206 protein-coding genes, 4 tRNA genes and 7 pseudogenes (2 of these 217 only partly in view) are annotated in these 229,392 nt (G+C 64.3%); 128 read left to right on the top strand and 89 right to left on the bottom strand.

Going from position 1 to position 229,392, the window contains the following annotated elements; all coding sequences use genetic code 11:
- Nucleotides 1-651 (top strand): annotated as a pseudogene (locus tag HU230_RS15560) (tripartite tricarboxylate transporter permease); its annotated part reaches 184 nt to the left of the window's first position; the annotation flags it as partial.
- 10 nt (nt 652-661) lie between these two features.
- Here HU230_RS15560 and copD read toward each other — a convergent pair.
- Genes copD through HU230_RS15540 form a run of 4 tightly spaced genes read right to left on the bottom strand, consistent with a single transcriptional unit; the run spans nt 662 to nt 3,438 of the window.
- Complete coding sequence (copD, locus tag HU230_RS15555; RefSeq protein WP_224944168.1) at nt 662-1,615, bottom strand: copper homeostasis membrane protein CopD; 954 nt, start codon at nt 1,613-1,615, stop codon at nt 662-664.
- A 33-nt stretch (nt 1,616-1,648) separates the two neighbouring features.
- Nucleotides 1,649-1,999: a copper resistance CopC family protein gene (locus HU230_RS15550; RefSeq protein ID WP_176530925.1), complete on the bottom strand. Its 351-nt coding sequence runs from the start codon at nt 1,997-1,999 to the stop codon at nt 1,649-1,651.
- Nucleotides 2,000-2,001: 2 nt separating this feature from the next.
- Nucleotides 2,002-3,006 carry a hypothetical protein gene (locus HU230_RS15545; RefSeq protein WP_176530926.1) on the bottom strand — a complete coding sequence of 335 codons (1,005 nt, stop codon included), beginning with the start codon at nt 3,004-3,006 and terminating at the stop codon, nt 2,002-2,004.
- Between the two features lie 57 nt (nt 3,007-3,063).
- Nucleotides 3,064-3,438: a DUF2946 family protein gene (locus HU230_RS15540; RefSeq protein WP_176530927.1), complete on the bottom strand. Its 375-nt coding sequence runs from the start codon at nt 3,436-3,438 to the stop codon at nt 3,064-3,066.
- 455 nt (nt 3,439-3,893) lie between these two features.
- On the opposite strand from HU230_RS15540, the gene HU230_RS15535 reads away from it, so the two are divergent.
- Nucleotides 3,894-4,175 carry a hypothetical protein gene (locus tag HU230_RS15535; RefSeq protein ID WP_176530928.1) on the top strand — a complete coding sequence of 94 codons (282 nt, stop codon included), beginning with the start codon at nt 3,894-3,896 and terminating at the stop codon, nt 4,173-4,175.
- A 255-nt stretch (nt 4,176-4,430) separates the two neighbouring features.
- Here the strand turns inward: HU230_RS15535 and HU230_RS15530 are convergent, their stop codons facing one another.
- Nucleotides 4,431-6,710: a TonB-dependent siderophore receptor gene (locus HU230_RS15530; RefSeq protein WP_176530929.1), complete on the bottom strand. Its 2,280-nt coding sequence runs from the start codon at nt 6,708-6,710 to the stop codon at nt 4,431-4,433.
- A gap of 608 nt (nt 6,711-7,318) precedes the next feature.
- Between HU230_RS15530 and glyA the strand changes: the two genes are divergently transcribed.
- The 9 genes from glyA to HU230_RS15485 all read left to right on the top strand — a co-directional run bounded on the left by glyA (nt 7,319) and on the right by HU230_RS15485 (nt 15,893).
- Nucleotides 7,319-8,632, top strand: coding sequence for a serine hydroxymethyltransferase (glyA, locus tag HU230_RS15525; protein ID WP_176530930.1), 1,314 nt, complete (start codon nt 7,319-7,321; stop codon nt 8,630-8,632).
- A gap of 26 nt (nt 8,633-8,658) precedes the next feature.
- Nucleotides 8,659-9,141, top strand: a complete 483-nt coding sequence (nrdR, locus tag HU230_RS15520; protein ID WP_176530931.1) for a transcriptional regulator NrdR — start codon at nt 8,659-8,661, stop codon at nt 9,139-9,141.
- Nucleotides 9,138-10,298 (top strand): bifunctional diaminohydroxyphosphoribosylaminopyrimidine deaminase/5-amino-6-(5-phosphoribosylamino)uracil reductase RibD, encoded by a 1,161-nt coding sequence (ribD, locus tag HU230_RS15515; protein ID WP_176530932.1) that lies wholly within the window; start codon nt 9,138-9,140, stop codon nt 10,296-10,298. Before nrdR ends, ribD begins: the two co-directional genes overlap by 4 nt.
- Nucleotides 10,298-10,906 (top strand): riboflavin synthase, encoded by a 609-nt coding sequence (locus HU230_RS15510; protein WP_176530933.1) that lies wholly within the window; start codon nt 10,298-10,300, stop codon nt 10,904-10,906. Before ribD ends, HU230_RS15510 begins: the two co-directional genes overlap by 1 nt.
- Nucleotides 10,907-11,113: 207 nt before the next feature.
- Nucleotides 11,114-11,605, top strand: coding sequence for a 6,7-dimethyl-8-ribityllumazine synthase (ribH, locus tag HU230_RS15505; protein ID WP_092114727.1), 492 nt, complete (start codon nt 11,114-11,116; stop codon nt 11,603-11,605).
- A gap of 2 nt (nt 11,606-11,607) precedes the next feature.
- Entirely contained in the window at nt 11,608-12,102 is a 495-nt protein-coding gene (gene nusB / locus HU230_RS15500; protein WP_092114726.1) for a transcription antitermination factor NusB, read from the top strand.
- Between the two features lie 138 nt (nt 12,103-12,240).
- Complete coding sequence (gene thiL / locus HU230_RS15495; protein ID WP_176530934.1) at nt 12,241-13,242, top strand: thiamine-phosphate kinase; 1,002 nt, start codon at nt 12,241-12,243, stop codon at nt 13,240-13,242.
- A 223-nt stretch (nt 13,243-13,465) separates the two neighbouring features.
- Nucleotides 13,466-15,586, top strand: a complete 2,121-nt coding sequence (locus HU230_RS15490; protein WP_176530935.1) for a sodium-translocating pyrophosphatase — start codon at nt 13,466-13,468, stop codon at nt 15,584-15,586.
- Between the two features lie 151 nt (nt 15,587-15,737).
- Nucleotides 15,738-15,893 (top strand): hypothetical protein, encoded by a 156-nt coding sequence (locus HU230_RS15485; RefSeq protein ID WP_176530936.1) that lies wholly within the window; start codon nt 15,738-15,740, stop codon nt 15,891-15,893.
- A 42-nt stretch (nt 15,894-15,935) separates the two neighbouring features.
- Here the strand turns inward: HU230_RS15485 and HU230_RS15480 are convergent, their stop codons facing one another.
- On the bottom strand, nt 15,936-16,943 hold the full coding sequence (locus HU230_RS15480) for a Bug family tripartite tricarboxylate transporter substrate binding protein (protein WP_176530937.1): 1,008 nt from the start codon (nt 16,941-16,943) through the stop codon (nt 15,936-15,938).
- 152 nt (nt 16,944-17,095) lie between these two features.
- Nucleotides 17,096-17,521: an outer membrane protein assembly factor BamE gene (locus HU230_RS15475; protein WP_224924451.1), complete on the bottom strand. Its 426-nt coding sequence runs from the start codon at nt 17,519-17,521 to the stop codon at nt 17,096-17,098.
- Between the two features lie 190 nt (nt 17,522-17,711).
- Here HU230_RS15475 and HU230_RS15470 point away from each other — a divergent pair.
- The 7 genes and pseudogenes from HU230_RS15470 (at nt 17,712) to HU230_RS15440 (ending at nt 22,564) form a co-directional block, all read left to right on the top strand.
- A pseudogene (locus HU230_RS15470) lies at nt 17,712-18,261 on the top strand (ubiquinol-cytochrome C chaperone family protein).
- Nucleotides 18,258-18,845 (top strand): YceD family protein, encoded by a 588-nt coding sequence (locus HU230_RS15465; RefSeq protein ID WP_176530939.1) that lies wholly within the window; start codon nt 18,258-18,260, stop codon nt 18,843-18,845. Before HU230_RS15470 ends, HU230_RS15465 begins: the two are co-directional and overlap by 4 nt.
- 325 nt (nt 18,846-19,170) lie before the next feature.
- Complete coding sequence (gene plsX / locus HU230_RS15460) at nt 19,171-20,232, top strand: phosphate acyltransferase PlsX (protein ID WP_092114721.1); 1,062 nt, start codon at nt 19,171-19,173, stop codon at nt 20,230-20,232.
- Nucleotides 20,229-21,206: a beta-ketoacyl-ACP synthase III gene (locus HU230_RS15455; protein WP_176530940.1), complete on the top strand. Its 978-nt coding sequence runs from the start codon at nt 20,229-20,231 to the stop codon at nt 21,204-21,206. The genes plsX and HU230_RS15455 overlap by 4 nt, the downstream gene beginning before the upstream one ends.
- A gap of 130 nt (nt 21,207-21,336) precedes the next feature.
- Nucleotides 21,337-21,672 carry an integration host factor subunit alpha gene (locus tag HU230_RS15450; protein WP_176530941.1) on the top strand — a complete coding sequence of 112 codons (336 nt, stop codon included), beginning with the start codon at nt 21,337-21,339 and terminating at the stop codon, nt 21,670-21,672.
- A 122-nt stretch (nt 21,673-21,794) separates the two neighbouring features.
- Nucleotides 21,795-22,388, top strand: coding sequence for a MerR family transcriptional regulator (locus tag HU230_RS15445; protein WP_176530942.1), 594 nt, complete (start codon nt 21,795-21,797; stop codon nt 22,386-22,388).
- A 98-nt stretch (nt 22,389-22,486) separates the two neighbouring features.
- A tRNA-Pro gene (locus tag HU230_RS15440) sits at nt 22,487-22,564 on the top strand.
- 63 nt (nt 22,565-22,627) lie between these two features.
- On the opposite strand, the gene HU230_RS15435 is transcribed toward HU230_RS15440, so the two are convergent.
- Complete coding sequence (locus HU230_RS15435) at nt 22,628-23,140, bottom strand: MarR family winged helix-turn-helix transcriptional regulator (RefSeq protein WP_176530943.1); 513 nt, start codon at nt 23,138-23,140, stop codon at nt 22,628-22,630.
- 455 nt (nt 23,141-23,595) lie between these two features.
- Here HU230_RS15435 and HU230_RS15430 point away from each other — a divergent pair, with 455 nt between their 5' ends.
- Nucleotides 23,596-25,131 carry a porin gene (locus tag HU230_RS15430; RefSeq protein ID WP_176530944.1) on the top strand — a complete coding sequence of 512 codons (1,536 nt, stop codon included), beginning with the start codon at nt 23,596-23,598 and terminating at the stop codon, nt 25,129-25,131.
- A 429-nt stretch (nt 25,132-25,560) separates the two neighbouring features.
- A complete protein-coding gene (locus tag HU230_RS15425; RefSeq protein WP_224944167.1) occupies nt 25,561-25,740 on the top strand; it encodes a hypothetical protein in 180 nt (59 codons plus the stop codon).
- A 147-nt stretch (nt 25,741-25,887) separates the two neighbouring features.
- Here HU230_RS15425 and HU230_RS43630 read toward each other — a convergent pair whose 3' ends face one another.
- Nucleotides 25,888-26,019 (bottom strand): hypothetical protein, encoded by a 132-nt coding sequence (locus HU230_RS43630; RefSeq protein ID WP_275949088.1) that lies wholly within the window; start codon nt 26,017-26,019, stop codon nt 25,888-25,890.
- 236 nt (nt 26,020-26,255) lie between these two features.
- Here HU230_RS43630 and HU230_RS15420 point away from each other — a divergent pair, with 236 nt between their 5' ends.
- Complete coding sequence (locus HU230_RS15420; protein WP_176530945.1) at nt 26,256-27,218, top strand: SDR family oxidoreductase; 963 nt, start codon at nt 26,256-26,258, stop codon at nt 27,216-27,218.
- Between the two features lie 140 nt (nt 27,219-27,358).
- Here HU230_RS15420 and HU230_RS15415 read toward each other — a convergent pair whose 3' ends face one another.
- From HU230_RS15415 to HU230_RS15400, 4 genes are all read right to left on the bottom strand, one after another.
- Nucleotides 27,359-27,826, bottom strand: coding sequence for a GcrA family cell cycle regulator (locus tag HU230_RS15415; RefSeq protein WP_176530946.1), 468 nt, complete (start codon nt 27,824-27,826; stop codon nt 27,359-27,361).
- Between the two features lie 48 nt (nt 27,827-27,874).
- A complete protein-coding gene (locus tag HU230_RS15410) occupies nt 27,875-28,075 on the bottom strand; it encodes a hypothetical protein (RefSeq protein WP_016844973.1) in 201 nt (66 codons plus the stop codon).
- A 173-nt stretch (nt 28,076-28,248) separates the two neighbouring features.
- Nucleotides 28,249-30,075 carry an AMP-binding protein gene (locus HU230_RS15405; RefSeq protein WP_176530947.1) on the bottom strand — a complete coding sequence of 609 codons (1,827 nt, stop codon included), beginning with the start codon at nt 30,073-30,075 and terminating at the stop codon, nt 28,249-28,251.
- 88 nt (nt 30,076-30,163) lie between these two features.
- Nucleotides 30,164-31,105 carry an acetamidase/formamidase family protein gene (locus tag HU230_RS15400; protein ID WP_176530948.1) on the bottom strand — a complete coding sequence of 314 codons (942 nt, stop codon included), beginning with the start codon at nt 31,103-31,105 and terminating at the stop codon, nt 30,164-30,166.
- Between the two features lie 66 nt (nt 31,106-31,171).
- On the opposite strand from HU230_RS15400, the gene HU230_RS15395 reads away from it, so the two are divergent.
- The 3 genes from HU230_RS15395 to HU230_RS15385 all read left to right on the top strand — a co-directional run bounded on the left by HU230_RS15395 (nt 31,172) and on the right by HU230_RS15385 (nt 34,100).
- Nucleotides 31,172-31,966 (top strand): YdcF family protein, encoded by a 795-nt coding sequence (locus tag HU230_RS15395; RefSeq protein WP_176530949.1) that lies wholly within the window; start codon nt 31,172-31,174, stop codon nt 31,964-31,966.
- A 92-nt stretch (nt 31,967-32,058) separates the two neighbouring features.
- The gene (locus HU230_RS15390; protein ID WP_176530950.1) at nt 32,059-32,844 is read left to right on the top strand and encodes a DUF169 domain-containing protein; all 786 of its coding nucleotides are present in this window, start codon (nt 32,059-32,061) and stop codon (nt 32,842-32,844) included.
- A gap of 80 nt (nt 32,845-32,924) precedes the next feature.
- A complete protein-coding gene (locus HU230_RS15385; RefSeq protein ID WP_176530951.1) occupies nt 32,925-34,100 on the top strand; it encodes a saccharopine dehydrogenase family protein in 1,176 nt (391 codons plus the stop codon).
- A gap of 131 nt (nt 34,101-34,231) precedes the next feature.
- On the opposite strand, the gene HU230_RS15380 is transcribed toward HU230_RS15385, so the two are convergent.
- A complete protein-coding gene (locus tag HU230_RS15380) occupies nt 34,232-35,428 on the bottom strand; it encodes an FAD-dependent monooxygenase (RefSeq protein ID WP_176530952.1) in 1,197 nt (398 codons plus the stop codon).
- A 123-nt stretch (nt 35,429-35,551) separates the two neighbouring features.
- Between HU230_RS15380 and HU230_RS15375 the strand changes: the two genes are divergently transcribed.
- Entirely contained in the window at nt 35,552-36,046 is a 495-nt protein-coding gene (locus tag HU230_RS15375) for a MarR family transcriptional regulator (protein WP_176535008.1), read from the top strand.
- On the opposite strand, the gene HU230_RS15370 is transcribed toward HU230_RS15375, so the two are convergent.
- From HU230_RS15370 to HU230_RS15355, 4 genes are all read right to left on the bottom strand, one after another.
- Nucleotides 36,018-37,286: an O-antigen ligase family protein gene (locus HU230_RS15370; RefSeq protein WP_176530953.1), complete on the bottom strand. Its 1,269-nt coding sequence runs from the start codon at nt 37,284-37,286 to the stop codon at nt 36,018-36,020. The genes HU230_RS15375 and HU230_RS15370 overlap by 29 nt on opposite strands.
- A gap of 76 nt (nt 37,287-37,362) precedes the next feature.
- Complete coding sequence (locus HU230_RS15365) at nt 37,363-38,904, bottom strand: undecaprenyl-phosphate glucose phosphotransferase (protein WP_176530954.1); 1,542 nt, start codon at nt 38,902-38,904, stop codon at nt 37,363-37,365.
- 115 nt (nt 38,905-39,019) lie between these two features.
- Nucleotides 39,020-40,159 (bottom strand): glycosyltransferase family 4 protein, encoded by a 1,140-nt coding sequence (locus HU230_RS15360; RefSeq protein ID WP_176530955.1) that lies wholly within the window; start codon nt 40,157-40,159, stop codon nt 39,020-39,022.
- Nucleotides 40,160-40,162: 3 nt separating this feature from the next.
- The gene (locus HU230_RS15355; RefSeq protein WP_176530956.1) at nt 40,163-40,801 is read right to left on the bottom strand and encodes a polysaccharide biosynthesis/export family protein; all 639 of its coding nucleotides are present in this window, start codon (nt 40,799-40,801) and stop codon (nt 40,163-40,165) included.
- A gap of 175 nt (nt 40,802-40,976) precedes the next feature.
- Here HU230_RS15355 and HU230_RS15350 point away from each other — a divergent pair, with 175 nt between their 5' ends.
- On the top strand, nt 40,977-43,313 hold the full coding sequence (locus HU230_RS15350) for a GumC family protein (RefSeq protein ID WP_176530957.1): 2,337 nt from the start codon (nt 40,977-40,979) through the stop codon (nt 43,311-43,313).
- An 88-nt stretch (nt 43,314-43,401) separates the two neighbouring features.
- Here the strand turns inward: HU230_RS15350 and HU230_RS15345 are convergent, their stop codons facing one another.
- Nucleotides 43,402-44,739 (bottom strand): MFS transporter, encoded by a 1,338-nt coding sequence (locus tag HU230_RS15345; protein WP_176530958.1) that lies wholly within the window; start codon nt 44,737-44,739, stop codon nt 43,402-43,404.
- 324 nt (nt 44,740-45,063) lie between these two features.
- Between HU230_RS15345 and HU230_RS15340 the strand changes: the two genes are divergently transcribed.
- Entirely contained in the window at nt 45,064-46,002 is a 939-nt protein-coding gene (locus HU230_RS15340; RefSeq protein WP_176530959.1) for a LysR family transcriptional regulator, read from the top strand.
- A gap of 3 nt (nt 46,003-46,005) precedes the next feature.
- Here HU230_RS15340 and HU230_RS15335 read toward each other — a convergent pair whose 3' ends face one another.
- Nucleotides 46,006-47,199, bottom strand: a complete 1,194-nt coding sequence (locus HU230_RS15335) for a GNAT family N-acetyltransferase (protein WP_176530960.1) — start codon at nt 47,197-47,199, stop codon at nt 46,006-46,008.
- Nucleotides 47,200-47,367: 168 nt separating this feature from the next.
- Between HU230_RS15335 and HU230_RS15330 the strand changes: the two genes are divergently transcribed.
- Nucleotides 47,368-48,396 carry a polysaccharide deacetylase family protein gene (locus tag HU230_RS15330; RefSeq protein ID WP_176535009.1) on the top strand — a complete coding sequence of 343 codons (1,029 nt, stop codon included), beginning with the start codon at nt 47,368-47,370 and terminating at the stop codon, nt 48,394-48,396.
- On the opposite strand, the gene HU230_RS15325 is transcribed toward HU230_RS15330, so the two are convergent.
- Nucleotides 48,393-48,602, bottom strand: coding sequence for a DUF2842 domain-containing protein (locus tag HU230_RS15325; RefSeq protein WP_050400909.1), 210 nt, complete (start codon nt 48,600-48,602; stop codon nt 48,393-48,395). The two genes, HU230_RS15330 and HU230_RS15325, sit on opposite strands and share 4 nt — an antisense overlap.
- A gap of 193 nt (nt 48,603-48,795) precedes the next feature.
- Between HU230_RS15325 and HU230_RS15320 the strand changes: the two genes are divergently transcribed.
- On the top strand, nt 48,796-49,881 hold the full coding sequence (locus HU230_RS15320) for a COX15/CtaA family protein (RefSeq protein ID WP_176530961.1): 1,086 nt from the start codon (nt 48,796-48,798) through the stop codon (nt 49,879-49,881).
- 4 nt (nt 49,882-49,885) lie between these two features.
- Here the strand turns inward: HU230_RS15320 and nadC are convergent, their stop codons facing one another.
- The 8 genes from nadC to HU230_RS15280 all read right to left on the bottom strand — a co-directional run bounded on the left by nadC (nt 49,886) and on the right by HU230_RS15280 (nt 57,808).
- Nucleotides 49,886-50,737, bottom strand: coding sequence for a carboxylating nicotinate-nucleotide diphosphorylase (gene nadC, locus HU230_RS15315; RefSeq protein ID WP_176530962.1), 852 nt, complete (start codon nt 50,735-50,737; stop codon nt 49,886-49,888).
- Entirely contained in the window at nt 50,734-52,284 is a 1,551-nt protein-coding gene (locus HU230_RS15310; RefSeq protein ID WP_176530963.1) for an L-aspartate oxidase, read from the bottom strand. Before HU230_RS15310 ends, nadC begins: the two co-directional genes overlap by 4 nt.
- The gene (gene nadA / locus HU230_RS15305; protein WP_176530964.1) at nt 52,281-53,267 is read right to left on the bottom strand and encodes a quinolinate synthase NadA; all 987 of its coding nucleotides are present in this window, start codon (nt 53,265-53,267) and stop codon (nt 52,281-52,283) included. The genes HU230_RS15310 and nadA overlap by 4 nt, the downstream gene beginning before the upstream one ends.
- A 54-nt stretch (nt 53,268-53,321) precedes the next feature.
- Nucleotides 53,322-54,281 carry an NUDIX hydrolase gene (locus HU230_RS15300; RefSeq protein WP_176530965.1) on the bottom strand — a complete coding sequence of 320 codons (960 nt, stop codon included), beginning with the start codon at nt 54,279-54,281 and terminating at the stop codon, nt 53,322-53,324.
- 14 nt (nt 54,282-54,295) lie between these two features.
- Nucleotides 54,296-54,700 carry a hypothetical protein gene (locus HU230_RS15295; RefSeq protein WP_176530966.1) on the bottom strand — a complete coding sequence of 135 codons (405 nt, stop codon included), beginning with the start codon at nt 54,698-54,700 and terminating at the stop codon, nt 54,296-54,298.
- Between the two features lie 155 nt (nt 54,701-54,855).
- Nucleotides 54,856-56,136, bottom strand: a complete 1,281-nt coding sequence (locus tag HU230_RS15290) for an O-acetylhomoserine aminocarboxypropyltransferase (RefSeq protein ID WP_176530967.1) — start codon at nt 56,134-56,136, stop codon at nt 54,856-54,858.
- Nucleotides 56,137-56,285: 149 nt separating this feature from the next.
- The gene (locus HU230_RS15285) at nt 56,286-56,870 is read right to left on the bottom strand and encodes a CoA-binding protein (protein WP_176530968.1); all 585 of its coding nucleotides are present in this window, start codon (nt 56,868-56,870) and stop codon (nt 56,286-56,288) included.
- A 110-nt stretch (nt 56,871-56,980) separates the two neighbouring features.
- The gene (locus tag HU230_RS15280) at nt 56,981-57,808 is read right to left on the bottom strand and encodes an enoyl-CoA hydratase (protein WP_176530969.1); all 828 of its coding nucleotides are present in this window, start codon (nt 57,806-57,808) and stop codon (nt 56,981-56,983) included.
- A 71-nt stretch (nt 57,809-57,879) separates the two neighbouring features.
- Between HU230_RS15280 and HU230_RS15275 the strand changes: the two genes are divergently transcribed.
- From HU230_RS15275 to HU230_RS15255, 5 genes are all read left to right on the top strand, one after another.
- Nucleotides 57,880-58,308: a PaaI family thioesterase gene (locus tag HU230_RS15275; RefSeq protein WP_097673498.1), complete on the top strand. Its 429-nt coding sequence runs from the start codon at nt 57,880-57,882 to the stop codon at nt 58,306-58,308.
- 152 nt (nt 58,309-58,460) lie between these two features.
- Nucleotides 58,461-58,925, top strand: a complete 465-nt coding sequence (gene rplM, locus HU230_RS15270; RefSeq protein WP_050405657.1) for a 50S ribosomal protein L13 — start codon at nt 58,461-58,463, stop codon at nt 58,923-58,925.
- The gene (rpsI, locus tag HU230_RS15265; RefSeq protein WP_092114692.1) at nt 58,925-59,401 is read left to right on the top strand and encodes a 30S ribosomal protein S9; all 477 of its coding nucleotides are present in this window, start codon (nt 58,925-58,927) and stop codon (nt 59,399-59,401) included. Before rplM ends, rpsI begins: the two co-directional genes overlap by 1 nt.
- 246 nt (nt 59,402-59,647) lie before the next feature.
- Complete coding sequence (locus HU230_RS15260; protein ID WP_176530970.1) at nt 59,648-60,865, top strand: GGDEF domain-containing protein; 1,218 nt, start codon at nt 59,648-59,650, stop codon at nt 60,863-60,865.
- Between the two features lie 44 nt (nt 60,866-60,909).
- On the top strand, nt 60,910-61,146 hold the full coding sequence (locus HU230_RS15255) for a hypothetical protein (RefSeq protein WP_176530971.1): 237 nt from the start codon (nt 60,910-60,912) through the stop codon (nt 61,144-61,146).
- On the opposite strand, the gene HU230_RS15250 is transcribed toward HU230_RS15255, so the two are convergent.
- A complete protein-coding gene (locus tag HU230_RS15250) occupies nt 61,139-62,266 on the bottom strand; it encodes an AI-2E family transporter (protein ID WP_210284483.1) in 1,128 nt (375 codons plus the stop codon). The genes HU230_RS15255 and HU230_RS15250 overlap by 8 nt on opposite strands.
- A 317-nt stretch (nt 62,267-62,583) precedes the next feature.
- Here HU230_RS15250 and HU230_RS15245 point away from each other — a divergent pair, with 317 nt between their 5' ends.
- The 3 genes from HU230_RS15245 (at nt 62,584) to HU230_RS15235 (ending at nt 67,420) form a co-directional block, all read left to right on the top strand.
- The gene (locus HU230_RS15245; RefSeq protein WP_176530973.1) at nt 62,584-63,354 is read left to right on the top strand and encodes a gamma-glutamyl-gamma-aminobutyrate hydrolase family protein; all 771 of its coding nucleotides are present in this window, start codon (nt 62,584-62,586) and stop codon (nt 63,352-63,354) included.
- 386 nt (nt 63,355-63,740) lie between these two features.
- Nucleotides 63,741-66,014 carry a hybrid sensor histidine kinase/response regulator gene (locus tag HU230_RS15240; RefSeq protein WP_176530974.1) on the top strand — a complete coding sequence of 758 codons (2,274 nt, stop codon included), beginning with the start codon at nt 63,741-63,743 and terminating at the stop codon, nt 66,012-66,014.
- A gap of 338 nt (nt 66,015-66,352) precedes the next feature.
- Nucleotides 66,353-67,420 carry an ABC transporter substrate-binding protein gene (locus HU230_RS15235; protein ID WP_176530975.1) on the top strand — a complete coding sequence of 356 codons (1,068 nt, stop codon included), beginning with the start codon at nt 66,353-66,355 and terminating at the stop codon, nt 67,418-67,420.
- 37 nt (nt 67,421-67,457) lie between these two features.
- On the opposite strand, the gene HU230_RS15230 is transcribed toward HU230_RS15235, so the two are convergent.
- On the bottom strand, nt 67,458-68,687 hold the full coding sequence (locus HU230_RS15230; protein WP_176530976.1) for an ABC transporter substrate-binding protein: 1,230 nt from the start codon (nt 68,685-68,687) through the stop codon (nt 67,458-67,460).
- Between the two features lie 186 nt (nt 68,688-68,873).
- A complete protein-coding gene (locus HU230_RS15225) occupies nt 68,874-69,851 on the bottom strand; it encodes a GlxA family transcriptional regulator (RefSeq protein ID WP_176530977.1) in 978 nt (325 codons plus the stop codon).
- A gap of 152 nt (nt 69,852-70,003) precedes the next feature.
- Here HU230_RS15225 and HU230_RS15220 point away from each other — a divergent pair, with 152 nt between their 5' ends.
- The gene (locus HU230_RS15220) at nt 70,004-70,267 is read left to right on the top strand and encodes a tautomerase family protein (protein WP_176530978.1); all 264 of its coding nucleotides are present in this window, start codon (nt 70,004-70,006) and stop codon (nt 70,265-70,267) included.
- Nucleotides 70,268-70,341: 74 nt separating this feature from the next.
- Here the strand turns inward: HU230_RS15220 and HU230_RS15215 are convergent, their stop codons facing one another.
- The 9 genes and pseudogenes from HU230_RS15215 to HU230_RS15180 form a co-directional block, all read right to left on the bottom strand.
- On the bottom strand, nt 70,342-71,937 hold the full coding sequence (locus tag HU230_RS15215; RefSeq protein ID WP_176530979.1) for a GMC family oxidoreductase: 1,596 nt from the start codon (nt 71,935-71,937) through the stop codon (nt 70,342-70,344).
- A 15-nt stretch (nt 71,938-71,952) separates the two neighbouring features.
- Nucleotides 71,953-72,990: a branched-chain amino acid ABC transporter permease gene (locus HU230_RS15210; RefSeq protein ID WP_176530980.1), complete on the bottom strand. Its 1,038-nt coding sequence runs from the start codon at nt 72,988-72,990 to the stop codon at nt 71,953-71,955.
- Between the two features lie 7 nt (nt 72,991-72,997).
- Nucleotides 72,998-73,882, bottom strand: coding sequence for a branched-chain amino acid ABC transporter permease (locus HU230_RS15205; RefSeq protein WP_176530981.1), 885 nt, complete (start codon nt 73,880-73,882; stop codon nt 72,998-73,000).
- 4 nt (nt 73,883-73,886) lie between these two features.
- Nucleotides 73,887-74,615, bottom strand: a complete 729-nt coding sequence (locus HU230_RS15200) for an ABC transporter ATP-binding protein (protein ID WP_176530982.1) — start codon at nt 74,613-74,615, stop codon at nt 73,887-73,889.
- A pseudogene (locus HU230_RS15195) lies at nt 74,608-75,348 on the bottom strand (ABC transporter ATP-binding protein); the annotation flags it as partial. The pseudogene HU230_RS15195 and the gene HU230_RS15200, both read right to left, overlap by 8 nt.
- Before the next feature lie 87 nt (nt 75,349-75,435).
- The gene (locus tag HU230_RS15190) at nt 75,436-76,731 is read right to left on the bottom strand and encodes an ABC transporter substrate-binding protein (protein ID WP_176530983.1); all 1,296 of its coding nucleotides are present in this window, start codon (nt 76,729-76,731) and stop codon (nt 75,436-75,438) included.
- Between the two features lie 128 nt (nt 76,732-76,859).
- Nucleotides 76,860-77,441 carry an arginase family protein gene (locus HU230_RS43625; protein ID WP_275949087.1) on the bottom strand — a complete coding sequence of 194 codons (582 nt, stop codon included), beginning with the start codon at nt 77,439-77,441 and terminating at the stop codon, nt 76,860-76,862.
- A gap of 98 nt (nt 77,442-77,539) precedes the next feature.
- Nucleotides 77,540-77,935: pseudogene (locus HU230_RS43620) on the bottom strand (arginase family protein); the annotation flags it as partial.
- Between the two features lie 74 nt (nt 77,936-78,009).
- Nucleotides 78,010-79,377 carry an aminotransferase class III-fold pyridoxal phosphate-dependent enzyme gene (locus tag HU230_RS15180; RefSeq protein WP_176530985.1) on the bottom strand — a complete coding sequence of 456 codons (1,368 nt, stop codon included), beginning with the start codon at nt 79,375-79,377 and terminating at the stop codon, nt 78,010-78,012.
- A 155-nt stretch (nt 79,378-79,532) separates the two neighbouring features.
- Here HU230_RS15180 and HU230_RS15175 point away from each other — a divergent pair, with 155 nt between their 5' ends.
- A complete protein-coding gene (locus tag HU230_RS15175) occupies nt 79,533-80,174 on the top strand; it encodes a TetR/AcrR family transcriptional regulator (RefSeq protein ID WP_176530986.1) in 642 nt (213 codons plus the stop codon).
- A gap of 389 nt (nt 80,175-80,563) precedes the next feature.
- On the opposite strand, the gene glnA is transcribed toward HU230_RS15175, so the two are convergent.
- Together glnA and HU230_RS15165 are read right to left on the bottom strand one after the other, a co-directional pair.
- Entirely contained in the window at nt 80,564-81,973 is a 1,410-nt protein-coding gene (gene glnA, locus HU230_RS15170; RefSeq protein ID WP_018271875.1) for a type I glutamate--ammonia ligase, read from the bottom strand.
- 151 nt (nt 81,974-82,124) lie between these two features.
- On the bottom strand, nt 82,125-82,463 hold the full coding sequence (locus tag HU230_RS15165) for a P-II family nitrogen regulator (protein WP_011441447.1): 339 nt from the start codon (nt 82,461-82,463) through the stop codon (nt 82,125-82,127).
- A gap of 354 nt (nt 82,464-82,817) precedes the next feature.
- On the opposite strand from HU230_RS15165, the gene HU230_RS15160 reads away from it, so the two are divergent.
- From HU230_RS15160 to HU230_RS15150, 3 genes and pseudogenes are all read left to right on the top strand, one after another.
- Nucleotides 82,818-84,317 (top strand): NAD(P)H-hydrate dehydratase, encoded by a 1,500-nt coding sequence (locus HU230_RS15160; RefSeq protein ID WP_176530987.1) that lies wholly within the window; start codon nt 82,818-82,820, stop codon nt 84,315-84,317.
- Nucleotides 84,295-84,755, top strand: a pseudogene (locus HU230_RS15155) (GNAT family N-acetyltransferase). Before HU230_RS15160 ends, HU230_RS15155 begins: the two are co-directional and overlap by 23 nt.
- Before the next feature lie 165 nt (nt 84,756-84,920).
- Nucleotides 84,921-86,516 (top strand): B12-binding domain-containing radical SAM protein, encoded by a 1,596-nt coding sequence (locus HU230_RS15150; protein ID WP_176530988.1) that lies wholly within the window; start codon nt 84,921-84,923, stop codon nt 86,514-86,516.
- 105 nt (nt 86,517-86,621) lie between these two features.
- Here the strand turns inward: HU230_RS15150 and HU230_RS15145 are convergent, their stop codons facing one another.
- Entirely contained in the window at nt 86,622-87,449 is an 828-nt protein-coding gene (locus tag HU230_RS15145; protein ID WP_176530989.1) for an oxidoreductase, read from the bottom strand.
- A gap of 101 nt (nt 87,450-87,550) precedes the next feature.
- Between HU230_RS15145 and HU230_RS15140 the strand changes: the two genes are divergently transcribed.
- Nucleotides 87,551-88,516, top strand: coding sequence for a LysR family transcriptional regulator (locus HU230_RS15140; protein ID WP_176530990.1), 966 nt, complete (start codon nt 87,551-87,553; stop codon nt 88,514-88,516).
- Between the two features lie 210 nt (nt 88,517-88,726).
- Entirely contained in the window at nt 88,727-89,503 is a 777-nt protein-coding gene (locus HU230_RS15135) for a tetratricopeptide repeat protein (RefSeq protein ID WP_176535011.1), read from the top strand.
- A 33-nt stretch (nt 89,504-89,536) separates the two neighbouring features.
- Here HU230_RS15135 and HU230_RS15130 read toward each other — a convergent pair whose 3' ends face one another.
- From HU230_RS15130 to HU230_RS15115, 4 genes are all read right to left on the bottom strand, one after another.
- Nucleotides 89,537-90,247, bottom strand: a complete 711-nt coding sequence (locus HU230_RS15130) for a hypothetical protein (RefSeq protein WP_176530991.1) — start codon at nt 90,245-90,247, stop codon at nt 89,537-89,539.
- Between the two features lie 103 nt (nt 90,248-90,350).
- Nucleotides 90,351-91,211 (bottom strand): hypothetical protein, encoded by an 861-nt coding sequence (locus HU230_RS15125; RefSeq protein ID WP_176535012.1) that lies wholly within the window; start codon nt 91,209-91,211, stop codon nt 90,351-90,353.
- Between the two features lie 97 nt (nt 91,212-91,308).
- Nucleotides 91,309-92,394, bottom strand: a complete 1,086-nt coding sequence (locus tag HU230_RS15120; RefSeq protein WP_176530992.1) for an enolase C-terminal domain-like protein — start codon at nt 92,392-92,394, stop codon at nt 91,309-91,311.
- A gap of 31 nt (nt 92,395-92,425) precedes the next feature.
- Nucleotides 92,426-93,739 (bottom strand): multicopper oxidase family protein, encoded by a 1,314-nt coding sequence (locus HU230_RS15115; RefSeq protein ID WP_234633873.1) that lies wholly within the window; start codon nt 93,737-93,739, stop codon nt 92,426-92,428.
- 153 nt (nt 93,740-93,892) lie between these two features.
- Here HU230_RS15115 and HU230_RS15110 point away from each other — a divergent pair.
- The 5 genes from HU230_RS15110 to lon all read left to right on the top strand — a co-directional run bounded on the left by HU230_RS15110 (nt 93,893) and on the right by lon (nt 100,820).
- Nucleotides 93,893-93,977, top strand: a tRNA-Leu gene (locus tag HU230_RS15110).
- Nucleotides 93,978-94,141: 164 nt separating this feature from the next.
- Complete coding sequence (tig, locus tag HU230_RS15105; RefSeq protein ID WP_176530993.1) at nt 94,142-95,500, top strand: trigger factor; 1,359 nt, start codon at nt 94,142-94,144, stop codon at nt 95,498-95,500.
- Nucleotides 95,501-95,706: 206 nt separating this feature from the next.
- A complete protein-coding gene (locus HU230_RS15100) occupies nt 95,707-96,342 on the top strand; it encodes an ATP-dependent Clp protease proteolytic subunit (RefSeq protein WP_092114669.1) in 636 nt (211 codons plus the stop codon).
- 454 nt (nt 96,343-96,796) lie between these two features.
- Nucleotides 96,797-98,071, top strand: a complete 1,275-nt coding sequence (gene clpX, locus HU230_RS15095; RefSeq protein WP_024583449.1) for an ATP-dependent Clp protease ATP-binding subunit ClpX — start codon at nt 96,797-96,799, stop codon at nt 98,069-98,071.
- Nucleotides 98,072-98,390: 319 nt separating this feature from the next.
- On the top strand, nt 98,391-100,820 hold the full coding sequence (gene lon, locus HU230_RS15090; protein WP_176530994.1) for an endopeptidase La: 2,430 nt from the start codon (nt 98,391-98,393) through the stop codon (nt 100,818-100,820).
- 81 nt (nt 100,821-100,901) lie between these two features.
- On the opposite strand, the gene HU230_RS15085 is transcribed toward lon, so the two are convergent.
- Together HU230_RS15085 and HU230_RS15080 are read right to left on the bottom strand one after the other, a co-directional pair.
- Entirely contained in the window at nt 100,902-102,113 is a 1,212-nt protein-coding gene (locus HU230_RS15085) for an MFS transporter (RefSeq protein ID WP_176530995.1), read from the bottom strand.
- A 1-nt stretch (nt 102,114) separates the two neighbouring features.
- Entirely contained in the window at nt 102,115-102,783 is a 669-nt protein-coding gene (locus HU230_RS15080; protein ID WP_176530996.1) for a GntR family transcriptional regulator, read from the bottom strand.
- Nucleotides 102,784-102,973: 190 nt separating this feature from the next.
- Between HU230_RS15080 and HU230_RS15075 the strand changes: the two genes are divergently transcribed.
- The 5 genes from HU230_RS15075 (at nt 102,974) to HU230_RS15055 (ending at nt 105,373) form a co-directional block, all read left to right on the top strand.
- Nucleotides 102,974-103,378: a GFA family protein gene (locus HU230_RS15075; protein ID WP_176530997.1), complete on the top strand. Its 405-nt coding sequence runs from the start codon at nt 102,974-102,976 to the stop codon at nt 103,376-103,378.
- A 106-nt stretch (nt 103,379-103,484) separates the two neighbouring features.
- Nucleotides 103,485-103,561, top strand: a tRNA-Val gene (locus HU230_RS15070).
- 244 nt (nt 103,562-103,805) lie between these two features.
- The gene (locus HU230_RS15065; protein WP_176530998.1) at nt 103,806-104,102 is read left to right on the top strand and encodes a hypothetical protein; all 297 of its coding nucleotides are present in this window, start codon (nt 103,806-103,808) and stop codon (nt 104,100-104,102) included.
- A gap of 22 nt (nt 104,103-104,124) precedes the next feature.
- Complete coding sequence (locus HU230_RS15060) at nt 104,125-104,430, top strand: YciI family protein (protein WP_176530999.1); 306 nt, start codon at nt 104,125-104,127, stop codon at nt 104,428-104,430.
- A gap of 91 nt (nt 104,431-104,521) precedes the next feature.
- Complete coding sequence (locus HU230_RS15055) at nt 104,522-105,373, top strand: class I SAM-dependent methyltransferase (RefSeq protein ID WP_176531000.1); 852 nt, start codon at nt 104,522-104,524, stop codon at nt 105,371-105,373.
- Here HU230_RS15055 and pepT read toward each other — a convergent pair whose 3' ends face one another.
- Both pepT and HU230_RS15045 read right to left on the bottom strand, forming a co-directional pair.
- Nucleotides 105,374-106,630 (bottom strand): peptidase T, encoded by a 1,257-nt coding sequence (gene pepT, locus HU230_RS15050; protein WP_176531001.1) that lies wholly within the window; start codon nt 106,628-106,630, stop codon nt 105,374-105,376.
- Nucleotides 106,631-106,792: 162 nt separating this feature from the next.
- Nucleotides 106,793-107,092, bottom strand: a complete 300-nt coding sequence (locus tag HU230_RS15045) for an HU family DNA-binding protein (protein ID WP_016847738.1) — start codon at nt 107,090-107,092, stop codon at nt 106,793-106,795.
- A gap of 332 nt (nt 107,093-107,424) precedes the next feature.
- On the opposite strand from HU230_RS15045, the gene HU230_RS15040 reads away from it, so the two are divergent.
- Together HU230_RS15040 and HU230_RS15035 are read left to right on the top strand one after the other, a co-directional pair.
- A tRNA-Asp gene (locus HU230_RS15040) sits at nt 107,425-107,501 on the top strand.
- 606 nt (nt 107,502-108,107) lie between these two features.
- On the top strand, nt 108,108-108,986 hold the full coding sequence (locus HU230_RS15035; RefSeq protein WP_176531002.1) for a class I SAM-dependent methyltransferase: 879 nt from the start codon (nt 108,108-108,110) through the stop codon (nt 108,984-108,986).
- A gap of 86 nt (nt 108,987-109,072) precedes the next feature.
- On the opposite strand, the gene HU230_RS15030 is transcribed toward HU230_RS15035, so the two are convergent.
- From HU230_RS15030 to HU230_RS15010, 5 genes are all read right to left on the bottom strand, one after another.
- Complete coding sequence (locus HU230_RS15030; protein WP_176531003.1) at nt 109,073-110,374, bottom strand: hypothetical protein; 1,302 nt, start codon at nt 110,372-110,374, stop codon at nt 109,073-109,075.
- Nucleotides 110,375-110,540: 166 nt separating this feature from the next.
- Nucleotides 110,541-110,732, bottom strand: a complete 192-nt coding sequence (locus HU230_RS15025) for a hypothetical protein (RefSeq protein ID WP_176531004.1) — start codon at nt 110,730-110,732, stop codon at nt 110,541-110,543.
- A 14-nt stretch (nt 110,733-110,746) separates the two neighbouring features.
- Nucleotides 110,747-110,947: a hypothetical protein gene (locus tag HU230_RS15020; protein ID WP_050405629.1), complete on the bottom strand. Its 201-nt coding sequence runs from the start codon at nt 110,945-110,947 to the stop codon at nt 110,747-110,749.
- Between the two features lie 99 nt (nt 110,948-111,046).
- Nucleotides 111,047-111,187, bottom strand: a complete 141-nt coding sequence (locus HU230_RS15015) for a hypothetical protein (RefSeq protein WP_176528439.1) — start codon at nt 111,185-111,187, stop codon at nt 111,047-111,049.
- Nucleotides 111,188-111,348: 161 nt separating this feature from the next.
- Nucleotides 111,349-111,552, bottom strand: coding sequence for a hypothetical protein (locus tag HU230_RS15010; protein WP_092114654.1), 204 nt, complete (start codon nt 111,550-111,552; stop codon nt 111,349-111,351).
- A 256-nt stretch (nt 111,553-111,808) separates the two neighbouring features.
- Between HU230_RS15010 and HU230_RS15005 the strand changes: the two genes are divergently transcribed.
- The gene (locus HU230_RS15005) at nt 111,809-112,765 is read left to right on the top strand and encodes a TRAP transporter substrate-binding protein (protein ID WP_176535014.1); all 957 of its coding nucleotides are present in this window, start codon (nt 111,809-111,811) and stop codon (nt 112,763-112,765) included.
- 136 nt (nt 112,766-112,901) lie between these two features.
- Here HU230_RS15005 and HU230_RS15000 read toward each other — a convergent pair whose 3' ends face one another.
- On the bottom strand, nt 112,902-114,731 hold the full coding sequence (locus HU230_RS15000) for an FAD-binding oxidoreductase (protein ID WP_176531005.1): 1,830 nt from the start codon (nt 114,729-114,731) through the stop codon (nt 112,902-112,904).
- 188 nt (nt 114,732-114,919) lie between these two features.
- Here HU230_RS15000 and HU230_RS14995 point away from each other — a divergent pair, with 188 nt between their 5' ends.
- From HU230_RS14995 to HU230_RS14980, 3 genes are all read left to right on the top strand, one after another.
- Nucleotides 114,920-115,900: a LytTR family DNA-binding domain-containing protein gene (locus HU230_RS14995; protein WP_176531006.1), complete on the top strand. Its 981-nt coding sequence runs from the start codon at nt 114,920-114,922 to the stop codon at nt 115,898-115,900.
- Between the two features lie 191 nt (nt 115,901-116,091).
- A complete protein-coding gene (locus HU230_RS14985) occupies nt 116,092-120,507 on the top strand; it encodes an autotransporter domain-containing protein (protein ID WP_275949085.1) in 4,416 nt (1,471 codons plus the stop codon).
- Between the two features lie 139 nt (nt 120,508-120,646).
- Nucleotides 120,647-121,465 (top strand): alpha/beta fold hydrolase, encoded by an 819-nt coding sequence (locus tag HU230_RS14980; RefSeq protein ID WP_176531007.1) that lies wholly within the window; start codon nt 120,647-120,649, stop codon nt 121,463-121,465.
- Here HU230_RS14980 and HU230_RS14975 read toward each other — a convergent pair.
- Together HU230_RS14975 and HU230_RS14970 are read right to left on the bottom strand one after the other, a co-directional pair.
- Complete coding sequence (locus HU230_RS14975) at nt 121,462-122,754, bottom strand: spinster family MFS transporter (protein ID WP_176531008.1); 1,293 nt, start codon at nt 122,752-122,754, stop codon at nt 121,462-121,464. The genes HU230_RS14980 and HU230_RS14975 overlap by 4 nt on opposite strands.
- A 53-nt stretch (nt 122,755-122,807) precedes the next feature.
- Nucleotides 122,808-123,998, bottom strand: coding sequence for an aromatic ring-hydroxylating dioxygenase subunit alpha (locus HU230_RS14970; protein ID WP_176531009.1), 1,191 nt, complete (start codon nt 123,996-123,998; stop codon nt 122,808-122,810).
- A gap of 132 nt (nt 123,999-124,130) precedes the next feature.
- Between HU230_RS14970 and HU230_RS14965 the strand changes: the two genes are divergently transcribed.
- The 20 genes from HU230_RS14965 to HU230_RS14870 all read left to right on the top strand — a co-directional run bounded on the left by HU230_RS14965 (nt 124,131) and on the right by HU230_RS14870 (nt 142,879).
- Complete coding sequence (locus tag HU230_RS14965) at nt 124,131-124,646, top strand: MarR family winged helix-turn-helix transcriptional regulator (protein ID WP_173642780.1); 516 nt, start codon at nt 124,131-124,133, stop codon at nt 124,644-124,646.
- Between the two features lie 214 nt (nt 124,647-124,860).
- Nucleotides 124,861-125,226 (top strand): NADH-quinone oxidoreductase subunit A, encoded by a 366-nt coding sequence (locus tag HU230_RS14960; protein ID WP_018271860.1) that lies wholly within the window; start codon nt 124,861-124,863, stop codon nt 125,224-125,226.
- Nucleotides 125,217-125,807, top strand: a complete 591-nt coding sequence (locus HU230_RS14955; protein WP_420840869.1) for a NuoB/complex I 20 kDa subunit family protein — start codon at nt 125,217-125,219, stop codon at nt 125,805-125,807. The genes HU230_RS14960 and HU230_RS14955 overlap by 10 nt, the downstream gene beginning before the upstream one ends.
- A gap of 10 nt (nt 125,808-125,817) precedes the next feature.
- Complete coding sequence (locus HU230_RS14950) at nt 125,818-126,435, top strand: NADH-quinone oxidoreductase subunit C (protein ID WP_092114646.1); 618 nt, start codon at nt 125,818-125,820, stop codon at nt 126,433-126,435.
- A 2-nt stretch (nt 126,436-126,437) separates the two neighbouring features.
- Complete coding sequence (locus HU230_RS14945; protein WP_176531010.1) at nt 126,438-127,628, top strand: NADH-quinone oxidoreductase subunit D; 1,191 nt, start codon at nt 126,438-126,440, stop codon at nt 127,626-127,628.
- A gap of 41 nt (nt 127,629-127,669) precedes the next feature.
- Nucleotides 127,670-128,281 (top strand): NADH-quinone oxidoreductase subunit NuoE, encoded by a 612-nt coding sequence (gene nuoE, locus HU230_RS14940; RefSeq protein WP_176531011.1) that lies wholly within the window; start codon nt 127,670-127,672, stop codon nt 128,279-128,281.
- Nucleotides 128,281-128,505, top strand: coding sequence for a hypothetical protein (locus tag HU230_RS14935; protein WP_176531012.1), 225 nt, complete (start codon nt 128,281-128,283; stop codon nt 128,503-128,505). Before nuoE ends, HU230_RS14935 begins: the two co-directional genes overlap by 1 nt.
- Nucleotides 128,506-128,524: 19 nt before the next feature.
- A complete protein-coding gene (nuoF, locus tag HU230_RS14930) occupies nt 128,525-129,850 on the top strand; it encodes an NADH-quinone oxidoreductase subunit NuoF (RefSeq protein WP_176531013.1) in 1,326 nt (441 codons plus the stop codon).
- Nucleotides 129,851-129,859: 9 nt separating this feature from the next.
- Entirely contained in the window at nt 129,860-131,935 is a 2,076-nt protein-coding gene (gene nuoG, locus HU230_RS14925) for an NADH-quinone oxidoreductase subunit NuoG (RefSeq protein WP_176531014.1), read from the top strand.
- Between the two features lie 10 nt (nt 131,936-131,945).
- Nucleotides 131,946-133,016: an NADH-quinone oxidoreductase subunit NuoH gene (nuoH, locus tag HU230_RS14920; RefSeq protein WP_176531015.1), complete on the top strand. Its 1,071-nt coding sequence runs from the start codon at nt 131,946-131,948 to the stop codon at nt 133,014-133,016.
- 7 nt (nt 133,017-133,023) lie between these two features.
- Nucleotides 133,024-133,518: an NADH-quinone oxidoreductase subunit NuoI gene (nuoI, locus tag HU230_RS14915; protein WP_097673576.1), complete on the top strand. Its 495-nt coding sequence runs from the start codon at nt 133,024-133,026 to the stop codon at nt 133,516-133,518.
- Nucleotides 133,519-133,527: 9 nt separating this feature from the next.
- Nucleotides 133,528-134,166 carry an NADH-quinone oxidoreductase subunit J gene (locus HU230_RS14910; RefSeq protein ID WP_176531016.1) on the top strand — a complete coding sequence of 213 codons (639 nt, stop codon included), beginning with the start codon at nt 133,528-133,530 and terminating at the stop codon, nt 134,164-134,166.
- Nucleotides 134,163-134,471, top strand: coding sequence for an NADH-quinone oxidoreductase subunit NuoK (gene nuoK / locus HU230_RS14905; protein WP_027537255.1), 309 nt, complete (start codon nt 134,163-134,165; stop codon nt 134,469-134,471). Before HU230_RS14910 ends, nuoK begins: the two co-directional genes overlap by 4 nt.
- Nucleotides 134,472-134,478: 7 nt before the next feature.
- Entirely contained in the window at nt 134,479-136,566 is a 2,088-nt protein-coding gene (gene nuoL, locus HU230_RS14900) for an NADH-quinone oxidoreductase subunit L (RefSeq protein WP_176531017.1), read from the top strand.
- Nucleotides 136,567-138,081: an NADH-quinone oxidoreductase subunit M gene (locus HU230_RS14895; RefSeq protein WP_176531018.1), complete on the top strand. Its 1,515-nt coding sequence runs from the start codon at nt 136,567-136,569 to the stop codon at nt 138,079-138,081.
- Nucleotides 138,082-138,092: 11 nt separating this feature from the next.
- Nucleotides 138,093-139,529 (top strand): NADH-quinone oxidoreductase subunit NuoN, encoded by a 1,437-nt coding sequence (gene nuoN, locus HU230_RS14890; RefSeq protein ID WP_092114636.1) that lies wholly within the window; start codon nt 138,093-138,095, stop codon nt 139,527-139,529.
- A gap of 144 nt (nt 139,530-139,673) precedes the next feature.
- Complete coding sequence (locus tag HU230_RS14885) at nt 139,674-140,480, top strand: biotin--[acetyl-CoA-carboxylase] ligase (RefSeq protein WP_176531019.1); 807 nt, start codon at nt 139,674-139,676, stop codon at nt 140,478-140,480.
- Nucleotides 140,480-142,150, top strand: coding sequence for a ribonuclease J (locus tag HU230_RS14880; RefSeq protein WP_176531020.1), 1,671 nt, complete (start codon nt 140,480-140,482; stop codon nt 142,148-142,150). Before HU230_RS14885 ends, HU230_RS14880 begins: the two co-directional genes overlap by 1 nt.
- Before the next feature lie 42 nt (nt 142,151-142,192).
- Nucleotides 142,193-142,597, top strand: coding sequence for a methylmalonyl-CoA epimerase (gene mce / locus HU230_RS14875; protein ID WP_092114633.1), 405 nt, complete (start codon nt 142,193-142,195; stop codon nt 142,595-142,597).
- A gap of 6 nt (nt 142,598-142,603) precedes the next feature.
- The gene (locus tag HU230_RS14870; protein ID WP_176531021.1) at nt 142,604-142,879 is read left to right on the top strand and encodes a DUF1467 family protein; all 276 of its coding nucleotides are present in this window, start codon (nt 142,604-142,606) and stop codon (nt 142,877-142,879) included.
- Nucleotides 142,880-142,904: 25 nt separating this feature from the next.
- On the opposite strand, the gene HU230_RS14865 is transcribed toward HU230_RS14870, so the two are convergent.
- Nucleotides 142,905-144,194, bottom strand: coding sequence for a hypothetical protein (locus HU230_RS14865; RefSeq protein WP_176531022.1), 1,290 nt, complete (start codon nt 144,192-144,194; stop codon nt 142,905-142,907).
- A gap of 223 nt (nt 144,195-144,417) precedes the next feature.
- On the opposite strand from HU230_RS14865, the gene mtnK reads away from it, so the two are divergent.
- Nucleotides 144,418-145,722: an S-methyl-5-thioribose kinase gene (gene mtnK, locus HU230_RS14860; protein WP_176531023.1), complete on the top strand. Its 1,305-nt coding sequence runs from the start codon at nt 144,418-144,420 to the stop codon at nt 145,720-145,722.
- Between the two features lie 158 nt (nt 145,723-145,880).
- Here the strand turns inward: mtnK and HU230_RS14855 are convergent, their stop codons facing one another.
- A complete protein-coding gene (locus tag HU230_RS14855) occupies nt 145,881-146,219 on the bottom strand; it encodes a hypothetical protein (protein ID WP_176531024.1) in 339 nt (112 codons plus the stop codon).
- A 382-nt stretch (nt 146,220-146,601) separates the two neighbouring features.
- On the opposite strand from HU230_RS14855, the gene HU230_RS14850 reads away from it, so the two are divergent.
- The 3 genes from HU230_RS14850 (at nt 146,602) to HU230_RS14840 (ending at nt 150,849) form a co-directional block, all read left to right on the top strand.
- Nucleotides 146,602-147,834, top strand: a complete 1,233-nt coding sequence (locus tag HU230_RS14850; protein WP_224943288.1) for a peptidase M15 — start codon at nt 146,602-146,604, stop codon at nt 147,832-147,834.
- 39 nt (nt 147,835-147,873) lie between these two features.
- Nucleotides 147,874-149,067 carry an aspartate kinase gene (locus HU230_RS14845; protein WP_176531025.1) on the top strand — a complete coding sequence of 398 codons (1,194 nt, stop codon included), beginning with the start codon at nt 147,874-147,876 and terminating at the stop codon, nt 149,065-149,067.
- 753 nt (nt 149,068-149,820) lie between these two features.
- A complete protein-coding gene (locus HU230_RS14840; RefSeq protein WP_176528479.1) occupies nt 149,821-150,849 on the top strand; it encodes an IS110 family RNA-guided transposase in 1,029 nt (342 codons plus the stop codon).
- Between the two features lie 317 nt (nt 150,850-151,166).
- On the opposite strand, the gene HU230_RS14835 is transcribed toward HU230_RS14840, so the two are convergent.
- The 4 genes and pseudogenes from HU230_RS14835 to HU230_RS14820 form a co-directional block, all read right to left on the bottom strand.
- Nucleotides 151,167-152,201 (bottom strand): ABC transporter permease, encoded by a 1,035-nt coding sequence (locus tag HU230_RS14835; protein ID WP_176531026.1) that lies wholly within the window; start codon nt 152,199-152,201, stop codon nt 151,167-151,169.
- A gap of 102 nt (nt 152,202-152,303) precedes the next feature.
- Nucleotides 152,304-153,805: pseudogene (locus HU230_RS14830) on the bottom strand (sugar ABC transporter ATP-binding protein).
- A 9-nt stretch (nt 153,806-153,814) separates the two neighbouring features.
- Entirely contained in the window at nt 153,815-154,849 is a 1,035-nt protein-coding gene (locus HU230_RS14825; RefSeq protein ID WP_176531028.1) for a sugar ABC transporter substrate-binding protein, read from the bottom strand.
- 88 nt (nt 154,850-154,937) lie between these two features.
- Complete coding sequence (locus HU230_RS14820) at nt 154,938-155,363, bottom strand: globin (RefSeq protein ID WP_176531029.1); 426 nt, start codon at nt 155,361-155,363, stop codon at nt 154,938-154,940.
- A 209-nt stretch (nt 155,364-155,572) separates the two neighbouring features.
- Between HU230_RS14820 and HU230_RS14815 the strand changes: the two genes are divergently transcribed.
- From HU230_RS14815 to HU230_RS14770, 10 genes are all read left to right on the top strand, one after another.
- A complete protein-coding gene (locus HU230_RS14815; RefSeq protein ID WP_224943285.1) occupies nt 155,573-156,193 on the top strand; it encodes a DUF2946 domain-containing protein in 621 nt (206 codons plus the stop codon).
- Nucleotides 156,194-156,277: 84 nt separating this feature from the next.
- Nucleotides 156,278-158,656, top strand: a complete 2,379-nt coding sequence (locus tag HU230_RS14810; RefSeq protein ID WP_176531030.1) for a TonB-dependent receptor family protein — start codon at nt 156,278-156,280, stop codon at nt 158,654-158,656.
- An 11-nt stretch (nt 158,657-158,667) separates the two neighbouring features.
- Nucleotides 158,668-159,894 (top strand): sialidase family protein, encoded by a 1,227-nt coding sequence (locus HU230_RS14805; protein ID WP_176531031.1) that lies wholly within the window; start codon nt 158,668-158,670, stop codon nt 159,892-159,894.
- Entirely contained in the window at nt 159,891-160,388 is a 498-nt protein-coding gene (locus tag HU230_RS14800; protein ID WP_176535018.1) for a TlpA family protein disulfide reductase, read from the top strand. Before HU230_RS14805 ends, HU230_RS14800 begins: the two co-directional genes overlap by 4 nt.
- A gap of 35 nt (nt 160,389-160,423) precedes the next feature.
- On the top strand, nt 160,424-160,951 hold the full coding sequence (locus tag HU230_RS14795) for a copper chaperone PCu(A)C (RefSeq protein ID WP_176531032.1): 528 nt from the start codon (nt 160,424-160,426) through the stop codon (nt 160,949-160,951).
- A 7-nt stretch (nt 160,952-160,958) separates the two neighbouring features.
- On the top strand, nt 160,959-161,486 hold the full coding sequence (locus tag HU230_RS14790) for a YcnI family copper-binding membrane protein (RefSeq protein ID WP_176531033.1): 528 nt from the start codon (nt 160,959-160,961) through the stop codon (nt 161,484-161,486).
- Between the two features lie 3 nt (nt 161,487-161,489).
- Nucleotides 161,490-163,067 carry a copper resistance CopC/CopD family protein gene (locus HU230_RS14785; RefSeq protein WP_224943282.1) on the top strand — a complete coding sequence of 526 codons (1,578 nt, stop codon included), beginning with the start codon at nt 161,490-161,492 and terminating at the stop codon, nt 163,065-163,067.
- A gap of 164 nt (nt 163,068-163,231) precedes the next feature.
- On the top strand, nt 163,232-164,551 hold the full coding sequence (proS, locus tag HU230_RS14780; protein ID WP_176531034.1) for a proline--tRNA ligase: 1,320 nt from the start codon (nt 163,232-163,234) through the stop codon (nt 164,549-164,551).
- A 72-nt stretch (nt 164,552-164,623) separates the two neighbouring features.
- Complete coding sequence (locus tag HU230_RS14775) at nt 164,624-165,904, top strand: lipoprotein-releasing ABC transporter permease subunit (RefSeq protein WP_092114619.1); 1,281 nt, start codon at nt 164,624-164,626, stop codon at nt 165,902-165,904.
- A 9-nt stretch (nt 165,905-165,913) separates the two neighbouring features.
- On the top strand, nt 165,914-166,612 hold the full coding sequence (locus HU230_RS14770) for an ABC transporter ATP-binding protein (RefSeq protein WP_173642802.1): 699 nt from the start codon (nt 165,914-165,916) through the stop codon (nt 166,610-166,612).
- Nucleotides 166,613-166,717: 105 nt separating this feature from the next.
- Here the strand turns inward: HU230_RS14770 and HU230_RS14765 are convergent, their stop codons facing one another.
- Nucleotides 166,718-166,999, bottom strand: coding sequence for a DUF3551 domain-containing protein (locus HU230_RS14765; protein WP_176531035.1), 282 nt, complete (start codon nt 166,997-166,999; stop codon nt 166,718-166,720).
- Between the two features lie 115 nt (nt 167,000-167,114).
- Complete coding sequence (locus tag HU230_RS14760) at nt 167,115-167,411, bottom strand: DUF3551 domain-containing protein (protein ID WP_224924440.1); 297 nt, start codon at nt 167,409-167,411, stop codon at nt 167,115-167,117.
- A 294-nt stretch (nt 167,412-167,705) separates the two neighbouring features.
- Between HU230_RS14760 and HU230_RS14755 the strand changes: the two genes are divergently transcribed.
- Nucleotides 167,706-168,431, top strand: coding sequence for an outer membrane protein (locus HU230_RS14755; RefSeq protein WP_176531037.1), 726 nt, complete (start codon nt 167,706-167,708; stop codon nt 168,429-168,431).
- Between the two features lie 559 nt (nt 168,432-168,990).
- Here the strand turns inward: HU230_RS14755 and HU230_RS14750 are convergent.
- Both HU230_RS14750 and HU230_RS14745 read right to left on the bottom strand, forming a co-directional pair.
- Nucleotides 168,991-169,449 carry a DUF3467 domain-containing protein gene (locus HU230_RS14750; protein WP_176531038.1) on the bottom strand — a complete coding sequence of 153 codons (459 nt, stop codon included), beginning with the start codon at nt 169,447-169,449 and terminating at the stop codon, nt 168,991-168,993.
- A complete protein-coding gene (locus tag HU230_RS14745; RefSeq protein WP_176531039.1) occupies nt 169,338-169,880 on the bottom strand; it encodes a helix-turn-helix domain-containing protein in 543 nt (180 codons plus the stop codon). Before HU230_RS14745 ends, HU230_RS14750 begins: the two co-directional genes overlap by 112 nt.
- A gap of 517 nt (nt 169,881-170,397) precedes the next feature.
- On the opposite strand from HU230_RS14745, the gene HU230_RS14740 reads away from it, so the two are divergent.
- The 15 genes from HU230_RS14740 to fabZ all read left to right on the top strand — a co-directional run bounded on the left by HU230_RS14740 (nt 170,398) and on the right by fabZ (nt 188,691).
- Nucleotides 170,398-171,420, top strand: coding sequence for a helix-turn-helix domain-containing protein (locus tag HU230_RS14740; protein WP_176531040.1), 1,023 nt, complete (start codon nt 170,398-170,400; stop codon nt 171,418-171,420).
- A gap of 94 nt (nt 171,421-171,514) precedes the next feature.
- Nucleotides 171,515-171,772, top strand: a complete 258-nt coding sequence (locus tag HU230_RS14735) for a hypothetical protein (protein WP_176531041.1) — start codon at nt 171,515-171,517, stop codon at nt 171,770-171,772.
- Between the two features lie 679 nt (nt 171,773-172,451).
- Nucleotides 172,452-175,982 (top strand): DNA polymerase III subunit alpha, encoded by a 3,531-nt coding sequence (gene dnaE / locus HU230_RS14730; protein ID WP_176531042.1) that lies wholly within the window; start codon nt 172,452-172,454, stop codon nt 175,980-175,982.
- Between the two features lie 131 nt (nt 175,983-176,113).
- Nucleotides 176,114-176,620, top strand: a complete 507-nt coding sequence (locus HU230_RS14725; RefSeq protein ID WP_224943279.1) for a DUF2846 domain-containing protein — start codon at nt 176,114-176,116, stop codon at nt 176,618-176,620.
- Nucleotides 176,621-176,881: 261 nt separating this feature from the next.
- Nucleotides 176,882-177,874, top strand: coding sequence for a 30S ribosomal protein S2 (locus HU230_RS14720; RefSeq protein ID WP_176531043.1), 993 nt, complete (start codon nt 176,882-176,884; stop codon nt 177,872-177,874).
- 127 nt (nt 177,875-178,001) lie between these two features.
- Nucleotides 178,002-178,925 (top strand): translation elongation factor Ts, encoded by a 924-nt coding sequence (tsf, locus tag HU230_RS14715; RefSeq protein WP_176531044.1) that lies wholly within the window; start codon nt 178,002-178,004, stop codon nt 178,923-178,925.
- Between the two features lie 69 nt (nt 178,926-178,994).
- Nucleotides 178,995-179,711 (top strand): UMP kinase, encoded by a 717-nt coding sequence (gene pyrH / locus HU230_RS14710; protein ID WP_092114611.1) that lies wholly within the window; start codon nt 178,995-178,997, stop codon nt 179,709-179,711.
- A 73-nt stretch (nt 179,712-179,784) separates the two neighbouring features.
- Nucleotides 179,785-180,348: a ribosome recycling factor gene (gene frr / locus HU230_RS14705; protein WP_176531045.1), complete on the top strand. Its 564-nt coding sequence runs from the start codon at nt 179,785-179,787 to the stop codon at nt 180,346-180,348.
- Between the two features lie 21 nt (nt 180,349-180,369).
- Entirely contained in the window at nt 180,370-181,128 is a 759-nt protein-coding gene (locus HU230_RS14700; RefSeq protein ID WP_176531046.1) for an isoprenyl transferase, read from the top strand.
- Nucleotides 181,125-181,991: a phosphatidate cytidylyltransferase gene (locus HU230_RS14695; protein ID WP_176531047.1), complete on the top strand. Its 867-nt coding sequence runs from the start codon at nt 181,125-181,127 to the stop codon at nt 181,989-181,991. Before HU230_RS14700 ends, HU230_RS14695 begins: the two co-directional genes overlap by 4 nt.
- A gap of 4 nt (nt 181,992-181,995) precedes the next feature.
- A complete protein-coding gene (gene dxr, locus HU230_RS14690) occupies nt 181,996-183,222 on the top strand; it encodes a 1-deoxy-D-xylulose-5-phosphate reductoisomerase (protein ID WP_176531048.1) in 1,227 nt (408 codons plus the stop codon).
- 44 nt (nt 183,223-183,266) lie between these two features.
- The gene (rseP, locus tag HU230_RS14685) at nt 183,267-184,418 is read left to right on the top strand and encodes an RIP metalloprotease RseP (RefSeq protein WP_176531049.1); all 1,152 of its coding nucleotides are present in this window, start codon (nt 183,267-183,269) and stop codon (nt 184,416-184,418) included.
- 177 nt (nt 184,419-184,595) lie between these two features.
- Entirely contained in the window at nt 184,596-187,139 is a 2,544-nt protein-coding gene (gene bamA, locus HU230_RS14680) for an outer membrane protein assembly factor BamA (RefSeq protein ID WP_176531050.1), read from the top strand.
- 32 nt (nt 187,140-187,171) lie between these two features.
- A complete protein-coding gene (gene lpxD, locus HU230_RS14675; protein ID WP_176531051.1) occupies nt 187,172-188,233 on the top strand; it encodes a UDP-3-O-(3-hydroxymyristoyl)glucosamine N-acyltransferase in 1,062 nt (353 codons plus the stop codon).
- Nucleotides 188,233-188,691, top strand: a complete 459-nt coding sequence (gene fabZ / locus HU230_RS14670) for a 3-hydroxyacyl-ACP dehydratase FabZ (protein ID WP_016841580.1) — start codon at nt 188,233-188,235, stop codon at nt 188,689-188,691. The genes lpxD and fabZ overlap by 1 nt, the downstream gene beginning before the upstream one ends.
- Nucleotides 188,692-188,763: 72 nt before the next feature.
- Here the strand turns inward: fabZ and HU230_RS14665 are convergent, their stop codons facing one another.
- Complete coding sequence (locus HU230_RS14665; RefSeq protein ID WP_176531052.1) at nt 188,764-189,087, bottom strand: KTSC domain-containing protein; 324 nt, start codon at nt 189,085-189,087, stop codon at nt 188,764-188,766.
- Nucleotides 189,088-189,246: 159 nt separating this feature from the next.
- On the opposite strand from HU230_RS14665, the gene lpxA reads away from it, so the two are divergent.
- From lpxA to HU230_RS14640, 5 genes are all read left to right on the top strand, one after another.
- Nucleotides 189,247-190,041: an acyl-ACP--UDP-N-acetylglucosamine O-acyltransferase gene (gene lpxA, locus HU230_RS14660; RefSeq protein WP_176531053.1), complete on the top strand. Its 795-nt coding sequence runs from the start codon at nt 189,247-189,249 to the stop codon at nt 190,039-190,041.
- Nucleotides 190,042-190,060: 19 nt separating this feature from the next.
- The gene (locus tag HU230_RS14655; protein WP_176531054.1) at nt 190,061-190,918 is read left to right on the top strand and encodes an LpxI family protein; all 858 of its coding nucleotides are present in this window, start codon (nt 190,061-190,063) and stop codon (nt 190,916-190,918) included.
- Nucleotides 190,918-192,096, top strand: a complete 1,179-nt coding sequence (gene lpxB, locus HU230_RS14650; RefSeq protein ID WP_176531055.1) for a lipid-A-disaccharide synthase — start codon at nt 190,918-190,920, stop codon at nt 192,094-192,096. Before HU230_RS14655 ends, lpxB begins: the two co-directional genes overlap by 1 nt.
- 110 nt (nt 192,097-192,206) lie before the next feature.
- The gene (locus tag HU230_RS14645; protein WP_176531056.1) at nt 192,207-192,866 is read left to right on the top strand and encodes an SRPBCC family protein; all 660 of its coding nucleotides are present in this window, start codon (nt 192,207-192,209) and stop codon (nt 192,864-192,866) included.
- A 6-nt stretch (nt 192,867-192,872) separates the two neighbouring features.
- Nucleotides 192,873-193,208 (top strand): ArsR/SmtB family transcription factor, encoded by a 336-nt coding sequence (locus HU230_RS14640; RefSeq protein WP_176531057.1) that lies wholly within the window; start codon nt 192,873-192,875, stop codon nt 193,206-193,208.
- 32 nt (nt 193,209-193,240) lie between these two features.
- Here the strand turns inward: HU230_RS14640 and gltA are convergent, their stop codons facing one another.
- A complete protein-coding gene (gene gltA, locus HU230_RS14635; protein ID WP_176531058.1) occupies nt 193,241-194,542 on the bottom strand; it encodes a citrate synthase in 1,302 nt (433 codons plus the stop codon).
- 160 nt (nt 194,543-194,702) lie between these two features.
- Nucleotides 194,703-196,123: pseudogene (gltX, locus tag HU230_RS14630) on the bottom strand (glutamate--tRNA ligase).
- Between the two features lie 179 nt (nt 196,124-196,302).
- Between gltX and HU230_RS14625 the strand changes: the two are divergent.
- From HU230_RS14625 to HU230_RS14615, 3 genes are all read left to right on the top strand, one after another.
- Nucleotides 196,303-197,982: a glutamine--tRNA ligase/YqeY domain fusion protein gene (locus HU230_RS14625; RefSeq protein WP_176531060.1), complete on the top strand. Its 1,680-nt coding sequence runs from the start codon at nt 196,303-196,305 to the stop codon at nt 197,980-197,982.
- Nucleotides 197,983-198,017: 35 nt separating this feature from the next.
- Nucleotides 198,018-198,404, top strand: a complete 387-nt coding sequence (locus HU230_RS14620) for a YybH family protein (RefSeq protein ID WP_176531061.1) — start codon at nt 198,018-198,020, stop codon at nt 198,402-198,404.
- Between the two features lie 310 nt (nt 198,405-198,714).
- Nucleotides 198,715-199,077: an SPW repeat domain-containing protein gene (locus tag HU230_RS14615; protein ID WP_176531062.1), complete on the top strand. Its 363-nt coding sequence runs from the start codon at nt 198,715-198,717 to the stop codon at nt 199,075-199,077.
- A 233-nt stretch (nt 199,078-199,310) separates the two neighbouring features.
- Here HU230_RS14615 and HU230_RS14610 read toward each other — a convergent pair whose 3' ends face one another.
- Nucleotides 199,311-200,639 carry an MFS transporter gene (locus tag HU230_RS14610; protein WP_176531063.1) on the bottom strand — a complete coding sequence of 443 codons (1,329 nt, stop codon included), beginning with the start codon at nt 200,637-200,639 and terminating at the stop codon, nt 199,311-199,313.
- Between the two features lie 430 nt (nt 200,640-201,069).
- Here HU230_RS14610 and HU230_RS14605 point away from each other — a divergent pair, with 430 nt between their 5' ends.
- The gene (locus HU230_RS14605; protein ID WP_176531064.1) at nt 201,070-203,355 is read left to right on the top strand and encodes a ComEC/Rec2 family competence protein; all 2,286 of its coding nucleotides are present in this window, start codon (nt 201,070-201,072) and stop codon (nt 203,353-203,355) included.
- On the opposite strand, the gene HU230_RS14600 is transcribed toward HU230_RS14605, so the two are convergent.
- From HU230_RS14600 to HU230_RS14565, 8 genes are all read right to left on the bottom strand, one after another.
- Nucleotides 203,352-203,579, bottom strand: a complete 228-nt coding sequence (locus HU230_RS14600) for a hypothetical protein (RefSeq protein ID WP_176535021.1) — start codon at nt 203,577-203,579, stop codon at nt 203,352-203,354. The genes HU230_RS14605 and HU230_RS14600 overlap by 4 nt on opposite strands.
- Before the next feature lie 145 nt (nt 203,580-203,724).
- Complete coding sequence (locus tag HU230_RS14595; RefSeq protein WP_176531065.1) at nt 203,725-204,153, bottom strand: hypothetical protein; 429 nt, start codon at nt 204,151-204,153, stop codon at nt 203,725-203,727.
- A gap of 256 nt (nt 204,154-204,409) precedes the next feature.
- Entirely contained in the window at nt 204,410-205,114 is a 705-nt protein-coding gene (gene lexA / locus HU230_RS14590) for a transcriptional repressor LexA (protein WP_076857656.1), read from the bottom strand.
- A 243-nt stretch (nt 205,115-205,357) separates the two neighbouring features.
- Nucleotides 205,358-206,569: a molybdopterin molybdotransferase MoeA gene (locus HU230_RS14585; protein WP_176531066.1), complete on the bottom strand. Its 1,212-nt coding sequence runs from the start codon at nt 206,567-206,569 to the stop codon at nt 205,358-205,360.
- 13 nt (nt 206,570-206,582) lie between these two features.
- Entirely contained in the window at nt 206,583-207,221 is a 639-nt protein-coding gene (locus HU230_RS14580) for an HAD family hydrolase (RefSeq protein ID WP_176535022.1), read from the bottom strand.
- A gap of 1,038 nt (nt 207,222-208,259) precedes the next feature.
- Entirely contained in the window at nt 208,260-209,462 is a 1,203-nt protein-coding gene (thrS, locus tag HU230_RS14575) for a threonine--tRNA ligase (protein WP_176531067.1), read from the bottom strand.
- A gap of 264 nt (nt 209,463-209,726) precedes the next feature.
- Entirely contained in the window at nt 209,727-210,389 is a 663-nt protein-coding gene (locus HU230_RS14570) for a response regulator (RefSeq protein WP_176531068.1), read from the bottom strand.
- Complete coding sequence (locus HU230_RS14565) at nt 210,386-211,807, bottom strand: sensor histidine kinase (protein WP_176531069.1); 1,422 nt, start codon at nt 211,805-211,807, stop codon at nt 210,386-210,388. Before HU230_RS14565 ends, HU230_RS14570 begins: the two co-directional genes overlap by 4 nt.
- A gap of 227 nt (nt 211,808-212,034) precedes the next feature.
- Between HU230_RS14565 and HU230_RS14560 the strand changes: the two genes are divergently transcribed.
- The 6 genes from HU230_RS14560 (at nt 212,035) to HU230_RS14535 (ending at nt 218,637) form a co-directional block, all read left to right on the top strand.
- The gene (locus HU230_RS14560) at nt 212,035-212,970 is read left to right on the top strand and encodes a DUF3280 domain-containing protein (RefSeq protein ID WP_176531070.1); all 936 of its coding nucleotides are present in this window, start codon (nt 212,035-212,037) and stop codon (nt 212,968-212,970) included.
- 149 nt (nt 212,971-213,119) lie between these two features.
- A complete protein-coding gene (locus HU230_RS14555) occupies nt 213,120-214,031 on the top strand; it encodes an amino acid ABC transporter substrate-binding protein (RefSeq protein ID WP_176531071.1) in 912 nt (303 codons plus the stop codon).
- A 292-nt stretch (nt 214,032-214,323) separates the two neighbouring features.
- On the top strand, nt 214,324-215,340 hold the full coding sequence (locus HU230_RS14550) for an ABC transporter substrate-binding protein (protein WP_224943276.1): 1,017 nt from the start codon (nt 214,324-214,326) through the stop codon (nt 215,338-215,340).
- Between the two features lie 287 nt (nt 215,341-215,627).
- On the top strand, nt 215,628-215,777 hold the full coding sequence (locus HU230_RS14545; protein WP_176531072.1) for a hypothetical protein: 150 nt from the start codon (nt 215,628-215,630) through the stop codon (nt 215,775-215,777).
- A 136-nt stretch (nt 215,778-215,913) separates the two neighbouring features.
- Nucleotides 215,914-217,101 (top strand): NADH:flavin oxidoreductase/NADH oxidase, encoded by a 1,188-nt coding sequence (locus HU230_RS14540; RefSeq protein WP_176531073.1) that lies wholly within the window; start codon nt 215,914-215,916, stop codon nt 217,099-217,101.
- 186 nt (nt 217,102-217,287) lie between these two features.
- Nucleotides 217,288-218,637: a S41 family peptidase gene (locus HU230_RS14535; RefSeq protein ID WP_176531074.1), complete on the top strand. Its 1,350-nt coding sequence runs from the start codon at nt 217,288-217,290 to the stop codon at nt 218,635-218,637.
- A 74-nt stretch (nt 218,638-218,711) separates the two neighbouring features.
- Here HU230_RS14535 and HU230_RS14530 read toward each other — a convergent pair whose 3' ends face one another.
- The 5 genes from HU230_RS14530 to HU230_RS14510 all read right to left on the bottom strand — a co-directional run bounded on the left by HU230_RS14530 (nt 218,712) and on the right by HU230_RS14510 (nt 225,942).
- Nucleotides 218,712-221,444, bottom strand: a complete 2,733-nt coding sequence (locus tag HU230_RS14530) for a bifunctional diguanylate cyclase/phosphodiesterase (protein ID WP_176531075.1) — start codon at nt 221,442-221,444, stop codon at nt 218,712-218,714.
- A gap of 159 nt (nt 221,445-221,603) precedes the next feature.
- Nucleotides 221,604-222,119, bottom strand: coding sequence for a cyclic pyranopterin monophosphate synthase MoaC (moaC, locus tag HU230_RS14525; protein ID WP_176531076.1), 516 nt, complete (start codon nt 222,117-222,119; stop codon nt 221,604-221,606).
- A 4-nt stretch (nt 222,120-222,123) separates the two neighbouring features.
- Nucleotides 222,124-222,945 (bottom strand): indole-3-glycerol phosphate synthase TrpC, encoded by an 822-nt coding sequence (gene trpC, locus HU230_RS14520; RefSeq protein ID WP_176531077.1) that lies wholly within the window; start codon nt 222,943-222,945, stop codon nt 222,124-222,126.
- An 11-nt stretch (nt 222,946-222,956) separates the two neighbouring features.
- Nucleotides 222,957-223,970, bottom strand: coding sequence for an anthranilate phosphoribosyltransferase (trpD, locus tag HU230_RS14515; protein WP_176531078.1), 1,014 nt, complete (start codon nt 223,968-223,970; stop codon nt 222,957-222,959).
- Between the two features lie 70 nt (nt 223,971-224,040).
- Entirely contained in the window at nt 224,041-225,942 is a 1,902-nt protein-coding gene (locus tag HU230_RS14510; RefSeq protein ID WP_176531079.1) for a peptidylprolyl isomerase, read from the bottom strand.
- Nucleotides 225,943-226,182: 240 nt separating this feature from the next.
- Between HU230_RS14510 and tpiA the strand changes: the two genes are divergently transcribed.
- Nucleotides 226,183-226,935, top strand: a complete 753-nt coding sequence (gene tpiA / locus HU230_RS14505; protein ID WP_176531080.1) for a triose-phosphate isomerase — start codon at nt 226,183-226,185, stop codon at nt 226,933-226,935.
- 119 nt (nt 226,936-227,054) lie between these two features.
- On the opposite strand, the gene HU230_RS14500 is transcribed toward tpiA, so the two are convergent.
- Nucleotides 227,055-227,588 (bottom strand): GNAT family N-acetyltransferase, encoded by a 534-nt coding sequence (locus HU230_RS14500; protein ID WP_176531081.1) that lies wholly within the window; start codon nt 227,586-227,588, stop codon nt 227,055-227,057.
- A 3-nt stretch (nt 227,589-227,591) separates the two neighbouring features.
- On the bottom strand, nt 227,592-228,158 hold the full coding sequence (locus tag HU230_RS14495; RefSeq protein WP_176531082.1) for a helix-turn-helix domain-containing protein: 567 nt from the start codon (nt 228,156-228,158) through the stop codon (nt 227,592-227,594).
- Nucleotides 228,159-228,361: 203 nt separating this feature from the next.
- On the opposite strand from HU230_RS14495, the gene secG reads away from it, so the two are divergent.
- Both secG and HU230_RS14485 read left to right on the top strand, forming a co-directional pair.
- A complete protein-coding gene (gene secG / locus HU230_RS14490; protein ID WP_092114570.1) occupies nt 228,362-228,751 on the top strand; it encodes a preprotein translocase subunit SecG in 390 nt (129 codons plus the stop codon).
- Nucleotides 228,752-228,918: 167 nt separating this feature from the next.
- On the top strand, nt 228,919-229,392 hold the start of the coding sequence (locus tag HU230_RS14485) for a CTP synthase (RefSeq protein ID WP_076857637.1). The gene runs 1,158 nt beyond the window's last position; 474 of the gene's 1,632 nt are visible here — the first part of the coding sequence; the start codon lies at nt 228,919-228,921; its stop codon lies off the right edge, out of view.

Here is a 229,392-nt window from a genome sequence, read left to right as displayed (position 1 = left end):
GGCGGCTGACCAAACATCCGGAGGAATTCGGCAAGGGCGCGATCGAGGGCGTCGCGGGACCCGAAGCCGCCAACAACGCGTCCGCCGCGGGCACGCTGGTGCCGCTGTTGACGCTTGGGCTGCCGACCTCGGCCACCGCGGCAATGATGCTTGCGGCCTTCCAGCAATACGGGCTCAATCCGGGGCCGCTATTGTTCGCGGAGCGGCCCGATTTGGTGTGGGGCCTGATCGCGAGCCTGTTCATCGCCAACGGCATGCCTGCTGGTGCTCAATCTGCCGCTGGTCGGGCTGTGGGTGCGGCTGCTCGCGATCCCGCAGCCATGGCTCTATGCCGGGATCCTGGTGTTCGCGACCATGGGCACGATCGCGGCGAAGCCGTCGGTCGTCGAGCTGTCGATGCTGGCGGCGTTCGGCGTGATGGGCTTTTTGCTGCGGCGCTTCGATTTCCCGATCGCGCCCGTCGTCATCGGATTGATCCTCGGGCCGATCGCGGAAAGCCAGTTGCGCCGCGCGCTGGCGATCAGCCTCGGCGATCCCATGGTGCTGCTGCAAAGCCCGATGTCGGCTGTGCTGCTCGGCATCGCGCTGATCGCGCTGCTTGCACCGTTCGTGCTTAGGGGACTGGGGCGATTCAAGGCGAATGAGGACTAGGCAAGTTGCTTCAATGCTGCCTAGTCAGCAAGAGGTCGGAAACATCCTGCAGGTGAATGCCGGGATGCAGGGTTCCGAGCAGCCCGACAATGACGATGATTCCCAGTCCGAGTGTTGTCTCGATCGCACTGTTACGGATCAGTTGACGAAGGGCGACAGACGATTGCTCGCTTTCGATGGCGGCGAACTGCGGCGTCAAGCGAAAGCGGTTGACCGCCGCGAACACGAGCATCGCGGCGAAGATCGCTATCTTGAGCATCAGCAGCCGCCCATATTCGGTGGCGACGAGCCCATGTAGCGAGCCGACCAGAATGGCGGCGTTGACAACGCCGCTGAGCAGGATGGTGGCCACGCTGACGATGCCGAGTATCGAAAACCGTTCGGTGGCATCGCGGACCAGCGACATGCTCTCATGGACCTTGGGAGTGGCCAAGAAGGTGATCAGTGACACCAGACCACCGATCCAGGCTGCAGCAGCAACACTGTGCAACGCATCCGCTGCGAGATGCAGATAGCCGGTCGGACCAATGGTTGAGGCGGCGTGGCCGGTCCAGGCAAGACTGCCGGCAAGTCCGATCGCTGCAGCCAGCCCCAGCCATTGTGCGACCACCGCGCGGTCTGAGATGAGGCAGGCCGCCAGGCAGATCGCAAGACCTGCGCGGATGATTGTCATCTCACCGAACTGGGTTTCGTTGATGACGGTTGATAGGATGTCGGCGGTCAAAGCGTCGATGAGCGGTATTCCGCTCATCGACGCCGCCTGCAGCAGAAGCCAAATCGCGCCCGAGATCACCGCGAGGGCAAGACAGGCCCAGATATGTCGTCGCGTCCGGCTACGAAACGCAAGCGTCGCCGCGGTGTGGTTGTGCAAGACCGGCATGGCGATCAGGCGGCCGAAAACAACGCTTCCGACCGCTAACGCCGTTGCCGCGAAGTGCACGGCGCGCGTCGCGATCAACGGCACTCCTGCTGCGGACCAATCCATTGCGACCAAACTCTACTGGCCAACCTGGAAGGTGTAGTTCCCCTCGGTCGTGTGGGTGTCTACGGAAAGCACGTGCCAATTGACGTGATAGGTCCCAGCACCGTCGCCCTTTAGCGAGACCGACATCTGGTTGCCGTTCACGCGCGCCTTTCCAGCATTGACCCGCTGCCCGGAAGGACCGGTGACTGTCACTGAACTGAATGCGGCTTCCAGCTTCTGGCTAAAGGTGAGCGTCACCTCGCGCGGCGGGCTCGCCACCTTGTTGCCGACGCGCGGCTCGGCATGATCGAGAAAGGCGTGGGCGTCTGCCTTGCCGGCCGCAAGCGACAGCAAGAGCGCGATGATCAGGGATGAGCGTCGCATGATCAATTCCTCGCAAACGGGCGGGCGGGCTGGACCGGACCGCCAAAGATCGGCCTGCCGATGCCCCGGGGATCGATATCGTCGAGATAAAGATGGAGCTGACCAATCACTCCAACACGAGTGCCGCTCTGCCGATTGATCGGGATTAGCGCCTCGACGCCGAGCTGATAGGTGTTTCCGACCCAGAGAACGCCGGGGTTGATGGTTCCGGTCGTCATCGTGCCCGACGTCAACGTGTTTCCGACCGGGGTCTGCAGCGTCGCCTCAACAAGCGGGATCATGCGATTGATAAAATCCGGCGGACCGAGATCGACAACCGCGGATTTCAGATAGGGCATGCTGTACTGGATCGTGGCGCCCCAGTTCAGCACCCTTGGATGAAACTCAGTATCGGAGGTCAAATCACCAGTATCGGGATCGACCCCGAAGGTCGTGGTGGATGACCTACCGGGAATGGCGTAGCCAACCTGTCCGGTGACCGCGACGGGGCGCAGCCATGACAACGTGTCGGGCAGGTCGCCGAAGCCTTTGCCGAAATAGAGGGTCGGCGTGTAGGTGTTGAACGGATCGGCGCCGACGCTGCCGGCGCCGGTGCCGCCCCATTCGACGCTCAGCCCTACCGACATAACGAATTCATGCTCGGCGTCCTTGAAGACACGATACTTGAAGGTGGTGTCGACGTTCTGGAAGCCATGGGCGCCGGTTCCGGTCGGTCCACCAAGTGGATGGAGAAAGCTGTACGTTGATCCAATGGAGATCGCGAAAGCCTCGGTGATCCGCTTGGAAAACTCGCCGGAGAAGTCGCGCTGCCGGAACGACGGATCATCGCCGGTGTGGAAGCTGGATACGGTGGGCAGTGAGAGTTCGTCGTTCACGCCGGGATCGTCGATGCCGAGCGTGGCCGGAAAGAAGCGGTTGCCGACGATTTCGTGGGCGTTGCTGCAAGAAAGTGGAACAAGCGCGACGGCGACGCCAGATATGGCTGCGCGCGCATGACGGATGAACATGGGAATCTCCGCGGGCGTTGATGTGTAAAGGTCTCAGCGGCCGGTGGCCGCGCGGCTTTACGACAGAAACGGCGGAGCGCGCGCCTGGGCCTCGGAAGCGGCTCTTGGACCGGAGAGGCGCGGCGCGAAATCCTGCCAGGTGACCTGGCTCGTCACGCGATCGACCGCGATCGCGGCTGATGTCTGCGGCGAAGTGATCGGTGCGCCGGTCTGCAGCACGCTGCAGGCGGCGCAGCAGCCTTCGTGCGCGCGGTGACCGATCTGATCGTCCTGGTCGGTCGCTTGTACCGCGCCGCCGTGGCACATGACCGCGCCTGCAAGCGGATCTGCGGCCGCAAGAGTCGCCGCCCAGCAAGCGCCGATCGGTGCAAAGATCTGCACCAGCAGGGCAACCAGAACTAGAGGTAGAAATCTCTTCAGCTGTCGGCGCATCGGTCCACCTGCGACAATCTATCGCAAGGGAGGGCTGCCGTCGAGCCAAGTGACAATGGAGGGAGGAGGGTTGACGATTTAATGGAGTGTGTTGTGCGTCGGCAACGGCGTGCATACGCGCTGCGGTACGGCCTGAGGCGGGATCAGTCTGATGAGCCGATTTGTTTTCAGGAGGGCTGGCCGCATTCATTGCGGCCTGTGCGCTTGTCCTCAATGTCGTGCTGTCGGGCGTCCCGGTCGCCAGCGTATCGCCTGTGGCTGCGGGAGTCAGCGTGAGAATCCGACCTGCGGCGATAGCGCCTTGGTTCTGCGGCGCGATGCCCGCCTCGTCGAGCCCTGTAGCAACACCGCCAACATTTGTGTGATGGGGAAATATCCGGGCTCCGATCTCGGTCTTCCTTTCAGCAACGTACACATGCCTCGCCCGCGCGAGGCGCTATCAAGGCGGCTGAACGATGAAGATGATCTACCTTCTGGCGGCGCTCATGCTGGCGCCATCTCTTGCGACTCAGGCCTTTGCTCATGCGCGAACCGGCAAAGGCAGCGATCGAACGCATGTCGGCACAGGACCGACAATCGGCAACGGACTGCAAGGATACGGGATCGTCGGTCGTCAGATCGCGGCTCCGCCGTGGAGTTCGGCCTGCATGAACGACACAGGCTCACGACAATGCGACGAGCCCATGTGGGTCTATGGCAGCCCCGACTATGTCGCGCAGTTCAGGAGTGCATTCTGACGTCGCCCCGCGGCGGCCGGTGCGACGGGCTCGGATGCCCTTGGGTTGCCACGGGAAATCTTCGCCAGCTAAAAGGCCCGCTCCGGGGCTCGCAATTCGGAGCGGGCCAGTCTGGGCGCGGCAAGTGATGCCGCTGTTCGAACCTAGCGCGACATGCTGACACCACCCTGACGGCGTCAAAAAAATGGAGAGGCGGCTGAACGCCGCCTCTCTGTCTCGACGATGGATTTGTGAACGGAATGTTTCGCGGCAGGCTCACCATTTGTAGGCGAGGCTTGCCGTGATGCGCCGGCGATCGCCGTAATAACAGGAATTGATGGTGGCGCAACTCGCGACGTAGATCTTGTCGGTGACGTTCACCACATTGAGCGCCGCGCGCCAGTTGTTGTCCCATTCGTAATGCAAAGCGAGGTCGCCGAGCACGACCCCCGGGACGCGCGCGGTGTTGGCGGTGTCGGCAAAGGACGCGCCGACATAGCGCACGCCGCCGCCGAAGCCGAAGCCGCTCAGCGGGCCGTCGCGGAAGGTGTAGTCGGTCCAGACCGAAGCGAACTGCCGCGGGGTGTTGGTCGGCACGGTGCCGATCAGCGCGGGATTGAGGTCCTTGCTGACGAACAGCTCGTAGTTGGTGTAGCTCGCCACCAGCTTGAAATCCCGCGTGATGTTCGCCACCGCCTCGAGCTCGACGCCGCGCGAGGTGACCTCGCCATTCTGGGTCTGGAAGAGCGTATTGTTCGGATCTGTTGTCAGCGCGTTCTTGCGCTTGAGGTCGAACAGCGCGACGCCGAACCGCGCGTTGAGGCCGACCGGCTCGTACTTGACGCCGACCTCGGTCTGCTCGGAGGTCTCTGGCAGCAGCAACTGGCCGGCGGCGTTGGTGCCGATGACCGGATTGTAGCCGGTCATGTAGGAGACGTAGGGCGCGACGCCGCTGTCGAAATTGTAGATCGCGCCGACCCGGCCGGAGAACTTGCTGTCGTCGCGGCTCTGATCGGCGCCGATCCGGTTGTTGTTGGTGAGATCGACCCAGTCCTGGCGTCCCGACAGCACGACCGTGAGGCGGTCGAGCTTGACCTGGTCCTGCAGATAGAGTCCGGCCATGCCCTGGGTGAGATAGGCGTTCTGATACAGCGGGCCGCCATACGGCAGGTTGTTGCCGTAGACTGGATTGAACACGTTGAGATTCGTGCCCATGCCAAAACCCTGCCGGTCGTCGATGCCGTAATATTTCAGATCGACGCCGACCAGCGCGGTGTGCTGCAGCGCGCCGGTTGAGAAGCGATATTCGAGCTGATTGTCGAGGTTGAGCTGCGTGGCGATGCCGCGGGTGTAGAAATTGCCGCGGGTGATGTCGGCGGCCGCCGGCGTCGTCGCGTAGCCGAGCCCGTAGAGCCCGGCGTAATAGACGTCGACATGCGCCATGCGCGCGTTCTGGCGCAAGTCGACGTTATCAGTCACGCTCTTCTGGAACTGATAGCCGACCATCTCCTGGTCGCGGCGGAACTGGTCGACGCTGGGATCGCCGGCGAACAGGCTGGTCGGAATCCGGCCGAACGGCGCGTTGGTGACGGTGCCGACATAGGGCAGGAAGTTGAGCGCGCGGGTGTTGCTGTGCGAGGCCATGCCGAACACGGTGAGGCTGGTGTCGGCATCGGGCCGCCAGGTCACTGACGGGGCGAAGAAGAAATTGTTGTCGTAGACATAGTCGGTCTGGGTGCCGCCGCCCTGGGCCTGGCCGACCAGGCGGTACTGCACCTGGCCGCCGCCGGGCTGCGCCGCCGCGCCGCCGATGTCGAACTGGGTATAGGCGTTGCCGAAATTATTGACGCCGGTTTCGATGTAGCGAATGGGCTCCGCCTGCGGCAGCTTGCTCACCGCGTTTACGAGGCCGCCCGGCGCCGAGCCGCCATACAGGATGCCGGACGGACCGCGCAGCACCTCGACGCGCTCGAGATTGAAGGGCTGCAGCTTCCAGCTCGCATAGGAGGTGTAGAACAGCTGCAGGCCGTCGAGGAACAGCGACTCGTTCTGCGCGGGGAAGCCGCGGATCATGAACCAGTCGTTGCGGAAATCCGCGCCATAGGTGCCGCCGATGACGCCCGGCGTGTAGCGCAGCACTTCGTCGAACTTGCTGACGATCTTCTGGTCGCGGATCTGCTCGGCGCTGATGACCGTCACCGATTGCGGCGTCCGGACGATCGGCGTGCTGGTCTTGGTGCCGCTGGCGCTCTGCCGCGCCAGGTAGCCGGTGACCGGGCCGTTTGCGCGCCCATGTCCGCCGCCGGCGCCTGCAGCCTGCTGTGCTGCCTGTGGCTGCGCTCCTGCCGGCGCGACCGTTGCGCGGCGCGAGGCGCTGCGTGCGCGCGTGGTCCGCTGCGACGGCTGCTGCGATCGCGCCGCTTGCCGGTGCGACGGCGCATCGACCGTCACTGACGGCAATTGCGTCTGCGCGAAGACCTCGTCCGCACCAGCAACCGAAAGCACCACCAGAGCCGGAACAGCAAACCGCTGCGGCCGAATCCATCCGTCCGTCATTCAACGCCCCCAAAGAGAATTGTCTTCGGCGTCGTTATCACGGTGATTTTCGCGAACAGCCCGCGCGCCGTTAGAAGCTATCGAAGCTGTGCGCAAAGCCGGTGTGTGTGACTGAGAGACAACGGAATACGACGCACAATTGCACGCATCGCGTGAGAGGCTTGAATCGATCCAGTGTTGAACGATTCAAAAATCGAACGATTCAAAATCATCTCGTGACCCGAGCGTCATGATCGCGCGCGTGATGATCGAGAGAGACGGACGTCGGGTGATTGGGGGGGCGCTCTGGCGAAGCTCGAGAGGGCGCGGCTCGCCTTGAGGCGTCAGCCCCGGCTGGCCGCGCGATCGGGAAGGGGCGTCCCGTCCGCCCCCCGCGGGCGCCGGCAGCTATGGCCTGCGGGAGGCCCGGAACCGGTGCGGCGAGGGGCCGGCTCCTCCGGCTGGCAATCCCCGGCATCCCCACCATATCTGGCATAATTGACCGCCGCGGACCGCAACCGCTTGGCCATTTTGGGGTGATGTGATAACCCTCTGAAACCAGCTTCGACCGCCACTCGTGACCGTCCGCATCCCGTGTAAAGGCTTGCGGCGGTGGAGATATTTCGCCGATGACCTCATCCTCCAAGACCGCTGCAACGTCCGCTTCCGCGCCCGATTCCTTCTTCACGGCAACCCTTGCCGAGGCCGATCCCGAGATCGCTGCCGCGATCAAGGGCGAGCTCGGCCGGCAGCGCCATGAGATCGAGCTGATCGCCTCCGAGAACATCGTCAGCCGCGCGGTGCTGGAGGCGCAGGGCTCGGTGATGACCAACAAATACGCGGAAGGTTACCCGGGCGCGCGCTACTACGGCGGTTGCGAATGGGTCGACGTCGCCGAGAACCTGGCGATCGAGCGCGCCAAGAAGCTGTTCGGCGCCGGCTTCGCCAACGTCCAGCCGAACTCCGGCAGCCAGATGAACCAGGCGGTGTTTCTGGCGCTGCTGCAGCCCGGCGACACCTTCATGGGTCTCGACCTCGCCGCCGGCGGCCATCTCACCCACGGCTCGCCGGTCAACATGTCCGGCAAGTGGTTCAAGGCCGCGCATTACACCGTGCGCCGCGAGGACCAGATCATCGACATGGACGAAGTCCAGAAGCAGGCCGAGCAGGTCAAGCCGAAGCTGATCATCGCCGGCGGCTCGGCCTATTCGCGCGCCTGGGACTTCAAGCGCTTCCGCGAGATCGCAGACTCGGTTGGCGCGTATCTCCTGGTCGACATGGCGCATTTCGCGGGCCTCGTCGCCGGCGGTGTGCATGCCTCGCCGGTGCCGCATGCGCACGTCACGACCACGACGACGCACAAGTCGCTGCGCGGTCCGCGCGGCGGCCTGATCCTCACCAATGACGAGACGCTCGCCAAGAAGCTGAACTCGGCGATCTTCCCCGGCCTGCAGGGCGGCCCGCTGATGCACGTCATCGCGGCGAAGGCGGTCGCGTTCGCCGAAGCGCTGCGGCCGGACTTCAAGGTCTACGCCAAGAACGTGGTCGAGAACGCCAAGGCGCTGGCGGAGACGCTGCGCGGCCACGGCCTCGACATCGTGTCCGGCGGCACCGACAACCATCTGATGCTGGTCGACCTCAGGCCGAAGGGCCTGAAGGGCAACATCTCCGAGAAGGCGCTGGTGCGCGCTGCGATCACCTGCAACAAGAACGGCATCCCGTTCGATCCCGAGAAGCCGTTCGTCACCTCGGGCCTGCGTCTCGGTACGCCGGCTGCGACCACCCGCGGCTTCGGCGTCGCCGAGTTCAAGCAGGTCGGCGGCATGATCGCGGAAGTGCTGAACGCGCTGGCGCAGTCGCCGGACGGCAAGGCGCCGCTGGTCGAGGCCGCGATCAAGGAACGCGTCAAGGCGCTGACCGATCGCTTCCCGATCTACCAGTAGCCGTTCGCTCGTAAAGGTCTCGTCGGATGCGCTGCCCGAGCTGCAATTCTCTCGATACGCAGGTCAAGGACTCGCGTCCGACCGAGGACTCCGCGGTTATCCGCAGGCGGCGCGTCTGCATGGCCTGCAACTTCCGCTTCACGACCTTCGAGCGGGTGCAGCTGCGCGAGCTGACCGTGATCAAGCGCAATGGCCGCCGCGTGCCGTTCGACCGCGACAAGCTGGTGCGCTCGCTGCAGATCTCGCTGCGCAAACGCCCGGTGGAATCAGAGCGGGTGGAGAAGATGGTGTCCACCATCGTGCGCGAGCTCGAAAGCGGCGGAGAGGCGGAGGTCTCCTCGGAGGCGATCGGCGAGATCGTGATGGAGCATCTGCGCCAGCTCGACGACGTCGCCTATGTGCGCTTCGCCTCGGTCTATCGTAATTTCCGCGAGGCCAAGGACTTTGAAGCCGTGCTCGACGAGCTGACCGGCGAAGACGACCCGCGGATCGCGACGTTGCGAAAATGATCTTCCGCATTCTGGAAGAGCAGCTCGGGCAGAAAGCCAAAGAGGCAAAGGAAACGGCAAAGGCCGCCGATCTGCGCTTCATGCAGCTTGCGCTCGCGCTCGGCCGACGCGGGCTCGGGCGCACTTGGCCCAATCCGGCGGTCGGCGCCGTCATTGTCAAGGATGGCGTGATTGTCGGCCGCGGCTGGACCCAGCCCGGCGGCCGCCCGCATGCCGAGGTCGAGGCATTGAGGCGCGCGGGTGACGCGGCGCGCGGCGCCACGCTCTATGTCACGCTCGAACCCTGCTCGCATTTCGGCCGCTCGCCGCCCTGTGCGGATGCCGTCGTCGCGGCCGGGCTCGCCCGCGTGGTCTCGGCGATCGAGGACCCCAATCCGGACGTCGGTGGCAAGGGCCACGCCAAGCTGCGCGCTGCGGGAATCGCGGTTGATGTCGGACTGTGCGCGGCCGAGGCCGCGCACGACCATGCCGGGCATTTTCGCCGTATCACGGACAAGCGCCCGCACGTGATCCTCAAGCTCGCGGTGTCCGCCGACGACAAGATTGCAGCGGGTGGCCACAAGCCGGTAGCGATTACCGGCGAGGCTGCGCAGAGGCGCGTGCATCTGTTGCGCGCGCAGAGCGATGCGATCCTGGTCGGGATCGGCACGGTGAAGGCCGACGATCCGCTCCTGACCTGCCGGTTGCCCGGCATGGCGGCGCGCTCGCCGGTGCGGGTGGTGCTCGATCGCGCACTGCGGATCTCCGGCGACAGCCGCCTGGTGCATTCGGCGCGCGAGACGCCGCTCTGGGTGATGACATCGGATCTGGCCGAGGCGCCGGCCGCGATGAAGCTCGGTGCTGCCGGGGCAGAGGTGATCCGCGTTGCGTCCAGCGCGCAGCCGGGGCTCGATCTGCCGGCGGTGTTGCATGCGCTGGCGGAGAAGGGCGTCACACGGCTGATGGTTGAGGGCGGCGCACGCGTGGCAAATTCTTTCGTGGCGGCCGGCCTTGTCGATGAAATCTGGCTGTTGCGCGGACCTGAACCGATCGGTGCCGATGGCGTTCCCGCGCTGGACGCATTGCCGCTGGCCGCAATCACGCAGTCGCCCGCCTTCCGCCTTCGTGCTAGCGAAACCCTCGATAACGACAGTCTCATGATCTACGAGCGTGCGTAATGTTTACCGGAATTGTCACCGATATCGGTGAGATCATCAGCCTGAAGCCAGTGGCGCAGGGGCAACTGCACCGTATGCGGATTGCCTGCGACTACGACCAGACCACGATCGCCGACGGCGCCTCGATCGCCTGCAACGGCGTCTGTCTCACCGTGGTCGCCTCCGGCACGGCTGACGGCAAGACCTGGTTCGATGTCGATGCCGCGGCCGAGACGCTCGGCATGACCACCGCCAAGCACTGGGCGCAGGGTGGCCGGCTCAACCTCGAGCGCGCGCTCAAGATCGGCGACGAGCTCGGCGGTCACATCGTGGCCGGGCATGCCGACGGGATCGCCACCATCGTCAAGCGCGATGATCTGCCCGACATGGCGCGTTTCGAGCTGCGAACCAGCCGCGAACTCGCGCGTTTCATTGCGGCGAAGGGATCCATCACGCTGGACGGTGTGTCGCTGACCGTGAATACGGTCGACGACGTCACTTTTTCGGTGCTGATCATCCCGCACACGCTGTCCGTCACGACCCTGAGCGGCTGGAAGGCCGGCAGCGAGGTCAATATCGAGGTCGATCTGATGGCCCGCTATGCCGCGCGGCTGTCGGAGATGAAATAGCCTCGGCATTGCGGCCGAGACAGACATCCTTATCTGCCTGTTCGCCTCGGGCGGCTTCCAGCCGGATGGCCTATGCATTGCGGGCTAAGCCGACCTGAAAAATCAGGCTGATCGCGGTGACATCCGGGCCAGTATTGCCCTTGGCTTTACCGCCTGCTGCGCCTAAAACGCAGCACAACTCCTCCCCAAGTTCCGATTGGTATTGCAATGGCTGACGCGCGGCGCGCACCCCTCAAGGACCAGACCGACATCACCGGCGCACGCGTGCTGATCGTCGAAGCCCGGTTTTATGACGACATCCAGGATGCGCTGCTGGAAGGCGCGCTCGCCGAGCTGAAGACGGCCGGTGCCAGCCACGACGTGATTACGGTGCCGGGCGCCCTGGAGATTCCGGCCGCGATCGCGATCGCGATCGACGCCGCGGCGGCAAACGGCAAGCCCTATGACGCGGCGATCGCGCTCGGCTGCGTGGTGCGCGGCGACACCATCCATTTCGAGATCGTCTCACAGGAGTCCTCGCGCGGATTGATGGATCTGGCCGTGAGCCGGAAATTCCCGCTCGGCAACGGCATCCTCACCGTCAACACCGAGGCGCAGGCCTGGGCGCGGGCGCGCGCCAGCGAGCTGAACAAGGGCGGCGACGCCGCACGCGCGGCGATCGCGATGCTGCGGATCAAACGCCGCCTGGCAAAGGCCTGACCATGGCTGACAATAAGAAGCCTGCGAAAGCCCCTGACAGGAAAGCCAACCGGCGCGGCGCGGCACGGCTCGCCGCCGTGCAGGCGCTGTACCAGATGGACATTGGCGGCGCTGGCATCAACGACATCTTCGCCGAGTTCGAGAGCCACTGGCTCGGCAACGAGGTCGAGGGCGAGAAATACTTGCCGGCGGAAGCCGCGTTCTTCCGCGACGTCGTCTCCGGCGTGGTGCGCGACCAGGCCAAGCTCGATCCCCTGATCGACGAGGCGCTGTCGAAGGGTTGGCCGCTGAAGCGGATCGACGCAATCCTGCGCGCGGTGCTGCGGGCAGGGTCCTACGAACTCGAGCATCGCCGGGACGTGCCGGGCCGCGTCGTGGTTTCCGAATATGTCGACGTCGCGCACGCCTTTGTCGAGAAGGACGAGACCGGCATGGTCAACGCGGTGCTCGACCAGATCGCGCGCCAGTTCCGCGGCGACGAGTTTGTGCGGGGTTGAACCACGTATTCCGCCGTCATCGCCCGCGCATGCGGGTGATCCAGTACGCCGCGGCGGTGATTGGCAACAACAGCTTGCGCGGTGTACTGGATCGCCCGGTCAAGCCGGGCGATGACAGCGGAGGGGAAGGCGCGCGATATGGCAGAGCGTCAGGACGGTCCATCCGGCGAAGACGCCCTGATCGCGCGCTATTTCAGGCCGCTTGCGACCGACCCGGGCGCGTTCGGGCTCGACGATGACGCCGCCGCGCTGAGGGCGGCCGGCGAGGACATCGTGGTCACCACGGATGCCATCGTCGAGGGCGTGCATTTCCTTGCCGATGATCCGCCCGACACGCTGGCGCGCAAGGCGCTGCGGGTGAACCTCTCCGATATCGCGGCCAAGGGAGCTGTGCCGGCCGGCTTCGTGCTGACGCTGGCGCTGCGCCACGCCGAGGAGGCCTGGCTAAAGCCGTTCGCCCAGGCGCTCGGCGAGGATGCCGGCGATTACGGCTGCCCGCTGCTCGGCGGCGACACGGTCTCGACGCCGGGGCCGCTGATGATCTCGATTACCGCGTTCGGGCGGCTGCCTCAGGGCAAGATGGTGCACCGCGCAGGCGCAAAGGCTGGCGACCGCATGTTCGTGACGGGCACGATCGGGGATGCCGCGCTCGGCCTCGATGTGCTCCGGGGCGGCCCGGTCGCGGCGGCGCTGGCGGGCGATGCCGCCGGCCGGGATTTTCTTGCCGCGCGCTACCGAGTTCCGCAGCCGCGCAACGCCCTTGCCAAGGCCGTCCGCAACTACGCTAGCGCGGCGATGGACGTGTCCGACGGTCTCGCCGGCGATCTGGCCAAGCTTTGCGCGGCCAGCGGCGTGACAGCCGTGATCAATGTGCCGAGCATCCCATTGTCGCCTGCGACCGCGCGGCTGCTCGCGCGCAAGGCGATCGGTATCGAGACCTTGGTGGCTGGCGGCGATGACTACGAGCTCTTGTGCGCGGTCCCGGGCGATCGAGCGGACGCCTTTGTGCGCGAGGCACGGCAGGCCAAGGTCGCGGTCACCGCCATCGGCGGTCTCATTGCGGGCTTGTCACCGCCAAGCTTTCTCGACGGACAGGGCAGGGAACTGGCGCTGAAGCGGCTGTCCTACAGCCATTTCTAGAACGTCCGGCCGAAACGCGCCGACTTTCCTTCTAAATTGCTGCCGATATCGGCGTTTTCGGCCGTAGGTGGCGTTGCACAGCGGTAACGATTTTGGCAAGGTCGCGCCCGATTTGAGGCAATCCGTTTTTGGGGAGGATTGTCCTCGCAAAATAAGCGCCTGCCGCCCCCTAGCGGCACAAAGAAGGCGCGGGGGTTACATCAAGGATCTGAGGCAACATTCAATGACAGCTTTATGGTTGATTGTGCTCTGCGGGGCGCTTTCCATCGTCTACGCGATCTGGGCGACGCAGTCGGTCTTGAACGCGGATGCGGGCAATGCCCGCATGCAGGAAATCGCGGGCGCGGTGCGCGAGGGCGCACAAGCCTATCTGCGGCGGCAATACACCACGATCGGCATGGTCGGTATTGTGATCTTCGTGGTGCTGGCCTACTTCCTTGGCCTTCTGGTGGCGATCGGCTTTGCGATCGGCGCCATCCTGTCGGGGGCAGCCGGCTTCATCGGCATGAACGTCTCGGTGCGCGCCAACGTCCGCACCGCGCAGGCGGCGACCACCTCGCTGGCCGGCGGCCTCGAACTCGCCTTCAAGGCGGGTGCGATCACGGGCATGCTGGTTGCCGGTCTCGCGCTGCTCGGCGTCACCATCTACTTCATGGTGCTGGTCAAGTTCATGGGGCTGGAAGCCGGCAGCCGCACCGTGGTCGACGCCATGGTGGCGCTCGGCTTCGGCGCCTCGCTGATCTCGATCTTTGCCCGTCTCGGCGGCGGCATCTTCACCAAGGGTGCAGACGTCGGCGGCGACCTCGTCGGCAAGGTCGAGGCTGGCATCCCGGAGGACGATCCGCGCAACCCAGCCACCATCGCCGACAACGTCGGCGACAATGTCGGCGACTGCGCCGGCATGGCGGCGGATCTGTTCGAGACCTATGCGGTGACCGCGGTCGCCACCATGGTGCTCGCGGCGATCTTCTTCGCCAAGACGCCGATCCTGGTGAGCATGATGACGCTTCCGCTCGCAATCGGCGGCATCTGCATCATCACCTCGATCATCGGCACCTTCTTCGTCAAGCTCGGCGCCAGCCAGTCGATCATGGGTGCCCTGTACAAGGGCCTGATCGCCACCGGCATCCTGTCGCTGGTCGGCGTCGCGGCCGTGATCAACTGGCTGATCGGCTTCGGCAAGCTCGATGGCGTCGACTACACCGGCATGGCGCTGTTCGAATGCGGCGTGGTGGGCCTCGTCGTCACCGGCCTGATCATCTGGATCACCGAGTACTACACCGGCACCGACTATCGTCCGGTGAAGTCGATTGCGGCGGCGTCCGTCACCGGTCACGGCACCAACGTGATCCAGGGCCTGGCGATCTCGATGGAGGCGACCGCGCTGCCCGCGCTCGTCATCATCGCCGGCATCCTGGTCACCTACAGCCTGGCCGGCCTGTTCGGCATCGCGATCGCGACCGCCACCATGCTGGCGCTGGCCGGCATGATCGTCGCGCTCGACGCCTTCGGCCCGGTCACCGACAACGCCGGCGGCATCGCCGAGATGGCGGGTCTGCCTAAGGAGGTGCGCAAGTCGACCGACGCGCTCGACGCAGTCGGCAACACCACCAAGGCGGTGACCAAGGGCTACGCGATTGGCTCCGCCGGTCTCGGTGCGCTGGTGCTGTTTGCGGCCTATAATGAGGACCTCAAATTCTTCATCGCGGACTCCGCCAACCACCTCTACTTCAAGGGGGTCAATCCCGACTTCTCGCTCAACAACCCCTACGTCGTGGTCGGCCTGCTGTTCGGCGGCCTGCTGCCGTATCTGTTCGGCGCGATGGGTATGACGGCGGTCGGACGCGCCGCCAGCGCGATCGTTGAAGAGGTGCGCCGTCAGTTCCGCGAGAAGCCCGGCATCATGCAGGGCACCGACAAGCCGGACTACGGCAAGGCGGTCGACCTGCTGACCAAGGCAGCGATCAAGGAGATGATCATCCCGTCGCTGCTGCCGGTGCTGTCGCCGATCTTCGTCTACTTCGTGATCTATGCGATCGCGGGCGGCGGCGCGGCCGGCAAGTCGGCGGCGTTCTCCGCGGTCGGCGCCATGCTGCTCGGCGTCATCGTCACCGGCCTGTTCGTCGCGATCTCGATGACCTCGGGCGGCGGCGCCTGGGACAATGCCAAGAAGTACATCGAGGACGGCCACTACGGCGGCAAGGGCTCCGACGCCCACAAGTCCGCGGTGACCGGCGACACCGTCGGCGATCCCTACAAGGATACGGCGGGCCCGGCGGTCAACCCGATGATCAAGATCACCAACATCGTGGCGCTGCTGCTGCTGGCGATCTTGGCGCACTAAGCGGTACGACAAGACTGAATGCAAAACCCCGCGGTGCAAGCCGCGGGGTTTTTGTTTTGCAGGGACTTGGTTCGGTGTACTGCGGAATTGTTCGGCTTTCCGCCAACGAGATCCGCCGACAACCAGACGCGAACAACACGGAGATCAATCGATGTCGCTCTCATCCGCACGGAACTATGCGCTCCGCGCCTCCAAGTCGCAGGATCAGAAGGAGGCCGTCGAGCTGCTGTCGCAGGCGATCCTGGAACTGGCGATGTCGATGGAAGCAACCGACGCGAAGATCAAGAAGATCAACAAGTCCTCGTAGCGTTGGCCGCACCGTGCTCCGGAAAGACCGCGACAACGGCCGCTACTTGACCTCCATCTGGAGTCCTTCCTTCTCGATGATGGCGGCGAATTTCTTCGTCTCGGCTTCGACGAAGTCGGAGAATTGCTGCGGTGTGCCGTAGTCGGCGCGGGCGCCCATGCCACTGATGTTCTTCCTGACGTCATCGCGCTCCAGCATCGCCTTGATTTGGCGGTTCAGCTCGTCGACCACGGGCGCCGGTGCCATCTTCGGCAGGAACACGCCGAACCATGAGGCGACGTCGAACCTGGCGAGCTCCGGCGCGCCCTCGCGCATCACCGGCAGATTGGGCGCGGACTCGCTGCGCTCGGCCGTGGTGACGCAGAGCCCGTTCAGCTTGCCGTCCTGCACCTGTGGCAGCGACGGATAGAGATTGTCGAACAGGATCTGGATGTCGCCGGCGAGCCCGGCCTGCAGCGCGGGGCCGGCGCCGCGGAACGGCACATGCGTCATCTTCAGCCCGGTGAGTTGCAGGAACCAGGCGCCGGTGAGGTGAGGGCTCTGCCCGGTGCCGGACGAGCCGTAGGTGAGCTTGTCGGGGTTCTTCTTCAGATAGGCGATCAATTCGGGGATCGATTTGATGCCGGTCGACGGATGCGCCGAGACGATGTTCGGGATCCGGATCATGTTGGAGACCGCCTGCAGCTGGTCGGCCTTGTACGTCAGGTTCCTGAAGATGCTGAAGGCGATCGCGTTGGGGCCGGGATTGCCGATCAGGATGGTGTGGCCGTCGCCCTTGCTGCGCGCGACCTCCGCGGTGCCGATGGTGCCGCCGGCGCCGGAGCGATTCTCCACCACGACCGACTGGCCCCAGAGCGGCTGCAAATGTGCCGCCAGCAGCCGCCCCATCACGTCGGTCGAGCCACCGGCCGCCGCCGGCACGATGATCCGGACCGTCTCGGACGGTCGCCAGTCGCCGGCACCGAGACTGGCACGCGGCAGGATCGCCGCCGCCGACAATGCGGCCGTGCTCGACAATAGCGTACGACGGGAAAATCTCTTGGCACTCACGCGCCTACCCCCTGCTCAGGCTTCTTGTTTGCGAGCAAGCGTAGGGGACCGCTTGCCCGTGGGGCAAGCGACAAACTGGCGCAGTCCTTCAGGCCTTATTTTTTGAGCATGATCTTTTCGGAAAACCGCTTCGCACTTTTCCGGATCATGCTCTAGTTGAAGCTCAGCAGCTTGAAGAGCGGTGTCAGGTAGGACATTTCCTGGCCCGACGTCGGCGTGGTCCGGCTGACAAAGTCGAAGATCTTGCCGTCCTTCAGGCCGTAATTGGCGAGCCGGCGCACCTGGCGGTTCTTGTCGAAATAGACCGCGATGACGCGCTGGTCGACCACGCGCTGGTTCATGAAGGCAACCGGCCGCGAGGTCCGCTGCGAGATGTAATAGAACACCTCGCCGTCCAGCGTTGCGACCGTCGAGGGGGTGCCGAGCACGATCAGCACCTGATCCTGGCTCGCTCCGATCGGAATCTGCTCGAGCGCTCCGTCGGGCAGGATGTAGCCCTTCTGGAATTGCTCGCCGGCGCAGCCGCCGAGCGCGGCGGCGCAGAACAGACCAACGACCGCGATGGCGCGGAAACGCATGAAGAACCCGCGCGCGGAAGCCGTGCGAGACTGTCTTGGAAGAGTGTGGTTCATCGGCGGAACTGTTCCGTCCCCTTGCATCGGCCGGAGCATTGACGTACCGGGCAGCTCAATGGATTGCAATCATGCCGAGCTCCAATGGGCGAACCCTCAACAGGCGTCCTTTGGGGGCCGGCAGCCGGAACCCGCTATGCTTTGGCCGTTCAATCACTTCAGAAGACCCGGGTGCCCGCGCGCAGCACCATTGAGACCATCTATGGCATGATCGTGACGCAGGCGCGAGAACCGTTGTTTTACCGTGACTTGGGCGTTCCGGACACGGTTAATGGCCGTTTTGACCTGCTTCTGATGCATCTGTGGCTGGTACTGCGGCGATTGAAATCCGCGGAAGGCGGCGCCGGGCTGTCGCAGGCCCTGTTCGATCATTTCTGCATCGACATGGATGACAATCTCAGGGAAATGGGCGTCGGCGACCTCACGGTGCCGAAGCGGATGCAGGCGTTCGGCGAGGCCTTCTACGGCCGCACCGCGGCCTATGATCTGGCGCTGACCGACAGCGACGAGGCCCTGGCCCAGTCGCTCTGCAAGAACATCCTCAATGGTCACAACATCGACAAGGCCCGCGAACTGGCCGTCTATGCCAGAGGGGCGATGGCGGTGTTGGCGCGCGCGGACCTCGCGACGCTGACCCAGGGGCATGGCGCTTCCCGGCGCCGCAAGCTGCGAGGACCACGGCATGAGCGGCGGCAGCACAGGACGGCCCGAAGCCGTGCGGGACCCTTGGCGCGTGCTGGTCAATGTTGCTCAGATTCCTGATACCGGCCTGCATCGCGAGATCATGGCCGACGAGGCGACGCGCAAGGCGATCGCCGAGGTCGGCGAGTTGCGCGAGGTGGTCTCCGCGCGGGCGGCGTTCGATCTGCAGCCCAAGCGCGACGGCAGCTGCCACGTCACCGGCCGGGTTTGGGCCAGGGTCGGGCAGACCTGCGTGGTGACGCTGGATCCGATCGAGAACGAGATCGACGAGCCGATCGACGTGTTGTTCGCGCCGCCCGAGCAGATCCCGGAGATGGCCGACCTCGTCGACGACGCCGAGCAGGGTGATGAGGAGACGCCGGATCCGCCGGAGCCGATCGTCGGTGGCTTCATCGACATCGGCCGGCTCGCCACCGATGCGCTGTTTCTCGGCATCGACCCCTATCCGCGCAAGGCGGATGCCGTCTTTGAACAACAGGTTGAAGCGCCTGATCCGGAAAATCATCCCTTCGCCGCGCTCAAGGCGCTGAAGGAAAAGGCTGACGGCAAGAAGCCCAAGGGAAGTTGAGGGGAGTTGAGGGAAGCTGACGGAATTTGAGGGCAGTTTGCTCCAACATTTGAGGGGATGGCTTGCCTGCAGGCCTGCGCGAGGGGGATTTCCGATTACTTCAAGTAAGTGTCATAATAGTTTGAAATATCATGTATTTCTGGTATGTCTTGATGTGTTGCGTGACGGTTCGGCGCCTCGCTTGTTTGTGGTCAAGAGGTTGTGTCGGACCGCGGACACGCTATTGTCGCGGCCCGGCGTTTCGCCGCGCGCCGTTGACGGCGGTGACTTCAAGCTCGCGGTCTTCATCTGAAGGGCTGTGGGAGAGCAGGCTTCCGGGACGTGCATGCCTCATAAGGTTCGAATCGCGCTTGACGCCATGGGGGGCGATGTCGGCGCATCGGTGGTCATTCCCGGCGCCGCGATCTCGTTGAGCCGTCATCCCGACAGCGAATTCCTGCTGGTCGGAGACCGGGCCCAGATCGAGCCGGAGCTTGCGAAACATCCGGCGCTGAAGGCGGTATCGAAGGTGATCCATACCGACGTCGCGGTGAAGAATGACGAGAAGCCGAGCCAGGCGCTGCGGCGGACCCGCAGGGCGTCGTCGATGTGGCTGGCGATCGATGCGGTGAAGCACGGCGAGGCCGACGTTGCGGTCTCCGCCGGCAACTCGGGCGCGCTGATGGCGATGGGCAGCATCAATCTGCGGACGTTGCCGGGCGTCGACCGCCCGGCGCTCGCTGCGGCGTGGCCGACGCTGCGAGGCGATTCAGTGGTGCTCGATCTCGGAGCCTCGATCGGCGGCGACGCCCGCCATCTGGCGACGCTCGCGGTGATGGGCAGCGCCATGGCGAGCGTGCTGTTCAACCTCGAACGGCCGACCGTCGGCCTGCTCAATATCGGGTCCGAGGAGATCAAGGGTCACGGGGAAATCCGCGAGGCCGCCGAGATGCTGCGCGCGATGAACGCACCCCAGTTCAACTATATCGGCTTTGTCGAGGGCGATGCGATCGGCAAGGGGCTCGCCGACGTGATCGTCTCGGAAGGCTTCAGCGGCAATATCGCGCTCAAGGCCGCCGAGGGCACCGCGCGCCAGATGTTCACGCTATTGCGCGAGGCGATGTCGTCGAGCTGGCTGGCGCGGATCGGCTATCTGTTTGCCCGCGGCGCGTTCCAGAAGCTGCGCGACAAGCTCGATCCCAACAAGTCGAATGGCGGCCTGCTGCTCGGCCTGAACGGCGTGGTGGTCAAGAGCCATGGTGGCATCAACGCGGAAGGCTTTGCCTATGCGGTGGATGTTGGCTATGAGATGGCGCACTACGATCTCCTCACCAAGATCAATCAGATGCTCAACCGCGATGGCGGCGCCCTGGTAAAGGCGCAGACCGCGCAGGAGGCTGTCTCGTGACTGCGATACGTTCGGTAGTGCTCGGCTGCGGCTCATATCTGCCGGAGCGGGTTTTGACTAATGCCGAACTGGCGAGCCGAATCGACACGTCCGATGACTGGATCGTGCAGCGCACCGGCATCAGCGAGCGGCACATCGCCGCCGATGACGAGTTCACCTCGCATCTCGCCATCAATGCCGCGCGCGCCGCGCTCGCCGATGCCAAGATCGACCCCCAGTCGATCGACCTGATCGTGCTGGCGACCTCGACCCCCGACAACACGTTTCCGGCGACCGCGGTCGCAGTCCAGCACGGGCTCGGCATCAACCACGGCGTCGCGTTTGATCTGCAGGCGGTGTGCTCCGGCTTCGTCTTTGCGCTGACCACCGCGGACAATTTCCTGCGCGCCGGGGCCCACAAGCGGGCCTTGGTGATCGGCGCCGAAACCTTCTCGCGCATCCTCGACTGGAACGACCGCGGTACTTGCGTGCTGTTCGGCGATGGCGCCGGCGCGGTGGTGCTGGAAGCGCAGCATCATTCCGGCACGACCGACGATCCAGGCGTGCTGACGACGCATCTGCGCTCGGACGGACGCCACAAGTCGAAGCTGTTCGTCGATGGCGGTCCCGGCTCGACCAAGACGGTCGGCCATCTCCGGATGGAGGGCCGCGAGGTATTCAAGCACGCCGTCGGCATGATCACCGATGTGATCGTCGATGCGTTCAACGCCACTGGCTTCACCGCCGACGACATCACCTGGTTCATTCCGCATCAGGCCAACAAGCGAATCATCGATGCCTCGGCCCACAAGCTGCATATTGCGCCGCAGAAGGTGGTCTTGACAGTCGACAAGCACGGCAACACCTCGGCGGCCTCGATCCCGCTCGCGCTATCGGTTGCCGTGAGGGACGGACGCGTCAAGAAGGGCGATCTGGTGCTGTTCGAGGCGATGGGCGGCGGTTTCACCTGGGGTTCGGCGCTCGTGCGCTGGTAGCGCATCGCCAAAGAGTATCGGCAGGTTGCCGGCATCTTTCCAGCGCCCGGATGCTGGTCGCTGTTGACCATTGCGCGCTAAGCTTTTAATTTCAGTCAAGAAATTGTTCGCCGAGAGTGCGGGGCAGGCGATGACCACGGGAACCGGAAAAACAGTGACGCGCGTCGATTTGTGTGAGGCGGTCTACCAAAAGGTAGGTCTGTCGCGCACGGAATCGTCGGCGTTTGTCGAGTTGGTGCTGAAGGAGATCACCGATTGCCTGGAAAAGGGCGAGACGGTGAAGCTGTCCTCATTCGGCTCCTTCATGGTGCGCAAGAAGGGCCAGCGTATCGGGCGCAATCCAAAGACCGGCACCGAGGTGCCGATCTCGCCGCGGCGGGTGATGGTGTTCAAGCCGTCGGCGATCCTGAAGCAGCGGATCAATGGCCATGCCGTCACCAATGGCGACGGCAACAAGGCCGACTAGCGCGTTTTCAAGCGAAGTGGATACCCGGTTCGCGTGAAGAAGATGCGCCAAAACCAGAATCCGGAGCCCGTTTCGATCGGAACGGAAAGGGCTCCAGGCATTGAAGCCAGAGGAGCGGGCATTTGGACAAGGCGCCGGATGCGTTCCGTACCATCAGCGAAGTCGCAGATGAGCTCGATATTCCCCAACATGTGCTGAGATTCTGGGAAACGCGCTTCGCGCAGATCAAGCCGATGAAGCGCAGTGGCGGACGCCGCTATTATCGCCCCGACGACGTCGACCTGCTCAAAGGTATCCGCCGGCTGCTCTACGGCGAGGGCTACACCATCCGCGGCGTGCAGCGGATCCTGAAAGAGCACGGCATCAAGTCGGTGCAGGGCATCGCCGACCAGACCGCCGCCGTCTCGTTCGGCGCGGTCGAGGAGGCGGTTGGCAACAGCATGGCCGAGCCCGACGATCTCGAGAGCAATGACGGCCTCGATTTCGACGGCGAGGAGGGCGACGGCGACGAGGGGGGAATCGACTACCGATTCGTCGATCCCGACGTGGATCCGATCCTGTCGACCTACAAGGCGCACGCCCACCCGGGCAAGGCGTCGGCTGCGCCGCTGGTGCGCCCGACCGTTCCACCAGTCGATCGGGAGCGGCTCGAACGCGTGCTGCAGGAGCTGGTCGCCTGCCGGCAGCTGATCGATGCGGCGATGAAGGACGGCTGAGCCAGGGAAGCCGCCATGGGAACCGGGCCCGGATTGCAGCGCTTAAAGGGCCTGCTCCGCCTTGCGCGAACGCAGGATCGCAGCTAATGGAACGGCATCGGAGCGTGGCGCAGCCCGGTTAGCGCACTAGTCTGGGAGACTAGGGGTCGGAGGTTCAAATCCTCTCGCTCCGACCATTTTTCAAAGCATGCGGTGTTTAAGTGCATTCGGGCGTTGTTTACGCCCCGATGCGACCATCGTCAGGTCTCGTAATCCATCGCGGCGATCAGGCAGGCCTTTTCCAGGCGGTTGTTGAGCATCGCAAGCTTGGCCGTGAACTCGGCGAGTTCAGACTCGCTGAATTCCTCGAACACGGTCTTCTTGAATGCCTTGTGCTGGCCGGAGAGACCCGCCAGATGCTTTCGGGTCTTGTCGGTCAGCGACAGGCGGACCACGCGCGCATCGGCCGGGGAGGGCGCGCGCCGCAGCAGCTCCTTCTGCTCGAGCAGCTTGGACTGCGTGGTCACGAACGACGGATCGACATGCAGCAGCTTCGACACCACGTTGATCGGCACGCCGTCATCCTTGTCGAGGTCCGAGATCGCGATCAGGATCATCCATTGCGGACCGCTGACGCCAAGCGCCTTGCCCCAGAGCTGGCGAACCCGTTCGAGATGCGAGTTGATGGACGAGATCTCGAGCGTAAAGCGTTTGATGATGTCGAGATTCTCGATGGCGCGCAGGCGCGCCTGGTCTTTCCTGATCACTGACACAGCTTCCCCTTCCCTAGGTGCCGACTCAGCTTTGTGCTGATTTATTTCTTAATTCCCGCGTCGGCGGGACATTTTTTCTAGTAAGTCGCTCAGGAAGGCAAGTGAACGTAAAGCAATTATGATGCGTATGTGACGGTTCGGCTATTTGGGGTGCGACAAATTTGCCCAAGCACGTAAGGGGCTCTTAAGTCGAGCGTTGCCGACGAGACACAGTGTGGCCGCATTCGCATTCCTGACTTTATAAACTATTTTGATTGGGCAACTCGCCCATGCATATTGAACCCGGCGGTAGGGGAATCTCGATCGTCCCGTTGCGGTGATCGTTCAAGTCCGTCGCACACCACAGATTGATCTGAGGGTGCGAGGTTTGGGGAAAACGGTCTTGGACAATGCGGGAGGATCACGGGGCGCTCGCGACCCGGACTCTACGCATATGAGCAACTTGGAGGTTTAATATGAAATTGGCGAAGAGCCTTATTCTGGGCTCGGCCGCCGCGCTGGTCGCGGTCGGCGGGGCACAGGCAGCCGATCTTCCCGTTAAGGCCAAAGCGGTCGAATACGTGAAGGTTTGCTCGCTCTATGGTCCGGGCTTCTACTACATTCCCGGCACCGACACCTGCATCAAGCTGGGCGGCTTCGTTCGTGCCGACGTCGTTGTGAACGGCAACAGCGTCTACGGCCCGAACGTCAACGGCGCGAGCGGTGCCAACAACCGTTTCACCAACGGCTACACCTGGCGTTCGCGTGAAGACTTCAACATCGATACGCGCACCGCGACCGAGTACGGCGTGGTCCGCACCTATTTCGATGCGGTGTTCACCTGGACCTCGGACACCTACACCGGTCAGGGCAACGGCTCGTCGGTCTATTCGGCGATCGGCACTGCTGCGGCGCCGAACAACGCTGGCTCTGGCGGCGTTGCTGCCGGTACGGTCGGCGTCTACTACGCCTTCATCCAGTTTGCCGGCTTCACCATGGGTAAGGCGGTCTCGCAGTTCGCTGCTCCCTGGAACGGTTATCCGGGCAACAACTACGACGGTCTCGTCGGTGGCGTGAGCACCACCAACGGCATCAACCAGTTCACCTACACCGCGCAGTTCGGCAACGGCGTGTCGCTGGCCCTGTCGGCACAGGACCAGGTTGCGTACATGCAGGCTGGCGTGAACAACCTCTCGGTCGGTGGCGCTTACGGTTCGAGCGACTATGCCGGCACGATCGCGCCGGACTTCGTCGCCGCACTCAAGGTCGACCAGGCTTGGGGTATCTTCCAGGCGTCGGTCGCCGCGCATGACAACCATGCTGCCTACTACGGCGGTACGGAGCTGACCGGTCATCCCGACGACAAGTGGGGTTGGGCTGGTGCACTGGCGCTGTCGATCAAGAACATCCCGACCGGACCTGGCGATACCATTAACGTCCAGGGCGTCTACACCGACGGTGCGACCCGTTACAACATCCAGGAACTGGCCAGCCAGTTCAGCTCGGTCGCCATCTACGGCGGTTCGAACCTGCCCGGCGTCTATCAAAGCGTTGGCTTCGGCACGGCACCCGACACGGTGTTCGGTCTGAACGGTCAGCAGCAGTCGATCAAGACCTGGGGCTTCCGTGGTGCGTACACCCACAACTGGGATCCCTACTGGAACACCAGCTTGTACGGTGCCTTCGCTGCGGTCATGTACAACGACACGGCCAAGTCGCTCATCTGCGGCGTTGGCGGCGTCGGTGGCACGTTCCGCACCGCCTTCGGTGGCGGCGCTGGCGTGACCAGCTGCAACCCCGACTACAATATCTCGCAGATCGGCGTGATCACCCGTTGGACCCCGGTCAAGAACCTGACCTTCTCGGCCGACGTGACCTACGTCCATCTCGATCAGAAGTATGCCGGCACGATCACCACTTCGTCGGCTGGTATCGGCAAGCCGACCGCGACCTACGAGCTGAAGGATCAGGACACTGTCCAGATGCTCTTCCGTGCTCAGCGCAACTGGTAATACCGATTGATCTGATCACCGTCCTACAGAACCCCGGCAGGCAACTGCCGGGGTTTTTCTTCGACTGGAATAGGTAGCGGAAGATTGGCTGCGTCATTTCGGTCCAGGCGAACAACGAAGACGTGCCATGCGATTCATTCGCGGCAAATTTATTTACTTACCTGATCTACTAAACTATATACGTGGCGGCCAACACATTGAATGATGGCTCTTAGCTCATGCTAAGCCTCCCAAACCTCCGGCAATGCCCTGCCGGAGGTTTTTGATTCGAGGCGCGGACGATCGTGACGCGCGCGGCCGTCGCAAACAGCTGCTCGCAGCAGGGCCCGCACCGTCTCATCGATTCGATGTCGTCAAGATTTGACGGAATCGATCCGCAGTGCATTCTCGTCATTCATGGGACGCTTCAAGAACAGCCGCCTGGCTCGGATGAGCAGCGGCCATTACTGCTTGATCCGGGATCTCGGGCTGGTGAAGGGCGGCAAGGGGTTGCGGCACCATGAGGTGGTCATCGACTTCTCGTGGCGCGGCCTGCTCAAGCTTGTCTTGAGCGTTGCCAGCGGCGCTCTGCGGCGGCGCGCGCCCGTGCGGATCGAGACGGCCGAATAGCGCGGAGCGGTCCCGCGCTCCGACCTGGCGTTCACGGGGAGGACTCGGACAAGCGTTCGGGATCGAGCGACATCATCTCGGCATCTGAGAGCGCGCATGCAATGACGATGTATTACGCCACGCCGCTTCTGCGCTCGTCTGATCTGATCAGCGTGAGCCGTCGGCGCAGACGCCGTCGCGCGGCTTCGGCGGTGTGACCTCGGCGGCAGCGGCTGCAGTGGCAATGCCGGCCGCGATCACCATCAGCGTCGTTGCGACCAATCCATTCAGGATCTGCACGATCGTTGTCTCCGCTTGTCGATATCGGATTGTTCGCTGCGCGGAATGATCGTTACAGCGCCGGCTGCCTTGATCTGCTGCTGGCGGCACACTTGCGCGTGAAGGGCGGGCGCCGTTGCTGCGCGATAATTCAGTGATGTAGAGTGCCGCAGCCGAGCGGCTGGGATTGCGATCCGCGCTCCAGCCGAAACCAAGAACAAGCAGGCAAGAAGAATCAAGGAAGGAACGGATCTCACATGAAGGATTTCGCCGGAAAGATTGCCGTCATCACCGGTGGCGGCACGGGCATGGGGCGCGAGCTGGCGCGGCAGCTCGTTGCTGAAGGATGCAATGTCGCGATGTGCGACGTCTCGGCCGAGGCGATGGCCGAGACCAAGCGGCTCTGCGAGGTCGAGAAGCTGCCGCAGGGCCTGCGCATCACCACCCACGTTGCCGACGTCTCGATCGAGGATCACTACAAGCGTTTTCGCGATGAGCTGATCGAGCAGCAGGCGACCGACAAGATCCATTTGCTGTTCAACAACGCCGGCATCGGCGGTGGCGGCAGCCTGTTCACCAACACGCGCGAGCAGTGGGAGCGCACCTTCAACATCTGCTGGGGCGGCGTCTATCTCGGCGTCCGCACCTTCCTGCCGCTGCTTGTGAAGGCCGACGAGGCGCACATCGTCAACACCTCGAGCGTCAACGGCTTCTGGGCGTCGGTCGGCATGGGCGTGTCGCACACCGCCTACAGCGCGGCGAAGTTCGCGGTGAAGGGATTCACCGAGGCGATGATCAACGATCTCCGCCTCAACGCGCCGCATGTCAAATGCTCGGTCGTGATGCCAGGTCACATCGGCACCTCGATCGTGTCGAACTCGCGCAAGGTGCAGAACGGCGCCGACCAGCTCAATCCCGACGAGCTCAGGCAGGCCCGCCAGCGTCTGCAAGGGCAGGGCATCGACGTCGCCAAGATGTCGGATGCCGACATCCAGCAGCTCGCGCTCGACCGCGCTCGCATCTTCCATGACGAGGCACCGACCTCGGCGGCTGCCGCCGCCAAGATCATCCTCGACGGCGTGAAGGCCGATCGCTGGCGTATCCTGGTCGGCGACGACGCGCATCTGCTCGACGAGCGTGTGCGCAAGACCCCGGAGCAGGCCTACACGCCGGAGTTCTACCAGGGCATCGTGGCGGCGACCGGCTGGAAGGTCGGGTGACTTCGCGTGCAACTGACCTCGTCATTGCGAGCGAAGCGAAGCAATCCATGCTCGGATAACGGAACGATGGATTGCTTCGTCGCTGTCGCTCCTCGCAATGACGGAACTGCACGGATCTACGCTCTGCGACGCAGTCGAAACTACCCGCGCATCGCGCGCTGTCGCGATCCCGCCTGATAGGCGAGGCGGTAATGCCCGGAGCAATAGGGCATGCCGCCGAGCGGCGTGTTGCCGCAAAAGCAGAAATCATCGGCGCCCGGCGTGCTGATCGGCCAGCGGCAACGTTGCTCGCTCAGCTCGAACAGCGAGCAGTTGTTGGCGCTGACGATCGGCGCATCGTCGGGCTCTTGTTCGTAGACCGCCTGCAGCAACCGGAGCTGCTGCTTCGCGGTCGCCCGTTGCGCGGCATGGGCGTTGGATTTCTTCCGCCTTGCCCGGCGTTCGTCCGGCGTCGTGCGCGTGAGGTTCAGCCGCGACAGCTTGCCGATCACCGCATTGCGGCTGACGCCGATATTCACGGCGATGTCGCGGCAGGAGAGGCCGGCTTCAAAGTAGATCTTGAGTTGGTCGACGCGCTCGGGCGTCCAGGTCGGCTCGATGGTAATCATTTTGACGGTTCCACGTTCTGTTGAACCGCCGCGCCGACGCACACGTCGTCAGGGCGTGCGTCCATTGTCGCGGATTGCAAGCAACCCGTCCTTGATGGCGAGCCGAATGCCTTCCTCGATCAATGTCCGTGCGACGCCCGGGACGCTCGTGCCGTGGGTGCCCTGTCTCACCAGCTTCTCGAGGTAACCAATGGTCGAGAGTGCCAACGTGACCGGGACGCGGTCGGTTTCGGCCTTTTCTGTAGCCATGAGAAAACGCTTAACCCTGAACGCCTGTACTAAAAAGTAGCTATTTAGAGTCTATTTAGGAATATGACGGTCCGTCAAGCCATGAGCGGCGAAACTGGACGCGCACGCTCGCGCGCGCCGGAAGCTGGTTCCGGCGCGCCACCGATGACAAATTTACTAGACAGATGAGTGTGTTAGGATCGCAATTCGACCTTGACTGGGAACTTCTTGAGGAGCCGCTCAGCGGTTTCGGCCTTGTCCGCAGGCGCGCTCACGCTCAGGTACAGCCCGCGGGATGGGTCGGTGATGGCCTCGACACTGACCTCGCCCGACAAGCCTTCTCGAGCCAGCAGCTCGCGCGCGGCTTCGCCGGCGGCGATCTCGCGCAGCTTTGGCTTGAAGATCTTGCCGACCGGCGTGACCGGCATCTCGGGGATCACCGAGACCACGCGCGGCCGCGCCGGCGGCTCCAGGATGTTGTCCTGCACGAAAGCGGCGAGCGCGTTCGGATCGATATGGGCGCCGGGCTGCGCCGAGACGAACAGCATCGGCACTTCGCCGGCATAGGTGTCGGGACGCCCGACGGCCGCGGCCAGCGCCACGCCCGGAAACGCCAGCGCGGCATCCTCGATCGCCCGCGGGTCGATGTTGTGGCCGCCACGGATGATGACATCCTTGGCGCGGCCCAGGATGTAGACGAAGCCATCGGCGTCGATCCGGCAGATGTCGCCGGTGCGCAGCCAGCCGTCGCGGAACGCCTCTTCGGTTTGCTTCTTGTCGACGTAACCGGCGAACACCTGCGGGCCCCTGGTCAGCAGTTCACCGACCGGCGAGGGCCACGGCCCGGTGTGCAGCTTGCCGCCGTCCAGGATCGCGAGCTCGACCAGCGGATTGCGGGTGCCGACGCTCTCGGCGCGCGGCTTCACGCCGTGCACGTCGTGCGTGATGGCGCCGGCGAGTTCGGTCATGCCGTAGAGCTGCTGGATGCAGGCACCGCCCCAGGTCGCGAGATAACGCCGTTCGATTTCCGGCGGGCAGATCGAGGCCCCGGTGGCGGTGACGCGCAGGGTCGAGATGTCGCTGTCCGCGACCGGGATGTCGGCCAGCGCCCCGAGCGTGGTCGGCACGTTGCCGGAGATGTTGACGCGGTATTTCTCGACGATCTTCCAGAAATGCGTGATCAGCGCCGGATCGCGGGCGCCGGCCGGGCCGGGGATGAAAATCGTCGTGCCGGCGGACAGGCAATTGGCCGTCGTGCAGAACAAGCCACCGACATGGAACAGCGGCAGCGTGATCATCGCGCGCTCGCCGCGATGGAAATCGAGCGCCATGCGCGAGGATACGGTGGAGGCGACCATCGCGCGGTTGGTGAGCCGCGCCACCTTGGGATGACCTGTTGTGCCGCCGGTCGGCAGCATCACGGCGACACGGTCGGCCTCGCTCATATCCTTGGACTTGCCGTAGTCGTCGCGCCATGCTGGATCGGGCCGCAGCACCTCACCGTCGAACGCGATGCTGCCGTCGAGCGGCACGATCACGATGTGCTGCAGTGACGGCACCTCGCGCTGCAACCCTTCGACCCGCTCATAGAGCCCGCCCGGCATGCCTGGCGGCGGCGCCAGCAGCAATTTTGCCTTGATGGCGTTGAGCTGCGCGACAATCGCCTCGCGTGTGAACAGCAGGTTGAGCGGCTCGGCGACACCGCAGGCGGCTGCGCCGAAGATCGCGACCACGGTCGCGGGGCAGGCCGGGAGCAGGACGGCGACCGCGTCGTCCTTGCCGATGCCCTTGCTGCGGAAATAGTTCTCGGCCGCCTTGATGCAGCCCATCAGATGATCGTTCGAGATCACGACCGGGTTGGGATCGAGCGGCGAACGCAGATAGATCGCGGCTTCCGCCTCAGGCGCGCCCTGCGGACCACGGGCAATGAGATCGAGGATGCGCGGGCAGGCGGCGAGCGTCTCCTGCATCTCCTTGTCGCGCGTAGCCTCGTCGGCCGGCGAAAGCCTGTCCTTGAGCATATCCGTCCCCGTCCATTTTTGTTCGTTGAGACGGGGATTGTATCGAGCCGCGCTTGCGGAACACAAGTGCGGCTTATCGACCGGCCGTTTAGCCGTGAACGACCGATTTGGCGATCATGCAGTGAATGCCCTTGGAGCCGTTGACCGTCTGCGTGACGCGCAGGTCGGCGGCCAGGCTGCACAGCGTGTAGGCGTCCTCGCGCGACAGATTGCGCTTCTCGCCGAGCAGCACGATCATGTCGCGCAGCGCCCGCACCACGCACTGGTCGAGATCGGGATCCATCGCCATGGTCATGTAGTGGTCGGTGGTCTCGGCGCGCGGATAGGCGAGCTTGAGATCCTTGCGCAGGGTGAGGCGGAAGCGGCCGGTGAGCGCGGTCTCGATCGCGGTGACGCAGACCTCGCCGTCGCCCTGCACGCCATGGCCGTCGCCGCAGGAGAACAGCGCGCCCGGCACGAACACCGGCAGATACAGCTTGGCGCCGGCCCCGAGCTCCTTGTTGTCGAGATTGCCGCCCATCGCGCGCGGGATCAGCGAGGAGATGCGGCCCCAGGCCGGCGGCGGCGACACGCCCATCACGCCGAAGAACGGCTTCAGCGGCAGGTCGAGCCCCCACGGCATGCGGCCGACCATGCGCGCGCGATCGAGTGGGATGTTGAGGATGCGGGTCTCGTGGAAGTCGTCGGGCAGGGTGCCGGACAGCGGCTTGATCAGATTATAGCCCCAGTCCTGCCGTAGCTGGACGTCGAGAATATCGACCTCGAGCACGTCGCCGGGTGCGGCGCCGCTCACCGCGATCGGGCCGGTCAGGACGTGCCCGGGCACCATCCGCTCGCACTTCGCATGAATGTCGTCGAGCTCCGGCGGCACATAAAACTTGCCGCGGTCCGGCACCACGTCGGGGCCGCCGCTGACGGTCTCGATCGTGACCTCGTCGCCGCTCGCGATGGTCAGGACCGGTTTCAGCTTTGCTTCGAAGAAGCCCCAATGGCAGGTTTCAGGACTGGATTTCAGATGATGATGGGGCATGTGACGGCTTTTGATTGCGCTTCGGGCGGCGTATGACGCTGTAGCAGAACTTCGCAGAGGCTTCGCTTGTTTTTTGTGCTCTCCAAGACGCTCGGCATCATACTGCTGCCGATCAATTTCCTGATCGGTATCGGCGTGATTGGCGCCGTTCTGCTGCTGACGCGGTTTGCTCGGCTCGGCCGCAGGTTGATGGTGGCGTCAGCGCTGCTGCTCGCGATCTGCGGCTTCTCGCCGCTCGGCAATGTCCTGATCTCCGCCCTGGAGCAGCGCTTCCCGCCATGGGACGCCTCGCGCGGCGCGCCCGACGGCATCATCGTGCTCGGCGGCTCGATCGATGCCGATCTGTCGGTTGCGCATGGCACGCCGGTGGTGCGCACTGCGGCGGATCGCGTCATCGCGGCGGCGGCGCTCGCGCGCAGATATCCGAACGCGCGCCTCGTGTTCACTGGCGGCAGCGCGAACCTGATCTCGAACGACGCGCGCGAAGCCGACTATGCCGCCGAGATGTTCGAGAGCCTCGGCATTGCCAAATCGCGATTGACCATCGAGCGCCGCTCGCGCAACACGGTCGAGAATGCCGAGTTCTCCAAGGCGCTGGTGGATCCCAAGCCGGGTGAGCGCTGGCTGCTCGTGACGTCGGCCTATCACATGCCGCGGTCGGTCGGGCTGTTCCGCAAGGCGGGATTCAATGTCGAGGCCTATCCGGTCGACTGGCGCGTCGGCAATGTCATGAGTTTCGCGACGCTTGCGATCGACGGCCTGTCGCGCACCGATCTCGGCACACGGGAGTGGATCGGGCTGGTTGCCTATCATCTTGCGGGCAAGACCGACGATTTGCTGCCGGGACCGACCGCACGTTGAGGTCAACCACGAGCTTGTCGCTTCCCTCGGCCAATCCGGCTAACATCAAATCAACAGGTGGCGCCAAGCCACCGATCACGGGAGTTTTCGCCATGCAACAGCAGTCACCGCCGGAACAGTTCGACCTCTCCGCAATCGTGGCCGATCTGAACAACCTGCTGCGGCTGAAGACCACGGTCATCGGCATCAAGATGTTCGCGCGCGTCGAGGAGATGGAGGCGATCCCGAAGATCCGCCGCCCATCGGCGGTCCACACCACGGACCAGATCGTCAGCATGGCCTCGCGGCTCGGCTGGACCGTCGGCATTACCGGCGATGATCTGGTCGGCGCGCAATGCCGCGCGGTGATCGGGCTCGCGCCGCAGGACGAGAAGTGGCTTGCCGGCGAGAATTATGTCGGCGTCTGGCACGGCACGGCAGAAGATGCACGCAAGCGCCAGGAGGCGCTCGACGTGGTGCCTTACGGTCAGTATCAGGCGATGGCGGTGAGCCCGCTGACCAGCGGACGCCTCAATCCGCCCGACATCTGCCTCGTCTATGCGACGCCGGGACAGATGATCATCCTGATCAACGGGCTGCAGTACACCGGCTACAAGAAGTTCGAGTGGGGCGTGGTCGGCGAAACCGCGTGCGCGGATTCGTGGGGGCGGGCGCTGAAGACCGGCGAGCCGAGCTTGTCACTGCCGTGCTTTGCCGAGCGCCGCTATGGCGGCGTGCCCGACGAAGAGATGCTGATGGCGCTGCCGCCGGCCTATCTGGTGAAGGCGATCGCGGGGATGAAGCAGCTCGCCAAGAACGGCCTGCGCTACCCGATCGCACCCTATGGCATCCAGGCCGACGTCCGCGCCGGCATGGGCGTGTCCTATGCCAAGAAATAGCTGCAAGAAATAGCTGATTGCGTCGCCGCGCCCGCGATGACAAAAGGGGCGCCCATTTTGCTGCGCAGGGAGCCCGATCCATGTCCTCGTCGAAACTCGACATCGTCGTCTATGGCGCGACCGGCTTCACCGGCCAGCTCGTCGCCGAATATCTCGCCGCGCATTATTGCGACGGCAGCCTGAAGTGGGCGATGGCCGGGCGCAGCAAGGACAAGCTCGCCTCGGTTCGTGATGCGATCGGCGCGCCCGCCGACACGCCGCTGATCGTTGCCGATGCCGGCGATGCCGCATCGCTGAAGGCGATGCTGGCGCAGACCAAGTCTGTCATCTCGACGGTCGGTCCGTATCAGCTCTATGGCAATGAGCTGATCGCGGCCTGCGTGGAAAGCGGCACCGACTATTTCGATCTCTGCGGCGAGCCGGTCTGGATGCGGCAGATGATCGACAAGCACGAGGCCGCCGCAAAGGCCAGCGGTGCACGGATCGTGTTCTCCTGCGGCTTCGACTCGGTGCCGTTCGAACTCGGCGCCTTCTTCGTCCAGGAGGAAGCCAAGCGGGTGTTCGGTGCGCCGGCGCAGCGCGTCAAGGGCCGGGTGCGCGACATGCGCGGCACGCTGTCCGGGGGCACGGCCGCGAGCGCCAAGGCCACCTTCGATGCGGTCGCCAAGGATCTGAGCCTGGTCGCGATCCTCAACAACCCGTTTGCATTGACGCCGGGCTTCGAGGGGCCGAAGCAGCCGCGCGGCAGCAAGCCGGCCTATGAGGACGACCTGCACTCATGGACCGCGCCGTTCATGATGGCGCTGATCAACACGCGCAACGTCCATCGCTCCAACATGCTGATGGGCTTTCCCTACGGCAAGGAGTTCGTCTACGACGAGATGGTTTTGACCGGTCCCGGCGAGAAGGGCGAGGCCAATGCCAAGCGGGTGATGGCGCTGAATTCGGAGAAGACCGGGCCCGGCGCGCCGAAGCCGGGCGAGGGACCGTCGAAGGAAGAGCGCGAGAACGGCCGCTACGATCTGCTTTATCTCGCGGTCGTGCCCGACGGCCGCATGGTCCGCGCCGGCATAAAGGGCGATCGCGATCCCGGCTACGGCTCGACCTCGAAGATGATCTCGGAATGCGCGATCTGCCTGTTGCGCGATACGCCCGACGTCGCCGCCGGCTTCTGGACGCCGGGAGCGGCGATGCAGGGCAAGCTCATCAAGCGCCTGGTCGATCACGCCGGGCTGACCTTCGAGGTCGAGAGGTAACTTCGCGTCACCTTATTCCCTGTCATCGCCCGGCTCGACCGGGCGATCCAGTATTCCAGAGACTATTGTGCTTGAGCGGATACGCCGCGGCGTACTGGATGCCCCGCTTTCGCGGGGCATGACAGCCGAGGCTACGCCGCGCGCGGATTGTAGGCGTACATAAAGTCCATGCCCTTGGACGACACCGGCAGCAGCAGCTTCAGCAGGTGATCGCGAAGCCAGGCGCCGGTCGGGCCGAACTCGCGCTTGCTGTTGCCGTTGCGCCGGGCGATCGCCACGATTTTCTCGGCGCGCGGGCGCCGCTCGTGCTCGAACGCCTGGAACGTCAGCCCGAGCTCCTGGCCGTCGCGCATCAGCATGCCGAGCCGCATCGCATCTTCCAGCGCGAGCGATGCGCCTTGGCCGGCATGCGGGCTGGTCGCGTGCGCGGCGTCGCCGATCAGGAGCGTGCGCTTGCGCGACCAGGTCGGCAGCGTCGCGACGTCGAGCGTGTCGGTCACCACGATATTCTCGGCGGCCTCGATGATCTCGGGGATCGGGGCGTGCCAGCCGGCGTGGAAATCGCGCAGATGCTGCCTGATCGCGTCCTGGCTCTGCAGGCGGTAGGCGGCCGCGCTCATGCCGTGCGAGGGCTGCGTGCTCCACCACATTCCACCCGTGTCCGGATCGGGGCTGCACAGGCCATAGCCGAAGAAGCCGCTTTGTCCGAACGTCGTCTCCACCTTCTGGCCGATCGGCAGGCGCTCGAACATGGCCCGCGGCACGAAGCCGCCGAAGCCGATCAGCCCGGTGTCGAACGGCGTCGGGCCGTCGGGGATCACGTGCCGCCGCACCGCCGAATGCACGCCGTCGGCGCCGATCACGAAATCGCCCTCGGCAGTGGTGCCGTCGTTGAAATAGGCGATGACCGGCTGGTCGCCACGATCCTCGATCTTCACCAGCTTCTTCTCGAAGAACACCGAGACGTTGGAGGCCCAGGCCTTGTCGATCAGCGTCTCGTTCAGGGTCGCGCGGCACACGTTCACCGCGGGCTGGCCGAAGCGCTGCTGCATGTTCTGGTTGAGCGAGCCGAGCTTCTTGCCGGCCTGCGAATAGAAATCGAAGGACTCCGCGACCGAGCCGCTGCGGATCAGTTCGTCGGCGAGGCCGAGCTCCGCCAGCACATGCATGCCGTTCGGCGCGATCTGCAGCCCGCCGCCGATCCCGGTGGAGTAGGGCCATGCTTCATAGAGTTCGGCCTCGATGCCGGCGCGGGTCAGGAACATCGCGGTCACTGGACCTGCGATGCCGGCGCCGATGATCAGAGCTTTACGGGGACGTGAGGTCATGCCTTGCTCCATGCATCCGTGCGGGGTACGAAAGGTCAGTTGCTGATTATCTTCGAAAATAAGATATTAGGCGAGTAAGATATGGGAGCAGCCTTGTCAAGTGTGAAGTCGCGCGCAGCGCTGATGCAGGAACTCGAGGAGGCGATGCGCCGGTCATCCGCGCAGGGCGTGATGTACGGTCAAGCCGTTGCAAACATGGCCGGAATTTCCAATTCCGACATGGAATGCATGGACATCCTCCACCTTGAAGGACGCGTGACCGCGGGGCGTCTCGCGGAAGTCACCGGGCTGACCACCGGCGCGATCACCGGCGTGGTCGATCGGCTGGAGAAGGCGGGCTACGTGCGCCGCGAGCGGGACGAGAGCGACCGCCGCAAGGTCTTCATTTCGGTCGTTGAGGAGAAGGCGGCGGAGATCGGCAAGTTCTACGTGCCGATGCAGGAGGCGATGCTCAAGCTCTGGAGCCGCTACACCGACGACGAACTGCGCCTGCTGCTGCGCTTCGCCAATGACGGCTACAAGGGCGTGCTGGAAGCGACCGGCGCATTGAAGGCGGTGATCGACATGCCGCCGGAGCAGCGCGCCGAGCTCAAGCTGCCGCCGAAGTCTCGTCGCTGACCTCGGCCGGTGTCGCGCGGGTGCGCTCGGTCGCCGCGTACATGCCCCACATCGTCCCCAGCATCAGCCAGAAGTGCCGCCAATGGTCGGTATCGATGATGAAGCTCTCGCCGACGATGCCAAGGAACGCCGAGAAGATCGCCAGATAGTCGCGCTGCCACGGCACCCGCTTGTAGACGTAGCGGAAGCCGATGATCGCGCTGACGAACACCAGCGCCGGATAACAGATCCCCGAGATCCAGCCGCCCGACATGAAGGCGTTGAGGAAGGAGTTGTGGGTGTCCTCGGGGAAGTAGGTGTGGAATTGCAGCGGCCCGATGCCGAACGGCAATTCGAGTGCCATCTGGGCGCCGAGGATGTGGCGGCCGAACCGGCCGAAGCGGCCTTCGTCATAGCTTTGGTCGAAGCTCGCGCGCTGCTTGAACATGTCGGCGACCGAGCCGATCGACAGCAGCACCGCGATCAGCGCAACGGCCAGGATCGCGGCGATCAGGGTCATCACGATGATGCGCGAGCGCTGCGCCTGCGAGCGGCTGGTGAACACCATCAGCGCCAGCATGAAGGCCGCGGTGACGATCAGGCCGCCCCACGCGGCCCGGGAGAACGACAGCAGGATCGCAAGCGAGATGATGCCGAAGGCGATCGCGTTGCGGAACGCCTTGCCGAAGCGGTCGGTGACCACGCTTTGCAGCGTGAACAGCGCCGGCAGGATCAGGAACGCGCCGAGCACGTTCGGGTCCTTGAAGGTGCCGCGGGCGCGGTCATACAGCGTCAGCAGATCGTAGCCGCCGGGCACCAGATGAAAGTAGCCAGCGATGCCCGCAAGCGAGGCGATCATCGCGCCGACGATCAGCCCGCGGCGCAGCATGTCGAGCCGCGCTTCGGTATCTTCCGAGATCACCATTGCAAAGAAGATGACGGTGATGGCCATATACCAGGAGGTGAGGACCCAGTTCACCACCTCCGGCTTGTCGAGGAACGGCACCGCGCCGATGCTGTAGCCGACATTGAGCACGATCAGCGCGAACAGCAGCGGCATGAACACGAGCTGCATGCGCAGGCCCGTACCAAAGAACAGCACGCAGGCGGTCAGCGTGACGAGTTCATACGGGCTCGGTTCGATGAACACGATGGCGATCGAGGCCCCGGCGAGCCACACCAGCGCCCGCTGCAGCGCCAGCACGCCTGGCGGCGCTGATGTCGGCGATTGGGACGTCCCGGCTGTCGCCGCATAGGCCATCGGATACTCACGCAACGCAACAGACACATAAGCTGACGCTCGTCATTGCGAGGAGCGTGAGCGAGGGCAATCGATCTCAGTACGCGTTCTCGCTCTTGGTCAGCAGCGAGAACGGGGTCTTGAGCAGGATGTAGAGGTCGAACAGCACCGACCAGTTCTCGATGTAATAGAGGTCGTATTCGACGCGCTTCTGGATCTTCTCGTCGGTGTCGACCTCGCCGCGCCAGCCGTTGATCTGCGCCCAGCCGGTGATGCCGGGCTTGACGCGGTGGCGGGCGAAGTAGCCGTCGACGGCCTCGTCGAACAGGCGGTTCTCCAGCTTGCTCTGCACGGCGTGCGGACGCGGGCCGACCAGCGAGAGATTGCCCTTCAGCACGACATTGAACAGCTGCGGCAATTCGTCGAGCGAGCTCTTGCGGATGAAGCGGCCGACGCGGGTAACGCGCGGATCGTTCTTGGTCACCACCTTGGAGGCGGTCGGATCGGCCTGGTGATGGTAGAGCGAGCGAAACTTGTAGACGTCGATCCGCTCATTGTTGAAGCCGAAGCGCTTCTGGCGGAACAGCACCGGGCCGGGGCTGTCGAGCTTCACCGCAAGCGCCACCAGTCCGAGCACCGGCAGTGCCGCAAGCAGGGCCAGGCCGCCGACCACGCGGTCGAACAGCCATTTCAGCACCAGATCCCAGTCGGTGATCGGCGCCTCGAATACGTCGAGCGTCGGCACCTTACCGACATAGGAATAGGAGCGGGGGCGGAAGCGTAGCTTGTTGGTATGGGCCGACAGGCGGATGTCGACCGGTAGCACCCAGAGCTTCTTCAGCATCTCCAGGATGCGGGTCTCCGCCGAGATCGGCAGCGCAAACAGCACGAGGTCGACGCGGGTGCGGCGGGCGAATTCGACGATGTCGTCGACCTTGCCGAGCTTCGGTGAGCCGGCACAGGTGTCCATCGCGCGGGCGTCATTGCGGTCGTCGAACACGCCGAGCACGTGGATGTCGGAATCATCGTCGGCATTGAGCGCCTCGATCAGCTTCTCGCCGTTCTGGTCGGCACCGACGATGATGGTGCGGCGGTCGAGCCGGCCGTCATGCGCCCAGGCGCGCACCATCGAGCGCAGCGCCAGCCGTTCGGCGATCAGCACCGCGAGGCCGACGCAGAAGAACGACGACAGCCAGACCCGCGACACCTCGCCGCCGAGCTTGGCCAGAAAGGAGACGCCGATGAACAGCAGGAACACGACGGCCCATGACGAGATCATCCGCGTCATCTGGCGGAGCTGGCCGCGGAAGATCTGCACCTGATAGATGTCGGCGGCCTGGAAGCAGACCACCGCCGCAGCCGACATGCCGAGGATCGAACCGATGTATCCCCAGTGGATGCCGCCGGCGAACGGCCTGACATAGGCGAGATAGAGCCCGACGCCGACCAGGCTGAGCAGCACGAAATCGGTAAGGCGAACCACGCCGGCGATTACGACCGGTGAGTAGGCGCCGCGAACTTTTTGATTGGTAACGGCGAGCGCGGCCGGCGACAGACGGCGGCGTCGTTCGACCTGCGGCTGAGCGGCCGTCGCAGACGCAGCGGCATCTAGCATCGAGCGTGCGTTAAACGGTTCCACGAGTCCACGTCCATTCCTGCGCGAGCAGATGGGCATCCGCGCGCAACAGCGAAATTCCCCCGGACGTGACTTAAGGGGACAAATCGGAAGAAACGGTTACGTGTGCAAGAAATGGTTAATGTTTGGCAAATGCGTCGCGATAGCCGGCCAGCACGCCCTCGACCATCGCACTCTGCGAGAAATGTTCGGAAATCCGTTCGCGCAGTTGCTCGGCGCGCGCCGCGGTCGCGGCGGGATTGTCGAGTGCGGCCTTGATGGCGTCGGCCATCGCGCCGGCGTTGCTGGGCGCGAACAGCGCGTCGGTATGGGTATCGAAGATCTCCGGGATGCCGCCGACATTGGCGGCGATCATCGGAATTCCCGCCGCGCCGGCCTCGATCACCACATAAGGCATCGAATCGCCCCGTGAAGGAACCACCAGAACGCTGCCCTTCGAGAAGCCGAAGCGCGCCTTGACGTGGCCGATGAAGCGGACGGCGTCGCCGAGCGACAGCCGCTTCACCTGCTCCTTGAGCCGTTCGAACTCCTCGCCGTCGCCGCCGAGCGTCAGCGTCACCGGCTTGCCGTCGGCGCGCAGCTTGGCGACCGCGTCGATCAGGAGGTCGGCACCCTTGATGCGCCGGAATTCGCCGACATAGGCCACGTCGGAGGCGTCGTCGGCCTTGGCGACCGGTTCGAATTCCTCCGACGTGACGCCGTTGAAGACGCAGCGGACGAGGCCTGAGGGCTTGCCTACGGTGCGCTGATAGGTGTCGCGGGCAAACGCGCTCTCGAACAGGAACAGGTCGGTACTGTTCATCAGCGTGCGCTCGAGCTGGCTGTAGAAGCGGCCCTTCCAGGTGTCGAGCGGATAGTGCAGCGAGCCGCCGTGCGGCGTGTAGACCCGGATCACCTTGTTCGAGCGCCGCCGCAGCCGGACATAGGCGCCGGCCTTGGCGCCATGACCATGTACGACATCGGGCTTCAGTTTCCGGATCAGGCCGGCGATATGCGCCCAGACCATGAAGTCAGCGAAGCGCGGCTCGCGGCGTATCGCCACCCGGTGGACACCGAGCTTGAGGCGCGGTTCGATCTCGGCGAGGACCGCGTCAGCCCGCGTGCCGCCGGTCAGGCTGTCGGCGACGATGCCGACATGGTGACCGCGTTCGATCTGGCCGTTGGCGACATCGAGGATGTGACGGATGATGCCGCCGACCGGGGCACGGACGACATGCAGGATGCGGAGCGGCCGTTCCTGATTTTGATCCTGTGCCATCGATCAGAACCAGCGTTCGCCGACGAAGACGGTGTCGCCGGGCCCGATCGGCGTGCCCAAGGGAACGACAAAGCGGCCGGCGCCCGATGCATCGGTATGGGTGAGGGTGACCTGGTCGCGCTGGGCGCGCGGCGAGAAGCCGCCGGCGATCGCCACCGCGCTCTCGACCGTCATGTTGGGTACATACGGATATTGGCCGGGGGCTGCGACCTCACCGAGGATGAAGAACGGGCGGTAGGCCTCGATCTCGACCGCCACCGAAGGCTCGCGGATGTAGCCGTTGCGCAGCCGTCCCGTGATCTCGGCGGCGAGTCCGGCAGGAGTGCGGCCGCGCGCCGGCACCGAGCCGATCAGCGGCATGGTGATCGCGCCGGCGGCATCGATAGCATAGGAATTGGTCAGGCCTTCCTGGCCATAGACCACGACGCGAAGCTTGTCGCCGGGGCCAAGATTATAGGCCTCACGCGTCGGCGCGGGATCGGCATAGGCCACGGCCATCGGCGCGGGCACAGCGAAGCCTTGCTGCCCATACGCCATCGAATCGAGGGCCGGGTCGCCGGCAACCGGCGACGTCCGGCCCATGCAGCCCGACAGCGCGAGCGCAGCAATCAGACAAACGAGGGGAGCGCGCAGATCGCGCATGTGAGGAATCCCGCAACAATATCGGCATCGATTAACGGCACTCATGGTTAACAAACGATGACGGAGTGGTGGTGGCCGCCGCATCCGTCAACCGCGTCGATTAACCCAGCAGCAACCTTAATGGACTGTAATCGCGGCCATTGAGATGGAATCGCGGCGTCCGCGGGAGTTCGTTATGCGTTTTGCATTCTGGCATGGAGGCAAGGAAAAGGCCGCGGTGCAACGGGCGTTACCGAAGTCTGCGCCCGTTACTGCCGAAGCCGTTGCGAGGCCAGCTTCGCCGATATCAGCCCCTGACAAGACGGCGCGTCCAGCGGAGGCGACTGATCTCGATCTGTATGTGCTCGGGCGCGCGCTGGCGCGCAAGCGAAGCTGGATCATCGTGCCGACCGTGTTCGCGTTTGCGCTGTCGCTTGCCGCCGTCAACGTCGTGACGCCGCGCTACAAGTCGGAAGCGCGAATCCTGATCGACAATCGCGAGAACGCCTTCCTGCGCCCGAACGGCGAGCGCGACCTCGAGCGCACCTCGCTCGACGCCGAGGCCGTGACCAGCCAGGTGCAACTGCTGCTGTCGCGCGATCTCGCCCGCGACATCATCAAGAAGAACAAGCTCGCCGAGCGCCCCGAGTTCGATCCGGTGCTGCGGGGCTTTTCCCCCCTGAAGTCGCTGCTGGCGCTGTTCGGCATCGGCCGTGACCCGTTCAGCCTGACGCCGGAAGAGCGGGTGCTCGATTCCTTTTACGAGCGCTTCCAGGCCTATGCGGTCGACAAGTCGCGCGTCATGGTGATCGAATTCCAGTCGGAGGATCCCGAGCTTGCGGCGCGTGTCGCCAACTCGATTGCCGACGGTTATCTGGTGCTGCAGCAGGCGGCGCGGCAGGACCAGGCCAAGTCCGCCAGCACCTGGCTGCTGGGCGAGATCGACAAGCTGCGCAGCAAGGTCGCGGAAGCGGATTCGCGGGTCGAGGAATTCCGCTCCAAGTCGAGCCTGTTCGTCGGCACCAACAACATCCCGCTGTCGAACCAGCAGATGGGCGAGCTGAACACGCAGCTCAACAATGCCCGCGCGCTGAAGGCGGATGCCGAGACCAAGGCGCGCCTGATCCGCGAGATGCTTCAGGGCGGCAAGCCGATCGAGGCCACGGAAGTGCTCAATTCCGAGCTGATCCGCCGGCTCGCCGAACAGCGCGGCACGCTGCGCGCACAGCTCGCCGAGCAGTCGTCGACGCTGCTCGACAACCATCCGCGCATCAAAGAACTGAAGGCGCAGATCGCCGACCTCGACCGCCAATTGCGCGAGGAAGCAGGCAAGATTTCGCGCTCGCTGGACAACGACGCCCGCGTCGCCGATGGCCGGGTCCAGGCGCTGCAAGTGGGCCTGGATCAATCGAAGAAGCAGGCGTCGTCGAGCAACAGCCAGGACGTGCAGCTGCGCGGATTCGAGCGTGAAGCCAAGGCGCAGCGCGATCTGCTGGAAGCTTATCTCGCAAAATATCGCGAGGCGACCGCACGCGAGAACATCGAGGCCGCGCCGACCGACGGCCGCATCATCTCGCGCGCCACGGTCTCGAACACGCCGGCCTATCCGAAGAAGCTGCCGATCGTGCTGATCGCGACACTGGCGACGCTGCTGCTGTCGGCCGGCATCATCATCACCGGCGAGCTGCTGCGCATCTCCGCGCCCGGCGCGGTGGGTCGTGCCTTCGCGCCGGCCGCCGCAGTGATCCGGCGCCGAGAACCGGTCATGGAAACCGCAACTGTCGACGAGCCGGCACTGACGCCGCCGCCTGAATCTGAGCTCGCGTCGCCGCTCGCGCCCAGCCTGTCGCCCGAGCCTGATCTGAGGCCCGACCCCGCAGTTGCATATGAGCCGGTCGTCAGCGAGCCGCAGCCTGCGCCCGCCCGGACGGCCAACGAGATCGATGAGCTGGCCGAGCGTCTGGTCGCGGCCGGTCCAGCCGCCCACAAGGTCACGGTGCTCGGCCCGGCTGCCGCCGAGAGCGTCACGCTGACTGTGCTGACGCTGGCCCGTCTGATGGCGCGTCAGGCCAAGGTCGTGGTGGTCGATCTTGTCGCGTCCTCGCCGGCGCTGACGGCGGCCACGGTCGATCCCGGCGCGCCCGGCCTTGCTGAATTGATGCAGGGCGAGGCGACGTTCGCACAGATCATCACCAAGGATCGGCAGTCGCGGGTTCAGATCGTCAGCGCCGGGCGTCCGGGCTTCGATCGCTCGCATCTGCAATCGCCGCGGCTGGCGCTTGCGATCGACGCGCTGCTCCGGGTCTACGACCACGTGCTGCTCGACGCCGGCACGGCCGTCGACCTGCCGGCCGAGCTGCTGACCGCAAAGGCGCAAGCTGTCGTCGTGCCCGACGCCGGCATGGCGCAGGATGCCCGCCGCTCGATGGTCGATCAGCTCAGGGCCGTCGGTTTCTCCGAGGTGACGATGCTGAGCCAGCCCTGCGCGCCGTCGGAAACGGTCGTGGCGGGTCCGCGCGTGGTGGCGGCCTGACCGGACCCCCAAGGCGCGATGAGCTCAGATTGAGACGTCATTCGCGCTTCGCTTTGGGAGGCCGCTTCACATGCTTCGTGATGGCGCCTCAGTGCGCCATCATCGGCTCGCGCATCGATCGCTCGAGGACCGGATCGATCCGCAGCCTGATCGTGACCAGCGCGCCGATCAATCCGACGACCGCGAGCAGCAGCAGGCCTGCTGTGAATCCACCGGTCAGATCCTTCAGATAGCCCATGGCGAACGGGCCCGCGAAGCCCGACAGATTGCCGAGCGAGTTGATCGCGGCAATGCCGGCCGCGGCCGAGGCGCCGTTCAGAATGCTGGCCGGCATCGGCCAGAACATCGGCGGCACAGCCGAAACGCCGATCTGCGCGAGGCAGAGCAGGCCGATGATCAGCACGGGACTAGAGACCAGTCCGGCCAGGCCGATGCCGACGGCGGCGAGCACGAGTGCGCCGGCGACATGGTAGCGCCGCTCACCGGTCTTGTCGGAATGGCGGCCGAGCAGCACCATGCCGACCGCACCGAACACGAAAGGCAGCGCTGCGATCAGGCCGGTCTGGGTGTCGGTGACGCCAAACGCCTTGATGATGGTGGGCAGGAAGAACGCGACGCCGTAGCTCGCTGCATTGAGGCAGAAGTAGACGAAGGCGCAGGCCAGCACGCGCGAATCGGTGAGCGATTGCAGCACCGAGATGTGCTCCACCGCTTCCTTCTTCTGCCGCTCGATCTCAAGGGTGTTCTGAACCCATTTGACCTCGTCGGGCTGCAGCCAGGTCGCCTGACGCGGGAAGTCGGGCAGGAGGGCGAGCACGGCGAAGCCGACCAGGACCGACGGCAGCGCTTCGCAGATGAACAGCCACTGCCACCCGGTCAGGCCGCCTCCGGACAGGTTGAGCAGCAGGCCCGAGATCGGCGCCCCGATGATGCTCGAGATCGGGATCGCGAGCATGAACAGGCTGATGACGCGGGCCCGATAGATCGTCGGGAACCAGAGCGTCAGATAGAAGATGATGCCGGGGAAGAAGCCGGCCTCGCAGGCGCCGAGCAGCAGGCGAAGGAAGTAGAAGATCCACTCGCTCGAGAGACCGCTCGCCGTGGACATCTGCGGGATGAACGCGAATGCCGCCGAGACGATACCCCAGCTGATCATGATGCGGGCGATCCAGCGCCGCGCGCCAAACCGTTCCAGAAGGATGTTGGAGGGCACTTCGAAGAAGAAGTAGCCGACGAAGAACAGGCCCGCGCCGAGCCCGTAGGCGGCTTCGCTGAGGCCAAGCGCCGTGTTCATGTGCAGCTTGGCGAAGCCGACATTGACGCGATCGAGATAGGCCACGAAGTAACACAGGATGAGGAACGGAATCAGCCGCCGCATCATCTTTCCGATTGCGCGCTTCTCGACATCGTCGCTCATCGTTCCCATCCCTTCCGGTTTTTCGATTCGGCGCACGGTAATCGCGCTGCCCGGGGTGGCACTTGGTGCACCCGCAGCGGTCCGTCGCCTTGCCCTTGCAAGTATTGCATTCATTGTTGTGTAATCGACAGCCGCGTGACTAATGGCATTTGGGAATGGAGCCACGGCGAAACTGTCATGATGCACCGCGGTATAAACGCGGGAACCCCAGAGCGTTTTCCAGCGAAGTGGATACCGGTTCGCGGCAGGAAAACGTGTCAAGACAGAATCTGGAGCCCCGTTCCGATTTAATCGGAACGAAGAGGCCCTTGCCGGGCAGGATGGTAGCAGGCCGTGATCAATAACCTGAAATTGCGCCAGCTGCGCCTGCTGGTCGCTCTCGACAATGAGCGCAAGCTGCAGCTGGCGGCCGAGCGGTTGAACATCACCCAGTCTGCGGCATCGAAGATGCTCGCCGAAATCGAGGCGCTGGCGCGGGTTCCCCTGTTTGAGCGGACGGCGCGCGGCGTCGAGCCCACCGCCTATGGCTCGATCCTGATTCGCGGCGGCAAGAGCGTGCTGGCCGATCTCGACCAGGTCACCGACGAGTTCGCGGGCTACAAGTCCGGCGAGCTCGGCACCGTCTCCGTCGGAACAGTCGCCAAGCCCAGCATCGACCTGGTCGTCGACGTGATCCAGTATCTCGGCGAGAAGCTGAACCGGGTGAACATCTCGCTCGATGTCAGCACCAGCCCGCCATTGATCACGCGTCTGCTCGCGCTCGAGTTCGACTTCGTCGTCGCCAGGATTCCGGCCGGCATCGACCCCCGGCAATTCGACTATTATGAGATCGGCGCAGAAGAGGCGGTGCTGCTGGTTCGTGCCGAGCATCCATTGGTCGGCCGCGAGACCGTCGAGCTGGAGAACATGGCCGACCAGCAGTGGATTTGCCAGCCGCGGGAATCCTTCATGCGCCAGGCGCTGGAGAGGCTGTTCATGAGCCGCGGCGTGACGCCGCCGCGCCGGGTCATCAACACCGAGTCGTTCTTTGCCTCGGTTGGAATCGCCGCCGGTATCGACGCGATCGTGCCGGTTCCCATGCTGGTGTTCGATCTGGTCGACCCGCAGCGGTTCAAGATGCTGCGTCTTCGCGACCGGCTCCTGCTGGAGAATTATGGCCTGATCAAGCTGCGCAAGCGTGCGCTGTCACCTGCCGCGGCGCTGCTATTCGACGCGATGAGGCGGCTCGGCGTACCGAGTGGCGGCGCAGAGCAGGGTGAAGCGGCGAGCTGAGGCTTAGCGGAACATGCTGCGCAGGTTCTGCGCGATTTCGAACAGCGCCGGATTTTGCTTCACGGCGCGCTTGGCGCGGCTGATGGCCGACAGCGCGCTTGCCGCCGGCTTGCCGCGCAGGCTGAGCGGAATGAAGCTGTCGACGATCGCTTCGTCGTTCTTGCAGAACAGCCGCTTGTACTCGTCCGAGCCGATTCCGAGGTCGAAGGCGCGGTAGTTCAGGCCGGCGTGGCGATCGATGATGTCGCGCATCAGGATCAGGCCGGGGCTGAACTTGGAATTCGCCGACATCGTGTAAGTGTTGAACATCATCGAGAACCGATGACCGTCGGAGACGCCGGCGAAGATCGCGATCACTTCCTCGTCGCACTCCAGGGCGTGGATGTCGATCGCGTAGCCCTTGCCGTCGGCGCGCGGCGCAAGGCAGGCGCTGCGAATGAACTGCTCGACGCCGGGCTCGGCGAACACGTCGGGCAGTTTCTGCTCGGCCATGCGCTGCGGCTTGACGCGGAAGAACCAGTCGAGCAGGCGGCAGACGTCGGCGCTGTCGCTTGCGACATGGTAGCGGTAGCCGGGCAGCGCCTGCAGCTTGCGCTCCTTGCCCTTGAGGCGCCGGCGGAAAGAGTTGCTGATCAGTGCCGCGGGTGCCGCGCCGGGCTCGATGATCAGCAGCGGGCAGTCGTTCACCGCAGCCTGGTGCGGCAGCAACGCCAGCGGATTGGGCTGGTCCTGCCAGCGCAGCGGCTGCTGACACAGCACGAGCGCGTCGACGCGAGACCGCTCGGCGATCGATCCGGTCAGTGCCGTGATGTCGGCCTCGGTTGCGTTGGCGGCGAAGTCCTTGTCGTACAGCGCCATGTTGAAGGTTGCATGCTTGCCGCCCATGAAGCCCGCGCAGCTCGCGCCCAGGCGCTGCTCGACGGCGAGCGGCAACAGCAGCAGCGGCCGGCGTTCGCTGTCATGAGCGACGACGATGAAGGGCCGCAGGCCCTCGCGCTCGCCGACCTGGCGCTGCCAGTTGGCGAGGAAATCGAAGCGCTGATAGGGGGTGTAGCTGTGTTGCGGTGTCTCGAGACTGCGCCAGGTCGCCTCGGCCGCAGTGAGGTCATGAAAGATGTCGACGCCGGCGACGCGGATTGCGTTCGGCCATGGTCGCGTCCCCGCCGTCTGGCCTTCAACTGCCGCCGCCATGATCATCTCGGAGCCCAAATTTTTTAAGGTATTAATTTACAGGTCTCGGCTGCGGCCGACCTTCGCAGGGAAATGTCAACAAAGAGTAATAACAATGCCGCGGCGGGGTGTGGGAACCGCCGGCCAGAGGCGGGGATCTTGACGCCGGACAACGGGATTTTGCGGCGGGCCCGGATGGAGCTCGCCTATTTCAGCGGCGCCTTCAGGCTGCGGGAACACGAGGCCGGGGGCGCCGGGGTGATCCTGCGCTTCGCGCGCGTCCGTCCTGCGCGCCGGGGCCGGTTTCAGCCGCTGAAATCCCAGGAGATCACGCCTGCCTTCCTCGATCGCGCCCTCCGCGCGCTGAAGCGCTGGAAGTACGACATCGTCGGGATCGACGAGGCCTGCCGCCGCGCGGTGACCCTGCCGGAGCGGCGCCGCTTTGTTTGCCTGAGCTTCGACGGTGCGACCAGGGACTTCGTCACGCATGGCTATCCCGTGCTCGCCAGGCACCGCGTCCCCTTCACCCTCTATCTGCCGACGGCTTTCCCGGACGGCGTGGGCACGGCGTGGTGGCTGGTGCTTGAGGACATCATCGCGCGCGAGAGCCGCATCAGCCTGATGATCGATGGCAGGGAGCGGCATTTCGTGGTCTCGAGCCTGTCGGACAAATACGAGCTGTTCGATTTCCTGTCCGGCTGGCTGCGCAAGCTGTCGCCGTCCGATCTGTCCTATGCAGTGAACGATCTCGGCCGGCGCTATTCGGCCGATGCGGCGCAATTGTCACGCGGCGCGTCGCTCGACTGGACGGATCTGGCGAAGCTTGCGGCTGATCCGAACGTGACGTTCGGCAGCGCTACGGTGAACTATTCCGTCCTGTCGAGCCTCAGGGATGCCGACGCGCAACGCGAGATGGCGATGGGAAAGGCGGTCGCCGAGAGCGCGCTGCGGCGGCCGATCAAGCATTTCGCATTCCCGTTCGGGGACCGCGACGCGTTCCGCCGTCCGCATGTCGTGATGGCCGAGGAGGCCGGCTTCGCCAGCGCGGTGTCGACCATATCAGGTGTGGTCGAGGCGCAGGGGCGCACCAACCTCCACGCACTGCCGCGCATCGCATGGGACGGCCGCGTGCGCTCGCTGCGGATGATGCGCGTGCTGCTCTCGGGCGTGATGTTCGCACCGGTGCGGCCAACGCGGCGTGCGCGCGACGAGGGCGCGATCTAGGCGCGGTCGGGCCGCGACATCCAGGAGACGATCGGCATCGCCGGCAGCACCCAGCCGAGGCCCGCGACGACGTAGAAGATCGCCTGCAGCAGCCCCGAATTGGCGAGCCACGGGGTCTGGGCCACCGTCATACCAAGCAGCGACCACACCACGACCAGGATGAGCAGGGCGATGGTTCCGAGCAATTTGCGGGTGCGTATGGCCATGGCGGATATGTATGACTCGTGATCCAGAGCGTTTTCGAGCGAAGCGGACACCGGTTCGCGCAAAGAAAACGCGTCAAAACAAAAGATTGCTGAGGCCTCGTTCCGACCGATCGGAACGAGGCCTCAGGCGGCGCTTGCGCCGCTTGCGGGCCGGACTATAAGGGGCCCGAAAATCCAATCAAGTCAGGGCGAAATGGCCGGTATTTCCGCACAACCATCGCAGCTCCGCGCCGTCAGGGTCTGGCTGATCGCGGTCGCCGCCCTGATCGCGCTGATGGTCTTGGTCGGCGGCGCCACGCGGCTCACCGAATCCGGCCTGTCGATCGTCGAATGGAAGCCGGTGACAGGCGCGCTGCCGCCCCTGACCGAGGCGCAGTGGACGAAGGCCTTCGAGGGCTACAAGACCATCCCGCAATATCGCGAGCTCAACGCCGGGATGACGCTCGATCAGTTCAAGACGATCTTCTGGTGGGAGTGGAGCCACCGGCTGCTCGGCCGGGTGATCGGCGCTGCCTATCTGCTGCCGTTCCTGTATTTCCTGTGGCGCGGCGCGGTGAGCGGCGAGCTCGGCCGGCGGCTGTGGGTGATCTTCGGTCTCGGTGCGCTGCAGGGCGGCGTCGGCTGGTGGATGGTGGCGTCCGGCCTCTCGGAGCGCGTCGAGGTGTCGCAATATCGGCTGGCGACGCATCTGGTGCTGGCGCTCCTGATCTTCGCGGCGATCGTCTGGACGCTGCGGCGCTTGACGGATCGTCCATCCGTGATTGCGCCACTCAGGCTGAAGATCACGAGCGCGGTGCTGCTCGTGCTGACCTTCGTTCAGCTCTATTTCGGCGCGCTGGTCGCGGGCCTGCGCGCAGGCCGGGTCTACAACACCTGGCCCGAGATCGACGGTGGCTTGATTCCGTCGGCTGACCGGCTGTGGTTCGAGACGCCGTGGTGGCGCAATCTGTTCGACAACACGCTGACGGTACAGTTCGAGCATCGCATGACCGCTTACCTGCTGTTCGCGCTGGCGATCGCGCATGCGATCGATGCGGTGCGTGCACGCGCCGGAAGTGCGGTCATCGCGGGGGCCTGGTGGCTGGTTGCGGCGATCACGCTGCAAGCGACGCTCGGCATCCTGACGCTGCTGCATCAGGTGCCAATCGATCTGGCGCTAGCGCACCAGGCGGTCGCGATCGTCGTGCTGACATTGGCGGTGTTGCAGGCCGAGCGCCTCGCTGCGCGCCGGACCGAACGGGACCAGCCGACCCTCGTTCCGGTCGGCCAGTCGCTTTAGTCCGTCAGGACAGATAGTCGAGCCCGATATCGAGCGCGGCCGAGCTGTGGGTCACCCAGCCGACCGAGATCAAATCAACGCCGGTGGCGGCGATCGCCGCGGCGGTCGCAGCCGTGATGCGGCCGGAGGCTTCGGTGAGCGCCTTGCCGCGCGCCATCGCCACCGCCTGGCTGAGCTGCTCGGTCGTCATGTTGTCGAGCAGGACCGCGTCGACGCCGAGTGCCAGCACCTCTTCAAGCTGCGCCAGCGTGTCGACCTCGACCTCGATCTTCACGAGATGACCGGTATTGGCCTTGGCACGTTCGATCGCGGGGCGGATGCCGCCGGCGAGCGCGATGTGGTTGTCCTTGATCAGCACGGCGTCGTCGAGACCGAAGCGGTGATTGCCGCCGCCGCCGGCGCGAACCGCGTATTTCTCCAGCGCACGAAGCCCCGGCGTGGTCTTGCGGGTGCAGACGATCTGCGCGCGCGTACCTGCGACAGCCTTGACCAGGGTGGCGGTCGCGGTCGCGACGCCGCTCAAATGGCAGAGAAAGTTCAGCGCGGTGCGCTCCGCGGTGAGCAGGCTGCGCGCCGGACCGTCGATGATCGCGATGACCTGGTCGGGTTCGACCGCGCTGCCGTCAGGCCGCTCGGCGCGCAGCTCGATCGCCGGCGACACCGTCTGGAAGGCTGACCGTGCGATGTCGAGCCCGGCGATCACGCCGGGCTGCCGCGCCCGCATCACCAGCCGGGCCTGCTGGCTGGCCGGCACGATGGCGTCTGCCGTGATATCGCCGGCGCGGCCGAGATCCTCGCGCAAGGCGGTTTGCACGATCGGTTCATACAGCAGCGGCAACAGGGGATTGAGGATCATGAGCGGGCACTCCTGGCTGGTAGCTTGGATTCAACGATGTCGTGCGCGGCGGCGAGCGCCTCGGCACGGGTCAGGGAAGACGGCGCCGCCGACAAAGCGGTGTGCGGGAAATCGGTGCGGAAATGACCGCCGCGGCTTTCCTCGCGCCTGATGGCGGCAACCGCGATCATCAGTCCGACCAATGCTGCGTCGGATGCCCCACCGGGACTACGCGCGAGCGGATAGAGGCCGCGGATCGCGCGTGCAATGCCGTCGTGGTCGCGCAGCACGCCGAGCCCCTGGGTGAGGATCGGACGCACGGCGGAAGGATCGGCGGCGGGCGACAGCGTGTCGTCGCTCAGCATCGCGCGCGGACCTGCGCTGACGCCTTCGATGCTTTCGGCGACCCAGCGCGCACAGACGATCGCTTCCATCAGCGAGTTGCTGGCGAGCCGGTTGGCGCCGTGCAGCCCGGTGCGCGCGGCCTCGCCGCAGGCCCACAGGCCCTGCACCGTGCTGCGGCCATGGCCGTCAACCGCGATGCCGCCCATGTGGTAGTGGACCGCCGGCCGGATCGGGATCGGATCATTGGCGGGATCGATGCCCGCCATCTTGCAGAACGCGCTGATCACGGGATAGCGCTGCGCGAAATCCGCGCCCGGATGCTTGCGCGCATCGAGGAAGGTGCGATGTCCCGCGGCGCGATGCCGCCAGACGGCGCGCGCGACGATGTCGCGTGGCGCGAGCTCGGCGCCGGGCTGATCGGCCATGAAGCGCCGGCCGGTCTCGTCGATCAGGGTCGCGCCGTCGCCGCGGATCGCCTCGGTCAACAGTGGCATCGGCCGTGACGGCCCATCGAAGGCGGTCGGATGAAACTGCACGAATTCGAGGTCCGACAGTTTTGCGCCGGCATGGGCCGCGAGCGCGAGCCCTTGGCCGAAGCATCCGCCTGGATTGGTGCTGTCTGAAAACAGCCCGCCGATGCCGCCGGTCGCGATCACGACGCGGTTGGTCGCGATCGTCGACGCGCCGCGGTCGCTGGCTGCGAGCACGCCCCTGACCGCATTGTCCGCGACCAGCAGCCGCCGCGCCTCGACGCCTTCCAGCAAGGTGATCGACGGCGTCTGGCGGACCACGGCGATCAGCGCCCGCATGATCTCGCGGCCGGTGCCGTCGCCGGTGGCGTGCACGATGCGGTTGCGGCCGTGCGCGGCCTCGAGCCCGAGACGCCAGCTGCCGTCGGCGCGCCGGTCGAAGGCGACGCCGAGCTCGGCCAGATGCTCCACGGCGGCAGGCGCGGCATGAACGATCCGGGATGCTGCGGCCGCATCACAGAGGCCGGCGCCGGCCGCAAGCGTATCGGCGAGATGGAGGGCAGGAGTGTCATCCGCGCCGACCGGCGCGGCGAGGCCACCCTGCGCCCACATGCTGGATGCTTCGGCGCCGAGCGGCGATTTCGACAGCAGCACGACCGGCTCGGGCGCGAGCTGAAGCGCGGTCATCAGTCCCGCGGCGCCGCCGCCGATGATCACCGGGCGGCCGTTGAGATCGGAGAGATCGGTCCTCATATTGCCAGCATCCTTTCGACGCTCTTGCGCGCGCGATCGGCGATCGCGGGGTCGATCGTGACCTCGTGCTGATTGGTCTCCAGCGCGTGGCGGATGTTCTTCAGCGTGATCCGCTTCATGTGCGGACAGAGATTGCAGGGGCGGACGAAGTCGACATCGGGATTGCTGGCCGCGATGTTGTCGCTCATCGAGCATTCCGTCAGCAGCACGACGCGCGGCGGACGTTTGGTCTCGACAAAAGACTGCATCGCAGCCGTCGACCCCGAAAAGTCCGCTTCGGCGACGACCTCGGGCGGGCATTCCGGATGCGCCAGGATGGTGACGTCGGGATAATTTTCACGCAGCTCACGCACGTCATCGGCGGTGAACAGTTCGTGCACCTCGCAATGGCCCTTCCAGGCGATGATCTTCTTGCTGGTCTGCTTGGCGATGTTCTGCGCCAGATATTCATCCGGCAGCATGATGACGCGTTCGGCGCCGAGCGATTCCACCACCTTGAGCGCATTGCCTGACGTGCAGCAGATGTCGGACTCCGCCTTCACCGCGGTCGAGGTATTGACATAGGCGATAACAGGCGCGTCCGGGTAGCGCGCGCGCATCAGCCGCACGTCCTGTGCCGTGATGGAATCCGCCAGCGAGCAACCGGCCTTGAGGTCGGGGATCAACACGGTCTTGGCCGGGTTCAACAGCTTCGCCGTCTCGGCCATGAAGTGCACGCCGGCGAGCACGATGATGTCGGCGTCGACCTTGGTCGCTTCACGCGCGAGCAAGAGACTGTCGCCGACGATGTCGGCGACGCCGTGGAAGATCTCCGGCGTCTGGTAGTTGTGTGCCAGCACCACCGCGTTGCGGCGGCGTTTCAGTTCGAGGATCGCATCGACGTCCTCGGCGAAAGTGGCCCATTCGAACGGTGGGATGACGCGCTTGACGCGCTCATAGAGCGGCGCGGTGCGGGTGAGCAGGTCGGTATCGAGTGCAACCATTTATACTCTCCTTGAGCATAAGATGGCTTATACTTATCCTGAGCATAAGGCGTGTCAAGTGCGCGAAAGCGGAAGCTTGGTGCCGACGACGGCCCGTTCGGCCAATACGGCATGGCGGAAGCGGAACAGCTTGGCCGGCCGTCCGACGGTGTCGGCGGCCATTGCGCCAGTCTCTTCAACGAGTTCCTGCTGCTCGATGAGCCGGCGGAAGTTCTGCTTGTGGACCAGCCGGCCTGCGAGCGCTTCAACACTGCGTTGCAGTTGCAGCAGGGTGAACTCGGCCGGCATCAACTCGAATACCACCGGGCGGTATTTGATCTTGGCGCGCAGCCGCGCGATCCCGGTTGCGAGGATGCGGCGATGATCCGCCGTCATCGGCTTGCCCGGCACGATTGGCGCCTCGCGGTCATGCGCGCGTCCGGCTTCCGGGATCAGCAACGCCTCGTACAGCAATTCGTAGCGCTGCAACACAAGTTCTTCGTTCCAGTCGCGGTCATCGAGACCGAAGGTGATCGCGCAGCGCTGCCAGCGCTCGCGCTGCAGCGTGGGTGACGAGGCCGACTTCGCCCACGTCTTCAGCTTCGGCGCGATCATCTTCGCAAGGCAGACCGGCGTGCCGGCGCGATGATCCTCCCAGGGGAAATAGTCGTACCAGCCGGACCAATGTGCCTCGAAACCTTCGCCGACCTGGTCCTCGCGGGTCAGGCCGAGATAGCTGATCGAGACGCTATGCGGCGTCCTGGCGTCGCCGGACCGGCCGCGGTCGGCAAAGGTGTAGAGCTGCTCGACATAGCCGAGCGGATGGCCGGTCTGCGCCTCGACCCACGCCCGCAACGCGGTCTGCAGCGAACGGTGGGTGAACTCGAACGGGCCGCTCGGCAGCGCGGAGCCGCCGGCGATGGTCATGATCTTCGGCGTGCCGTCGGTCACGGCGACCAGCACCGCGACGAGGTCGGCGGTCACCGCGTTGCCCGAAGCCGGTGCGCTGGTTTTCTTCTGCGGCGATCTGGCCACGCGCGCGTCCCGGGCTAGCAGTAGCCGTAGACGCCGCAGGCGTAGGGCAGGCGATCCCAGTAGTCGACATAGGCGCCGCCGTAATACGGGCCGAGATAGTTGTAGGAATGCCAGTTGCCGTAATAGCCGGGCAGCGACGATGACCCCGGCAGCAGCGGTTCGCCCGGCACGAACGGGATATACGGCTCTGCGTTGAGCGGGATCACTTCGGGCTCGACGACCACGAGCTGGCGTCCGCGCCGCACATAGGTCGGCTGCGTGATGGTGGTGCGGTAGGCGTAGTGCCGGCGCGGCAGGCCGGCCGGCAGCTGGCGCGCGGCCTTGACGGTGGCGCGTTTGGTGACGACAGGGCCGTCGGCGGCGTCAGCAGACGAAATCGCAAACAGCGCGATCGCGAGCGGCAATATCCAGCGCAGCATCAATGGTCTCCCGAATCATCCGGAGCCTATCACTGCCACTTTATGCCGGATTGAGCGTTAACGAGAGACCGTCGGTATTAAGCGTTAACGAGACGGTCGTTTGGGCAAGGTTGCCGGAGCGATGCGGGCGCACCGCTCCGGAACCAATGTCGGGATCAGGCGCGCAGGGCCTGGTCGAGGTCCGCGATCAGGTCTTCCTTGTCCTCGATGCCGATCGACAGCCGCACCACCTCGGGCGCCGCGCCCGACTTCACCTTGGCGGCGTCGTCGAGCTGGCTATGGGTGGTGGAGGCCGGGTGGATCACCAGCGAGCGGGTGTCGCCGACATTGGCGAGATGCGAGAACAGCTTCAGGTTCGACACCAGGTTGACGCCCGCGTCGTAGCCGCCCTTGAGGCTGAAGGTGAACACCGCGCCGGCGCCCTTCGGCGCGTATTTGCGCTGCAGGGCGTTGTACCTGTCGCCGGGCAGGCCGGCATAGTTCACGGCCGACACGGCCGGGTGGGTGGAGAGGAATTCCGCCACCGCCTTGGCATTGTCGCAGTGCTTCTGCATGCGCAACGGCAGCGTCTCGATTCCGGTGAGGATCATGAAGGCGTTGAACGGCGACAGCGCGGGACCGAGGTCGCGCAGGCCGAGCACGCGGCAGGCGATCGCGAAGGCGAAATTGCCAAAGGTCTCCTGGATCCGGATGCCGTGATATTCCGGGCGCGGCTCGCTCAGAATCGGATATTTGTTGTCCTTCGACCAGTCGAAGGTGCCGGCGTCGACGATGATGCCGCCGAGCGAGTTGCCGTGGCCGCCGAGGAACTTGGTCAGGGAGTGCACGACGATGTCGGCACCGTGGTCGATTGGCTTGATCAGATAGGGCGAGGCCAGCGTATTGTCGACGATCAGCGGCACGCCGGCCTTGCGCGCGACGGCTGCGATTGCCTCGATGTCGGTGATGCTGCCGGCCGGATTGGCGATCGATTCGATGAAGATCGCCTTGGTGTGCGGCGTCACCGCCTGTTCGAAGCTAGCGATATCGTCGGGATCGGCCCATGCCACGTTCCAGCCGAACGCCTTGAAGGCGTGGGTGAACTGGTTGATCGAGCCGCCGTAGAGCTTGCGTGCCGCAATCACCTCGTCGCCGGGCCTCATCAGCTGCTGCAGCACGACGAGCTGCGCGGCGTGGCCGGAGGCAACCGCAAGTGCCGCCGTGCCGCCTTCGAGCGCTGCGACGCGTTCCTCGAGCACGGCGTTGGTCGGGTTGCCGATGCGGGTATAGATGTTGCCGAATGCCTGCAGGCCGAACAGCGAAGCCGCATGGTCGGCGTCGTTGAAGACGAATGACGTGGTCTGGTAGATCGGCGTCGCCCGCGCGCCGGTGGTGGGATCAGGCTGTGCGCCGGCGTGCACGGCGAGGGTGGAAAATCCCGGAAGGCGATCGGTCATTCTTTGTGTCCTGTTGTGGCCTGGTCGAAACGCGCGGCATGCTGATGGCGACGACGCTCGCCGTCAAGCCGCGTCGGCGCGCGCGCCGCGGTTTGAAACGGGTGTGCTGCGCTTGACCGGATAATCGCGACGATTATTCCGCTGAAACGTCAGCTCGTCTCGGTTTTGTTTTTTGCGGCGCGGTCGGATGCCGCAGTCTGGCCGCCCCCGACGCTCATGCGGTTGAGCGACAGCCGCATGCCCTGCGTCGGGATCGGCGCGCGCTTGGAACTCAGCGTGCGCGAATTGACGCCCATCCAGGAGATCTCCGACGACAGCCGGCCATACTCGATCTTCGGGCAGCGGTTCATCACCACCTTGAGACCCGCGGCTTCCGCCTTCTCGGCGGCGGCATCGTCGCGTGCGCCGAGCTGCATCCAGATCACCTTCGGCAGCGGCGACAACTTCAGCGCCTCCTCGACGACCGGCATGATGTGGCTCGAATTGCGGAAGATGTCGATCATGTTGATCGGGCGATCGATGTCCGCGAGCGATGCGACGAACGGTTTGCCCATCAGCGCCTTGCCGACATGGCCGGGGTTGACCGGGATCATGTCGTAGCCGCGCTGCGCCAGATATTTGAACGCGAAATAGCTCGGCCGCACATTGACCGGCGAGGCGCCGACCATCGCGATCGATTTCACGTTGTTCAGGATGCTGCGGATGTAGTTGTCGTCGTAGGCGTCGTGGTTCATTTCTGATCAATTGTCCGGTGACGTCATTGCGAGGAGCGTAGCGACGAAGCAATCCGTTCTATCGTCGCATGGAAAGGTGAATTGCTTCGCTCCGCTCGCAATGACGAAGGTTATTTGTCCTGCCACTTCGGGTCGCGCTTCTCGATGAAGGCGCCGATGCCTTCCTCGGCGTCGCGCGCCATCATGTTCTCGGTCATCACCTCGGCCGCGAAGCGATAGGCGTCCGCGAGGCTCATCTCGGCCTGGCGATAGAATGCCTCCTTGCCGAGCTTGACGGTGTAGGCCGATTTCAGCGCGACCTTCTCGGCCAACGCGATCGCGGCGTCGCGTTCGGTGCCGGCCGATACCACGCGGTTGACGAGGCCGATGCTCTGCGCCGTTGCCGCCGAGACCGGTTCACCGGTCAGCAGCATCTCCATCGCCTGCTTGCGCGGCACGTTGCGCGACAGCGCCACCATCGGCGTCGAGCAGAACAGCCCGATGTCGACGCCCGGCGTCGCAAACGCCGCCGCCTCGGAGGCGACCGCGAGGTCGCAGCTCGCGACGAGCTGGCAGCCCGCCGCGGTGGCGATGCCCTGAACGGAGGCGACCACCGGCTTTGGCAGGTGCACGATCGCCTGCATCATCGCGCTGCAGGCGTTCATGATCTCCGCGAAATAGGCGCGGCCGCGGTCGGCATCGGTGCGGCGCGCGGTGAGCTCCTTGAGGTCATGGCCGGCGCAGAAGGCCGGGCCGTTGGCGGCGAGCACGACGGCACGGATGCTCTTGTCAGCGCCGATATCGTTCAGCGCCGCGTGCAACTCGCCGATCAGGCCCTCGGAGAGGCTGTTGCGGGCCGCGGGGCGATTGAGCGTCAGTAGCGCGATACTGCCGACGGTCTCGCGCAGCAGGATCGGCTGGTGTTGCGGCGCTTCGGCGCGGGCGGCTTGGGCGGACATGGCGAAAATTCCACTTTGGTCTGTATGACAACTTAATGTAACAGGCAGGCTGAAGCGAGGGCAGGGGCGGCATGGCGATTGCGAAAATGAGCGTGGCTGATCTGGAGGAGTTTCTGCGCAAGGAATTTCCGCAGGCGTTCACCCACGACGACATCAGGATCGAAAGCGCCGACGGCGAGACGGCCCTGCTGCGCCAGCGTTTCAGCGAGCGCATGCTGCGGCCGGGCGGCACGGTGTCCGGACCGACCCTGATGGGGCTGGCGGATTTCGCGATGTATGTGGTGCTATTGTCGGCCATCGGGCCGATCGGCCTTGCCGTCACCACCAACCTCAACATCAACTTCCTGCGCAAGGGGCAGCCGGGGCAGGACGTGCTCGCGGTCGCCAAGCTGCTCAAGCTCGGCAAGCGGCTTGCGGTCGGTGAAGTGAACCTGCTGTCCGGCACCTCGCCCGATCCGATCGCCCATGTCACGGCGACCTATTCCATTCCAAATCAATAGGCTTTTTCGCGGTATTATTACACCATATTTACAAGCTATTGTTTTCGCTGAAATAAATCGCGCGCACCGACGTTGACGCGCGGCCGCACCTTCTCTAGAAAGCCGCCAGTTCGGCGCATACGGCGCCGATTTCCTTTTCACGGATTTCACACATGAGCACGTTCTCGGCCAAGCCCGCCGAAGTGACGAAGAAGTGGGTCGTGATCGACGCCAAAGGTCTGGTCGTCGGTCGTCTCGCCACGCTCGTCGCGATGCGCCTGCGCGGCAAACACCTGCCTACCTACACCCCGCATGTCGATTGCGGCGACAATGTCATCATCGTCAACGCCGCGCATGTGGTGCTGACCGGTCGCAAGCGCGACCAGAAGGTCTACTACAAGCACACCGGCTTCATCGGTGGCATCAAGGAGCGCACTGCGAAGCAGATCCTCGAGGGTCGCTTCCCCGAGCGCGTCGTCGAGAAGGCGATCGAGCGCATGATCCCGCGCGGTCCGCTCGGCCGCATGCAGATGGGCAATCTGCGCGTCTATCCGGGTGCCGAGCATCCGCATGAGGCTCAGAGCCCCGAAAAGGTCGATATCGCTTCCCTGAATCGCAAGAACACGAGGGCCGCATAATGTCCGATACTTTGCAGTCCCTCGACCAGCTCTCGCAGGTCAAGCCGGCGGCTCCCGACGCGCCGAAGTACGTCAAGAAGGTCGACAAGTTCAATCGCGCCTATGCCACTGGCAAGCGCAAGGACGCGGTCGCCCGCGTCTGGATCAAGCCGGGCGCCGGCAAGATCTCGGTCAACACCCGCGACATCGAAATCTACTTCGCCCGCCCGGTGCTGCGCATGATGATCCAGCAGCCGCTGGTCGCTGCCGCCCGTAACGGCCAGTACGACGTGATCTGCACCGTCGCCGGTGGCGGTCTCTCCGGCCAGGCCGGTGCGGTCCGCCACGGCATCTCGAAGGCGCTGACCAACTTCGAGCCCGAGCTGCGCGGCGTCCTCAAGAAGGGCGGCTTCCTGACCCGTGACTCCCGTACGGTCGAGCGCAAGAAGTACGGCAAGGCCAAGGCCCGCAAGTCCTTCCAGTTCTCGAAGCGCTAATTCGGGTTGTCAAATTCGCGGCAATTGCCGCGTGCATCGAGTTGCAGAGGGCGCCGCGAGGCGCCCTTTTTGCTGCGCCAAGCCTGGCGTGCTTCGACGCGAATTAGCGAAGTTTTTCATGAAAACTTGCGTGTGCGTGCAAACGAAATTGGAACTCGGGCCTTCTAGCTTGCGGGCTCGCACTGGCGCTGCATCACCGTATTATTTGCGCCTGCGAACGTTGCATCACCGGGCTGGGGTGACACTATGTCGTTCGATCCATCGACGCTTTATCTGTTCGCCACCATGGTTGCGGGCATGCTCGGCGCCATGCTCTGGTTGTTTGGCAGGCAGGAGAACATCGCCGCGCTGAAATGGTGGGGCACCGCCTATCTGCTCGGCGCGGCCTCCGTCGCGCTCTGGACGGTCGGCAGCTCGACGCTCGATCCGCTCGTCTTGCTGGGTCTCAATGCGATCGGCTTCGCCGCCTGCGGCATGGTCTGGAATGCCGCGCGCATCTTCCACGGCCGCAAGGCCAACCTGCCGGGTCTCGTGCTCGGCCCGATCGTGTGGATCGGCGCCGTGACATCAGTCGCGGATCCGGCGATGCGCCTGACGATCGGCGCCGGGATCGTCGCGATCTACGCCGCGCTGACCGCCTCCGAACTCTGGAGCGAGCGCCGCCGCGCGATGCAGAGGCGCTGGATTGCGATCGCGATCCCGGTCGCTCATGGCTGCGTCCTGATGCTGCCGATCCTGGTCGGCGACGTGCTGCGACTGAACGGCCAGAACTTCGTCAGCAGCTTCTGGGTCACGCTGTTCTCGATCGAACTCGTGCTGTACGCGATCGGCACGGTGTTCGTGATCTTCATGATGGTGTCGGACCGCGCGGTCGCCGTGCACAAGACGGCCGCGTCGATCGATCCGTTGAGCGGCATGCTCAACCGCCGCGGCTTCACCGAGGCCTGCACGCGGGTGATCGAGCGGGAAGCCGTTGCCGGCCGGCCGGTCACCGTGATGATCTTCGACATCGATCATTTCAAGTCGATCAACGACCGGTTCGGCCATCCCGCCGGTGACGAGATCCTGAAACTGTTCTCCGCCGTGGTGGTCAACAGCCTCAGGATCAGCGATCTGTCGGGCCGGATCGGCGGCGAGGAATTCGCGGCGCTGCTGCCTTGCTCGCTGGAGGAGGGCGTCTTGGTCGCCGAGCGCGTGCGTGAGGCGTTCGAGAACAGCAACATCACCTGCGAGGACGGCGCGGTCGACACCACGGTCAGCATCGGCGTGGCCGGTGGACCCGCCGGGACCGAGCTCGAGGTGCTGCTGGCCTCGGCCGACACCGCGCTCTACCAGGCCAAGCGCAGTGGCCGCAACCGCGTCGAGGCAGCGGAGGAATTGCCGCTGTCGCTGGAGAACTGGCGGCGCAAGACCGCGGGCCTGCCGGCATCGGCGCGGCAAAAGCCGGAGCCTGCCCGTGCGTGAGCGCAGTAACGACTGGTTAACCATTCGATCCCGTGCTTTCGGGCATGGAGTCGATCAGCACCCGCAATCCGCAATCAGCGCTGATGTCGCTCGAAGCCGACGCGGCTTCGGCGCGCGGCGGCTTCGCCTGCCTGTTCTCGGACTCCGATGAATACGAGACCGCGCTGATCGCCGAACGCCGCGCGCAGGGACGATACCAACCGCAGAGGCGCCGCTGGCCGATCGTGATGCTGGTCGGCGTGATGCTGATGGTCGTCGGTACCATCCTGCTCTTCAACTGAGCTGCGGCACGTTCGACGGAGGGGGCGTCTGCGCCGGCGCCTGATCCTCCGCCTTGAAGTGGTCGATCATCACCTTGGCGATCGCCATCAGCGGCAGCGCCAGCGCGAGCCCCCAGATGCCGAACACGACGCCGAGCAGGATCTGGAACGCGAACAGCGTTGCCGGCGGGATGTCGAGCGCCTGGCGCTGGATGATCGGCGTCAGCACGTAGCTTTCCAGCGCGTGGACGCCGAGGAACAGGATGAAGGCCGACAGCGCCGCGATCCACCCCGTGGCGAGGCTCGCCAGCACCACGATCAGTCCGCCAAGGATCGCGCCGACCGTCGGGATGAAGGCGAGCAGGCCGGCCTGGATGCCGAGGATGAACGAGCTCGGAATCCCGATGATGGCAAGCCCGATCCAGGTGACGAGGAACACCGCGGTCATGGTGATGATCTGCGCGATCAGCCAGCGCTCAAGCGTCTCGCCGATGCGGTCGACGATGACGGTCGCCTGGGCGCGGTATTTGGCCGGCGCGATGAACAGCAATCCGGCGCGGTAGATGCTCGGCTGGGCCGCGAAGGCGAGCCCGAGGAACAGCACGATGAAGAAATTGCCGACGACGCTGACGGTGCCGAGCAGCACCTTCAGCGTCTGACTGATGATCGCGCCGCCGCTGGAAGCCAGCGCGCCGGCGCCGGGGATGCCATGCGATTGGGGCGCTGCCGGCGTCGTTGTTGTCGTCGTCACGGCGGTGCCTTCCGGCTTTGTCTCGCCAGCGGCGTTGGTGAAATCGAGATAGCTGGTGTCGACACCATGCTGCTCGAGGAACTCCTTGACGCTGCCGAGCTGCGATTTGATCGTGTTGCTCAACACCGTGGCCTGCTGCGCGATGGTGGTGCCGCCGAGGAACACGATGCCGGACAACAGTCCCGCCATCGCCAGGCAGACGATCGCAAGCCGCAACGCGTGAGGCAGCGCGGTCAGCCGGCCGAGCAGGGTGGTCATGGCATTGAGGGCGACCCCGAGCAGCATGCCCGCGAACAGCAGGAACAGGGTCGCGGCGAACTGCCAGGCGAAGGTCAACAGGGCAGCGAACAGCACGATGCCGATGCCGCCGACGGCGATCGCCCACGCCATGTCGTTGCGGGCCTGCAGGCGATTGTCAGCCAAGTCTGTCACGGGTGATTCCCCCTTCGCGACGGTGTCTGGCAGTCTTTGGCGAAAATCCCGCCGGGATCAAGCTGGGCGGGCCGTGCCGGTTTGCCGCTGACGCGGCACGGCACCGGGCATGACCGCCGGGCAGCCGGCCGATTGGGGCCCCGAGGGCTGCGAATCTGTGCAGGACTGCAAGGTCCCCTGTGCAGATATAGGCAGTTGATCCGGGAGGAACTCGAAGGCATGATCGTCTCCGCAAAGTCGCAAGCTTAGAATAATCATTGCGCGAGACTTCAATAATGAGACGGCCCGTGGTCGGCGTGATCGGAAACGCCCATCGCATTGAAAATCGTTTCACAGTCCAGATGGTCGGAGAGCGCAACCTTCGCGCGGTTGCCGAGGTGTCGGGTGCCGTGCCCTTGATGTTCGCGGGCAGCCCCGAAATCACCGAGGTCGGCGCCTTGCTCGACGTGGTCGACGGCGTGGTGCTGACCGGGGCCCGTGCCAACGTTCATCCGACCCGCTTCAACACCGAACCGTGCGCGGCCCACGAGCCCTACGACATCCACCGCGACGACGTCGCGCTGGCGCTGTCGGTGGCCTGCGTCGCGCGCGGCGTGCCGATCTTTGGTATCTGCCGCGGCCTTCAGGAGATGAACGTCGCGTTCGGCGGCTCGCTGCATCCAGAGATCCGCGAGATCCCCGGCCGCATGAACCACCGGATGCCGCGGCTGGAGAACGGCGAGATCCATCCCGATCCCACCGTGGTGTTCGCCGACCGTCACGACGTCGCGCTGACGCCGGGCGGCGCCTTCGCAAAGATCCTCGGCTGCGAGACCATTCGGGTCAATTCGCTGCACGGCCAGGGCATCCTCGAGCCCGGCAGGCGCGTCGTGATCGAGGGCATCGCTGAGGACGGCACCATCGAGGCGATCCGCATCGCCGATGCGCCGGGCTTTGCGCTCGGCGTGCAATGGCACGCCGAATACGATCCGCAGCGCAATCCGATCAACCGCGCCCTGTTCGAGGCGTTCGGCGACGCACTGCGCGAGCGCCGGCGGGCGGCGTAGGCACCTCCGCACCGCTGTCGTCCCTGCGAAAGCAGGGACCCATACTCCGCGGCGGTTGCTGTGGAAAGGACTCGTCGTTCCAACGCTGCTCAACGATGACCATCGGTGGTTATTGATTGGCCGGATCGGCGCGTTGATGCCACAAAATTCAATCTGAGACGCGACCCCGCCGGCCTCCGCGCCTAACCGACCCTTCTCCGTACTTGTACGGATACGAAAGTGGCGGATTGCGGAGCCGGACTCGGCTAAGCAAGAAGGCGCAAGCCACCCGATATTGCCCCGGCGCCGACAATCCTTTCCGATATTGTTTTGCTTTTCCATTTTCCGGTGCAACTGCTCACGGTGAGTTGGTCGGGATGAATTTGTCGGGCCGACTGGCGGCCGGGATGATGCTTCCCGTCGTCACACTCCTGCTCGCGCTGGGCTTCATCCATGGCGTCGCCTGGCCGGGCATTCTGCTCGCCGGTGGTGTGGTTTCGGTGGTGTTGATGACGGCTGAGATGATTGCGAGGTCGCAGTCCAGAACGCCCGCCCAGTTGGTGCGGGCGGCGGAGGCGCTGTCGCGCGGCGAGCCGGTCTCGATACGCCCGAGCGGCGACGACGAGGCCGCTCAGCTCGCTGCGACGCTTGCCGAACTGTCCGCGCAATTGGGCAGCAGGCAGCACTTGCTGGAGAAGACCGTCGAGAGCATCCGCGATCCGGTGGTGGTCGCCGACGAGCATGCGATGATCGTGATCGTCAACGCCGCGGCGCGGCGGCTGTACCGTGTCGAACCCGGTTTTGACACCCTGACCGGCGTTCGCACGTTTCAGAACTATTATGCTGACGGCACGACTGTGATGCCGATCGCGGAGACGCCGATGGCGCGTGCGCTGCGCGGCGATGACGTCGACGATTGCGAACTGATCGTCAAACCCCTGCGGGCGGAACCGGCTGTCTGCCTTGTCGCCAACGCCAGGCCGCTGCGCGACGATGCCGGCAATTTGCGCGGCGCGGTCATCGTGCTGCGCGATGTCACCGCGGAGCGTCAGGCGCATCAGGCGCTGGTGGAGAGCGAGCAGATGGCGCAGGCCATCGTCAGGACCGCGCTCGACGCCTTCGTTCAGACCGACCAGGACGGCATCGTGCTCGATTGGAGCCCGCAGTCCGAGGCGCTGACCGGCTGGACGCGCTCCGAGGCGGTCGGCCAGCGCGTGGTCGAACTGGTTTTTCCGGAAGAGTTGCGGGTTGCACACCGGCAGCGCATCACCCGCTTCCTGCAGGAGACCGCGGCCGGCGGCATGGGCATGCGTTATGAAACCGCATCCGTGCACCGCGACGGCCACCGGTTCTATGTCGAGGTTTCGCTCAATGCGCTGCGCCGCGGCGATGGCTGGATCATCAATTCCTTTGTCAGGGACGTCACCCAGCGCCGGCGCGCCGAAGAGCAGTTGATCCAGGCGCAGAAGACGGAATCGCTCGGGCGGTTGACGGGCGGCATCGCGCACGACTTCAACAATATGCTGACGGTGATCACCGGCACGATCGAGATCCTCGCCGACGGCGTCAGGGATAACCCGCAGCTTGCCGCAATCGCCAAGCTGATCAGCGATGCCGCCGATCGCGGCGCGCAACTCACCTCGAGCCTGCTGGCATTCGCGCGCAAGCAGCCGTTGCAGCCTGCCGAGACCGACGTCAACGACCTGATCGACGAAGTGGTCCGGCTGCTGTCGCAGACGCTGGGGTCGCAGACCGAGATCAGGACGGAGCTCGGCCGCAACGCCTGGCTCGCCTTTGTCGACCGCAGCCAGCTCGGCGCCGCGCTGGTCAATCTCGCCATCAATGCGCGCGATGCGATGCCCGAGGGCGGCACGCTGACCTTTGCGACCCGCAACATGCAGCTCGGGATTCCCGATGCCGTCGCGCACGGCGTCGAGCGTGCCGGCGACCATCTCGTGATCGAGGTGAGCGATACCGGTACCGGAATTTCGCCGTCGCATCTGGAGAAGATCTTCGATCCGTTCTTCTCCACCAAGGAGGTCGGGCAGGGCACCGGGCTCGGGCTCAGCATGGTGTTCGGATTCGTCAAGCAGAGCGGCGGCGGGATCGAGGTCAAGAGCGAGCAGGGGCGCGGCACCATCTTCAGGATCTATCTGCCCAAGGCGGACGGCACGGTGCAGGGCGCGATCGAGGAGGACGATCTGCCGGTCAGGGGCGGCAACGAGACCATCCTGTGCGTCGAGGACGACCCGACGATCCGCGACTACGTCACGGGCCAGCTCGAAAGCCTCGGCTACAAGGTGCTGGTCGCGGCAAACGCAGATGCCGCGCTCGAGATCGTCAGCCGCGGCACCGCGTTCGATCTCCTGTTCACCGACATCGTAATGCCGGGCAGCATGAACGGCCGGCAATTGGCGGAGACGCTGATGGCCGGGCGACCGGCGCTGCGGGTGCTGTTCACCTCGGGCTACAGCGATGGCGCGCTGCCGGCGCAACAGGGACGTGGCGGCCATGGCATTCCGCTGCTGACCAAGCCCTATCGGCGCGGCGAGCTGGCGCGGATGCTGCGGCGCTGCCTCGATCTTCAGGTCGACTTTCAGGGCGATCCGGTTCCGCAGCCTTACTCCGTGCAGCCCGATCTGGAACGCTTCCTGCGCGAGAACCCGCCTCAGAAGAACTAGTCCACAGCGTGGACCCATCGCTTTCGCAAGCCCCGACACGATAAGGCCGCAAGGTTGCGATCTTCGACGGCCATAATGACGCGGCTCAGCACCTCGCTGAATACCGGGAAGGCGGGCGATGGCGCGCTCACGCCCGTTCCGTTGAAGGACCGCAAGCCACCTCCCGAACTTGATCCAGGGTTTGCGCGCGGACGGCTTCGATGAGGTCACGTTGCGCAAGATCGCGTTCGACAATTGGCTGGCGGTGAAAATCGCTGCACTCTTTCCGTCGATCGTGATCTATTGCGGTTGCACAACAACGGCGCGGCCGGTTAGCGGCCCGATTCAGGGAGCGTGGAATGCAGGACCGCGAATGGTCGAGACGCGACTGGCTCAAGGTGACGGCGGCGACGGCCGTGGGCATGGTGTTCGCCGAACCGTTGCGGGCGGCGCCACCGCCGGCTGAGGCCGTGACGCCGGAGCTGATCGCAGCCGCCAAGAAGGAAGGCAAGATCTCGTTCTACAGTGCACTCGAACTGAACACGGCGGAGCGTCTCGCGCGCGACTTCGAGCAGAAGTATCCGGGGATCAGTGTCCGTGTCGAGCGCTCCGGCGCCGAACGCATCTTCCAGCGCATCGCCCAGGAGCAGGGCAGCGGCATCCATGCCGTCGACGTCGCCAACTCGACCGATCCCGCGCATTACCTCGACTGGAAGAAGAACGACTGGCTCGCGGCCTATCTGCCGGAAGACGTCGCCAGGCATTTTCCGGCCGATCAGATCGATCCCGACGGCACTTCGGCGACATCCTGTGCCTGGTTCGAGGTGATCGGCTACAACACCGAGCAGGTGAAGCGCGAGGAGGCGCCGAAGAGCTACGCCGATCTGCTCGATCCGAAATGGCGCGGCAAGATCGTCAAGGGCCACCCGGGCTACTCCGGCGCGATCTTGACCGCGACCTTCGTGCTGGCGCGCGATCTCGGCTGGCCGTATCTGGAAAAGCTGGCGCAGCAGCGCGTGATGCAGGTGCAATCGGCAGCCGATCCGCCGAAGAAGATCCTGCTCGGCGAGCGCGCGGTCATGGCCGACGGCAACGACTACAATCTCGTGCTGGCCAGGGATCAGGGCAAGCCGGTCGAGGTGGTCTATCCGACTGAGGGCGCGCCGCTGATCATCGTGCCGAGCGGCGTGTTCAAGAGCGCGCCGAACCCGAGCGCGGCACGGCTGTTCCAGAGCTACTTCTTCAGCGCCGAAACCCAGCAGATGCTGGCCGACGAGTTCGCGCACCGTTCGTTCCACGCCAGGGTGAAGGAAAAGGCCGGCCATGTGCCGCTCGACAAATTGAAGATGCTGAAGGCCGATCCGGCCCAGGTGCAGGCGCAGAGCGAGGAGATCAAGGCGCGCTACGCGAAGCTGTTTCGGGTGTGAGCGCGGCCCGTTGGCTCGACCTACCCTACAGATCGCGCTAACCGCCGACTTCTGCGCTGAGCATTGGCCCGAACAGCTCCCATCGCTCGCCCGTGAGCCGTCTGAGCCGCATCTGCTTGATCGGCGCGAAATCGATCGGACTGGTGTTCATCGTAATTCCGGGCAGCAGGTTGTTGGTCCGGAAGGCCTTCAGGTTGGCGGCCTGTTTCATCACGTTGGCGCGCGTGAGGTCGTCGCCGCACTGCTTCAGCACCTGAACCAGCGTCTGGGCGGCGTTGTAGCCAGTTACCACCAGGCTATCGGCTCGATTGCCCTCGGGGAAATATTTGGAGAGATATTGGTCGAATGCCTTCATGCCGGGGTCGTCCTTCCATTGCGGATCGAGCGGATCCATCAGGTAGGCCACCGAAATGATACCTTGTGCGTTCTCGAGGCCCGCAGGCTGGATCACGGCGCCGAGCGAGGAGCCGACCGAGTTGAGGATGTGTAACGGCCTCCAGCCGATCTCGGCGGCTTTCTTGATGGCCTGTGCTGCGAATTTCGGTGTGGCAATGTTGACGAATACATCGGCATTCATCGACTTCATCTTGACGATATGCGTGTCGATCGTCGGCTCGGCCACCTCATAGGCATCCTCGATCACGATCATCGACGCCGCCTTGTCGCCGAGGCCGTCTTTCAGGCCCTTCAGGTAGTCCTTTCCGTAATCGTCGTTCTGGTAGAGGACGGCGATCCTGCCGCCCGGCTTTTCCTTCAGGATGTGCTTGGCGTAGATTCGTCCCTCGCTCTGATAACTGGGTTGCCAGCCCATGGTCCACGGAAAGTTCTGTGGATCGTTCCACTTGGTCGCACCGGTCTGGATGAACAGCTGCGGCACCTTCTTCGCATTCATGTACTTCTGGATCGCGCCATTGGAGGCCGTGCCGAGAGCGGCGAAGATCAGCAAGACCTCGTCGCCTTCGACCAGCTTGCGCGCCTGCTCGACCGTCTTCGGCGGACTGTAGCTGTCGTCATAGGAGATGAAGGTGATCTTTCGTCCATTGATGCCACCCTCGGCGTTGATCTTGCGGAAATAGGCCGCCTGAGCCCGGCCGCTGGTGCCATAGGCGGATGCCGGCCCGCTGTATGGCATGATGTTGCCGATCTTGATTTCGGTGTCGCTGGCGCCGGTATCGTATTTCTTCTGGGCCAATGCGCTGCCTGCACCGACGGCGATGATAATGATGGCGGTCGAAAGCGCCGCCGTTCGTCGTGCGACGAAAGACATCTCGTTTCTCCCCATGCGAAAATGAATGTGCTTGTCTTATCGGAGACCGCTTTTTGAGTCCTTGCCGGAAGTGAACACCCGACTCCACACGTTGTCGATTCCGAACATCGCGCTTTGCGTGTCGGCTCGCGTCACGTCATTGGGTTCGTCAGTATTGCTGACCGTAGTCTTGCGGGCAGCTTGCAACTACGCCGCGCGCATCGTGCGCTGTGCGCGGTAGGCCTGAGGCGACAGCAGCGTCAGCTTGCGGAAGGCCTTGCGAAAGCTGCTCTCGTCCTCATAGCCGGTGGCGCGGGCGATGGCCTTGATCGGTTGCGCCGTCGTCTCCAGCAGCGTGCGGGCGTGCTCGACGCGGCGGCGCATGATGAAGGCTTGTGGCGGCTCGTGGGTCAGTTCGCGGAAGCGGCGGTTCAGCGTGCGCTCGCTCAGGCCCAGCGCCTGCGCGAGGCCGCGCACCGTGATCGGCGCCTTGCCGGTGCGGCGCACCAGCATATCCGCCTTCATCAGCAGCGGGTCCTGGGCGAGCATGTAGCCGAGCGGCATGAAGATCGCCTGCGTGCGTTGCGCGGTGTCGATCACCGCATAGTCGGCGCAGACCTTTGCGACCTCCGGGCCTTCGACGAGCTCGATCAGCCGCAGCAACAAATCGACCCACGACATTGGGCCGGCGGCACAGACCAGGCGGTCGGCTTGGGTGAGCACGGCATCGCTGGCGAGGTCGACTCTGGGATGGCGGCGGCGGAGTTCGCTCTGCAGCCACCAGGTGATGGTGGCGCGGCGGCCATCGAGCAGGCCGGCATTGGCGAGCAGCAGCACGCCGCTGCAGAAGGCGCCGATCAATCGTCCACCAGCATGTTGCTGGCGCAGCCAGGCGCCGGCACGGTCATATTGCGGTTGCAGGCGTTCGGCGGTCAGATGGTCGACCAGGCTGCCCGGCACGATGATCGCGTCGAATGCCGTCCGCTTGGTGACCGCGCCGTCCACGGCAAGCAACTTGCCGCCGCCGGCGCGCACCGCCTTGCCGTCGAGCGAGAGCGTCTGCCAGCTGAAGCGCGCCTTGCCGCCGCGCAACTGCATCACATGGTTGCCGAGCGTGAGGATGTCGGCGATGCCGGCGACCGCCGATTGCATGCAGCCTTCCAGCGCGAGGATCGCAAGCTTCATGGGACCTCCGGAATTTGCCGTCATCCTACCCGATCGACGCAGGCAGGCGGTGGCAGATATTGCCCGATCTCTGTCCGATCGGCCACTGCCTGATCGCACCGTACCGGTCCATCTTCGTTGCGTTGTCACAATCTCAGCAATGGAGAGAGACCATGCCTTACGTCACCATTTCCACCGTCCGCGGCATCTTCGATGTCGCGCAGAAGCAGGCGCTGCTGCAGCGCGTCACCGATCTCATGGTCGAGGTCGAGGGGCAGGGTAACCCCGATTTCCGCCGCAACGTCTGGGTCAAGATCGAGGAAGGCGAGCCGGCGAGCTGGTCGCTCGGCGGCATGATCCCGACACCCGACATGATCGCGGGCAATTTCGGGGCGCTCGACGCCGCCGGACAGCGGGTCGCCAGGGTGAAGGCGTAACCGCCGGGCCAAAACGAAAGGCGCTTCCCCAGGAAGCGCCTTTCGCACGCGTCATCGGGAGTTCGATGCGAAAGCTACGCAGGAATCCCGGTCGGGGCGATGGCGGCAGCGGCACGCTCGGCGATCAGAAGGGTTGGCGTCTGGATGTTGCCCGAGATCATGATCGGGATCACGGAGGCGTCCGCCACGCGAAGGCCCTCGAGACCACGGACCTTGAAGCTCGCGGGATCGACCACGGCCATCCTGTCGTTGCCCATCCGGCAGGTCGAGGCGGCGTGATACAACGTCGTGCAATGACCTCGCACGTAGTCGGCGATCTCAGCGTCGCTGCTTGCTTCGGCGCTCGGCGTGACTTCTCCTTCGATCAGCTCGCGCAGCGGCGACTGGGCCGCGATATGACGGTTGATCCGTACACCCTGCACCAGAGTTTTGATGTCCTGCGCCGTGGGATCGGATGAGAAATAGCGCGGATCGATCGCCGGGTATTCGAGCGGATCGGCCGAGCGCAAGGTCAGTTCGCCGCGGCTGTTCGGCCGCTGCAACGTCGAATGCAGCGTGATGCCCGGCTTCGAGGACAGGAAGCGCACATAGTCGCGGTGCGGACTGATGGCGCCATAGAGCTGCAGATCGGGCTCGACGTCCGGGCGGCTGCGAACATGAGCGCCGGCTGCGACCCAGGGGGAGGAGCGCGGACCACTGCGGCTCTCCTGCCATTGTTTCAGGCTGGCCGCGAGGCTCTCGTCGGTCCAGGCGCCGACGCCGATATTTTCTCTGGTGTAGAAGGTGATCGGAATGTTGATGTGGTCCTGGAGATCCTTTCCCACGCCGGGCAGGTCATGCAGCGGCGTCACGCCGACGGCCTTGAGCTCGTCGGCGGGACCGATGCCCGACAGCAGCAATTGCTGTGCGGAGCCGATCGCCCCGGACGACATCACGATGTCGCCGGCGGCGCTTGCCGTATTGAGCCGGCCGTTTTCGAGATACTCGACGCCGGTCGCGCGGCCCTTCTCGACGATCACGCGGATCACGCGAACGCCAGTCTTGACCGTGAGGTTGGCGCGCGCCAGCGCAGGACGCAGATAGGCCTTGCCGGTTCCGAACCGCTCGCCCTGCTTGATCACGAACTGGAAGAATCCGGCGCCCTCCTGACTTTCGCCGTTGAAGTCGAGATTGTGCGCGAGGCCGGCGGCCTTCGCGGCTTCCAGCCAGCGCAGTTCGTTGGGATCGACAAAGGGAACGTGGGCGACATGGAGCGGGCCGCCTGTGCCGTGCAGCGGACTTTCGGTAAAATCGGCATTGTTCTCGAACGCGATGAAATCCGGCAGCACGTCGCGCCAGCCCCAGCCGGCGCAGCCGGCCTTTTCCCAGCCGTCATAGTCGGAGGGCAGGCCGCGAATGTAGATCATCGCGTTCATCGCGCCGGAGCCGCCGACCATCTTGCCGCGCGGCCAGAACACGCGGCGGCCGCGGCAGCCGGCCTGCGGTTCGGTGTAGTAGCCCCAGTCGACCGCGGTGTTGAACATCGTCGGCCAGTCCGAGGGAATGTCGGATGCCAGTGGCGCGGCGCGGCCGGCCTCCAGCACCAGCACCTTGCGGGCGGGATCGGCCGAGAGCCGGTTGGCCAGCACGCAACCGGCCGAGCCCGCGCCCACGATGATCGTATCGTACATCTGTCACTCCACTGGTCACGCCGGCGTGTCGCCGGATACTTCTGCCGTCATCGCGGGACTGCGTGTGCGCAGCCGGCGCAATCTGGCCCAAATGCTCTCAAACAGGCCGATCAGGCCGTTCGGCATCAGCACCATCACGGCCGCGATGATGATGCCGAGCCCGAGCGAGCGAAATTCGCCGATCTCGCGCATCGCCTCATCGGCGGCGACCAGCACGATGGCGCCGACCAGCGGCCCCCAGAGCCGGCCAATGCCGCCCACCACCACCATCGCGATGATGAAGAACAGCTGCGAGAACGACAGCACGCCCGGTCCGATCGCATTAAAATGCGCGGCATAGAGCCCGCCGGCGAGCCCGGTGAAGAATGCCGAGAGGCCGAATACGAGCAGCTGCATCTGGAAGCGGCTGATGCCGCGGGCCATGGCGCAGCCGGGATTATCGCGCAGCGCGCGGAAGGCGAGCCCGATCGGGCCGCGGATGATGGCCCAGGTGAACAGCATCGTCACCGCGAACAGGGCCACCACCAGCGCGTAGTCCGCCACCAGATATTTGGCCTTGAACATCGCGCGCGTGCCGAGATCGCCGAAGCGGGCAAAGCCGACGGCGCCACCGGTCAGTTGCCGGCACTGCGTGCCAACCATGACGAAGCAGTCGGTGTCGGTGACGATCAACAGATACATCACCTGCGCGACCGCGAGCGTCAGCAGCGCGGTATAGGCGCCGCTGAGGCGCAGGCACGCCGCACCTATCACCAGGCTGAACAGCACGGTCGCAATGGCCGCGAGCGGCATGGCGGCCCAGACGTTGAGGCCGAAATAGAAGCACAGCATCGCGGTGGCGTAGCCGCCGAACCCGAACAGCGCCATCTGCGCCAGCGAGAACACGCCGGAAAAGCCGAACAGCAGGTTCCACTGCGAGGCGACGATGGCATAGAACAGGCCAAGCGTGACCTGACCGATCACGTAGCGGCTGTCGACATAGAAAGGCAGCGCGATCGCCGCGGCGAGCACGAACAGACCGATCAGGAGGTTGGCGAGATCCTGGCGTTTCACGTCGACCTCACAGGCGTCGCACTTCGACCCGGCCGAACAATCCGCCGGGCCGGCGAATGAGCACCAGGATCACGATGGCCAAGAGAGCCGGGAAGCCCCAGCGCGCTCCGGCCAGGAACTGGACCAGCGCCTCGACAATCGCCAGACCGAACGAGATGATGATCGCGCCGGGCAGGTTGCCGAGCCCGGCCACCACGCACATGATGAAGGCCTTCAGCATCGGATCGGCGCCGAGCGCCGGCGAAAGCTGGGTGATCGACGACACCAGCACGCCGCAAACGCCGGCGAGCATGCCGGAGAGGATCAGGACCTGCAGATAGACCCGCGCCACCGGCACGCCCATCAGCTTCGCGGCGTCGGGGTTCTGGGCTGTCGCGCGAACGGCGCGGCCGGCCTTGGTCCGGGTGAGAAACAAGGCGGTGGCCCCCATCAGCGCGACGGCGCTGACGATGATGACGAGGTTCTGCCAGGGCAGCACGAAGCCGCCGAGATTGATCGAGCCGCCCACCGCGAGCGGTTGCCCCAGCGGCTGGCCGCCATAGAGCCGCAGCACGACATTCTCGAGGGTGAGCGCGACGCCGAAGGTCGCGATCATGATGGTGGTCTCGAAGGTCTCGGGGCTGCGGCGTGACAGCGGATAGGCGACCAGCATGAAGATCAGCGCACCGATCGCGCCGCCGACCGCGGCTGCGGCAAGCACCGCTGCGGGGACCGGCAAGCCGAGTTGGCCGGCAGCCGTGAACGCCGCGTAGCCGCCGAGCGTCAACAGCGTGCCATGCGCCATGTTCAGCATGCCGAGCGAGCCCCAGACCAGCGAGAGGCCAAGGGTCGCCAGCGCATACAAGGCGCCGGTGGTAATCCCGGAGACGATGACCGGTCCTATGATCTCCACGTCATCAGCCTCCGAGATAGGTTGCGAGCAGCTCGTCGCGCTGCAGCAGGACGGACGGTTCGCCCGACCAGACGAAGGCGCCGTTGTCGAGCAGGTGAATGCGGTCGGCGATATCGGCGACGCGGGCCGGGTTCTCCTCGACCAGCAGGATGGTGCGGCCGCTCGCCTTCAGCCGCGCGATCACCTCGTAGATCTGCTCGATGACGATCGGTGCGAGGCCGAGCGACGGCTCGTCGATCAGCATCACCGTGCCCTTCATCATCAGGCCGCGGCCGATGCCGACCATCCGTCGCTCGCCGCCGGAGAGGCTTGCGGCGATCTGGGCCTGCCGCTCCGCAAGTTTTGGCAGCAGCGTGAACACTTCGTCGAGACGCCGGGTCACCGCCGCCTGGTCGGCATCGAGATAGGCGCCCATCAACAGATTCTCGAGCACGCTCATGCCTGCGAACAACAGATCGCCCTGCGGCACGTGGATCACGCCGCCCGCGGCGACGCGATGCGCGGGCAGGCCCGAGATGGTGCGGCCGTTCAAGGACACCGATCCCTTGCGGACCGGAAGCAGGCCGGAGATCGCGCGCAGCAGCGTCGTCTTGCCGTGTCCGTTTGGTCCGACCACCGTGACGAGCTCGCCTGAATTCAGCGACAGCGACACGCCGGTCAGCACATTGCGGCCGTCATAGCCGGTCACGAGACCGTTCACGACAAGGCAGGGCGGGTTTGACGGTTCAGCCATGCGCGTTCAGCTCCGGCTGCTTGACGAAAAAGGCCTTGAGCCGGCTGGTTGCGGCCTTGCCCAGATAGGTCTCGACCACGGTCTGATCGTCGGCGACCGCCGAGGGGGCGCCTTCGAAGATCGCTTTGCCATGGTGCATGATCACCACGCGCGTCGACAGCGAGAGCAGGAAGCGCATCACATGCTCGATCAGCAGGATCGCGATTCCGGATGTCGACAGCCGCTTCACGACGTCGGCGATGCGATCGACCTCCGACGGGCTGAGGCCGCCGACCGGCTCGTCGAGCAGCAGCAATCGCGGCGAGGTCGCGACGGCGCCTGCGATCATCAAAAGCTTGCGGTCCAGCACCGGCAGGTCGCGCGCGATGCGCTGCCGGCCGGGGAGGCCGACCAGATCGAGCGCAGTGGCGGCACGCTGCCGGGCGGCGCGGCTGATCGAAAAGCCCGGGAAGCGGCGATCAGTGTCGCCGAAATGCGCAGCAATCTCGATATTCTCCTCGACCGAGAGGCTGTCGAATGCCGCGTTGAGCTGAAAGGTGCGGGCGATGCCGGCGCGGCACACCTCGTGCGCCGCAAGTCGGGTGATATCGCGCCCCGCAAACAGAATCCGGCCATCGGTGATCGGGGTAACGGCGGTGACCACATCGAAGAACGTCGTCTTGCCGGCACCGTTCGGTCCGCCGAGACCGACCACCTCGCCCGGCCGAACGGTCAACGACAGGCCGTCCACCGCCCGGAGCGACCCGAACGTCTTGGTCACGCCCTGGCAGATCAGCAGCGGGCCGTTCGTCTGGTCGGAAGAGATCACCGCGCGCGCCTCTTATGCCTTGATCCAGGGCGGCAGCTTCATCGTATCGGTTGCATACAGCGCGGGCGCGATCAGCTTGGGATCGGTTCGGTAGTCCTGGTGCTGTAGGAACTGATGCGCCATGCCGAGCGAGGGATCCTTGACCTGGGTCGGATAGCAGAAGGCGGACTGTCCCTTGGGATCGGCGTGGTAGATGCCGTTGACGCCGCGGTAGATCAGCCGCTTCATCGCTTCCGAGATCTTGCGGGTTTGCTCCTTGTTGCCGGGCTCGCTGGCGCCGCCGGCGATCGCCGCCGACAGCGCGTAGTGCCAGAGCCCGTCATAGGTCTGCGATCCCGTGATGAAGGCGGCGTTGGCGCCGAACTTCTCACGATAGGCCTTGCGATAGGCCGCGGAGAACTCGTCGGGCAGGCAGCCGATCACGGTGGAATAGATCACGCCGTTGATGGCTTCCTTGCCGATCTCGCGGAACGCCGGAAGCGAGGGCCCGTATTGCATGTAGACCAGGCTGTGGGTCGGCTCCGGCAGGAACTGGGTCATGAACTGCGCCAGATCCTGCGGCAGGAAGTGCGTCACCGCGATCGCGGCCGGAGGATCCTGGCGCAGCTTGGCGAGCGTCGGCCCCCATTGGTTGGTCGGGAAGGGCACGGTCTCGTAGAGACCGAGCTCGAAGCCGAATTCCTTGACGCGGTCGCGGATCGCGTTGGCGATCACGATCGAATATTCGTTCGCCGAGGGGATGATCGCGATCTTCCGGTTCGGCGGCGACCATTGCTTATTGTCGATCAGCGATTTCAGGAAAAGCAGGAAGCCGGGGCCGTAGTAGAACTCCGGCGGATCGCCCTGGAAGCAGGAGTAATAGCGCTGCGGGTCGCTAAGGAACTTGGTGTTGTGCGAGATCAGCGTATTGTAGTGCACGAAGATGACGTCGTTGTCGGCCGCGACGTCCATCTCGACCATGTTCGTGCCGACATTGTATCCGTTGATGATCGCGCTCGCCGAATGACGGTCGATCAGGCGCTGCATCGCCTGAGTGACGACATCGGCGCCCATCTCCTTGGTGTCTTCGATCGCGATCTGGATCGGGCGTCCCAAAATGCCGCCGGCGCCGTTGATCTCTTCAGCGGCAAGCGTGAGGCCGTTCTTGAACTCGATGCCGTCGGCGGCGGCAAAGCCGGACATCGGCAATGCCGAGCCGATCTTGATCGGGCTTCCCGCGGCACGGACCTCACTGTTCAGGCTCGCCAGCAGTGCAATCGAGCTCGCGCCGGCGGCAACGCCGCCGAGAAGTGAACGTCGGTCAAGCATGATCGTCAGTACCCCTCGTTTACGGCGCGGACAATCCGACGCCTCGCTCTAAAGCAGGAGATGCACGGCGGCGGCTGTTGCACGAACCGTGCCATGGCATCCGGCAATTGCTTTCATCAATCCCATTGTCAGTGTCGAGCCGGCAGCCGGTTCACGAGCGCAGCAGCCGCATCGATCACCGCGGCCTGATGCGGCTGCAGATCGTTGCCGCCCCACGCAGCCATCAACGGTTGCCAGGGATCGGCGATCTGGGTCTTGATGCCGGTGAGCTCCTCGAGAACCGCGAGCCCGCAATAGGGCGCGTACATCTCCGAATAGCCGCCCTCATGCGTCATCAGGATGCGGCCGTTGCACAACCTCCTGGCAGCAGTGCTCAGCATGTGCGTCATCTCGCGATACGCCGCCGACGACAGCATCATGCGGCCGAGCGGATCGACGCCGGACGCATCGAAGCCGGACGCCACCACGATCATGTCAGGTGTGAAACGATGCAGTGCCGGCAGCACGACGCGTTCGAACGCCGAGCGATAGGCGCCGATGCCCGAGCCCGGCGGCAGCGGTACGTTGATGTTGTAGCCGTCGCCTGCGCCGGCGCCGTTCTCGGCAAGTGAACCGGAGTCGGGCGGAAACAGATTGTCCTGATGCAGAGAGATCGTGAGCACACTCGGGTCTTCATAGAATACCGCCTGGGTGCCGTTGCCGTGGTGCACGTCCCAATCGACGACGGCGACGCGCGAGACCTGCCCGTGGCCTGCAGATGACGGATCGCAATGCTTGCGTTGGCGAACAGGCAGAAGCCCATGCCGAGGTCGGGCCGGGCATGATGCCCCGGCGGGCGGATCAGCGCGTAGGCTGTCTCGACCGCGCCCGATGCGACCGCTTCGGCAGCAGTGATGGCGCCGCCGGCCGCGAGCAGCGCGATCTCGTAGCTGCCGGCGCCGAGCGGCGTCAGGGTGCTGGCGTCGCCGCCGCCGGCGTCGCTGAGGCGCTTGATGTGGGCGATATGATCTGAGGTGTGGACGCGGGCGAGCTCTGCCACCGTTGCTGGGCGCGGTTTGATCTGTACGAGATGATCGAGCAGGCCGCTGACCTCGATCAGATTGCGGAAGCGGCGCTTGGTCTCCGGATTCTCCGCATGCGTTCCGGGTTGGATCGTCAGGCCCGGCGGAAACACTTGGGCCCAGTTGCCGGTGTTGTGCCACATGTAAAGTTCATGGCAGACGAACCCAGTAGCCATGCGAGCAATCCCTTGTCCTGGCGGCCCGAACTCGTGTTGATCTATTCGACCGCGCTGATCGCCTCGTCGAAGGTGTCCGCGATCCTGTCGGCGTGTTCGGTCGTGAAGGTCAGCGGCGGGGATATGATGAAGGTGTCGGCGAGGTTGCGGATCAGGATGCCCTTGGCGACACAGCGCTCCCAGATCCGCTGACCAAAATTCTGCGCGAGGTCGAACGGCCGCTTGGTCTCGGGATCGGCGACCAGCTCGATGCCGATCATCAGCCCCTTGCCCCGCACGTCGCCCATGTTGGGGTGGCGCTTCTGCATGTCCTTCAGCCGCGCCAGCAGATAGGCGCCGACCTTGCCGGCATTGGCCGGCAGTTCCTCCCGCTCGACGATCCGTAGATTGGCGATCGCGGCCGCGCAGGCGAGGGGATGGCCGGCATAGGTGTTGCCGTGCATGAAGGCGCGGGGCGTGAACTGCGACTTGTCGTCGGACTGGAAGGCCGCATCCACCTTCGCATTGATCAGGGTCGCACCGAGCGGGATGTAGCCGCTGTTGATGCCCTTGGCGAACACCATGATGTCGGGTTTGACGCCCCAGGCGCGGCTGCCGAACATGCTGCCCGAGCGGCCGAAGCCGGTGACGACCTCGTCGGCGATCAGGAGCACACCGTGGCGGTCGCAGACCTCGCGCAGCAGCGGCCAGAAATTCGCGGGCGGCACGATCACGCCGCCGGCGCCCTGCACCGGCTCGGCCATGAACGCCGCGACGCTGCCCGGTCCCTGATAGATGATCTCCCGCTCGAGCAATTCGGCGCAGAGCCGGCCGAGCGCCTCCGGATCCGACGTAAACGGGTTGCGGTAGGCGTGCGGCGTCTCGACCTGGAAGAAGCCAGGCAGCAGCGGCGTGAACTGCTCCTTGTAGACATTGACGCCGCCCGCGGACAGCGCGCCCAGCGTGACGCCGTGATAGGCGCCGCGCAGCGAGATGATCTTGGTGCGCAGCGGCTCGCCGGCGAGCCGCCAATACTGCTTGGCGAGCTTGATCGCGGCCTCGTTGGCCTCCGATCCGCCGGACGAGAAGAATGCGCGGACCATGCCTTCCGGCGCGGCCAGTCGGCAGAGTTCCTCGGCAAGGGCTACCGACGGGCTGTTGGTGGTGTTGCCGAAGGTTGAATAGAAGCTGAGACGATCGAGCTGCTCGACGATCGCCTGTTTGATCTCGGGGCGACCATGCCCGACATTGACGTTCCAAAGCCCCGCCTGTCCGTCGAGATAGCGCCCACCCTGGCCGTCCGAGACATAGACACCTTCACCGCCCTCGATGCAGATTGGCGGGTTCTCGGCAAGGAAGTTGGCATTGGCGAAGGGGTAGACGACGTGACGAGTGAGCGTGTCGTTGTTTCGAGCGGCTGCTACGGTCATTCTCGTTCCTCTCGATTTTTGTTTCCCCCGGGAACCCGGTGTCGTTGCGTCAAGGATAAACACAGGCGATAAATTTGGTCAAATGACCAATTTTGTGCAACATGCAAATTTGTGCGGCACGGTATGGACAATCGTCGCGCGCACCGGAGAGACGGATGACAACTGCAGGACGTGAACAGGTCGGCGCAAAGGGCGAACGAACGCGACGCCAGATCATCGAGGGAGCGTTGCAAGCGCTGCGAACCGGGGGCGTCGCCGCAACGACGACTCGGGACATCGCGGCTGGCGCGGGCGTTCGCCTCGCCACGCTGCACTATCACTTCGAGAGCAAGAGCGCGTTGCTGCTGGCGGTGCTCGAATATCTGATCGACGAGACGACCGCGGCGTTGCGAGAGGAAACCAGCGATACCGCCGACGTCGCGAGCTGTATCCGCGAATCCCTGCGCGCCGGCTGGCGCTATCTCACGCGAACGCTCGAGCTGCAGATCGTGCAGTATGAACTGACGCTGTACGCGCTGCGCCGTGACGATGCGGCTGGGCTCGCAGCCTATCAGTATGACGCCTACGTCAGGGTCTATCAGGACATCCTGCAAGGCGTTGCGGTTCGAACCGGTGAGCTAGATGCGGCGGGATGCGCCGACGTTGCCCGCTTCATGCTGGCCGGTATCGACGGCTTGCTGTTGCAGGAGCTGGCGAAGCCGAACAAGGCGCGGTCGTCACGGGCGATCGAGACGCTGATCGCGGCAGCCCAGGGATTCGCAAGCAGGGTGTCGAATGATCGCAAGGCGCGAAGATAAGTGTGTGGAGGCGCGCGGGATCGGCAATCGCATATGGCTACGGCCACGTCTCGTAGCACGGGGGCGACGTGCGCCTGCACGATTTCCGAATAATAGAATTATGCCGCTGATTTGCCCGACATGTCAAGGTGCCGTGTCGAATGCCGGTACGCCGCCGGCTCCTTTGCATGGGGTTGTTTTCGATGTTTTGGCGGTGCGCCCCTGCGGAGGCAAGCCGTGGGATGAGTAGAGCAAAGCGAAACCCATCATGTCGACGCTTGCGCAAGGCGCGATGGGTTTCGCTTCGCTCTACCCATCCTTCGCACTTCTCGACCCATCCACATAGCGTTCACCCAAAACAAAAGGCGCTTCCGGTGGAAGCGCCTTTCGCATCGTGTCTGCCGTGAAGCTTACAGCGAGTAGTACATTTCGAACTCGACCGGGTGCGGGGTCATTTCGAAACGGGCGACCTCGGTCATCTTCAGCTCGATATAGGCGTCGATGAAGTCGTCGTCGAACACGCCGCCGTTCTTGAGGAACGCGCGATCCTTGTCGAGGCTCTCGAGCGCCTCGCGCAGCGAGCCGCACACGGTCGGGATCTGCTTCAGCTCTTCCTTCGGCAGATCGTAGAGGTCCTTGTCCATCGCCGGACCCGGATCGATCTTGTTCTTGATGCCGTCGAGGCCGGCCATCAGCATCGCGGCGAAGCCGAGATAGGGATTGGCCATCGGATCGGGGAAGCGCACTTCGACGCGCTTGGCCTTTGGGTTCGCCGTGTAGGGGATGCGGCAGGACGCCGAGCGGTTGCGCGCGGAGTAGGCGAGCAGAACCGGCGCCTCATAGCCCGGGACCAGACGCTTGTAGGAGTTGGTCGACGGGTTGGTGAAGGCGTTGATCGCCTTGGCGTGCTTGATGATGCCGCCGATGTAGTGCAGGCAGGTTTCCGACAGGTCGGCATACTTGTTGCCGGCGAAGGTCGGCTTGCCGTCCTTCCAGATCGACTGGTGGACGTGCATGCCCGAGCCGTTGTCGCCATAGACCGGCTTCGGCATGAAGGTGGCGGTCTTGCCGTAGATGTGGGCGACCTGGTGGATGCAGTACTTGTAGACCTGCATCTGGTCGGCCATCAGCGTCAGCGTGTCGAACTTCATGCCGAGTTCGTGCTGGGCCGAAGCGACTTCATGGTGGTGCTTCTCGACCTTGACGCCCATCTTGGCCATCGCGCCGAGCATCTCGGAGCGCATGTCCTGCACCGAGTCCTGCGGCGGCACCGGGAAGTAGCCGGCCTTGGTACGGATGCGGTGGCCGAGGTTGCCGCCCTCATATTCGGTCGCCGAGTTGATCGGCAGCTCGGAGGAGTCGAGGCGGAAGCCGGTGTTGTAGGGTTCGGCCGAATAGCGCACGTCGTCGAACACGAAGAACTCGGCCTCGGGGCCGACGAACACGGTGTCGCCCACGCCCATCGACTTCACCATGGCCTCGGCCTTCTTGGCGATGCCGCGGGGGTCGCGGTTGTAGGGCTCGCCGGTGGTCGGCTCGAGCACGTCGCAGGTGATGACCATGGTGGTCTCGGCGAAGAACGGGTCGATCGTCGCGGTCACCGGGTCGGGCATCAGGCACATGTCGGATTCATTGATCGCCTTCCAGCCCGCGATCGACGATCCGTCGAACATCGTTCCCTCGGCGAAGATGTCATCGTCGATCATGCTGACGTCGAAGGTGACGTGCTGCCACTTGCCGCGCGGATCGGTGAAGCGCAGGTCGACGTATTTGACGTCGTTGTCCTTGATCGATTTCAGGACGTCTTTGGCGGTCTTCATGAATACCCCTTATGGATGTGCGGGTCGGTTTCCAGCGGAGAGGGACGTTATTCCCGCTTTTGGCGAGTTCGTGTGACTGCTGAAACGAAATGAGGCTGCCGAAGCAGCCTTTTTTCTCTTTTGCCGTCAGAAAATCCGGATAGCACCGGGCTTAAATAGCGTCCAGCCCGGATTCGCCGGTCCGGATGCGGATGGCTTCCTCGATGTTGGAGACGAAGATCTTGCCGTCGCCGATCCGTCCGGTCTGGGCCGCGCGGCGGATCGCGTCAATCGCTTTCTCGACCAGGTCGTCGCCGATCACGATCTCGATCTTCACCTTGGGCAGGAAGTCGACGATGTATTCCGCACCGCGATACAGTTCGGCGTGGCCCTTCTGGCGGCCAAATCCCTTTGCTTCGGTCACGGTGATGCCTTGCAGTCCGACTTCCTGGAGCGCTTCTTTCACCTCGTCGAGCTTGAAGGGCTTGATGATGGCTTCAATCTTCTTCACTGAGCGCCTCCCGGGCATTGCAGATTGCAGGGTCGAGTTCGATGCGCGTGGGGCGCAGTCTGGTTGGTCTTAAGCCTTCCGGCGCGTGGCCGGATACACGCGCAATGGTCGCATCGAGCGGCATTGTGCGCGGCTTCCTCAAAAGCAGGGTCTATGCCAAGTTGTTAGGGTCCCCGATTTTGGAATGTTATCAGCCTTTTAACAGGCAGTCGGCTGATATCGAACCACATGGGCTATGATATCCAAGCCCAACAAATAGGCAAATAGATCAATACGTATGCAGTCGGCCAGTAGAAACCCCGCGAACGTCACAGGAACTGCCTCTCGAAAAGGCGAAGCGATTGAGGATTCGGCATGGACGTTCTGACCACCACCGAGATGGAGCGCGCCGACCGGTTGACCATCGCAGCCGGTACGCCGGGCTTCGCGCTGATGATGAGCGCCGGCCAGGCCGTCGCTGAAGCCGCAATGGACCTGGTCGAGCAGGGGCCGATCGTCGTCGTCGCCGGCCGCGGCAACAATGGCGGCGACGGCTTTGTCGCCGCTGCCGAGCTCGCCGCGCGCGGCCGTGAGGTGTCGGTGATCCTGCTCTGCGAGCGCGACAGCCTGCAGGGCGACGCGGCGCTGGCGGCGAAGGGGTGGAAATATCCGGTGCTGCCGTTCAACCCGCAGGCGCTGGGCAAGCCGGCGCTGATCATCGACGCGCTGTTCGGTGCCGGGCTCAATCGCCCGGTCAAGGGTGACCCGCTGGAGATGATCGCGGCCATCAACGCCAACGGTACGCCGGTGCTGGCGGTCGACCTGCCAAGCGGCATCAACGGCACGTCGGGCGCCGTCATGGGGGCGGCCGTGCAGGCGACCGAAACCGTCACCTTCTTCCGCAAGAAGCCGGCGCATCTGTTGCTGCCGGGCCGGATGTATAGCGGCCGGGTGCGCGTCGCCGACATCGGCATCGCGGCGCAGGTGCTCGACGAGATCAAGCCGCTGACCGCGGAGAATTTGCCGCAGGCCTGGCGCTGGTCGTTTCCGGTGCCGCGGATCGATGGCCACAAATATGCGAGGGGCCACGCCGTCGTGGTCTCCGGCGACATTGCCTCGACCGGGGCGGCGCGGCTCGCTGCGCGCGCGGCGCTGCGGGCCGGCGCCGGCCTCGTGACGCTGGCCTCGCCGCGCGATGCGCTCGCGGTCAACGCGGCGGCGCTGACCGCGGTGATGGTGCGCGCGGTCGACAATCCGATCCAATTCGCCGAACTGCTCGACGACAAGCGTCTCAACGCCTGCGTGATCGGCCCTGGCGCGGGCGTCAGCGCGCGCACCCGCGACTTCGTTCACACCGCGTTGTCGGCGCAGCGGCATCTCGTGCTCGACGCCGACGCGCTGACCAGCTTTGCCGGTTCGCCGGATCGGCTGTTCGAGGCGATCAAGGCCTCCGACGGTCTTGGGGTGGTGCTCACCCCGCATGAGGGCGAGTTTCCGCGGCTGTTCAGCGATATCTCCAACAAGCATCCCGGCCGCTCGAAGCTCGAGCGCGTGCGCGCGGCGGCGGAGCGCTCCGGCGCGGTGGTGCTGCTGAAGGGGGCTGATACGGTGATCGCGTCTCCGGACGGCCGCGCCACCATCGCCGCCAACGCGCCGCCATGGCTTGCCACCGCCGGTGCCGGCGACGTGCTGGCGGGCATCATCGGCGGCTTCCTGGCGCAGGGCGTGGCGGCATTCGAGGCGGCCAGCATCGGCGTGTGGTTGCACGGTGAAGGGGCCAGCGAGGCGGGGCCCGGCCTGATCGCGGAAGATCTGACCGAAGTGCTGCCGGCCGTGTTCCGCCGGCTCTATGATGAATTCGGGATTGAGTATTAGGCGGCTCCAGCTTGCCGACATGGATGCCGCCGCACGCGTGCACCGCGCGGCGTTCGACGAAGCGTTGCCGTGGCTCGCGGGCCAGCACACGCCGGACGAAGATCGGTGGTTCTATCGCGAGCGGATGTTTGCGACCTGTACGCTGTGGGGCGCGTTCGACGGCGAGGCGATGAGCGGCGTCATCGCGTTCCACGACGACTGGATCGAGCAGCTCTATGTGCTGCCGGCCGCGCAGGGCCGCGGCATCGGCGGCCGCTGCTTGAGATCGCACAGCAGGGTGCGGACCGGCTGCAACTGTGGACCTTCCGGCGCAACGCGCGGGCGCGCCGCTTCTACGAGGCGCGCGGCTTCGTCCACGTCGAGGAGACCGACGGGAGCCGCAATGAGGAGAGGGAGCCGGACGTGCGCTATCTCTGGGCGCGCCGGCCCGCCGGCTGACATATTGATCGGATTAACTGGCCCCAGCGGAACCCGGGGACAGGACGGGCTCACGCGGGGCGAAAGATCGTCGGACAATCGGCCACCATTTGAGCACTTAATGCCTGTATCGACGAGCGAAAGTACCCTTGAGCCTCGAAGCCGCGTGGTACGGACCGGAGCAACATGACGAGTCCCTGCCGCGTTCTAATGATCTATCCGAAGTTCGTTCCGGACTCGTTCTGGAACTATACGGAAGCTTGCGAACTCGTCGGCGCGAAGTATCCGGCGGCGCCGCTCGGACTGATCACCGTCGCCGCCATGCTGCCGAAGCATTGGGAGATTCGTCTCGTCAACCGTAACACCGAGTCTTCGACCGACGCGGACCTTGACTGGGCCGATCTTGTCATGATTGGCGGTATGCTCAACCAACAGCCTGATTTTCTCCACCTGATCGATCTCGCCCACCGGCACGGCAAGCCGGTATGTGTCGGCGGGCCCGACGTCTCCTCCAGCCCGCACCTTTACGCCGACGCGGACTTCCAGGTGATCGGCGAGGCCGAGCATATCATCGAGGAATTCATCGCGGCTTGGGAAAGCGGCGCGCGCAAAGGCGTGTTCGTCGCCGAGAAATTCAAGATCGACGTCACACTAAGCCCGATGCCCCGCTACGATCTGATCAAGTTCGATCATTATCTCTTTATTGGTGTGCAATATTCGCGTGGCTGCCCGTTCACCTGCGAGTTCTGCGATATTATCGAGCTGTACGGGCGCGTGCCGCGCACCAAGACTCCCGATCAGATTCTCGCTGAGCTGCAAGCGCTCTACGATCATGGTTATCGTGGGCATGTCGATTTCGTCGACGACAATTTCATCGGCAACAAGAAAAACCTCCGCATCTTGCTGCCGCGGCTCAAGGCCTGGCTGGAAGAGCGAGACTATCCGTTCGAGTTCTCGACCGAAGCCTCGATCAATATCGCTGATGACAGCGAGCTGTTGCAGGCGATGAAGGACGCGAACTTCTTCGGAATTTTCGTCGGCATTGAGAGCCCGGATCCAGAGACCCTCGTGCAGATGAAGAAAAAGCAGAACACCAGGCGCAACATCGCCGAGAGCGTTCACAGGATTTACGACTATGGCATGTTCGTCACCGCGGGTTTCATCGTCGGGTTCGATACCGAGAAACTCTCGATGGCGCAGCCGATGATCGACTTCATCGAGGAGGCGAGCATTCCAGTCTGCATGGTCGGACTGCTCTATGCGCTGCCTGGCACACAGCTGACGCGGCGGCTAGCCCAGGAAGGCCGCCTGCACGAAGGCCATGATCTCATGAAGGTCGAACAGGCGGGCGACCAATGCACGCTCGGCTGCAATTTCGACACCAAGCGTCCGCTTCGTGACATCCTTACGGATTACAAGGCTGTGCTCGGGCACGTCTACAGCCCGACAGCATACGCAGGACGGCTGTCGCGGCTTTCCGTCATGCTCGACCGGTCCGACCGGCGCCGCGATCTGCCCGATGGCGACGTGCGCACGAAGCTTGGCGGCATCGAGGGCGTGCACAGGATCATGCGGACCCTGCCGGAGGTTCGCGAGCCGTTCTGGAAGACCTTCGTCGAGGTCGCCAAGTCCAACCCAGGCGCACTGCGCTACATCGTGATGCTGATGGCGCTGTACCTGCATTTCGGGCCGTTCTCGAAGCACGTGATCGGTGAGATTGACCGCCGGATTGCAGAATTGGACGGTACGCCTCCGGTGAGGGCCACGGCGCTTGTGCAATGAGTTCATCAAGTCTGCAGTTTGATGGACGGCAAAGTCTGCCAGGGCTTCGGTTCTGATTGAATCTGGACCGAAGCTCTGGCTTCTTGTTTGAGCGGCTGGCGCGGCTCAGGCAACGTCGGTGGAGAGCGAAACGCTCTTCCAGGCATCGAATTCGGCCTGCAGCAGTTTCATTTTTTCCTCGACCAGCCGCACGGCATCGCTGCCGAGCAGGAGATGCGTCGGCGGATCGGCCGACAGCGCGAGTTTCAACATCGCCTGCGCGGCCTTTTGGGGATCGCCGACCTGCCAGCCACTCAGTTCCATGCGACGTTTGCGGATTGGATTGATGACAGCGTCATAATCTCCGATCGACCGCTCCGCCCGTACCATCGATCGTCCGGCCCAGTCGGTACGAAAGCCGCCCGGCTCGACGGCGGTGACCTTGATGCCGAGGTCTTTGACCTCCTTGCCGAGGGATTCCGATATCCCTTCCAGCGCGAACTTGCTGCCGTGGTAGTAGCTGAGACCGGGCATTGTGATGATCCCGCCCATCGACGTGATGTTGAGGATGTGCCCGGCGCGCCGCTTGCGCATGAAGGGCAGCACCGCCTGGATCATCGCCACCGCGCCGAAGACGTTGACCTCGAACTGGCGTCGCAGATCGTCGATCGATGATTCCTCCAGAATGCCCTCGTGGCCGTAGCCGGCATTGTTCACGAGAACGTCGATCGCGCCGATCCTGCGCTCGACGTCGGCGACCGCGGGCGCGATGGCCTCGGTGTTGGCGACGTCAAGAACCACGGCGTGCACGCCGGCGCCGAGCGCTTCGAATGTCCGCTTGTCATTCTCGTTGCGCACGGTGCCGGCGACGGTGTGGCCGTCGCCCAATGCTGCCTCGGCCAACGCGCGGCCGAAGCCGGACGAAACGCCCGTGATGAGGAAAGTCTTTGCCATAGGAGATGTCCTTCAGATCGAGATTGCGGGCTCGATATAGGCGACTTGATTGCTGCAATAATCGGCATAGAGTGGCATGACCTAATGCAGATAATAGAACAATGCAGCATGCTGGCCTTTTCGAGCTGAACGCCGTCGTCGCGATTTCAACGCACCGCAGCTTTCGCGCGGCCGCGACTGAACTCGGCATTTCGCCCTCGGCGTTGAGCCATGCGATCGCCGCGCTGGAAAAGCGGTTGGGCGTGCGCCTCATCAATCGGACGACGCGCAGCGTCGCGCTGTCGGAAGCGGGAGAGCGTTTCCTCGCCAGGGTCAGTCCCGCGCTGCGCGAGATTGCCGGCGCGATGGAGGATGTGAACGAGTTCCGCGATACGCCCGCGGGAACGCTGCGCATCAACCTGAAGGAGCGCGCCGCGCACCAGATCCTCCGCCCGGTCGTCGCAAAGTTTCTGCGGCGCTATCCCGACATGAATGTCGAACTGACCCTGGAGGGACGTCCCATCGATATCGTCGCGGAAGGTTTCGATGCCGGCATCCGGTTGGCCGAAGCCGTGCCGCAGGACATGGTCGCGATCCCCTGCGGCCCGGACACGCGCTTCATCGTCGTCGGCGCGCCCGATTATTTCGCGCGCTGTTCGGTGCCGCGGTCTCCGCTCGATCTGCTCGCCCATGAGTGCATTCGCAGACGGATGCCCGGCGGCAAGCTTTATCACTGGGAGTTCGAGAAGCGCGGCGGCGAGCAGATAGTGGTGGATGTCAGGGGCAGGCTGACCCTCGACAATGACAGTCTGATGGTCGAAGCCGCGCTCGAAGGCGTGGGACTGGCGTTCGTCAGCGATTTCTGGGTAGCGGGGCATCTCGCCGCCGACACCCTGCGCGCCGTGCTGGACGACTGGACGCCGCCATTTCCCGGCTTGCGCCTCTACTATCCACGGCACCGGCACATGACGGCTGGGCTTCGTGCTTTCGTCGACATGGTGCGGGAGGAGACGAAGGTGGCTGCCAGGGGCGGGGAGGTCCACTCGCCCCGGGCCAAACGATCGGGCGATCGTCGCAAGCGCGCGTGAGCCGTCGTGGCCACCCGGGTGTTCGGCCGATGGCTTCGCCGGCGTGGACGCGACTGCGTCGGTCCCGCCAGGGCTGCGTCACGACACTTTTGGTGGACGCGTGGGGAATTGCGAGATAAAGGCGCATGATATTCCCTCGCATCCTCCGGAAGCTTTCTCGTGAGCGGCAGGCAGAACAATTTCCTCGCGCAGGCGATGCAACAAGGTGTGTTGGCATTGCGGGCGCGGCAGTTTGCTGAAGCCGAGCAGATCGCCACCAACATTCTGAAATCAAACCGCTCGGACAGACACGCCGCGCTTTTGCTGGCGCATGCCCTGATGGGGCAGAACCGGGGTGACGAGGCAATTGCACCGCTCGAGCGAGTTGCACGCCGCGCCGACGACGGAGAGGTGGAGACCTTGCTCGGTGCGCTGCTGTGCGGTGCAGGGCGCGCCACGGACGGCATCGCGCAGCTTCGACGCACGGCGGCGCGCCGCCCACCATATCTTCCTTCGTTTCGGGAACTCGCTGGGCAGCTTGCCAAGGCCGGTCAACACGACGAGGCGATCAGCACGATCGAGGCCGGCCTCGCGCTGGCTCCTGAGAGCGTCGATCTGAAGCTCGATCTCGGGCGGCTGTTGCATGATACCAATGACTTCGCGCGGGCTGCGAGTGTCCTGACCGCCGCACGTGATGCTGCGCCGGGACGCCCGGACATTCTTAACCAGCTCGGGCGGGTCCTGATCCTTCATGGCGACTACGCCGCAGCCGCGGACGCTTTCCGCCGCGTGCTCGCGCTCTATCCGGACGATCGCTCGACCCGCGCCTATCTCGCCACATCCTTGTTCGAGCAGGGTGAGCGCGACGCTGCCGAAGCGGCGCTGCGCTCCATCATTCGTGGTCAGCCCCAGCTGCTGGGACGCGCGGCATTCGTCATGGCCGCGGCATCGCATGGTCGCTTCTTCTTCTCCCAGCGCGACGTTGCGAAATTCCTCGGTGGAGAGTGAGGCCGGGCGCATTGGACGAAATCTCGTCGCGCCTCACGCCCTGAAGTTTCTCCGGTAGAGGTTGGGCTGCCGCCTGAGCTCACCCCGGAACTGGCCGACGCGGTTGGCTTCATCCGCGGTGAACGAGGATGTCTGCGCAGTCCAGTCGTCTCGCTTGACCGGAATGCATTGCGCGATGGGAGTCCCCTTGGGGAGGACACCTTTAAAATTCCGGTCGTGCCAGTACGCCGGGAGGTGCACCCAGTTGTCGGTATAGAGGTCCGAATTGACCAAGCCGCTGAGCGTCGTGAACGGCAGGTCGAAGCGGTTGACGGGATGCGTGAAGTAGATCGCGTAGCCTTCGGGTGCCTCGACGGTCCACAGATTGTGGAATTTGAGAAAGAAGCGGCCCTCTTCGAACAGCGGCGTGCCGATGACCTGACCCGGATCGTGAAATCCGATCGGCGAGCGCGGAAATTCGGGTGTGCCTCCGGGCGGCAGGTCGTGATCCCAGGTGATTTCGCCGTTCTCGACTCTGAGATCGCAGACCAGTGGCAGCAGGAACCCGCAGGTCATCGCGTCCACGAAGGGCGGGCAGCGCTTGATGGTGTCCTCGTCGTGCAGGTTGATCGAAGAGAAGGCCGTCGCAGGCATTGTCTTGAGCCAGTCGGGAACGCCCTGCGCCGCCGGGATGGGGGCCGGAATTAGTCCCTCAAGCTCCGTCGGACAGCGAAATTTGAGCGTCAGTTTGCTGTTGGTGGACATTGGGCGCTCCGATGCCGTGATGACCTACATGAATGCGTTGCAAAGGTGAAGCTCACGATCAGGCGCAAGATCGGCAGATTGCAAGGGCGGTCGGCAGGCTCCATCAATTGCGCACAAGATAGAGCGGCGTTCTCAGCGTCAGCTGATAGGATGGCTTCGGCACCCAGATGATTTGGGCCGTGACCCCGAACAGTCGATTGTCGTTGTCATCCATCCGATCGAGGTCAAGCCGGAGGATGGGCCCGGTGAAGGACTGGATTGGCGTGAAGTTCAGGAGCTGCGCGCCGCCGAAATGCTGTACTCCGACGCGGCCGGTGAATTTCCAGTTGCTCGGCCACTGATAATAGCCGCCGACATAGCCGATGATATTTGGGTGGATCCGGGCGAGATCGGTCGCTACCTCGACGCGGGTGTCCTGGATGCCCGCGAGGATTCCGCGCGTTCCATCCTTGTCGAAGGCATAGTCGAACTCGAGAATGTTGTTGAAGGTCGTCGTCCCAGTCGGCCCGTTCGGGATTGCCTGGGTGATTGTCGATTGCCACGTGATGGTCGGGATTGAGCCACCATTCTGGCTGTAGAGGTCCGCCTGAAAGCCGACGTTCCAGCTGGTGACGTCGAAGGCCGACCACCCCTGCGCGGGGCCATAGGTCGTCGTTCCGGAAATGCCGGCATACAGCGAGACCGCATCGGTGACGTCTACCGTCAATGGAAGATCGACGGCGAGGGATTGCCGGGACGGCAAGGAGACGCTTGTCGGAAGCGAGCTGCCGTTCGCGAGCGCAAGCGACTGTAGCGCGCTAAACAGAGCCGGGCTGCCGAAACCTACTGGCAAAGCGCCGGCCGGCACCGTTGCGTAGCTTGTTCGCAAATCGAGATAGATATTTGGCGGAGCGCCGCTGTCGTCGTCGCGATCTTTGCCGAACGCTGGTCCAGCCAAGCATGAGCCGATGAAACAGGCCAGCACAAGGCCCGGCAACGACGGAAAATCCCCGAAAGGGGTGGTCAGAATGCGCGGGGAAACTGGCACGACCTTTGGGCTCCTCCCTTGACCTGGCGGGGCGCTAGCTCACGAGATACTTCGCCACCGCCGGCTCGTTCCATTCGATGCCGAGCCCGGGACCGCGGGCGGTGACTGCGCCGTCTATGATCTCGGCGGGCCTTGCGAGGATCGCGCCTGCGAAGTCGAGGAACTCGAGCCAGTGCGCGGTCGGCGTCACCGCCAGCAGATGCGCGCTGACTTCCGCGAAGAGATGGCTCGACATCGGGATCGACGCGGCATCGGCCTGTCCCGCGACCTGCATCCAGCCGGTGACGCCGCCGACCTTCATCACGTCGGGCATGATGAAGTCGGATGCGCCGGCCGCGATCGCCTCGGCGAAGCCGCGCGGAAACCACCAGTTCTCGCCGGCCTGGATCGGCGTCGGCGAGGTCGCGCGGACCCTGGCGTGGCCGGACAGGCTTTCCTGCGGCACCGGCTCCTCGATCCAGTGCAGGTCGTAGGGCGCAAGCCGGGCGATGCGACGGGTGGCTTCCGCCGGATCGAGCGACTGGTTGAAATCGATCATCAGCGCGATGTCAGGGCCGAGCAGGGCACGCACGCCCTTCACGACGCGCTCGTCATTGGCGGCATCGCCGTCGCCACCCTTGATCTTGATGCCCTTGAAGCCTTGGTCGAGCGAGCGGCGCAGCGCGCGCTCGTCGGCAACGGGATCGACCGCCCCATAGCTGTCATAGGCCTTGATCGGTTTCACCGAGCCGCCGAGTAGCTCGACCAGCGGCCGGCCGGCGAGTTGGCCGAGCACATCCCAATAGGCCATGTCGAGGCCCGACACGGCCATCCCGACCAGACCTTGCGCGCTGAGCAGCCGGAACTTGGCGTCCATCGCCTTCATCAGGTCGAACGGGGCGACCGGTCTGCCGATCAGCTCGCGTCCGATCTCCTCGATCAGATAGCAGAGAGGGTTAAGTGTGAGCTTGCTGTAGGCGAAGATGTAGGTGCGGCCGGTAACGCCTTGATCGGTCTCGACATCGATCAGCACCAGCGGACCGGAATCGATCACGCCAAACGCCGTCTTCACAGGACGCTTGAGCGGCACCACGACGCTTCGTGCCTTCACCCCGCGAATCGCTGCAACTGTCTGGCTCATCGATGTTTCCTCAGGCGGTTACCACTTCTTGTTATTGGACACTGTACCATCGCAGCAGCCGCGGCGCGGTCCAATCGGTCGCGACCTGCTCGATCAGATAGCGGCCCGGATATTCGGCGAGGAAGGCAATGCGCTGGGTCTGGCCCGGTTCGACCGCGAGCGTGTCGAGCCAGAACGGCTTCCAGCCGTCGTCGAGCCGGTCAAGCAGACGGAAGTGATGGCCGTGCAGGTGAAAGACGCTGGCGATCGTGGCTTGGTTGGTCAGGGCCAGCACGACGGTTCGGCCTGCCTTGGCCTGAAAGGCCGGAGCCGCTGACGGCTTGAAATCCGCCGGATGGACCCAATCGGTGGGCGCGCCGAGCGCCAGATCGAATCGCGTAGCGCTCTTGAGGTCGAGCTGGGCGGGCATGTCATTGCCCGGCAGCGGTGGGGCCGGCGGGAACGGCGCCGTTCGGATCGGCGGCTCGTTCGAGACGGCGAGCTTGCCGACCGGACGGGCTTGCTTGCCGTCGTGCAGCAGGATCGGGAAGCTCGTTCCGGCCGGACCGGCCGCATCGACAAAGACGTCCGTGCGGCTTCCGGGAGCCAGGACCAGCGCGCCGTTGCGGGCCGGGAACGGTTCGGCCGGCTGGCCGTCGATCGCCATCACCCGGACGTCGAGGTTGTCCAGCTTGACCGCCAGCACGCTGCGTTGGCTGCCATTGATAAAGCGGAGTCTGAGGCGGGCATTGGCCGGTGCCGATATATCGTATGAAGTCTTGCCGTTAATTGTATGAATTTGCGTCGAATCTTTTGGGTCGTTCCCAAACGGAATCGCGGTTCCATCGGGCTGCAGGCGCCACTCCTCGATCAGCAGAACCTCGTCGCGATCGACGGCGACCGGCGAGGTGCCGGTCACGATCAGCGGGCGCGGCCGCGCCGGCGCCGTGCCCTCTCCGAACAGCGGCTCGCACAGGAAGGTACCCGCATGCCGAAGCGGCAGCTGGAAGGTATCCTTTGCCCCCGTGGCAAGGGGCGCCCGGGAGGCCAGCGGCTCCGCGGCTGGGACGCCATCGAGCCCGCGGCAATCAAGTGCGGCCGCGACCGGCAGCTCGTTGCCGAACGTCACGTCGAGGACCTCGCCGCGCTTGAAGCGGAGATCGCCGCTGCCGAGCGACCAGACCGGGGTCTCCGGTCCGTCGGGACGAAGCAGGATGCGGTCGGCTTTGGCCTGCAGCGTAACCGCCGTCCTGCCCTGCGCCGAGCCGGTGGCCGGCCAAGCGGGGCAAAGCGCCGCGGCGCCGAGGCCGGCGATCAGGTCGCGCCGGGTGAGGGAAAATTGGGGACTTGCTGGGGGGCTTGCCATCCGGCCGATGCGGACCATTTTCAAGTGTACCTGTCCAGTCGCGATCGGTCGCAGGGCGGGCTCTCCAGCGGCCATTTTTTTGCTGCGAACCGGTGGGCGCATGTTATAAGCCCGGCCGCCCGCGGCATCGCGGCCGGACTGGATGCTTTTCGCGCGGGCGTGGCGGAACTGGTAGACGCGCTGGATTTAGGTTCCAGTGACGAAAGTTGTGGGGGTTCGAGTCCCTCCGCCCGCACCAAGCGCTTACAGCGTTTGCATGACGATTCCTTGGAGAACCTTGGGCCCCGAAGGGGACGAGGGTTCGCCGAACCCACAGACGTTAGGCCGCAAGGCTCACCGTCGAACAGATTGACACTGCCACGGCCGCTCGGGCCGCGGCAAAAGCGGAAGAAGATTGATACCATGCAGGTCACCGAGACCCTCAACGAGGGACTGAAGCACGAATTCAAGATCAGCGTTCCGGCATCCGATCTCGATGCCAAGGCGGGCGCCAAGCTGGTCGACCTCAAGGACAAGGTCCGTCTCAACGGCTTCCGTCCCGGCAAGGTGCCGGTGGCGCACCTGAAGAAGATCTACGGCCGGTCTGTCATGGCCGAGACCATCGACCAGACCATCAGCGACACCAACCGGCAGATTTTCGAAGATCGCGGCTTCCGCCTCGCCGGCGAGCCGAAGATCACGATGCCGACCGAGAAGGACCAGGTCGAGGAATTGCTGTCGGGCAAGACCGACCTGACCTACACCGTCGCGATCGAGGTCGTGCCGCAGATCCAGCTCGCCGATTTCAAGTCGTTCTCGGTCGAGAAGCCGGTGGTCGATGTCTCCGACGCCGACGTCGACGATGCCATCAAGCGCATCGCCGAAGGCAGCCGCCCGTACAACGCCAAGACCGAGGGGGCGGCGGAGAAGGGCGACCGTGTCACCATCAGCTTCAAGGGCACGATCAACGGTGAAGCCTTCGAGGGCGGTACCGGCGAGGGCATCCAGGTCGTGATCGGCGCCGGCCAGTTCATTCCGGGCTTCGAGGAGCAGCTGATCGGCATCGGCACGGGCGAGACCCGCACGCTGAAGGTTGGTTTCCCGAAGAACTACCTGAACGACAAGCTCGCCGGCCAGCCGGCCGAGTTCGAGACCACCGCGACGCTGATCGAGGCGCCCGGTGAGGCCGCGATCGACGACGAGTTCGCCAAGACGCTCGGCCTCGAGTCGCTTGACAAGCTGAAGGAAGCCGCGCGCGAGCGCCTGACCGCCGAGTTCGCCGGCGCGACCCGTCAGAAGGTCAAGCGCGCGCTGCTCGACCGTCTCGACGAGAGCCACAAATTCGAGGCGCCGCCGTCACTTGTCGCCGAAGAGTTCAACCTGATGTGGAACTCGATCAAGGCCGAGATGGACTCGACCGGCAAGTCCTTCGCCGACGAGAACACCACCGAGGATGCGGCCAAGGAAGAGTACCAGAAGATCGCCGACCGCCGTGTCCGCCTCGGCCTCGTGCTGTCGGAGATCGGCGAGAAGAACAAGATCACCGTGACCGACGACGAGGTCTCGCGCGCCGTGATCGAGCGCGCACGCCAGATGCCGGGCCGCGAGAAGGAAGTCTGGGATTACTACCGCAGCAACGCCCAGGCGCTGGCCCAGCTCCGCGCTCCGATCTACGAGGACAAGGTCGTCGACTTCGTCCTGGAACTCGCCAACGTGACCGAGAAGAAGGTCTCCAAGGATGAGCTGTTCAAGGATGAAGACGCCGGGCAGACTGCCGCCTAATTGCGGCACCTCGCGTTAATGATGAACCGCGAAAGCACGCCCGCGGCGGGTCCCCGTCGCTAGGCGTGCCGACGCGAATCGGCTTGAACTTCTGCGTCCTGCCCAGGTGGCTAGTACGGCCAGTGCCGGTCTTGTCGGCCGGAAATTGGTCCATATCTGGGTTAAGCCTTAACGTTCTGCATCACCCCTAACCCTTGGGTTCTTTCATGCGCGATCCCGTTGAAACCTACATGAACCTCGTGCCGATGGTCGTCGAGCAGACCAATCGCGGCGAACGCGCCTACGACATTTTCTCGCGCCTGCTGAAAGAGCGCATCATCTTCGTCACCGGTCCGGTGGAAGACGGCATGGCGACGCTGACCGTCGCGCAGCTGTTGTTCCTCGAGGCCGAGAATCCGAAGAAGGAAATCTCGATGTACATCAACTCGCCGGGTGGCGTGGTGACGTCGGGCCTTGCGATCTACGACACGATGCAGTTCATCCGTCCGCCGGTGTCGACGCTGTGCACGGGGCAGGCGGCCTCGATGGGCTCGCTGCTGCTCGCAGCCGGCGAGAAGGACATGCGCTTCACGCTGCCGAACTCCCGCATCATGGTGCACCAGCCGTCCGGCGGCTTCCAGGGACAGGCGACCGACATCATGCTGCACGCGCAGGAGATCCTGAATCTCAAGAAGCGCCTCAACGAGATCTACGTGAAGCACACCGGCCAGACTTACAAGGCGATCGAGGACGCGCTCGAGCGCGACAAGTTCCTCACCGCCGAGGACGCCAAGGCGTTCGGTCTCGTCGACAAGGTCATCGACAAGCGGCCGGAAGACCCGTCGGCGGCCAAGGCGGCCTAACAAAGCTGCCTGATCTGGACAGGCGACCTGAGGCGTCGGTGTGATCTCCACATTGACGCCTCACATAGTCGGCAAAGCAGGACGGCGGAGTACCCCGCAAGCGCATATTTGGGGGCAGAAAGTTCCGCTTTCGTGCTCAGGGCCCGGCGTGGTAATCCCGCAACGTTTCGTGGATTTCGACGCGTATTCCACGTGCGATCGTGGAAAATCACGGTATTGTCACGGTCTTGAGCCGGCCTCCCGATTAGCGAATTCTTGATAGTCGGGTGCCAGCATGGTTGGCTGTAATGCATCGGCTATGATCGCGGAGATTCGAATAAACCGTGATCCACACTGTCAGTATTGCGTAGGGTCTTTTTTGGTACGGAATTTGCTCTATCTACCCAATACTCCGGTTTTGTGCCGGATTGGGTCGATCTGGCAAACGAGGTCGAACGGCGGACGGAGATAATGAATGAGTAAGGTCGGCACGAGCGACGCCAAGAACACGCTATATTGCTCGTTCTGCGGCAAGAGCCAGCATGAAGTGCGCAAGCTGATTGCCGGACCGACTGTCTTCATTTGCGACGAGTGTGTCGAACTCTGCATGGACATCATTCGCGAGGAGAACAAGTCCTCGCTGGTGAAGTCGCGCGACGGCATCCCGACGCCGAAGGAAATCTGCAAGGTCTTGGACGACTACGTGATCGGTCAGAGCCACGCCAAGAAGGTGCTCTCGGTCGCCGTCCACAATCACTACAAGCGGCTTAACCATCAGACCAAGCACAACGACGTCGAGCTGGCGAAGTCGAACATCCTGCTGATCGGTCCGACCGGTTCGGGCAAGACGCTGCTCGCGCAGACGCTGGCCCGCATCCTCGACGTGCCGTTTACCATGGCTGACGCGACGACGCTGACTGAAGCCGGCTATGTCGGTGAAGACGTCGAGAACATCATCCTGAAGCTGCTGCAGGCCGCCGACTACAACGTCGAGCGCGCGCAGCGCGGCATCGTCTATATCGACGAAATCGACAAGATCAGCCGCAAGTCGGACAATCCCTCGATCACCCGCGACGTGTCGGGCGAGGGCGTCCAGCAGGCGCTGCTGAAGATCATGGAAGGCACGGTGGCCTCGGTCCCGCCGCAGGGCGGCCGCAAGCATCCGCAGCAGGAGTTCCTGCAGGTGGACACCACCAACATCCTGTTCATCTGCGGCGGTGCGTTCTCGGGCCTCGAGAAGATCATCTCCGCGCGGGGCCGTTCGACCTCGATCGGCTTCGCGGCGCAGGTGCTGGCGCCGGAGGATCGCCGTACCGGCGAGATCTTCCGTCACGTCGAGCCGGAGGATCTGCTGAAGTACGGCCTGATCCCGGAATTCGTCGGCCGTCTGCCCGTCGTCGCGACGCTGGAGGACCTCGACGAGGCCTCGCTGAAGAAGATCCTGACCGATCCGAAGAACGCGCTGGTGAAGCAGTACCAGCGGCTGTTCGAGATGGAGAACATCGAGCTGACCTTCGCCGACGAGGCGCTTGGCGCGGTCGCCCGCAAGGCGATCGAGCGCAAGACCGGCGCACGCGGCCTGCGGTCGATCCTGGAGAGCATCCTGCTCGAGACCATGTTCGACCTCCCGGGCCTCGAAGGCGTCGAGGAAGTCGTGATCTCGCGCGAGGTCGTCGAGGGCACGGCGCGTCCGCTCTACATCTACGCGGATCGTTCCGACCGCGCCGTCGAGAGCAGCGCGAGCGCCTAAGGCGCAACTTTCTGTCGTCGCAATTCATGCGGCTGCCGGGCGATCCGGCGGCCGTTGCGGCGCAGCAGCAGGTCATTTTCGCGTCGCAGTAAATGCCTGTTTAGCCTATATTTCCCGGCACTTCTCAGACTTGACACCCCCCCGCCTGATAGCCACCTAATGCTATCGGTGAGGGATCTCATGCGTTGAGATTCGTCGCTTTTCGATGCGGAATATGCGGCTGCTAACGGCAATCTAATTCCGGATCACCAAGGCACCTTGTGGCGGTTGCGCAAGCAGGCGGACTGCGTGCAAGGGGGCAAAACAAAAGGATAAGGCCATGACGACTTCAAAACCCCGGCCAACGATCGTCCACGGCGAAAGCCATTCCTATCCGGTGCTGCCGCTCCGCGACATCGTCGTCTTCCCGCACATGATCGTGCCGCTCTTCGTCGGCCGCGAGAAATCGATCCGCGCTCTCGAAGAGGTGATGAAGAACGACGCGTTGATCATGCTCGCGACGCAGAAGAACGCGTCCGATGACGATCCGGCTCCCGATTCAATCTACGAGACCGGTACGCTCGCCAGCGTTCTGCAGCTCCTGAAACTGCCCGACGGCACCGTCAAGGTACTGGTCGAGGGCCTCGAGCGCGCGCGTGTCGAGAAATATTCCGACCGCAGCGAGTACTACGAGGCGACCGCGGTCGCGCTCGCCGACACTGACGCCAACTCGGTCGAAGCCGAGGCCTTGGCGCGTTCGGTCGTGTCCGACTTCGAAAGCTATGTGAAGCTGAACAAGAAGATCTCCGCCGAAGTCGTCGGCGTGGTTCAAGCGATCACCGATTTCGCCAAGCTCGGTGACACCGTTGCCTCGCATCTCGCGGTCAAGATTGCCGATCGGCAGGCGATCCTGGAGACGTTGTCCGTCACGCAGCGCCTGGAGAAGGTGCTGGGCCTGATGGAGAGCGAGATCTCGGTGCTGCAGGTCGAGAAGCGCATCCGCTCGCGCGTCAAGCGCCAGATGGAGAAGACCCAGCGCGAGTATTACCTGAACGAGCAGATGAAGGCGATCCAGAAGGAGCTCGGCGACGACGAAGGTCGCGACGAGCTGGCCGATCTGGAGGAGAAGATCTCCAAGACCAAGCTGTCCAAGGAAGCGCGCGAGAAGGCCCAGCACGAGCTGAAGAAGCTGCGCCAGATGTCGCCGATGTCCGCGGAAGCGACCGTCGTGCGCAACTACCTGGATTGGCTGCTGTCGATCCCGTGGGGCAAGAAGTCCAAGGTCAAGAAGGACCTCGAGGCCGCGCAGGCGGTGCTGGACTCCGATCACTACGGGCTCGAGAAGGTCAAGGACCGTATCGTCGAGTATCTCGCGGTGCAGTCACGCGCCAACAAGCTGACCGGACCGATCCTGTGCCTGGTCGGGCCTCCCGGCGTCGGCAAGACCTCGCTCGGCAAGTCGATCGCGAAGGCGACCGGCCGCGAGTTCGTGCGCGTGTCGCTTGGCGGCGTGCGTGACGAGGCCGAGATCCGCGGTCACCGTCGCACCTATATCGGCTCGATGCCCGGCAAGATCATCCAGTCGATGCGGAAGGCGAAGACCTCGAACCCGCTGTTCCTGTTGGACGAGATCGACAAGATGGGCGCCGATTTCCGCGGCGATCCGTCGTCGGCGCTGCTTGAGGTCCTGGACCCCGAGCAGAACTCGACCTTCAACGACCATTACCTGGAGGTCGACTACGACCTGTCCAACGTGATGTTCATCACGACCGCGAATACGCTGAATATTCCGGGCCCGCTGATGGACCGCATGGAGATCATCCGGATCGCCGGCTACACCGAGAACGAGAAGGTCGAGATCGCGCGCAAGCATCTGATCCCGAGCGCGCTCTCCAAGCACGGTCTGGACTCCAAGGAATGGTCGATCGATGACGCGGCCTTGCTCTTGATGATCCGCCGCTACACCCGCGAAGCGGGCGTGCGTAATCTGGAGCGTGAGCTCTCCACACTCGCCCGCAAGGCGGTGAAGGAGCTGATGATCTCCAAGAAGAAGTCGGTGAAGGTCACCGAGGCGAACATCGAAGAGTTCCTCGGCGTGCCGAAGTATCGCTTCGGCGAGATCGACGACGAGGATCAGGTCGGTATCGTCACCGGTCTGGCGTGGACCGATGTCGGCGGCGAGCTGTTGACCATTGAAGGCGTCATGATGCCTGGCAAGGGCAAGATGACCGTCACGGGCAATCTGCGCGACGTGATGAAGGAGTCGATCTCGGCGGCGGCGTCTTACGTCCGCTCGCGCGCGATCGTCTACGGCATCGAACCGCCGATGTTCGATCGCCGCGACATCCACGTTCACGTGCCGGAGGGCGCAACCCCGAAGGACGGTCCGTCCGCTGGTGTCGCGATGGCCACCGCGATCATCTCGGTCATGACCGGCATTCCGGTCCGCCACGATGTCGCGATGACCGGCGAGATCACGCTGCGCGGCCGCGTGCTGCCGATCGGCGGTCTGAAGGAGAAGCTGCTGGCTGCCGCGCGCGGTGGCATCAAGACGGTGCTGATCCCCGAGGACAACGCCAAGGATCTCACGGAGATTTCCGATGCGATCAAGGGCGGCATGGAGATCATCCCGGTCTCGCGGCTGGACGAGGTCGTTGCCAAGGCGCTGACCCGGGTGCCTGTGCCGATCGTCTGGGAAGAGGAGACCAGCAAGGTCGACGTCAAGCCCGACGCTTCGGATGAGGCGTCCGGTGGCCTGACGGCGCACTGAAGCAGTCTTCAATCTGAAAGTTCAAACGGCGCCTTCGGGCGCCGTTTTTGTTCTGGTCATCACGAGGAGCCGGGCAGGCGACTACTCTTTCTTCTCGATGACGAAATTGCCGATCGCCCCGAGGGCCATCAACACGCTGGTGCCGAGGAACACCGCGCGCATGCCGATATGGCCGCCGATGAATCCGCCGGCGAGCGGGCCGATCACCTGGCCGTCATATTGCGCCGAGATCGAATAGCCCAGCATGCTGCCGGTGACCGTGTCGGGCACGTTGTGCCGGATCACGCTTGCGATGCAGGGCAACAGGCCGCCAAGCGCGAGCCCCATCAGGAAGCGAAGCAGGATCAGCTGCCAGCCGCTGACCACGAAGGCCTGCGGGATCAGCAGCAGCGCCGAGGCGGCCAGGCAGATGGTGATGATCCGCCAATGGCCGACGCGATCGGCCAGCTTGCCGAGATGCGACGACGACAGCAGGCTGCCGAACGCCGCCGCCGACATCACGAGGCCGGCGACGAACGTCACCTGCGGCGCCTCGACCAGCTGCGCGACATAGACCGTGATGATCGGCTCGATCGACATGTTGGCGATCATCAAGAGCAGGCCGGTGCCCCACATCGCGATCACGGGTCGCTTGTCCGGAACCAGCGACCAGCCGCCGTGCGCCTTGGCGCCTTTCGCCGTCTTCGGACGCGCATCCTCGCGGATCAGGAAGGTCGTGCCGAGGAAGGTGATGAAGATGACGCCGCCGATCAGGAAGAAGGTCGCGCGGATGCCGATCAGGCCCGGCAGCACGCCGCCGATCAAGGGACCGACCAGGCCGCCGGCCATGATGCCGGCCGACAGAACGCCGATCGCCCAGCCGGACCGCGCCTTCGGCGTCTGCGCCGCGACCAGCACGGTCGAGCCCGAGGCGTAGCCGCCGAGCAGGCCGGTCAACAGCCGCAAGCCGACCAGCTCATAGACGTTATGCGCCATGCCGATCAGCGACATGGCAACCGCCATGCCGAGGCTCGCGCGGATCAGCATCAGCTTGCGGCCATAGCGGTCCGCGAGCCGTCCCCATAACGGCGCCGTCAGCGCCGCGCTGAAGAAGGTTGCGCCATAGGCGACGCCCGACCATTGCACGATGGCGGCACGATCGGTCACGCCGAGCTGCTCGACATAGAGCGGCAGGAACGGCAGCAGCAGCGTCATCCCCACAATTGTCGTGAAGGAGCCGAGCACGCAGACGATCAGGTTGCGCTTCCAGGGTCCGGCGTCGAGGGCCGCTTCGCGATCGATCTCCATGTTCATGTCAGCGCAGCCCGATGACGGCGAAGCCGCGCGCCCGCAGGCCGCGGCGATCCTCGTTGAGCGAACGCAGCAGGCGATCGCGGGTGTCGGTGATGTGGTCGGCGGCTTCGCGCGCGGCAGAATCCGGATCGTTGGCCTTGATGAAGCCGAGAATTCGCCGGTGCTCGCGCCAGGCCTGCTCGCGCGAGGGCTCGGTCCACACTTCGAGCCAGCGCGCCCGTGACAGCCGGGTCATGGCGCCGGCGATCGCCTTGACGATGAAGGGATTGCCGGAGAGACGCGCGATCTCGACATGGAAATCGGTGCCGACGCGGTGCCATTCCTCGCGCGGCGCGCCGGACTGGCAGGCATCCAGCATCGCTTCGACGCCGGCGATGTCGGCCGCGCTCGCCCGCGCGCAGGCGAGGCGGACGGCCGTCGTCTCCAGCGGAATCCTGAACTCGGCCAGCGCCTCCAGCTCACCGAGGTCGATCGGTGCGACGATCCAGTTGCGGCCGTCGCGGCGGACCAGCTCTTCGCCTTCGAGCCGCACCAGCGCGGCGCGGATCGGCGTGCGCGATCCCTCGAACCGGCTCTCGAGCCAGCGCTCGGTCAGCCGCTCGCCGGGGCCAAGGTCGAGAGAGAGGATCATCTCCCGGAGCTGGTCGTGGATCTGAAGCATCTGCGACATGGCGGTCTGCCGGTGGGAGGACGGTCATGCCGACATATCCCAGATTGGTATCCCAAACAATCCCGTTTTGGGATGCCAGTATTGTCTCAACGGGGCACCGACGGTGTTCCGGAGACCTTGCTGGCCGCATCCCGGGAACGACCTCTTGGCGACCGCCTTTGTTGCACGACGCCGAATTGGGAGAACGCAGATGCGGATCGACGGGCAATGCCATTGCGGGGCCGTGACCTATCAGGCCGACATCGATCCCGAACGGGTGTCGATTTGCCATTGCACGGACTGTCAGGCGCTGACTGGTTCACCCTATCGCGTCACGGTGATCTGCGCCGCCGAGCAGGTCCGGCTGACCGCAGGTGCGCCGAAGATTTACGGCAAGCGGGGCGATAACGGCCGGATCCGCTTCCAGCATTTTTGCGGCGACTGTGGTTCCCCCTTGTTCACGAGCGGCGAGGACGGCGGTCCTGACGATTGGGGCATCCGCTGGGGCAGCATTCGTCAGCGCGGCGAATTGACCCCGCGAAGCCAGATCTGGTGCCGCTCCGCCGCGCCCTGGATCAATGATCTCAAGGGATTGCCGGCGCGGCCCAAGGATTGAAGCCCAGGGATCGAGGCCTACGGATTGAGGCCTACGGATTGAGGCTTTGCGACCCTGGCTATCTTGCGCCCGAGGGGCGGGCGAGGCTAAAGAGGCGCGCAGGTACGGGCGGCTAGCTCAGCTGGTTAGAGCATCTCGTTTACACCGAGAGGGTCGGGAGTTCGAATCTCTCGCCGCCTACCAGCCTTCGCCCTGCGGGCTACAGCTCGGCAAGCCAGCCTTTTGCGGATGGATTCACCCGCTTGCGCGGAGGCGCAGGGCGAAGGCTGTCACGCCGAAGCTCGAAGAGCGTAGGTGGACTGGTTCATCACGAAAAAGAGCCGAGGCGGACAAAAGTATGACTGCCCTCATCATCATTCTTGCCGCTCAGGTTTGATGCCGACACCGCCGCGATGCTATTCTCTGCGCCTAACCGGGAACTTGATGCATGCGCAAACTCGCCGCGATTTTTCTGCTCACCATGATTGCCGGACCGGCATTGGCGCAGCAGGACCATGTTCAGCGCTATCGCGAAGAGATCGAGAAGTCGCCGTCGGATGTGGCCAACGAGGCGCGGCAGCAGCGCGCCTACCAGCGCGCGCTCAGCGGCGTGCCGGACCAGAAGCCCACCGACCCTTGGGGCATTGCGCGCAGCAATGACGGGCAGGCCGCGCCGAAGGCCAATGCCGCCAAGACGACCCCAGCGCCGAAGCAGGCCAAGCCCACGAGCGCTGCCGCCAAATAATCCTCGAGAGCGGACCAGGTCGATGAAATATTACGTCTGCAAATTGACTGGACCGCGCCCGACCTTTCCGCAAGACATGACGGCGCAGGAAGCCGCAATCATGCAGGCGCATGTCGCCTACTGCGGCGAATTGCTGCAAGCCGGCAAGGCGTTGATCTTCGGGCCGGTGGCCGATCCCGCCGGCGTCTGGGGACTGGGCGTGCTGCAACTATCCGATGAGGCTGATCCGCAGGAGATCGTCGCCAACGATCCCGTCACCAGGGCCAATGCCGGATTCACCTATCAGATGATGCCGATGCTGCGCGCTGCGACGCGCGAGAGCTGCTAGGGCATGATCCGGAAAAGTGCGAAGCGGTTTTCCGAAGAAGATCATGCCCAAATATGAGATAACTGAAGCTTCTCAACAAGGTTAGGATCGCATGAACGCAGGCCATCCGCAAAACGCCGATCAGATTGCATACTGGAACGGGCCGGGCGGTCAGCGCTGGGCCTCGAGGCAGGCCGCGCAGGATATCGTGCTGCAGCCGGTGCTCGACCTCCTGATCGATCGCGCCGCGCCGAAGGCCGGTGAGCGCATCGTCGATGTCGGCTGCGGCAGCGGCGCCTCGAGCTTCGCGCTGGCGGCAAAGGTTGCGCCCGATGGCCTTGTGCTCGGCGTCGACGTCTCGGAGCCGATGCTGACGCGGGCGCGGCAGAGCGCGCCGCAGGGATTGCCGGTCGAATTCACGCTGGTCGATGCCACCATCTATCCGTTCGCCGGCGAAAGCGTCGATCTGCTGGCGTCGCGCTTCGGGGTGATGTTCTTTGCCGATCCGGTGGCGTCGTTCACCAATTTGCACAAAGCGATGCGGAAGAGCGGCCGGCTCGCCTTCGCCTGCTGGCAGGAGCCGCGCGAAAATCCGTTCTTCATGGCGCCGCTGCAGGCGGTCTACAAGCACGTGCCGAAGCTGCCGCAGCTTGGTCCCGAAGACCCCGGTCCGTTCTCATTCGCGTCCGAATCCCGGGTGAAGCGGATCCTCGGTGAAGCCGGCTTCTCCGACGTTGCCATGGAGCCGTGCCGGGTCGAACTCGATGTTGCGACCGGGCGCGGCATCGATGCGGCGATCCAGGGCGCGCTCGAGATCGGGCCGGCCAGCCGCGCGCTGGAAGGGCACCCGGATGAGGTTCGCTCCGCCGCCATCGCGTCGATGCGCGAGGCGCTGGCGCCGTTCGTCAAGGGCGATTCCGTGCCGCTGCCGGGCGCGATCTGGATCGTAACGGCGCGGGCCTGATCAGGCTTTCTCTTCCCAGATCATCGCCAGATGCACGATGGTCTGCACGGCCTTCTCCATATCCTGGCGGCTGACCCATTCGAGCCGCGAATGAAATGCGTGCTCGCCGGCGAAGATGTTCGGGCAGGGCAGGCCCATGAACGAAAGCCGCGAGCCATCCGTGCCGCCGCGGATCGAGGTCTTCACCGGCGATAGCCCGGCGCGCTCGATCGCCTCGATCGCATAGGCGACGATCTGGGGGTGACGATCGATCACCTCTTTCATGTTGCGGTATTGCTGCTTGACCTCCATGCGGTAGGTCGAGCGCGGATATCCCTTCATGACGTCCTGCACGATCTTCTCGAGCAGCGCTTCCTTCTGCTTCAGGCCTTGCTCGGTGAAATCGCGGACGATGAAGTCGATCCGCGCATTCTCCAGCGCCCCAGAGATTGCGACCGGATGCAGAAAGCCTTCCTTGCCTTCGGTGGTCTCGGGCGAACAGGTGTCCTTCGGCAGGCGATCGACGATCGCGGCCGCGATCTTGATTGCGTGTTCCATCTTGCCCTTGGCGAAGCCCGGATGGGTCGCGACGCCTTCGATGATGATGCTGGCGCCGTCGGCGGAGAAGGTCTCGTCCTCGATGTGGCCTGCGGTCTCGCCGTCCATGGTGTAGCCGAAATCGGCCCCTAACTTCTTGATGTCGACCTTGTCGACGCCGCGGCCGATCTCCTCGTCCGGCGTGAACAGGATCTTGATGGTGCCGTGCTTCACCTGCGGGTTGGTGACCAGGAAATGCGCGGCGTCCATGATCTCGGCGAGGCCGGCCTTGTTGTCGGCGCCGAGCAGGGTGGTGCCGTCGGTCGTGATGATGTCGTTGCCGATCTGGTCGGCCAGCGCTTCGTGCTCGGCGGCGCGGATCAGCTGCGAGGCATCGGCCGGCAGCACGATGTCGCCGCCGCTATAATTCTTCACGAGCTGCGGCTTGACGTTCTTGCCGGTGCAGTCGGGTGAGGTGTCCATGTGCGAGCAGAAGCAGATCACCGGCACCGTCTTGTCGGTGTTGGCCGGGATCGTCGCATAGACGTATCCGTGTGGATCGAGGTGCGCATCGGATATGCCCATCGCCTGCAGCTCGGCGACCAGCAGGCGGCCGAGATTCTTCTGCTTCTCGGTGGAGGGCGTGGTCGGCGAATCCGGATCGGACTGGGTGTCGATCACGACATAGCGCAGGAAGCGCTCGGTGACGGTGTGCTTGAAGTCGAGAGCCGGTGCCAGCATGAAGACCGCGCAAGGATGGAGAACGGGAATAAGACGCTCAGGCGAAGTTGGTTCGGGCAGCAAAGCGCATCGAGCGATAATTCTACAACAGAAAAGCGCCATTCCGGGGCCGCGTCACGAGCCGGAATGGCGCCTGGTATCAAACCGGGAAGGTTAAGAGCCTTAGACGGCTTCCTTCAGCTCCTTGGCGGCGCGGAAGGCGACCTTCTTGCTCGCCTTGATGTGGATCTGCTCGCCGGTCGCCGGGTTGCGGCCCATGCGGGCGGCGCGCTTGCGAACCTGGAGGATGCCGAGGCCGACGATGCGAATCCGCTCACCCTTCTTGAGGTGCTTGGTGATCCGGGTGACCATGTCGGTCAGGATCGCCTCGGCCTGCTTCTTGGACAGCTCCTGCTCTTCGGCGATGGCCGCCGCCAGGTGCTTCAGCGTGATCGTCGCCGGGGTCGCTGCTTTCTTCGCCATGTGTGGCCCTCCTCGTTGCTGAATGGCTGGATTGCTGCTTTCACGCGAATGGCGCGCCGTTCGCGTCGGGAAAATGCGTCCGGAAAAGTCCTGAAACCGCCGGTTCTGGGGAACGGGCAGCGCCGGGCCCGGCCACAGGAAACCCAGACGTATCAGGCCTTATTTGATTCGGGGCTTTGCTGACTACGCCGTTTCCCCTGAAAACAGGCGACAACTCGCGCCGGTGGCGCGAAAATGCCCGCGCTGTGCAGGGCTCCGCAACGTGCTTGACTATCGGGATGCGGGCCTTTATGCCCTCGTTCCTGCGCGGATCAATCCGATGATCGGCATCCGCGGGAGTAGCTCAGTTGGTTAGAGCGCCGCCCTGTCACGGCGGAGGCCGCGGGTTCGAGTCCCGTCTCTCGCGCCATTTATTTCAATGACTTAGCAGAAATGTCGGTTCCCAAGAGTATTTCTTGGGAGGTCGCCGGAATGCGTTTCTTGCGCCTCGGGGCAGGTCCGTCCCGATGAGCTGGGCGTGGTCGAAACGGCGGGTGCTCTCGACGTTTGCCGGACTGCGAGTCTCGCGCACCTTCTCATTGTGATCGATCATGTTTGCTATCTTGTCGATCCTCGCCGTCGCGCCGCCGGCGTCACACTCGACAGTGGCCATCAACTGGTTCCCGCGCCTGCGCGTGTGTCATCCGATGTGACCACATTGCGGTCGACGTTGCCGACACGGGTTCTGCGACGGCATGCGTCGGCTTCGTCTTCAGCGTCTTGTCGCTGGCGGTGCGATGGAAGCTGGCGGAACAGATCCAAGTTCTGCGGTTGAGGTCTGTCGCTGTCACTCCCGGCGACGGCGATCGCTCGTCCATGGCGCAAAAACGACATCAGCGGTTCCACCATCTTCCGGAACTCACACGCTCTCGACGGGTCTTAAAGTTGCCGGAGTAAGTGAAGACAGTTCAGGACATTCAAACGACGCGAGCGTGGGCGAGGGCTGATGAAGCGAACCTAACACGGAGGCGTGCCGATGAACTGGAGTTCGTGGCTGAACGAATACTACAACGACGAACTGGAAAGAGCGGACGCCGCCTGCCGAAGGGGAGAGTCCGTATACGACGCACTCAAATGGATCGACGATCCGTATCTGTGGAACGTGCTGCTCTGGAAGGAATATGATGGCTTCAAGGCGATCAAGGCCGCCATTCCCGATCCACCAGATGCTGGCACCCAGAAAAACTGGAGCGGTCGTTCCGGGATGGAGCTCGGCGCCGCCGTCATCGAAACCTATCGCCTGTTGCACGATAAGCTCAGGCGTCATCTGGATAAGCCGTTCGCCGAATGCGCGGTGCTGGACTATGGCTGCGGCTGGGGCAGTGTGCTCCGGTACTTCATGAAGGATGTGCCACTGCGCAATCTGCATGGGTGTGATCCGCACAAGGGCATCATCCAGGTCGCGCAACGCTCCAACCCGCGCGCCGATATCGTGTTGTCGGACAGTCTGCCGAGACGTCTGCCGTTCAACCAGAAATTCGATGTCGCTTACGCGTTATCGATCTGGACGCACCTCTCGCCTGCCGCAAGCGACACATGCCTGACCGCGGTTCACGATTCTCTGGAGAATCGCGGTCTCTTTCTTCTGACCGTTCGGCCGCCGGCATACGCATTCTATGAGCCGATTGCCAAATTGCCCGGCTGGGATCAGCAAAAAATCGCCGAGACTGTGGCGCGGGACGGATTCTACTTCTATCCGCAAAGCTATCCGGTCGATGGCGAAATGACCTACGGCGAGACGATCATCAGCAAGCGGTACATCGAGACGCACTGGACCGACCGATTTGATCTCGTTGACGTCGGCATGAACGGGATCTCACCGTATCAGAGCATCATCGTTCTCCGAAAGAAGTGAGGCCACAGGGTCGTATCGGCGTTGCTTGGTCGCGGCTGTCGATCTCTCAGGCCGCAGCGTCGTGCCGCGGGCAGGGCGTAGAAAAATCAGGCCGCGACACCGACGGCATCGACGGGTCGCGTTGACTGTTGCTGATGCTGCGAAGCTTCCGCTCGCCATTCGGGCGTCAGCCACCACAACAGGAACAGCAGCGCGATCCCGTTCGACATCAGGCTTGTCGTGAGCGGCACGTTCATGATGGCCTGAACGGCGATGCCTGAGGACACCGCGATGAAGCGCGGCGACAGGTGCCGCGAGACCATCGATCCCACCGACAGGATCAGGCCGCACACAAGTGCCGAAACTGGGGCAAGCGCAAGACCGACCGACGCGATGCCCTCGGTGGCGAGGAAGGAGGCGTTGAAATTGCCGTCCCGATAGATCGCTCCGAGCGCGGGGCCGAGCTCGCCATACGGGCAGGTGGTCACCCGTCGCACGACCGATATCTGGCAGAAGCGGGTTAGGTCGCGGTGCGCGAAGAAGTCGGCATATTGATCAAGGGCGAGCGACGGGATTGCGAGGAAGCGCAGATTGATGGCGCTGAACACGACGTAATCCCTGTCGGCGCCGAGCACGGCGAACGCCGTGAGCCCGATGATCATGGGAATGAGGAATGCGAACACCGTGGCCAGCCGCGGGGTGAACCGGCCGAACAGCCAGAACAGAAACGGCAGCCAGATCGGCAACAGCAGCACGGTCTTGTTGTTGACGACCGGATAGAAGCAAAGCGCAAACAGCAACACGCAAGCGGCCTGCACCCATTGCCTGCGCGACGCGAAATGCGCGAACAGATAAGGCAGGACCGCGCCGATCATGATCCCGGTGAGATAATTCAAAAGCGCCGGCCGCGTGACGGCGTTGCGGGCTGCGCCATAGGGGTTGCCGAGATTGGCGCCGTACGAGATGTCGGCGACCAGCACGGCCAAGGACGACGCCAGCAGCAGCAGCGCAATGCGTTTGATCGCCGTTTCGGACAGGCCGGGCCGCCAAACCGGCATATTCTGGAACATCAGGGGGATCATCGCGGCGGCCAGCGCGGCGATCATGGCCCAGCGGGCGATGACATGCGGATAATCGAACGCGCTGAAGAAGCTGAGCCAGACGAAGCCGAACACCGCTGAGAGCAGCGCGAAGCTCACCAGATAACCGAAGCTGAAGCGGCCCGCGATGAACGCCGGGATGAAGACGGCCATGACGGCGGTGCCGAGGATGGCCTCGGCAGTGATGCCGGAGCGCCAGACATGCATCGCCGGGAACGCGTGCCCGCACGCGATCATCGAGGCGGTGCTGAGGACGAGGAACCCAGGGATTGTGACCCCGACAACCAGGTCTTCGCGCGTCAATTGCATCGGCCCGTCCGAATCGAAAGCTGTGCGACAGCTAGCCGATCGACCTCGGGCTGATCAAGTCAAGCAAGGTTGAGTGACGTCTCGGTCTGTATTGTTATGTTTCCGCCGGGCGATCTGTCACCGCGGCGCCGCATTGAATTCACAAACGCGGAACGCGTTGCCTTAATCAGGCAAAGAATGCGGCGACCGCGTTGACATCGGATTGTCCCGGGGCGTCGCCGCGCAAATTCGCGTCGATGATACGGCGGCAAGCGTCAACCGTGTGGGTATCGCCCAATTCGTTGGCGGCCTCGAGGATCGACCAGACCGCGTCCAAGGGAATGTCGCTCTGCATGGTCGCGTTCGGATCTGACAGCATCGGCGGCGCCGGGGTTAGAATTCGAACAGGTCGCGGCCGCGCCGCGCCAGGGTGTGCAGGTCCGCCACCGTGCCGCGCACGGCGTTGCAGCGGCGGCATTCGATGATGGTGTCGCCGGACGCATGCGCGGGATCGGCGACCTTGATCGCCAGGCTGCCGCAATCCGTGCAGATGATCTTGAATCCGGTCGAAATTACTTGCTGCTGCAAATTCATTGTGGGCCTGCGCCTCTGTTGATGCCGACCTTAATGGAACAATTTCTAAAACTGGGGTCGCGGAGCGGATTGCAATCGAACGACCGCGTTAGGAGGCGATTAAGATTTCGCCGCGGCTGCGCGGTCGTGCGTCAGCCAGACCGCGCATGAAACAACGAGCAGCGGATTGCGGCGCAGGATTGAGAACAAGCTCAGATTGAACAGGTCGTTCTTGATCAGGGTGCCGTCGAGATCGAGCACCAGCGGCAGCGATCTCGCGCGCCCCGCTCTCGGTGGTCCCGCAATCGCCGTAGCCGAACCTGGCGAAGGCCACACCGCCCTGATCAGAGCGCGAGACGATCAGGCCCAACAAAAAAGCCGCCCGAAGGCGGCCGCTTTGTCTGCCGAAGCCTGAATACGTTTTAGCGGACCGTCGAGGTGCCCGAGGAGGTGATCGCGACCGGCTTGCCGGCCTTGATGACCTGGTTGGTCTGGGCGGTCTGGGTGAAATCCGCGTTGTTCCGCGCCGAAATACCGAAAGCCGCAATCCCGATGGCCGCAACGAGGGCAACAACCACAATCTTGAGGTGGGTCGCGCGATCGGCTGAATGGATCGAGTGGTTCATGGTCGCCTCCGGGCGTCTATGCGCCGTCTATGGCAGCTACTGGTAAGCGCCATCTGTTTCCGGATCGTTTCGTGAGTTCCCGGAAATGGTTTCGTGCCACGGGCGGATTGGTTTCACCGTGCCTTGCGTCACAGAGGGAGAGGGCTGAAACTGACCATGGGCGCGGACTGCGCCTGGGAGAAAAATAATAATGAAAACAAGGAACATGACCCGACGGCGGGTGCTGGGAACTGGCTCCGTGGCACTTGCCGCCGCGATGTTTGGTAAGCCGTCTCTTGCCGCTGCAGAGTTCGACTTCAAGCTCGGCGTCAACACTCCGGAAACCCATCCGCTAACAATCCGTCTGGCCGAGGCGGCCAGACTGGTCGGCACGCAGTCGTCCGGCCGGATCAACATCACCGTATTCGCCAACAGCCAGCTCGGTGGCGATCCGGAGATGCTGTCGCAGGTCCGTGCCGGCGGTATCGAGCTATTGGCGGCACCCAGCATGACCTTGTCGACGCTGGTGCCGCTGTCGGGCCTGCCCAGCATCGGTTTTGCGTTCCAGTCCTACGATCAGGTCTGGGCGGCGATGGATGGCGGCGTCGGCGGCATCGTCCGCGATGCGATCGCCAGGTCCGGCGTCGTGCCGCTGAAGAAGGTCTGGGACAACGGCTTCCGCCAGATCACCTCGTCGTCGAGCCGGCAGCTCAACAGCGTCGACGATCTCAAGGGCTTTAAAATTCGCGTGCCGGTGACGGCATTGTTGACGTCGCTGTTCTCAGGTCTCGGCGCATTGCCGTCGAGCATCTCCTACAGTGAACTCTATTCGGCGCTGCAGACCCACATCGTCGAAGGGCAGGAGAATCCGCTGGCACAGGTCTCGACCGGAAAGCTGTACGAGGTGCAGAAATACTGCGCGCTGTCGAACCATTGCTGGAGCGGCTACTGGATCCTCGGCAACCGCCGCGCGATGGCGGCCCTGCCGCCCGATCTGCTCGAACTCATCAATGCGGCATTCGATGCGGCGGCAGTGAAGGAGCGCGCCGATCTGGTCGCGATGGACCGCTCGTTGCAGGCCGAGCTGACCGAGAAGGGCATGACCTTCAACACGCCCGATCCCGTGCAGTTCAGGGCAGCCTTGGTGAAAGCCGGTTTCTACACGCAGTGGCAGAAGACCTATGGCGCGGACGCCTGGGCGGCGCTGGAGAAGTACACCGGCAAGCTGACCTGACGGTGTGAGCGCGGCGATCTCCGGCGTCGCGCTCCACTTACCCCTTTCGCGCGCGAACTCCTTTCGCGACGTTCAAATGATCCGGAGCGAGGCTTCCGGTCGAGCTGCAAATCGCCGACGGGTCATTTCGGGACCCTCATGGGTGCGTCGCCAGCCGCGTAAATCCGTCGTCGCTCCAGTCGTCGCTGCCGACGCCGTGGCGCACGAAGAACAGGCCGGCCGGATCGTACTTCTGCTTGATCTCCAGAAGCCGCTTGTAGTTCGGGCCCCAATAGGCCTGCTGCCATTTCGGTTCGAAGAAGCTGCTTTCCGCAAGATAGGCGCCGCCGTCCGGCGCCACCTTTCTGAGTTCGCCGACCGCCTTCGTGATCCCGGTGGCATTCTTGTGCGCGTCGGCCAGATCCGGCTCGTGGCCGCTGAGGCCGGAATAGGCGGGCGGGCCCTCGCTCGCGATGATGGCGAGCACGAAGGCGTCGATCACGGCAGGGTTCGTGGCGGTTTCCCTTGCGGAGGCGATCGCGGCTTCAGATCCGCCGGCCAGCCCTTTCTGGAAGTGCAACTCGACCGTCGCATGGTGGGCGGCCGCCAGCAGGGCTTCGACAAGCCGCGGACGTTCCACGCCGCTCAGCAGCGATGCCGGAAGCCAGAGCGATTCAAAACCGTGGATGAAGTGTCCGGCTTCGCTCTGATTGGCGGCCCAGAACACGTTCTCCGCCGGAGCGCCCGGACGATCGTCGGAGAGGATCGCCTGCGGAGCGCGCTGTCGGATGTAGGCGGCGTCCCAGCGGTGCGCTGCCGGACCGGTGCGGATCGACGGCGGACGGGTGAAGGTGAATTCAGCCTCGGCCGCGGTGACGAAGAGAATGAATGGCTGCCACAGTTGGTCGGCCTGCTGCCTGTCAAGGCCCAGGAACGACAGCTGGACGTCGAGCGTATTGCCGGGCTTGATGTTGACGATCTCGCCCCAGTGGCGGTTATGCAGGCGGTCGGCGTAGAGATCCACGAATGCGCTCACGAGGCGGCGGAATGACGCGTGAGACGCCGCTTTGATCGTCATGGAGGCGAAGCCGAAGACGTCGGGTAGTTCATGGGTGCGCAACGTCAGGCGGGTGACGACGCCAAAGGTGCCGCCGCCGCCGCCGCGCAAGGCCCAGAACAGGTCCGGGTTGCTGCGGGCATTTGCGATCCGGACGAGGCCGTCCGCGGTGACGATCTCCGCTTCCAGCAGGCTCGCCGCGGCGGTGCCGTAGTTCTTCGAGTAGCTGCCGAAGCCGCCGCCCTGCACGAGTCCCGCTACGCCGACGGTTCCACAGCCGCCACCCTGGACATAGCGGCCACCTCGGGTCGTCACCTCATTGTAGACATGCATCCAGATCGCGCCGGCGCCGATGGTGACGGCCGGCTGCGGCGGATCAAGGCAGCCTTGCGGGACGAAGCTGTCGTGCAGCGTGATGTCGTGCATCGCGCGGGTCCAGATCATCAGCGAGTCCGGTGCACTCGACGTACCGAGATAAGAGTGGCCGCCGCCCCTGACGACCAGCCGCAGATTGTTGTCACGTGCGAAATTGACGGCGGCAACGACGTCACCTGTCGTGCGCGCCGCGACCGCGTAGACACTTGGCTGGGACGCCCATGCATCGAGATAGCCCGTGGTCTGGGTCAGTGCTGGATCGTCGCCGATGTAGTAGGGGTTCTTCAGCCCCTTGAACACATCGCGGCACGCCGGACCTGAGGGACTGTCCTGACACGCCGCCAGCGGCGACTTCACCGCAATGAGGTGGCCGTCGGTTTGCTCGTTCAGCCGGTTCCAGCTGGCGGCCGACGGCCACTGCGGGTCCGAGGGACGCGTTCGCCGAAATATTTGCGAGAAGTTGTTCGCACCCTGCGCAGGGGCTAACGACCCTGGTGCGATCCAGCGCGCCATCGGCGTCAAGGCGGCGCCGATCAGGAGTTCGCGACGATTCATCGGCCGGTCACCTGTCCGTGAGTAGAGCGAATTTCACGCCGTCCGGACGGCGCGCCATCCTGTCCTTGCGGGACGCCGCTCGCCTGCCTGTGGTAAAGACCCGATTGCGTGACGGATCGCAATTGGGGCCCGGACCTGTCCGCCGGGGCAGGTGACCTGAAGAGTTGCAGCATTTACTCCATCCCGACATGTCCACGACGCAGCCAGAGGATTCCATTGAACGCGGCATCGATCGGCGCGTCGAGCGGGGTTGGGATGAGCAAGCGGATTTCGGGGACGAAAATCGCAGCGATGTGACAGCGATCCGACCGGGCGGGGCGAAGCGCGGCTCGATGCTCGCCTATGGTTGGGTGGCGCTGCTGATCGTGGCGAGCGGCGTGGTCAACGTCTTCTCCTCGGTGAGCGAATTCAAACTGTCCGCGGGGTTCGCGCCATTGCGCATGCCCGTGCTGCTCGAGGTGACGAGTGCCATTGCCTGGATCGTGTTTCTGCCGCTGCTGCGAAGCGGCATCACCCGATTGCGTGTCGGTCGCGGCCGAGTGATGGCCGTCACATGGGCAGTGGCGGCGACGTTGCTCTACGCGTTCGCACATCTCGTCACCATGGTCGGGTTGCGCAAGCTGCTGCTGGCCGACGGCTATTCCTTTCATTGGGCAACGGCGTTTCCGCATGAGCTCCAGAAGGACGTCCTCTCGTCTCTGATGGTGGCCGTGGTAATCTGGCTGATGGACCGCAAGGTGTTGGCGATGCCAGTAACACCGATGCTCGCAACACCAGCGCCGCCGGCCTCGGCGCTTGCACTGCCGCTGGCCGGACCGTCCGTCGACACCGCCAATCCCAGCCTGTGGCTGCGGGACGGCTCCGCGAGCTTTCGGGTCGATCCTCGCGATATCGTGGCCGTGACGTCTGCGGGCAACTATGTCGAGTTTAGCCTCCCCAACGGACGTCACCTGATCCGCGGCACGCTTGCACGGGAGGAGGATCGGCTGAAGCCGTTCGGCCTTGTGCGCGTGCATCGGGCGCGGCTGGTGAATTTGGCGCGGGTCGTGGCAGTCGAGCATCGTCCGGCGGGGGACTTCGTCCTGCGGATGGACAATGGCGAGACGATCGCGGGCAGCAAGCGCTATCGGAATGTCGTGGCGAGCTTCACGGAAAATACCAACAGGTAAGGCCCATCGTTCTGCCGCCGACGTGGCGGGATGCGGGATGAAGTGGGGCCAAGCCTTGTGGCAAAGAAGGCACATCGTCGCGCTTTCAGTTCCATTTTTGTTTTTTGTCATGCGGCAGGATGTCTCAGGGGGTACAACCTGCCGCTGTGATTTTCAGTGGCCGCGCTGTGCGCGGCCCGAGTTGGAATGCCATGCGCGTGCACGTTGTGAAACGCTTCCGTTTTCTCTGCTTCCGACGGGTTGCGGCAACCCTCGTTCTGTTCGTCGCGTGCGCGACTGCCGCACATGCCCAAACGGTGCTGAACGCCAGCGATGGTGCAAGCCTCGTCGCCGCGCTGACGACGATCGATAGCAATCCGGGTACCAGCTACACACTCAACATTACGCAGAACATCACGCTGACCAGCGCGACAACGCTGCCCATCATCAATTCGAGCGGCACCGTCACGATTAACGGCGGTAACTTCACGCTCGACGGCGGCGGCGCACAGCGCGGGCTTTTCGTCTACTCGGGCACCGTCGCGGTCAACAATCTGACGATCCGGAACGCCGTGGCCAAAGGGGGCAATGGGTTCGATGGCGGTGGTGGCGGCGGGATGGGTGCCGGTGGAGCGCTGTTCGTTGCCAGCGGCGCCAACGTCACGGTTAGTAATGTTTCGTTGGCCAGCAACCAGGCCAATGGAGGTAACGGCGGCAATTATGGCGCGGGCGGCGGCGGCGGAGGTGGCGGCGGCCTCGGCGGCAACGGCGGCAATGGCGGTAATGCCGGTGCTGGCGGCGGCGGCGGAATTGGTCTCGGCGCCAATGGCGGGGCCGGCGCGGCGAACACCACGGGTGGCAATGGCGCTGCCGGCATCGCCATCGGCGCCGCTGGCGGCGGCGCCGGCATCAGCGATGGCGGCGCCACGCCGGGCACGGGTGGCGCCAGCGGTGGCGGCGGCGGTGGTGGGGCCATCGGCATTACCATCAATGGTGCCGCCGGCGGCGGTGGCATCGGTGGCGGCGCTGCTACCCCCGTCTCGGGCCCGAGCGGCGGCGGCGGCGGTGTTGGCGGCTTCGGCGGCGGCGGCGGCGGCAGCCTCAACACGTCCGGCGGCGTTGGCGGGTTCGGCGGCGGCGGCGGAAGTGTGCGCTGCTATCTCAGTGCGGGGAAGGGCGGCTTCGGTGGCGGTGGCGGCGGCTCGAGCGGCAATGATGGCGGCAGCTGCGGAAATACTGGCGGCTTCGGCGCCGGCAATGGCGGCAACGATGCTCAAGGCGGCGCCGGCGGCGGGCTCGGTGCGGGCGGCGCGGTGTTCGTGCAGGGTGGCGGGAACCTCGTTGTTGCCGGTGCCTTCACGATCAACGGCAGCAGCGTCAGCGGCGGGACCGGCGGCGTTGGTGCGGGCAATGGCTCCGCGTTCGGCTCGGGCATGTTCCTGCAGGGCAACGGGACGCTGACCTTCAATCCTGGGGCCGGGCAGAACCAGACCGTCTCCGATGTCATCGCTGATCAGACCGGCAGCGGCGGCACCGGTGCCAATGCCGGCAGCTGGGGCCTCGCCAAGACAGGCGCCGGCACGCTGACGCTGACGGCCGCGAATACTTACTCGGGCGGCACGACCGTGAGCGGCGGCCTGGTCAATTTCAACGCAGCGAACAATTTCGGCTCGGGCAACATCACGCTCAACGGCGGCGGCCTGCAATGGGCGAGCGGCAATACAGCCGACATCTCGGGCCGGCTCAACGCTATCGGAGCTGGCGGCACGACGTTCGACTATAATGGCAATGCCGTGACGCTCGCGACGGCACTTGCCGGCACGGGCGGTGTGACGGTCGCGAACTCCGGTAGCGGCGGCGCGCTGATCTTCTCGGCAGCGGAAAGCTATTCCGGCGCGACGACCATCAACTCCGGCGCAACGCTGGCGCTGTCGGCTTTCGGCAGCATCTCGAACTCGAGCGTCGTGACAGTCAACGGCACATTTGATATTTCGGCATCATCGTTCTTCCTCAACAGGATCACAACGCTCGCGGGCGATGGATCGGTTGCGCTCGGCGGCAACGCACTGGTGATTACCGCCAGTTCGACGGAGTTTTCCGGCGCGATCAACGGCACGGGCGCGGGGGGCTTCGAGATCGCGGGCGGAACGCAGACCCTGTCGGGTGTGAACGGCTACGTCGGCCTTACCCAGATCGATGCCGGCGCGACGCTGGCGCTCAAGGGAAACGGCTCGATCGCCAATTCGTTCGCGGTCGCATTCTTCTCTCCGGGCGCGGGAATCGGCACATTCGATATTTCGCAGACCAACAGCGGCGCCAGCGTCGTCGGCCTGGTTGATCCGACCGGCCACAGCGTCGTGTCTCTCGGCGCCAAGACCCTGACTATCACCCGCGCTGTGGGTACTTACAACGGCGTCATCCAGGACGGCGGCATTGGCGGCGGCACCGGCGGCAATGTGACGATCGCCCTTGGCGGCCTGGCGAGATTCGGCGGCGCCAACACCTATACCGGGCTGACCACGATCAACGCCGGCGGCGAGCTCGACCTGATGAGCGGCGGCAGCATCGCGTCCTCAAAGGCCGTGATCAACGACGGCATCTTCGATATATCGCGCGCGGGTGGCGGCGTCTCGATCAACGGTCTTTCCGGGAACAGCATCTTCGGCGCCGTGAATCTCGGCGCCAATGCGCTAACCTTCACCAATGCCAACGGCACGTTCGCCGGCATCATCCGGGACGGCGGCGCGGGCGGCGGTGTGGCGATCACCGGCGGCAAGGAAATCCTTACCGGCATCAACACCTACACCGGCGCCACCACCGTCACCGGCGGCACCCTTGAAGTGGACGGCTCGATCGCCAACTCGCTGAAAGTGACGGTCAATTCCGGGGGCACCTTGAGCGGCACCGGCATCGTCGGTGCTCCGACCATCTTCTCTTTCCACAACGGCGTCACGTCGACATTGTTAGACGCCAACCCCGGCGCCACCACCGCCGTTGATGGTACGATTGTGGTGAAGGAGCCGGTCACCGGCGACACCTTGAGGGGCGGCTTCGTCATTCCGGCACCTACGACCATCATGAGCGGAGGCACGCTTGCGCCCGGGAGTGCTGCAGATCCGACCGGCACATTGACGATCAACGGCGGTCTCGCCTTCCAATCCGGCGCGATCTATCAGGTGCAGGTGACGCCGACCGCTGCGGCATCGACCAATGTCAACGCGAACGCGACACTTGGAGGCGCGACCGTCAATGCAGTGTTCGCCAACGGCAGCTACATCTCCAGGCAGTATACGATCCTGAACGCCGCTGGGGGCATATCCGGCACATTTGCATCCAACATCGCAAATACCAACCTGCCGACGAATTTCACCGACACGCTGAGCTACGACGCCACCCACGCCTATCTCAATCTGGCGCTGAATTTTCCGGCTCCCAGCTTCGGCGGCGGGCTTTCCACCAACCAGCAGAACGTCGCGAACACGCTGGTCAACTACTTCAATGCGACCGGCGGCATTCCGATGGTGTTCGGCACGCTCGCGCCGTCGGGCCTGACGCAGGCGTCCGGCGAACTGGCGACCGGCTCGCAGCAGACGACGTTCGATGCGATGAACCTGTTCATGGGGCTGCTCACCGATCCCTTCATGAACCGCACCGGTGCGGCGGGTTCGATGCCGGGAGCTTCAGGTTATGCGGAAGAGGGCGAAGCGAGCGCCTATGCCGCGACCCGGAAGACCGATGCGTTCGCGATGTTCACCAAGGCGCCGCCGGTGCCGTTCGTGCCGCGATGGAGCGTCTGGGCCGCCGGCTTCGGCGGTTCGCAATCGACCAGCGGCAACGCCATGGTCGGATCGAACGACACCACCAGCAGCATCTATGGCACGGCGGTCGGCGCCGACTATCAGTTCTCGCCGAACACCATTGCGGGCTTTGCGATCGCCGGCGGCGGCACCAGTTTCTCGGTCGCGGGAAGCGGCAGCGGCCGGTCCGATCTGTTCCAGGCCGGCGCCTATGTTCGCCACACCGAAGGTCCGGCCTATGTCTCCGCCGCGCTCGCCTATGGCTGGCAGGACATCATCACCAATCGCACCGTGACGGCCGCTGGCGTCGACCAGCTTCGTGCCGAGTTCAATGCCAACGCTTATTCGGGGCGGCTCGAGGGCGGCTATCGTTTTGTCGCGCCGTGGATCGACGGCGTCGGCATCACGCCTTACGCCGCGGGCCAGTTCACGACTTTCGAACTGCCCGGTTACGCCGAGCGGGTGATTTCGGGTCTGTCGACGTTTGCGCTGACCTACGGCGGCAAGAGCCTGACCGATACGCGCAGCGAGCTCGGCCTTCGCACCGACAAGTCCTTCCCGGTGCAGGACGGCATCCTGACGCTGCGCACGCGCTTCGCCTGGGCCCACGACTACGACCCCAGCCGCTCGGCTGCCGCGACCTTCCAGGCGCTGCCGGGCACCAGCTTCGTCGTCAACGGCGCGGCGCAGGCAAGCGACTCCGCGCTGACCACAGCATCGGTTGAGATGAACTGGCGAAACGGCTGGTCGGCCGCGGCGACCTTCGAAGGCGAGTTCTCCAACGTCACCTCGAGCTACGCCGGCAAGGGCGTGGTGCGGTATCAGTGGTGAGACGGGCGCGTTTCCGCTTCCGTGAGCCTTACATCACGCGCGTGATTACCTGAGGCGTAATCGCGCGCGCGATCTCCCTTTGCGATGGTCGGTGCATCGGCGGCGATGTTGCCGATCGATCTGCAAAGGGACTTCCATCATGGCCAGCCAACCGCTTTATGCGACCGCAAGCGACGGCACAAAACTGTTCGTGCAGGATTGGGGCTCGGGTAACCCGGTGCTGCTGCTTGCCGCCTGGACGTTCAATTCCAGCGTCTGGGGCAGCCAGATCGTCGCGCTGAACGCCAAGGGTTTCCGTTGCGTCGCGCCGGATCGGCGCGGCCACGGCCGTTCCGACATGCCGATGACGGGATACGATCTCGACACGCTCACCGATGACGTCGCTGCCGTGATCGAGCAGCATGATCTCCACGACGTCACGATCGTCGCGCATTCGATGGGATCGATCGAGGCGGTGAACTATCTGGCGCGTCACGGCGCCGGTCGCGTCGCGCGGCTGGTCCTGGTGGCACCGACCACGCCGTTCATCGTGCAGACCGAGGACAATCCGGTCGCGGTGCCGAGGGCGATAGTCGAGGCGCAGAATGCCGCGATCGCGCAGGACTTCCCAAGATGGATGGGCGAGAACGAGGCGCCGTTCTTCATGCCCGACACGCCCGAGGCAACGCGGGCCTGGATCAGGGAGATGATGCTGAGCGTGCCGCTGCCGGTGGCGCTGGCCTGCCGCAAGACCATCTCCTTTGCCGACCTGCGCGCCGCGGCCAAAAGTATCGATCGCCCGACGCTGATCGTGCACGGCGACAAGGATGCCAGCGCGCCGCTCGAGCTGACCGGTGCGAAGACGGCGGCGCTGATCAAGGGCAGCAAGCTCAACGTCTATGAAGGCGCGCCGCACGCGCTGCCGCTCACGCACAGTGCGCGCCTGATGGCCGACCTGCTGGCCTTCATGGACGCTTAGCTGGCGCGCGCGATATCGGCACGGATCCAGCGCGCCGCCCAAACGAACAGCAGTGCGCCCAGCGTCGTCGTCACCGCGGCCGACAGCAGCGAGTAGCGAACCGCATCCGTACCGTACGCGCCCTTCAGGGCGTCGTTGATCATGCCGACGGCGAGGGGGCCGACGCCCTGGCCGAAGCAGGTCGCGGTGAGCAGCACGATCGCCGAAGCCAGCGCCCGCATGCTGGGCTTTGCGACCGTCTGGGCGATCGCAAAGATCGGGCCGAGATGGAAGCCGACCATGAACGAGGTCAACGCGAGCGTCGCGACCATCAACGTGAAGCTTTGCGTCAGCATGCACAATGCGAAGACGGGGCCGGCGAGGCCGGACATGATCGCGGGCGCCCACAGCTTCCAGCGATCGTCGCGGCGGCCGATCTGCGCTACCACGAGGCCGCCGATCAGCGTGCCCGCCATGCCGGCGAGACCTTTGAAGGTGCCGGCAAAGGTGCCGATCTCGGCGCTGGTCAGATGATGGATGCGCGCCAGGAACGGCGGGATCCACACCGCGGTGGCGTAGTTGGTGTAGGTCGTGAGACAGAAGCCCACCAGCACGATGACGAAGCTCGGCTGCGAGATCAGAAAGCCCAGCGTCGGTCCGATCGGCTCGGCCTTGAAGGTCTCGGCCATCGCACCGCGCCTCGGCTCGGAGATCGTCAGCCACAGCACCGCGGCGAGCGCGATGCCGGGCAGGCCGGCGGTGAAGAAGGCCATCCGCCAGCCATAGTGCTGATTGACGTAACCGCCGATGAAATAGCCGAGGAAGACGCCGAGATAGGTGCCGATCGCGTAGATGCCGAGCGCGCGCGGACGCTCGTTCTTGTCGAACAGATCGGCGATCATCGATTGCGAGGCCGGCGTGCCCGCGGACTCCCCGATGCCGACGCCGACCCGCGCCAGTGCCAGCGTCGCGACGCTGGAGGCTAGGCCGCAGAGATAGGTCATCGCGCTCCAGAACGCGAAGGCTGCCGCGACGATGTTGCGGCGGTTGAGGCGATCGGCCATCCGCGCAATGGGAATGCCGAGCAGCGAGTAGAACAGCACGAAGCCGAACCCGGCCAACAGGCCCATCGTGGTGTCGCTGAGCGCGAACTCCTTCTTGATGGGCTCGATCAGGACGTTGAAGATCGTGCGGTCGAGGAAGTTGAGGGCGTAGATGATCGTGAGCAAGCCGAGCACGTAGTAACGGCGAGCGGAGGGCAAGGCAGCGGCCCGTGTGGCTGCAGCCGCCTGCGGTGCGACATCGACCATGACTTCCTCCCCCGATGATCTCTGGTCTTTTCTTGTTTGCTTGGGTGCGGGCCCTACGCCTCGCGGATGTAATTCCCTGCCTCGAATTCGACCGGCCCGGCATTGGCGTCGAACGACACGCCGATCGGGTCGCGGCCGGCGGCCACGGCCTCGATCTGGTCAGAGAGCATCCGGCGGATCATCAGGACGCCGCGGTCGCTCTGGCCGAAGTGCTCTTCCAAATGAACCGTCACCGGCCCCTGGCCGACCTGCGCCTCGTAGTCGCCGGGGAATTGCTGGTGCTCCTGCTCCGTCATGTCCCACCAGAGCTTGCCGTTGAACTTCGAGCGCATGCGGCCGATATCGCCTGACTTCTTGACCCGACCGGCGACATAGATCCGGAACGAAGTGTCGTCGATCGGCAAGGTCCAGCCGATCGATTCGACGCGGGCGAATTGCGCGACCCGCGGATTGGGCACGACGCGGAGCGTGGGGAGGGCGGCCTCGGTGACGCGATAGAATACCTTGCCGTCATCCTGCTTGCGGATCGAGCGCACCGCGACGCCGCGCGGCGACATCTCGAACTTCACCTCGGGCATCGAGGCCATCATGGTGGTGAATTGCGGCCCCGAGAACGAGCCGTGCAGCACCGGCACATGATAGGGGTCGGCGACGTTCTCGAAATGCTGCAGCCAGTTGCACGGGATCACGGCGGGCCCGCCGCCGCCGATCGAGGAATCGTCGGCCTCGACGAATTCGCCGTCGTCCATATTCTCCAGGCACTCGTAGCGCGGCAGCACCGGCTTCTTATCCGCCGGGCCCATATAGGCGAAGATCAGGCCGTAGCGTTCCTGCACCGGATACCAGGGCTGGCGCACCTTGTCCTTGAACGGGCCGCCTTCGGGCTCGCAGGGCTGTTCGAGGCAGCGGCCCTCGGTGTCGAACTTCCAGCCGTGATAGCAGCAGCGGATGCCGTCTTCCTCGACCTTGCCGTAATAGAGTGTGGTGCCGCGATGGCAGCAGCGCGCATGCAGCAGGCCGGGTCGGCCAAGCCGGTCGCGGAACAGGATCAAGTCTTCGCCGAGCGCGCGGACTTTTCTGGGGATATCGGTGGCGTCGTCTACGAGCCCGATCGGGTGCCAGTAGCGGCGCAGCAGCTCGCCCATCGGTGTGCCGCGCATGACCGAGGTGAGCTCGGTCCGGGTGGTGGACGGCTTCATCGCATAGGCCGTGCCGAGATCGCGATCGAGCTGGGTCATCGTCATGCTAGTTCCCTCCCGCCGCCGGATTCTTACCGACGGTCGCTGTATCGTTGATGAAGTCAACGATAGATCGATGACAATGTCAACGATATCGATTAGCTTGGCAGCGACAGGCTGTGTTGGCAGAGGTTGGCGATGACCGAGAAGCTCAGGACTGCGAGGGCCTTGCCGCCGGAGGCGGTGGTCGATGCCGAGCTGGCGCCGATCACCGCGATGATGTCGTCACGGCTGATGGTGCTCGCGAATTTGCTCAGGCGCGGTGCGCTGCTGCGCTACAAGCGGCTGACCGGCCTGTCCTCGGTCGAGTTCGGCCTGGTTGCCTCGCTCGGCCGGCGGCCGCCGATGAGCGTGGTGCGGCTTGCCGAAGCCGTCGGCATGGACAAGGGCCAGATCAGCCGGGCGCTCGCCGAGCTCGTCGCGCGCAAGCTGGTCGCCAAGGCCGCCAACCCGCGTGACAATCGGGAAACACTTGTCTCCCTCACCAAGGCCGGGCTCGCCGCCCATGACGCCATTGTGGCCGGCGCGCAGGAGCGAAACCGGCGCCTGCTGGAACAGCTTGGTCCACAGGATCTTGAGCTGCTGCTCGGACATCTCGACCGCCTGACGCTGACCGCGGCCGAGATGCTCGCTGCCGAAAGGGAGCTGGGCTGATATGGGGAGAGCGCAGGGCACCGGGTGGCCGGCGCAGCGTTGCCCATTGAGGCAGCGCATCCGCCCGATGAGGCCATCAGCCCGCGGGAAGGGGCGGTAAAAGCGTCAAAATAGCTTGTCTTGCGCCCCCTGTTGCGCTGCGCTAAAGCCTCAAGAACAATTCCAATCAACGAATCTGCGGCACGTCCGAAACCGCAGCAAGAAGGCCTCGCCGATGACCGGCATCCTGCAGAATTACCTCCCACTTGTGGTCTTTATCGGAGTCGCGAGCCTGATCGGGCTGGCGCTTCTGATCGCGCCGTTCCTGGTCGCGTTCCAGTCGCCGGACCCGGAAAAGCTGTCCGCCTATGAATGCGGATTCAACGCTTTTGACGACGCCCGCATGAAGTTCGACGTCCGCTTCTATCTGGTGGCCATCCTTTTCATCATCTTCGACCTCGAAGTGGCGTTCCTGTTCCCGTGGGCGGTGGCGTTCGGAAAACTGGGCGCGACCGGCTTCTGGTCGATGATGGTGTTCCTGGCCGTGCTGACGGTCGGGTTCGCGTATGAATGGAAGAAAGGCGCGCTCGAATGGGATTGAGCCCCACCGCCGCATCCTCGCAGCCGGCGATTGCGCAAGCTCCGAGAGGCATTCTCGATCCGTCGACCGGCAAGCTGGTCGGCGCCAATGATCCGTTTTTCCTCGAGGTCAATCACGAGCTGTCCGACAAGGGCTTCTTCGTCGCCGCGGCCGACGACCTCATCACCTGGGCGCGCACCGGCTCCCTGATGTGGATGACCTTCGGTCTCGCCTGCTGCGCAGTCGAGATGATGCAGGTCTCGATGCCGCGTTACGACGTCGAGCGCTTCGGCTTTGCGCCGCGCGCCTCGCCGCGGCAGTCCGACGTGATGATCGTTGCGGGCACGCTGACCAACAAGATGGCGCCCGCGCTGCGCAAGGTCTACGACCAGATGCCGGAGCCGCGCTACGTCATCTCGATGGGCTCCTGCGCCAATGGCGGCGGCTACTACCACTATTCGTACTCGGTGGTGCGCGGTTGCGACCGCATCGTGCCGATCGACATCTACGTGCCGGGCTGTCCGCCCACGGCGGAAGCGCTGCTCTACGGCGTGCTGCTGCTGCAGAAGAAGATCCGCCGTATCGGCACTATCGAACGCTAAGGTTTCAGGCATGGACGACGGCAAGCTCGACGCCCTTGGGCAGACGATCGTGAGCGCGCTTCCGGGCGCCGCCACGGCGCACTCGGTCGCGTTCAATCAACTCACTATCGACGTCGAGATTGGCAGAATCGTGGACGTCGTCACTTTTCTGCGTGATGATCCGAACTGCCGCTTCGTCAATTTCACCGACGCGACGGCGGTCGACTATCCGAGCCGCGAAAAGCGCTTCGATGTCGTCTATCATCTGCTGTCGCCGACGCTGAACACACGCATCCGAGTACGGGGGCAAGCCGACGAGACCACGCAGGTGCCGTCGATCATCGGCGTATTCCCCGGCGCCGACTGGTTCGAGCGCGAGACCTACGATCTCTACGGCGTGATCTTCATCGGCCACCCCGACATGCGCCGCCTGCTGACGGATTACGGCTTCGACGGCCATCCGCTGCGCAAGGATTTCCCGCTGACCGGCTTCGTCGAGGTTCGCTACGACGACCAGGAGAAGCGGGTGCTGTACGAGCCGGTCCGGCTCAACCAGGAATTCCGCAAGTTCGATTTCCTGTCGCCGTGGGAGGGGGCCGATTACCCCTTGCCGGGTGACGAAAAGGCGAAGGCGGAACCGAAGGCCTGATCATGAACGAACAGAATCTTCGTAATTTCACCATCAACTTTGGGCCGCAGCATCCGGCCGCCCACGGCGTTTTGCGTCTCGTGCTGGAGCTTGACGGCGAGGTCGTTGAACGCGTCGATCCGCATATCGGGCTGCTTCACCGCGGCACCGAGAAGCTGATCGAGCACAAGACCTATCTGCAGGCGATTCCGTATTTCGACCGGCTCGACTATGTCGCGCCGATGAATCAGGAGCATGCGTTCTGCCTCGCGGCCGAAAAGCTGCTCGGCATCACGGTGCCGCGCCGTGGCCAGCTGATCCGCGTGCTGTATTGCGAGATCGGCCGCATCCTCTCCCATCTGCTCAACGTCACCACGCAGGCGATGGACGTCGGCGCGCTCACCCCGCCGCTGTGGGGCTTCGAAGAGCGCGAAAAGCTGATGGTGTTCTACGAGCGTGCCTCGGGCTCGCGCATGCACGCGGCGTTCTTCCGGGTCGGCGGCGTGCACCAGGATCTGCCACCGAAGCTGATCGACGATATCGAGGCGTGGTGCGATCCGTTCCTCAAGGTCGTCGACGACCTCGACACGCTGTTGACCGGCAACCGCATCTTCAAGCAGCGCAACGTCGACATCGGCGTGGTGCCGCTGAAGGAGGCCTGGGAGTGGGGTTTCTCCGGCGTCATGGTGCGCGGCTCGGGCGCGGCCTGGGACCTGCGCAAGTCGCAGCCCTATGAGTGCTACGCCGAGATGGATTTCGACATTCCGATCGGCAAGAACGGCGACTGCTACGACCGCTACCTGATCCGCATGGAAGAGATGCGCCAGTCGGTGCGCATCATGAAGCAGTGCATCCAGAAGCTGAGGGCTGCGGACGGGCAAGGCCCGGTCGTGGTCGAGGACAACAAGATCGCGCCGCCGCGCCGTGGTGACATGAAGCGCTCGATGGAGGCGCTGATCCATCATTTCAAGCTCTACACCGAAGGCGTGCACGTGCCGGCCGGCGAGGTCTACGCCGCGGTCGAGGCGCCGAAGGGCGAGTTCGGCGTTTATCTCGTCGCCGACGGCACCAACAAACCCTACAAGTGCAAGATCCGCGCGCCGGGCTTCGCCCATCTGCAGGCGATGGATCACATCTGCAAGGGCCATCTGCTGGCCGACGTTTCCGCCATCCTTGGCTCGCTGGACATCGTGTTCGGCGAGGTCGACCGGTGATGATGTCCGCATCCACACCGCCCGCAATGAGAGTTTGATCGATGTCCGTCCGCCGCCTTGCCCCGAAGGAATTGCAGCCCGCGAGCTTCACGTTCACGGACGAGAATCTCGCCTGGGCCAAGAAGCAGATCGAGAAGTATCCGCCGGGCCGTCAGGCCTCGGCTGCGATCGCGATTCTGTGGCGCGTGCAGGAACAGCATGACGGCTGGGTCTCGGAAGCGGCGATCCGCGCCGTCGCCGACCTGCTCGAGATGCCGCATATCCGCATGCTGGAGATCGCGACCTTCTACACCATGTTCCAGCTCTCGCCGGTCGGCAAGAAGGCGCATGTCCAGGTCTGTGGCACCACGCCATGCCGGCTGCGCGGCGCCGCCGACCTGATCGAGGTGTGCCAGCATCGCATCCATCACGATCCGTTTCAGCTGTCGAAGGACGGCAACTTCTCGTGGGAAGAGGTCGAGTGCCTAGGGGCCTGCGTGAACGCGCCGATGGTGCTGATCTGGAAGGACACCTATGAGGATCTGACAAAGGAAAGCTTCGGCAAGGTGCTCGACGGCTTTGCCGCCGGCAATCCGCCGAAGCCGGGACCGCAGGTCAACCGTCAGTTCTCGGCGCCCGCAGGCGGGCCGACGACGCTGAAGGAAACCACCTGATGGGGGGCTTTCAGGTGCAGGCAAACGGGCAGGAAAACAAGGTGGGAAGGGGCGCTGCGATGAAGGCCTGGCGCACGATCGCCCTGCATACCACTGTCGCGGCCGGCTTCATGTTCCTGCTGCAACGTTACGGCCTGAGCGCGACGCTGGAATCCAGCCTGTTGTGGGCCATCGTGTTCGGCGGCTGTGCCGCCGGGCTCGCTTACTCCCAAGCCAATCGGTGATGTTCGGAAAGTTTTGAGCATGCTCGACGACAAGGACCGCATCTTCAAGAACCTCTACGGCCTCCATGATTGGGGCCTCGAGGGCGCGCGCCGCAGAGGCGCCTGGGATGGCACCAAGGGGATCATCGACAAGGGCCGCGACTGGATCATCAACGAGATGAAGGCCTCGGGCCTGCGCGGCCGCGGCGGTGCGGGCTTCCCGACCGGCATGAAGTGGTCGTTCATGCCGAAGGAGTCCAGGGACGGCCGTCCGAGCTATCTCGTCGTCAATGCGGACGAGTCGGAGCCCGGAACCTGCAAGGACCGCGAGATCATGCGGCACGATCCGCATCTGCTGGTCGAAGGCTGCCTGCTCGCAAGCTTCGCTATGGGCGCGCATGCCTGCTACATCTACATCCGCGGCGAGTTCATCCGCGAGCGCGAGCGGCTGCAGGCGGCGATCGACCAGGCCTATGAGGCCAAGCTGGTCGGCAAGGACAACATCAATGGCTGGCCGTTCGACATCTATGTCGCGCACGGCGCCGGCGCCTATATCTGCGGCGAGGAGACCGCGCTGCTCGAGAGCCTCGAGGGCAAGAAGGGCCAGCCGCGGCTGAAGCCGCCGTTCCCGGCCAATGTCGGCCTCTACGGCTGCCCGACCACCGTCAACAACGTCGAGTCGATTGCGGTCGCGCCCGACATCCTGCGCCGCGGCGCCGCCTGGTTCGCCGCCATCGGCCGGCCGAACAATGTCGGCACCAAGTTGTTCTGCATCTCCGGCCATGTCGAGCGCCCCTGCAACGTCGAAGAGGCGATGGGGATTCCGTTCCGCGAGCTGATCGAGAAGCATTGCGGCGGCATTCGCGGCGGCTGGGACAATCTGAAGGCCGTCATCCCGGGCGGCTCGTCGGTGCGCATGGTGCCGGCCGAGCAGATCATCGACACGCCGATGGATTTCGACAGCTTGAGCAAGCTGCGCTCGGGCCTCGGCACCGCGGCCGTGATCGTGATGGACAAGTCGACCGACCTGATCCGGGCGATCGCGCGCATCTCCTATTTCTACAAGCATGAGAGCTGCGGCCAGTGCACGCCGTGCCGCGAGGGCACTGGCTGGATGTGGCGCGTCTTGACCCGCATGGCCGACGGCCGCGCCCACAAGCGCGAGATCGACATGCTGCTCGAGGTCACCAAGCAGGTCGAGGGCCACACCATCTGCGCGCTCGGCGACGCCGCGGCGTGGCCGATCCAGGGTTTGATTGCGCATTTCCGTCACGAGATCGAAGAGCGCATCGATCAATATTCGCACAAGGCCGATCTCGACGATCAGGGCGTTCGTGATCCCGTCCATATGGTCGCGGCGGAGTAGAGAAGAGACATGAGCAAGATCATCGTCGATGGCAAAGAGATCGATGTGCCGCCGGAGTACACGCTGTTGCAGGCGTGCGAGGCGGCGGGCGCCGAGATTCCGCGCTTCTGCTATCACGAGCGGTTGTCGATCGCCGGCAATTGCCGGATGTGCCTGGTCGAGGTGAAGGGCGGCCCGAAGCCGGTCGCGAGCTGCGCCTGGGCCGTGCGCGACTGCCGTCCGGGACCGAAGGGTGAGCCGCCGGAGATTTCGACCCGTTCGCCGATGGTCAAGAAGGCGCGCGAAGGCGTGATGGAATTCCTGCTGATCAACCATCCGTTGGACTGCCCGATCTGCGACCAGGGCGGCGAGTGCGATCTTCAGGATCAGGCGATGGGCTACGGCGTCGACACCAGCCGTTTCGCCGAGAACAAGCGCGCGGTCGAGGACAAGTATCTCGGCGCGCTGGTCAAGACCTCGATGAATCGCTGCATCCAGTGCACGCGCTGCGTCCGCTTCTCCGCCGAAGTCTGCGGCGCGCCGGAAATGGGCGCGACCGGGCGCGGCGAGGACATGGAGATCACCACCTATCTCGAGCAGGCGCTGAGCTCGGAGCTGCAGGGCAATCTCGTCGATATCTGCCCGGTCGGTGCGCTCACATCGAAGCCCTATGCCTTCGCGGCGCGCCCTTGGGAGCTCGGCAAGACGCAGTCGGTCGACGTCATGGACGGCGTCGGATCGGCGATCCGCGTCGACACCCGCGGCCGCGAGGTGATGCGCATCCTGCCGCGCATCAACGAGGCGGTGAACGAGGAGTGGATCTCCGACAAGACCCGCCACGTCGTCGACGGCCTGCGCACGCAGCGCCTCGACCGTCCGTATGTGCGCGAGAACGGCCAGCTCAAGCCGGCGACCTGGCAGGAAGCCTTTGCCGCGATCGCCGCCAAGGCCGGCCGGACCGACGGCAAGCGGATCGGTGCGATCGCGGGCGATCTCGCCGCGGTCGAAGAAATGTATGCACTGAAGGAGCTGCTCGCGAAGTTCGGCTCGGTCAATCTGGCAGTGCAGGGCGGTGACGCGTTTGCCTCCAAGGCCGGCCGCGGCTCTTATATCTTCAACCCGACCATTGCCGGGATCGACCAGGCCGACGCGATCCTGATCATCGGGTCGCATCCGCGCAAGGAAGCCGCGGTGCTGAACGCGCGGATCCGCAAGCGCTGGCGCACCGGCGGGCTCAAGGTCGGCATGATCGGCTCGAAGGCCGATTTCACCTATGACCACGACTATCTCGGTGCGGGCACTGACACGCTCGCTGATCTCGTGGGGGGCAAGCATTCCTTTGCCGACGTGCTGAAGAACGCCAAGAACCCGATCATCCTGGTCGGCGCCGGCGCCTACGCCAGGCATGACGGCGCGGCGGTGCTGGCGCAGGCGGCCAAGCTCGCCGTCGATGTCGGTGCGCTGAAGGACGGCTGGAACGGCTTTGCCGTGCTGCAGGACACCGCTTCGCGCGCCGGGGCGCTCGATATCGGCTTCTCGCCTTCGGCCGGTGGCCTGACCACGGCGCAGATGACGACCTTCGGGACCCTCGACGTGCTGTTCCTGCTCGGCGCCGACGAGATCAAGGTCCCGGATGGCACCTTCGTCGTCTATATCGGCACCCATGGCGACCAGGGCGCGCACCGCGCCGACGTGATCCTGCCGGGCGCCGCCTATACCGAGAAGTCCGGCATCTACGTCAACACCGAGGGCCGGGCGCAGATCGCCAACCGCGCCGCGTTCCCGCCGGGAGAAGCCCGCGAGGACTGGGCGATCATCCGCGCGCTGTCCGACGTGCTCGGCAAGAAGCTGCCGTTCGACTCGCTGCAGGCGCTGCGCCAGGCGATGTTCAAGACCTATCCGCATCTGATGCGGCTCGACCAGATCGAGGCCGGCAAGGCCGACGACGTCAAGGCGCTGGCCGGCAAGGGCGGCAGCGTCGACAAGGCGGCATTCAAGCCGACCGTCGAGGATTTCTATCTGACCAACCCGATCGCGCGGGCCTCTGCCGTGATGGCGGAATGCTCGCGGCTGGCGTCGGGCCGAATGCTGACGGCAGCGGAGTGAGCGTGACCTGATGGCTGAATTCTTCGCAAGCGCGTTCTGGACCGGCTTCCTCTGGCCGCTGATCATCATGGTCGCGGAGAGCCTGTTGCTGCTCGTCGTGCTGCTGATCGCGATCGCCTACATCCTGCTCGCCGACCGCAAGATCTGGGCGGCGGTGCAGATCCGCCGCGGCCCCAACGTGGTCGGCCCGTTCGGATTGCTGCAATCCTTCGCCGACCTCTTGAAGTTCGTGCTGAAGGAGCCGGTGATTCCGTCCGGCTCCAACAAGGGCGTGTTCCTGCTGGCGCCGCTGGTTTCGTGCATCCTGGCGCTGGCCGCCTGGGCCGTGATCCCGTTCAACCTCGGCTGGGTGATCTCCGACATCAATGTCGGCATTCTCTACATCTTCGCGATCTCGTCCTTGTCAATCTACGGCATCATCATGGCCGGCTGGTCGTCGAACTCGAAGTACCCGTTCCTGGCCGCGCTGCGCTCGGCGGCGCAGATGGTGTCCTATGAAGTCTCGATCGGCTTCGTCATCATCACCGTGTTGCTCTGCGTCGGCTCGCTGAACCTGTCGGCCGTGGTGGAGGCGCAGAATACCCGTGGGCTCGCGCATCTGATCGGCCTGCCGCAGCTCACCATCCTGAATTGGTATGTGTGGCCGCTGTTCCCGATGTTCGTGGTGTTCTACGTTTCGGCGCTGGCGGAAACCAACCGTCCGCCGTTCGACCTCGTCGAAGCTGAATCCGAACTGGTCGCGGGCTTCATGACCGAATACGGCTCGACCCCGTATCTCCTGTTCATGCTCGGCGAGTATGTCGCGATCACCACGATGTGCGCGCTGGCGTCGATCCTGTTCCTGGGCGGCTGGCTGCCGCCGGTCAACCTGCCGCCGTTCACCTGGGTTCCGGGCATCGTCTGGTTCGCCCTCAAGGTGTTCTTCATGTTCTTCATGTTCGCGATGGCGAAGGCGATCGTGCCGCGCTACCGCTACGATCAACTGATGCGGCTCGGCTGGAAGGTGTTCCTGCCGCTGTCGCTGGCGATGGTGGTGATCGTGGCCGGTGTGCTGCAGTTCGCCGGCATCGCGCCGAAGTGAGGTCGTCATGAGTGTCAACGTCAACGCAACAGCCCGCTCGCTTCTGCTCTCTGAATTCGTCTCGGCGTTCGTTCTCGCCATGCGCTATTTCTTCAAGCCGAAGCCGACGCTGAACTATCCCTTCGAGAAGGGGCCGATCTCGCCGCGCTTCCGCGGCGAGCACGCGCTGCGCCGTTATCCGAACGGCGAGGAGCGCTGTATCGCCTGCAAGCTGTGCGAGGCGATCTGCCCGGCGCAGGCGATCACGATCGAGGCCGGCCCACGCCGCAACGACGGCACTCGCCGCACGGTGCGCTACGACATCGACATGGTGAAGTGCATCTATTGCGGCCTGTGCCAGGAGGCATGCCCGGTGGACGCCATCGTCGAGGGACCGAATTTCGAATTCGCGACCGAGACCCGCGAGGAACTCTACTATGACAAGGCGAAGCTGCTCGCCAATGGCGACCGCTGGGAGCGCGAGATTGCGAAGTCGATCGCGCTCGACGCGCCGTACCGGTGAGGTGAGGGCATGATCCTTCCGGCGCTGTTCTTCTACCTGTTTGCCGCGGCCTGCGTGGCCTCGGCGGTCATGGTGATTGTCTCGCGCAATCCCGTGCACTCCGTGCTGTACCTGATCCTGGCGTTCGTCAACGCCTCGGGCCTGTTCATCCTGATGGGCGCCGAGTTCCTCGGGATGATGCTGATCGTGGTCTATGTCGGCGCGGTCGCGGTGCTGTTCCTGTTCGTGATCATGATGCTCGACGTCGACTTCGTCGAATTGCGCGAGGGCTTCATGCAGTACCTGCCGATCGGCATCGTGATCGGCGGCATCTTCCTGTTCGAGCTGCTGCTGGTTGTCGGCGCCTGGGTGATCAACCCGTCCGTGACCAAGACGATCACGGCGGCGATCCCGACCAATATCAGCAACACCGAGGCGCTTGGCCTCGTGCTCTACACGAAGTACATCCATTACTTCCAGCTCGCCGGCATGGTGCTCCTGGTCGCGATGATCGGTGCCATCGTGCTGACGCTGCGCCACAAGGCCAACGTCAAGCGGCAGAACATCAACGTGCAGAACGCGCGCAGGCCCGACATGGCGATGGCGATGCGCAAGGTGGCGTCGGGGCAGGGCCTGCAGGATGCGGACGCGGCGGAGTGGGTGAAATGACGATCGGGCTGGGGCACTATCTGGCGGTCGGCGCGATCCTGTTCACGCTCGGGATCCTCGGCATCTTCCTGAACCGCAAGAACATCATCGTCATCCTGATGTCGATCGAGCTGATCCTGCTCTCGGTCAACATCAACCTGGTGGCGTTCTCGACCTTCCTCGGCGACATCGTCGGCCAGGTGTTCGCGCTGCTGGTGCTGACGGTGGCGGCGGCCGAGGCCGCGATCGGTCTCGCCGTGCTGGTGGTGTATTTCCGCAACCGCGGTTCGATCGCGGTTGAAGACGTCAATCTGATGAAGGGCTAATCCGGCGATGATACAGGCAATCGTATTTCTGCCTCTGCTGGGAGCCATTCTCGCGGGGATCATCTCGCTGGTCGGCGCGCATGCGCGCTGCCCGAGCGGCGACACCGTCGACCATCACGACGATGCGCATGGCGAGGCCCATGCGTCGGCGGCCCATAATGATCACGGTGGTGACGATCACGGCCACGACGACCATGGCCATGACGACCACCATGTCGCCGAGCCGGCGGCGGCGGGCTCCCGGCTGGCCGAGCTGATCACGACGGGCCTGCTGTTCGTGTCGGCGGCGCTGTCCTGGTTCACGCTGGTCGATGTCGGCTTCATGCACCATGACGCGCGCGTCGTGCTGCTGCCCTGGATCACCTCGGGCGACCTGCAAGTGGCCTGGACGCTGCGGGTCGACACGCTGACGGCCGTGATGCTGGTCGTGGTCAACACCGTGTCCGCGCTCGTTCACCTCTATTCCATCGGCTACATGGACGAGGATCCGTACCGGCCGCGCTTCTTCGGCTATCTCTCGCTGTTCACCTTCGCGATGCTGATGCTGGTGACGTCGGACAACCTGGTGCAGCTGTTCTTCGGCTGGGAGGGCGTCGGTCTCGCGAGCTACCTCTTGATCGGGTTCTGGTACCAGAAGCCGTCGGCCAATGCGGCGGCGATCAAGGCGTTCGTGGTCAACCGCGTCGGCGACTTCGGCTTCGCGCTCGGCATCTTCGCGATCTTCGCGCTGGTCGGCTCGACCGACTTCGAGACCATCTTCCATGCCGCGCCGGGGCTGACCGGCAAGACCATTGACTTCTTCGGCTGGCACCCTGACGCGCTGACGCTGACCTGTCTGTTCCTGTTCATGGGCGCGATGGGCAAGTCGGCCCAGTTCCTGCTGCACACCTGGTTGCCGGACGCGATGGAAGGCCCGACCCCCGTGTCGGCGCTGATCCATGCCGCGACCATGGTCACCGCCGGCGTCTTCATGGTGGCGCGGCTGTCGCCGCTGTTCGAGCTGTCGCCGACCGCGCAAGCGGTGGTGATGTTCTTCGGCGCGACTACGGCGTTCTTCGCCGCCACGATCGGCCTCGTGCAGAACGACATCAAGCGCATCGTCGCGTACTCGACCTGTTCGCAACTCGGCTACATGTTCGTGGCGATGGGAGCGGGGGCCTATTCGGTCGGCATGTTCCATTTGTTCACGCACGCCTTCTTCAAGGCCCTGCTGTTCCTGGGTTCCGGCTCGGTGATCTACGCGATGCACCATGAGCAGGACATCCGCAACATGGGCGGCCTGTGGCGCAAGATCCCGTACACGTTCGCGGTGATGTGCATCGGCACCCTGGCGCTGACCGGATTCCCGCTGTTTGCCGGCTACTTCTCCAAGGACGCGATCATCGAGGCGGCCTATGCGGCGCACAACCCGTTCGCGACTTACGCCTATCTCTTGACCATTTTGGCCGCCGGCCTGACCTCGTTCTACTCCTGGCGTCTGATCTTCAAGACGTTCTTCGGCGAGCCGCACGACCAGAAGCACTATGAGGCCGCGCATGAGAGCCCGGTGTGGATGCTGGTGCCGATCGGCGTGCTCGCCGCCGGCTCGATCCTCGCGGGCCTTCCGTTCAAGGAAGTGTTCGCCAGCCCGCACGGCGTCGAGGAGTTCTTCCGCGAGTCCGTGAAGATGAACCCGCATATCCTCGAGGACATGGAGCACATGCCGAGCTGGCTCGCGCCGCTGCCCACCGTCATGATGGCGCTCGGCCTGTTCATCTCGTACCTGTTCTACATCCGCAGGCCGTATCTGCCGGTCGAGCTCGCGAACCAGCAACCGATGCTGTACCAGTTCCTGCTCAACAAATGGTACTTCGACGAGCTGTACGACTGGATCTTCGTGCGCCCGGCGAAGTGGCTCGGCTACACGCTGTGGAAAAAGGGCGATGGCTTCGTCATCGACGGCTTCGGTCCGGACGGCGTCTCGGCCCGCGTGCTCGACGTCACCCGCAACGTCGTGAAATTGCAGACCGGCTACCTCTATCACTACGCGTTCGCGATGCTGATCGGGGCCGCCGGATTGATCACCTGGTTCATGTTCGGCTTGGGAGGCCAGTAAATGACAACCTGGCCCATCCTTTCCGTCACGACCTTCCTGCCGGCGGTCGGCGCGATCCTGGTCTACCTCTTGGCGCGGGGCGGCGACGAGACCGCGAGCCGCACGGCGCGCTGGATCGCGCTGTGGACCACGCTGATCACCTTCGCGGTGTCGCTGATCCTGGTGGCGCGTTTCGATCCCGCGCAGACCGACTTCCAGTTCGTCGAGAAGACGTCCTGGCTCGCCACCGGCATCACCTATCACATGGGCATCGACGGCATCTCGCTGCCGCTGATCATCCTGACCACCGCGATCATGCCGCTCTGCATCATCGCGAGCTGGAAGTCGGTGACGCAGCGCGTCAGCGAATACATGATGGCGTTCCTGATCCTGGAAACGTTGATGGTCGGCACCTTCTCGGCGCTCGACCTCGTGCTGTTCTATCTGTTCTTCGAGGGCGGCCTGATCCCGATGTTCCTGATCATCGGCGTCTGGGGCGGTCCGCGCCGGGTCTACGCCTCGTTCAAGTTCTTCCTCTATACGTTCCTCGGCTCGGTGCTGATGCTGCTCGCCATCATGGCGCTGTACTGGAACGCAGGCACCACCGACATCCCGACCCTGATGCACACCGCGGTGCCGCGCTCGATGCAGACCTGGGCGTGGCTCGCCTTCTTCGCCTCGTTCGCGGTGAAGATGCCGATGTGGCCGGTGCACACCTGGTTGCCTGATGCGCACGTCGAGGCGCCGACGGCGGGCTCGGTGATCCTGGCCGCGATCCTGCTGAAGATGGGCGGCTACGGCTTCCTGCGCTTCTCGCTGCCGATGTTCCCGCTGGCCTCGCACGACTTCGCGCCGTTCGTGTTCACGCTGTCGGTCATCGCCATCATCTACACCTCGCTGGTGGCGATGATGCAGGAGGACATGAAGAAGCTGATCGCGTACTCCTCGGTCGCGCATATGGGCTTCGTCACCATGGGTATCTTCGCGGTGACCACGCAGGGTGTCGCCGGCGGCATGTTCCAGATGATCTCGCACGGCATCGTCTCCGGCGCGCTGTTCCTCTGCGTCGGCATCGTCTACGACCGCATGCACACCCGCGAGATCGCGGCCTATGGCGGCCTCGTCAACCGGATGCCGCTCTACGCGATGACCTTCATGGTCTTCACCATGGCCAATGTCGGTCTGCCGGGCACGAGCGGATTCGTCGGCGAGTTCATGACCTTGCTCGGCACCTTCAAGATCTCGCTGCCGACGGCGTTCTTCGCCACCACGGGCGTGATCCTGTCGGCCTGCTACGCGCTCTGGCTCTACCGCAAGGTGGTGTTCGGCGCGCTGGTCAAGCCGTCGCTGATGTCGATCAAGGATCTGACCTTCCGCGAATGCGTGACGCTGTTCCCGCTGATCGCGCTGACCATCCTGTTCGGCGTCTATCCGAAGCCGGTGCTCGACATGTCGGCCGCCTCGGTGCAGCAGCTCGTCAACAATTACAACACCGCCGTGACTGCCGTGAAGGCAGCCGCGCTGGTTACGCAGTAAGGCCTTAGCCCATGAGCTTTTCCAGTGCAGGTTATCAGTTGCAGCCGGTGCTGCCGGAGCTGGTGCTCGCGGTCGGCGCCATGGTGCTGTTGATGATCGGAGCCTATCGCGGGCAGGGCACGACCCGGCTGATCACCGCGCTCGCGGTGTGTCTCCTGGTGCTGACCGGCGTGCTGGAGCTCTGGCTGCCGGCCGGCAAGCTCGTCACCTTCGGCGGCAGCTTCATCGTCGACGACTTCGCCCGCTTCCTGAAGATCCTCGCTTTGATCGCCTCGGCGGCAACGTTGATCCTGTCGACCGAGTACCTGTCCCAGCCGTCGACCCGTAATTTCGAGTTCTCGATCCTGGTGCTGCTGTCGACGCTCGGCATGATGGTGCTGATCTCGGCCGGCGACCTGATTTCGCTCTATCTCGGCCTCGAGCTGATGAGCCTTGCGCTCTACGTCGTTGCCGCCAGCCAGCGCGACAATGCCAAGTCGAGCGAGGCCGGCCTGAAGTATTTCGTGCTCGGCGCGCTGTCGTCGGGCATGCTGCTCTACGGCGCCTCGCTGATCTACGGCTTCACCGGCACCGTCAGCTTCGCCGGCATTGCGGCGGCCGCGACCACCGGCAGCATCGGCATCGTGTTCGGCCTGGTGTTCCTGCTCGCCGGCCTCTGCTTCAAGGTTTCGGCGGTGCCGTTCCACATGTGGACGCCGGACGTCTATGAGGGCGCACCGACCCCGGTGACGGCCTTCTTCGCCTCGGCCCCGAAGGTCGCGGCGCTCGCCGTGTTCACCCGTGCGACGCTGACCGCTTTCCCGGGCATCGTTACCCAGTGGCAGCAGATCCTGGTGTTCGTGGCGATCGCCTCGATGGCGCTGGGCTCGTTCGCCGCGATCGGCCAGTCCAACATCAAGCGGCTGATGGCCTATTCGTCGATCGGCCATATGGGCTTTGCGCTGGTCGGCCTCGCCTCCGGCACGGTCGAGGGCGCGCAGGGCGTCTTGATCTACATCGCGATCTATGTCGCGATGACGCTCGGCACCTTCTCGATCATCCTTGCCATGAAGCGCAACGGCCAAGCGCTGGAGCAGATCAGTGATTTCGCCGGCCTGTCCCGCACCAACCCGCTGATCGCCTTCGTCTTCGCGATGCTGCTGTTCTCGCTGGCCGGCGTGCCGCCGCTCGCCGGCTTCTTCGGCAAATGGTACGTGTTCGTCGCCGCGATCAAGGCCAATCTGTTCACGCTCGCGGTGATCGGCGTGCTGACCAGCGTGGTGGGCGCGTTCTATTATCTGTCGATCGTCAAGGTGATGTATTTCGACCAGCCGCTCGGCAAGCTCGACCCGGTCCGCGTCGAGCTGCGCACCGTGCTGGCGGTCGCAGGCATCTTCAATATCTTCTTCTTCGCCTATCCGGGACCGCTGGTGAGCGTGGCCACGGCGGCGGCGAAGTCGCTGTTCTAAAGTGTTTTCGAGCGAAGTGGACACCGGTTCGCGTGAAGAAAACGCGTCAAATAAACAACTCAGGGCCGCATCACGCGGCCCTGACGCGTATGATTCCGGACACGGAGGCTGGCTTTCGGACCGGATCATGCGCATAACCTTGACATGACCTTCACGCTCGGACCTCGGGCCATTGCGGCGGGCTATAAGCTCGCCGCCTTCGATCAGATCGGCTCGACCAATGCCGAGGCGATGCTGCGCGCGCGCGATGGCGAACGCGGGCCGATGTGGTTCGTGACGCCGGAGCAGACCGCTGGCCGCGGACGCCGTCAGCGGGTCTGGGTCGCACCGCGCGGCAATCTCGCCAGCAGCATTCTCGAGGTGACCGACGTTCAGCCGGCGGTTGCCGCGACGCTCGGCTTTGCCGCTGGGCTGTCGCTCGAAGCCGCGTTGCGGAAGGTCAGCATCGAGGCGGCGCTGCGGCTCGGGCCGGACAGCCCGAAATTCACCCTGAAATGGCCGAACGACGTGCTGGCCAACGGCAAGAAGCTCTCGGGCATCCTGCTGGAGGCCGAGGCGGTCGGCGACCGGCTTGCAGTCGTCGTCGGCATCGGCACCAACGTCATTGCGGCGCCCGAGGGTACGCCGACGCCTGCGGTATCGCTCGCTGCACTCGGCATCCAGATCGGTGCGGAAGAGCTGTTTGTGGCATTGTCGGATGCTTGGGTCGAGTTTCGCGGCATCTGGGACGATGGCCGCGGCTTTCCGGAGATCCGCAGGCTGTGGCTGGAGCGCGCAGCCGGCCTCGGCGACAGGGTCGCGGTCCAGACCGGCACGACGACCGTTGAAGGTACCTTTGACACCATCGACGACACCGGCTGCCTGATCGTCCGCACTGCGGCCGGGCAGCGCTTGCCCGTAACGGCCGGCGAGGTCTATTTCGGCACCGCAGCCACAGTGAGGGCCAACTGATGGCGCGACCTGACGAGCTTACCTTTGCACCGCTCGGCGGCGTCGGCGAGATAGGCATGAATTTGTCGATCTATGGGCTCGGCAACCGCCACCAACGCTCGTTCCTCGCGGTCGATCTCGGCGTCTCCTTTGGCGACGAGGAGCATCTTCCGGGCATCGACCTGATCATGCCGGATGTCCGCTTCCTGGAGAAGGAGCGCAACAATCTGATGGGCCTGGTGCTGACGCACGCCCATGAGGACCATTTCGGCGCGATCATCGATCTCTGGCCGAAGCTCGGCTGCAAGATCTACGCGACGCAATTCAGCGCGGCGCTGTTCGAGGCCAAATGCGCCGCCGAGCGCAATCCGCCGAAGATCCCGATCACCGTGATCCCGTCGGGCGGGCGGGTCGATATCGGCCCGTTCAATGTCGAGTTCATCCCGGTCGCGCATTCGATTCCGGAATCGCATGCGCTGGCGATCAAGACCGATGTCGGCACCGTGCTGCATACCGGCGATTGGAAGATCGATCCGACCCCGATCATCGGCCTGCCGACCGACGAGCGGCGGCTGCGCGAGCTCGGTGACGAAGGCGTGCTGGCGCTGGTGAGCGATTCCACCAACGCGGTGCGTGACGGGCGCTCGCCCTCGGAGACCGAGGTTGCCGCCACCATCAAGAAGCTGGTCAAGGCGGCCAAGGGCCGGGTCGCGGTCACGACTTTCGCCTCCAATGTCGCCCGCGTGAGGGCGGTGGCGGACGCCGCAAACGCTGCCGATCGCGAGGTCGTCGTGGTCGGCCGCGCCATGGAGCGCGTGGTGCAGGTCGCGCGCGAATGCGGCTATCTCGACGGCTCGCACAAGTTCCGCAGCGCCGACTATTACGGCCATTTCCCGGCCGACAAGGTGCTGGCGCTGTGCACCGGCAGCCAGGGCGAACCCCGCGCCGCGTTAGCGCGGATCGCTAATGACGACCATCCGCAGGTGACCCTGAACCGGGGGGACACCGTGATCTTCTCCTCCCGCACCATTCCCGGCAACGAGAAGGCGGTCGGCGGCATCATCAACGGGCTGGTGACCCAGGGCGTCGAAATCATCACCGACCGCGAGCATCTGGTGCACGTCTCCGGCCATCCGCGCCGCGACGAGCTGCGCGACATGATCTCCTGGGTGCGGCCGCAGCTCCTGATCCCCGTGCATGGCGAGGCGCTGCATCTCGCCGAGCACGCCAAGCTGGCGCGCGCCGCGGGTGTCCCGAAAGTCCTGACCTGCCGCAACGGCGACCTCGTCAAGCTCGGGCCCGGCGATCCCGGCATCGTCGGCGAAGTGCCGTCGGGACGGCTCTACAAGGACGGAACCATCCTTGAGGACTCCAAGTCGCGCGCCGTGGTCGAGCGGCGGCGGATGGGTTTTGCCGGCTGCGCCTTCGTCGCCATCGCCATGACCGCGCAGGGCGAGATGGTCGACGGTCCCGAGGTCGATCTCGTCGGCATGCCGGAGAAAAATGCCGCGGGCGAATTGCTCGACGACATCGTGTTCGATGTCGTGGTATCGACGATCGAGGGCCTGCCGCGGCCGCGGCGCCGCGATCCGGACGCACTCGGGGAATCGGTGCGCCGTGCGGTGCGGGCCGCGCTGAACGAGCAGTGGGGCAAGAAGCCGATCTGCGTCGTGCACGTTCTGACGGTCTGACACACGCCTTTAAGGCGTGCGCAACGACAAAGGGAGAGAGATATGCTGGGCCGCCTCAATCACGTCGCCATCGCGGTCAAGGACGCTAGGCAGGCCGCCAAGATCTACGGCACGGCCTTCAATGCCGAGATTTCCGACGCGGTGCCGCTGCCGGAGCATGGCGTCATCACCGTGTTCGTGACGCTGCCCAACACCAAGATCGAGTTCATCGAGCCACTCGGCGAGGCCTCGCCGATCGCAAAATTCGTCGAACGCAACGCCGACGGCGGCATCCACCATGTCTGCTACGACGTGCCCGACATCATCGCGGCCCGCGACCGCATGATAGCCGAGGGCGCGCGGGTGCTGGGCGACGGCCAGCCGAAGATCGGCGCACACGGCAAGCCGGTGCTGTTCTTCCACCCCAAGGACTTTTCCGGCGCCTTGGTCGAGATCGAACAGGCCTGAGCCCACATGGTGTACCAGATCTCCACCGGGCTTGCGATCTACTTCGTCCTTTGGTGGCTCGTGCTGTTCCTGACGCTGCCGTTCGGCATTCGCAGCCAGCATGAGGACGGCATCGGCGCGCCCGGCACCGATCCCGGCGCGCCGATCCTGGCGCGGATGGGCCGCAAGCTGCTGTGGACCACGCTGATCTCGGCCGTGATCTTCGTGATTGCGATGTGGGCCTATTATTCCGGCTATCTCTCGATTGAGCGGCTGTCGAAGCTGATGGGGATGCCGTTCTAGAGCGCCGAGTTCGTGAACGGCGCGGTTAGGTTTGCTCCGGCCGAAACCATTCGGGTGAAGGGCCCGAAATTGCCTCGACCTCGGGCACGAAGCTGCGATCAAGCGCTGCGACAAGCGTTGCCAGATTGTCGACGATTTGCGTCCACCGCTCGGCGCTGCCGATCGGAAACTGGCTCGGCAACTCGACCCCTCTCACTTCACCACGAACCGCGCGGCGCGAGGCATGGAGCGGCAGCGTGGCCTTGAAGCCATGCCCGTTCACCATGCCGATCACCTGCATGAAGGCCGCGACCGAACTGTTCCAGCTGCCAACATCGACCTGAAGCCTGACAGTGAGATTGCCCGGAGTGCGCCGCTGTAGCCTGAATGATCCGCTCTCGCCGCGGCAATCGTAGCCGAGTGGCGTGAAGGCCCGAACGAGATCAGGCTTCTTGGGGCCGGCGCTCGGGCTCCCGCCGGGGGGTGTCGCAGCCACGTTCTCGACCTGATGTGGCAGATCGTGCGGAAGTGTATCGAGCAGCTCGGTCATCTTCGCCCGATACCCACGCACGACCGTGCGGATGGCGTCGTCCATGTCCGGAGTCAAGCCGCCGGGGGACACGGCAGCCGCCGTGGCGGCGGGTGTCGCGACCATCGGCACCTGGATCGTCTTTCGCACCTTGCCGCAGGCTGAGAGCAAGGTTGCGAGATCGGCCGGGGGAGCCGGCAATTTCTTCGCCTGCGGATCGGCTTCGACAATGCGCAGCGCGGCGAGCGACCGCTGCCGCCCATTCACCCACCACTTGTCGTGCACGCTGATGCCGGGCGAGGTCGGGTGCCCTGCGCCGATGTCGACGCCGGCGCGCATCAGGCCCCGGAGCGTCTGAAGGTCAGGCTGAGCGGGCAATTGCGGACCGTCGGAAAAGCCGGGCACCGAGAAATGCAGGTCGATGGCGTGGCATGGAAATGACTTCGGGACGCCCTGTGCGATCTCCTTGAGGATCGCGAAGTCGATCGCCTCGACGGCGCCGGTTTCGGTCACGTTCGACAGCACCCGCGCTTCCGCCTTACCAGGGCCAACCGAGCCGGTCGTCCGCACGAAGCGCTCCAATTCCGGCCAGCGCTTGACCACCCTGGCGATACTGGAAATGCGCTTCGTCCCCGCGATCGTTTGCACGGCGGCGATCTCGGCGGTGAGCGGGGGATCGGACAGCCTGAGACGTACCGTCGGCTCGCCCAACCCGGCGGCAAGGAAGCCTGCGTGGACTTGCTCGGCCATATCGACGAGCGGGTCCTTGCGGCTGGCCGCGAATACCGAGAATACGGCGACGAGCATTGCGTCCTCCACTCGGAAATACATCGTACGTTCTGAAACAACGCCGGCCGGATGGGGTCTGATCGATCCGTGGCTTTAGGGACTTCGTCTGGAGCATTGCGGCGCGTCCCGTCACCTGCGATTGTGGGCGTCGAACCGGACCGTCAGCCCTTGCGGCAGCGTGCCCGGAATAGCACAACGAGCAGCCAATGGCTCGGGCTCAAGTATTGGGGAGGCGACCACGATGAACCTGCAGGCCCAGCCAGGCTCCGGGCAGAGCGCCTATCGAATCCTGCGCGAAGCCGATCTGCGCGACTATCTCGCGAGCCTTCCCGCCATCGTTACCCAACTCGGTGGAGCGCCGACCGACTGGTCGATCAGCGAGGTCGGCGACGGCAATCTCAACCTCGTCTTCATCGTCAAGGGCAACAGCGGCGGCATCGCGGTCAAGCAGGCACTGCCTTATGTGCGGCTGGTCGGCGAGAGCTGGCCGCTGCCGCTGTCGCGGGCACATTATGAACATCTGGCGCTGGTGCATCAGGCGCGACTGGCGCCGAGGCTCGTGCCGGCGGTGCTGCACCACGACGCGCCGCTCGCGCTCACCGCGATGGAGCTGCTCGAGCCGCACATCATCATGCGCAAAGGGCTGATCGGCGCCACGCGCTATCCGCGCTTTGTCGAGGATATCTCGACCTTCCTGGCGCAGACGCTGTTCCTCACGTCCGATCTGGCGCTGTCGGCCGCGGAAAAGAAGCAGGGGATCGCCGATTTCGCCGGCAACCACGCGCTCTGCAAGATCACCGAGGATTTGATCTTCACCGATCCCTATCGCATCGCCGAGCAGAACCGCTGGACCGCACCGTATCTCGACGCGACGGCGGCGGCGTTCCGCGAGGATCTCGACCTGCACGTCGCGATCTCCAGGCTCAAGCTGAAGTTCATGGCGAGCCCGGAGGCGCTGCTGCACGGCGATCTGCACACCGGTTCGATCATGGTGACCGACAGCGAGACCAAGGTGATCGATCCCGAATTCGCCTTCTATGGCCCAATGGGCTTCGACATCGGCGCCGTGATCGGCAATCTCCTGATGGCCTATCTGGCCTCCGCCGGCCATGAGCGCACGGCGGGCGAGCGCGCGTCGTTCGAGGCGTGGCTCTTGGAAACCATCGAAGGCGTCTGGACCGAGTTCTCTCGCAAGTTTCTCGTGCTGTGGCGCAACGAGGCCAAGGGAGACGGCTATCCGCTGGCGCTGTTCGCAGGCGAGGCCGGCGCCGCGCGGCTGGAGGCGGAACGACAGAGCTACATGGCGCGGCTGTTTCAGGACACGGTCGGCTTTGCCGCGGCCAAGACCATCCGGCGTATTCTTGGCCTTGCGCACAACATCGATTTCGAATGGATCGCGGACGAGAAGCAGCGCGCGATCTGCGAGGCGCGCAGCCTCAAGCTCGCGCGCAACATGATGCTGGAAGCAGCGTCCCATACGACGATCGGCACAGTCACCTACGCCGCGCGCGAGCTGCGCCACTGGCAGCCGGATTTCGCCAGGTGATCTGGTGAGCATCGATCGTCGCGTACGGCAAGGATCGTTTGGCAGGCCGTCTGCGGACGATGAGGTGCTGTCCCTGACGGTAGCGGTAGTCGCTGGTATCTTGTCATCCCTCGAGTGCCTACAGCTCAGGAACGACGATCCAGCCGCCGCGGCATGAACTAGCTTTCGGCCGGACGTACGAAACAGAGAATGCCGGCCTCAGGCGTGAAACAGACCACAGCGCGGTTCGTCGGATTGTCGATTCTGTCGATGATCCGGTTCGGCGGGACCCGCAGCCAGAATGGCTTCGACATTTTCCAGCGACCGTCGATCAATACCTCGTAGCCGTCTCGGTCCTGTCGGAACTCTACCGTTCCACAATCCGCAATCGAGCAGCACGACGCACCGGTGCCTGGTTGCCTGAGGCTCTCAAACCATGGGGCAAGCGTGGCATTCGGGCTATCGGGCGGTGCTGCTACCGCGGCCTGACTTAGAGCAAGCCCGGCCGCGACCGCCATCTTCCAGCCGATCCTCTCACGGTGTGCCCTCGACGCTGGCAAAGGCGTAGTCCTCCGCTGCCCCCAGAGGTTAGCGAATATTTAGGCCATTGCCACGGCGCTTGAGTACGGAATTAACCATGAGCGAGCCGACGCGAGCGATGAGGGGCACAACTTCGACCCTGACCTGGAGCGAACATCAGAGCTCTGTCGCTGGTGAAAATCACCGAAGGCAGCGGCACGCTGCGGGCGATCGCGCGTTGCGCTCGAGCAACACCCTTTGGAAAAGCGTAGGGCCAACGGCTTCCGCCCATTGCGCGTTTCCATTTTGATCCAAATGATCGACCCCGTCGCGTGCTTGGCTGTGCAACAGGGCTCGGATCGGGCCTTTGGAGGCTACGGGATGATGAACCCGCGGCGAATTGCGACGGTGACGCCGGAGTTGTGCGGGACGGTCGTTCTCGCAAGTTGGCTCTTTGCCTGGCTTGCCGGCTCTGCCGGCATCGGGAACACCGGAGCAGTGCCCATCGAGGGACTAGCACCATCTCTCGCCGCCAATGCCGAACTGGCTGATGCGCGACAGGCAACTGCAGTCGCCAACGTGAACGCTGACGTGGCGATGGCTGCCGAACCCGTGATGTGGCCGGCCTCCGACGCGACGGCCGCGCCGCAGGCAGGCGTCATGGGCAGCGCTGTCGCCAACGCCGATGCGGCGATGGCGGTTGAATCGATGCCGGAGCCGCCGGCCCCTGATGCGATAGCGACCTTGAGCGGACCGAAATCAATCGTCGTGGCTGCGTTGCCGGATTCGTCGCAGATGCTGTCGGTTGAAACATCGCCCGAGCAGACGGCGACAGCGAGGACGCCTCCAGTGTCGAGCGACACCAAGGAGGCCGCGAGACCCCTGGATATTTTCGAAGAGTGCCTCGTCGTTGATGTGTGCATCGACCGGTACCTGTGGGCGCTCTACGAGCGGACGCCCAAGGAAGACACCATCAGCATACAAGAGCAGCGGAAAGTAACGGTCAAAAGGAAGCGCAAGACGGTGACCGTCACCAGGACATTCAGCAGGCGCGTCGATAACGATTTCACGTGGAAAGATCCGAAGGCGGCGGAAAGAATGGGCATGCCGATGATCGACTACGTGATTGGAGGGGTGGATCGGGGCTTCAAGCTCAAGCTCTTTCATGCGCTCTACGCGGCGGAGCAGGCCGGGTTGTCGCCCGGGATAACCAGCGCGTTCCGCGATGACTACCGTCAATCGATCGCGAGCGGCCTGAAGGCGGCGTCCGACAAGTCATACCATGGAGGGAGCTTCCGCGGTGGCTACGGCCACGGGCTTGCCGCTGATATCGTGAGCGTCAAAGGCGCGACGCGCGCGGAGCGTTGGGTTTCCACTGAGGCCCTTTGGAAATGGATCGATGCGCGCGGACCGGATTTTGGAATCGGACGACCGTATCTCGATCGAGATCCACCGCATGTCGCGCCGATAGACGGCAAGGAATACGCCGCTCACCGCGGCGGGACGAAAGCTCAACACGCGGAAGCGGATATCAAGAAGCGCAACCGGGGCGCTCTGCGGGTCGCGGCGAAACGATCAAAAACCGCAAAAGCGTCGAAGGGGAGAACGATCTGATCCGGTTCAGCTGCGCATTTCAACACGACGCGGGCAAGAATGCCTAGCAATCCCATCATCGTACAAAAATATGGCGGCGCCTGTCTCGAAACACCGGCAAGAATCCGCGCAGTGGCGAGCAGTGTCGCTGATTTGCATGGCCGTGGTCATCGTGTCGTGGCGATCGTTTCAGCGATGGGCAAGACCACCGACGAACTCGTCAGGATGGCCTATCAGATCAGCCCGCATCCCAATCGCCGCGAACTCGATATGTTATTGACCACCGGCGAGCGCATCAGCATGTCCTTGATGAGCATGGCGCTGTCTGATCTCGGCGTGTCGGCGATCAGCTTTACCGGCAGTCAGGCCGGTGTGATGACCGACGGATCCCATTCATCCGCACGCATTTTGGATGTGCGGCCCATTCGGGTGCGCGAAGAGCTCGATCGCGGACGCATCGTAGTCTTGGCGGGCTTCCAGGGCGTGGATCCGCTGACCAAGGAAATCACGACGCTTGGCCGGGGTGGCAGCGATACCACTGCGGTCGCCATGGCTGCGGCGCTCAAGGCGGAGTGCTGCGAGATTATCAAGGAAGTCGACGGAGTGTGCTCGGCTGATCCTCGCATCGTCGCGGATGCAAAACCCTTGCGTCAGCTGGATTTCGCATCCCTATCCGAAATGTGTCTCTGGGGCGCAAAAGTCCTGCATTTCCGCAGCGTGGAGCTGGCCCACAGCCAAAACGTACCTCTGGTCTTGAGAAAGTGGGGCGGTGCTCGACACAGCACGCAGGTGACCAAGGAGGTCGCGGATATGGAGAACGGAAAAGTCCTGGCCGTCAACTCAATGGCTCGCATTGAGCACGTGGAGATCGATTCGGCGAACCTCAATCAAGGCTTTGAGAAGTTCGCGCAGCATCTCAAGCAAAATGGCTTGCCTTGGCCGCAACTCCTCGCCTCGGCTTTCACCGCCGACAAAACCCGCATCATGATGACTTGCGATTCGGAGACACTCGACGCGTTGCTGCGCACACTGGAAGGGAGCAAAGACCTCCGCAAGCAGCGCGAGACTCTGAGTTCGGTGAGCCTCACTTGCTTCGGCGGCATTTCTCCAAACCTGCCATACAAGGCGGTTCAGACTCTGCAACATCACGGGGTCACCGCCGACAAGTATGTCTTGTCGTCGCATTCGGTAAGTTTCTTTGTTCCGGTGGAAAGCCGTGAGGCTGCAGTCAGGGCTTTGCATTCGCTGATCTAGCACTGCGAATTCGCGATGGCACGGATGAATGATCGTGCACACGGTGTCGGCGCGATTTGCGATCGGCGCGCCCATGCCACTGATTTGCCCGACGGCGCAAGCCCTTCGCGCAAAAATATTTCGCGTTATCCGAAGCGCAACTCGGCGTATGGTTTGTGCGTCTCACCCGATCGAGGGGCGCTTCGCGGTCGTCACGAACGCGGTGTGAGATGCGGTGGACGCGGATTGCGCAACTGACGAGTGCGCATGATGTGGACGTCGAAGTCCTGACGCCCTAGCGGCCGGTGTCTTTTCGAATTGCGCGATGCGGGCTGCGAAGACGGTGACAAAAAGGCCCAGTCTCGCCGGGGAGAGCACGTATAAGCCGTAACCCATCGCGCAGGAAAAGCCGGATTGCTCCGGTTACACCTGTGGTCCTACCCCCGAGCTTTCTACCCATTGCTCGGGGCCCATGGGTGCGATCGGCACCCGGCTTTCCCTGCGCCCTCTGTTCGAGGAGAGGGCGGAACGAAGAGCAAAGCTCGGGCAGATCATGTCGCGAGAACGCGGATGTATGATTCACCAGCGCGCCACATATTCGCTGTCGTCCCGGCGAAGGCCGGGACCCATTACCACAATGCGAATTGTTGCGTGACGCTAGGGCCACGGCTTGTTTCCAACAACACAACCCTGTGGTTGATGGTGTGGACGGCCCCCTACGGCATCAGTGTGCCAGAATGAGGTTGTTGTAAATCTCAGACAAGGAGACCGTCCGTGAGAGAGATTATCCGTATTGGGATGGATACGTCGAAGCATATTTTTGTGCTGCATGGAGTTGACGCGGCGGAACAGCCGGTGTTGCGCAAGAAGCTGTCGCGCAAGCAGGTGCTTGAGTTTTTTGCCAAGCTTCCGCCGACCGTGATCGGGATGGAGGCCTGCGGGGCGGCTCATTACTGGGGGCGCGAGCTTGGCAAGCTTGGCCATGAGGTGAAGCTGATAGCGCCGCAGTTGGTGAAGCCTTATGTGCTGCGGAACAAGAACGACGGGCGAGATGCGGATGGGGTGTGCGAAGCGATGGGCCGACCGCGGATGCGGTTTGTGCCGGTGAAGAGCGCCGAACAGCAGGCCGCGCTGATGCTTGCAGGTGTCCGCGATGGGCTGATCGGCCGCCGTACCCAGCTCAGCAATGCGATCCGCGGCTACGCGGCGGAGTTTGGCCTGATCGCGCCGAAGGGGTTGGACAAGATCGAGCCGCTGTTGGCCCGGATCACGCAGGACGAGAGCGTTCCCGCTATGGCGCGCGAGCTGTTCGCCATGCAGGGCCGTGACTATGCGCAGTTGCAGGGTGAGCTGAAGGCGGTCGAGGCCAGGCTGCTGGCCTGGCACCAGGCCAACGCCACAAGCCGTCGTCTGGCCCAGATCCCCTCGGTCGGTCCGATCATCGCGACCTCGCTTGTGATGAAGACGCCGGACCCGCACGCCTTCCGCTCCGGCCGCTTGTTCGCGGCCTGGCTCGGCCTGACGCCCAAGGACCATTCCACCGCCGGCAAAACCAGGCTCGGCAAGATCACCCGCGCTGGCGACGAGACCCTGCGTCGCCTGCTCGTGGCCGGGGCGACCGCGGTGATCCGGCAGGCAAGGCTCGGGCGCGGCCACCCCTCGCGCTGGCTCGTGGCGTTGCTCAGGCGCAAGCCGCCGAAGCTTGCGGCCGTGGCGCTCGCCAACAAGGTGGCCCGCATCGCCTGGAAGCTGATGGCGACCGGCGAGAGCTATGATGCCGCACGCATGAACGCTGTCACCTAACAGGTCGGCCGGCCGGACGTAGCGCTCGCCGGACGAACCGGAGCTGCAAGAGCAGATGGAATGATCGATCGATCCAGAACGCGAGACAAGCCGCGGGACCCATTGGCCTTCACAAGGTCGCCAGGTTGTTTGGCACTCGCGTCGCGGAAACCATCTTGGCCCAGCGATCAACACGATCGCATCAAACAGGCCGGACATATGGATGACAGCGATCCGACCAATCCCAGAAAGCTCTTGTGCCACGAGGGCCGTCCACATATGGGTCCCGGCCTTCGCCGGGACGACGAGAGGAGGGAGCTATTTGCTCGGCTCAATCATCACTCCGCCGCCTGCTCCCGCAGTCGCTGCGCGTAGACGTTGATGATCAGTGCGGCGAGCAGGATCTGGCCGCGGATCAGGATCTTCAGGAAGCTGTCGATGTTGACGTGGTCGAGGCCGTTGTTGAGCACGCCGAGCACGAACAGGCCGACGATGGTGTTGCCGATGCCGCCGCGGCCGCCGAACAGGCTGGTGCCGCCGACCACAACGGCCGCGATCGAATCCAGGAGATAAGTGTCGAACTCGTTCTGCTGCGCGCTGCCGAAATGCGCGACGCCGAGCATGCCGCCGATCCCCGAGCAGACCGCCGAGATCACCATCACGCTGCCGAGGATGAGCTTGACGTTGAGGCCGGCGAATTCCGCGGCCTCGCGGTTGCCGCCGACCATGTAGACGTAGCGGCCGAACCGCGTGTAGGTCAGCACCAGATGGCCGCCGAGCAGCATCACGGCGGCGACGATCACGATCCAGGGGATGCCGCCGATCGAGCCCGAGCCGAGCGTCGTGATCAGCGGCGGCACCTTGTAGGCGATCTGGCCGCGCACCAGGAGCGCCGAGACGCCGGCCGCGATCTGCATCATGGCCAGCGTCATGATGAAGGAGGGGATGCCGATCATGGTCAGGCCCAGCGCGTTGACGAGGCCAAGCACGGCGCACAGCGCCAGCGCCAGCAGGATCGCGGCAAAGCCCGGCATCGGGATGTTGGCGATGTTGACGTAGGATTCCTGCAACGTGAAGTACGCCACCGCAATGCCGGTGACGTTGGCGATGCTGGCAATCGACAGGTCGATCTCGGCACACAGGATCACGAAGGTGAGGCCGACCGCGATGATGCCGGTGACCGATACCTGGGTCAGGATGTTGCCGACATTGTCGATGGTCGCAAACGACGGGCTTGCGATCGCGAAGAAGCCGCTGAGGAAGATCAGCGTCAAGAACGGCGCGATGTTGCGCATCTGCGAGCGCAGGAACGGCGCCAGCCCGCGCGGCCGCTTGTGATCGGCCGGGCTCGTCGCGCTGTCACTGCTCGCCATAACACTTCTCCATTGGGCGCGCTGAGTTGGTCATCGCGCCTCGTTTATTTTCTTGAGCATGACCTTGTCGGAAAACCGCTTCGCACTTTTCCGGATCATGCTCTAAGCGGCTTCCAGCAGCCGATCCTTGCTGACCGCTTCGCCGGCGAATTCGCGCACCACCGCGCCGCGCTTCAGCACCAGGATCCGGTCGGCCAGCGACAGCACCGTCTCCGGCTCGGTCGACAGCACGATGATCGCAAGGCCCTTGGCGCGGAGGTCGCGCACGATGTTGATCACGTCGTTCTTGGCGCCGACATCCATGCCGCGGGTCGGCTCGCACAGCACCAGAAGGCGCGGCGGGTAGGTCAGCCATTTCGCCAGCGCCACCTTCTGCTGGTTGCCGCCGGAGAGCATGCCGAGATCGAGGCCGACCACCGGCGGCCTGATCTGCAGCTGCTCGACCTGGCGCTGGGCGATCGCGCGCTCGCGCACCGGCTTGAGCAGCAGCGCCGAGATCCGATCGAGGATGCTGATCGAGATGTTCTTGTAGACCGGCTCCTGATGGAACAGCATGGCACGGCGGCTCTCCGGCACCAGCGCGACGCCGGCCCGCCGCGCCGCCGCGGTGCTGCGGAAGGTCTTGGCTGCACCATCGACCGCGAGCGTGCCGCCGTCGGGCCGGAGCTTGCCGAACAGGATGCGCGACAGTTCCAACTGCCCGCAGCCCATGAAGCCGTAGATGCCGAGCACTTCGCCGGCCCGGGCCTCGAACGAGACCTCCTGCAGGCTGCGGCGGAGCGAAAGCTGATCGACCTTCAGCACCGTCGAACCGCCACCAGGTTGCGAGAGCATCAGGTCATCGGTGTAGCTGTGCTCCAGCGCCTCGCCGCCGCGGCCGATCATGGCCTCGATCAGCGCCCCTTGGTGGTGTCCGCGGACGCGGTCTCGGCGATTTTCCGCCCGTTGCGGAACACGGTCACCACGTCGGAGACCCGCAGGATGTCCTCGATGAAATGCGAGATGAAGACGATGCTGGTGCCTTCGTCACGGAGCCTGTGCAGCGTCGTGAAGAGGCGCTCGACCTCGGGCGGGGAGAGGGCGGAGGTCGGCTCGTCCAGGATGATGATGCGCGCGCCGGAAAACAGCACGCGGGCGATCTCGATCAGCTGCTGCAGGCCGATCGGCAGGTCGCCGAGCCGCGTCATCGGATCGACGTCGATGCCAAATCGCGAGAGCTGCTCGCCGGCCTCGCGCGCCATCCGCCGCCATTGCACGAAGCCGAGGCGGTTGGTCGGCTGGTTGCCGAGGAAGACGTTCTCGGCGACGGTGAGATCAGGCGCGACGCTGAGTTCCTGATGCACCATGCCGATGCCGGCGGCGTGGGCGTCGCGGGTGGAGCGGAAGCGGGTTTCCTTGCCGTCGAGCACGAAGCGGCCGGAGAACTCCGGATGCACGCCGGCGATGATCTTCATCAGCGTGCTTTTTCCGGCGCCGTTCTCGCCGACGAGACCGTGGATCTCGCCGGCGTGCAGCGCGAAGTCGACCCCACGAAGGGCTTCGACACCGCCGAAGGCCTTCGTGATCTGGTTCAACTCGAGGATCGGGGAGCGTCCCTGCGACATGGAGACCGCTCAGATCAGGAAGTGATCCTCCATCCATTGCATGCCGGCGGCATTGGCCTTGGTCACGACGGGACCATCGGTCACGACGTGCTTCGGAATGCCCTGGCCGCTCTTCTCGCCGCCGACCACGGCCGCGACGCCCGCCACGATCGCGCCGCCATGGATGCGGCAGGACGGATTGCGCACGGTTGCGAACATGCGGCCTTCGCTGACCGCCTGGATCGCCGGCGGCATGGCGTCGACGCCGCCGATCAGGATGTTGGTGCGGTTGTGCGCCTTCATGATGTTGGCGGCGGCAAGCGCCATGTCGTCATTGTGGAAGAAGGCGGCGTCGATCTGCGGATACTTCGTCAGATAGGTTTCCCAGAGCCGGGCGGTCTTGGAGACGTCCCAGTCGGCGGGCTGGGTATCCAGCACCTCGATGTTCGGGAACTGCTTGACGACGGAGTTGAAGCCCTTGGCGCGGCCCTGCGCGCCGGTGTGGCCGAGCGCGCCCTGGGTCATGATGACCTTGCCCTTGCCGCCGATCGCGTTGCACAGCGCCTGCGTCACCGAGGCGCCCATGAACTCGTTATCGGGGGCGAGGAACGAATGGACGTTGATCTGGTCGAGCGGCGCGATCAGCGTGTCCATGTCGATCACGGGGGTGCCGGCGTCGATCATCTTCTGCACCGGCTGGGTCAGCGTGCCGATGCCGAACGCCTGGATCGCGACGAAGTCCCATTTCTGCGAGGCCATGTTGTCGATCGCGGCGCGCTGCTTGACGGCATCGAGCTGGCCGTCGAACCAGGTCACCTCGACGTTGAACAGCTTGCCCCAGAATTCGGCGGCCTGCTTGCCCTGCGCGCACCACGTCGCCTGCAGTCCGGCGTTGGAGAACGCGGCCTTCAGCGGCTTTTCCGAACGTCCCGTTTCGGCTGCGAGCGCGGACGTCACGCCCATTCCACCGAACAGGCCGGCCGCAGCTCCGCCTGCCGCCGCCAATTGCAAAAGGTCGCGCCGAGTCGTCGACGCCTTGTCCATCCCCTTGTCGGTCCCTGGCATTGTTTGCTCCCTCTTCGTTTTTCTGCCCGTCGGCGTCAGTTGCACGCGCCGCGGATAAAGGGAGTGTGTCACAATCGGAACGGTGACGCTACGCCTTCGCGTCCACGAGATGTTTCTGCTGCAGCACGATGGCCTCGATGTCGCGAAGCAGCTTGTGCCACGCAGCATCGATCTCGTCAGACCATTGCTCGCCGAGAATGTCGCGCAAGCAGTCCGTGATCACGGCAAAGAATGCGACGAACAATTCGCGCGGCGTCCCGTAGGCATCATGCGAGAACACCTCGGATTCGATCAGGCGAAAATGTCCGCGGCGCTCGCCCGCGAAATCGAGGATGGCTTCGATCGTCAACGCCAGCATCGAGCCTTTCACCGGCTCGCTGCCTTCGGTGCGAAACATCGCCCGCGCCTCGGGATGTTCGCGAAACAAGCGCTGGTACACCAACGGCGTCAGATCATCGCAAGCCGCTGCTGCGAGTTCAAAACTGCGTTCGATTGGATTCGATGATGGAGTCATAGCGCTTTGCGATCATCACATAAAAAAAGAGCAGGGCTTCAAGCCCTGCTCCAAAAATTGTGTGGACCCTATTTGCCCCAAAAATTCGGTTTGATCTTGATTGATGGGGTGACGCTGCTTGTGCGCGTCGGGCTCCTCCCGAGACTTGGACCACCAGGACACACCTCGCGGCTGGCCTGAGCCCGAATTGGTAGACTATCTTTCCAGCCTTGTCATCATTTTCGGCAACGATTGTTCAAATTTCGAGCAATTTGCGAAATGATTGGGATGGTGCCACCGGCGGTTGCGAAAGTGAGCCGAAAACACGTGACGGGGTAAGGGGATACGAAGGCCTGTGGAGCGGCCGCGACGCAAGTGTCACGCCCGGCAATTTCCGTCAGCCGGAAGAAACGAGGGATGTCGATGATCTCGACTTCCGACGGCTGTGGTGGTTAGTTCCGTCCCGGATGGGTTTTGCGATGCGCCGGCGGCTGAAGATTTTTCTGCCCATAGTCCTGGTTGCCCTGCTGGTGCAGATTTTCGCACCGATCGGGGCCTGCTGGGCGACGAGCCTTGCTGCGTCAGATCCGCTCGCGGCCGGCACCATCTGCCATGGCAATGCCGGCTCCGGGGGCGGGCAGGGTGACCAGACCGGTCATGATGCCCATGACGGCTGCTGCTCGGCATGCAGCGTGCTGCAGACCGGTGCGCCCGTTGATAACCCGGAGATCACGGCTCACGCCGTCGAGCGGCCTTCGACGCGCATCGCCTGGCTTGATTTCGCGGGCGAATTCGACCGTTCGACGGCGCGCCACTCCGCGCAAGCCCGCGCGCCGCCGCTTTTTTCCTGACGACGTTCTCGCTGCCGGTGCGCGTCGCGCGTCGGCGAGTGCCTTAGAGCAAGCCGGCCGCAGAGCCGGTGTCAGGATTCATCCATGTTTCGATTTCATCCGCGGGCCGGAGCCAGTGCGTTCACGCTGGGCGTCGGGCTTTCCATGCTTACAAGTTGGGCAGAGGCGCAGACGACGCTGCCGTCCGTCACGGTCGATGCGCCGCAGGCCGCGCGAGCGAAACCGGCAAGGTCCAAGCAGAAGACGCGTGCGGTTGCCGCCCGGCGGCCCGCAAGGCCGCTGGCGCCCTTGGCCGTGGCAGCGGCTGGGCGCGCGCAGCGCGTTACGCCCAGCGCGGCGCGGGACAGCCTGAACCAGGGGCCCGCCGGTCAGACGCAAACCACCGTCGACCGCAGCCAGTTCGACAATCGGCCGTCCTTCTCGGTGGCGGACGTGTTGCGGGACAGTCCGGGTATCTCGGTCAAGCAGGGCAACGGCCCGCGCGATTTCGGCATCTCGATCCGCGGGTCGAACGCCCGCAATGGCTTCGGCATCCGGAATCTCGTGATCTTCGAAGACGGCTTTCCGGTCACCCAGCCGGACGGCCTGTCCCGCAGCGACCTGATCGATCCCCACGCCTATGGCGCGATCGACGTGGTCCGCGGCCCGTCATCGGCGCTCTACGGCAACTATGCGACCGGCGGCGCGTTGAATTTCCGGACCCGGCCGGGCGGCACGATCGACGGCGTCGAATACGGCGTCGACGGAGGCAGCTTCGGCTATCTCAACAACTATCTGGCCGCGGGCAAGAAGGTCGGCAATTTCGAAGGCTCGCTGTTCGCCAGCGACGCGCGCGGCGACGGATATCTCGGCAACAGCTGGTTCAACACCCAGACGGTCAATTTCCTCGGCACCCTGCAGGTGACGCCGGACGACCGTTTCACGTTCAAGCTGATCAACAACGATCTGACGGCGCGCCTGCCGATCCGCTCGTCGCTCAACCAGTTCAACCAGAACCCGTTCCAGCAGGGCTGCACCACCGGCGCTACGGCCGCGGCGGGATGCGGAACCGTCTCGCTGTTCAACAACGGCTTCAACGGAACCAAATCCACCGAGACTGCGGTTCAAGCTGGCCTCGGCCGAGACGACCGCCGGACGATCGTTGGGGGCCGCTGGGAACACGATTTCGACAACACGACTACGTGGCGCAACCAATTCGTCTTCGACGACAGGAACATCAATCAGCCGACGGGATCGACTAGCGCGCTGGGTGACTATCCCTCGTACAACTTCATGAGCGATTTGACCAAGCGCGGCGAATTGTTCGGAATGGATTCGACCACGATGGTCGGGGGTTGGTACAATACCCTTACGACGACCGGTACGACCTGGAACGTTTCGCCCGCGGGCAATGCGACACTCGGATTGCCACAGAGCAGTCTGTATCAATCGACAACCAATTATGGCGTCCGGGCGCGGGAAGAAATCAAGCTGATTCCGTCGGTGACGGCGATCGCCGGGGTCGGTTGGGAAACGACCACGCTAAACGGTGTCAACACTTTGCTGTCCTATCCGGTCACCAACAATCCCGCAATCGTGGGAGCGACCGTGACGCAAGCAGCACCTGTGTTCACCAACACCGCGCCGGAGTTCGCGCTCGTCTACAAGCCGGACAACGAATGGCAGCTACGTGCTCGCGTGGCGACCGGCTACGGTACGCCGCAGGTCAGCAATCTGTTCGTTCTGCCGAATGGGTCATCGGGCAACAACACGTCGCTCAAAACCCAGACCAACCTCGGCTACGACCTCGGCGCGGATTGGTCGCCCAACAAGAGCGTGAAGGTTAGCGCCACCGCCTTCTACGAATTCTTCAACAATGAACTTGTTTCTCAGGCGACGCCTGTGGCGGGATTTACATACACCTTCAACGCACCGCGCTCGGAACATCGCGGCGTTGAGCTCGCCGCTCAATGGGGCTTTTATCAGGGGTGGCGGCTCACGGCGGCCTACACCTACCTGGACGAAGTATATACCGACTACACGGAAAGCATCAGCGGCTTCACATTCAATCGGGTCGGGAACAAGATTCCCGGCGTCTCGCCGAATGAGCTGACGACACGGCTTGGCTATGACCAGCCGTCAGGTCCGCTACAGGGGCTTGGCGGCTTCGTCGAAGTCCAGTGGAAGGATGGCTTCTACATGGACAACGCCAATCTGCTGCGGGCGCCGGGTTACGAGCTGGTCAATCTCAACGTTCACTACACGACGGATCTGATCTCCGACTATTTCAAGTCGCTGAATCTGTATCTCGAGGTGCGGAACGTGTTCGATCGAACCTACATTGCCTCGGCGAACAATATCGCGAACTCGGTGACGGCAGCGGGCGTTCAAAATCCTGCGAGCATACTGGCGAACATCACGGGCTCGATCTATGCCGGATCGCCGCGGGCGTTTGTCGCGGGCATGAAGATCGCGTTCAAATGAGGAGCGCATCGATGACGTTTCGCAAGACTGCGGCTCGGATCGTGCTGGCGACGATCCTGCTCGGGGCTTTGCCCGATTTCGCCTGCGCGCAGATGAGCCACCAGCATGCCTCGGAAGCGGCGTGCGAGGACACCGTCTTGCGTTGCGCGAGCAAGGTCACTCCGGCCTTCGCGCCGGACGGGACACTGTGGCTGACATGGATGGCCGGAGGTCAAATCTCCGTCGCGAGCTCGAAGGATCGGGGCAAGAGCTTTTCCGCGGCCGTGCAGGTGACCCGGGACCGGCTCAACCTTGATTGGGGCCCGGATGCGCGCCCGAAGCTTGCGATCGACGCCAAGGGAGACATCGCGCTGGCATTCTCGATCTTTCGCGATCAGGCCTTCAACGGCCAGGTGCTGACCACGCGGTCGACCGATGGCGGGCGCAGCTTCGATCCGCCGAAGCCGATCACCGCCAACAACGAGAGCCAGCGCTTCGAGGCGATCGGCTTCGATCCAGCCGGTGCCGTGTTCGTGGTCTGGCTCGACAAGCGCAATCGCGTGCCGGCGCAGCAGCGCGGCGAGAAGTATGACGGTGCCGGATTGTTCTTTGCTTCATCGAAGGGCGGTAGCGCGTCCTACTCCGAAGCGCAGCTTGTGGCCGACAACACCTGCGAGTGCTGCCGTCTCGGGCTGGCATTCGATGGCGCAGGCCATCCCGTGGTGGTGTTTCGAAACATCTTCGAAGGCGGTGTGCGCGACCATGCGATCGTGACGTTTACCGATCTGGGCACGCCCGGCGAGGTGCATCGGGTGAGCCGCGACGACTGGCAGATCGCCGCATGTCCGCATCATGGTCCGAGCCTGACCATTTCGCGCGAGGGAACCTATCACGTGACGTGGTACACCAACGGCAAGGCGCGCAAGGGATTGTTCTACGCGCGGTCACGCGACGGCGGCAAAACCTTCTCCGATCCGCTTCCGGTCGGTCAACCGAACCGCAGCCCGTCGCGGTCGCAGATCGCCGCGGGGCCGCAGGGGCTTGCGATGGCCTGGAAGGAGTTCGACGGGCAGAAGACATCGATCCATCTGACGACATCGAACGACGATGGTGCGACGTGGTCGAAGCCCACTGATATCGCCGACACCGCCGACAGCTCCGACCATCCGCTACTGGTCTCGGACAGCCGGCAGACCTACCTGTCGTGGATGACGAAGGCCGACGGCTACCATTTTCAAGCGATCGAAGGCGAACCATGAAACGTCATTTGCTCGCGGCCCTTGTCCTGCTCGTAACGCTGCCGTCCGCACTGGCGGCGGGCGAAGACGCGCCGAAGCCGTTCGAACGGGGCAGCTGGCAGAAGCTGCTGCATGCGCACGCCGGTCATCCAACCCTGGTGCACTTTTGGGGCGTGACCTGCGGACCATGCAAGGTCGAGCTGCCGCAGCTCGGCCGGTTCATGAAGGATCATCCTGATGTCGACGTCGTCACGATCAGCGCGGATTTGGTTCCCAACCTTCCGGAGGCGACGCGATCGATGCTGGATCAGACCGGGCTCGCGTCCGCCGAGAACTGGATTTTTGGCGACGGCTTTGCCGAACGATTGAGATTCGAGATCGATCCGGCGTGGCAAGGTGATATCCCGCGAACGATGCTGATTGCTCGTGACGGAACGATCACAACGATCGAGGGATCGGCCGAAATCGCCGATCTGAACAAATGGTCTGACGCCCAGGCCACAACAATCCGATGATCGCTTCAACTTCAACCTGAAAGGAAATTCGTCCAATGAAGATGCTCTCTCGCATCCTCGCCCTCACGACGCTGACTGCTGCGCTCGTGTCTACGTCCGCACGCGCCGAGGACGTCAAGGCCGGCGACCTCGTGATCACGCAGGCGTGGACGCGTGCCACGCCGAACGGTGCCAAGATCGGCGGCGGCTATTTGACGATCGAGAACAAGGGGACGACGCCCGACCGGCTGGTTTCAGGCTCCGGCGACGTCGCCGGCAAGATCGAAGTCCACGAAATGTCGATGGACAATGGCGTGATGAAGATGCGTGCCCTCGACAAGGGACTGACCATCGAGCCGGGCAAGACCGTGAAGCTCGCACCGGGCGGCTATCATCTGATGATGTTCGACCTGAAGAACCCGCTGAAGCAGGGCGACAAGGTGCCGGTCACGCTCGAATTCGAGAAGGCCGGCAAGGTCTCGGTCTCGCTGGACGTCCAGGCCGTCGGTGCGCAGGCGCCGGGTGGCGGCGATCACTCCGGCCATGGCGACCATTCCGGTCACATGGACATGAAGAAGATGTGAGGGAGCCATGCGATCAAACACGCTGCTCATTGCCACGGCGGCGCTGCTCGCAGCGTCGCCGGCGGTCGCTCATATCACGCTTGAGGGAAAGCAGGCGGCGGTCGGCTCGTATTACAAGGCTGTCTTTGCCGTGCCGCATGGCTGCGCGGGATCGGCGACGATCAAGATCCGCGTGCAGATTCCGGAAGGCGTGATCGGGGTCAAGCCGATGCCGAAGCCCGGCTGGACCCTTGATACGGTCACCGGCAAATATGCCGCCCAATACGACTATCACGGCGCCAAGCTCGCCGAGGGCGTGAAGGAAGTCGCCTGGAGCGGTGGCAAGCTCTCCGACCAGAACTACGACGAGTTCGTGATGCAGACGTTTCTCACCGATACGCTGAAGCCGAACACCACGTTGTATTTTCCCGTCGTGCAGGAATGCGAACAGGGCGTCAGCCGCTGGATCGATGTTCCGGCCGAGGGGCAGGGCGGCGGGCACGACCACGGCAGCAAGACGCCGGCGCCCGGCGTCAAGCTGCTGCCGAAGTCGTAAGCCGTGCGGGCGGTCGCAAGTCTTGTTGTAACAGGCCTGGTTGCGCTGCTGTTGGCGCTGTGCCTTGCGACCTCGGCCCATGCGCATGCCGTCCTGATCGCTGCCGAGCCGGCGGATGGCAGCGTGGTGACGGAGGCACCGAAGACAGTGGTGCTCCGCTTCAACGAAGCGGTGGCGCCGACCGCGGTCAGCCTGCTCGACGCTGCGGGCAAGCCGCGCGACGTCACGATCCGCGCCGTCGATCAATCCGTGATGGTGACCCTGCCGGCCGACTTGCCTCAGGGCACGCAGGTGGTCAGCTATCGCGTGGTGTCGCAGGACGGCCATCCGGTTGCGGGTTCGCTCTTGTTCTCGATCGGCGTCGTCACCGGCTCGGCGGCGCCGGCCGGCGATGGCGTGCTGCATGCGCTGATCTGGCTGGCACGGCTCGGGCTCTATCTCGGGCTGTTTGCCGGCGTCGGCGGTGTGTTCTTTGCCGCCTGGATCGGGCAGGGACCGGCCGGCGAACGGCTGATCATGTGGTCGCTGGCGATCGGCCTCATCGGCGCGACCGCCTCGCTTGCCTTGCAGGGCGTCGACCTGCTGAACCTGCCGATCATGGGCGTCCTGACATGGGCGGCGTGGGCCAGCGCCGCCGGCACCAGCCTGTTTCCTGCACTGCTGCTCGCGATCGCTGCGATGTTGGTCGCGGCGGTCGCCTGGCGCAGTCCGTCGTTCAGCGCGGCCTGGATCAGCACCGCGATCGCAATGATCTGTGTCGGGCTGTCGCTTTCGGTCAGCGGCCATGCCGCCACCGCCTCTCCGCAATGGCTGACGCGGACCGCACTGTTCATCCATGGCGTCGGCCTCGCCTTCTGGATGGGGGCGCTGGCGCCGCTGGCGGTGCTGGCCTGGCAGCGCAAGGATTCGCTGCTGCGGGTGCTCGGGCGCTTTTCAATGCTCGCGGTGCCGGCGGTCGCGTTGGTCGCCTTGTCCGGCCTGGCACTCGCCGTCGTTCAGCTCGAGAGCTTTGGCGCACTGATCGACACCGGATACGGTAACATCCTCCTTGCGAAACTTGCGCTGGTGTCGCTGTTGCTCACGCTCGCTGCGCTGAACCGGCTGGTGTTCACGCCGGCGGTCGCGCGCGAATTTCACCGCACGCGGCCGCTGCAGCGCTCGATCGCGCTCGAATTCGTGCTCATGATCGCGATCCTCGGTCTCGTCGCGCTCTGGCGCTTCACGCCGCCGCCCCGCTTGCTGGCGATGTCAGACGACGTTCCGCTCGCGGTGCACATCCACACCGATGCCGCGATGTTCCAGGTGCTGATCGCGCCGGGCAAGGTCGGGCCGAATGACTTCGTGCTGCAGCTGATGAACGGCGATGCCAGCCCGTTCGCGGCCAAGGAGGCGACACTGACGTTGAGCCTGCCGGATCGCGGCATCGAGCCGTTGGAACGGAGCGCCGCGCTGGGTCCCGACGGCTATTGGCACGTGAAGAAGGTGCCGTTGCCGGTCCCGGGCCGCTGGCACATGCAGATCGACGCCCTGGTGACCGATTTCAGGAAAGTGACGCTGGAAGACGATTTCGAGGTCAGGTAAACGCACGATCAGCGGGCCGGGCACGTCGGCGGGACGCAAATCGCTCAAATGGCCGAAAATAGCCTGATTTGAAGGGCCTTTGTCATTTGGCGGCCTTGTGTTTTCACAGCCGATCCGGTTTCACTGCTGCTCTTCCCACGCTTTCCTGATTCCCGAGTAACGCCATGCGATTGTCGCGGTTTTTCCTGCCCATCCTGAAAGAAAACCCGAAAGAGGCGGAGATCGTCTCGCATCGGCTGATGCTGCGCGCGGGCATGATGCGGCAGGAGGCGGCCGGCATCTATGCCTGGCTGCCGCTCGGCTTCCGGGTGCTGAAGAAGATCGAGCAGATCGTTCGCGAGGAGCAGGACCGTGCCGGTGCGCTCGAGCTCTTGATGCCGACGCTGCAGCTTGCCGATCTCTGGCGTGAAAGCGGCCGCTACGACGCCTATGGCCCCGAGATGCTGCGCATCCTCGATCGTCACAAGCGCGAGCTGTTGTACGGACCGACCAACGAGGAAATGATCACGGAGATCTTCCGCTCCTACGTCAAGTCCTACAAGAACCTGCCGCTCAACCTCTACCACATCCAGTGGAAGTTCCGCGACGAACAGCGTCCGCGCTTCGGCGTGATGCGCGGCCGCGAATTCCTGATGAAGGATGCCTATTCATTCGACCTCGACGAGGCCGGCGCGCGGCGCTCCTACAACAAGATGTTCGTGGCTTATCTGCGCACCTTTGCGCGGATGGGCCTGAAGGCGATTCCGATGCGGGCCGAGACCGGCCCGATCGGCGGCGACCTCAGCCACGAATTCATCGTGCTGGCGGAGACCGGCGAGTCCGGCGTCTACATCAACCGCGATGTGCTCGACCTGCCGGTGCCGGGCGAGGACGTTGATTATGACGGTGATCTCACGCCGATCATCAAGCAGTGGACCTCGGTCTATGCGGCGACCGAGGACGTCCACGAGGCTGCGCGCTTCGAGCAGGAAGTGCCGGAAGCAAAGCGGCTCAACACCCGCGGCATCGAGGTCGGCCAGATCTTCTATTTCGGCACCAAATATTCCGACACCATGAAGGCGATGGTGGCGGGGCCCGACGGCGTCGACGTGCCGATCCATGGCGGCTCCTACGGTGTCGGCGTGTCGCGCCTGGTCGGTGCGATCATCGAAGCCTGTCACGATGACGCGGGCATCATGTGGCCCGAGGCGGTCGCGCCGTTCCGCGTCGCGATCCTCAACCTCAAGCAGGGCGATGCCGCGGTCGACGGTGCCTGCGAGCAGCTTTATCGCGAGCTCTCGGCGAAGGGCGTCGATGTGCTCTACGACGACACCGATCAGCGCGCCGGCGCCAAGTTCGCCGCGGCCGATCTGATCGGTATCCCCTGGCAGATTCTCGTTGGGCCCAAGGGGCTCGCGGAAGGCAAGGTCGAAGTGAAGCGCCGCAGCGACGGTTCACGCGAGAACATGAGCCCCGCGGACGTGGTCGCGAAGCTCGCGGGTTAAAGTTTATTCACGCCGTATCTATCGGCGGGGTAATCCGGCCACATTTGACCCGAATCATGGGATTATCGAGAGATGGATGAGACCATGAACGAGCCAGTCCGTACCCCGCCTTTTGCGCCATTCGAATGGCTGCTGTCCGGACGCTATCTGCGCGCGCGCCGCAAGGAAGGGTTCATTTCGGTCATCGCCGGCTTCTCGTTCCTCGGCATCATGCTCGGCGTTGCCACGCTGATCGTGGTGATGGCCGTCATGAACGGCTTCCGCAAGGAGCTGCTCGACAAGATCCTCGGCCTCAACGGCCACCTTCTGGTGCAGCCATTGGAATCGCCGCTGACCGACTGGAAAGACGTCGCCGACCGCATCAGCCAGGTGCAGGGCATCCGTCTGGCCGCGCCCGTTGTTGACGGACAGGGGCTCGGCTCGTCGCCGTTCAACGCGGCCGGCGTCTTCATCCGCGGCATTCGCGCCGACGATCTCAACAACCTCACCTCGATCGCCAAGAACATCAAGCAGGGCACGCTCGAAGGCTTCGACGAGGGGCAGGGGGTTGCGATCGGCCGCCGGCTTGCCGACCAACTCTCGCTGCATGCCGGTGACATGATCACGCTGGTTTCGCCGAAGGGCGCGGTGACGCCGATGGGCACGACGCCGCGCATCAAGCCCTACAAGATCACGGCGGTGTTCGAGATCGGCATGTCGGAATACGATTCGACCTTCGTGTTCATGCCGCTGGCCGAGGCGCAGGCCTATTTCAACCGCAACAACGACGTGTCCTCGATCGAGGTGTTCACCACCAATCCGGACAAGATCGACACCTACCGCAAGCTGGTGACGGAGGCGGCCGGCCGGCCGGTCTTCCTGGTCGACTGGCGGCAGCGCAACTCGACGTTCTTCAACGCGCTGCAGGTCGAACGCAACGTGATGTTCCTGATCCTGACCATGATCGTACTGGTCGCGGCGCTCAACATCGTCTCCGGGCTGATCATGCTGGTGAAGGACAAGGGCCAGGACATCGCGATCCTGCGCACCATGGGCGCCTCGCAGGGCTCGATCATGCGGATCTTCCTGATTACCGGCGCCTCGATCGGTGTGGTCGGAACGCTGACCGGCTTTGCGGTCGGCATGCTGATCTGCCTGAACATCGAATCGATCAGGCAGTTCCTGTCATGGCTCACCAACACCGAGCTGTTCTCGCCGGAACTGTATTTCCTCTCCAAGCTGCCGGCTGAGGTCGATTTCGGCGAGACGCTCGCCGTCGTGATCATGGCGCTGACGCTGTCCTTCCTTGCGACGCTCTACCCGTCGTGGCGCGCCGCGCGCCTCGATCCGGTCGAAGCGCTCCGGTACGAATAGGGAGCGCACATGGCAGAGGGGGCGGAAGACGTACCGGTCGTCTATCTTCATGATATCAAGCGGGAATACAGGCAGGGCGAAGCGACGCTGACGGTTCTGAACGGCGCCAAGCTGGCGCTGTGGCCCGGTCAATCGGTGGCGCTGGTGGCGCCGTCGGGATCCGGCAAGTCGACGCTGCTGCACATCGCGGGCCTGCTGGAGAGTCCCGATGAGGGTGAGGTCTATGTCGCGGGCACGCCGACCTCGCAGATGTCCGACGTCGACCGCACGCAGATTCGCCGCTCCGATATCGGTTTCGTCTATCAGTCGCACCGGCTGCTGCCGGAGTTCTCGGCGCTCGAGAACGTCATGCTGCCGCAGATGATTCGTGGCCTCAAGCGCTCCGAAACCGTGAAACGCGCGACCGAGATCCTGGCCTATCTCGGGCTCGGCGACCGCATCACCCATCGTCCCGCGGAGCTCTCGGGCGGCGAACAGCAGCGTGTGGCGATCGCGCGCGCGGTTGCCAACGCACCGCGGGTGCTGTTTGCGGACGAGCCGACCGGGAATCTGGATCCGGGGACGGCCGATCACGTCTTCAACGCGCTGATGCAGCTCGTGAAGGCGACCCGGGTCGCGATGCTGATCGCGACCCACAACATGGATCTCGCCGCACGGATGGATCGCCGGGTGTCGCTGTCGAATGGGCAGGTCGTCGAGCTCGAATAGCGTTTCGCGCGAAGTGGGTCGCAGCTCGTGTGAAGAACACACGCTAAGCACGTGAATCTAGGGCTTTTCCGCTCTGCTTCAGGCGGAGCGGAAAGGCTTGAGCCCTCAATAAGCGGCGCGAGGCCGTCTGCCAGACTGGCTCGGCCGACGATCAATCGGCGGCCCGGCATAATATGGATTGGTGATGCACATCGCGGCGAGGCCGGACGCCGAGGCGCGGCACTGCTCCAGCGACGTGTAGCCGCAGTCGGTATCCTCGCCGCCCCATCGGTAGTTCGTCTTGCAGACCGGCGAGGTCGAATCGTATTTCTGGGCATTGGCTGGCGTGCTTGTGATCGCACCCAGCGCCAGGAGCGCCGGAAACAGTGCCAGAACCAGGTTTCGCATCAGAAGCTCCAATCGATCTGGCGCCGGCAACGCTCGCGCCCAACGTCCGTGCAAACAGCCCCCGCATGCGGGAGCGATCAACTCACATTCCCGCGGCGGCGACGCCGGGCGGGCCTCAGTGGAAGAACAGGTCGAAGAAATTGCCCTCACGGCGGTCCCGCGGGGCGACGTGCAGATAGGAGCGCGGGTCGTTGTCGCCGGCATAATAGGGGTTGGCGATGCAGTTCTGTCCGATGCCGGAGGCGGTGGCGAGGCACGCCTCATAGGACGGATAGGAGCAGTTGCTGAGACCTGGGTAGCGGTCGCCCTGGATGCAGAACGGGTAACGCACGCCGACGGCATGGGAGGGCGCCGTGCCAAACGTGGCGAGCGCGACCACCGACGCCGCAGCAGCAAGAATCATCGTCCGCATGTGCATTCCTTATCGCTGCGAAGATTCGATCTCGGCGACGATCCAAATCGGACAAGCCGGTTCCGGTCAACACGATCTTGCGCGCAGCCGCGCACGCAGCTTCGAATTGTGAAGATTGTGCGGCAGCTATGTGGCGAAAGCTCCTAGAAGTGCTTGTAACGCAGTATTAACTTCAAATTTGAGCGAAGTCGTTTGGGCCTGCCTGTTGCAGCGAAGTTACAGCAATTCCGACGGGGGCTGCTATGACGGTGTCTCGCGGCCTTGGGGGCCTGTAGAAAAAGTTGGAACGGGAAAATGAAAAAGATTTTGCTTGTCACCGCCAGCCTGCTCGCGCTCAGCGCGACCGCTGCCTCTGCGGCTGACCTCGCGGCTCGCCCTTACACGAAGGCTCCGCCGCCCATGGTTGCCGCTGTGTATGATTGGACCGGCTTCTACATCGGTATCAACGGTGGTTGGGGCCAGAGCCACGACAACCGTTCGGTCGACGGTTTCGGCCAGGCCGGCAGCTACGATGCCAACGGCGGCACCGTCGGTGGCCAGGTCGGCTACCGCTGGCAGACCGGCGGCTGGGTCTGGGGTCTGGAAGCTCAGGGCAACTGGGCTGACTTCTCCGGCAACCTGCTGGTCCCGGGCGGCACCGTTCGCTCGAAGACCGATGCGTTCGGCCTGTTCACCGGTCAGATCGGCTACGCCTGGAACAATGTCCTGCTGTACGCCAAGGGCGGCGCTGCGGTCACCGATCGCAACTATCAGTTCCTGGCACCCGGCGGCGCGCTGGCGTCCTCGACCGGCTTCGACACCCGTTGGAGCCCGACGGTCGGCGTTGGCCTCGAATTCGCCTTCGCTCAGGGCTGGTCGCTCGGCGTCGAATACAACCACATCTTCGAAGACACGCACGGTGCGACCTTCGTGACCCCGGCTGGCGTCGGCGTGACCGGCTTCCACACCGGTGGCGACACCGACATGGTTCTCGGCCGTCTGAACTACAAGTTCGGTGGCCCGATCATCGCGCGTTACTGATCGCTCGCTTAATCCAAGCGGCATCGAAAACCCCGGGCTTCGGCCCGGGGTTTTTTGTTGGCCTGGCGGATTAACCATCGGCCGTGAAGGCGGCGCGGGCATTCCCGGGCTCGCTTGGGTAGTGGGTCAGTTTGATTGTGGCAAGGTTCCGGGGCTGGAATGTTGATTGTCAACGGCGCATATTCGGGACATGGCAACGCGCGATGAATGGTCCCAGAAATTGAAGTGTCCCGACTGCGGGAAGGTGGGCATGGCGCAGATGTCGGACGAACCGGGTCCGCTTATCCAGCGTGATTATCGGGCCACAGTCGATTTGCTGCCAGATGGGTTCAAGATCGTTAATCGCGAGAGCCGCGCTGGTAGCGTCGACATCACCTGCACTTGCTCAGAACGGTCGGCAATCCAATGACCCCCAAACGCCCTAGAGACCCCAACCAGCTCGCCAAGCGGATCATTGATATCGCCACTGGCGAAACGCCCGACCGCGATCCTACGCCAGAGGAAGAGGGCAAAGACCCGGCTGCGGTGGAGTTGGGTAGGAAGGGCGGGAAGGCGCGGGCTAAGTCACTTTCACCTTCCGAGCGCCGCGAGATTGCTTCGCGGGCGGCTTCTTCTCGTTGGCGGGAGAAGCCGTAGGTTCACCAGTAGCGGCTGCCGCTCTCTGCGCTGCCCTCGTTGATTGGATCGTGGCTTCCAACTGCTCGGCGTTCAGCGCTGGCGTAGTCTCTGAATCAGGTATCTTTAGCTCGCCAAAAACCTTCTCATAGGCAACCAAGGTTTCCGAAAGCGACTTGACCAGCGCTTTAAAATGCTGGGGCGAAACCACTACCGAAACCTGATCAACCTGCACCATTTGACCCGAGAAATCGGTATTCTTAGAAAATGTTAGGGTCAAATCGAAGGGGCTTAGGCCGGTGTAACTTGCGTTAGCATAAACGTCCCTGAACTGGGGGTCCCTGACCCTGGAAACCGCTGTATTGACGCTGATGGCTGGTTGGGAAGGGAGCTGGTCTGCCATGTTCGGTTACTTTCTAGAGCTGGATATTTAGTCGCTGTGACGACAACTACGGTACTCTGTGGGGCAAGCGGCTTCGCCAGAGCTAATCGATCGATGGTCGATTGTATGTTTTCGACAGAGAGGCCGACTGGCGTCACATCTTCGGCCAAGATTGAATCGAAGCCGCAGAACTTAATGGCTAAGCCAATCTTGAGTCCGTGAGCGATCTTTAGCAGCGTGTTGACATTAACGCTGCCGCCCTCGGCATTTTCGAGCCGGGAGATAACGGATTGCGGCATGCCGACCAGCGCTCCGAATGCCGTTTGATTTAACCCCAATTCTTCGCGCAATGCTTGGATCTGATAGGCGACGCTCCCCTTGACGTGGGAATCCAAATACGAAGCTCGATAGTCGTCGTCTAAGAATTTTTTGATCTTACTCAGGTCTGACACAGCGTCTCATCCATCTTGAGCCGTTCTTTAGTTCTCTTATTCGGATTCCGGCGGTTTCGAACGCATTCTTCGGGTCATAAACCTTACCCTTGTGCGTGCATGGCAAAACAAAAGTGAAGCAGCATTTTTGCGGAGGCCAGTAACAACCAAGCAGTCGATGCTCCACTCGAGTAGACAATATTATCTCAACAAAATCGTCGATCTTTTTCGTGTGCGCTCCAACCCAGCTTTCGCGAGCCTCCAAGAAGCGAAAAACGTTGTCGTGGCGACCTTGAACAGCAGAGTTTTGACTGTCGTACCAAGCTCGCCATGGGTCGGGTCCATTTGGATCACTATACCACCAGTATTGCCACATTCCGTATGACTTTTTTGCAATATTATGAATTTGCTATATATCACGCTGCGTCATTTTGACTCAGTGTGACGAAGGAGACACGAAAATGGCGTAGCCGACAACTTATGATCGAAATAAACGAATATGCTTGACGCTAAGCAAAAAGGGTCAGATACTCCAGCCATGAACAAGCTGGACCGAAAGACCCGCGCCCAAATCCTGCACCTCCTCTGCGAAGGGCAGTCGATCCGCGCCATTACCCGCCTGATCGGGGCCAGCAAGAACACCGTGGCAAAGCTGCTGGTGGACGCGGGCCACGCCTGCGCGGCCTATCAGGACAAGACGCTTCGGAACCTGACGTGCAAACGCGTCCAGATGGACGAAATCTGGAGCTTCGTTTACGCCAAGGCCGCGAACGTGAAGGGCGCTAAGGCCGCTCCAGCGAGCGCTGGCGACGTCTGGACGTGGACCGCCATCGACGCCGACACAAAGCTGATTGTGAGCTGGCTGCTCGGCGCTCGCGATCTGGACGCGGCTATGACGTTCACCCACGATCTCGAAAGCAGGCTGGCCAATCGCGTCCAGATCACTAGCGACGGGCATGCGCCGTATTTGCAGGCGGTTGATGCAGCGTTTGCCGGAGAGGTGGACTACGCCATGCTCATCAAGCTGTACGGCGCTGCCCCGGAGGCGGAAGTCCGTTACAGCCCGGCCAAGTGCATTGGCGCTCGCAAAGAGCCCAAGAGCGGCAACCCGGAATGGAAGCACATCAGCACGTCCTATGCTGAGCGCAGCAACCTCACCATGCGGATGCACATGCGCCGGTTCACCCGGCTCACCAATGCGTTCTCAAAGAAGGTCGAGAACCACGCTGCGGCGATTGCTCTGCATACAATGTACTACAACTTTGTGCGCATCCATCAGACGCTCAAGGTGACGCCTGCGATGGCCGCTGGCGTCACCGACAAGCTTTGGGAGATGGGCGACCTTGTTGCCATGCTGGAACAGTGGGAGCTGGCGAACTTCAAGCCGGAGTATCAATTCGTCGTGCGTCGATACGCCATCGGGAAGGGGTGTTCTGTGAGCGTCGTATGGCGCGGCGGCGAGATCGATACCGTTTTCGGCTTCGAAAGTGAGGCTGATGCAATGACTTGGATCAAAGAGAAGTCACAAGAATGGCTCATAAATTACAAGAAGAGCGGTTGATTGGGTCAGGTTTACTGTCTATTTATAGAAACTTAACGCCGGTTGACGTGTTATGAGCGCTCTGAAATTAATGGCGCTCATCGGGAGCTACAAAATGAGCACGCTGCGTATAGTTACCTTCAAGGATGGCGACTTCTGGGTTGCTCAATGCCTTGAGCATGACGTGTGCGCGCAGGCGAACGACTTGGACACGCTTCGCTCACGGATTGAAGTGGCGCTTGAGGCAGAATCCCCGCTAGAGCGCCTCCCGGCTGCGCCTGCCCATTTTTTCGAACTTTGGGACCGGAAGTCTGATTTCAACAAATCGGGCAAGAGCGACGGTTTCGAATACGAAATGGCTCTCTGCGCGTAATTTGAAATGGCATACCCGTTTGGCGGTCACCCAACCCTTGCAGCCTATATGACTTGGCTAAGGGACACCCATCAGGGGACTGCGCAGAGCGGGTATAGCACTGACAACAAGGGCAAGGTCCATACCCTTACGAGACTTTCCGCCTGCGGAAAGTCTGTCGTCGTTGTTGGTTTGAGCCAAAACGAATTCCTGTCGCCATCTATGGTCGGGTACTTGGATCGCCGTTTGGGCGTCAAGTCGCCTTGGTTCGCAGTTTAGGCGCTCCCGTCTCCTCAATTAACCAAAGCGATTTCTTTCGGGGTCAGTTTCCAAACTGACCCACTACCCTCGCTTGACTCCCAGAACAAAAAAGGAACAATGTTCTGCATACGTTCCAGTCAGGGAGAGCGGCCATGTTGAAGATTTTTGTGCAGGAAGCTGCAGCGCTGGCATCGATCACGCTGTTCGTCGGGATGATCGCGGTTTGGGCCCAACTGATCACCCAGTTCTGAAATGTGCCCGCAGGGACAGGGCATAGGTTGCGTCTGGGGAAAAGCAGGGCGACCTGCCGCCACGCCGCGTTCGGCGTGGACTTGGCAGGGCTGAGGCCCCACGATGGGATGCGAGTCGGGTCTGATGCTTTCGAGTTCCGGCTTGGGCACTCGCGCCATCCCTGCCTTCAAGAGACCCTCGAGCAGCCATGCCGAATGCCGGATTCGTTCATCTTCACGTTCATTCCGCCTATTCGCTGCTGAAGGGCTCGATCAAGATCGCCAAGCTCGGCGAGCTCGCCAAGGCCGACCGTCAGCCGGCGCTGGCGCTCACCGACACCGACAACATGTTCGGGGCGCTGGAATTCTCCGACAAGATGGCCGGCTACGGCATCCAGCCAATCGTCGGTTGCGAACTGGCGGTGGATTTCGGCGATGTCGACCCCAATACGCGGAGCATCCTGGCGACGACGGGGCCGACGCGAATCGTGCTGCTGGCGGCCCGCGAGCGCGGCTACCGCAGCCTGATGCGGCTGAACTCGCGGGCGTTCCTGGAGACACCGGTCAACCAGACCCCGCACATCAAGCTCGACTGGCTCACCGACGACGCGGAGGATCTGATCGCGCTGACCGGAGGTCCCGACGGGCCGATCGCGCTGGCGCTGCGTGCCGAGCAGGCGGCGCTGGCTGCGACCCGCTGCGAACGCCTGGCGAGCCTGTTCGGCGATCGTCTCTACATCGAATTGCAACGCCACGGCATCGACAAGGAGCGCCGTACCGAGGGCGGTCTGATCGATCTCGCCTACGGCAAGGGCCTGCCGCTGGTTGCGACCAACGAGCCGTATTTCGCCAGCAGCGACGACTACGAATCGCATGATGCGCTGCTGTGCATCGCCGGCGGCCATTTGATCGCCGAGACCAACCGCGAGCAATTGACCCCCGATCACCGCTTCAAGACCCGTGCGGAAATGGCGGTGCTGTTCGCCGATATTCCGGAGGCGCTGGCCTCGACGGTGGAGATCGCCGAGCGCTGCTCGTTCCGGCCGAAGACCCGCAAGCCGATCCTGCCGTTCTTCACGGTCGGCGCCGCGGCTAGCTCCGATGCGGCCGCCGACGAAGCCGCCGAGTTGAAGCGCCAGGCCGAGGAGGGGCTCGCCAACCGCCTGCGGGTGCACGGTCTCTCGCCGGGCATGACTGAAGAGGACTACAGCAAGCGACTGGCTTTCGAGCTCGACGTCATCACCCGCATGAAATATGCGGGCTACTTCCTGATCGTCTCGGACTTCATCAAATGGGCGAAGGCGCAGGGCATTCCGGTCGGACCGGGCCGCGGCTCCGGCGCGGGCTCGCTGGTCGCCTGGGTGCTCACCATCACCGACCTCGATCCGATGCGGTTCGCCTTGCTGTTCGAGCGCTTTCTCAATCCCGAACGCGTCTCGATGCCGGACTTCGACATCGACTTCTGCCAGGACCGCCGCGGCGAGGTGATCCAGTACGTTCAGGAGCGCTACGGCCGCGACCAGGTGGCGCAGATCATCACCTTTGGTACGCTGCAGGCGCGCGGCGTGCTGCGCGACGTCGGGCGCGTGCTGCAGATGCCGTACGGGCAGGTCGACAAGCTGACCAAGCTGGTGCCGCAGAATCCCGCGGCGCCCGTGACGCTGGCGCAGGCGATCGAAGGCGAGCCCAAGCTGCAGGCGTTCCGCGACGAGGATCCGGTGGTGGCGCGTGCGTTCGACATCGCGCAGCGCCTCGAGGGCCTGACCCGCCACGCCTCGACCCACGCCGCAGGTATCGTGATCGGCGACCGGCCGCTGAGCGAGCTGGTGCCGATGTACCGCGATCCGAAATCCGACATGCCGGTCACCCAGTTCAACATGAAATGGGTCGAGCCGGCGGGCCTCGTGAAGTTCGACTTCCTCGGCCTCAAGACGCTGACGGTGCTCGATGTCGCGGTCAAGCTGCTCAAGCAGCGCGACGTTCATGTCGACCTCGCGACGCTGCCGATCGACGATGCGCCGAGTTACCAGATGCTGGCCCGGGGCGATGTCGTCGGCGTGTTCCAGGTGGAAAGCCAGGGCATGCGGCGCGCGCTGATCGACATGCGGCCGGACCGCTTCGAGGACATCATCGCACTGGTCGCGCTGTATCGCCCGGGCCCGATGGCGAACATCCCGACCTATTGCGCGCGCAAGCACGGCGATGAGGAGTCGGAATATCTGCATCCGATCCTGGAGCCGATCCTGAAGGAGACCTTCGGCGTCATCATCTATCAGGAACAGGTGATGCAGATCGCGCAGCAGATGGCGGGCTATTCGCTCGGCCAGGCCGACCTGCTGCGCCGCGCGATGGGCAAGAAGATCCGCGCCGAGATGGACAAGCAGCGCGACATCTTCGTCGCTGGCGCGATGAAGAACGGCGTTGGGAAGGGGCAGGCGGAGACGATCTTCGAGCTGCTCGCCAAGTTCGCCGACTACGGCTTCAACAAGAGTCACGCGGCGGCCTATGCGCTGGTGTCGTACCACACCGCCTATATGAAGGCGCATTACCCGGTCGAGTTCCTGGCGGCGTCGATGACGCTCGAACTCAACAACACCGACAAGCTTTCCGAATTCCGCTCCGAGGCGCAGCGGCTCGGCATCAAGGTCGAGGCGCCCAACATCAATCGCTCCGGCCCGACCTTCGAGGTCAGCGGCAACACGATCTACTACGCGCTCGCCGCGCTGAAGGGCGTCGGCATCCAGGCGGTGGAGCAGATCATCGAGGAGCGCAACAGGAAGGGCGCCTTTACCTCGCTCGCCGATTTCGCCGCAAGGGTGAGCCCGCGCGCCGTCAACAAGCGGATCATCGAAAGCCTTGCGGCGGCCGGCGCGTTCGACACGCTGGACCCGAACCGGGCCCGCGTCTTCGCCGGTGCCGATGCGATCCTCGCGGCGTGTCAGCGCAGCCACGAGGCGGCGACCTCGGGCCAGAACGACATGTTCGGCAGCGCGCCGGATGCGCCCAGCATCATGCTGCCGCTGGTCGAGCCATGGCTGCCCGCGGACCGGCTGCGGCGCGAATATGATGCGATCGGCTTCTTCCTGTCGGGTCATCCGCTCGACGACTACGCGACCGCGCTGAAGCGGCTGCGCGTGCAGTCCTGGGCGGAATTCTCGCGCGCGGTGAAGACTGGCGCGACGGCGGGCAAGGTCGCGGCAACCGTGGTGTCTCGCATGGAGCGGCGCACCAAAACCGGCAACAAGATGGGCATCATGGGCCTGTCGGATCCGACCGGCCATTTCGAGGCAGTCTTGTTCTCCGAGGGCCTCGCGCAGTACCGCGATGTGCTCGAGCCCGGGGCGGCCGTGCTGTTGCAGCTCGGCGCCGAGCTGCAGGGCGAGGACGTGCGGGCGCGGGTGCTGCACGCCGAGCCGCTGGATCACGCCGCGGCCAAGACGCAAAAGGGCCTGCGGATTTTCGTGCGCGACACCAAGCCGCTGGAGTCGATCGCGCGCCGGCTCAACATGCCGGAGGCCGCGCCCGCGCCGGGTGGCGCTGCAAGGCCGACGCCGGCGGTCAAGCCTGCGCCGGCAGCCGCGCCGCAGGCGGGTGCCGCCGACGGTGACGTCTCGCTGGTGATGATGCTGGATCTTGAAACCGAGGTGGAGATGAAGCTGCCCGGCCGCTACAAGGTCTCGCCGCAGATCGCCGGCGCAATCAAGGCGGTCGCGGGCGTGGTCGACGTGCAGACGCTGTAGACGACGATCCCGGCGACGCCGCGGAAAGCCAATGGCTTCGGCTTAAGCACTATTGCAACCACACCGTGCCTCTTTCTATGGTCGCGCCTGCTGGGAATTTCGGGGGCGGGATGTTTGGACGTTACGCGCCCTTGCTGGCCGGTGTGTTGATAGTGTCGGGCTGCGTGAGCGATGGTATCGGCACCGACTATGCGGCGATCTCGCAGAAGTTCCGTCCACCGAAGCCGGGACATTCCCGCGTCGTCGTGCTCCAGGAAAAACGCAAGGGTCTGAGCATGGCGTTTTGCGCCTGCGACCTGAAGCTTGATGGCGAGCCGATCGGCAAGATTTCATTCGGGACCTATACGTTCGCCGATCGCCCCGCCGGCCGGCATCAACTGGTGGCGAGCGAAGTGATGTTTCCCGGCGACACCGCCTTCAACTTCGCAACCGAGCCGGGCCGCACCTATTTCTTTCTGTTGAGATCCAGCGAGCGCCACGACTCCGTCACCGGCGTGTCGATGGTGGGAGGTCTGGTCGGTGGCTTCGTCGCGTCGGCTGCGACCGCGAACGCCGCCAATCCCGGGCCGGCCGATTTCGTAGCGCTGGACGAGACGATCGCGCGCACGACGCTGGCGGACCTGCAATTGGCGCAATAGGGATCGCCTAGCGGGATCTTGGCGGGGGCCTTGGCCGGCTGTACCGGGCTATTTCGGGCCAAAACGGATCAGTTTCGGGGCTCAAAGGGCCCGTCCGGCCGGTGTAACCAGCCGTATTTCCTTGCTTCTGGCGCAAATCGCGCTATATACCGCGCCATCTCACACGGAAACATGGCTCTCAAAGGCCGTCCGGTGGCAACCGGGCCATTCAGGCTCGTTTGCTCACACGTTTCCGGAGGAACCAACCGGAGAATTAGATCTATGTCGCTGCCCGAATTCAACATGCGTCAGCTCTTGGAAGCTGGCGTTCACTTTGGCCATCAGTCTCACCGCTGGAACCCGAAGATGCAGGATTACATCTTCGGCGCCCGCAACAACATCCACATCATCGACCTCGCGCAAACTGTGCCGATGCTGCATCGTGCCCTGCAGGCGGTCAGCGATACCGTCGCCAAGGGCGGCCGCATCCTGTTCGTCGGCACCAAGCGCTCGGCCCAGGACGGCGTTGCCGATGCGGCCAAGCGCTCGGCCCAGTATTTCGTCAACTCGCGCTGGCTCGGCGGCACGCTGACCAACTGGAAGACGATCTCGGCCTCGATCAAGCGTCTGCGCCATCTCGACGACGTGCTGTCGTCGGGCGAAGCCAGCTCCTACACCAAGAAGGAGCGGCTGACGCTGCAGCGCGAGCGCGACAAGCTCGACCGTTCGCTCGGCGGCATCAAGGACATGGGCGGTCTTCCCGACATGATCTTCGTGATCGACACCAACAAGGAAGACATCGCGATCCAGGAAGCCCAGCGGCTCAACATCCCGGTCGCTGCGATCGTCGACACCAATTCGGACCCCAAGGGCATCACCTATGTGGTGCCGGGCAATGACGACGCCGGCCGCGCGATCTCGCTGTATTGCGATCTCGTGGCGCGCGCCGCCATCGACGGCATCTCGCGTGCGCAGGGCGATTCCGGAATCGATATCGGTGCGTCGGCTGCGCCCGTGCAGGAAGACCTCCCGGCGGCTGCGCCGTCCGGCTTCCAGGGCCTCGCTGGTCCGCGCGGCACCGCCGACAACCTCAAGAAGCTCACCGGCGTGTCCGGTACGATCGAGAAGAAGCTCAACGACCTCGGCATCTTCCACTACTGGCAGCTCGCCGAGCTCGACCACGACACCGCGCACAAGATCGGCGAAGAAGTCGGTCTGCCGAGCCGTGCCGACGCCTGGGTTGCCCAGGCCAAGACGCTCGCCGAAGCGGAATAAAAGTTACGCGGCGTGGCCGGGCCTCGCCCGGCCACCGCTCCTATTCCACGAACAACGATTTCCCTGTCGCTGACAGCGGTGCCATCGGGCGCCGCGGTTTCTGTACAGGCAAGAAGGACATTGAACGATGGCAACGATCACAGCAGCGATGGTCAAGGATCTCCGCGAATCGACCGGCGCGGGCATGATGGATTGCAAAGCGGCGCTGACCGAGAACGGCGGCGACATGCAGGCCGCGCAGGATTGGCTGCGCAAGAAGGGCCTGTCAAAGGCCGCCAAGAAGGCCGGCCGCGTGGCCGCCGAGGGCCTGATCGGCGCGCTGACCTCCGGCACCAAGGGCGTGCTGGTCGAGGTCAATTCCGAGACCGACTTCGTTGCGCGTAACGAGCAGTTCCAGGGCCTGGTCAAGATGATCGCCCAGGTCGCGCTGCATAACGGTGCCGATGTCGAGACGATCAAGGCGGCCAAGGTCGGCGACGTCACCGTCGAGACCGCGATCTCCGACGCCATCGCGACGATCGGCGAGAATATGACGCTGCGCCGCGCCGCTTCGCTCGAAGTGAGCAAAGGCGTGGTGTCGAGCTACGTCCACAACGCCGTCGTCGAAGGCGCCGGCAAGATCGGCGTGATCGTGGCGCTGGAATCCACGGGCAAGACCGACGAACTCGCAGTGCTCGGCCGCCAGCTCGCCATGCACGTCGCGGCGGCAAAGCCGCTGGCGCTCGATCCGGCCGGGCTCGATCCTGAGACCGTCAAGCGCGAGAAGGACGTGCTGGCCGACAAGTACCGCCAGCAGGGCAAGCCGGAGAACGTCATCGAGAAGATCGTCGATTCCGGCCTGAAGACCTACTACAAGGAAGTCTGCCTGCTCGATCAGGCCTTTATCCACGACAGCGGCAAGTCCGTTGCCCAGGCGGTGAAGGAAGCTGAGGGTAAGGTCGGCGGGCCGATCAAAATCGCTGGCTTTGTGAACTATGCTCTCGGTGAGGGAATCGAGAAGCAGGAAAGCGACTTCGCCGCCGAAGTCGCGGCCGCCAGCGGCAAGAAGTAACCGCTGACACCTGGCGTCCGGCGTCCGCGCCGGAGGCCTGCCTGCGCGGGATGAGAAAGCGATCGCATCATGGCTGAGCCGATCTATCGTCGCGTGGTGATCAAGCTGTCCGGCGAATATCTGGCCGGCTCCCACGGGTTCGGTATCGATCAACCGACGGTCGACCGCGTCGCCGACGACCTGATCGCGGCCCGCAAGCTCGGTGTCGAGGTCGCGGTCGTGATCGGCGGCGGCAACATCGTCCGCGGCGTCGAGGTGTCCTCGCGCGGCGTGTCCCGGCCGACCGGTGACACCATGGGCATGCTTGCCACCATGATGAACTGCCTCGCGCTCGAGGCGGCGATCGAGCGCAAGGGGACACCGGCGCGGACCTTGTCGGCATTCGTGATGCCGGAGATTTCCGAGCTGTTCACCCGTAGTGCGACGCACAAATATCTCGCCGAGGGACGCATCGTCCTGCTCGGCGGCGGAACCGGCAACCCGTTCTTCACCACCGATACCACCGCCGTGCTGCGCGCGGCCGAGATCGGTGCGGAGGCGGTGCTGAAAGCCACCAATGTCGACGGCGTCTACAGCGCCGACCCGAAGAAGGACCCCAAAGCCAAGCGCTTCGACCGCCTGACCCATTCGCAGGCGATCGAGGGCGGCTACAAGGTCATGGACGCGACCGCTTTCGCACTTGCCCGCGAGACGTCGCTGCCTATCATCGTGTTCTCGATCGCGGAGCCCGGTTCGATCGGTGCGATTCTGCGCGGTACCGGACACGGCACGGTCGTCGCCGGCTGATTGCCGCGCCTGCGGGTCCAGACTTTGGACCCGAGGGCGTCGACAGCCGGTTTCTAGTAAAGGGAGAAGCGTCATGGCCGCAGCTGGTTTTGACATCAACGACGTGAAGCGCCGCATGCAGGGCGCCACACAATCGCTCAAGCACGAGCTCGGCGGTCTGCGTACCGGCCGTGCCGCGGCCTCCATGCTGGAGCCGGTCCAGGTCGAGGCTTACGGCTCGCATATGCCGCTCAACCAGGTTGCGACCATCAGCGTGCCCGAGCCGCGCCTGCTCTCGGTGCAGGTCTGGGACAAGTCGATGGTGAAGGCCGTGGAGAAGGCGATCGTCGACTCCAACCTCGGCCTTTCGCCGGCAACCGAAGGCCAGGTGCTTCGCTTGCGGATTCCCGAACTCAACGAGGAGCGCCGCAAGGAGCTGGTCAAGGTCGCGCACAAATACGCGGAAGCGGCCAAGGTCGCGGTACGCCACGTGCGCCGCGACGGCCTCGACGTGATCAAGAAGCTCGAGAAGAATCACGAGATCTCCGAGGACGATCAGGAGCGCCTGTCGAACGAAGTGCAGAAGGCGACCGACGGCGTGATCGCCGAAGTCGATCAGCTGCTTGCCGCCAAGGAAAAGGAAATCCTGACGGTCTGAAGGCGCTACGGGAAAGAGTCGATGTCGAACGCCGCCGCCCCAGCAACCGACGGACCGGATCGCTCCGGCAGTCCGTTGCATGTGGCGATCATCATGGACGGCAATGGGCGCTGGGCCGCTTCGCGCGGCCTGCCGCGCGTCGAGGGCCATCGCCGCGGCGTCGAGGCGCTGCGCCGCGTGGTGCGTGCGGCCCATGAACTCGGCATCGTCTATCTCACGATCTTTTCGTTCAGCTCGGAAAACTGGTCGCGGCCGGCCAGCGAGATCGGCGATCTGTTCGGCCTGCTGCGCCGCTTCATCCGCAACGATCTGGCGACGCTGCATCGTGACGGCGTGCGGGTGCGCGTGATCGGCGAGCGCGCCGGGCTCGATCCCGACATCTGCGCGCTGCTCAACGAGGCCGAGGAGCTGACGCGGAACAACGTCAAGCTCAACCTCGTGGTCGCCTTCAACTACGGCTCGCGGGCGGAGATCGCCGCCGCCGCGCGGCGCCTTGCGCGCGAGGTCGCCGAAGGCAAGCGCGACGCCAACTCCATCGATGCCGATACGCTCGGGCACTATCTCGATGCGCCCGACATTCCGGACCCCGACCTGATCATCCGCACCAGCGGCGAACAGCGTCTGTCGAACTTCCTGATGTGGCAGGCCGCCTATAGCGAGCTCGTGTTCGTGCCGATTCACTGGCCTGATTTCGACAAGGCGGCGCTCGAAGGCGCAATTGCGGAATACGGCAAGCGTGAGCGCCGGTTCGGCGGCCTCGCCGCGAAAACCGGCTCGTGAGCGAGCGCGAAGCCGCACCGGCGGCAGCAAGCGAGCAGGCGGCCGCGAGCGAGCAGGGGTCGCGCAACTTCGCGATGCGCGTGGTTGCGGCGCTAGTGCTGGCGCCGGTTGCGATCGCGCTGGCCTATCTGGGCGGCATCGCCTGGTCGCTACTGGTGACGCTGGTTGCGGTCGGATTGTTCGCGGAATGGCTCATGGTCACCGGGCTCGGACGCGAACTCCGCGTCATGGTGCCTGGTGTTGTCGCGCTGCTGCTCGCCGGACTTTGCCTGATCGCCGGCCGCATCGATGCGGCGCTGGTGGTCCTCGCCGTCGGTGCGGTTGTCGTGGCGCTGACATCGGGCGTGCGGCGCAACTGGGTCATCGCGGGATTGCTCTATGCTGCGGCCGCCGAGATCGCATCGGTGCTGCTGCGTCTCGATACGGCGAAGGGCTTTGCCGCGCTGATGTTCGTGTTGCTGATCGTGTGGGTCACGGATATCGGCGGCTATTTCGCGGGCCGCAGCATCGGTGGGCCGAAGCTTTGGGTGCGTGTCAGCCCCAAGAAGACATGGGCTGGCGCGGCCGGCGGTTTCGTCGCGAGCCTGTTGATTGCGGCCTGCTTTGCCGCCTTCGAGATCGGCACGGCCGGGCCGCTGCTGATGCTCGGAGCCGTCTTGTCGGTGGTCTCGCAACTTGGCGATCTCTTCGAGTCCGCTGTGAAGCGGCGGTTCGGGGTGAAGGATTCGAGCCACATCATTCCCGGCCACGGCGGCCTTTTGGATCGCCTGGACGGATTTGTCGCGGCCGTCATTGTGGCGGCGATTTTCGGCTTTCTCCGTGGTGGCGCCGATGGCGTCGGACGCGGTCTTATGGTTTGGTGATGAGATGAGCGCAGTTCCGTTGCGTAACAATAAGGCCGCGGCGGCATCCGCAGCGCGGTCCGTGACCGTCCTCGGTGCCACCGGCTCGATCGGCGACAGCACGATGGATCTGCTGCGTGGCGCGCGTGACCGTTACCGGGTCGAGGCGCTGACCGCGAACAGCAATGTCGAGGGACTGGCCAAGCTCGCCAAGGAGTTCGGCGCGCGGTTCGCCGCCATTGCCGATCCGGCGCGGCTTTCCGAATTGAAGGACGCACTGGCCGGAACCCGGATCGAATGCGGAGCCGGAGAGAGCGCCATCATCGAGGCGGCCGCACGGCCGGCGGATTGGGTGATGGCCGCGGTCAGCGGCGCTGCCGGATTGAAGCCGGCACTTGCCGCGGTCGATCGCGGCGCAACCGTCGCGCTCGCCAACAAGGAGTGCCTGGTCTGCGCCGGCGACATCTTCATGGAGCGGGCCAAGAAGGCCGGCGCCTGCATCCTGCCGGCGGACTCCGAGCATAATGCGCTGTTCCAGGCGCTGGCGTCCGGCAATCGCGAGGAACTGACGCGGGTGATCATCACTGCGTCCGGCGGGCCGTTCCGCACCTGGGCTCCCGCCGACATCGAGCAGGCGACGCTGGAACAGGCGCTCAAGCATCCGAACTGGAGCATGGGGCAGAAGATCACGATCGATTCCGCCTCGATGATGAACAAGGGCCTCGAGGTGATCGAGGCGTCCTACCTGTTCGCCCTGGCGCCCGACGAGATCGACGTGCTGGTGCACCCGCAGTCGATCATCCACGGCATGGTCGAGTTCTCCGATCGCTCCGTGATGGCCCAGCTCGGCACGCCGGACATGCGGATCCCGATCGCGCATTGCCTCGGCTGGCCGGACCGGATCGTCGGCCCGTCCGCCAAGCTCGATCTCGCCAAGATCGGACAGCTTACCTTCGAGGTGCCCGACTTCCAGCGTTTCCCGGGGCTGCGGCTCGCTTACGAGGCACTCCGGCTCGGCAATGGCGCGACAACGGTCTACAACGCGTCGAACGAGATCGCGGTCGCGGCGTTTATTGCTGGCAAGATCAAGTTCGGTGCGATCGCCCGGCTGGTCGAGGCGACGATGAACGATTGGATCAGGTCGGGGAATCAGCCACCACTGAACTCGGCGGATGATGCGATTTCCGTTGACCATATCGCGCGAAATAAAGCTGCCGCCCTATTGCCTCAAATTGCCTTAAAGGCAACCTAGAGGGTTGGGGACGGAGCCTATGGCTCTTGTCGAGGGGAATTCGAATGCCCGAGTATTTTCTTCATAGTATCAATGCGTTGAGCCATGGGCTCCTCGGCTATATCGTTCCCTTTCTCTTCGTCCTGACCATCGTTGTTTTCTTTCACGAGCTCGGCCATTTCCTGGTCGCGCGCTGGGCCGGCGTGAAGGTGCTGACGTTCTCGCTGGGTTTCGGGCCGGAGCTTGCCGGCTTCAACGACCGGCATGGCACACGCTGGAAGATCTCGGCGATTCCGCTCGGCGGTTACGTCAAGTTCTTCGGCGACGACAGCGAAGCGTCGACGCCGTCGACGGAGACGCTCGCCGCCATGACGGCGGAGGAGCGCGAAGGCAGCTTCCATCACAAGTCGGTCGGCAAGCGCACCGCCATCGTCGCGGCCGGTCCGGTCGCGAACTTCATTCTCGGTGCCCTGATTTTCGCGGGCATGGCGCTCTATTACGGCAAGCCCAGCACGATCGCCCGGGTCGATGGCCTGGTCGCCGAGAGCGTCGCTGCGAACGCGGGCTTCAAGGTCGGCGATGTCGTCGTCGATATCGACGGCAGCGCGATCCAGAGCTTCGCCGACATGCAGCGGATCGTAGCTTCGAATGCTGATTCAGAACTTGGGTTCAAAGTGAAGCGGGACGGCGCGGTCGTTGCGCTGAAGGCGACGCCCGCACTGAAGGAGGTCAAGGATCCCTTCGGCAATGCCCACCGAATCGGCGTGCTCGGAATCGAGCACAAGGCTCAGGTCGGCGAGGCATCCAGCGCTCCGGTCGGCGTCTTTGAAGCCATGAAGATCGGTGTCGAGCAGGTTTGGTACATTATTTCGAGCACGTTCAAGTTCCTGGGGTCGCTGTTCGTCGGGACCGGCAATCCGGCTGAGGTGAGCGGGGTCATTGGAATCGCGAAGCTGTCGGGGCAGGCCGCGAGCGCCGGGTTCCAGTTCGTTGTCAATCTTTGCGCCATCCTCTCGGTCTCGATCGGGCTGCTGAATCTGTTTCCGATCCCGCTTCTGGATGGTGGACACCTCCTGTTCTACAGCGCGGAGGCGCTTCGTGGGCGCCCGCTTTCAGAGCGGACGCAGGAGGTGGGTTTCCGAATCGGGCTGGGTTTGGTTCTGATGCTGATGGTGTTTGCGACGTATAACGACATCCTCAGAATCGCTGGGTCCTGAAACGGGGCTTTTCTGTGGCGTTGCCAATGGGCAACGTCTTGGTATGAAAATGGAAATGTTCAGCTGTAGTAAGTTTGCCCCCTTGGCAAAGTTGGCTACAAGCTGAGCGGCAGGTTGGGAATCTGTCGGGTCGTTGGGGAACGGTCCGGCATTGCGAAAGATAAGGGCGCGTTGCGCATGATGTTTGGAATGCGAGTGAGGGGGGGGCTGTTTGCCGCCTTGGTCATGTTCGCCGCGCCGGTGGCGGCGACCTTGGCGGCCGTTGCTGTCTCTGCGCCTGCGCTTGCGCAGACCGTCGATTCGATCACGGTGGAGGGGAACCGCCGCGTCGAGCTCGAAACCATCCGTTCCTATTTCCATCCCGGACCGGGCGGTCGGCTGGGCCAGGCCCAGATCGATGACGGCCTGAAAGCGCTGATCGAGACTGGTCTGTTCCAGGACGTCCATATCGATCAGCGGGGCGGGCGCCTCGTCGTGGTCGTGGTCGAGAACCCGGTGATTGGCCGCGTTGCCTTCGAAGGCAACAAGAAGGTCAAGGACGAGCAGCTCACCGCCGAAGTCCAGTCCAAGCCGCGCGGCACCTTCTCGCGCCCGATGGTGCAGTCGGATGCCCTGCGCATCGCCGAAATCTACCGCCGTTCGGGCCGCTACGACGTGCGGGTCAATCCGCAGATCATCGAGCAGCCGAACAATCGCGTCGACCTGATCTTCGAGGTCAATGAAGGCGTGAAGACCGGTGTGCGGTCGATCGAGTTCGTGGGCAACAATGCCTACTCGGCGTCCCGCCTGCGCGACGTCATCAAGACCCGCGAATCAAATCTCTTGAGCTTCCTCGGCGGCAACGACGTCTACGACCCCGACCGGGTCGAGGCCGACCGTGACCTGCTGCGCCGCTTCTACCTCAAGAACGGCTATGCCGACGTTCAGGTCGTGGCAGCACTGACCGAATACGATCCCGACAAGAAGGGCTTCCTGGTTACCTTCAAGATCGAAGAGGGCCAGCAGTACCGCGTCGCGGCTGTCAACTATACGTCGTCGATCGCAACGCTCGATCCGAACGCGCTGCGCTCGTTCTCGCGCGTCAATATCGGCTCGCTCTACAACGCCGAGGCGCTGGAGAAGTCGGTCGAGGAGATGCAGATCGAGGCGTCACGCCGCGGCTACGCGTTCGCGGTGGTCCGTCCGCGCGGCGATCGCAATTTCGACAATCACACGGTGTCGATCACCTTCGCGATCGATGAAGGTCCGCGCACCTATATCGAGCGCATCAACATCCGCGGCAACAGCCGCACGCGCGACTACGTGATCCGCCGCGAATTCGATATCTCGGAAGGCGACGCCTACAACCGTGCGCTGGTCGACCGCGCCGAGCGCCGGCTGAAGAACCTCGACTTCTTCAAGACGGTGAAGATTACCACCGAGCCCGGGTCCTCCAGCGATCGCGTCATCCTGATCGTCGATCTCGAGGAGAAGTCGACCGGCGACTTCTCGGTGTCGGGTGGCTATTCGACCACCGATGGCGCGCTGGCTGAAGTCAGCGTCTCCGAGCGCAACCTGCTCGGCCGCGGCCTGTTCGCGAAGGCGTCGGTGACCTACGGCCAGTATGCCCGCGGCTACTCGCTGTCGTTCGTCGAGCCCTATCTGCTCGACTACCGCGTCGCGCTCGGCCTCGATTTCTACCAGCGCCAGCAGCTGTCCAACAGCTACATCGCCTACGGCACCAAGACGCTGGGCTTCAGCCCGCGCCTCGGCTTCAGCCTGCGGGAAGATCTGTCGCTGCAGCTGCGCTACTCGATCTATCAGCAAGAAATCACGCTGCCGTCGACGTTGAACAACTGTAACAACAATCCCTTCCTGGCTGACGGTGTAACGCCCAATCCTGCGTTCAATCCGAGCCCGGCCTATGCGAACCTGAACGGGATCAGCCTGGTGTCGACCAATGGTCTGGGCTGCTTCTATGACGGCGAAGCCTCGTTGCCGGTCCGCAAGGAACTCGCGAACGGCAAGACCCTGACCTCGGCGCTGGGCTACACGCTCAACTACAACACCCTCGACAACAACAAGAACCCGACCGATGGCCTGATCGTCGACTTCAAGCAGGACTTCGCCGGCGTCGGCGGTGACGTCAGCTACATCAAGAGCGCGATCGACGCGAAGTACTACACCCCGCTGGTCTCCGACATCGTCGGCGTGATCCACGCCCAGGGCGGCATCCTGAACAAACTCGGCAGCGACGAACTGCGCATGCTCGATCACTTCCAGATGGGCCCGAACCTGGTCCGCGGCTTCGCGCCGAACGGTATCGGTCCGCGTGACATCAACCCCTACGGCACCATGGACGCCATCGGCGGCACCAAGTACTGGGGTGTGTCGGCGGAACTGCAGATGCCGTTCTGGTTCCTGCCGAAGGAAGTCGGGCTCAAGGGCGCGGTCTATGCCGACGCTGGCGGGCTATATGACTACAAGGGTCCGACCTCGTGGGCGGCAACCGGCGAAGTCAACCAGCCCGGCTGTATCAAGCCGACGAACAACCCGCCGTCGCCGGGCACCTGTCTAGGCCTGTCGTTTGACGACAGCAAGGTTGTCCGTACCTCGGTCGGTGTCGGCCTGATCTGGCAGTCGCCGTTTGGTCCGCTGCGCTTCGACTACGCTGTACCGCTGACCAAGGGTGCGTATGACCGCGTGCAAGAATTCCGGTTTGGCGGCGGTACGACTTTCTAACACCGCTGCTCGACCGGACTGCGACGGATGGAATGGCGCAGCCGATCTTCTTCAAGAGTCCTCCTTCGTCATCGCTGGCTGAAATCGCCGCGCTGACGAAGGCGCAACTGGTCGACCCCGATAGGGGTGCGCTTCAGATCAGGGGGCTGGCCTCGCTCGACGAGGCCGGTCCGATGCATCTCGCCTTTTTCGACAATCTCAAATACGCCGACCAGCTCGCCGCGACCAAGGCCGGCGCCTGCCTGGTCAGCCCGCGTTTCGAGGCGCAGGTGCCGAAGGGCACCGCCGTGCTGCGGGCCGCAAAACCGTTCCAGGTGTTCGTCGAACTCGCCCGCGAATGGCACGCCGATGCGCTACGGCCGCAATCCTGGTTCGGGACCGAGGGCATCGCCCCGTCGGCGATCATCGATCCCACCGCGCGTCTCGAGGATGGCGTCATCGTCGATCCGCTGGTCGTGATCGGCCCGCGGGTCGAGATCGGCTCGGGCACCATCATCGGCGCCGGCGCGGTGATCGGCGCCGACGTCAAGATCGGCCGCGACTGCAACGTCGGCGCCAAGACCACCATTCAGTTCGCGTTGATCGGCAACAACGTGCTGATCCACCCGGCCTGCAATATCGGCCAGGACGGCTACGGCTTCATCTTCTTCGGGCCGGCAGGGCACGTGAAGGTGCCGCAGACCGGCCGCGTGGTGATCCAGAACAATGTCGAGGTCGGCGCTGCCTCGACCATCGACCGCGGTTCCCTGCGCGACACCGTGATCGGCGAAGGAACCAAAATCGACAACCAGGTCCAGATCGGCCACAATGTGACCATTGGCCGGCACTGCCTGCTCGCGGCCCAGATCGGGCTCGCCGGCAGTCTGACGATCGGCGACAATGTCGCGCTCGGCGCCAAGGTGGGCATCAACAACCACCTCAAGATCGGCGACGGCGCCCAGGTGACGGCGATGAGCGCGGTCAAGGACGACATTCCGGCCAATGGTCGCTGGGGCGGGCATTTCGCCAAGCCGACCAAGCAGTGGTTCAGGGAAATTATCGCGGTGGAGCGCCTGGTGCGCGACAACGAAGCCAAAGGCAAGGAACAGGAGTGATGGAGGAGGCACCGGTCAAATTCGAGCTCGTGGATATCAACGATATCCTGAAGACGCTCCCGCATCGCTTTCCGATGTTGCTGATCGACCGCGTGATCAAGATCCGCACCGACTACAGCGGTATCGGCATCAAGAACGTCACCTTCAACGAGCCGCCGTTCCAGGGGCATTTCCCGGATCGCCCGGTGTACCCCGGCGTGATGATGATCGAGGCGATGGCCCAGACTGCCGGCGTGATTGGAATCAAGTCGGTCGAGGGCACCGAGAAGCCGCGCGCGGTGTATTTCCTCACCATCGACAAGTGCAAGTTCAGGAAGCCGGTGATGCCCGGCGACACCATCGAGTACCACATGCGCTCGCTCGGCCGCCGCAAGACGATGTGGTGGTTTCACGGTGACGCCAAGGTCAACGGTCAGGTTGTCGCCGAGGCCGATGTCGGCGCGATGCTGACGGATTAGAGCGTTTTCGAGCGAAGTGGCCCCCGGACCGCGTGAAGAAAACGCGTCAAAAAAAGCCCTGGGCCGCCGAGGTCAAGACATCCTGCACGCGTATCGGCCGTCCGCACCGGCGATCCGCAGGACGCGGTTGAGGAAGACGCCCATCGATGGTGCGATCATCAGCGCGTCGTAGGTTTCGGCAGGCACGCCGCAATAATGCTGGTAGCTGCCCCTGACCGCGACCAGCAGCGTGCGCTCGCTTGCGCTGTAGCAGACGCGCTGGACGATCGTGCTGCGGTTGATGTCGCGGCAGTCGAAGGCCGAGAGATCGACGCTCGTGCTGTTGCCGAGGTCGGCGGTCTCCGGGCCGATCGGCGCGGAGAACAGGCTGAGGATCAGCGCGGCGGCCCGGACCATGGATCGGTTGCGACCTTCTCGTTTGCAACAGGCCGTCATCATACGTCACTGGACAGGGCGGGCAAAGTCGCGCTAACGACCGCCGAACCCGACACATAGCGCCTTGATAGCACCTTGATAGCACCTTGGCGCCACTAACGAATTCCGGACCATAACGACATGAGCATGATCGACCCCACTGCGCGGATTGCGGATGGCGCTGTGATCGGGGCCGGCACCGAGATCGGTCCGTACTGCATCATCGGCCCCAACGTCGTGCTAGGCGAGAACTGCAAGCTGATCGCGCATGTCACGATCAGCGGGCACACGAAGATCGGCGCCGGCTGCGTCATCTCGCCGTTTGCCGCGCTCGGCGGGCCACCGCAGGATCTCAGCTATCGCGGCGAGCCGACCCGTCTCGAAGTCGGCGAGGCCTGCACGATCCGCGAAGGCGTGACGATGAATGTCGGCACGGTCAAGGGCGGTGGGCTCACCCGCGTCGGCGATCGCGGCTTCTTCATGAACAACAGCCATGTCGGCCATGACTGCATGGTCGGCAACGGCGTGATCTTCGCGACGTCAGCGACGCTCGGCGGCCACTGCGAGATTGGCGACTTCGTGTATATCGGCGGCCTGTCGGCGGTGCACCAGTTCACCCGCGTCGGCTCGCAGGTGATGATCGGCGGCGTCTGCGGCGTGCGCGGCGACATCATCCCGTTCGGGTTAGCCAACGGTCAATACGCGGTGCTCGAAGGACTCAATATCATCGGCATGCGGCGGCGCCAGTTCACCAAGGCGCGGCTGGCGACAGTGCGCGCGTTCTATCAGAAACTGTTCCACGGTCCCGGCATCTTCGCCGAGCGGCTGGCTTCGGTGCAGCCGCTGGCGGGTGAGGATCCTGCGATCGCGGAAATCCTCGCCTTCATCGAGGGCGGCAAGCTCCGGCCGCTCTGTCTTCCCGCCGACGTCAATTGAGCAGGGGATGGCCGCCAGCATGACGTCAGCGGCTCCCTCGCTTTCTTCGCCGGTCGGCGTGATCGCCGGCGGCGGCGCCATGCCGTTCGCGGTCGCCGATCAGCTCACCGCGCGCGGCATCACGCCGGTGCTGTTCGCGCTGCGCGGTGCCTGCGATCCGGCGCGCGCGCAGCGGTTTCGTCATCGCTGGATCTCGGTCGGCCAGCTCGGACGCGCGACCCGGTTGTTCCGCGACGAAGGCTGCCGCGACCTGATCTTCATCGGCACCCTGGTGCGTCCCGCGTTGTCGGAGATCCGGCTCGACTGGGGCACGCTGCGGCTGCTCGGCCATGTCGTGCGCGCGTTCCGCGGCGGCGACGATCATCTGCTGTCGAGCGTCGGCCGCATCCTCGAGCAGCAGGGATTTCGCATGGTCGGAATCAAGGATGTCGCGCCAGATCTCCTGATGCCTGAGGGCGCCGTGACGCGCACGACGCCGGACTCGAGCGCGCTCGCCGACATTGCGCGCGGACGCGGTGTGCTCGATGCGCTTGGACCGTTCGACATCGGTCAGGCCGCCGTGGTGATCGACGGTCACGTGGTTGCGGTCGAGGACATCGAAGGCACCGATGGGCTCCTGGCGCGGGTGGCGCGGCTGCGCGCCGACGGCCGCATCCGCACCAAGGCTGGCCGCGGCGTGCTGGTGAAGGCGCCGAAGAGCAAGCAGGATCTGCGCTTCGATCTGCCGACCATCGGTCCACGCACGGTCGAGGGCGCGGCCGCGGCGGGCATCGCCGGCATCGCCGTGATCGCCGGCAACACGCTTGCCGCCGATCCGCAGGCGCTGATCGAGGCCGCCGAGGCCAAAGGGCTGTTTGTCATCGGACTGGCGGGCTGATGCAGGCGCGCAGTCCCAGCAGCGGCCGCAGGATCTTCCTCATCGCGACCGAGGAGTCCGGCGACCGCCTTGGCGCGGCACTGATGAAGGTGCTGCGCCAGCGCCTTGGCGATGCCGTGCAATTTTCCGGCGTCGGCGGCCGGGAGATGACGGGCGAGGGCATCGATCCCCTGTTTCCGATCGAGGAGCTCTCGATCATCGGCTTTGCCGCCGTCGTGAAGCAATTGCCGAAGGTCCTGCAATTGATCCGACGCACGGCCGATGCCGTGCTCGCCGATGCGCCTGACATGCTCGTCATCATCGACAGCCCTGACTTCACCCACCGCGTCGCGCGCCGCGTCCGTGCGCGCAACCCGAACATTGCGATCGTCGACTACGTGTCGCCATCGGTCTGGGCGTGGCGGCCGGGCCGGGCGCGCGCGATGCGACGCTATGTCGATCACGTGCTCGCGCTGCTGCCGTTCGAACCGGAGGAATATCGCAAGCTGCAGGGACCGCCATGCAGCTATGTCGGGCATCCCCTGACCGAGCAGCTCACTTCGCTTCGGCCGAACGAGGAGGAGCAGAAGCGGCGGGATGCGCAGCCGCCGGTCCTGCTGGTTCTGCCCGGAAGCCGGCGCAGCGAGATCAGGCATCATCTGGCGCTGTTCGGCGCGGCGCTCGGCCAGCTCAGCAAGCAAACCCCGTTCGAGGTCGTGCTTCCCACCATGCCGCATCTCGAGGCCATGGTGCGCGAAGGCGTCGCGTCGTGGCCCGTGGTGCCGCGGCTCGCCGTCGGCGAGATCGAGAAGCGCGCGGCATTCCGCGTGGCCCGCGCGGCGCTCGCAAAGTCGGGGACGGTGACGCTGGAGCTCGCGCTGTCAGGCATTCCGATGGTGACGGCCTATCGCGTCGGTGCCGCCGAGGCGTTCATCCTGCGCCGTGCGATCCGGGTGTCGTCGGTGATCCTCGCCAATCTCGTGATCGGCAGCGACATCATTCCCGAGTTCCTGCAGGAGAACTGCACGCCGGACAAGCTCGCGCAAGCGCTGGGTGATGTCCTCGCGGATTCGCCCGACCGTCTGCGGCAGCTCGTGGCGTTCGCGACGATGGACGGGAAGATGTCGACCGGCGACCAGCCGCCGAGCGTCCGCGCCGCCGACATTGTGCTCGCGGAAATGAGCCGGCGCTCAGACTAGCTACCGCTCATCACATAGTCGCGGCGACATCCGGTTGCACAGGTTCCGCTTGCGCCAGATATTTAGATCGTACTAATATTAGCTGCAGCTAATATAGTATGGAGCTGCCTATGAGGATCGATCCTGTCGCCTATGTCGGAGCCGTTATTCGTGAAGTCGTCGTCAGGAAACGCGATGGCAAGCCGGCGCGGGCGGTGATTGCGACGCGCAGCTACGACACCGACATCGCCGACCTCTGGGACGCGCTGACCAATCCCGAGCGCATTCCGCGTTGGTTCCTGCCGATCTCCGGAGACCTAAAACTCGGCGGCCGCTACCAGTTCGAGGGGCAGGCCGGCGGTCAGATCACGGCCTGCGAGCCGCCGCGTCAGCTTGCTGTGACTTGGGAGTTTGCTGGCACTGTCAGCTGGGTGACGGTGACGCTGGCTGACGACGGTTCCAGCGGAACCCGTTTGGAGCTGGAGCACCTCTCGGTCATCGAAGATGACTTCTGGGATCGCTATGGGCCTGGCGCGGTCGGGGTCGGCTGGGACCTCGCCTTGATGGGGCTCGCTTTGTACTTCGTGACGCCGCCGGGACAGCCATTCGACCGCGCGGCCGCCGCGGCCTGGCCTGCGTCGGCCGACGGCAAGGATTTCATCCGCCGCAGCAGCGCCGACTGGTGCCGAGCCTCGATCAAGGCCGGCACGGATGAGGCGGCCGCGCGCAAGGCAGAAGCCAACACCACCGCGTTCTATTGCGGCGAGCCTGAACCCGGCGGCGGAGGCTAGCGCGCCGTGCACGCCTTCGACATCCTCGGCGATCCCGTCCGCCGGCGTATCCTGGAGTTGCTGGCGACCGGCGAGCACAGTTCGGGCGACGTCGTCGCCGTCGTGCAGCACGAGTTCGGCATCACCCAATCGGCGGTCTCGCAGCAGCTGCGGATCCTGCGCGACGCCGGTTTTGCGTCGGTGCGCGCCGACGGCACGCGCCGCATCTATGCCGTCGAGCCGGGGCGGCTGCGCGAGGTCGACGCCTGGCTGGACCGGTTCAGGGCGCTCTGGCTGCCGCGTCTCGATGCGCTCGCGACCGAAGTCGCCCGCGGCAAACGAAAACGGCGCCATCAGGAATGATGGCGCCGTCTCGAACTTGTCAGAGATGACGCCTACTTGCGCTTGTCGATCGTCACATAGTCGCGGCGCGCGACGCCGGTGTAGAGCTGGCGCGGACGGCCGATCTTCTGCTGCGGATCCTCGATCATCTCGCTCCACTGGCTGATCCAGCCGACGGTGCGGGCGACCGCGAACAGCACGGTGAACATCGAGGTCGGGAAGCCCATCGCCTTCAGCGTGATGCCCGAATAGAAGTCGACGTTCGGGTAGAGCTTGCGGTCGATGAAGTAGGGATCGCTGAGCGCGATCTTCTCGAGCTCGAGCGCAACCTTCAGCATCGGGTCATTGCCATGGCCGGTCTCGGCCAGCACCGCGTGACACATCTTCTGCATGATCTTGGCGCGCGGATCGTAGTTCTTGTAGACCCGGTGACCGAAGCCCATCAGGCGGACTTCGCTGTTCTTGTCCTTCACCCTGGCGATGAATTCGGGAATCTTGTCGACCGTTCCGATCGACGACAGCATGGCGAGCGCGGCTTCGTTGGCGCCGCCATGGGCCGGACCCCACAGGCAGGCGATGCCGGCCGCGATGCAGGCGAACGGGTTGGCGCCGGAGGAGCCGGCGATACGCACCGTCGAGGTCGACGCGTTCTGCTCGTGATCGGCATGCAGGATGAAGATCTTGTCGAGCGCGTCGGCGAGCACCGGGTTGATCTTGTATTCCTCGCAGGGCACGCTGAAGCACATCTGCAGGAAGTTCTCGGCGAAGGAGAGCGAGTTCTTCGGATACATGAAGGGCTGGCCGATGGTGTACTTGTAGGCCATCGCCGCCAGCGTCGGCACCTTCGCGATCATCCGCATCGAGGCGATCATGCGCTGCCGCGGATCGTTGATGTCGGTGGAGTCGTGGTAGAACGCGGCGAGCGCGCCGACGGCAGCAACCATGATCGCCATCGGATGCGCGTCGCGGCGGAAGCCCTGGAAGAAGCGGGCCATCTGCTCATGCACCATCGTGTGATGGATCACGCGATAGTCGAAATCCTTCTTCTGCGCCGGGGTCGGAAGCTCCCCATAGAGCAGCAGGTAGCAGGTTTCGAGGAAGTCGCCGTGCTCGGCGAGCTGCTCGATCGGGTAGCCGCGGTATTCGAGGATACCGGCGTCGCCGTCGATATAGGTGATCTTCGACTGGCAGCTGCCGGTCGAGGTGAAGCCGGGGTCGTAGGTGAACACCCCGGCCTGGCCGTAGAGCTTGCCGATGTCGATGACATCAGGCCCAACCGTGCCGCTCAGGATCGGGAAATCGTAGTTCTTGTTGCCAATGGTGAGTGTGGCTGTCTTGCTGGATTTTGCGTCCATCGTGAGATCCCCGATGAAATCGTTGCGAAAACCGACCTTGCCCAGTCGCTAATTTGCGGCCCATGGCGGGGCGGAACGGCTTGTGGAGAAAGCGTCCGGCGATGGGTAGCTCATTGCAATGTGCGCTGCAAGATGGACCCTGGAGGGGGTCCATGCAGGATCACGCCGCCTGATCGGCGAGACGGGCAAGGCACTCCTGGCGTCCCAGGACGGCCAGCACGTCGAAGATGCCCGGCGATGTCGTACGTCCCGTCAGCGCCACCCGCAGCGGCTGGGCAACGGCGCCGAGTTTCAGATTGTTCTGCTCGGCGAAATTCCGCATGGCGGTCTCGGTGGTTTCGGCCCTCCAGTCGTTGACGGCTTCCAGCGCGGTGCGCAGCCTGCCGATCAACGCGCGTGTTTCCGGCGTGACGAGCGCGGCCGCTTTCGGATCGAGCTCAAGCGGGCGATCGGCGAAAATGAAGTAGGCGCCCGAGATCAGCTCGATCAGCGTCTTGGCGCGCTCCTTCAGGCTCGGCATCGCCCGCAGCAATTGCGCGCGGGTGGTGTCATTGAGCTTGGCCTTCAGCGCGGCGCCCTCAGGAACATAATCCAGCACGCTCTCGAATTGGCTCACGAGGGATTGATCGTCGCTCTGCCGGATATAGTGGCCGTTGAGGTTCTCCAGCTTGGCGAAATCGAACCGCGCCGCCGAGCGGCCGACGCCGAGAGATCGAACGCGTCGATCATCTCCTGGGTCGAAAAGATCTCCTGGTCGCCATGGCTCCAGCCGAGCCGGACGAGATAGTTGCGCAAGGCGGCCGGCAGATAGCCCAGCGCGCGGTAGGCATCGACGCCGAGCGCACCATGGCGCTTCGACAGCTTCGAGCCGTCCGGTCCGTGGATCAGCGGAATGTGGGACATGCTCGGCAGCTCCCACTCCAGCGCGTCGTAGATCTGCTTCTGGCGCGCGGCGTTGATCAGGTGGTCGTCGCCGCGGATGATGTGGGTGACGCCCATATCGTGGTCGTCGACCACGACCGCGAGCATGTAGGTCGGGGTGCCGTCGCCGCGGAGCAGGACGAGGTCGTCGAGGTTCTCATTCTGCCAGACCACGCGGCCCTGAACCTGATCCTCGATCACGGTCTCGCCGGTCTGCGGCGCCTTGAGGCGGATGGTCGGCTTGACGTCGGAAGGCGCGGTGGCCGGATCGCGGTCACGCCACATGCCGTCATAGAGGCGGGTGCGGCCCTCGGCGCGCGCCTTCTCGCGCATCGCGGCGAGCTCCTCCGGGGTGGCGTAGCAGTAATAGGCGCGCCCGGCGGCGAGCAGGCCCTCGGCGACCTCGCGATGGCGGGCGGCGCGGCTGAACTGGTAGATGACATCGCCGTCCCAATCGAGCTCGAGCCATTTCAGGCCGTCCAGGATGGCGTCGATCGCCTCCTTGGTCGAGCGTTCGCGGTCGGTGTCCTCGATCCGGAGCAGCATCTTGCCGCCGAGCTTCCTGGCATAGAGCCAGTTGAACAGCGCGGTGCGGGCGCCTCCGATGTGGAGGAAGCCGGTCGGCGAGGGGGCGAAGCGGGTAACGACGGAATTGGTCATGATCGAGTGCGACGTATGCTGGAATGGGCGGTGGTGTATATCAGGAACCGAACATAACTAAAGCCCCGGCTGACCTTTTGCCGGCCAAACCAGGCTTGAAACCAGACTTTGAAACCAGGCTTGGCCGGACGGCGCGAATTTGGCAGAAGGTTGAGCTGACTCCTCCAGGGAACCCTTTGATGACGATTGACACGACGGCAGAGGCAGGGCGCGACTTCATCCGCGACATCGTCCAGGCCGATCTCTCCTCCCACAAGCACAATCGGATCGTGACCCGCTTCCCGCCGGAGCCGAACGGCTACCTGCATATCGGTCACGCCAAGTCGATTGCCCTGAATTTCGGCATCGCGCAGGAGTTCGGCGGCCAGTGCAATTTGCGCTTCGACGACACCAATCCGACCAAGGAGGAGCAGGAGTACATCGACTCGATCCAGGCCGACGTGCACTGGCTCGGCTACGATTGGGGCAAAAACCTCTTCTTTGCGTCGGACTATTTCGAGCGCCTGTACGATTGGGCCGAGGGCCTGATCAAGGCTGGCTACGCCTATGTCGACGATCAGTCGCAGGAGGAGATCCGGCTGTCCCGCGGTACGCTGACCGAGCCCGGCAAGAACTCGCCGTTCCGCGACCGGTCGGTCGAGGAGAACCTCGACCTGTTCCGCCGCATGAAGGCCGGCGAGTTCTCGAACGGCGCCCGCGTGCTGCGCGCCAAAATCGACATGGCCGCCGGCAACATCAACCTGCGCGATCCCGTGCTGTACCGCATCCTGCACGCCCACCATCCGCGCACCGGCGACAAATGGTCGATCTATCCGAGCTACGACTACGCGCACGGCCAGTCGGATGCGATCGAAGGCATCACCCATTCGATCTGTACGCTGGAGTTCGAGGATCACCGCCCGCTCTATGAGTGGCTGCTCGACAAGCTGCCGGTGCCGTCGAAGCCGCACCAGTACGAAATGGCGCGGCTGAATTTGACCTACACGCTGCTGTCCAAGCGCGTGCTGACGCAGCTCGTTCGTGACGGCCATGTCTCGGGCTGGGACGATCCGCGGATGCCGACCATTGCTGGCCTGAAGCGGCGCGGCGTGCCGCCGGCTGCGGTGCGCGAGTTCATCAAGCGCATCGGCGTCGCCAAGGCCAACAGCGTGGTTGATGTCGGCATGCTCGAATTCTGCATCCGCGAGGAGCTGAACCGCACGTCGCTGCGCCGCATGGCGGTGCTGCGGCCGCTCAAGGTGGTGATCGAGAACTATCCGGAAGGGCAGGTCGAGGAGATCGAGGCGATCAACCATCCCGACAATCCGGACGCCGGCACCCGCAAGATCGCGTTCGGCCGCGAGCTCTATATCGAGCGCGACGACTTCATGGAAAACCCGCCGAAGAAGTTCTTCCGCCTCTCGCCCGGCAATGAGGTGCGGCTGCGCTATGCCTACTTCATCAAGTGCACCAGCGTCGTGAAGAACGACGCCGGCGAGATCGTCGAGCTGCGCGCGACCTACGATCCCGCGACCAAGGGCGGCAACGCGCCCGATGGCCGCAAGGTGAAGGCGACGATGCACTGGTTGCCGGCGGCGCAGTCGAAGCCGGCGGAAATCCGCATCTACAATCAGCTCTTCGCCAACCCGAGCCCGAACGCCGCCGATTTCGCCGCCGACCTCAATCCGCAGTCGCTGGAAGTGCTCAGCGATGCGCGGGTCGAGCCTGCGATCGCCGAGAGCAATTCGCCCGACGTGATGCAGTTCGAGCGGCAGGGCTATTTCGTGCGCGATGCGGATTCGACGCCGGACAGGCTGGTGTTCAACCGCACCATCGGCCTGCGCGACACCTTCGCCAAGGAAGTCGGCGGCAAGGGTTAGCGCGATCCGGCGCGAACAACGGACGGAGGCGATCGATGCTTGACGAAGCCGACGATATCGCCTCCGCCATCATCGCCAGATGGTCCGCAGGTTTCGGCAAGCTCGATGCGGATACGCTTGCTGCGCTCTATTCGCAGCACGCGTTCTTCTTCGGCTCGAACCCGACGCTGTATCGTGGCCGCGACGGCGTGAAGGCCTATTTTAATGGTCTGCCGCGCTGGCACGCGCCGCGCGTCCAATTCAGCGAGGTCAGGACGGAGCGGGTCAATGACGGCCTCGTCAACATGGCTGCTATCGCGTCCTTTTTCCTCGACGGCGATGTGCCCTCGCTCGCCGTCAAGATCACCTGGGTGATCGCGCGCGAGCACGGCGACTGGAAGATCGTCTGCCATCACGTCTCGTCGCAGACACCGCTGATCTAGGCTCCACGCCAGAGCGTGGCATAAGCGTCGAGGGCCGGCGGGCCCTCGTGGTCAGGCAGCGTTTTTGGCCGGGCGTTGTGCACCTCGCGGCCGCCGCTCAGCCAAGCGATCTTGCCCCTGACTTGCAGGCCGTCTGGACCTCGCTGGATCGCGAGACGGGACCAGGGTCGGAGGCTGTGGAGAGCGGCTTCCGGGCGGACGGCCGCATGGTCGTCGGCTTGCGGATCAAACAGCGGCAACACATCGCAGGTCGGACCGATGCCTTTTTGTCCCCGCCGCACCATATGCTCGGAAGAGGGAGGTGAGGATTATGCGCATTCAACACTGGCAGGATGCTGTCAGCCTGTTGGTTGGCGTCTGGCTGGTCGCGTCGCCGTTTGCCCTGGGCTTCTCCGGGGCAGCTCTTTGGATCTCCATCGCACTTGGATTGGGCGTCGTGCTGTTTGCCATCGAGGCATTCATCATTCCGTCCTATCTGGAGGAATGGGGCGAGATGCTGATGGGGCTGGCCCTGGTGCTGGCACCCTGGACGTTCAGCTACGAACATGGATCGGCCACGACGAGCAGCGTGCTCGCCGGCATCGCGGTGATCGTGCTCGCTTGCTGGGAGCTGACGATGGATCGTGATTTTGCCATTTGGTGGCACGATCGCTGGCATCACCGGGCTGGCTGAGAGGGAGCCGACTGAAACGTTGACCTGACCGCCAGTCACAGGCGGCCGGAGAGATAGGGATTGCGCCAAACCGGATCCCTCCGAGGCGCGTTGACCTCATGCCGATGCAAGCTCCGCAGCGGAATCACGCGCGTACAGGACGAAGCGTCGTCCCGTACGCGCTGCAGGGCGGCCATGACCAGGCCATGACTCTTGCCGCAAGCGTTGGTCGCTCCCTCAGCGAGGCCACTCGGTCACGATGCGGCTCGCGCCTCGATCTGCTCCCAAATTCTGGTCTTACGTGTCTCCGGCATGATGAAGAGGGCGATCACGAAGCACACCGCGGGAACGACAATCGGGTAGATCAGCGCGTAGCCGATGCTGCCAGTCGCTGCGAAGGCGGCCGATGTGATGAACGGCACCAATCCGCCGCCCCAACCGTTGCCGATATGATACGGCACCGAGACCGAGGTGTACCTGATCCTGGCCGGGAAGAACTCCGCCAGGAACGCGCCGACCGGCCCGTACACCATCCCGACGTAGCAGACGAGGATGAAGATGATGAAGACGGCGACCGGATAGTTGATGTGTCCCGGCTGCGTGACCATGCCGAGCCACAGGTACAGCGGATAGTAGGTGAGCGCGGCAAGCAGCATTCCTCCGAGGATCACGGATTTGCGGCCGATCTGGTCCGACAGCCAGCCAAAGAAGATCAGGCTCGGCGTTGCGATCAGCAGTGCGGCTCCGACGATATAGGCCGAGGTAACCGGATCGACCTTGGAGACCTGCTGCAGGAAGTACAGTGCCCAGAATTGACCGCTGTACCAGACCACGCCCTGTCCGATCAGGACGACGATGGCGATCAAGATGTACTTGATGTTGGTGCTGAGGAAGGCTTCCCGCCAGGGATTCCTGGTCATCTGTCCGCGTGCCTTGATCTCCTGGAAAATCGGCGTCTCCTGGAGCTGGAGGCGGATGTAGATGGCGATCGCGACCAGCACGAACGAGACCAGGAACGGAACGCGCCACGCCCATTCGTCGAAGGCCTGATTGCCGGCCCAGGTCCGGGTCAGGACGATCACGGCCAGCGACACCACGATCCCGAGCGTCGGCGAGGTTTGCAGCCAGCCTGTGTAGTAGCCGCGGCGGTCGTCCGGAACATGCTCGGCGACATAGGTGATGGCGCCGCCATATTCGCCGCCCAGGCAGAGACCCTGGATCATCCGCAAGCCGAACAGAACGAATGCGGCCGTCAGGCCGATCGACTGATAGGTTGGGATCAGTCCGATCGCGCCCGTCCCCAGTCCCATTCCGCTCAGCGTAATGAGAAATGTATATTTGCGGCCGACCCGATCGCCCATCCATCCGAACAGGAAAGCCCCCAGCGGACGGATCAGGAATCCCGCAGTGAACAGCGCGATCGTGCTCAGCAGGGCTGCGACGGGGTGGGATTGCTCAAAGAATTTGACCGACAGAACTGCGGCCAGGCTGCCAAAAATGTAGAAGTCGTACCATTCAATGATGTTTCCCACCGACGCAGCGACAATCACGCGACGAAAATCGCTCGGTACTTGAATTGCCATGTGCTGCTCCTATCAATTGCAAACGCTACTCTTCGCGTTTTTCAGCGCTCGATCCGCTCGCGGCGTGCGCGTGGTGCGCGGCGTTGCAGGCGAGATTTGCGAGTTTGTCCGCAACGCCTGATCTCAGGGGAGTTTTGGGCCACCTGAGAAGAGCTCCAGCGGCCTTCAGTGCCGCGAGCCGTTGCCACCTCATCCCCGTCTGTCCGGGAGTGGAGGCATCAGGACAGTCTAGTCCCAATGGGATCGGCACCTAATGAGACTTTCGGCTCGATCGGTTTGACGCAGGCACCGGCGGCGGCCTGCCGCCGGGAGCCGTGACGCAGGTCGGTCCTGGTATCCCGGCTGGCCGGTCCCGTATTCTTGATCCGTTCCGCTAGCGATCAGGTCGCAGCTTCCGCTAGCCTTGCCCCCGGCAGGGATCGCGAGCGGAATGGCGGAGCAGAGTACGACGCCGGGCGGCAGACGCGGCTACGCGGGGACATGGCCGCCGCGCGCGGCTGCGCCGGTCGGTGGCTATATTCCGGTGCGCGCCAGCACCTGGCGGCCTCTCGTCGAGACATTGCGGCAATGGGCGCGTGCGGAGACGGGGGCCGGGCGGCTGTTGCCGTGGGTGTCGGTGGCGTTCGGCACCGGCATTGCATTCTATTTTGCGGCCGAGCACGAGCCGGTGCTGTCGGTCGCGGCGACCGTCGCAATCGCGCTCTGCCTGCTGGCGTTGCTGCTTCGGCGGCGCAGCGTGTTTCCCGCCGTCGTGATGCTGGCGGCGGTCGCGGCGGGCTTTGCGACCGCGACATGGAAGACCGCGCGGATCGCCCATGGCGTGCTGGCGCGGCCGATATTTTCCGTGGCACTGACCGGTTTTGTCGAGACACGCGACGTCCGCGAGAAGACCGACCGCTTCGTGCTGCGCGTCGTGTCGATGGAAAGCCAGCGCGAGGTGCCAAAACTCGAGCGCGTCAGACTCTCGGTGAAGAAGGGCACCGCGCCCGAGGTCGGCAGCTTCGTCGAATTGAAGGCGCGGCTGATGCCGCCGCTGGGGCCGCAGCGGCCGGGCTCCTATGATTTCGGCCGCGATCTCTATTTCCAGGGTATCGGAGCATCCGGTTTCGCAATGGGCGCGGTGAAGACCAGGGAGCCGCCGGCAACTGGTGGCCTTGCGTTGCGCTATGCCGCCTTCATGCAGTGGCTGCGCGATGCCATCGACGCGCGCATCCGCACCACCCTCGACGGGGATCAGCGCGCGATCGCAACCGCGCTGCTCACCGGCCGGCGCGATGCGATCACGACGCCGGTCAACGACGCGATGTTCATCTCGGGCCTCGGCCACGTGCTGTCGATTTCCGGCTACCACATGGCCGTGGTCGCGGGTGTCGTGTTCTTCACTATCCGCGCGCTGCTTGCGCTGTTTCCGGCGCTGACGGCGGGACACCCGATCAAGAAATGGGCGGCGGCGGCCGCGCTCGTCGCGGCGGCGTTCTACCTGCTGCTGTCGGGAGCGGAGGTCGCGACCCAGCGATCGTTCTTCATGACGGCCGTGGTGCTGATCGCGGTGATCGTCGACCGCCGCGCGATCACCTTCCGCACGCTGGCGGTGGCGGCGCTGATCGTGCTCGCGATCGCGCCGGAAGCGCTGGTGCATCCGAGCTTTCAGATGTCGTTTGCAGCAACGCTCGGGCTGGTGGCGCTGGTGCAGATCGGGCTGCCGAACCTGCTGGCGTCACCCGATCATTCGGCGACCGCGCGGGTTGCGCTGTGGGGCGGGCGCGAGCTCACGATGCTGATGCTGGCCTCGCTGGTGGCGGGGCTCGCGACCACGCCCTACGCCGCGTTCCATTTCCACCGCGTGACGCCCTACGGGCTGCTGGCGAACCTTGCGGCGATGCCGGTGGTGTCGGCGGTCGTGATGCCGGCCGGCCTGCTCGGGCTGCTCGCCATGCCGTTCGGCTTCGACGGGGTGTTCTGGGCGATCATGGGTTTCGGCATCGACTGGATGATCCTGGTGACGCAATGGGTCGCGGCGCTCCCGGGCGCAGTCGGCCGGATGGCGGCGTTCGGGGTCGGACCGATGATCGTGGCGAGCGCCGGCCTCGTCCTTCTCGGGCTGTTGCGCACGCCGCTGCGCTGGTCGGGTGCCGTGCTGCTGGTGGTCGCCTCGGTCTGGGCTGTGCGGGTGCCGCAGCCGGACGTGCTGGTCTCCGCCGACGGCCGCAACGTCGCAGTGCGGGGCGGCGACGGCCGGCTGCATGTGATGCACAGCGCGAAGGACGCATTTCTGGTCAAGGAGTGGCTGGCAGCGGATGCTGACGCGCGGACCGCCACGGATTCCTCGCTCGGCGAGGGCGTCTCCTGCGATCCGAGCGGCTGCGTGACGCAAGGGCCGGGCGGCTCCTTCGTTGCGCTGGCGAGCCGGCCCGAGGCGCTGGCCGACGACTGCGAGCGTGCGGCGCTGATCGTGACCGCGCGGCCGGCACCGCGGGACTGCGCGGCCTCGGTGATCGATGCCGAGCGGCTGCGGCGCCACGGCGCGCTGGTGCTGCGGCGCATCAGGGACGGCTACGCCATCGATGCGGTCAAGCCCGGAGGGATCGACCGGCCATGGTCGCCAGCGGTTCCCGGCGATGGCGAGAGCGAGACCACGCTGCGCGCACCCGCCAGCGCCCCCCGGCCTGCCGTCGATGCGACGCCGGCCGAGACCGATTTGCAGGGCGAGGATTAGCCGTTGTCGGGTAAGGGGCCGGTCGGCAGCTCGAACAGGCCGAGATGGTATTCGTCGGAGTCGGGGCCCGCGTCGGGCTTCTTGACGAGGGTGAAGGAAGCCTCGGGGAATTGCTCCCAGACCTTCAGGTCGTCAGCCGTCACCGTCAGCCAGCCGAACCGGAACATGTAGCGACCCGGCTCCGTGACGCGTCCAGCCTTTTGCCATGTGACCTTGTCGACCACCACGCACGTCCTCCGTGCCCGATGATGCGCCAAGGCGCGCGCCGACGCAATTCTCCAGCCGCGCCCCGGAACCCGGCGTCCGGGGTCGCTCGAAATCGCTTAGGTCATCCGCCGCCGAACAGCTCATTCCGCGGCGACGATGCGCTCAACCCAAAAACAGCGACGCAAATGCGGAGGGCCGCCGCTCCACAACCTTCGGCTTCTGCTCGACCGACGGATGCAGTGCCGGCAATTGCAGCACGCTGACGCGTTGTCCCTCGACGAGCTGGGTCACCAGCACATGGCTGCCGTCGGGGAATTCGACCGCGTCATGATGGCGATCGGGAACGTCGGGCTCGACTTCGTTGAACACGCCGACGCGGAAGTTCATCGTCTTGGTCCAGATCCAGCGGCTGTCGTAGCGAACGTTCTCGGCGAAAGCGAGCTCGGTGCCCGGCAGCATGCAGACCGCGACAGTGGGATCGGTCTCCGAAGCAAAGCCGCGGGTCGACGTGCCGCGGAAAGTCGTGGTGATCAGCGTCTCTCCAACAATGGCGGGGCGCGACGCCACGGCGTGCAGACTATAGTCACACATCGGATGGCTCCTCAAATCGAGGTAGCGACCCGTGCCTCTCCTTGAGGCATAGGGCCTCTACCAGAGTGGACGATAGCGAACGAGTGTCTCCTCGTTTCTGGGCGATTGTACGACTGGTCGCCAAACGCTCCCGATCACAAACACGCGACGCTGCGTGAGAGGTATCGGAGCGCATCGGGCAAACAGCACGTTACGCTATCATTCAAGGAACGATCCGATGTGTCGCTCGTTCCCGGCCGCCGCAAGTATTTGAAATTCAGTATTTGCGATAGAGGCCGATCAGCTTGCCCTGGATGCGCACCCGGTTCGGCGGCAGGATGCGCACTTCATAGGCGGTGTTGGCCGGCTCCAGAGCGATTGATGCGCCGCGGCGGCGGAAGCGCTTCAGGGTGGCTTCCTCCTCGTCGATCAGCGCCACCACGATGTCGCCGGTGTTGGCGACGTCGTTGCGCTGGATCAGCGCCATGTCGCCGTCGAGGATGCCGGCATCGACCATCGAGTCGCCGCGCACTTCCAGCGCATAGTGCTCGCCGGAGCCGAGCATGTCGGGCGGTACGCTAATGGTGTGGCTGCGGGTCTGTAGTGCCTCGATCGGCGTACCGGCGGCGATCCGGCCCATCACGGGGACCGCGACCGGACGGTTGCCGTCGTCCTCGGCGATCGGCGGCGTGCTGGTGCGCTTGCCGAGGGTGCCTTCGATCACGCTCGGGGTGAAGCCGCGGCGGCCGTTACCGCCGCCGGCCGAGAGCTCGGGCAGCTTGATGACCTCGATGGCGCGGGCGCGGTTGGGCAGGCGGCGGATGAAGCCGCGCTCTTCCAGCGCAGTGATCAGGCGGTGGATTCCGGATTTCGAGCGCAGGTCGAGCGCATCCTTCATCTCGTCGAACGAGGGCGGTACGCCGGCCTCTTTCAGACGTTCATTGATGAAACGCAGAAGTTCGTACTGTTTGCGCGTGAGCATCTCGAGTATTCCCCCGGTTGGTAGCGTCGTTCGATTCCGAGACTCTTCAGGTGGGCCTACAGGCGGGGCCAGTCCTCAGGAGCACGGTGCTCATCACGAGCGCTCCCTCGCGGCTTCCCATTTGTACACACCCGTACTCGAAACAAATCATGAACGGACACTATATGTTCGATATGTGTTCCGCAACCACTTAATTTCCGGTGAACGCATCCGGCGAGCGCTCAAGCGATGCGGTCTCCGCTGTCACTCGGGCAGCGTCAGGATCTCGCATTCGCTGCCTTTGCCGGCGGCAGGCGCAAACGGCGGACGCACGAGAAGTGCCCGTGCCGCAGCGAGATTCCCGAGCAGCGACGAGTCCTGCTGCATCACAGGCGTTGCGATCAGCGTGCCGTCCTCGCGCTCCTCGAGGCGTGCGCGCAGATAGTCCTCGCGCTGGTCGTTGGCGGCGAGGTCGCGGCCGAGCACTGCGCTCGCGCGGCGGTGATGAATCGCTTTTCGGCCGCTCAGTGCCCGAATCAACGGCACCAGAAACAGGAAGGCGCAGACATAGGAGGACACCGGATTGCCGGGCAGGCCGATCACCCGCATCGCGCCGAGCCGGCCATGCATCATCGGCTTGCCGGGCCGCATCGCGATCCGCCAGAACGCCATCGCGACGCCCTCGGCCTCCAGCGACTGCTTGACCAGGTCGTGGTCGCCAACCGAGGCGCCGCCGGTCGTGATCAGGATGTCGGCACCGGTCTCGCGCGCCCGGCGGATACCGGCGGTGGTGGCCTCCACCGTGTCGGCGGCAACCCCGAGATCGACGGTCTCGGCGCCTTCGGCGCGCGCCAGCGCCCGCAGCGCATAGCCGTTGGAATAGACGATCTGGCCGGGGCCGGGCGTCGAGCCCGGCATCACCAGCTCGTCGCCGGTCGCCAGCACCGCGACCTTCGGACGGCGGTGCACCGGGAGGTCCGGATAGTTCATGGCGGCCGCCAGCGACAGCGCGCGATCGGAGAGGCGGCTGCCGGCATCGAGCAGCACGTCGCCTTCACGGAAGTCGACGCCGGCCGGGCGGATGTGCCGTCCGGCGGTTGCGGCCTCGGTAATCGTGATGTGGTCGCCGTCGACGGCGGTGTCTTCCTGGATGATGACGGCGTCGGCGCCATCGGGGATCACGCCGCCGGTGAAGATCCGCACCGCTTCGCCGGGGCCGACCGTGCGCTCGAACGGCCGGCCGGCGGCGACTTCGCCGATCACTTTGAGCCGGACCTTCAGATCACCAGCGTCGGCCGCGCGCACGGCATAGCCGTCCATCGCCGACATCGGCTGCGGCGGCTGGGTGCGCCGGGCGGCGAGGTCGCGCGCCAGGGTGCGGTGGTAGGCGGCATCGAGCGCGACCATCTCCTCCGGCAGCGGTTCGGCGCCGGCGAGGACGGCGGACAGGGCATCGGCAACCGGCATCAGGGCCACGCTCGGAGCTCCTTCAATCCAAATGTTCAATACCAAGTGCAGTCAGAGCCCTCGCCACGTCATCCGTCGATGTCACGTGGATGGCATGAAGGCCGCGCGCCCGCGCGCCCTCGATGTTGGCGGCCAGATCGTCGAAGAACAGGATCCGCGACGCCGGCACGCCGATGGCTTTTACCACATGATCGTAGGCCTCGGCGTCGGGTTTCCGAAAGCCGATCGTCGAGGACAGGAAGACGGTGCGGAAATGGCTGAGCAGCTCGGTATGGAGGACGGAGAAATGCGCGACGTGGGCCGGATTGGTGTTGGAGAAGGCGTAGAGCGGCATCCACTTCGCGGCGGTCGCGAGCAGGGGTGCAATCCCCGGCATCTCGCCGGCGAAGATCGCATTCCAGCCTTCGAGGAACTGCGCATCGGTGAGGTTGATGCCGAGCGTCCGGCGCAGGTTTGCGAAGAACGCCGCGTCGTCGATCCGGCCGATCTCATGATGCTTGAAGCTGTCGTCGACGACAAATCGCGTCGCGAGGTCGGCCGGCGCGCAGCCGGCATGCCGCGCCCAGTGCGCCATCACCTTCTCGAAGTCGATGTCGAGTACGACGCGGCCGATATCGAACAGCAGCACGTCGACGGAATCGGGAGAGAGTTGCGAGGTCATTGCGTGAAACCGTGTACGAGAATTGCGGGCGGGCGGCAATGTCCTCGATTTGTGCGGCAGGCATGCGACGACAGGGGCGGGGTGTCGTCCTTGTGAAAGCAGGCTCACGGCCACGGCCAAACTTTCAATTCCGCGCTCCTCAGGACGACGGTGATAGAGACGAACGCGAGATCTCCCCAATAGTCGTCCTGGCGAAAGCCAGGACCCATAATCACCGCGTTCGGTGATGAACGGGATCGCGGCCCCAGCTCGCGCAACAATGGGCACGTGGAGTAATGGCTCGTGGCTTCGCCAGGACGACGATGAGGACGGTTCTCGCCGTCATTGCGTGGTGTCATCGCCCGGTGCGATCCGCACGCGGCTTTCCCTGCGCCCTCTTCAAGAGAGAGCCCCGAGCGATGAGTTGAACTTCCGATAAAGCGAAATATCTTTGCGGTGGAGGCTCGCGCCGACGGGCAGATCAGTGATTGGGCCTTACGGGCTTCCGATGCGCAGCAAATTGGCTGCTGGGCGCATCTCTCACATCCTGGAAAGCGCCAGGCCGAGGTAGGCGATGAGCGCGCCGGTGCTGAGAATGACGACGACGAGTGCCTGCTCCGAACGTGCCTGTAGGGTTTTTCGGCTCACGGCGATGACGCTCCATCCTTCATGATCATGCTGTCCAACTCACGTCGGCTGTTATCCGTTCCGGTTCCTGCCCGGGAACTTTCATCAATGTCAGCCGCGCGGGCGCGCTAGGTCTCCTCGCGTTCCAGGCCAGAAACGCGCAACGCCGCCCGCATTGAAATACGACGGGCGGCGTTGGTTCTAGCCCCAGGAGGAATGGCAAAATCCTGGCGTTATGGATACGCGCGAGCGAGCAATAAGGTTCAGTCTCCGATCCGTATGAATCCGGTACTCCAAAGGAGCAAAGGAAAGCGCCGGGGGCGAGGTCTAGGATGGTGTGACCAAGTTGCTCTGGCCTCAGCGTGTACCCCCTCGCTGGGGCCTTTCTTTGCGTCGCGGATCCCGCGGCGCCGGGCTGCGCGCAGCGAGTTTTCAGTCGGCGACCTGACCCGGACAAGCACGCTGTCGAAGCGCCCGGACGGCGTCATCCAGCGGCAAAACGGAAACGGCCCCGGCGCGCTCGCGGAGGCTCACGGTGCCTTGTTGCGCTTCACGCTGCCCGACGACGGCCACGACTGGAATGCCCGCTTCGTGTGCGGCAACGATCCGTCGCGACAGGGTGTCGGCGCTGGCGAACAGGACGCCTCTGATGCCTTCAGCTTCGAGCGCATCGAGAACCTTGACCGCGTATCCGGAGTGATCACGCGAGATCGGCGCGACCGCGACCTGGTCCGGCGACAGCCAGAACGGCAGCGCGCCGGCATGATGTTCAAGCAGCATCGCGATGACGCGACCGATTGAACCGAATACGGCATGGTGGATCATCACCGGGTTCGCGCGATCGCCGTCCGGTCCGACATAGGACGCGTTGAGACGGCCCGGCAGAACGCTGTCGAGTTGAACCGTTCCGCATTGCCAGGATCGGCCCAGCCGGTCGCGCAGCGCGAACTCCAGCTTCGGCCCATAGAAAGCGCCTTCGCCGGGCTGGATCTCGTACGACAGGCCGCATTGGCGCGCCGCCGCGGCAAGGGTCGCTTCCGCCCAATCCCATAATTCGTCCGAGCCGGCGCGCGCGGCCGGCCGGGTGGAGAGCGACACCTCGGGCGCCGGGAAGCCGAACTCGGCATAGACTTCCGAGAGGAGCGCAACGAAGCGGGCGACTTCATTGGGCACGTCCTGCTCGCGGCAGAACACATGGGCGTCGTCCTGCTCGAAGCCGCGCGTGCGCATCAGTCCGTGCAGCGAGCCTGACGGCTCATCGCGGTGACAGACGCCGAACTCGGCGTAGCGCAGCGGCAGGTCGCGCCAGGAACGAAGGCCCTTGTTGAAGATCTGGACGTGGCAGGGACAGGACATCGGCTTGAGCGCCATTGCGCGCTCGCCGTCGGCAAAGCCGAACATGTGCGCGCCGAATTTCTCCCAATGGCCGCTTTGAATCCAGAGGTCGCGGGGCAGCAGCTGAGGCGTTCGAACCTCGGCATAGCCCAACCGGCGCATCTTGCGGCGGATGTAGTCCTCCAGGACGCGATAAAGCGTGTTGCCACGCGGATGCCAGAACACCATCCCTGGCGCATCCTCCTGGATGTGCCAGAGATCGAGACGCGTTCCGAGGCTTCTGTGATCGAGATCGTCCATAGCTTGCTCTCCCGATGGAAGCAGCGCGGACGAGTTTGCGCATGAAAAAAGCCCCGTCCGTCGCCGGCGGGGCCTTGTCTGGTTGTGCAGTCTGTTACCGCATACGACCAGGAGACGACCCGCCAAGGCTGGTCGTCGCAGTGGTCAAAGACATCGGACAGATGTTGCGCATGTCGCTATTCTGGATTGTCTGTCCGGTTTCGTCAACCTGCCCGCACGGCGGGAACGGCCGTGGGGCAGCCTTGGTCGTTCGGCGATGCGGGTTCACCGTTCGCCCAGATCGATCGGCGTGAGGATGCCTTGCCGCAGCGCAAGGCGGACCAACTCGATGTCCGTGCCGACGCCGAGCTTGTCCTTGATCATGGAATGTAGGTTCGCGACCGTCTTGGGGCTGAGATGCAGCGCCTCGGCGATCTCGTCGGTGGTCTTTTCCGCGAGCAGCATGCGCAGCACCTCGAATTCCCGTGCGGTCAGGAGATCGGCAGCGGCGCTCTCGCTGGCGAGGTGGCTAAGCGCGAGTTCGTGGTCGATATCCGGGCTGATCGCGATCTTGCCCGACAGCGCATCCATCACGGCGTGCACCAGCGTCTCCGGCGGACTGGTCTTGGTGACATAGCCGCTCGCGCCGGCGCGGATCGCCTGCACGGCAAAGGCCGCGTTCTGGTGCATGGTGAACACCAGGATCTTTGCCCGCTTGTCCCACTGCCTGAGGCGCCGGATGGCCTCGATGCCGCCGATGCCGGGCATCGACAGGTCCATGATGACGAGGTCGGGCCCGGTCTCCTTGTAGAGGCGGTAGGCCTCGACGCCGTCGGAGGCTTCGGCGACGACGGCGAGGCCCGGCTGCTTCTGAAGCATTGCCCGGTAGCCCTCCCGAACGACGGCGTGGTCATCGACCAGCAGGATGGTTCGCGCCGCAGTGCTCATGCCGCGCGTTCCACAAATGCGGCCTCTCGGCCGGCCGCGACGGGAACGCTGACACGGAGCGAAGAGCCGGCGGACTGGCCGGCTTCGAAGTTCAGCCGCCCGCCGAGCGCGGCGACCCGCTCGCGCATACCGAGCAGGCCCATGCCGGACTTCACTTGAGGATCGCCCTGGGGATCGCCGGGCCTGCCATCATCGTCGATCGCGAGCACGATTTCGCCGCCGCCGCCGGCCGAAGCCGTCTCGCGCATCTCAAGCCGCAGCATGACGCGGGTGGCGCCGGCGTGCTTGGCCGCGTTGGTGAGCGCCTCCTGCACGATGCGGTAGAGGTTGGCGCCGGTGGAGGTGGCGATGCGCTCGAACGATCCCGATATGACGATCTCGAACCGCGGCTGTCCCCGACTGCGGCCGTTCCAGCCGGCGATCAGGCCCTCCAGACTGGCTGCAAGGCCGAGTTCGTCGACGTCGGGCGGGCGCAACCTGAACAGGGCGCCGCGCAACGTCTCCATCATGTCGGTCGCGGTCCGCGCGATGCCGTCGCATTCGGCGAGCAAGGTAGGGCAATCCTGCGCCGCGGTCAGGCGCGCCGAGGCGGCGAGCGCGCGGATCGCGGCCAGCGATTGCCCGAACTCGTCGTGCAGCTCGCGCGCGAGATGCCGGCGTTCCTCGTCCTGCACCACGATCAGTTTCTGCGTCAGCGCATTGCGGTCGGATAGCGCAGTGGTGAGGCGCTCGGCGAGATGGTTGAAGACGTCGCCGATCGCCGACAATTCGGCGAGATTGAACGGCGGCAGGCGCGCGGCAAGGTCGCCTGCGGCGATCCGCTCAAGCCCGTCGCGGATCAGCCGCGTCGGACGCAGCGCACGCGACAGCGCCGCATAGACCAGCGCGCAGAGCAGCGGCAGCGCGATCATGAGCACCGCCATCAGCCGGCCGGCATCGTGCCAGGCCTCAGTCGTCAGCACCGCCGGATCGACCCAGACCACGGCCTGACCGATCGCTTGGCCGCGCGAAATCACCGGGCGCACGGTCTCCCGGCCGGGATCGAACAGGCGGCGATAGAGCGCCGCAAAGGCCTGCGGCGGCGCGGCCGTATCGGTCTGCGTGCCGCCGCAGAAGCGCTGGCTGATCTCGCCGCTATTGCTGCGAAACGCGAGGCACAGGCCGGGCGCCATGACCGAGGTGGCAACGCTGTCGAGATCGGGGAAATCGGAGCGCGGATTGTTCAGCCACTGGATCTTGCTTTGCTGCAGCTCCAGCGTCCTGGCGGCGACATCGGCAACGGCAGCGATCCTGGCGCGCACCGAGCGGTCGGCCTCGATCAGGAAGTAGCCGGAGATCGCGGCAAAGCAGAGCATCGACACCGCAGCCACACGCAACGTCAGCCGCAGCTTCAGATCGCTTCCGGACCAATTCCACATTGGCGTATCCTCAGAGGTCGCAGACGACCTTCGGCGCGTGGTTGCGGGCAGGGCCGTCACGCCCATTAAACGGCAGAAAGGAAGCGTCGAGAAGCGTCGCCTTGGGTGTGGACCACGGTCGTGAAATTTTCCCGGCACCGGCCGGGAGGCGCTCCGCTGCGGCGCAGCGGCCTGCCGGCCTAGGCTGCGACCCAACCGACCACACCAGCAGCTGAAAGGCCTCGATCATGCGCCAGTCCCGCCTCGTCGTACGCGCCCTCGCATTGATCGGCCTTCTGGCCGGATCTTGTCCGCTGCGCGCCGAAACCGGCGCCGCCGCGGCTCCCCCGCTTGGCGTCAGCGTCGATGATTTCAGCTATGTCGACACCTCGGGCGAGGTGATCGACCAAACCGCCGTGCATCAGAAGCGGCTGGATGCGTTCATGGCTGCGCTGCGCGCCGATATTGCCGCGGAGCCGCGCTATCGCCTGGTGCCGCAGGCGGCGCCCGCCGGCGAGGCCCAAATCAAGGTGGTCGGCGGCGTGCAGAAGATGAGCACGCTGGTGCAGTGGGCCAAGGTGGCGGTCATCGATGTCGGCGCGAGCCGTGTGCTGTATGAAAAGCTCTACACGTTTCGTGGCGACAATGACGAGGCATGGGACCATGCGCGGATGTTCGTGTCGCGCGAGGTGCGCGCCGTTCTTGCCGCTGCGTTGCCGACGGCACGGGCCGCCGCCGCGGCGCCGATCGGGCTTGCGGTGTTCGAGTTCGAGCTCGAGGATAATTCCGCGGCACCGTCGTCCGGTCTTGCCGGCTCCGATGCAGCCACTCTGGCCGATGTCACCCAGGGCGTCCGCGACCGGCTCGCGCAATCGGGCCGCTATCGCCTGGTCGATACCGGCGGCGCAATGGCCGAGCCCGTCAAGGCGCGGGCGCTGCGCGACTGCGACGGCTGCGAGGCGGCGATCGCGCAGAAACTCGGCGCCGATCAATCGCTGATCGGTGTGATCAGGCGGGTCAGCCGGACCGAATACACGGTCGGCTTCCAGGTGCGCGACGCCCGCAGCGGCGCGGTCGTCTCACGCGGCGACAGCGGCTTGCGGATGGGCGCCGATTACTCATGGACCCGCGGCGCGGTCCATTTGGTCGGCGACCGCCTGCTCGAGGGCGGGGCGCAGCAGTAGCGATCCCGGCGCGGATGGCTCGCTGCTGCGGTCGCAACCTCGGCAGGCGGACCATAGCAAAGCGCGATAGCTGATAGACACACCGTCTTGTATCGCCGGGCCTGTGTGTGGGTTATCACCGCCATCTGATTACCGCACAGGAGCCGCCGATGCGTTTGCCCGCCGTCATTTTCGTCCTCACGCTCGCCGTAGGCCCCGCGGCCGCCGAGGAGCTGTCGGGCACGCTGCAGAAGATCAAGGAGACCAGGAAGGTCACGCTGGGCTTTCAGGAGGCCTCCGTTCCCTTCAGCTATCTCGACGACAACCAGCGGCCGATCGGCTTCGCGCTCGATATCTGCCTCAAGATCGTCGATGCCGTGAAGAAGGAGCTCGGCATGCCCGACATCACGGTCGACTATCTCCCGGTGACCTCGTCGAACCGCATCCCGCTGATGGTCAACGGCACGATCGACCTGCACTGCTCGGCGACCACCAACAGCGCCGAGCGCCAGAAGCAGGTGACCTTCACCAACTCGCACTTCCTGAGCGCGACGCGATTCGCCGCCAAAAAGTCCGCCGGCATCAACACCATCGACGACCTCAAGGGCAAGTCGGTCACCGCCGTTGCAGGCTCGGTGAACCTCACGCAGCTCATCAAGGTCAACACCGAACGCAAGCTCGGCATCAACGTTCAGCCGGCCAAGGACCAGGCCGAAGCGTTCCTGATGCTGGAGACCGATCGCGCCCAGGCCTATGCGCTCGACGATGTCCAGCTCGCCGTCGCGATTGCCCGATCCAAGCAGCCTTCGCTCTACATGATCAGCGAGGAGGCGTTCTCGAAGGCCGAGCCGTTCGGAATCATGCTGCGCCGGGAGGACGCGCCGTTCAAGGCGCTCGCGGACCGCGCGACGGCCGAGCTCTATGGGAGCCCGGAGATCGAGGTCATGTACAAGAAGTGGCTGGAGCAGCCGACACCGCCGAACGGCATCAATTACAATGTCCCGATGTCGCCGGCACTGAAGAATGCATTCGCCCATCCGAGCTCGAGCTTCGATCCTGATGTTTATGAGGTTGCAAAGTAGCGCGGCTGACGTAGCCCGCCTGCATGAGCCAACGGGTCGCGCGAACGCGCGCCCGATGACGGGCTCCGCGACATGCGGGGAGGTCACCGCAAACTGAGAGAGCGGCCCCGGATATCGCTGCGCCCATCCGGGCTACGTTCGCGTCGTCGGATATTGTTTTCCGCGCCAAGCCGTCAATCCTTGGAACGGCTTTTCGCGCGCGCGGCGAAAAACGAAATAGCGTCTCATATACATCGGCGGATTTTCTCCTAAGCTTGCAGGCAATGTAACTGCTGATCAGGAGCCTAAGCCGGTGACCACGCCATTTGTCCTTTCGCGACGTTCTGCGCTCGGCGTGCTCGCCGGAAGTCTGGTTGCGGGAAGTGCGCGCGCGGAAACCGGGGCGGGTGAGGGCGCCGATCTCGTTGGCGTCACCTTGCGGGTGGCGTATTACAAGGGCGGCTGGCGTCCGCTGCTGCAGGCGGCGGGCGAGGACAAGACGCCCTACAAAATCGAATGGAAGGAGCTCAACAACGGGGTGCTCCACATCGAGGCCCTGAACGGCGATGCGCTCGACGTCGGTTCGGGCAGCGAGGTTCCCGCGATGTTCGCCGCGCGCCAGAACGCAAAGGTGCGCTTCATCGCCGTCACCCATGAGGATCTCAACATCCAGGTCACGGTGGCGGCAAAGGACGCGCCGATCCATTCGATTGCCGACCTCAAGGGAAAGCGCGTCGGCTATGTGCGCGCGACCACGGCGCATTACTTCCTCGCGAAACAGCTCGAGGAGGCAGGCCTTGGGTTCGGCGATATCGAGGCGATCAATCTGACGCCGTCCGACGGCTACTCGGCGTTCGCCTCCGGCAAGCTCGATGCCTGGGCGATCTATGGCTACAACGGACAGCTCGCCATCGCCAGGCAGGGCGCGCGGCTGCTCAAGACCGGCGTCGGCTATCTCTCGGGCAATTTCCCGATCTACGCCAATCCGAAGGCCATCGACGATCCGCTGCGCCACGCGGCCGTGAGCGATCTGCTGCTGCGGATCCAGCGCGCCTATGCGTTCGCCAACAAGAATTTTCCCCTCTATGCGGCGGCGCAGGTAGCCGAAACCCATCTGCCGTTGCAGGACATTCTCGACCAGTTCGCCCGCCGCAGCGACGACTTCTCGCTGGCTGGTGTAACGTCTGACGTGCCGGACACCCACCAGAAGGTTGCCGACACCTTCCTCAAGCTCGGCGTGCTCGACGCGCGCGCCGAGGTCGGACAATTCTGGGATACGAGCTTCAACGACGCGATCGCCGCGGGCGCAGCAAGGCTCGTGCGGAGTTGACGGCCACGGTGAGGATGTAGCCCATATGGGCTAGGTGATGGACGGGCAGGTTCCCGGAGATCGCGGCATTCCGGACGAGAAAGTTCCAGCATGGCCGCGCGCGGCTGTGCTGTGCTGCCATGCGGACCGGAGAGCTTGCAGGCCGCGCCAGGTCCGTACGATGATGATCCAGATCACGTTGAATCGAACGCGGGTCGGCCCCGTCAGCGGCCTTCAGGCGCCCCGGGGCCAGTTTTTGTTCGCAGCTAATAATTGTCGCTCATGCGGATTGTTGCTCGGAGCTGAAATTGAATCACGACACGTTGGCCAAGCTCACCGTCACCATCATCGTCCTGGCCGCGCTGCTGGTGTGGCGCGTTGCCGACCAGAGGAAAGTGATCGCATGCGGGGTAGACTGCCCGACGGACCTGTCGGCGAACCGGAAGCCCGCTCAATAGGAACAGCTCGTGGATGGATGTTGCCTCGGTGATGCGCGCCCCGCGCCCCTTTCGGCCGTCGTGCAGTGCGTATAACGTCGGCGGCAAATAGAAGATCGGTCCCGCGCGCCGGGTAACGACGTGAAGTGAGGAAGCGATGTCCGACATGCTGCTGTTTTCGCCGATGACCATCCGCGGCGTCACGCTGAAGAACCGCATCGTGGTGCCGCCGATGCATCAATATTCGGCCGAGAAGGGCTTTCCGACCGACTGGCATCTGATGAACGCCGGCAAGTTCGCCGCCGGCGGCGCCGGTCTCGTGATCGTCGAATCGACCAAGGTCGAGCGGCGCGGTTGCGGAACGATCGGCGATCTCGGCATCTGGGATGACAAGTTCATCGCGCCGCTCAGCCGGCTCGTCGGCTTCATCAAGCAACAGAATGCAGTGGCCGGCATCCAGCTCGGCCATTCCGGCCGCAAGGCGCGCGCAAGCCGCCCCTGGGAAGGCGACCGACCGCTCGAACGCAGCGCCGCAATCGAGGATTGGGATGCCTGGACGCCGGTGGCGCCGAGCGCGATCGCCCATAGCGAGCGCTGGCCGGTGCCGCGCGCGCTGGAAACGCAGGAGGTGAAGGACCTCGTCGCGGCCTGGGGGCAGGCGGCGCGGCGCGCGCACGAGGCCGGGTTCGAGGTGCTGGAGCTGCACGGCGCCCATGGCTATCTCGTGCACGAATTCCTCTCCGCGCGCTCCAACCAGCGCAGCGATCAATATGGCGGCTCGGAAGCCAACCGGATGCGCTTCCTGATCGAGGTGACGGAGGCGGTGCGCGCGCACTGGCCGGATCACAAGCCGCTGTTCGTGCGGCTGTCGGTCGAGGACAATGCCGGCTGGGGTCCGGAACAGAGCGCGCGGCTGGCGGCGATCCTGAAGCCGAAGGGCGTCGACGTGATCGACTGCTCGTCGGGGGGAATCAGCGAGATGGCGCCGATCCTGGGCAAGGAGATCAAATACAACTATCAGGTGCCGCTGGCGGAATATGTCCGCCGGCATGCCGATATCATGACCATGGCGGTCGGCCTGATCATTCATGGTGACCAGGCCGAGCAAATCCTGCGCGAAAAACAAGCAGATTTGATCGCGGTCGGCCGGGAAATCCTCAATAGCCCCAACTGGCCGATGGATGCCGCGCTGAAACTCGGGGTTGAAGGGCCATTTCGCCATGTTCCTCCGCAGTTTGGCTATTGGCTGGGCACCCGGGCCAAGCGCGGATTCGGGACTCGGCCGTCGACCTGGCAGAGCGGGCTGCGGGAGGCTGGGCCAGAGGCCGACCGGAAGCCGACTTGAGGCTGACGTGGTGCTGACTAAATGCTGATTTTGGGGCTGACCAGGGCATCGTGACAGGACCGTAATGGTCCAGTGACAAGGCGGCCTTGATCCGACCAAAAAGCCGTTGTGTGGTGCCCCCGTCGGGGTGGGGCAGGCGAACGTTGCGGAACGTTGCCGGCCGATAGCGAAAAAGGATCGCGGATAATGCGCAAACATGTTGGCTTCTTCCTCGGGACGGTTGCGGGAGCGTGTCTCACCCTGCTCGTGGCCTCGCCGCAGGGGGCGCATCTGTTCGCCGTCGCCAATGCCGCCGCGCATGCCGACAACACCTATTCGCAGCTCAACCTGTTCGGCGAGGTGTTCGAGAAGATCAAGACCGACTACGTCGAGAAGCCCGAGGACTCCAAGCTCGTCGAAGGGGCGATCAACGGCATGATCTCCTCGCTCGATCCGCACTCCCGCTACATGAACGAGAAGGGCTGGGCGGAGATGCAGGAGACCACGCATGGCGAGTTCGGCGGGCTCGGCATCGAGGTCACGATGGAGGACGGCTTCGTCAAGGTGGTGGCGCCGATCGACGACACGCCGGCTTCGCGCGCCGGCATCATGTCGGGCGACGTGATCACCTCGATCGACGATGAGCAGATCCAGGGCCTGACGCTCGACCAGGCCGTCAACAAGATGAAGGGCGCGCCCAACAGCTCGATCCGGCTGAAGGTCGTCCGCAAGGACGCCGACAAGCCGATCGAGGTCTCGATTACCCGCGAGATCATCCGCGTCCGCCCGGTGAAGTATCACGTCGAGGGCGGCGACATCGGCTACATCAGGATCACCTCGTTCAACGAGCAGACCACCGAGGGCCTGCGCAAGGCGATCGGCGAGATCCAGAAGCAGGTCCCGCAGGACAAGCTCGACGGCTACGTCGTCGACCTCCGCAACAACCCGGGCGGCCTGCTCGACCAGGCGGTCTCGGTGACCTCGACGCTGATGCAGCGCGGCGAGGTGGTTTCGACCCGCGGCCGCAATCCGGAAGAGACCCAGCGCTTCACCGCCCACGGCGGCGACATGACCAAGGGCAAGCCGCTCGTGGTGCTGATCAATGGCGGCTCGGCTTCGGCTTCCGAGATCGTCGCCGGGGCGCTGCACGACCACAAGCGCGCGACCCTGATCGGGACCCGCTCGTTCGGTAAGGGCTCGGTGCAGACCATCATTCCGCTCGGCGCCGGCAATGGCGCGCTGGCGCTGACCACGGCGCGCTATTTCACCCCGTCGGGTCATTCGATCCAGGCGCTCGGCATCAAGCCCGACATCGAGGTGCTGCAGGACGTGCCGGACGAGTTCAAGACCCGCTCCGAGCTCAAGGGCGAAGCCTCGATGCGCGGCCATCTCTCCGCCGAGGGCGCCGAGCAGACCGGCTCGCAATCCTACGTGCCGCCGGACGAGAAGAACGACAAGGCGCTGGCCGCGGCGTTCAACCAGCTGCGCGGCGTCACCGTGAACGCCGACGCCAAGAACGCGGACAAGGCTGCGCAGAAGCGGCCGGTGCCGAACTAGGCCCATCTCTTCTTCGTCATGCCCGGGTCACGCTCGGGCATGACGCGTTATCGGTCGTCCACACCTTCCGAAGTCTACGCCGCGCCGGCAACAGGTTTGCGCCGACGCGTGGCGGTCGGACCTGCAGCAGGGCCACGGCGATGCCCGGCCAAGAGCTCGCGGATCTGGGCGGCCGGCTTCGGCGGGCTGAACAGATAGCCCTGCATTTCCGAACAGCCGAGCTCGCGCAGCAATTGCTGCTGCTGCGCGGTCTCGACGCCTTCCGCCGTCGTGGTCATGCTGCGCTCGGCGGCGATGTTGACGACGGCCTCGACGATGCCGGCCGAACCTTGCGGATCGGCGATGTCGGTGACGAAGCAGCGGTCGATCTTGATCTTGTCGAACGGGAAACGCTTCAAATAGCTCAGCGACGAATAGCCGGTGCCGAAATCGTCGAGCGCGATCCTGATGCCGATGGCGCGGAGCTGATGCAGCGCGGCCAGCGCCGTCTCGTCGTCGCGGATCAGTACCGCCTCGGTGATCTCAAGCTCCAGCCGGCCCGCCGACAGGCCCGATGCCGCCAGCGCCGCGATCACCTTGAGCGCCAGCGTGCCGGTCCGGAACTGCACCGGCGAGACGTTGACCGCGAGCTTGACGTGATCGGGCCAGTTCACGGCTTCCTTGCAGGCCGTCATCAGCACCCATTCGCCGAGCTGGTTGATCAGGCCGGTCTCCTCGGCGATCGGCACGAAGTCGGCCGGCGAGATCATGCCGCGCACCGGATGGCGCCAGCGCACCAGCGCCTCGCAGCCGGTGATCTCGTTGCTGCGCAGGTCGACGCAGGGCTGGTAATACACTTCGAGCCCGCTGCCCGCGGCGATGGTCTGCCGCAGCTCCATCTCGAGCTCCCGGCGGGCGCGGGCATCGGCATCCATCGCCGGTTCGAAGAAGCGCGAGACGCGCCGGCCGGCCGACTTCGCCGCATACATCGCAAGGTCGGCGTTCTTCAATATCTGGTCGAGATCGGTGCCGTCCTTCGGCGCCAGCGCAATGCCGATGCTGGCGTCGGTCGTGACCTGGTGGCCGAGGCATTGATAGGGCGAACGGATGACCTCGTAGATGCGCGCGACGAGGTCGGTGACCTCGACCTCGTTCTTCACGCCGGTCTGCACGATCGCGAATTCGTCGCCGCCGAGCCGGGCGACGAAATCGCCGTCGCCGATCACGCCGGATAGCGTCCGCGCAACGGACTTGAGTAATTCATCGCCGACCATGTGGCCGAGCGAGTCGTTGACGCCCTTGAATTCGTCGATGTCGATATAGAGCACCGCGAGCTGGCTGTCGGGGGCGACATGCGGCAGCTCGCGCTTGATCTCCTCGTGGAACAGCGCGCGGTTCGGCAGGTCGGTGAGAGCATCGTAGTGGGCAAGATGCGTGATGCGCTCCTCGGCGCGGCGGCGCTCGGTGACGTCCTCGTGGGTTGCAAGCCAGCCGCCATCGGCCAGCGGCTCGTTGACGACCTGGATCGAGCGCCCGTCGGGCGTCGCGATCACCATGGTGTTGCGGATGCCGACGTCGCGCAGCACGAGGTTGACGTAGCGCTCGACGTCGCCCTGGAACGAGCCCGTCAGGTGGCGATGCACGATGACGTCGCGGAAGCTGCAGCCGGGCCGGATGACGTCGGCGGATAATCCGTACATCTCGATATAGCGCTTGTTGCAGATCACCAGCCGCTGCGCGGCATCGAACAGCAACAGCCCCTGCGTCATGTTGTTGACGGCGGTGTCGAGCCGGAGCTTCTCCAGCGTCAGGCGTTGCTGCTGGGTGCGGTGCTGCTGCAACAGCTTGCGCACCACGAGCGTCAGTAGGATCGCGATCGCCAGCACCGATGCTGCGGTCACCGCGATCAGCATGCCGATCTGCTCGCGCCAGTTGGCGAGTGCCGCTTCCGTGGTGGTCGTGGCGACGACGACGATCGGGAATTTGGCGAGTGCCCGCGACGACACCAGGCGGTCCTTGCCGTCGACCGGGCTGGTCAATCGCGAGGTGCTCTCGGGCTGCTCGAACACCTGCTGCTGACCGGCCGGGCCGGTGCGGAAGTTCTTCCCGATCATCTCCTCGACATGGGGATAGCGCGCCAGCAGCGTGCCGTCGCGATGGTGCATCGAGATCGCGGCGCCTTCGCCGAGCGCAACGGTCGAGAAGAATTTCTCGAAGGTCGCCGGCTCGACGCCGCGGACGAGTACGCCGAGAAACTCGCCGCGTGGGCCGGTCACCTTGCGGGTGATGGCGGTGGTCCAGACTCCGCTGACGCGGCTGACCACCGGGGCGACCAGCATGTCGGGCGAGTAGGGGCTCGATTTGAAAGTCTGGAAGTAGCTGCGGTCGGCGATGCTGACCTGCGGCAACGGCCAGTCGCCTGAGCTGTTGATCAGCATGCCGTCGGCGTCGAACACGTTGAGTCTGCCGACATTGGACAGCGCGTCCATCTTGGACTTGAGCATTGCATGGATGTCCGCGGCCGACATCCGGCGCTTGTAATTCTCCGGTGTCGCGATCCCGTTGTCGCGCATGAACGCGATCAGGTCGCGCTGGACCACCTCGAAATCCTCGAGCTGCTGGTCGAAATGCCGCGCCAGCAGCAACACGGTGTTCTCGAGCTCACGCTCGCTGTTGTGCAGGGCGCGCTCGCGGAAATTCTCGGCCATCAGGGTGGCGCCGATCGCGATCGCGGCCATCAGCACGGCGCCGCCAAGGATCAGCCAGCGGATCGGACCACTGCCGATCACCGAGGTGACGTTGAACGAGGCGCTGCCGTTTTGCTTCATCTGACGCTATCGCTTCCAGGCGTTTCACCCGGAAGTAGCTTTCGCGCACCTCCGGCCCGCGAAAGTCGTATCCAAACGAAATGGAGCGCGGGTTAGCGAGATTGGTTAACGGATGGTTGCGCGTCTTCGCGAAAGGCCATCCCTGCGCATCGGTCGCGATCACTCGGCTGCGTGATAGTGCCCGGACTTGCCGCCGATCTTCTCGACGAGGTGAATGCCTTCGATCCGGATGCCACGATCGACCGCCTTGACCATGTCGTAGATCGTCAGGCAGGCGACCGAAACCGCGGTCAACGCCTCCATCTCGACGCCGGTCGGCCCCGTCACCTTGACACTGGCGCGGACGATGCAGCCGGGCAGCTTCTCGTCGGTGGCGATGTCGATCGTGACCTTGGTCAGGGCCAGCGGATGGCAGAGCGGGATCAATTCCGAGGTCCGCTTCGCCGCCATGATGCCTGATATCCGCGCGGTCGCCAGCACGTCGCCTTTCTTGGCCTGTCCGGACTCGATCAGCGCGAGCGTTGCCTTGCTCATCAGGACGCGGCCTTCGGCGATCGCGGTCCGTTCGGTCGCGGGCTTGGCCGAGACGTCGACCATGCGCGCCTCGCCCTTGGCGTCGATATGGGTGAGGGCGGCGACGGGTCCCTTCGATCCGGCTTTGGTCTTGCGCGCCATCGCGTCAGCGCGTGCCGGTGGCGCGCGGTGCCGCCTGCCGCGTCAGCAAGGCGCGGGTGGCCGCGGTGACGTCCTGCTGACGCATCAGGCTCTCGCCGACCAGGAAAGTCGACATTCCGACGCGCTCGAGGCGGGCGAGGTCCTCCGGCGTGAAGATGCCGCTCTCGCCGACCATCAGGCGGTCGTCCGGGATCAGCGGCGCCAGTGCCTCGCTGGTTGCGAGTGTCGTCTCGAAGGTGCGCAGATTGCGGTTGTTGACGCCGATCATCGGCGAGCGAAGCTTCAGGGCACGGTCGAGCTCGGCGCGGTCGTGGATCTCGATCAGCACGTCCATGCCATAGCCGAGCGCGGCGTCCTCGATCTCGCAGGCCGCCGCATCGTCGAGCGCGGCCATGATGATCAGGATGCAGTCGGCGCCGTGGGCACGCGCCTCCGCCACCTGATAGGTGTCGAACATGAAGTCCTTGCGCAGCACCGGCAGATTGGTCGCCGTGCGGGCCGCGACCATGAAGTCGAGATGGCCCTGGAACGACGGCGCATCCGTCAGTACCGACAGGCACGCCGCGCCACCCGCCTCATAAGCCTTCGCGAGCACGGGCGGATCGAAGTCGGCCCGGATCAACCCCTTGGAGGGCGAGGCCTTCTTCACCTCCGCGATCAGCGCGTAGTCGCCGCGTGCATGCTTGTCCTTCAGGGCGCGGACGAAGCCGCGTGGAGCTGAGGCCGCTTTCGCCCGCGCCTCGACCTCGGCGAGCGGACGCGCGCGCTTCGCGGCGGCGATCTCCTCGCGCTTGTAAGCCTCGATCTTGGTCAGGATGTCGGACATGTCCCGCGCTCTCAGCCGTTGGAAACCGCGACCAGGTGCTTCAGCCGCGCCGCGGCCGCGCCGCTGTCGAGCGACTGGGCGCCGATCGCCACGCCTTCCTTCAAATCCTTGGCACGGTCGGCCACGATCAGCGCGGCGGCCGCGTTGAGCAAAGCGACGTCGCGATAGGCGCTCGGCTTGCCCTGGAGCACGCTCGACAGCGCGATCGCATTGGCGTCGGCATCACCGCCCTTCAGCGCCTCGCCGCCGACGCGGACGAGGCCCGCCTCCTCAGGCGTCACCTCGAATGTCCTGATCTCGCCGTTCTCGAGCGTTGCAACGAAGGTCGGGCCGGTGAGGGTGATCTCGTCGAGGCCATCGGAGCCGTGCACGACCCAGACCTTGTCGGAGCCGAGGTTCTTCAACACCTGCGCCAGCGGCTGCACCCATTGCCGCGAGAACACGCCGACCATCTGCCGCTTGACGCCGGCCGGGTTGGAGAGCGGCCCGAGCAGGTTGAAGATGGTGCGGGTGGCAAGCTCGACCCGGGTCGGGCCGACATTCTTCATGGCCGGATGATGCGAAGGCGCGAACATGAAGCCGATGCCGGCTTCCTTGACGCAGCGCCCGACTTGCGCAGGCGTCAGGTCGAGCTTGACCCCGAGCGAGGCCAGCACATCGGCGGCACCCGAGCGCGACGACAGCGCGCGATTGCCGTGCTTGGCAACGGGTACGCCCGCGCCGGCCACGATGAAGGCCGCGCAGGTCGAGACATTGACCGAGCCCGAGCCGTCGCCGCCGGTGCCGACGATGTCGACGGCTTCCGCCGGTGCGGTGACCCGCAGCATCTTGCCGCGCATCGCGCTGACCGCGCCGGTGATCTCTTCGACGGTCTCGCCGCGCACCCGCAGCGCCATCAACAGCCCGCCCATCTGCGAGGGCGTGGCTTCGCCCGACATCATGCTGTCGAAGGCGGACGCCGCCTCTTCACGCGTCAGCGTGGCGCCGGTGGCGACTTTTCCGATGATCGATTTCAGGTCGTCCATTCGCTGGCTCAGGGTCTGTTGTTGGAGCTTGGTCGCCGCGCAGCGCGTCGTCGCGCTGTCCCGATCATGCTCAATTATTTGCGCCTGTCACCTGTGCGAAGGCTGCCTGGTTGACGGTCACACCGATGTCGGTCTCGATCTTCGCGACATATTGCGCGACCTGCTCGTCGCTCAACGAGCGCCGCAGCGCCTCGCTGAGCTGCTTGACCTCGTTGGAGGCGAAGTCGACCGGGGGCACCGTCACATCGGTGACGCGGAACACCACCCACTGGCTGCCGCCGGCCGCGGAGGTCTGTCCGTCGCCGTCCTTGGCGGTGCGGAATGCGGCCGCGATCACGCCGGCCGGCACGTTGGGCAGCGTGGCCTCGCGGCGGAAGTTCGCGGCGGTCTCGACCTTGACGCCGGCCGCCGTGGCCTCGTCGGCGAGCTTGGCGCCGCTGTCGAGCTTCTGGACCATCTCGGTCGCCTTGGCGCGCAGCCTGGCGGAGATCTGGTCCTCGCGCCACTTGGCCTCGACCTGGTCGCGGACCTCGTCGAGGGTGCGCTCGCGCGACGGCGTGATGCCGAGCACGTCGTACCAGACATAGCCGTTGTTGAACTGGATCGGGTCGTTGTCGACGCCGACGTCGCTGTTGAAGGCCTGCGACACCACGTCGAGGCCGCGTGGGATGTTTGACGCGACCTGGCCGTTCGGCAGACGTCCCGAGCGATCGATCGCGTCGATGGTGACGGCGGTCAATTTCAGCTTCTGCGCCGCGTCGATGACGCTGGAGCCGCCGCCGCGCTCGTCTTCCATCTTGTCGCGGAGCTCAGCGACCTTGGCGCGGGCGCGCTCGGTCGCGATCTCGTTCTTCACCTGCTGCGCAAGGGCCTCATAGCTCGGGGTAACGCCGGGCTCGATCTTGCCGACCTTGACCAGCGCGACGCCGAAGCGGCCCTGGATCGGCTGGCTGACTTCGCCTGCCGGCAGCGCGAAGGCGGCATCGCCGACCGCAGGGTCAAGGATCGCCGACTTCGCGACCAGACCGAGGTTGACGTCGGCGGGATTGAGCTTGCGCTCCTTGGCGATGTCGTCGAACGAGGTGCCCGAGGTGATGCGGGCGCGGGCGGCCTGCGCCTCACCGGCGTCCGGAAACACGATCTGCGAGACCTCGCGCTTCTCCGGCGTGCTGAGCCGGTCCTTGCGCTCCTCGAAGATCTTCTTGGCATCCTCGTCGGACACGGTCTCCCACTTGCCGATTTCTTCCGGCGTGATCGCGACGAAGGCGATCTTGCGGTACTCGGGCGCGCGGAACTGGACCTTGTGGTCCTCGAAATAGGCAGCCAGCGCCTCGGGCGAGGGCGGATCGATGGTGCCGGCCTGCGCGGCGCCGAGCGTGACATAGTCGATCGAGCGCTGCTCGTTCTGGAAACGGGTCAGCGCCTCGACCACGGCCTTGGTCGGCTCGATCCCGGACGAGATGGTGCCGGCGATCTGCCGCCGCAGGCCGACGCGGCGCTGCTCGGCGATGTAGCGGCCCTCGGTGTAGCCGAAGTTGCGGATCACGGACTGGAAGCGCTGTGGATCGAACTGGCCGTTGAGGCCCTTGAAGTTCGGATCGTTGTAGATCGTGCGCAGCACCTCGGCATCGGACTGGTTGAGGCCCATGCGGCGCGCTTCCTCGTCCAGCGCGGCCTCCGCGAGCGTCTGCTGCAGCACCTGGCGGTCAATCCCGAAAGCGCGCGCCTGGTCGGGGGTCAGCGGACGGCCGAACTGGCGGCCAAGCTGCTGCAGCCGGTCGGTATAGATCTGGCGGAACTGCTCGGCCGAAATCTCGGTCCCGCCCACCTTGGCGAAGGTCGACTGGCCAAACCCCTTGAAGATGTCGGCAATGCCCCAAATTCCGAAACTGACGATCAAAACGCCCATCACCACGGCCATAATCGTCTTGCCGAGCCAGTTTGATGAGGCTTTCCGCATTCCTCGAAGCATGGGTCCAACTTGTTTTACAGGAGGGGAACCGGGTCGTACCCAAGTGGGACTAAAAGTCGGGACTTTTTGTCCGGCAGCAGGGCGTCACCGAATTGAAAACGCTTATAAAGTGGCTCGTGTCCCCCCGCAACCTCGGGCGCGCGGGCGGAAGCGTCGCACGGCAGGCGCGAAGCCGCACTCTGGAAGTCGCCGCCCGGCTCTGATAGCGCAGGGGCACGCTTGAATGATGGGAAATCCGACATGACCGACGCCGTCCGGCCGCTGATCGCCGGCAACTGGAAAATGAACGGCCTGAAATCCTCTTTTGCCGAGTTCGACGCGATGCTGGCCGGCGCCGGCGATGTCGCCGGGAAGGCCGATCTCTTGGTCTGCCCGCCGGCGACATTGGTCGGGGCCTTTGCCGACAAGGCGCGCGGCTCGAAGGTCGCCGTCGGCGCCCAGGACTGCCATCCGAAAGCGTCGGGCGCCCACACCGGCGACCTCTCGGCGGAAATGTTTAGGGATCTCGGCGCGGTCGCCATCATCGTCGGCCACTCCGAGCGGCGCGCCGACCATGGCGAGACCGATGCCTTGATTCGGCAGAAGGCGGAGGCAGTGTGGCGCGCCGGGCTGACCGCGATCGTCTGTATCGGCGAGACGCGCGAGCAGCGCGACGCCGGCAGGACGCTCGATGTCTGCGGCACCCAGCTTGTCGGCTCGCTGCCCGACGGCTCGACCGCGGCCAATCTGGTGGTGGCCTATGAGCCGGTCTGGGCGATCGGCACTGGCCTGACCCCGACCGCAGAGGATGTCGAGGAAGTTCACAGGTTTATCCGAGGTCAGCTCACCGATCGCTTCAAGGGCGAGGGAAGCCGGACCAGGATTCTCTATGGCGGCTCGGTGAAGCCGTCGAATGCCGCCGAGCTGATGGCCGTCGCCAATGTCAACGGCGCGCTGGTCGGCGGCGCCAGCCTGAAGGCGTCGGACTTTTTGGCGATCGCCGCTGGCTGTTAAGCGGCCGTGGCCGACGCTATGCCTCCGTCATTGCGAGCGAAGCGAAGCAATCCATGGCTCCGCATATGCGGAAATATGGATTGCTTCGTCGCTTCGCTCCTCGCAATGACGGATTCGGGTTACGCCGCCGCGGCCGCGCCGATCCGCTTCCAGTAGATCATCGTCCCGGTGAGGCCGCCATGCGGCTTCAACGCGTAATCGGGGATGATGCCGCTGAGCCGAAAGCCCTGCTTCTCGTAAAGCGGCGCGGCGCCGTCGTCGACGGCGGTGTCGAGCACCAGCAGCGTGCGCCCGTGCGCGATCGCCAGCTGCTCGGCGGCGCGCAGCAATGCCGTCGCCACGCCGCGGTTGCGGTGGCTCACGCGCGTCATCATCTTGGCGATCTCGGCGCGATGCGGCTGGTTCGGCGGCAGCTTCAGCAGCAGCGTTACGGTGCCGATCAGGCTGTCGCCGTCGAACGCGCCGAGCACTACTCGCTCGCCGCGCGCCGCGGCGCCAAGCGAGTCCTGCCAGAATGCCTTCGCGTCATTTAACGGCAGCGGATGCATGAAGCTCACTGAGCCGCCGCTCGCGACGGTCTCGATCAGCAGCGCACCGAGTGCGTTGCACAGGTCCGGCTCGTCCTCGAGCGGCTTGATGGCGAAGTGCGACATGCATCAGCTCCGGGCCAAGGCGACCACGTAGGTGCAGCCGGCGTTGGTTTCGTTGGCGAAGGTGGTCTCAGCGGGCGGCCCGAAGCCGAGGCAATCGCCGGCGGCAAGCACATAGCGCGCGCCGCCCTCGGTGATGACAAGGCTGCCGCTCAGCACCCAGACCAGCTGGCGAATATGGGCGTAGGACGAGGCGGGCAGGGTCACGGACTGCCTCGCCGGCATTTCCACCCGCACCAGCTCGACCGGATGATCGGGACGGCTGAACACCTGGCGGCGCAGATAGCCGGTTTCCGGATCGCTCCAGATCGGCTGCGCGGCCGCGCGCGACAGCCGTTCGCCCTGGCCTTCTGCGCGCAACATCAGGCCGGCCAGAGTGAGGTCGAAGGCCGAGGCGAGACGCACCAGCACGACCGCGGTCGGGCTGACCTCGGCGCGCTCGATCTTGCTGATCGTCGCCTTCGAGACGCCGGAGCGTTCGGCAAGCTCGGCCAGTGACCAGCCCCGGCCGTCGCGCTCGAGCCTGATCCGCTGCGCCAGGCGCTGGCTCAGATCTTCTATCAAAGTATCCATTTTTCTATTATAATAGAAATGGCCGGTTCCGATCAAGGCTCAGGCAAGCGCGGCCGAGGCAGCTTGTGATGTCAGCCATTGCGACTATCTCGGGGTGACAATGCCCGGTCCAATCGTGTAACAGGGCGCGACTTCACGAAAAACCGCAAAGCCGATAGCGCCGTTTGTCTGGCCGCTTGGCGGCTTGTGACGGAAGGCTTGCGATGCAGACTGTCGTTATCATTATCCATCTCATGATCGTCGCCGTCATGATCGGCGCTGTACTGTTGCAGAAATCCGAAGGCGGGGGCCTTGGCATGGGCGGCGGCGCCGGCTTCATGTCGAGCCGCGGCACCGCGAATCTGTTGTCGCGGACCACCGCGATCCTCGCGGCCGGCTTCTTCCTCACCAGCCTGTTCCTGTCCTGGTATGCGGGCTACGACCGCAAGCCGAGCTCGATCATCGGCACCGGCGCACCGGCGCAGACCCAGCCGGCCAGCGGCGCGCCGATCACTGCACCGACCTCCGGCGGCATCCTCGATTCGCTGAAGAAGACCGACGAGCAGCAGGGGCAGCAGGCTCCGAGCGGCCCGCAGGCACCACGGTCGCAATAAAGCAGGGGCGCCATGCAGGATGCAGCGCTGGCATCCTGCATCAGAAATCCCCATCAATGCTCTGAAATCGCTTCCAATTTAATCTAACCCACAGCCCGGTGGATTGTTTGCCGGGAACAGCCGATTCGTTTTGCGAATCGCTGGAGTCGGCTTAAAGGTAAAGCCCCATGGCGCGGTACATATTCATCACCGGCGGCGTGGTCTCCTCGCTCGGAAAGGGTCTGGCATCGGCGGCGCTCGGCGCTCTGCTGCAGGCCCGAGGCTACAAAGTCCGCCTTCGCAAGCTCGATCCCTATCTCAACCTCGATCCGGGAACGATGTCGCCGTATCAGCACGGCGAAGTGTTCGTGACCGACGACGGCGCCGAGACCGATCTCGATCTCGGCCATTACGAGCGATTCACCGGTCGTCCGGCCACCAAGGCCGACAACATCACGACCGGGCGGATCTACCAGGACATCATCACCAAGGAGCGCCGCGGCGATTATCTCGGCGCCACCATCCAGGTGGTCCCGCACGTCACCAACGCGATCAAGGAATTCGTGCTGTCGGGCAACGACGAGTACGATTTCGTGCTGGTCGAGATCGGCGGCACCGTCGGCGACATCGAGGGCCTGCCGTTCTTCGAGGCGATCCGTCAG

It is taken from the genome of Bradyrhizobium quebecense (genome assembly GCF_013373795.3).
Classification (GTDB): Bacteria; Pseudomonadota; Alphaproteobacteria; order Rhizobiales; family Xanthobacteraceae; genus Bradyrhizobium; species Bradyrhizobium quebecense.
Note: the sequence above shows the minus strand (reverse complement) of the source record. Positions and strands in the feature narration are given on the sequence as shown.

Excerpts from the sequence above, each read along its gene's own strand:
- HU230_RS15055 (WP_176531000.1), top strand. The coding sequence starts at position 104,522 with ATGAACGCAGGCCATCCGCAAAACGCCGATCAGATTGCATACTGGAAC.
- HU230_RS15215 (WP_176530979.1), bottom strand. The coding sequence starts at position 71,937 with ATGTACGATACGATCATCGTGGGCGCGGGCTCGGCCGGTTGCGTGCTG.
- HU230_RS15310 (WP_176530963.1), bottom strand. The coding sequence starts at position 52,284 with ATGAGGACCGATCTCTCCGATCTCAACGGCCGCCCGGTGATCATCGGC.
- lpxD (WP_176531051.1), top strand. The coding sequence starts at position 187,172 with ATGGCGCAGCCGATCTTCTTCAAGAGTCCTCCTTCGTCATCGCTGGCT.
- rseP (WP_176531049.1), top strand. The coding sequence starts at position 183,267 with ATGCCCGAGTATTTTCTTCATAGTATCAATGCGTTGAGCCATGGGCTC.
- nuoE (WP_176531011.1), top strand. The coding sequence starts at position 127,670 with ATGTCCGTCCGCCGCCTTGCCCCGAAGGAATTGCAGCCCGCGAGCTTC.
- HU230_RS15020 (WP_050405629.1), bottom strand. The coding sequence starts at position 110,947 with ATGAATTTGCAGCAGCAAGTAATTTCGACCGGATTCAAGATCATCTGC.
- HU230_RS14865 (WP_176531022.1), bottom strand. The coding sequence starts at position 144,194 with ATGCTCGTCGCCGTATTCTCGGTATTCGCGGCCAGCCGCAAGGACCCG.
- lon (WP_176530994.1), top strand. The coding sequence starts at position 98,391 with ATGACGACTTCAAAACCCCGGCCAACGATCGTCCACGGCGAAAGCCAT.
- HU230_RS15060 (WP_176530999.1), top strand. The coding sequence starts at position 104,125 with ATGAAATATTACGTCTGCAAATTGACTGGACCGCGCCCGACCTTTCCG.
- HU230_RS14880 (WP_176531020.1), top strand. The coding sequence starts at position 140,480 with ATGGCGCGACCTGACGAGCTTACCTTTGCACCGCTCGGCGGCGTCGGC.
- HU230_RS14625 (WP_176531060.1), top strand. The coding sequence starts at position 196,303 with ATGACGATTGACACGACGGCAGAGGCAGGGCGCGACTTCATCCGCGAC.
- HU230_RS14565 (WP_176531069.1), bottom strand. The coding sequence starts at position 211,807 with ATGTGGAATTGGTCCGGAAGCGATCTGAAGCTGCGGCTGACGTTGCGT.
- HU230_RS15550 (WP_176530925.1), bottom strand. The coding sequence starts at position 1,999 with ATGCGACGCTCATCCCTGATCATCGCGCTCTTGCTGTCGCTTGCGGCC.
- HU230_RS14775 (WP_092114619.1), top strand. The coding sequence starts at position 164,624 with ATGGATGAGACCATGAACGAGCCAGTCCGTACCCCGCCTTTTGCGCCA.
- HU230_RS15000 (WP_176531005.1), bottom strand. The coding sequence starts at position 114,731 with ATGAATCGTCGCGAACTCCTGATCGGCGCCGCCTTGACGCCGATGGCG.
- HU230_RS15385 (WP_176530951.1), top strand. The coding sequence starts at position 32,925 with ATGTCCTCGTCGAAACTCGACATCGTCGTCTATGGCGCGACCGGCTTC.
- HU230_RS15450 (WP_176530941.1), top strand. The coding sequence starts at position 21,337 with ATGACCACGGGAACCGGAAAAACAGTGACGCGCGTCGATTTGTGTGAG.
- HU230_RS14595 (WP_176531065.1), bottom strand. The coding sequence starts at position 204,153 with ATGTGTGACTATAGTCTGCACGCCGTGGCGTCGCGCCCCGCCATTGTT.
- HU230_RS14765 (WP_176531035.1), bottom strand. The coding sequence starts at position 166,999 with ATGCGAAACCTGGTTCTGGCACTGTTTCCGGCGCTCCTGGCGCTGGGT.
- HU230_RS14835 (WP_176531026.1), bottom strand. The coding sequence starts at position 152,201 with ATGGCGAGCAGTGACAGCGCGACGAGCCCGGCCGATCACAAGCGGCCG.
- HU230_RS15410 (WP_016844973.1), bottom strand. The coding sequence starts at position 28,075 with ATGGCTACAGAAAAGGCCGAAACCGACCGCGTCCCGGTCACGTTGGCA.
- HU230_RS15475 (WP_224924451.1), bottom strand. The coding sequence starts at position 17,521 with ATGCGTTTCCGCGCCATCGCGGTCGTTGGTCTGTTCTGCGCCGCCGCG.
- HU230_RS14995 (WP_176531006.1), top strand. The coding sequence starts at position 114,920 with ATGTCCACGACGCAGCCAGAGGATTCCATTGAACGCGGCATCGATCGG.
- HU230_RS14845 (WP_176531025.1), top strand. The coding sequence starts at position 147,874 with ATGCCTAGCAATCCCATCATCGTACAAAAATATGGCGGCGCCTGTCTC.
- glnA (WP_018271875.1), bottom strand. The coding sequence starts at position 81,973 with ATGAAGACCGCCAAAGACGTCCTGAAATCGATCAAGGACAACGACGTC.
- HU230_RS15140 (WP_176530990.1), top strand. The coding sequence starts at position 87,551 with ATGCAGCATGCTGGCCTTTTCGAGCTGAACGCCGTCGTCGCGATTTCA.
- HU230_RS15240 (WP_176530974.1), top strand. The coding sequence starts at position 63,741 with ATGATGCTTCCCGTCGTCACACTCCTGCTCGCGCTGGGCTTCATCCAT.
- HU230_RS14950 (WP_092114646.1), top strand. The coding sequence starts at position 125,818 with ATGGACGACGGCAAGCTCGACGCCCTTGGGCAGACGATCGTGAGCGCG.
- HU230_RS15490 (WP_176530935.1), top strand. The coding sequence starts at position 13,466 with ATGACAGCTTTATGGTTGATTGTGCTCTGCGGGGCGCTTTCCATCGTC.
- HU230_RS14855 (WP_176531024.1), bottom strand. The coding sequence starts at position 146,219 with ATGGCGGTCGCGGCCGGGCTTGCTCTAAGTCAGGCCGCGGTAGCAGCA.
- pepT (WP_176531001.1), bottom strand. The coding sequence starts at position 106,630 with ATGCTGGCACCGGCTCTCGACTTCAAGCACACCGTCACCGAGCGCTTC.
- HU230_RS14895 (WP_176531018.1), top strand. The coding sequence starts at position 136,567 with ATGACAACCTGGCCCATCCTTTCCGTCACGACCTTCCTGCCGGCGGTC.
- HU230_RS14580 (WP_176535022.1), bottom strand. The coding sequence starts at position 207,221 with ATGACCTCGCAACTCTCTCCCGATTCCGTCGACGTGCTGCTGTTCGAT.
- HU230_RS15540 (WP_176530927.1), bottom strand. The coding sequence starts at position 3,438 with ATGCGCCGACAGCTGAAGAGATTTCTACCTCTAGTTCTGGTTGCCCTG.
- HU230_RS14645 (WP_176531056.1), top strand. The coding sequence starts at position 192,207 with ATGAGGATCGATCCTGTCGCCTATGTCGGAGCCGTTATTCGTGAAGTC.
- lpxA (WP_176531053.1), top strand. The coding sequence starts at position 189,247 with ATGAGCATGATCGACCCCACTGCGCGGATTGCGGATGGCGCTGTGATC.
- HU230_RS15025 (WP_176531004.1), bottom strand. The coding sequence starts at position 110,732 with ATGCTGTCAGATCCGAACGCGACCATGCAGAGCGACATTCCCTTGGAC.
- HU230_RS15010 (WP_092114654.1), bottom strand. The coding sequence starts at position 111,552 with ATGAACCACTCGATCCATTCAGCCGATCGCGCGACCCACCTCAAGATT.
- HU230_RS15390 (WP_176530950.1), top strand. The coding sequence starts at position 32,059 with ATGCAACAGCAGTCACCGCCGGAACAGTTCGACCTCTCCGCAATCGTG.
- HU230_RS15100 (WP_092114669.1), top strand. The coding sequence starts at position 95,707 with ATGCGCGATCCCGTTGAAACCTACATGAACCTCGTGCCGATGGTCGTC.
- HU230_RS15085 (WP_176530995.1), bottom strand. The coding sequence starts at position 102,113 with ATGAACATGGAGATCGATCGCGAAGCGGCCCTCGACGCCGGACCCTGG.
- HU230_RS14740 (WP_176531040.1), top strand. The coding sequence starts at position 170,398 with ATGAACAAGCTGGACCGAAAGACCCGCGCCCAAATCCTGCACCTCCTC.
- frr (WP_176531045.1), top strand. The coding sequence starts at position 179,785 with ATGGCCGCAGCTGGTTTTGACATCAACGACGTGAAGCGCCGCATGCAG.
- HU230_RS15420 (WP_176530945.1), top strand. The coding sequence starts at position 26,256 with ATGAAGGATTTCGCCGGAAAGATTGCCGTCATCACCGGTGGCGGCACG.
- dnaE (WP_176531042.1), top strand. The coding sequence starts at position 172,452 with ATGCCGAATGCCGGATTCGTTCATCTTCACGTTCATTCCGCCTATTCG.
- HU230_RS14555 (WP_176531071.1), top strand. The coding sequence starts at position 213,120 with ATGCGTTTGCCCGCCGTCATTTTCGTCCTCACGCTCGCCGTAGGCCCC.
- HU230_RS15245 (WP_176530973.1), top strand. The coding sequence starts at position 62,584 with ATGAGACGGCCCGTGGTCGGCGTGATCGGAAACGCCCATCGCATTGAA.
- nuoF (WP_176531013.1), top strand. The coding sequence starts at position 128,525 with ATGCTCGACGACAAGGACCGCATCTTCAAGAACCTCTACGGCCTCCAT.
- glyA (WP_176530930.1), top strand. The coding sequence starts at position 7,319 with ATGACCTCATCCTCCAAGACCGCTGCAACGTCCGCTTCCGCGCCCGAT.
- HU230_RS15260 (WP_176530970.1), top strand. The coding sequence starts at position 59,648 with ATGTCGTTCGATCCATCGACGCTTTATCTGTTCGCCACCATGGTTGCG.
- HU230_RS15545 (WP_176530926.1), bottom strand. The coding sequence starts at position 3,006 with ATGTTCATCCGTCATGCGCGCGCAGCCATATCTGGCGTCGCCGTCGCG.
- HU230_RS14790 (WP_176531033.1), top strand. The coding sequence starts at position 160,959 with ATGCGATCAAACACGCTGCTCATTGCCACGGCGGCGCTGCTCGCAGCG.
- HU230_RS15345 (WP_176530958.1), bottom strand. The coding sequence starts at position 44,739 with ATGGGAACGATGAGCGACGATGTCGAGAAGCGCGCAATCGGAAAGATG.
- HU230_RS15350 (WP_176530957.1), top strand. The coding sequence starts at position 40,977 with ATGCGTTTTGCATTCTGGCATGGAGGCAAGGAAAAGGCCGCGGTGCAA.
- HU230_RS15225 (WP_176530977.1), bottom strand. The coding sequence starts at position 69,851 with ATGAAGCTTGCGATCCTCGCGCTGGAAGGCTGCATGCAATCGGCGGTC.
- HU230_RS14985 (WP_275949085.1), top strand. The coding sequence starts at position 116,092 with ATGCGCGTGCACGTTGTGAAACGCTTCCGTTTTCTCTGCTTCCGACGG.
- nrdR (WP_176530931.1), top strand. The coding sequence starts at position 8,659 with ATGCGCTGCCCGAGCTGCAATTCTCTCGATACGCAGGTCAAGGACTCG.
- lexA (WP_076857656.1), bottom strand. The coding sequence starts at position 205,114 with ATGCTCACGCGCAAACAGTACGAACTTCTGCGTTTCATCAATGAACGT.
- thrS (WP_176531067.1), bottom strand. The coding sequence starts at position 209,462 with ATGGACGATCTCGATCACAGAAGCCTCGGAACGCGTCTCGATCTCTGG.
- HU230_RS14770 (WP_173642802.1), top strand. The coding sequence starts at position 165,914 with ATGGCAGAGGGGGCGGAAGACGTACCGGTCGTCTATCTTCATGATATC.
- HU230_RS15400 (WP_176530948.1), bottom strand. The coding sequence starts at position 31,105 with ATGCCCCATCATCATCTGAAATCCAGTCCTGAAACCTGCCATTGGGGC.
- rpsI (WP_092114692.1), top strand. The coding sequence starts at position 58,925 with ATGTCCGATACTTTGCAGTCCCTCGACCAGCTCTCGCAGGTCAAGCCG.
- HU230_RS14570 (WP_176531068.1), bottom strand. The coding sequence starts at position 210,389 with ATGAGCACTGCGGCGCGAACCATCCTGCTGGTCGATGACCACGCCGTC.
- HU230_RS15255 (WP_176530971.1), top strand. The coding sequence starts at position 60,910 with ATGGAGTCGATCAGCACCCGCAATCCGCAATCAGCGCTGATGTCGCTC.
- nuoG (WP_176531014.1), top strand. The coding sequence starts at position 129,860 with ATGAGCAAGATCATCGTCGATGGCAAAGAGATCGATGTGCCGCCGGAG.
- HU230_RS14735 (WP_176531041.1), top strand. The coding sequence starts at position 171,515 with ATGAGCACGCTGCGTATAGTTACCTTCAAGGATGGCGACTTCTGGGTT.
- HU230_RS14540 (WP_176531073.1), top strand. The coding sequence starts at position 215,914 with ATGTCCGACATGCTGCTGTTTTCGCCGATGACCATCCGCGGCGTCACG.
- HU230_RS15370 (WP_176530953.1), bottom strand. The coding sequence starts at position 37,286 with ATGGCCTATGCGGCGACAGCCGGGACGTCCCAATCGCCGACATCAGCG.
- nuoI (WP_097673576.1), top strand. The coding sequence starts at position 133,024 with ATGAGTGTCAACGTCAACGCAACAGCCCGCTCGCTTCTGCTCTCTGAA.
- HU230_RS14750 (WP_176531038.1), bottom strand. The coding sequence starts at position 169,449 with ATGGCAGACCAGCTCCCTTCCCAACCAGCCATCAGCGTCAATACAGCG.
- HU230_RS15485 (WP_176530936.1), top strand. The coding sequence starts at position 15,738 with ATGTCGCTCTCATCCGCACGGAACTATGCGCTCCGCGCCTCCAAGTCG.
- nuoH (WP_176531015.1), top strand. The coding sequence starts at position 131,946 with ATGGCTGAATTCTTCGCAAGCGCGTTCTGGACCGGCTTCCTCTGGCCG.
- HU230_RS14655 (WP_176531054.1), top strand. The coding sequence starts at position 190,061 with ATGACGTCAGCGGCTCCCTCGCTTTCTTCGCCGGTCGGCGTGATCGCC.
- HU230_RS14965 (WP_173642780.1), top strand. The coding sequence starts at position 124,131 with ATGACCGAGAAGCTCAGGACTGCGAGGGCCTTGCCGCCGGAGGCGGTG.
- HU230_RS14700 (WP_176531046.1), top strand. The coding sequence starts at position 180,370 with ATGTCGAACGCCGCCGCCCCAGCAACCGACGGACCGGATCGCTCCGGC.
- HU230_RS14620 (WP_176531061.1), top strand. The coding sequence starts at position 198,018 with ATGCTTGACGAAGCCGACGATATCGCCTCCGCCATCATCGCCAGATGG.
- nuoN (WP_092114636.1), top strand. The coding sequence starts at position 138,093 with ATGAGCTTTTCCAGTGCAGGTTATCAGTTGCAGCCGGTGCTGCCGGAG.
- mtnK (WP_176531023.1), top strand. The coding sequence starts at position 144,418 with ATGAACCTGCAGGCCCAGCCAGGCTCCGGGCAGAGCGCCTATCGAATC.
- proS (WP_176531034.1), top strand. The coding sequence starts at position 163,232 with ATGCGATTGTCGCGGTTTTTCCTGCCCATCCTGAAAGAAAACCCGAAA.
- HU230_RS14825 (WP_176531028.1), bottom strand. The coding sequence starts at position 154,849 with ATGCCAGGGACCGACAAGGGGATGGACAAGGCGTCGACGACTCGGCGC.
- HU230_RS15280 (WP_176530969.1), bottom strand. The coding sequence starts at position 57,808 with ATGTCCGCCCAAGCCGCCCGCGCCGAAGCGCCGCAACACCAGCCGATC.
- HU230_RS14910 (WP_176531016.1), top strand. The coding sequence starts at position 133,528 with ATGATCCTTCCGGCGCTGTTCTTCTACCTGTTTGCCGCGGCCTGCGTG.
- clpX (WP_024583449.1), top strand. The coding sequence starts at position 96,797 with ATGAGTAAGGTCGGCACGAGCGACGCCAAGAACACGCTATATTGCTCG.
- nadC (WP_176530962.1), bottom strand. The coding sequence starts at position 50,737 with ATGATCCTCAATCCCCTGTTGCCGCTGCTGTATGAACCGATCGTGCAA.
- nuoK (WP_027537255.1), top strand. The coding sequence starts at position 134,163 with ATGACGATCGGGCTGGGGCACTATCTGGCGGTCGGCGCGATCCTGTTC.
- HU230_RS14945 (WP_176531010.1), top strand. The coding sequence starts at position 126,438 with ATGAACGAACAGAATCTTCGTAATTTCACCATCAACTTTGGGCCGCAG.
- HU230_RS15325 (WP_050400909.1), bottom strand. The coding sequence starts at position 48,602 with ATGGCCATACGCACCCGCAAATTGCTCGGAACCATCGCCCTGCTCATC.
- HU230_RS15375 (WP_176535008.1), top strand. The coding sequence starts at position 35,552 with ATGCAGGAACTCGAGGAGGCGATGCGCCGGTCATCCGCGCAGGGCGTG.
- nusB (WP_092114726.1), top strand. The coding sequence starts at position 11,608 with ATGGCTGACAATAAGAAGCCTGCGAAAGCCCCTGACAGGAAAGCCAAC.
- tpiA (WP_176531080.1), top strand. The coding sequence starts at position 226,183 with ATGACCGACGCCGTCCGGCCGCTGATCGCCGGCAACTGGAAAATGAAC.
- HU230_RS15075 (WP_176530997.1), top strand. The coding sequence starts at position 102,974 with ATGCGGATCGACGGGCAATGCCATTGCGGGGCCGTGACCTATCAGGCC.
- HU230_RS15220 (WP_176530978.1), top strand. The coding sequence starts at position 70,004 with ATGCCTTACGTCACCATTTCCACCGTCCGCGGCATCTTCGATGTCGCG.
- HU230_RS14820 (WP_176531029.1), bottom strand. The coding sequence starts at position 155,363 with ATGACTCCATCATCGAATCCAATCGAACGCAGTTTTGAACTCGCAGCA.
- HU230_RS15080 (WP_176530996.1), bottom strand. The coding sequence starts at position 102,783 with ATGTCGCAGATGCTTCAGATCCACGACCAGCTCCGGGAGATGATCCTC.
- HU230_RS15290 (WP_176530967.1), bottom strand. The coding sequence starts at position 56,136 with ATGACCGATCGCCTTCCGGGATTTTCCACCCTCGCCGTGCACGCCGGC.
- HU230_RS15430 (WP_176530944.1), top strand. The coding sequence starts at position 23,596 with ATGAAATTGGCGAAGAGCCTTATTCTGGGCTCGGCCGCCGCGCTGGTC.
- HU230_RS15275 (WP_097673498.1), top strand. The coding sequence starts at position 57,880 with ATGGCGATTGCGAAAATGAGCGTGGCTGATCTGGAGGAGTTTCTGCGC.
- rplM (WP_050405657.1), top strand. The coding sequence starts at position 58,461 with ATGAGCACGTTCTCGGCCAAGCCCGCCGAAGTGACGAAGAAGTGGGTC.
- HU230_RS15190 (WP_176530983.1), bottom strand. The coding sequence starts at position 76,731 with ATGCTTGACCGACGTTCACTTCTCGGCGGCGTTGCCGCCGGCGCGAGC.
- HU230_RS15250 (WP_210284483.1), bottom strand. The coding sequence starts at position 62,266 with ATGGCGTGGGCGATCGCCGTCGGCGGCATCGGCATCGTGCTGTTCGCT.
- bamA (WP_176531050.1), top strand. The coding sequence starts at position 184,596 with ATGATGTTTGGAATGCGAGTGAGGGGGGGGCTGTTTGCCGCCTTGGTC.
- HU230_RS15295 (WP_176530966.1), bottom strand. The coding sequence starts at position 54,700 with ATGCTGCGCTGGATATTGCCGCTCGCGATCGCGCTGTTTGCGATTTCG.
- tsf (WP_176531044.1), top strand. The coding sequence starts at position 178,002 with ATGGCAACGATCACAGCAGCGATGGTCAAGGATCTCCGCGAATCGACC.
- ribD (WP_176530932.1), top strand. The coding sequence starts at position 9,138 with ATGATCTTCCGCATTCTGGAAGAGCAGCTCGGGCAGAAAGCCAAAGAG.
- HU230_RS15425 (WP_224944167.1), top strand. The coding sequence starts at position 25,561 with ATGAGCAGCGGCCATTACTGCTTGATCCGGGATCTCGGGCTGGTGAAG.
- HU230_RS15320 (WP_176530961.1), top strand. The coding sequence starts at position 48,796 with ATGGCCGGTATTTCCGCACAACCATCGCAGCTCCGCGCCGTCAGGGTC.
- HU230_RS15045 (WP_016847738.1), bottom strand. The coding sequence starts at position 107,092 with ATGGCGAAGAAAGCAGCGACCCCGGCGACGATCACGCTGAAGCACCTG.
- HU230_RS14510 (WP_176531079.1), bottom strand. The coding sequence starts at position 225,942 with ATGCTTCGAGGAATGCGGAAAGCCTCATCAAACTGGCTCGGCAAGACG.
- pyrH (WP_092114611.1), top strand. The coding sequence starts at position 178,995 with ATGGCTGAGCCGATCTATCGTCGCGTGGTGATCAAGCTGTCCGGCGAA.
- HU230_RS15235 (WP_176530975.1), top strand. The coding sequence starts at position 66,353 with ATGCAGGACCGCGAATGGTCGAGACGCGACTGGCTCAAGGTGACGGCG.
- HU230_RS15120 (WP_176530992.1), bottom strand. The coding sequence starts at position 92,394 with ATGAGCCAGACAGTTGCAGCGATTCGCGGGGTGAAGGCACGAAGCGTC.
- plsX (WP_092114721.1), top strand. The coding sequence starts at position 19,171 with ATGCCTCATAAGGTTCGAATCGCGCTTGACGCCATGGGGGGCGATGTC.
- HU230_RS14800 (WP_176535018.1), top strand. The coding sequence starts at position 159,891 with ATGAAACGTCATTTGCTCGCGGCCCTTGTCCTGCTCGTAACGCTGCCG.
- HU230_RS15530 (WP_176530929.1), bottom strand. The coding sequence starts at position 6,710 with ATGACGGACGGATGGATTCGGCCGCAGCGGTTTGCTGTTCCGGCTCTG.
- HU230_RS15130 (WP_176530991.1), bottom strand. The coding sequence starts at position 90,247 with ATGTCCACCAACAGCAAACTGACGCTCAAATTTCGCTGTCCGACGGAG.
- moaC (WP_176531076.1), bottom strand. The coding sequence starts at position 222,119 with ATGGCGCGCAAGACCAAAGCCGGATCGAAGGGACCCGTCGCCGCCCTC.
- HU230_RS14970 (WP_176531009.1), bottom strand. The coding sequence starts at position 123,998 with ATGACGATGACCCAGCTCGATCGCGATCTCGGCACGGCCTATGCGATG.
- HU230_RS15355 (WP_176530956.1), bottom strand. The coding sequence starts at position 40,801 with ATGCGCGATCTGCGCGCTCCCCTCGTTTGTCTGATTGCTGCGCTCGCG.
- HU230_RS15510 (WP_176530933.1), top strand. The coding sequence starts at position 10,298 with ATGTTTACCGGAATTGTCACCGATATCGGTGAGATCATCAGCCTGAAG.
- HU230_RS14530 (WP_176531075.1), bottom strand. The coding sequence starts at position 221,444 with ATGAAGCAAAACGGCAGCGCCTCGTTCAACGTCACCTCGGTGATCGGC.
- HU230_RS14665 (WP_176531052.1), bottom strand. The coding sequence starts at position 189,087 with ATGGTCCGGGCCGCCGCGCTGATCCTCAGCCTGTTCTCCGCGCCGATC.
- HU230_RS15065 (WP_176530998.1), top strand. The coding sequence starts at position 103,806 with ATGCGCAAACTCGCCGCGATTTTTCTGCTCACCATGATTGCCGGACCG.
- HU230_RS15030 (WP_176531003.1), bottom strand. The coding sequence starts at position 110,374 with ATGCAATTGACGCGCGAAGACCTGGTTGTCGGGGTCACAATCCCTGGG.
- HU230_RS15380 (WP_176530952.1), bottom strand. The coding sequence starts at position 35,428 with ATGACCTCACGTCCCCGTAAAGCTCTGATCATCGGCGCCGGCATCGCA.
- secG (WP_092114570.1), top strand. The coding sequence starts at position 228,362 with ATGCAGACTGTCGTTATCATTATCCATCTCATGATCGTCGCCGTCATG.
- HU230_RS15535 (WP_176530928.1), top strand. The coding sequence starts at position 3,894 with ATGAAGATGATCTACCTTCTGGCGGCGCTCATGCTGGCGCCATCTCTT.
- HU230_RS15285 (WP_176530968.1), bottom strand. The coding sequence starts at position 56,870 with ATGAACCACGACGCCTACGACGACAACTACATCCGCAGCATCCTGAAC.
- fabZ (WP_016841580.1), top strand. The coding sequence starts at position 188,233 with ATGGAGGAGGCACCGGTCAAATTCGAGCTCGTGGATATCAACGATATC.
- HU230_RS14980 (WP_176531007.1), top strand. The coding sequence starts at position 120,647 with ATGGCCAGCCAACCGCTTTATGCGACCGCAAGCGACGGCACAAAACTG.
- tig (WP_176530993.1), top strand. The coding sequence starts at position 94,142 with ATGCAGGTCACCGAGACCCTCAACGAGGGACTGAAGCACGAATTCAAG.
- gltA (WP_176531058.1), bottom strand. The coding sequence starts at position 194,542 with ATGGACGCAAAATCCAGCAAGACAGCCACACTCACCATTGGCAACAAG.
- HU230_RS14870 (WP_176531021.1), top strand. The coding sequence starts at position 142,604 with ATGGTGTACCAGATCTCCACCGGGCTTGCGATCTACTTCGTCCTTTGG.
- HU230_RS14760 (WP_224924440.1), bottom strand. The coding sequence starts at position 167,411 with ATGCGGACGATGATTCTTGCTGCTGCGGCGTCGGTGGTCGCGCTCGCC.
- HU230_RS14795 (WP_176531032.1), top strand. The coding sequence starts at position 160,424 with ATGAAGATGCTCTCTCGCATCCTCGCCCTCACGACGCTGACTGCTGCG.
- HU230_RS14720 (WP_176531043.1), top strand. The coding sequence starts at position 176,882 with ATGTCGCTGCCCGAATTCAACATGCGTCAGCTCTTGGAAGCTGGCGTT.
- HU230_RS15360 (WP_176530955.1), bottom strand. The coding sequence starts at position 40,159 with ATGGCACAGGATCAAAATCAGGAACGGCCGCTCCGCATCCTGCATGTC.
- HU230_RS14810 (WP_176531030.1), top strand. The coding sequence starts at position 156,278 with ATGTTTCGATTTCATCCGCGGGCCGGAGCCAGTGCGTTCACGCTGGGC.
- HU230_RS14955 (WP_420840869.1), top strand. The coding sequence starts at position 125,217 with ATGGGATTGAGCCCCACCGCCGCATCCTCGCAGCCGGCGATTGCGCAA.
- nuoL (WP_176531017.1), top strand. The coding sequence starts at position 134,479 with ATGATACAGGCAATCGTATTTCTGCCTCTGCTGGGAGCCATTCTCGCG.
- HU230_RS14610 (WP_176531063.1), bottom strand. The coding sequence starts at position 200,639 with ATGGCAATTCAAGTACCGAGCGATTTTCGTCGCGTGATTGTCGCTGCG.
- HU230_RS14975 (WP_176531008.1), bottom strand. The coding sequence starts at position 122,754 with ATGGTCGATGTCGCACCGCAGGCGGCTGCAGCCACACGGGCCGCTGCC.
- HU230_RS15150 (WP_176530988.1), top strand. The coding sequence starts at position 84,921 with ATGACGAGTCCCTGCCGCGTTCTAATGATCTATCCGAAGTTCGTTCCG.
- trpD (WP_176531078.1), bottom strand. The coding sequence starts at position 223,970 with ATGGACGACCTGAAATCGATCATCGGAAAAGTCGCCACCGGCGCCACG.
- HU230_RS15335 (WP_176530960.1), bottom strand. The coding sequence starts at position 47,199 with ATGATCATGGCGGCGGCAGTTGAAGGCCAGACGGCGGGGACGCGACCA.
- HU230_RS14805 (WP_176531031.1), top strand. The coding sequence starts at position 158,668 with ATGACGTTTCGCAAGACTGCGGCTCGGATCGTGCTGGCGACGATCCTG.
- HU230_RS14500 (WP_176531081.1), bottom strand. The coding sequence starts at position 227,588 with ATGTCGCACTTCGCCATCAAGCCGCTCGAGGACGAGCCGGACCTGTGC.
- HU230_RS14615 (WP_176531062.1), top strand. The coding sequence starts at position 198,715 with ATGCGCATTCAACACTGGCAGGATGCTGTCAGCCTGTTGGTTGGCGTC.
- HU230_RS14560 (WP_176531070.1), top strand. The coding sequence starts at position 212,035 with ATGCGCCAGTCCCGCCTCGTCGTACGCGCCCTCGCATTGATCGGCCTT.
- HU230_RS15175 (WP_176530986.1), top strand. The coding sequence starts at position 79,533 with ATGACAACTGCAGGACGTGAACAGGTCGGCGCAAAGGGCGAACGAACG.
- lpxB (WP_176531055.1), top strand. The coding sequence starts at position 190,918 with ATGCAGGCGCGCAGTCCCAGCAGCGGCCGCAGGATCTTCCTCATCGCG.
- HU230_RS15465 (WP_176530939.1), top strand. The coding sequence starts at position 18,258 with ATGAGCGGCGGCAGCACAGGACGGCCCGAAGCCGTGCGGGACCCTTGG.
- HU230_RS14755 (WP_176531037.1), top strand. The coding sequence starts at position 167,706 with ATGAAAAAGATTTTGCTTGTCACCGCCAGCCTGCTCGCGCTCAGCGCG.
- HU230_RS14605 (WP_176531064.1), top strand. The coding sequence starts at position 201,070 with ATGGCGGAGCAGAGTACGACGCCGGGCGGCAGACGCGGCTACGCGGGG.
- thiL (WP_176530934.1), top strand. The coding sequence starts at position 12,241 with ATGGCAGAGCGTCAGGACGGTCCATCCGGCGAAGACGCCCTGATCGCG.
- HU230_RS15330 (WP_176535009.1), top strand. The coding sequence starts at position 47,368 with ATGGAGCTCGCCTATTTCAGCGGCGCCTTCAGGCTGCGGGAACACGAG.
- HU230_RS14495 (WP_176531082.1), bottom strand. The coding sequence starts at position 228,158 with ATGGATACTTTGATAGAAGATCTGAGCCAGCGCCTGGCGCAGCGGATC.
- HU230_RS14935 (WP_176531012.1), top strand. The coding sequence starts at position 128,281 with ATGGGGGGCTTTCAGGTGCAGGCAAACGGGCAGGAAAACAAGGTGGGA.
- HU230_RS15180 (WP_176530985.1), bottom strand. The coding sequence starts at position 79,377 with ATGACCGTAGCAGCCGCTCGAAACAACGACACGCTCACTCGTCACGTC.
- ribH (WP_092114727.1), top strand. The coding sequence starts at position 11,114 with ATGGCTGACGCGCGGCGCGCACCCCTCAAGGACCAGACCGACATCACC.
- HU230_RS15005 (WP_176535014.1), top strand. The coding sequence starts at position 111,809 with ATGTTTGGTAAGCCGTCTCTTGCCGCTGCAGAGTTCGACTTCAAGCTC.
- HU230_RS14960 (WP_018271860.1), top strand. The coding sequence starts at position 124,861 with ATGACCGGCATCCTGCAGAATTACCTCCCACTTGTGGTCTTTATCGGA.
- HU230_RS15200 (WP_176530982.1), bottom strand. The coding sequence starts at position 74,615 with ATGGCTGAACCGTCAAACCCGCCCTGCCTTGTCGTGAACGGTCTCGTG.
- HU230_RS15145 (WP_176530989.1), bottom strand. The coding sequence starts at position 87,449 with ATGGCAAAGACTTTCCTCATCACGGGCGTTTCGTCCGGCTTCGGCCGC.
- HU230_RS14535 (WP_176531074.1), top strand. The coding sequence starts at position 217,288 with ATGCGCAAACATGTTGGCTTCTTCCTCGGGACGGTTGCGGGAGCGTGT.
- HU230_RS15405 (WP_176530947.1), bottom strand. The coding sequence starts at position 30,075 with ATGCTCAAGGACAGGCTTTCGCCGGCCGACGAGGCTACGCGCGACAAG.
- nadA (WP_176530964.1), bottom strand. The coding sequence starts at position 53,267 with ATGGTTGCACTCGATACCGACCTGCTCACCCGCACCGCGCCGCTCTAT.
- trpC (WP_176531077.1), bottom strand. The coding sequence starts at position 222,945 with ATGTCCGACATCCTGACCAAGATCGAGGCTTACAAGCGCGAGGAGATC.
- HU230_RS14850 (WP_224943288.1), top strand. The coding sequence starts at position 146,602 with ATGATGAACCCGCGGCGAATTGCGACGGTGACGCCGGAGTTGTGCGGG.
- HU230_RS15160 (WP_176530987.1), top strand. The coding sequence starts at position 82,818 with ATGGACGTTCTGACCACCACCGAGATGGAGCGCGCCGACCGGTTGACC.
- HU230_RS14885 (WP_176531019.1), top strand. The coding sequence starts at position 139,674 with ATGACCTTCACGCTCGGACCTCGGGCCATTGCGGCGGGCTATAAGCTC.
- HU230_RS15230 (WP_176530976.1), bottom strand. The coding sequence starts at position 68,687 with ATGTCTTTCGTCGCACGACGAACGGCGGCGCTTTCGACCGCCATCATT.
- HU230_RS15415 (WP_176530946.1), bottom strand. The coding sequence starts at position 27,826 with ATGATTACCATCGAGCCGACCTGGACGCCCGAGCGCGTCGACCAACTC.
- mce (WP_092114633.1), top strand. The coding sequence starts at position 142,193 with ATGCTGGGCCGCCTCAATCACGTCGCCATCGCGGTCAAGGACGCTAGG.
- dxr (WP_176531048.1), top strand. The coding sequence starts at position 181,996 with ATGAGCGCAGTTCCGTTGCGTAACAATAAGGCCGCGGCGGCATCCGCA.
- HU230_RS15035 (WP_176531002.1), top strand. The coding sequence starts at position 108,108 with ATGAACTGGAGTTCGTGGCTGAACGAATACTACAACGACGAACTGGAA.
- HU230_RS15115 (WP_234633873.1), bottom strand. The coding sequence starts at position 93,739 with ATGGCAAGCCCCCCAGCAAGTCCCCAATTTTCCCTCACCCGGCGCGAC.